180 protein-coding genes, 2 tRNA genes, 3 rRNA genes and 3 pseudogenes (2 of these 188 only partly in view) are annotated in these 230,686 nt (G+C 60.8%); 77 read left to right on the top strand and 111 right to left on the bottom strand.

From position 1 onward, the window contains the following. The 7 genes from ACXX9E_RS07190 to ACXX9E_RS07160 form a co-directional block, all read left to right on the top strand. A protein-coding gene (locus ACXX9E_RS07190) for an ABC transporter ATP-binding protein (RefSeq protein WP_128614608.1) crosses the window boundary here: on the top strand, nt 1–414 show its 3' portion. The gene continues 360 nt to the left of window position 1, outside the view; the window shows 414 of its 774 coding nt (coding positions 361–774); its start codon lies beyond the left edge, outside the window; the stop codon is at nt 412–414. Between the two features lie 13 nt (nt 415–427). Beyond that, the gene (locus ACXX9E_RS07185; RefSeq protein WP_123470618.1) at nt 428–1,177 is read left to right on the top strand and encodes an ABC transporter substrate-binding protein; all 750 of its coding nucleotides are present in this window, start codon (nt 428–430) and stop codon (nt 1,175–1,177) included. A gap of 77 nt (nt 1,178–1,254) precedes the next feature. Beyond that, nucleotides 1,255–1,947 carry an ABC transporter permease gene (locus ACXX9E_RS07180; RefSeq protein ID WP_128614610.1) on the top strand — a complete coding sequence of 231 codons (693 nt, stop codon included), beginning with the start codon at nt 1,255–1,257 and terminating at the stop codon, nt 1,945–1,947. After that, the gene (locus ACXX9E_RS07175; RefSeq protein ID WP_095047148.1) at nt 1,947–2,636 is read left to right on the top strand and encodes an ABC transporter permease; all 690 of its coding nucleotides are present in this window, start codon (nt 1,947–1,949) and stop codon (nt 2,634–2,636) included. Before ACXX9E_RS07180 ends, ACXX9E_RS07175 begins: the two co-directional genes overlap by 1 nt. Next, nucleotides 2,617–3,852, top strand: coding sequence for a methyltransferase (locus ACXX9E_RS07170; protein WP_458555227.1), 1,236 nt, complete (start codon nt 2,617–2,619; stop codon nt 3,850–3,852). Before ACXX9E_RS07175 ends, ACXX9E_RS07170 begins: the two co-directional genes overlap by 20 nt. A 344-nt stretch (nt 3,853–4,196) precedes the next feature. After that, a complete protein-coding gene (locus tag ACXX9E_RS07165; RefSeq protein WP_458555226.1) occupies nt 4,197–5,033 on the top strand; it encodes an FkbM family methyltransferase in 837 nt (278 codons plus the stop codon). A 75-nt stretch (nt 5,034–5,108) separates the two neighbouring features. Further along, a tRNA-Thr gene (locus ACXX9E_RS07160) sits at nt 5,109–5,184 on the top strand. 96 nt (nt 5,185–5,280) lie between these two features. Here the strand turns inward: ACXX9E_RS07160 and ACXX9E_RS07155 are convergent. From ACXX9E_RS07155 to ACXX9E_RS07135, 5 genes and pseudogenes are all read right to left on the bottom strand, one after another. Beyond that, nucleotides 5,281–5,859 carry a hypothetical protein gene (locus ACXX9E_RS07155; RefSeq protein ID WP_458555225.1) on the bottom strand — a complete coding sequence of 193 codons (579 nt, stop codon included), beginning with the start codon at nt 5,857–5,859 and terminating at the stop codon, nt 5,281–5,283. Continuing rightward, a complete protein-coding gene (locus tag ACXX9E_RS07150) occupies nt 5,856–6,242 on the bottom strand; it encodes a tyrosine-type recombinase/integrase (protein WP_458555224.1) in 387 nt (128 codons plus the stop codon). Before ACXX9E_RS07150 ends, ACXX9E_RS07155 begins: the two co-directional genes overlap by 4 nt. A gap of 153 nt (nt 6,243–6,395) precedes the next feature. Then, a pseudogene (locus tag ACXX9E_RS07145) lies at nt 6,396–7,388 on the bottom strand (Y-family DNA polymerase); the annotation flags it as partial. Between the two features lie 13 nt (nt 7,389–7,401). Continuing rightward, nucleotides 7,402–7,833: a LexA family protein gene (locus ACXX9E_RS07140; protein WP_458555223.1), complete on the bottom strand. Its 432-nt coding sequence runs from the start codon at nt 7,831–7,833 to the stop codon at nt 7,402–7,404. A gap of 168 nt (nt 7,834–8,001) precedes the next feature. Then, nucleotides 8,002–8,730, bottom strand: coding sequence for a glycine-rich domain-containing protein (locus ACXX9E_RS07135; protein WP_458555222.1), 729 nt, complete (start codon nt 8,728–8,730; stop codon nt 8,002–8,004). A 500-nt stretch (nt 8,731–9,230) separates the two neighbouring features. On the opposite strand from ACXX9E_RS07135, the gene ACXX9E_RS07130 reads away from it, so the two are divergent. Continuing rightward, on the top strand, nt 9,231–9,512 hold the full coding sequence (locus tag ACXX9E_RS07130; protein WP_458555221.1) for a DUF3077 domain-containing protein: 282 nt from the start codon (nt 9,231–9,233) through the stop codon (nt 9,510–9,512). Between the two features lie 43 nt (nt 9,513–9,555). On the opposite strand, the gene ACXX9E_RS07125 is transcribed toward ACXX9E_RS07130, so the two are convergent. From ACXX9E_RS07125 to ACXX9E_RS07115, 3 genes are all read right to left on the bottom strand, one after another. Further along, complete coding sequence (locus tag ACXX9E_RS07125) at nt 9,556–10,236, bottom strand: RES family NAD+ phosphorylase (protein WP_322375386.1); 681 nt, start codon at nt 10,234–10,236, stop codon at nt 9,556–9,558. Beyond that, a complete protein-coding gene (locus tag ACXX9E_RS07120; protein WP_007961687.1) occupies nt 10,233–10,643 on the bottom strand; it encodes an MbcA/ParS/Xre antitoxin family protein in 411 nt (136 codons plus the stop codon). The genes ACXX9E_RS07125 and ACXX9E_RS07120 overlap by 4 nt, the downstream gene beginning before the upstream one ends. A gap of 305 nt (nt 10,644–10,948) precedes the next feature. Next, nucleotides 10,949–11,458 carry a PBECR2 nuclease fold domain-containing protein gene (locus ACXX9E_RS07115; RefSeq protein WP_458555220.1) on the bottom strand — a complete coding sequence of 170 codons (510 nt, stop codon included), beginning with the start codon at nt 11,456–11,458 and terminating at the stop codon, nt 10,949–10,951. 440 nt (nt 11,459–11,898) lie between these two features. Between ACXX9E_RS07115 and ACXX9E_RS07110 the strand changes: the two genes are divergently transcribed. Continuing rightward, entirely contained in the window at nt 11,899–12,825 is a 927-nt protein-coding gene (locus ACXX9E_RS07110) for a LysR family transcriptional regulator (RefSeq protein WP_123470603.1), read from the top strand. On the opposite strand, the gene ACXX9E_RS07105 is transcribed toward ACXX9E_RS07110, so the two are convergent. The 6 genes from ACXX9E_RS07105 to ACXX9E_RS07080 form a co-directional block, all read right to left on the bottom strand. Further along, on the bottom strand, nt 12,742–13,059 hold the full coding sequence (locus tag ACXX9E_RS07105) for an AzlD domain-containing protein (RefSeq protein WP_007952614.1): 318 nt from the start codon (nt 13,057–13,059) through the stop codon (nt 12,742–12,744). The two genes, ACXX9E_RS07110 and ACXX9E_RS07105, sit on opposite strands and share 84 nt — an antisense overlap. Next, nucleotides 13,038–13,754 (bottom strand): AzlC family ABC transporter permease, encoded by a 717-nt coding sequence (locus tag ACXX9E_RS07100; protein WP_123470601.1) that lies wholly within the window; start codon nt 13,752–13,754, stop codon nt 13,038–13,040. Before ACXX9E_RS07100 ends, ACXX9E_RS07105 begins: the two co-directional genes overlap by 22 nt. Then, nucleotides 13,751–14,128 carry a GNAT family N-acetyltransferase gene (locus ACXX9E_RS07095; RefSeq protein WP_016986309.1) on the bottom strand — a complete coding sequence of 126 codons (378 nt, stop codon included), beginning with the start codon at nt 14,126–14,128 and terminating at the stop codon, nt 13,751–13,753. The genes ACXX9E_RS07100 and ACXX9E_RS07095 overlap by 4 nt, the downstream gene beginning before the upstream one ends. A gap of 79 nt (nt 14,129–14,207) precedes the next feature. Further along, the gene (locus tag ACXX9E_RS07090) at nt 14,208–14,954 is read right to left on the bottom strand and encodes a 2OG-Fe dioxygenase family protein (protein ID WP_123470600.1); all 747 of its coding nucleotides are present in this window, start codon (nt 14,952–14,954) and stop codon (nt 14,208–14,210) included. 232 nt (nt 14,955–15,186) lie between these two features. After that, a complete protein-coding gene (locus ACXX9E_RS07085; RefSeq protein WP_123470598.1) occupies nt 15,187–16,473 on the bottom strand; it encodes an OprD family porin in 1,287 nt (428 codons plus the stop codon). A 298-nt stretch (nt 16,474–16,771) separates the two neighbouring features. Next, nucleotides 16,772–17,440 carry a DsbA family protein gene (locus ACXX9E_RS07080; protein ID WP_222833874.1) on the bottom strand — a complete coding sequence of 223 codons (669 nt, stop codon included), beginning with the start codon at nt 17,438–17,440 and terminating at the stop codon, nt 16,772–16,774. A 253-nt stretch (nt 17,441–17,693) separates the two neighbouring features. Here ACXX9E_RS07080 and ACXX9E_RS07075 point away from each other — a divergent pair, with 253 nt between their 5' ends. Continuing rightward, nucleotides 17,694–19,784 (top strand): TonB-dependent receptor, encoded by a 2,091-nt coding sequence (locus ACXX9E_RS07075; protein ID WP_458555219.1) that lies wholly within the window; start codon nt 17,694–17,696, stop codon nt 19,782–19,784. A gap of 102 nt (nt 19,785–19,886) precedes the next feature. Here the strand turns inward: ACXX9E_RS07075 and ACXX9E_RS07070 are convergent, their stop codons facing one another. The 4 genes from ACXX9E_RS07070 to ACXX9E_RS07055 form a co-directional block, all read right to left on the bottom strand. Continuing rightward, complete coding sequence (locus ACXX9E_RS07070; protein ID WP_123470593.1) at nt 19,887–20,099, bottom strand: hypothetical protein; 213 nt, start codon at nt 20,097–20,099, stop codon at nt 19,887–19,889. 246 nt (nt 20,100–20,345) lie between these two features. Then, nucleotides 20,346–21,452, bottom strand: coding sequence for an agmatine deiminase (gene aguA / locus ACXX9E_RS07065; RefSeq protein ID WP_123470591.1), 1,107 nt, complete (start codon nt 21,450–21,452; stop codon nt 20,346–20,348). 5 nt (nt 21,453–21,457) lie between these two features. Then, nucleotides 21,458–22,336 carry an N-carbamoylputrescine amidase gene (gene aguB, locus ACXX9E_RS07060; protein ID WP_128615437.1) on the bottom strand — a complete coding sequence of 293 codons (879 nt, stop codon included), beginning with the start codon at nt 22,334–22,336 and terminating at the stop codon, nt 21,458–21,460. Nucleotides 22,337–22,641: 305 nt separating this feature from the next. Next, nucleotides 22,642–25,554 (bottom strand): aminotransferase, encoded by a 2,913-nt coding sequence (locus ACXX9E_RS07055; RefSeq protein ID WP_186748410.1) that lies wholly within the window; start codon nt 25,552–25,554, stop codon nt 22,642–22,644. 165 nt (nt 25,555–25,719) lie between these two features. Between ACXX9E_RS07055 and rfbC the strand changes: the two genes are divergently transcribed. The 4 genes and pseudogenes from rfbC (at nt 25,720) to ACXX9E_RS07035 (ending at nt 29,948) form a co-directional block, all read left to right on the top strand. Then, on the top strand, nt 25,720–26,265 hold the full coding sequence (gene rfbC / locus ACXX9E_RS07050; protein WP_123470586.1) for a dTDP-4-dehydrorhamnose 3,5-epimerase: 546 nt from the start codon (nt 25,720–25,722) through the stop codon (nt 26,263–26,265). Between the two features lie 42 nt (nt 26,266–26,307). Next, the gene (locus ACXX9E_RS07045) at nt 26,308–28,116 is read left to right on the top strand and encodes a sensor histidine kinase (protein ID WP_128614180.1); all 1,809 of its coding nucleotides are present in this window, start codon (nt 26,308–26,310) and stop codon (nt 28,114–28,116) included. Next, nucleotides 28,113–29,496 (top strand): annotated as a pseudogene (locus ACXX9E_RS07040) (sigma-54-dependent transcriptional regulator). The gene ACXX9E_RS07045 and the pseudogene ACXX9E_RS07040 overlap by 4 nt, the downstream one beginning before the upstream one ends. Further along, a complete protein-coding gene (locus tag ACXX9E_RS07035; RefSeq protein ID WP_123470580.1) occupies nt 29,493–29,948 on the top strand; it encodes a thioesterase domain-containing protein in 456 nt (151 codons plus the stop codon). The pseudogene ACXX9E_RS07040 and the gene ACXX9E_RS07035 overlap by 4 nt, the downstream one beginning before the upstream one ends. Nucleotides 29,949–30,286: 338 nt before the next feature. On the opposite strand, the gene cysQ is transcribed toward ACXX9E_RS07035, so the two are convergent. Next, a complete protein-coding gene (gene cysQ, locus ACXX9E_RS07030) occupies nt 30,287–31,114 on the bottom strand; it encodes a 3'(2'),5'-bisphosphate nucleotidase CysQ (protein WP_123470579.1) in 828 nt (275 codons plus the stop codon). A gap of 11 nt (nt 31,115–31,125) precedes the next feature. Continuing rightward, nucleotides 31,126–31,692, bottom strand: a complete 567-nt coding sequence (nudE, locus tag ACXX9E_RS07025; protein ID WP_123470577.1) for an ADP compounds hydrolase NudE — start codon at nt 31,690–31,692, stop codon at nt 31,126–31,128. Between the two features lie 88 nt (nt 31,693–31,780). On the opposite strand from nudE, the gene yrfG reads away from it, so the two are divergent. Then, nucleotides 31,781–32,443, top strand: coding sequence for a GMP/IMP nucleotidase (yrfG, locus tag ACXX9E_RS07020; RefSeq protein ID WP_458555218.1), 663 nt, complete (start codon nt 31,781–31,783; stop codon nt 32,441–32,443). Nucleotides 32,444–32,593: 150 nt separating this feature from the next. Here the strand turns inward: yrfG and lysM are convergent, their stop codons facing one another. Then, nucleotides 32,594–33,034 (bottom strand): peptidoglycan-binding protein LysM, encoded by a 441-nt coding sequence (gene lysM, locus ACXX9E_RS07015; RefSeq protein WP_186748416.1) that lies wholly within the window; start codon nt 33,032–33,034, stop codon nt 32,594–32,596. Between the two features lie 138 nt (nt 33,035–33,172). Between lysM and ACXX9E_RS07010 the strand changes: the two genes are divergently transcribed. The 4 genes from ACXX9E_RS07010 (at nt 33,173) to ACXX9E_RS06995 (ending at nt 38,160) form a co-directional block, all read left to right on the top strand. Beyond that, nucleotides 33,173–34,060, top strand: coding sequence for a LysR family transcriptional regulator (locus ACXX9E_RS07010; RefSeq protein WP_123470571.1), 888 nt, complete (start codon nt 33,173–33,175; stop codon nt 34,058–34,060). Nucleotides 34,061–34,152: 92 nt separating this feature from the next. Beyond that, a complete protein-coding gene (fdhD, locus tag ACXX9E_RS07005; protein ID WP_123470569.1) occupies nt 34,153–34,992 on the top strand; it encodes a formate dehydrogenase accessory sulfurtransferase FdhD in 840 nt (279 codons plus the stop codon). Then, complete coding sequence (locus ACXX9E_RS07000) at nt 34,989–37,337, top strand: FdhF/YdeP family oxidoreductase (protein ID WP_186748422.1); 2,349 nt, start codon at nt 34,989–34,991, stop codon at nt 37,335–37,337. The genes fdhD and ACXX9E_RS07000 overlap by 4 nt, the downstream gene beginning before the upstream one ends. A gap of 346 nt (nt 37,338–37,683) precedes the next feature. After that, a complete protein-coding gene (locus ACXX9E_RS06995) occupies nt 37,684–38,160 on the top strand; it encodes a glycine zipper domain-containing protein (protein ID WP_128614184.1) in 477 nt (158 codons plus the stop codon). A 64-nt stretch (nt 38,161–38,224) separates the two neighbouring features. Here ACXX9E_RS06995 and ACXX9E_RS06990 read toward each other — a convergent pair whose 3' ends face one another. The 3 genes from ACXX9E_RS06990 to ACXX9E_RS06980 all read right to left on the bottom strand — a co-directional run bounded on the left by ACXX9E_RS06990 (nt 38,225) and on the right by ACXX9E_RS06980 (nt 42,158). Next, nucleotides 38,225–38,650, bottom strand: coding sequence for an acyl-CoA thioesterase (locus ACXX9E_RS06990; protein WP_128614185.1), 426 nt, complete (start codon nt 38,648–38,650; stop codon nt 38,225–38,227). Nucleotides 38,651–38,869: 219 nt separating this feature from the next. Further along, nucleotides 38,870–40,096 (bottom strand): 3-hydroxyacyl-CoA dehydrogenase, encoded by a 1,227-nt coding sequence (locus ACXX9E_RS06985; protein ID WP_267805328.1) that lies wholly within the window; start codon nt 40,094–40,096, stop codon nt 38,870–38,872. A gap of 133 nt (nt 40,097–40,229) precedes the next feature. Further along, entirely contained in the window at nt 40,230–42,158 is a 1,929-nt protein-coding gene (locus ACXX9E_RS06980) for a RecQ family ATP-dependent DNA helicase (protein ID WP_267805326.1), read from the bottom strand. Between the two features lie 242 nt (nt 42,159–42,400). On the opposite strand from ACXX9E_RS06980, the gene ACXX9E_RS06975 reads away from it, so the two are divergent. Beyond that, entirely contained in the window at nt 42,401–42,532 is a 132-nt protein-coding gene (locus tag ACXX9E_RS06975) for a hypothetical protein (protein WP_256591295.1), read from the top strand. 5 nt (nt 42,533–42,537) lie between these two features. Here ACXX9E_RS06975 and ACXX9E_RS06970 read toward each other — a convergent pair whose 3' ends face one another. Continuing rightward, nucleotides 42,538–43,041 carry a polysaccharide deacetylase gene (locus ACXX9E_RS06970; protein ID WP_458555217.1) on the bottom strand — a complete coding sequence of 168 codons (504 nt, stop codon included), beginning with the start codon at nt 43,039–43,041 and terminating at the stop codon, nt 42,538–42,540. 540 nt (nt 43,042–43,581) lie between these two features. Here ACXX9E_RS06970 and ACXX9E_RS06965 point away from each other — a divergent pair. Then, on the top strand, nt 43,582–43,881 hold the full coding sequence (locus ACXX9E_RS06965; RefSeq protein ID WP_123470560.1) for a hypothetical protein: 300 nt from the start codon (nt 43,582–43,584) through the stop codon (nt 43,879–43,881). Between the two features lie 383 nt (nt 43,882–44,264). On the opposite strand, the gene ACXX9E_RS06960 is transcribed toward ACXX9E_RS06965, so the two are convergent. Continuing rightward, the gene (locus ACXX9E_RS06960) at nt 44,265–45,806 is read right to left on the bottom strand and encodes a phosphoenolpyruvate carboxykinase (RefSeq protein ID WP_025110978.1); all 1,542 of its coding nucleotides are present in this window, start codon (nt 45,804–45,806) and stop codon (nt 44,265–44,267) included. Nucleotides 45,807–45,987: 181 nt separating this feature from the next. Continuing rightward, the gene (gene hslO / locus ACXX9E_RS06955; RefSeq protein ID WP_123470558.1) at nt 45,988–46,890 is read right to left on the bottom strand and encodes an Hsp33 family molecular chaperone HslO; all 903 of its coding nucleotides are present in this window, start codon (nt 46,888–46,890) and stop codon (nt 45,988–45,990) included. 103 nt (nt 46,891–46,993) lie between these two features. Between hslO and ACXX9E_RS06950 the strand changes: the two genes are divergently transcribed. After that, a complete protein-coding gene (locus ACXX9E_RS06950; RefSeq protein ID WP_458555216.1) occupies nt 46,994–47,797 on the top strand; it encodes a phosphatase PAP2 family protein in 804 nt (267 codons plus the stop codon). Nucleotides 47,798–47,849: 52 nt separating this feature from the next. On the opposite strand, the gene ACXX9E_RS06945 is transcribed toward ACXX9E_RS06950, so the two are convergent. Then, entirely contained in the window at nt 47,850–48,257 is a 408-nt protein-coding gene (locus ACXX9E_RS06945) for an RNA-binding S4 domain-containing protein (protein WP_123470555.1), read from the bottom strand. Between the two features lie 116 nt (nt 48,258–48,373). On the opposite strand from ACXX9E_RS06945, the gene rimA reads away from it, so the two are divergent. The 3 genes from rimA to rimK are packed head-to-tail and all read left to right on the top strand — an operon-like array spanning nt 48,374 to nt 50,551. Further along, nucleotides 48,374–49,153: a S6 modification regulatory phosphodiesterase RimA gene (rimA, locus tag ACXX9E_RS06940; RefSeq protein ID WP_128614928.1), complete on the top strand. Its 780-nt coding sequence runs from the start codon at nt 48,374–48,376 to the stop codon at nt 49,151–49,153. Between the two features lie 16 nt (nt 49,154–49,169). Beyond that, the gene (gene rimB / locus ACXX9E_RS06935; RefSeq protein ID WP_007917936.1) at nt 49,170–49,649 is read left to right on the top strand and encodes a retropepsin-like aspartic endopeptidase RimB; all 480 of its coding nucleotides are present in this window, start codon (nt 49,170–49,172) and stop codon (nt 49,647–49,649) included. Continuing rightward, a complete protein-coding gene (gene rimK / locus ACXX9E_RS06930; protein ID WP_007949201.1) occupies nt 49,646–50,551 on the top strand; it encodes a 30S ribosomal protein S6--L-glutamate ligase in 906 nt (301 codons plus the stop codon). Before rimB ends, rimK begins: the two co-directional genes overlap by 4 nt. A gap of 78 nt (nt 50,552–50,629) precedes the next feature. Here the strand turns inward: rimK and ACXX9E_RS06925 are convergent, their stop codons facing one another. Both ACXX9E_RS06925 and ompR read right to left on the bottom strand, forming a co-directional pair. After that, nucleotides 50,630–51,943 (bottom strand): ATP-binding protein, encoded by a 1,314-nt coding sequence (locus ACXX9E_RS06925; protein ID WP_123470551.1) that lies wholly within the window; start codon nt 51,941–51,943, stop codon nt 50,630–50,632. Between the two features lie 114 nt (nt 51,944–52,057). After that, entirely contained in the window at nt 52,058–52,798 is a 741-nt protein-coding gene (gene ompR / locus ACXX9E_RS06920; protein ID WP_123470549.1) for an osmolarity response regulator transcription factor OmpR, read from the bottom strand. A gap of 358 nt (nt 52,799–53,156) precedes the next feature. On the opposite strand from ompR, the gene ACXX9E_RS06915 reads away from it, so the two are divergent. The 7 genes from ACXX9E_RS06915 to tauD all read left to right on the top strand — a co-directional run bounded on the left by ACXX9E_RS06915 (nt 53,157) and on the right by tauD (nt 61,597). Next, nucleotides 53,157–55,481, top strand: coding sequence for a Tex family protein (locus ACXX9E_RS06915; protein ID WP_123470548.1), 2,325 nt, complete (start codon nt 53,157–53,159; stop codon nt 55,479–55,481). After that, the gene (locus ACXX9E_RS06910) at nt 55,481–55,864 is read left to right on the top strand and encodes a PaaI family thioesterase (protein WP_007917925.1); all 384 of its coding nucleotides are present in this window, start codon (nt 55,481–55,483) and stop codon (nt 55,862–55,864) included. Before ACXX9E_RS06915 ends, ACXX9E_RS06910 begins: the two co-directional genes overlap by 1 nt. Nucleotides 55,865–56,077: 213 nt before the next feature. Next, the gene (gshA, locus tag ACXX9E_RS06905; protein ID WP_458555215.1) at nt 56,078–57,661 is read left to right on the top strand and encodes a glutamate--cysteine ligase; all 1,584 of its coding nucleotides are present in this window, start codon (nt 56,078–56,080) and stop codon (nt 57,659–57,661) included. A gap of 330 nt (nt 57,662–57,991) precedes the next feature. Continuing rightward, on the top strand, nt 57,992–58,969 hold the full coding sequence (gene tauA / locus ACXX9E_RS06900) for a taurine ABC transporter substrate-binding protein (protein WP_123470544.1): 978 nt from the start codon (nt 57,992–57,994) through the stop codon (nt 58,967–58,969). A gap of 16 nt (nt 58,970–58,985) precedes the next feature. Next, nucleotides 58,986–59,780: a taurine ABC transporter ATP-binding subunit gene (tauB, locus tag ACXX9E_RS06895; RefSeq protein WP_458555214.1), complete on the top strand. Its 795-nt coding sequence runs from the start codon at nt 58,986–58,988 to the stop codon at nt 59,778–59,780. After that, on the top strand, nt 59,777–60,610 hold the full coding sequence (tauC, locus tag ACXX9E_RS06890) for a taurine ABC transporter permease TauC (RefSeq protein ID WP_123470541.1): 834 nt from the start codon (nt 59,777–59,779) through the stop codon (nt 60,608–60,610). Before tauB ends, tauC begins: the two co-directional genes overlap by 4 nt. A 144-nt stretch (nt 60,611–60,754) precedes the next feature. After that, on the top strand, nt 60,755–61,597 hold the full coding sequence (gene tauD, locus ACXX9E_RS06885) for a taurine dioxygenase (RefSeq protein ID WP_458555213.1): 843 nt from the start codon (nt 60,755–60,757) through the stop codon (nt 61,595–61,597). 192 nt (nt 61,598–61,789) lie between these two features. Here tauD and mgrA read toward each other — a convergent pair whose 3' ends face one another. The 3 genes from mgrA to ACXX9E_RS06870 form a co-directional block, all read right to left on the bottom strand. Beyond that, nucleotides 61,790–62,827: an L-glyceraldehyde 3-phosphate reductase gene (gene mgrA / locus ACXX9E_RS06880; RefSeq protein WP_458555212.1), complete on the bottom strand. Its 1,038-nt coding sequence runs from the start codon at nt 62,825–62,827 to the stop codon at nt 61,790–61,792. A gap of 109 nt (nt 62,828–62,936) precedes the next feature. Continuing rightward, nucleotides 62,937–64,256, bottom strand: coding sequence for an LLM class flavin-dependent oxidoreductase (locus ACXX9E_RS06875; protein ID WP_458555211.1), 1,320 nt, complete (start codon nt 64,254–64,256; stop codon nt 62,937–62,939). A gap of 1 nt (nt 64,257) precedes the next feature. Then, nucleotides 64,258–66,480 (bottom strand): TonB-dependent receptor, encoded by a 2,223-nt coding sequence (locus ACXX9E_RS06870; RefSeq protein WP_458555210.1) that lies wholly within the window; start codon nt 66,478–66,480, stop codon nt 64,258–64,260. A 205-nt stretch (nt 66,481–66,685) separates the two neighbouring features. Between ACXX9E_RS06870 and ACXX9E_RS06865 the strand changes: the two genes are divergently transcribed. Both ACXX9E_RS06865 and ACXX9E_RS06860 read left to right on the top strand, forming a co-directional pair. Continuing rightward, nucleotides 66,686–67,723 (top strand): LacI family DNA-binding transcriptional regulator, encoded by a 1,038-nt coding sequence (locus ACXX9E_RS06865; RefSeq protein ID WP_458555209.1) that lies wholly within the window; start codon nt 66,686–66,688, stop codon nt 67,721–67,723. 188 nt (nt 67,724–67,911) lie between these two features. Beyond that, nucleotides 67,912–68,172: a hypothetical protein gene (locus ACXX9E_RS06860; RefSeq protein ID WP_123470533.1), complete on the top strand. Its 261-nt coding sequence runs from the start codon at nt 67,912–67,914 to the stop codon at nt 68,170–68,172. 24 nt (nt 68,173–68,196) lie between these two features. On the opposite strand, the gene betT is transcribed toward ACXX9E_RS06860, so the two are convergent. Beyond that, complete coding sequence (gene betT / locus ACXX9E_RS06855; protein WP_177490504.1) at nt 68,197–70,158, bottom strand: choline transporter BetT; 1,962 nt, start codon at nt 70,156–70,158, stop codon at nt 68,197–68,199. A gap of 402 nt (nt 70,159–70,560) precedes the next feature. Continuing rightward, nucleotides 70,561–71,487, bottom strand: a complete 927-nt coding sequence (gene epsC, locus ACXX9E_RS06850) for a serine O-acetyltransferase EpsC (RefSeq protein WP_123470529.1) — start codon at nt 71,485–71,487, stop codon at nt 70,561–70,563. Between the two features lie 190 nt (nt 71,488–71,677). On the opposite strand from epsC, the gene ACXX9E_RS06845 reads away from it, so the two are divergent. The 12 genes from ACXX9E_RS06845 (at nt 71,678) to ACXX9E_RS06790 (ending at nt 84,471) form a co-directional block, all read left to right on the top strand. Continuing rightward, nucleotides 71,678–72,682 carry a D-cysteine desulfhydrase gene (locus ACXX9E_RS06845; RefSeq protein ID WP_186748047.1) on the top strand — a complete coding sequence of 335 codons (1,005 nt, stop codon included), beginning with the start codon at nt 71,678–71,680 and terminating at the stop codon, nt 72,680–72,682. A 633-nt stretch (nt 72,683–73,315) separates the two neighbouring features. Further along, a complete protein-coding gene (tcyJ, locus tag ACXX9E_RS06840) occupies nt 73,316–74,116 on the top strand; it encodes a cystine ABC transporter substrate-binding protein (protein ID WP_186748048.1) in 801 nt (266 codons plus the stop codon). After that, complete coding sequence (tcyL, locus tag ACXX9E_RS06835) at nt 74,116–74,781, top strand: cystine ABC transporter permease (protein ID WP_186748049.1); 666 nt, start codon at nt 74,116–74,118, stop codon at nt 74,779–74,781. Before tcyJ ends, tcyL begins: the two co-directional genes overlap by 1 nt. A gap of 4 nt (nt 74,782–74,785) precedes the next feature. Beyond that, nucleotides 74,786–75,535, top strand: coding sequence for an L-cystine ABC transporter ATP-binding protein TcyN (tcyN, locus tag ACXX9E_RS06830; RefSeq protein WP_123470521.1), 750 nt, complete (start codon nt 74,786–74,788; stop codon nt 75,533–75,535). 474 nt (nt 75,536–76,009) lie between these two features. Continuing rightward, nucleotides 76,010–76,774: a hypothetical protein gene (locus ACXX9E_RS06825; protein ID WP_128615941.1), complete on the top strand. Its 765-nt coding sequence runs from the start codon at nt 76,010–76,012 to the stop codon at nt 76,772–76,774. A gap of 391 nt (nt 76,775–77,165) precedes the next feature. After that, nucleotides 77,166–78,407: an SfnB family sulfur acquisition oxidoreductase gene (locus ACXX9E_RS06820; RefSeq protein ID WP_447807749.1), complete on the top strand. Its 1,242-nt coding sequence runs from the start codon at nt 77,166–77,168 to the stop codon at nt 78,405–78,407. Between the two features lie 37 nt (nt 78,408–78,444). After that, complete coding sequence (locus ACXX9E_RS06815) at nt 78,445–79,638, top strand: SfnB family sulfur acquisition oxidoreductase (RefSeq protein WP_123470515.1); 1,194 nt, start codon at nt 78,445–78,447, stop codon at nt 79,636–79,638. Further along, nucleotides 79,638–80,990 (top strand): LLM class flavin-dependent oxidoreductase, encoded by a 1,353-nt coding sequence (locus ACXX9E_RS06810; RefSeq protein ID WP_128616558.1) that lies wholly within the window; start codon nt 79,638–79,640, stop codon nt 80,988–80,990. Before ACXX9E_RS06815 ends, ACXX9E_RS06810 begins: the two co-directional genes overlap by 1 nt. A 118-nt stretch (nt 80,991–81,108) precedes the next feature. Next, nucleotides 81,109–81,918: a MetQ/NlpA family ABC transporter substrate-binding protein gene (locus tag ACXX9E_RS06805; protein WP_123470511.1), complete on the top strand. Its 810-nt coding sequence runs from the start codon at nt 81,109–81,111 to the stop codon at nt 81,916–81,918. A 2-nt stretch (nt 81,919–81,920) separates the two neighbouring features. Then, nucleotides 81,921–83,042, top strand: coding sequence for a methionine ABC transporter ATP-binding protein (locus ACXX9E_RS06800; RefSeq protein WP_123470510.1), 1,122 nt, complete (start codon nt 81,921–81,923; stop codon nt 83,040–83,042). Continuing rightward, nucleotides 83,032–83,676, top strand: a complete 645-nt coding sequence (locus ACXX9E_RS06795; RefSeq protein ID WP_034151854.1) for a methionine ABC transporter permease — start codon at nt 83,032–83,034, stop codon at nt 83,674–83,676. Before ACXX9E_RS06800 ends, ACXX9E_RS06795 begins: the two co-directional genes overlap by 11 nt. 168 nt (nt 83,677–83,844) lie before the next feature. Continuing rightward, entirely contained in the window at nt 83,845–84,471 is a 627-nt protein-coding gene (locus ACXX9E_RS06790; protein WP_128616560.1) for a class I SAM-dependent methyltransferase, read from the top strand. A 202-nt stretch (nt 84,472–84,673) separates the two neighbouring features. Here ACXX9E_RS06790 and ACXX9E_RS06785 read toward each other — a convergent pair whose 3' ends face one another. Genes ACXX9E_RS06785 through ACXX9E_RS06775 form a run of 3 tightly spaced genes read right to left on the bottom strand, consistent with a single transcriptional unit; the run spans nt 84,674 to nt 89,882 of the window. Then, nucleotides 84,674–87,721 carry an efflux RND transporter permease subunit gene (locus ACXX9E_RS06785; protein ID WP_128616561.1) on the bottom strand — a complete coding sequence of 1,016 codons (3,048 nt, stop codon included), beginning with the start codon at nt 87,719–87,721 and terminating at the stop codon, nt 84,674–84,676. Continuing rightward, nucleotides 87,718–88,782, bottom strand: a complete 1,065-nt coding sequence (locus ACXX9E_RS06780) for an efflux RND transporter periplasmic adaptor subunit (RefSeq protein ID WP_128616562.1) — start codon at nt 88,780–88,782, stop codon at nt 87,718–87,720. Before ACXX9E_RS06780 ends, ACXX9E_RS06785 begins: the two co-directional genes overlap by 4 nt. Further along, entirely contained in the window at nt 88,779–89,882 is a 1,104-nt protein-coding gene (locus ACXX9E_RS06775; RefSeq protein WP_128616563.1) for an efflux RND transporter periplasmic adaptor subunit, read from the bottom strand. Before ACXX9E_RS06775 ends, ACXX9E_RS06780 begins: the two co-directional genes overlap by 4 nt. A gap of 259 nt (nt 89,883–90,141) precedes the next feature. Between ACXX9E_RS06775 and ACXX9E_RS06770 the strand changes: the two genes are divergently transcribed. After that, on the top strand, nt 90,142–91,302 hold the full coding sequence (locus ACXX9E_RS06770) for an AAA family ATPase (RefSeq protein ID WP_186748055.1): 1,161 nt from the start codon (nt 90,142–90,144) through the stop codon (nt 91,300–91,302). A 1,113-nt stretch (nt 91,303–92,415) separates the two neighbouring features. Here ACXX9E_RS06770 and ACXX9E_RS06765 read toward each other — a convergent pair. From ACXX9E_RS06765 to ACXX9E_RS06700, 14 genes are all read right to left on the bottom strand, one after another. Continuing rightward, on the bottom strand, nt 92,416–93,288 hold the full coding sequence (locus ACXX9E_RS06765) for a transporter substrate-binding domain-containing protein (RefSeq protein ID WP_336348006.1): 873 nt from the start codon (nt 93,286–93,288) through the stop codon (nt 92,416–92,418). Beyond that, nucleotides 93,285–94,067 (bottom strand): amino acid ABC transporter ATP-binding protein, encoded by a 783-nt coding sequence (locus ACXX9E_RS06760; RefSeq protein ID WP_123470498.1) that lies wholly within the window; start codon nt 94,065–94,067, stop codon nt 93,285–93,287. The genes ACXX9E_RS06765 and ACXX9E_RS06760 overlap by 4 nt, the downstream gene beginning before the upstream one ends. Continuing rightward, complete coding sequence (locus ACXX9E_RS06755; protein WP_047290785.1) at nt 94,064–94,723, bottom strand: amino acid ABC transporter permease; 660 nt, start codon at nt 94,721–94,723, stop codon at nt 94,064–94,066. Before ACXX9E_RS06755 ends, ACXX9E_RS06760 begins: the two co-directional genes overlap by 4 nt. Next, nucleotides 94,704–95,369 carry an amino acid ABC transporter permease gene (locus ACXX9E_RS06750; protein ID WP_123470496.1) on the bottom strand — a complete coding sequence of 222 codons (666 nt, stop codon included), beginning with the start codon at nt 95,367–95,369 and terminating at the stop codon, nt 94,704–94,706. The genes ACXX9E_RS06755 and ACXX9E_RS06750 overlap by 20 nt, the downstream gene beginning before the upstream one ends. Nucleotides 95,370–95,799: 430 nt before the next feature. After that, complete coding sequence (locus tag ACXX9E_RS06745) at nt 95,800–96,942, bottom strand: IS481 family transposase (protein WP_409202038.1); 1,143 nt, start codon at nt 96,940–96,942, stop codon at nt 95,800–95,802. Between the two features lie 338 nt (nt 96,943–97,280). After that, on the bottom strand, nt 97,281–98,078 hold the full coding sequence (locus ACXX9E_RS06740) for a MetQ/NlpA family ABC transporter substrate-binding protein (protein WP_123470494.1): 798 nt from the start codon (nt 98,076–98,078) through the stop codon (nt 97,281–97,283). Nucleotides 98,079–98,246: 168 nt separating this feature from the next. Then, nucleotides 98,247–99,179, bottom strand: coding sequence for a sigma 54-interacting transcriptional regulator (locus tag ACXX9E_RS06735; RefSeq protein ID WP_222833897.1), 933 nt, complete (start codon nt 99,177–99,179; stop codon nt 98,247–98,249). Between the two features lie 59 nt (nt 99,180–99,238). Further along, entirely contained in the window at nt 99,239–99,820 is a 582-nt protein-coding gene (locus ACXX9E_RS06730) for an alpha/beta hydrolase (protein WP_458555208.1), read from the bottom strand. A 364-nt stretch (nt 99,821–100,184) separates the two neighbouring features. After that, nucleotides 100,185–100,586: an ExbD/TolR family protein gene (locus tag ACXX9E_RS06725; protein ID WP_123470489.1), complete on the bottom strand. Its 402-nt coding sequence runs from the start codon at nt 100,584–100,586 to the stop codon at nt 100,185–100,187. A 1-nt stretch (nt 100,587) separates the two neighbouring features. Continuing rightward, on the bottom strand, nt 100,588–101,313 hold the full coding sequence (locus ACXX9E_RS06720; protein WP_128614635.1) for a MotA/TolQ/ExbB proton channel family protein: 726 nt from the start codon (nt 101,311–101,313) through the stop codon (nt 100,588–100,590). A gap of 45 nt (nt 101,314–101,358) precedes the next feature. Next, complete coding sequence (locus ACXX9E_RS06715) at nt 101,359–102,168, bottom strand: energy transducer TonB (RefSeq protein ID WP_458555207.1); 810 nt, start codon at nt 102,166–102,168, stop codon at nt 101,359–101,361. A gap of 378 nt (nt 102,169–102,546) precedes the next feature. Beyond that, the gene (locus ACXX9E_RS06710) at nt 102,547–102,873 is read right to left on the bottom strand and encodes a hypothetical protein (protein ID WP_123470484.1); all 327 of its coding nucleotides are present in this window, start codon (nt 102,871–102,873) and stop codon (nt 102,547–102,549) included. A 189-nt stretch (nt 102,874–103,062) separates the two neighbouring features. After that, entirely contained in the window at nt 103,063–104,406 is a 1,344-nt protein-coding gene (locus tag ACXX9E_RS06705; RefSeq protein WP_123470482.1) for an aryl-sulfate sulfotransferase, read from the bottom strand. Nucleotides 104,407–104,429: 23 nt separating this feature from the next. Beyond that, nucleotides 104,430–106,790: a TonB-dependent receptor gene (locus ACXX9E_RS06700; protein WP_458555206.1), complete on the bottom strand. Its 2,361-nt coding sequence runs from the start codon at nt 106,788–106,790 to the stop codon at nt 104,430–104,432. 165 nt (nt 106,791–106,955) lie between these two features. Here ACXX9E_RS06700 and ACXX9E_RS06695 point away from each other — a divergent pair, with 165 nt between their 5' ends. Further along, nucleotides 106,956–107,900, top strand: a complete 945-nt coding sequence (locus ACXX9E_RS06695; protein ID WP_458555205.1) for a LysR family transcriptional regulator — start codon at nt 106,956–106,958, stop codon at nt 107,898–107,900. A 213-nt stretch (nt 107,901–108,113) separates the two neighbouring features. Further along, nucleotides 108,114–109,730, top strand: coding sequence for an alkaline phosphatase family protein (locus tag ACXX9E_RS06690; protein WP_458555204.1), 1,617 nt, complete (start codon nt 108,114–108,116; stop codon nt 109,728–109,730). Between the two features lie 182 nt (nt 109,731–109,912). Here the strand turns inward: ACXX9E_RS06690 and ACXX9E_RS06685 are convergent, their stop codons facing one another. Then, nucleotides 109,913–110,821 (bottom strand): TauD/TfdA dioxygenase family protein, encoded by a 909-nt coding sequence (locus ACXX9E_RS06685; protein WP_458555203.1) that lies wholly within the window; start codon nt 110,819–110,821, stop codon nt 109,913–109,915. Nucleotides 110,822–111,002: 181 nt separating this feature from the next. Here ACXX9E_RS06685 and ACXX9E_RS06680 point away from each other — a divergent pair, with 181 nt between their 5' ends. Next, nucleotides 111,003–111,923, top strand: coding sequence for a LysR family transcriptional regulator (locus tag ACXX9E_RS06680; RefSeq protein WP_123470473.1), 921 nt, complete (start codon nt 111,003–111,005; stop codon nt 111,921–111,923). Between the two features lie 39 nt (nt 111,924–111,962). On the opposite strand, the gene ACXX9E_RS06675 is transcribed toward ACXX9E_RS06680, so the two are convergent. Next, nucleotides 111,963–112,976, bottom strand: coding sequence for an ABC transporter substrate-binding protein (locus ACXX9E_RS06675; protein ID WP_186748064.1), 1,014 nt, complete (start codon nt 112,974–112,976; stop codon nt 111,963–111,965). A 302-nt stretch (nt 112,977–113,278) separates the two neighbouring features. Here ACXX9E_RS06675 and ACXX9E_RS06670 point away from each other — a divergent pair, with 302 nt between their 5' ends. The 3 genes from ACXX9E_RS06670 to ACXX9E_RS06660 are packed head-to-tail and all read left to right on the top strand — an operon-like array spanning nt 113,279 to nt 117,313. Next, a complete protein-coding gene (locus tag ACXX9E_RS06670) occupies nt 113,279–114,877 on the top strand; it encodes an ABC transporter permease (RefSeq protein WP_458555202.1) in 1,599 nt (532 codons plus the stop codon). Beyond that, nucleotides 114,874–115,689 (top strand): ABC transporter ATP-binding protein, encoded by an 816-nt coding sequence (locus ACXX9E_RS06665; RefSeq protein WP_458555201.1) that lies wholly within the window; start codon nt 114,874–114,876, stop codon nt 115,687–115,689. The genes ACXX9E_RS06670 and ACXX9E_RS06665 overlap by 4 nt, the downstream gene beginning before the upstream one ends. Nucleotides 115,690–115,702: 13 nt before the next feature. After that, nucleotides 115,703–117,313 carry an arylsulfatase gene (locus ACXX9E_RS06660; RefSeq protein ID WP_458555200.1) on the top strand — a complete coding sequence of 537 codons (1,611 nt, stop codon included), beginning with the start codon at nt 115,703–115,705 and terminating at the stop codon, nt 117,311–117,313. Nucleotides 117,314–117,526: 213 nt separating this feature from the next. On the opposite strand, the gene ACXX9E_RS06655 is transcribed toward ACXX9E_RS06660, so the two are convergent. Next, complete coding sequence (locus ACXX9E_RS06655; protein WP_340134523.1) at nt 117,527–118,597, bottom strand: fatty acid desaturase; 1,071 nt, start codon at nt 118,595–118,597, stop codon at nt 117,527–117,529. Nucleotides 118,598–118,697: 100 nt separating this feature from the next. Here ACXX9E_RS06655 and ACXX9E_RS06650 point away from each other — a divergent pair, with 100 nt between their 5' ends. Then, a complete protein-coding gene (locus ACXX9E_RS06650; RefSeq protein ID WP_123470460.1) occupies nt 118,698–119,702 on the top strand; it encodes an AraC family transcriptional regulator in 1,005 nt (334 codons plus the stop codon). Nucleotides 119,703–119,826: 124 nt separating this feature from the next. Here the strand turns inward: ACXX9E_RS06650 and ACXX9E_RS06645 are convergent, their stop codons facing one another. Both ACXX9E_RS06645 and ACXX9E_RS06640 read right to left on the bottom strand, forming a co-directional pair. Further along, the gene (locus tag ACXX9E_RS06645) at nt 119,827–121,212 is read right to left on the bottom strand and encodes a heavy metal sensor histidine kinase (RefSeq protein WP_458555199.1); all 1,386 of its coding nucleotides are present in this window, start codon (nt 121,210–121,212) and stop codon (nt 119,827–119,829) included. Beyond that, entirely contained in the window at nt 121,202–121,882 is a 681-nt protein-coding gene (locus ACXX9E_RS06640; protein ID WP_123470456.1) for a heavy metal response regulator transcription factor, read from the bottom strand. Before ACXX9E_RS06640 ends, ACXX9E_RS06645 begins: the two co-directional genes overlap by 11 nt. Before the next feature lie 136 nt (nt 121,883–122,018). Between ACXX9E_RS06640 and ACXX9E_RS06635 the strand changes: the two genes are divergently transcribed. Further along, a complete protein-coding gene (locus ACXX9E_RS06635) occupies nt 122,019–122,504 on the top strand; it encodes a GlcG/HbpS family heme-binding protein (protein ID WP_123470454.1) in 486 nt (161 codons plus the stop codon). Between the two features lie 11 nt (nt 122,505–122,515). After that, nucleotides 122,516–122,926, top strand: coding sequence for a hydroxyisourate hydrolase (gene uraH / locus ACXX9E_RS06630; protein ID WP_123470452.1), 411 nt, complete (start codon nt 122,516–122,518; stop codon nt 122,924–122,926). A gap of 124 nt (nt 122,927–123,050) precedes the next feature. Here uraH and ACXX9E_RS06625 read toward each other — a convergent pair whose 3' ends face one another. After that, entirely contained in the window at nt 123,051–123,728 is a 678-nt protein-coding gene (locus ACXX9E_RS06625; RefSeq protein WP_458555198.1) for a Crp/Fnr family transcriptional regulator, read from the bottom strand. A gap of 82 nt (nt 123,729–123,810) precedes the next feature. Between ACXX9E_RS06625 and ACXX9E_RS06620 the strand changes: the two genes are divergently transcribed. Further along, on the top strand, nt 123,811–124,335 hold the full coding sequence (locus ACXX9E_RS06620) for an Mpo1 family 2-hydroxy fatty acid dioxygenase (protein ID WP_186748070.1): 525 nt from the start codon (nt 123,811–123,813) through the stop codon (nt 124,333–124,335). A gap of 108 nt (nt 124,336–124,443) precedes the next feature. On the opposite strand, the gene ACXX9E_RS06615 is transcribed toward ACXX9E_RS06620, so the two are convergent. The 6 genes from ACXX9E_RS06615 to dibA form a co-directional block, all read right to left on the bottom strand. Beyond that, complete coding sequence (locus ACXX9E_RS06615) at nt 124,444–125,433, bottom strand: sulfate/molybdate ABC transporter ATP-binding protein (protein ID WP_123470446.1); 990 nt, start codon at nt 125,431–125,433, stop codon at nt 124,444–124,446. A 3-nt stretch (nt 125,434–125,436) separates the two neighbouring features. Continuing rightward, nucleotides 125,437–126,309 carry a sulfate ABC transporter permease subunit CysW gene (gene cysW / locus ACXX9E_RS06610; protein ID WP_007952817.1) on the bottom strand — a complete coding sequence of 291 codons (873 nt, stop codon included), beginning with the start codon at nt 126,307–126,309 and terminating at the stop codon, nt 125,437–125,439. Nucleotides 126,310–126,322: 13 nt separating this feature from the next. Next, a complete protein-coding gene (cysT, locus tag ACXX9E_RS06605) occupies nt 126,323–127,141 on the bottom strand; it encodes a sulfate ABC transporter permease subunit CysT (protein ID WP_007952818.1) in 819 nt (272 codons plus the stop codon). A gap of 230 nt (nt 127,142–127,371) precedes the next feature. Continuing rightward, nucleotides 127,372–128,385: a sulfate ABC transporter substrate-binding protein gene (locus ACXX9E_RS06600; RefSeq protein ID WP_095137855.1), complete on the bottom strand. Its 1,014-nt coding sequence runs from the start codon at nt 128,383–128,385 to the stop codon at nt 127,372–127,374. A 148-nt stretch (nt 128,386–128,533) separates the two neighbouring features. After that, entirely contained in the window at nt 128,534–128,716 is a 183-nt protein-coding gene (oscA, locus tag ACXX9E_RS06595; RefSeq protein WP_034151822.1) for a sulfur starvation response protein OscA, read from the bottom strand. A 286-nt stretch (nt 128,717–129,002) separates the two neighbouring features. After that, nucleotides 129,003–130,922 (bottom strand): phosphodiesterase DibA, encoded by a 1,920-nt coding sequence (gene dibA, locus ACXX9E_RS06590; RefSeq protein ID WP_458555197.1) that lies wholly within the window; start codon nt 130,920–130,922, stop codon nt 129,003–129,005. Nucleotides 130,923–131,069: 147 nt separating this feature from the next. Here dibA and desA point away from each other — a divergent pair, with 147 nt between their 5' ends. Continuing rightward, a complete protein-coding gene (gene desA / locus ACXX9E_RS06585) occupies nt 131,070–132,254 on the top strand; it encodes a delta-9 fatty acid desaturase DesA (protein WP_123470438.1) in 1,185 nt (394 codons plus the stop codon). Nucleotides 132,255–132,499: 245 nt separating this feature from the next. Next, nucleotides 132,500–133,489 (top strand): GGDEF domain-containing protein, encoded by a 990-nt coding sequence (locus tag ACXX9E_RS06580; protein ID WP_123470436.1) that lies wholly within the window; start codon nt 132,500–132,502, stop codon nt 133,487–133,489. A 124-nt stretch (nt 133,490–133,613) separates the two neighbouring features. Here the strand turns inward: ACXX9E_RS06580 and ACXX9E_RS06575 are convergent, their stop codons facing one another. From ACXX9E_RS06575 to gabD, 3 genes are all read right to left on the bottom strand, one after another. Next, nucleotides 133,614–134,825 carry an HDOD domain-containing protein gene (locus ACXX9E_RS06575; RefSeq protein WP_458555196.1) on the bottom strand — a complete coding sequence of 404 codons (1,212 nt, stop codon included), beginning with the start codon at nt 134,823–134,825 and terminating at the stop codon, nt 133,614–133,616. A 139-nt stretch (nt 134,826–134,964) separates the two neighbouring features. Further along, nucleotides 134,965–136,242, bottom strand: a complete 1,278-nt coding sequence (gabT, locus tag ACXX9E_RS06570; RefSeq protein WP_458555195.1) for a 4-aminobutyrate--2-oxoglutarate transaminase — start codon at nt 136,240–136,242, stop codon at nt 134,965–134,967. A 185-nt stretch (nt 136,243–136,427) separates the two neighbouring features. After that, on the bottom strand, nt 136,428–137,870 hold the full coding sequence (gene gabD / locus ACXX9E_RS06565; RefSeq protein ID WP_336347995.1) for an NADP-dependent succinate-semialdehyde dehydrogenase: 1,443 nt from the start codon (nt 137,868–137,870) through the stop codon (nt 136,428–136,430). A gap of 443 nt (nt 137,871–138,313) precedes the next feature. Between gabD and ACXX9E_RS06560 the strand changes: the two genes are divergently transcribed. After that, a tRNA-Arg gene (locus ACXX9E_RS06560) sits at nt 138,314–138,390 on the top strand. Nucleotides 138,391–138,467: 77 nt separating this feature from the next. On the opposite strand, the gene ACXX9E_RS06555 is transcribed toward ACXX9E_RS06560, so the two are convergent. The 5 genes from ACXX9E_RS06555 to ACXX9E_RS06535 all read right to left on the bottom strand — a co-directional run bounded on the left by ACXX9E_RS06555 (nt 138,468) and on the right by ACXX9E_RS06535 (nt 142,284). Then, nucleotides 138,468–138,674 (bottom strand): hypothetical protein, encoded by a 207-nt coding sequence (locus tag ACXX9E_RS06555; RefSeq protein ID WP_123470426.1) that lies wholly within the window; start codon nt 138,672–138,674, stop codon nt 138,468–138,470. A gap of 81 nt (nt 138,675–138,755) precedes the next feature. Beyond that, complete coding sequence (locus ACXX9E_RS06550; RefSeq protein WP_128613551.1) at nt 138,756–139,352, bottom strand: hypothetical protein; 597 nt, start codon at nt 139,350–139,352, stop codon at nt 138,756–138,758. Beyond that, the gene (locus ACXX9E_RS06545; protein WP_322375451.1) at nt 139,349–139,930 is read right to left on the bottom strand and encodes an RNA polymerase sigma factor; all 582 of its coding nucleotides are present in this window, start codon (nt 139,928–139,930) and stop codon (nt 139,349–139,351) included. The genes ACXX9E_RS06550 and ACXX9E_RS06545 overlap by 4 nt, the downstream gene beginning before the upstream one ends. Nucleotides 139,931–139,959: 29 nt before the next feature. Beyond that, nucleotides 139,960–141,636: a vWA domain-containing protein gene (locus ACXX9E_RS06540; RefSeq protein WP_458555194.1), complete on the bottom strand. Its 1,677-nt coding sequence runs from the start codon at nt 141,634–141,636 to the stop codon at nt 139,960–139,962. A gap of 87 nt (nt 141,637–141,723) precedes the next feature. Next, on the bottom strand, nt 141,724–142,284 hold the full coding sequence (locus ACXX9E_RS06535) for a YbhB/YbcL family Raf kinase inhibitor-like protein (protein WP_458555193.1): 561 nt from the start codon (nt 142,282–142,284) through the stop codon (nt 141,724–141,726). 139 nt (nt 142,285–142,423) lie between these two features. On the opposite strand from ACXX9E_RS06535, the gene ACXX9E_RS06530 reads away from it, so the two are divergent. Then, complete coding sequence (locus ACXX9E_RS06530; protein WP_458555192.1) at nt 142,424–143,947, top strand: FAD-dependent oxidoreductase; 1,524 nt, start codon at nt 142,424–142,426, stop codon at nt 143,945–143,947. 66 nt (nt 143,948–144,013) lie between these two features. On the opposite strand, the gene pgaD is transcribed toward ACXX9E_RS06530, so the two are convergent. From pgaD to ACXX9E_RS06465, 13 genes are all read right to left on the bottom strand, one after another. Further along, entirely contained in the window at nt 144,014–144,547 is a 534-nt protein-coding gene (gene pgaD / locus ACXX9E_RS06525; protein WP_123470414.1) for a poly-beta-1,6-N-acetyl-D-glucosamine biosynthesis protein PgaD, read from the bottom strand. Continuing rightward, nucleotides 144,544–145,899: a poly-beta-1,6-N-acetyl-D-glucosamine synthase gene (pgaC, locus tag ACXX9E_RS06520; protein ID WP_123470412.1), complete on the bottom strand. Its 1,356-nt coding sequence runs from the start codon at nt 145,897–145,899 to the stop codon at nt 144,544–144,546. The genes pgaD and pgaC overlap by 4 nt, the downstream gene beginning before the upstream one ends. Nucleotide 145,900: 1 nt before the next feature. After that, nucleotides 145,901–147,898: a poly-beta-1,6-N-acetyl-D-glucosamine N-deacetylase PgaB gene (gene pgaB, locus ACXX9E_RS06515; protein WP_458555191.1), complete on the bottom strand. Its 1,998-nt coding sequence runs from the start codon at nt 147,896–147,898 to the stop codon at nt 145,901–145,903. 12 nt (nt 147,899–147,910) lie between these two features. Then, nucleotides 147,911–150,391 (bottom strand): poly-beta-1,6 N-acetyl-D-glucosamine export porin PgaA, encoded by a 2,481-nt coding sequence (gene pgaA, locus ACXX9E_RS06510; protein ID WP_458555190.1) that lies wholly within the window; start codon nt 150,389–150,391, stop codon nt 147,911–147,913. 257 nt (nt 150,392–150,648) lie between these two features. Further along, nucleotides 150,649–152,154, bottom strand: coding sequence for a YdgA family protein (locus ACXX9E_RS06505; protein WP_123470406.1), 1,506 nt, complete (start codon nt 152,152–152,154; stop codon nt 150,649–150,651). 317 nt (nt 152,155–152,471) lie between these two features. After that, nucleotides 152,472–153,107 carry an NADH:ubiquinone oxidoreductase subunit N gene (locus ACXX9E_RS06500; protein ID WP_123470404.1) on the bottom strand — a complete coding sequence of 212 codons (636 nt, stop codon included), beginning with the start codon at nt 153,105–153,107 and terminating at the stop codon, nt 152,472–152,474. A gap of 93 nt (nt 153,108–153,200) precedes the next feature. Continuing rightward, nucleotides 153,201–154,643: an efflux transporter outer membrane subunit gene (locus ACXX9E_RS06495; protein ID WP_123470401.1), complete on the bottom strand. Its 1,443-nt coding sequence runs from the start codon at nt 154,641–154,643 to the stop codon at nt 153,201–153,203. Further along, entirely contained in the window at nt 154,640–155,527 is an 888-nt protein-coding gene (locus ACXX9E_RS06490; protein ID WP_222833924.1) for an efflux RND transporter periplasmic adaptor subunit, read from the bottom strand. The genes ACXX9E_RS06495 and ACXX9E_RS06490 overlap by 4 nt, the downstream gene beginning before the upstream one ends. Next, entirely contained in the window at nt 155,524–155,733 is a 210-nt protein-coding gene (locus tag ACXX9E_RS06485; RefSeq protein ID WP_027611129.1) for a DUF1656 domain-containing protein, read from the bottom strand. Before ACXX9E_RS06485 ends, ACXX9E_RS06490 begins: the two co-directional genes overlap by 4 nt. After that, nucleotides 155,730–157,793: an FUSC family protein gene (locus ACXX9E_RS06480; RefSeq protein ID WP_447808315.1), complete on the bottom strand. Its 2,064-nt coding sequence runs from the start codon at nt 157,791–157,793 to the stop codon at nt 155,730–155,732. Before ACXX9E_RS06480 ends, ACXX9E_RS06485 begins: the two co-directional genes overlap by 4 nt. After that, nucleotides 157,790–158,218, bottom strand: a complete 429-nt coding sequence (locus ACXX9E_RS06475) for a MarR family winged helix-turn-helix transcriptional regulator (protein WP_177490613.1) — start codon at nt 158,216–158,218, stop codon at nt 157,790–157,792. Before ACXX9E_RS06475 ends, ACXX9E_RS06480 begins: the two co-directional genes overlap by 4 nt. A gap of 131 nt (nt 158,219–158,349) precedes the next feature. Further along, nucleotides 158,350–158,595, bottom strand: coding sequence for a DUF2789 domain-containing protein (locus ACXX9E_RS06470; RefSeq protein ID WP_123470395.1), 246 nt, complete (start codon nt 158,593–158,595; stop codon nt 158,350–158,352). Between the two features lie 153 nt (nt 158,596–158,748). Then, a complete protein-coding gene (locus ACXX9E_RS06465) occupies nt 158,749–159,210 on the bottom strand; it encodes an aminoacyl-tRNA deacylase (protein WP_123470393.1) in 462 nt (153 codons plus the stop codon). 153 nt (nt 159,211–159,363) lie between these two features. Here ACXX9E_RS06465 and ACXX9E_RS06460 point away from each other — a divergent pair, with 153 nt between their 5' ends. Both ACXX9E_RS06460 and ACXX9E_RS06455 read left to right on the top strand, forming a co-directional pair. Next, nucleotides 159,364–159,915: an NfeD family protein gene (locus ACXX9E_RS06460; RefSeq protein ID WP_458555189.1), complete on the top strand. Its 552-nt coding sequence runs from the start codon at nt 159,364–159,366 to the stop codon at nt 159,913–159,915. A gap of 2 nt (nt 159,916–159,917) precedes the next feature. After that, entirely contained in the window at nt 159,918–160,676 is a 759-nt protein-coding gene (locus tag ACXX9E_RS06455; protein ID WP_150603973.1) for a slipin family protein, read from the top strand. Between the two features lie 66 nt (nt 160,677–160,742). Here ACXX9E_RS06455 and ACXX9E_RS06450 read toward each other — a convergent pair whose 3' ends face one another. The 6 genes from ACXX9E_RS06450 to ACXX9E_RS06425 form a co-directional block, all read right to left on the bottom strand. Beyond that, a complete protein-coding gene (locus ACXX9E_RS06450) occupies nt 160,743–161,687 on the bottom strand; it encodes a sulfotransferase family protein (protein ID WP_458555188.1) in 945 nt (314 codons plus the stop codon). Then, nucleotides 161,675–162,460, bottom strand: coding sequence for an aspartyl/asparaginyl beta-hydroxylase domain-containing protein (locus tag ACXX9E_RS06445; protein WP_458555187.1), 786 nt, complete (start codon nt 162,458–162,460; stop codon nt 161,675–161,677). Before ACXX9E_RS06445 ends, ACXX9E_RS06450 begins: the two co-directional genes overlap by 13 nt. A gap of 15 nt (nt 162,461–162,475) precedes the next feature. Then, complete coding sequence (locus ACXX9E_RS06440; protein ID WP_458555186.1) at nt 162,476–163,996, bottom strand: TolC family protein; 1,521 nt, start codon at nt 163,994–163,996, stop codon at nt 162,476–162,478. 46 nt (nt 163,997–164,042) lie between these two features. Further along, complete coding sequence (locus tag ACXX9E_RS06435; protein WP_458555185.1) at nt 164,043–170,432, bottom strand: Ig-like domain-containing protein; 6,390 nt, start codon at nt 170,430–170,432, stop codon at nt 164,043–164,045. A gap of 56 nt (nt 170,433–170,488) precedes the next feature. Then, nucleotides 170,489–171,334, bottom strand: coding sequence for a sulfotransferase family protein (locus ACXX9E_RS06430; protein WP_128614043.1), 846 nt, complete (start codon nt 171,332–171,334; stop codon nt 170,489–170,491). A 150-nt stretch (nt 171,335–171,484) separates the two neighbouring features. Next, entirely contained in the window at nt 171,485–173,065 is a 1,581-nt protein-coding gene (locus tag ACXX9E_RS06425) for a glycosyltransferase family 39 protein (protein WP_458555184.1), read from the bottom strand. 238 nt (nt 173,066–173,303) lie between these two features. Here ACXX9E_RS06425 and ACXX9E_RS06420 point away from each other — a divergent pair, with 238 nt between their 5' ends. The 7 genes from ACXX9E_RS06420 to ACXX9E_RS06390 all read left to right on the top strand — a co-directional run bounded on the left by ACXX9E_RS06420 (nt 173,304) and on the right by ACXX9E_RS06390 (nt 181,172). Further along, nucleotides 173,304–173,891 (top strand): phage tail protein, encoded by a 588-nt coding sequence (locus ACXX9E_RS06420; protein WP_128614045.1) that lies wholly within the window; start codon nt 173,304–173,306, stop codon nt 173,889–173,891. 53 nt (nt 173,892–173,944) lie between these two features. Continuing rightward, nucleotides 173,945–174,256: a DUF6916 family protein gene (locus ACXX9E_RS06415; protein ID WP_123470375.1), complete on the top strand. Its 312-nt coding sequence runs from the start codon at nt 173,945–173,947 to the stop codon at nt 174,254–174,256. Between the two features lie 201 nt (nt 174,257–174,457). Further along, a complete protein-coding gene (locus ACXX9E_RS06410; RefSeq protein ID WP_458555183.1) occupies nt 174,458–176,524 on the top strand; it encodes a type VI secretion system Vgr family protein in 2,067 nt (688 codons plus the stop codon). Next, on the top strand, nt 176,521–177,378 hold the full coding sequence (locus tag ACXX9E_RS06405) for a DUF4123 domain-containing protein (RefSeq protein WP_128614047.1): 858 nt from the start codon (nt 176,521–176,523) through the stop codon (nt 177,376–177,378). The genes ACXX9E_RS06410 and ACXX9E_RS06405 overlap by 4 nt, the downstream gene beginning before the upstream one ends. Then, entirely contained in the window at nt 177,375–178,148 is a 774-nt protein-coding gene (locus ACXX9E_RS06400; protein WP_458555182.1) for a hypothetical protein, read from the top strand. The genes ACXX9E_RS06405 and ACXX9E_RS06400 overlap by 4 nt, the downstream gene beginning before the upstream one ends. Before the next feature lie 69 nt (nt 178,149–178,217). Next, the gene (locus tag ACXX9E_RS06395) at nt 178,218–178,973 is read left to right on the top strand and encodes a hypothetical protein (RefSeq protein ID WP_458556571.1); all 756 of its coding nucleotides are present in this window, start codon (nt 178,218–178,220) and stop codon (nt 178,971–178,973) included. Nucleotides 178,974–178,985: 12 nt separating this feature from the next. After that, complete coding sequence (locus tag ACXX9E_RS06390) at nt 178,986–181,172, top strand: lipase family protein (RefSeq protein ID WP_458555181.1); 2,187 nt, start codon at nt 178,986–178,988, stop codon at nt 181,170–181,172. 138 nt (nt 181,173–181,310) lie between these two features. Here ACXX9E_RS06390 and ACXX9E_RS06385 read toward each other — a convergent pair whose 3' ends face one another. From ACXX9E_RS06385 to ACXX9E_RS06320, 14 genes are all read right to left on the bottom strand, one after another. After that, nucleotides 181,311–181,808 (bottom strand): GNAT family N-acetyltransferase, encoded by a 498-nt coding sequence (locus ACXX9E_RS06385; protein ID WP_123470361.1) that lies wholly within the window; start codon nt 181,806–181,808, stop codon nt 181,311–181,313. Nucleotides 181,809–181,819: 11 nt separating this feature from the next. Further along, complete coding sequence (locus ACXX9E_RS06380; RefSeq protein ID WP_458555180.1) at nt 181,820–183,916, bottom strand: site-2 protease family protein; 2,097 nt, start codon at nt 183,914–183,916, stop codon at nt 181,820–181,822. Continuing rightward, entirely contained in the window at nt 183,917–185,236 is a 1,320-nt protein-coding gene (locus tag ACXX9E_RS06375; protein WP_458555179.1) for an efflux RND transporter periplasmic adaptor subunit, read from the bottom strand. Beyond that, complete coding sequence (locus tag ACXX9E_RS06370) at nt 185,233–186,009, bottom strand: efflux RND transporter periplasmic adaptor subunit (protein WP_458555178.1); 777 nt, start codon at nt 186,007–186,009, stop codon at nt 185,233–185,235. Before ACXX9E_RS06370 ends, ACXX9E_RS06375 begins: the two co-directional genes overlap by 4 nt. Nucleotides 186,010–186,285: 276 nt before the next feature. Then, nucleotides 186,286–187,848 (bottom strand): efflux transporter outer membrane subunit, encoded by a 1,563-nt coding sequence (locus ACXX9E_RS06365; protein ID WP_458555177.1) that lies wholly within the window; start codon nt 187,846–187,848, stop codon nt 186,286–186,288. Beyond that, the gene (locus ACXX9E_RS06360) at nt 187,845–188,915 is read right to left on the bottom strand and encodes an HlyD family secretion protein (RefSeq protein ID WP_458555176.1); all 1,071 of its coding nucleotides are present in this window, start codon (nt 188,913–188,915) and stop codon (nt 187,845–187,847) included. The genes ACXX9E_RS06365 and ACXX9E_RS06360 overlap by 4 nt, the downstream gene beginning before the upstream one ends. Before the next feature lie 26 nt (nt 188,916–188,941). After that, a complete protein-coding gene (locus tag ACXX9E_RS06355; protein WP_267805122.1) occupies nt 188,942–190,480 on the bottom strand; it encodes an MFS transporter in 1,539 nt (512 codons plus the stop codon). 209 nt (nt 190,481–190,689) lie between these two features. Next, nucleotides 190,690–191,607, bottom strand: coding sequence for a LysR family transcriptional regulator (locus ACXX9E_RS06350; protein ID WP_336347980.1), 918 nt, complete (start codon nt 191,605–191,607; stop codon nt 190,690–190,692). Between the two features lie 199 nt (nt 191,608–191,806). Next, nucleotides 191,807–192,673, bottom strand: a complete 867-nt coding sequence (locus ACXX9E_RS06345; RefSeq protein ID WP_458555175.1) for an ABC transporter permease — start codon at nt 192,671–192,673, stop codon at nt 191,807–191,809. Nucleotides 192,674–192,693: 20 nt separating this feature from the next. Continuing rightward, the gene (locus ACXX9E_RS06340; RefSeq protein WP_186748077.1) at nt 192,694–193,554 is read right to left on the bottom strand and encodes an ABC transporter ATP-binding protein; all 861 of its coding nucleotides are present in this window, start codon (nt 193,552–193,554) and stop codon (nt 192,694–192,696) included. 22 nt (nt 193,555–193,576) lie between these two features. Then, a complete protein-coding gene (locus ACXX9E_RS06335; protein ID WP_123470344.1) occupies nt 193,577–194,473 on the bottom strand; it encodes a TauD/TfdA dioxygenase family protein in 897 nt (298 codons plus the stop codon). A 370-nt stretch (nt 194,474–194,843) separates the two neighbouring features. Then, nucleotides 194,844–196,211 (bottom strand): HlyD family type I secretion periplasmic adaptor subunit, encoded by a 1,368-nt coding sequence (locus tag ACXX9E_RS06330; protein ID WP_128615453.1) that lies wholly within the window; start codon nt 196,209–196,211, stop codon nt 194,844–194,846. Beyond that, complete coding sequence (locus ACXX9E_RS06325) at nt 196,201–198,357, bottom strand: type I secretion system permease/ATPase (protein ID WP_123470339.1); 2,157 nt, start codon at nt 198,355–198,357, stop codon at nt 196,201–196,203. The genes ACXX9E_RS06330 and ACXX9E_RS06325 overlap by 11 nt, the downstream gene beginning before the upstream one ends. Nucleotides 198,358–198,391: 34 nt before the next feature. After that, entirely contained in the window at nt 198,392–199,744 is a 1,353-nt protein-coding gene (locus tag ACXX9E_RS06320; protein WP_123470337.1) for a TolC family outer membrane protein, read from the bottom strand. Between the two features lie 357 nt (nt 199,745–200,101). Between ACXX9E_RS06320 and ACXX9E_RS06315 the strand changes: the two genes are divergently transcribed. Then, complete coding sequence (locus ACXX9E_RS06315) at nt 200,102–215,440, top strand: LapA family giant adhesin (RefSeq protein WP_458555174.1); 15,339 nt, start codon at nt 200,102–200,104, stop codon at nt 215,438–215,440. Nucleotides 215,441–215,587: 147 nt separating this feature from the next. Beyond that, nucleotides 215,588–215,926 (top strand): hypothetical protein, encoded by a 339-nt coding sequence (locus tag ACXX9E_RS06310; protein ID WP_038369138.1) that lies wholly within the window; start codon nt 215,588–215,590, stop codon nt 215,924–215,926. A gap of 189 nt (nt 215,927–216,115) precedes the next feature. Here the strand turns inward: ACXX9E_RS06310 and lapD are convergent, their stop codons facing one another. Both lapD and lapG read right to left on the bottom strand, forming a co-directional pair. Continuing rightward, a complete protein-coding gene (lapD, locus tag ACXX9E_RS06305; protein ID WP_458555173.1) occupies nt 216,116–218,062 on the bottom strand; it encodes a cyclic di-GMP receptor LapD in 1,947 nt (648 codons plus the stop codon). Between the two features lie 14 nt (nt 218,063–218,076). Further along, nucleotides 218,077–218,769, bottom strand: a complete 693-nt coding sequence (gene lapG, locus ACXX9E_RS06300) for a cysteine protease LapG (RefSeq protein WP_064117407.1) — start codon at nt 218,767–218,769, stop codon at nt 218,077–218,079. Between the two features lie 197 nt (nt 218,770–218,966). On the opposite strand from lapG, the gene ACXX9E_RS06295 reads away from it, so the two are divergent. The 5 genes and pseudogenes from ACXX9E_RS06295 (at nt 218,967) to ACXX9E_RS06275 (ending at nt 226,018) form a co-directional block, all read left to right on the top strand. Continuing rightward, nucleotides 218,967–219,677 carry a GntR family transcriptional regulator gene (locus tag ACXX9E_RS06295; protein ID WP_458555172.1) on the top strand — a complete coding sequence of 237 codons (711 nt, stop codon included), beginning with the start codon at nt 218,967–218,969 and terminating at the stop codon, nt 219,675–219,677. Between the two features lie 743 nt (nt 219,678–220,420). Beyond that, complete coding sequence (locus ACXX9E_RS06290) at nt 220,421–221,197, top strand: DUF3050 domain-containing protein (RefSeq protein WP_458555171.1); 777 nt, start codon at nt 220,421–220,423, stop codon at nt 221,195–221,197. After that, entirely contained in the window at nt 221,194–222,123 is a 930-nt protein-coding gene (locus ACXX9E_RS06285; protein ID WP_458555170.1) for a diiron oxygenase, read from the top strand. Before ACXX9E_RS06290 ends, ACXX9E_RS06285 begins: the two co-directional genes overlap by 4 nt. A gap of 13 nt (nt 222,124–222,136) precedes the next feature. Further along, the gene (locus ACXX9E_RS06280; RefSeq protein WP_458555169.1) at nt 222,137–225,529 is read left to right on the top strand and encodes an amino acid adenylation domain-containing protein; all 3,393 of its coding nucleotides are present in this window, start codon (nt 222,137–222,139) and stop codon (nt 225,527–225,529) included. A 22-nt stretch (nt 225,530–225,551) separates the two neighbouring features. Beyond that, nucleotides 225,552–226,018: pseudogene (locus ACXX9E_RS06275) on the top strand (SRPBCC family protein). A gap of 148 nt (nt 226,019–226,166) precedes the next feature. On the opposite strand, the gene ACXX9E_RS06270 reads toward ACXX9E_RS06275, so the two are convergent. From ACXX9E_RS06270 to ACXX9E_RS06255, 4 genes are all read right to left on the bottom strand, one after another. Next, on the bottom strand, nt 226,167–228,047 hold the full coding sequence (locus ACXX9E_RS06270; RefSeq protein ID WP_123470324.1) for a methyl-accepting chemotaxis protein: 1,881 nt from the start codon (nt 228,045–228,047) through the stop codon (nt 226,167–226,169). 330 nt (nt 228,048–228,377) lie between these two features. Further along, nucleotides 228,378–228,493, bottom strand: a 5S ribosomal RNA gene (rrf, locus tag ACXX9E_RS06265). 106 nt (nt 228,494–228,599) lie between these two features. After that, nucleotides 228,600–228,715: ribosomal RNA gene (rrf, locus tag ACXX9E_RS06260) — 5S ribosomal RNA — on the bottom strand. A 150-nt stretch (nt 228,716–228,865) separates the two neighbouring features. Next, nucleotides 228,866–230,686, bottom strand: a 23S ribosomal RNA gene (locus ACXX9E_RS06255); it runs 1,073 nt beyond the window's last position.

Below are 230,686 nucleotides of genomic sequence, written 5' to 3'. Positions count from 1 at the left end.
CGCGTACTCGGCCAGAGCAAGGCCGAAGCGATCGAAGTCGCCGAAGCACTGCTGGCCAAGGTCGGCATCGCCGACAAGCGCCACGCGTATCCGTCGCAGCTGTCCGGTGGTCAGCAGCAACGCGCGGCCATCGCCCGCACCCTGGCGATGCAGCCGAAGGTGATTCTGTTCGACGAGCCCACCTCCGCCCTTGACCCGGAAATGGTTCAGGAAGTACTTAGTGTCATCCGCGCACTGGCCGAAGAAGGCCGCACCATGCTGCTCGTGACCCACGAAATGGGTTTCGCCCGTCAGGTCTCCAGCGAAGTGGTGTTCCTTCATCAGGGCCTTATAGAAGAGCAAGGATCGCCTCAGCAGGTGTTCGAAAACCCGCTTTCGGCGCGCTGCAAACAATTCATGTCCAGCAACCGCTAACGGAGCAACATGCATGCAGAATTTTAAAAAGGTCTTCCTGGCCGCCGCCGTCACCCTCGCGTTCAGCGCCGGTGCCATGGCCGAGACCCTGAAGATGGGCATCGAAGCGGCTTACCCGCCGTTCAACAACAAAGACGCCAGCGGCAACGTGGTCGGCTTCGACAAAGACATCGGCGACGCCCTGTGCGCGAAGATGAAAGTCGAGTGCACCGTGGTCACTTCCGACTGGGACGGCATCATCCCGGCCCTGAACGCGAAGAAGTTCGACTTCCTGATCTCCTCGCTGTCGATCACCGACGAGCGCAAGGGCGCGGTGGATTTCACCGACCCGTACTACTCGAACAAGCTGCAGTTCATTGCACCGAAAAACGTCGACTTCAAAACCGACAAGGACTCGCTGAAGGGCAAGTCCATCGGTACCCAGCGCGCCACGCTGGCCGGCACCTGGCTGGAAGACAACTACGGCAGCGATCTCAACGTCAAACTCTATGACACCCAGGAAAACGCCTACCTCGACCTGACCTCCGGTCGTGTCGACGCGATCCTCGCCGACAAGTACGCCAACTACGACTGGCTGAAAACCGATGCTGGCAAAGCCTACGAGTTCAAGGGCGACCCGGTCGTGGAAAGCGACAAGATCGGCATCGCTGTACGTAAAGGCGATCCGCTGCGTGAGAAGCTGAACGCCGCCCTGAAGGAAATCGTCGCCGACGGTACCTACAAGAAGATCAACGACAAGTACTTCCCGTTCAGCATCTACTGATCTGACCTGCGGGACCGGCGCCGTGATTCGACGGCGCCGGCTCCCGGCCTTGCCTGCCGCGATTTGAAAAGAAATCCATGATTATCGACCTCTACGGATTCGGCCCGGCCCTCGCCGCCGGTGCGCTGATGACCGTCAAACTGGCGCTGACGGCCCTGTGCCTGGGACTGGTACTCGGTCTGCTCGGCGCCTTGGCCAAGACGTCCCCGTACAAGCCGCTGCAGTGGCTTGGCGGCACGTATTCGACCCTGGTGCGTGGCGTCCCGGAACTGCTTTGGGTTCTGCTGATCTACCTCGGCACCGTCAAGACGATGAACGCCATTGGCGAATACTTTGGCAATCCAGACCTGGCGCTAAGCCCCTTTGTGGCGGGCGTAACCGCACTCGGACTGTGCTTTGGCGCCTATGCCACGGAGGTATTTCGTGGCGCCATCCTGGCTATTCCGAAAGGACACCGTGAAGCCGGTCAGGCCCTGGGCCTGTCGAAATGGCGGATCTTCACCCGGTTGATCATGCCGCAGATGTGGCGCATCGCCCTGCCCGGCCTGGGCAATCTGTTCATGATCCTGATGAAAGACACCGCTCTGGTGTCGGTCATCGGCCTGGAAGAAATCATGCGCAATGCGCAGAACGCCGTGACCTTCGCCAAGCATCCATTCACCTTCTATCTGGTCGCAGCCGTCATGTATCTGGGCCTGACCATACTGGCGATGGCCACCATGCACTTCATGGAAAAACGCGCCGCCCGTGGCTTCGTGAGGACGACGTAATGGAATGGGAAGTCATCTATAAGTGGCTGCCGAAGTTCTTTCAGGGCGCCGTCCTGACACTCGAACTGGTGGGCATCGCCGTTATTCTCGGGTTGTTGCTGGCGATCCCCCTGGGCATCGCGCGCTCCTCGAAGCTCTGGTTTGTTCGCGCATTTCCTTACGCTTACATCTTTTTCTTTCGTGGCACTCCGTTGCTCGTACAACTGTTTCTGGTCTACTACGGCCTGGCTCAGTTCGACGCCGTACGCGACAGTTTCATGTGGCCGTATTTGCGAGAACCCTTCTGGTGCGCTGTCGCCACGATGACCCTGCATACTGCCGCCTATATCGCCGAAATCCTGCGTGGCGCCATTCAAGCGATCCCGCCGGGCGAGATCGAAGCCGCGCGTGCACTGGGCATGTCCAAGGCCAAGGCATTGTTCTATATCGTCCTGCCGCGCGCCGCGCGCATCGGCCTGCCGGCCTACAGCAACGAAGTCATCCTGATGTTGAAGGCCAGTTCTCTGGCGAGCACGGTGACCTTGCTCGAACTCACCGGCATTACCCGCACGATCATTGCCCGCAACTACCTCCACGTGGATATGTTCTTCACCGCAGGCGTCATTTACCTGCTGATGTCGTTTGTTCTCGTTCAGGCATTCAAACAGCTGGAGCGATGGTTGCGCGTCGATGCCTGTCAAGGGCGTTGATTCCTCTTGTGTGCTGACGGGCGAGGAGTTACTCGCCCGCTTCACCGCGCTGGATGCTTTTTTGATTGAGCATCAGGAGCTGTGGAAACCTCGTCCGTTCACTCATCTGCAGCTTCCATGGGAAGCGTCCTACCCGAAGTTGGCCTTGTGGCTACGCGGACGGTCGCTGAAAGAGGCGGAAAACGCTCACAATCAACCTGCTGATCTTGCCGAAGCGCCGGAGCCATTTGCTTCATTGGCAGCGATATCGGCTGAGCTGAGCGCTGTCGGTCAGTTGCCGGGGCATGCGCTGGAAGCTGCGGGGCATCGCTTGAATGTCGATGTACCGGGGCGCAAGTGGCAGCAGATTGAAGCGTTTGCCAGTCGTCTGTCTTTTTCCTCGCAACCGACGCACTGGCTCGATTGGTGTTCCGGCAAGGGGCATTTGGGCCGACGGTTGTTGAGTGATGGCCAACAGTTGACCTGCATTGAATACGATCCGGCATTGGTCGCCAGTGGTCAGGCGTTGAGTCAGCGCCATCATTTACACGTGCTGCATGTCGAGCAGGATGTGTTGGCAGCGAATGCTTCAGGTGTATTGAGCGCTGCCCACACACCCGCCGCCCTCCACGCCTGCGGCGATCTGCATGTGCGCTTGATGCAACTGGCCAGTGCTGCCGGCTGCCAGCAAATGGCGATCGCGCCTTGCTGTTACAACCGCATCAGTCGCAGCGAGTATCAGGCATTGTCCTCCGTCGGTTTGCGATCCGCCCTACAGCTCTCGCTCGAAGATCTGGCTCTACCCATGAGCGAAACTGTCACCGCCGGTGCACGGGTCCGACGTCAGCGTGACACCTCCATGGCCCGGCGCTTGGCTTTCGATTTGCTGCAACGGCAAGTACGTGGAATTGACGAATACCTGCCCACCCCGTCCCTGCCCAGCGCCTGGTTGGACAAAACCTTCGCCGATTACTGCCGCGATCTGGCAGCGCTGAAAGAGTTATCCACAATCGGCTCGCCAGATTGGTCGACACTCGAAGCCGCCAGTTGGCAGCGGTTGGCCGAAGTTCGCAACCTTGAATTGCTTCGCGGATTGTTCCGACGACCACTGGAGCTTTGGCTGAATCTGGATCGGGCACTTTTCCTCCTCGAACAGGGATACGTCGTACGCCTCGGCACCTTTTGCGACACCTCACTCACACCGCGTAACTTACTGCTGCTCGCCGAACGCGCTTAAAACGTTACAGCCTGTGGATAACTCTGTTGATGGATTTGCCGTGGATCCAATATCTGCGCCTGTTTCGTCGCCTTAACGACACTGGTCATTTTTTGTTCACATAAATAAAAAACCTGTAAAACAGGGATTTGCGAACAAAATGAGAACGCGTCCACAAAATCCCCGCCACACCACGCTACGCTGCTTCCCGTTGTGCATAAGCTTCAGATCGAAATGACATAACCGCCGAATCACGGACCGTTTCAGCGGGAAATTGCGCCTGCCCTTCACCCTTGCTATACAGGCTCACACCGTGCAGGCAGCACACAGACGAACAAGAACAATCCGACCAACAGGGAGTGACCGTGACTTTCATTTCATACGCACAGAACTTCGAGGATATTCGCCTGTGGCGCGCGTTCAAATTCTTTGAAAACGGCTTCTATATCGATGTCGGCGCCAATGATCCGGTTCACGACTCGGTGACCAAGGCCTTCTATGACCGCGGCTGGAGCGGCGTCAACATCGAGCCGATGCAAAACTACCACGATGCCCTGTGCCAACAGCGCCCGCGCGACACAACCCTGCAATGCATTGCCAGTGATACGCCCGGCGAAGTGACGTTCTACGCCATCCCTGACACCGGCCTGTCCACCGCCGACCCGCTGGTCGCTCAGGAGCGCAAGGATGCCGGCTTCGAAGTACAGAGCCTGACGGTAAAAGCCCGCACCCTGACATCAATCTGCGAAGAACACGCCGCCGACCGGGACATCCACTTCCTGAAAATCGACGTCGAAGGCCACGAAGAAACCGTGTTGCGCGGCATGGACTTCAGCCGCTTCCGCCCGTGGATCCTGATCATCGAAACCCCGTTCGAACGTGACCACACCTGGGAACACCTGGTCACTGATGCCGGCTATCAATCGTTCCTGTTCGATGGCCTCAACACGTGGTTCCTCGCCGAAGAACACCTGAGCCTCAAGCCCGCCTTCGACCTCCCACCCTGCAACCTCGACAACTTCCAGCTGTGCTTCGGCCACCTCTTCGCCCACCCCGTCAGCCCCGGCGAAGCCGACGCCCGCAAACAAATCAACGCGGCCATACAACGCGCCGAACGCGCCGAAGCCCAGCTTCTCGCCATGCAGAACAGCCGCACCTGGCGCGCCCTGCACACGCTACGCAACGTCCTGCGCCGGGCCTGATCCGACCCGGCGCAAAAATAGTCTGAATTCAGGGGTTTACAGAACCAACCCAATCGCTATAATCGTCGCCCACACGCCGGTATAGCTCAGTTGGTAGAGCAACTGACTTGTAATCAGTAGGTCCCGGGTTCGACTCCTGGTGCCGGCACCATACAAAACAAAGCCCCGCAATGCGGGGCTTTGTCGTTTCTGGGCTTTAAAAAAACGTCACGTCAAATCGTGAAAACGTCCACAAAGTGTCCACACTTCATTTTTTCCTCCTCATCCATGGCAGCCAATCGAACCTCGATTTTGGTGATGTCAGCTCATGACCGATCTTGAGCACCTCCTCCAACAGATCCGCGACGTCTCTAAAATCTTCAGCTTTATCTGTGCCCCGATAAAGCACGCCACCCGGGGTGAGATCTGCCACCACACTATCCGCCATCTGATAGAAACGGACTATTTGAGAGGCTTCGTGCACGGATAGACTGCCGAGCTTCGAAACATTGGCTTGAAACACATTATTGTAGGGGCCATGGACGTTGACGGAGTATTCGTACCCCTCAAACTCTTCGCGCTGCGCATCAGTGAGTGAAGCAATCTCCCGCTCGGTTTCCCTAAGCCCTTCCAAATAGCCACGAAGCTCAATCAACTCCACGAGGATTGCTACTTCGACGAACAGCGCAGCCCGTACGCTTTTACGCTCCCTCCTGACTTGGCTATACCAGACCCAGACCGGACCCACGATCGCCGTGAATCCAGTGACCAAAGCGACAAACACCGCTGTCCAGTTGGTCGCAGCAAGTGATTGCACTACTGGCGCCCAATCAATCTCCCCAGTCATTCATCTCCCCCTTTTTTATCCCCACCAAACGAAAGCGGATTCAAATTCACCACCTCAGCCAAGTGCCCAGGACTAAAGTGCGCATACTTCATCGTCATCGCCAACGAAGAATGCCCCAGCACCCGCTGCAAAGTCAGAATATCCCCGCCATTCATCATGTAATGACTCGCAAACGTATGCCGCAAAACATGCGTCATCTGCCCCGCCGGCAACTCCAACTTCACCGCCTCGACAGACTCCCCAAACCGTTTGTAGCAATCACCAAACGGCAACGCCGCCCTGATCATCTTTTGCACATCACTGGAGATAGGAATCGACCGATTCTTCGACGACTTCGTACGCGCATAATGAATTCGTCCATTGCGCACCTGCCGGCTCTGCAACTCCTCCGCCTCAGGCCATCTAGCACCCGTAGCCAAACAAATCCTGGCAACCGTCCCCGCCGCCGCTCAACGCCTATCCAACTCTGCCAACAAAGGCGGAATCTGCTCAGCATCGAGATAAGCCATCTCGGTCTCGTCGTACTTCAACGCCCGAACCTTCCGGACAGGATTCTCCCCCTTCCACTCGCCCAGTCGCTCAAGCTCATTGAACACAGCCCGCAAATAAGGCAATTCAACCATCGCTCCGTTGGCATACTTGGCTTTCTCCGGACTGAACATCCCGGTGCGGAAGCTGACGCGGATCTTCTTGCACAGCGAATTCTGCGCACGCAGCTTTTCTGCGGCTCGATGCACGTAGGTGGCCACCGCTTCTTTGATCGGCTCAATGGTTGTCAGTCGCTTGCCGAACATGCGGCTGCTGCAGATCTCTTGCTTGGGCGGCTCCGTTTCGGAGAGTTCCAAGAAGGATGTCCCGCTCAGTTCGCGTGCGGTCTTTTCAATGACCACGCTGAATTTGCGTCGTAGTGTCCACGGATCCGACTTGGCCAGATCCATAGCACTTTTGATCTGCATGTTTGCTAGGTGCGCTTTCATCCGACGCCCCACACCCCACACTTCACCGATCTCGGTGTTTCGCAACACCCTGTCGCGCTTGATCGGATCGCAGATATCCACCACGCCGCCGGTGTGTGCCTGCAATCGTTTTGCGGTGTGGTTGGCGAGCTTGGCCAACGTCTTGGTGGGCGCGATACCGACTCCGACCGGGATGCCGGTTCCTTTATAGACGGCGGCGCGGATTGATCGGCCGAAGGCTGTCATGTCACCAGGGATGCCGCTGAGATCGGCGAACGCCTCATCGATGCTGTACACCTCAACGGCCGGCACCATGGATTCGATGATGGTCATCACTCGTTCGCTCATATCGCCATAGAGCGCGTAGTTGCTGCTGAAGACCTGGACGCCGTGGCGGCGAAGCTCATTGCGAATTTGAAAGTACGGCGCGCCCATTTTTACAAAGGGTTTGGCGTCGTAACTGCGGGCAATCACACAACCGTCGTTGTTGCTGAGCACGACGATTGGCGTCTTCGCCAAGTCAGGCCGAAACACCCGCTCGCAGCTCGCGTAGAAGCTGTTGCAGTCGATCAGAGCTAAGACCTAATTACGATCTGCCATGGTCACGCACGCTGTAAGTCACCACCCCCCAAATGATCAACTCATCCTCCTCCATGACATAGCGTGGCGGGTATTTGCTGTTAGCCGACATCAGAATGATGGTGTTGTCACGCTTGTGCAGCCGTTTGCAAATCAGCTCCGAGTTGAGCCCGGCGATCACGATGTCGCCATGCTCGGCGTTTAGGCTGCGGTTGACGATCACCAGGTCGCCGCAAAATATGCCGGCGTCTTGCATGCTCTCGCCCTCGATCTTCGCCAGATAAACGTGTGGGGCACGGATGTCGAAAAGCTCATCCAGTGAGATGTGCTTTTCGATGTGGTCGGCCGCCGGCGAAGGAAACCCCGCCGAGATCTGAAACGAGTAAAGCGGGAGCTTTTCGCCTCTGTCTGACAGGGGGCCAAGAATGGTGACGCTCATGATACGACCCCGACGAAAGTTAACCTGTATGCCCATACAGTAAATGCAGAGTCCTACACGCGGTCAATGTGGCGCATAGGACATTTCGACGGGTGACATCATCTCCGACAGTGCCAGTGAATTGGACGGTGGGGGGAAGGTAGTCCAAGGCGCATAATTAAGAACAATTTAATATTCTACGATGACACATCCGTCTGAACCTTTAGCACCTGGCAAACCACTATTTCCTTTTTGAGAACTGGAGTTAATTTCACCTCCCTTGCCCCCGGCCCCCCCCTTGCCTCCACAATTATTAATTACCGCGCCATTACCGGCACTTTCCGACCCACCATTCAAGCTGCCGTTTTGACCGGCTGAACCCCATTCAATAGTGCATTTTTCAGCGTACGGGCTTCCTCCAACGCCACCCTTTCCACCAGTAGTGGTACTTGTGGGAGAGGTTTTTCCACTGCCCCCGCCCCCGCCCTTGCCTCCGTTAGCCCTTGGAAGCCCCACTTTTTTATATTCCCCTAGTAGATAGGCTATGGTGGACTCTCCCTCCTCGCCGGGCAAACCGTCTGTTTTAAGAGAACCACCGGGTCCGCCATTACCTCCTCTCCCAATATCCATTTGCAAAGTTTTACCCGAGCTGACAGGAATAGTGCATTTAACACTGGAAGCGGCACCACCACCGCCTCCACCTGCAGCGCGGCCCTTAAGGATCATGTCGAAAGCCCCGCCTCCTCCGCCGCCACCTCCCCCACCACCAATAAGGGTGTAGGTTATTTCCGTAACACCTTCTGGGATAGGAAATTCGGAAGTTGAAGTAAATGTTTGAGTTGCAGCCAAAGCCGGCACAACTGCCCCGATAAACAGTAGGCCAGTAGTTAACGCGATTGAATTGTAATGAGTAAGCATAAGTTTGTTCCCTCAGCGGGGGTTTTAAGTTCGTGTAAAAAGTGCGGATTAAATTAGCTCTCTAACTTCCGAACTACGAGGTCAGAGATTAAGAAATATCTCAAATGATGTAACCTGTAATAACTGACAGTCTTTTATAATCTTTCGAAGTAAAAACCCAATTGCGATGACTGCTTATAACCTTTATTTTTCAATCGCCGCTGCCAATTCAGCGGCCGGGGGTCAGAGCCCGAAAGATCAAGGCGCAAAGCGCCCATACTCCTATCGCGGCGTTTTTTTCGTCGGCGACATGGATCTATGGCGGCTGTGCGTGGGAGACCTTCGGGTCTGCCGGGTTCCTGTATCTCCGGTTTATCAGCCCGCACATAGCTGCCACCCATTCGTCTGATAACGAATTGGCAGCTCTCATTTGATATAGGGAGTTAACAAATGAAAGCCATTGATCCGTCAGCACACCGGTCACTTCACGCCAGTCCATCTCGAACGGAAGGTGAAGCGAAATGACCCATTCTCAAGATCTGAAAACCCTCGGCCTCACCCATTTTTCTTTTCAATCCAATCAAGCGATGTTCCGCACCAATCGTGGAGTGCCGGTAATAGCCGCCCTTTCCCACGCCTCCCACTTGCTTCACATCTCACGATTGCTCACTGCGGACGCTTCAGTCTCTCGCGACCCTGACCTTCACGCTTATGCCTCGCAGTATTTGCAGGAGTTAAGTAAAGCGTTGATCGATGATGTAGTGAAAGTAATGGATGCGCCGCGGGACAAGCCGTTGATGTAAACACTGGTGTAAGGCCCTCGCTGATGCGAGGGCTTTTTGCGCTTCAAACCTGACTAATCTCAAACACAAACGAAATCCTGCGCTGGCTCGCACTCCACACATAACGCAGATGCTTTCCCTGCTTTGGAATCGAAACCGCCGGAGGCCGAAAGGCGGCGACACATTCGTGGCCCGGCAGACGGACGCTGTTGTAGAGCAGGCCCCAGGACTCAGACTCGCGCAGTTGTCGGGCAAACGCCTGGGACGGGCCATAGGCGTCTGGATCAGGTTGATGCAAATGCGGGAAGTCGTGACGAACATCGTGCAGTGGCTTGACCACTCGATTGACATAAGTACGCAGGGTCAACTCAAGATCCGCTTCTTGGGTGGCCGCTAGAAACCGTTCCTGGTGATAGCAGGTTTCGGCAATGGCGGCGGCCTGGCTGCTGGCGGCGTAGTAGACGCCGAAGGTGCCGTCGGTGAAACGGCTGCTTTTGCCGATGTGGGTAAACGCCGCCATCACCGGGGTTGAACCGGGACCGGAGAGTCGGTCTTCGGGGCGCACGCGGGCGAGGACGCCGGCCTGTTCGATCAGGCGATCGTTGGTCAGTGCTTCCAGCGCGTAGGCGATTTCCAGGTCTTCGGGGTCAAGCACATCTTCAAACAGCGCAATCGGCGGGAAGCTGCTGTTGACGATCCGATAGGCCTTGGGCCATTGCGGCTCGGCCAGCGGCGGGGCCTTCAACCGCGTACCCCGTCGAGGTAGCGGCGCACGTCGGCGATGTCGACCACCCTGCCCGCCAACATGTAATCCAGCGCCGTTCGGCCATTGAATGGCGCAGCCGTATTTGGGCTGCTGACCCACGTGTAGGCGCGCTCGCGGCTGTTGCTGAAGATGATGCTCAAGGCCTTGTGAATGCCCATCAGATAGGAGATGCGCTCCAGCGTGTCATGTGGCAGGCGAATGTTCGGCGGCAGGTGTTTGTACTTGTAGAACGTGGTGTTGCCGACGCCGCCCAGCAACGTGCGCTGCTGCTCGGCGTTGCAACCCCAGCGCTCCATGAGGTTGAAAAAGAACTTCAACGCAACACGCCCGGCTTCGGGGACGTCGAGTTGTTCACGCGGGGTTAGGGCTGGGGATGAGGTAGGCATCTTCGTCCTTCTTGGCTGGTCCGCAAACTGAGCTTAGTACACATCTGAACATTTCAAATAAATTTATTCGTATACGAACAAAAACCCTCAAACCTCAGGTTGACACTTCAATGTTCCGTGGCAGAGAATCTTGCTCAAGAGCGCGAAACCGACTGCCTTCAGGTGGCGATAGTCGGCGTTAGGAACCCCGTTGATGACCTGAAAATCAGCGCTCGGGTGAGACCTCTTCTCCCCTGCTTGAGGGAGCACAATATCAAGCACATTCACGTGAAGGGCAGCCTGAGAAGGCTGCCCTTTTTTTTGAGCTATCGGTAACGTCGATATAACAGACCACCATGCCGATGCTTGTTCAGGCCTTTCTTTTCACAGTTCATAAAATTCCAGAGTACGTTGCCGTGCTCAACATGAATCACCACCAGCATCTGATATCTCGCGTTGTAAGCACCGATGAAGGAAAGTCTGAACGAGGCATCATCGTAGGAAACCCGCCATATCTCTAACGGCTTCGTCAGGGTATCTCGGGCAAATTCGGTGAATCGTTCACGGGCATTCGAGCGCTTTTCCACCGTGTGACGCAAATGTTCACGCTTCACTAAAATCGGCGCATAAGGTGTTTCGATCAGAACAGCATCATGACCGGGATCAAGTCCGAAGCCGTTGGCAACTTGCTCCCACGCTGCATTGAGGCTCGACGCACCTGGAAGCTCTCTGACCGCAGAAGTCAGAAGCCTGGGGTCAATATCGCGAATATCCGGTAACCCCAGATCTTTCCAGTTTTGTTGGTCGGGTAACGCCCTGCTCCCCTGCAAACTCATGGCATCGACTCGCTAGCTTCGCGGATGCCGGCATTGCCTGGATATCCATGGCCTCGGAAAACGTCCCGAAAATAACTGCCCGATATTTCAGCTACTTGTGGTTTGGAGGTAAATCAGCCCGTTCGCTCTGTTCTATAGGAGGCTTCCGACAACGGTGAAAAATAGTGGCGTTTCGGCGTGGGAAACAACTCGAAATGCTGTAGTCCGGAGGCATAAACATCTGCCCGACACTTCCAAGTAGGGCACTTTTCTTGACCCCAATCACCCCCACGTCACCAAAAATCCCGATCCTGTGTCAGCTTCCAGCCATCGGCAGGGACATCAATTCGCTACTAAATCCGCGACAACTATGCTCAGGTACAGGAATATAGCCGGCATATGGCGCCGGATCGGCAGTCTCGTAAACAACAATACCCAGCCCACTTCAGAGGGCATTACCCATGGATAGCAGAACCTTACGCAACCTCATGCGCATCGTGCAGACCGGCTCCTTGTCGGCCGCAGCCGAGCATTCGTGCCTGACTGTGCAGGCGTTGGCCGCGCAGTTGAACAAGGTCGAAGAGCAGTTCGGTTTCCGCTTGTTTCGACGTTCCAACAAAGGTCTGACGCTGACGCCGCAAGGCACCGAGCTCACGCCGTATATGGACAGAGTGCTGATCGCCACGCGACAGATGGAAGAAAAAGTCGAGGCACTCAAGGTGCCAGGCCAGCGCCCCTTGAAGGTCGCGTTGAACAACACGTTATCGGCTGACTTCAACCGGCGAATGATCGGACGCCTGATAGAAGTATTTCCCGATTACCAGATGGAATTCAGCTACGCCGAGTCGATGGAAAACCTCAGCAAGCTGAAGAATGAGGACTTCGATCTGGCGGTGTTGATCGGCCCGCAGCGCCCGGGGTTGCCGAGCATCGTCCTGCCGGATGTGCAGGTGCAGGTGGTCGGTGCGCATTGCGGCCAGGAAAACGATCCACTGACGTTACTGGGCAACAAGTTTCAGGTGCGTCCCGCGGAGGATTGTCCGTATTCCCACAGTTTTTTGCGTTTTCTCGACGCCGGTCTGGGCAATCACGAAAACGGCCAGCGCATGGTCTATTCGTGCAGCGAAACCCTGACGTTGTCGCTGATCACGCAGATGGATGCGGTCGGCATGGTCTCGCGCGAGGCCGCGCAAAAGAACGGCCTGACGATTTTCCCCGGGTTCGAGGATTTCCTCGAAGTGCGCCTGGCGGTGAACAATCCGGAGTTGTCGAGCCAGGCACTCAACGATGTCGTCGATCTGCCGCTACATGAACGAGCCGAGCGCAATGTACGCAGCCGTCCCAACCGCCACACTGAGAAAGAGGTTTTTGCTGAAATACGCACATAACAGCGTCGGAATCGCGGCATAAAATTCCGGGCGATCGAGCTGTATGTGCTGATCCTTGATCAACAGGGGTGTCAGGCTGATCGCAGCGACGATCGCCACCGGCAAGTATTCCAGCGCCCGCGCCACGAAGGGTGGCCAGTGCTCGGTGTTGACTTGCAGCGGCAAGGCGCGCGGCAGAAAGGTCACGGCCATCATCAGCGCGACCACCAGAATCAGGAACGTTTGGTCAGGCATACACCCACTCCGCAGCCCACAAACGTGGCGATAAACACATTGAACGGCGAACTGCCGACCAGGCTCAGCGCGCCCATGCAGACGACGGCAGCCGCGGCGGCGATGAGTTTGTTGCGGGTGTTGCACAGCGACACCAGCACGTAGAGCATCATCGCGGTCAGTGCGTAGTCGAGTTGGTATTTGATCAGGTGCGACGCATATTGCGCACACACCGCACCCAACAGCCCACCCAGCACCCACGAGGTGTGGCAGAACAGGTTGAAGCCGATCAGGTAACGGATGTTGACCGGCGCGCCAGTGCCGAGTTTGACGCTGTGAAACGCAAAAGACTCGTCAGTGAGGCCACCGGCGTAAGCCCAGCGCTCCATGCGGCTCAAACCGAGGGCACGCAGGGCCTTGGCCATGTACACCGACATCAGCATGTGTCGCGCGTTGATCAGGAAGGTGGTCAGCACGATGGTGGTCAGCGAGGCGCCGCTGGAGATCAGTGCCAGCGCCGCGAATTGCGAAGCACCGGCGTAGACGAACAAGCACATCGCCACCGGCAGCCACATCGGCAGGCCGGCGTTGACGGCCATCAGTCCGAACACGAACGACACCGTGAAGTATCCGGCAACCACGGGGCTGGCTTCGGCAAACGTGCGCGACGGCTGAGGGGTGACCATCAGCGGCGCACTGCCGGACGTTTCATTCATAGATCCCTCTCAAATGTCCGCTCGCCGTGAGGTTCGCAAAAACCCTGGGCAGCCCAGAATCGCTTGCCCGCGAGGTTAGCATCATCGACGAACAGGAACATCCGCAGCACACCGACCCGCTTCATGTCGGAAGACGCCGCTTCAACCAGACGCTGACCGACACCCTGACTGCGGTAGCGCGGGCTGACGGCCAGATGGTTGATTGTGCCGCGACTGCCGAGCATGCCGCCCAGCACCGCCCCGACGATTTCGCCGGCGACGTCGAAGGCCAGATAGGCCGTGGTGGTTTTCTGGATCAACACGCCGCGCAGGCACTTGGCGTCCTGCCATTCGCAAAAGGACACTTCGTCGAACTGGCGGAAGAAGCGCTCCATGCGCTGCGCATCCTTGGCCGTGGCGCGTCGCAGCACCACCGGCGTCGAGCATTCGACGCCGTCGATTGGGGTGATCTGATTAGCGAACAATGTCGAAAGCGGTCCCGGGCCGCGAGAAGGAGATCGCCAGAATCTGCCGGTACGCCATGGCATGGGTGTGGGTGTTGCGGGCCGGCGTGACGTAGTGGCGCATGTCGCGATCGAGGAAGTAGGTGGTGTCGAGAATTTCCTTGTAGGTCGTCGACGCCAATTGATTCTCATGGATGTCGTACAAACGACTTTCCGCGCCCTCGACATTGTTGCGACCCCAGAAGTGCACACCGCTGAACGGATAACCGTCGCAGTGAATGCCTTCCGGCGTAATCTCAAGTTGCTTGCCGGGTTTGATTTCGATGCGGATCTGGTGAATCTGGCATTGCCAGATTTCATCGTGCAGCTCTTCCGGCAGCACACTTTTGTACACTTCGAAATCGGTGTCGATCAGGCTGCGCATCACCGGCGAAGTAATCACTTCATCGGAGAAGTCCTGGAAGTGGCGAACCACGCCGCCAACGTAGGCGTTGTTTTCTTTGGACTGCACGTAGGCGCGATGCTCGAGTTGCTTCAGCTCGCGGGTTTTCGGGTTGTACTCAAAGTCGCTGTAACGACGGTAACGCATGCCGGCTTCGGCCTGACCGTAGTAACTGTCAGGCTCCATGTTTTCCCAACTTTTGGTCAGTCTGACGAAGTCGGCGAAATGACCGTAGAGATTGAAGTCACCACCCTGGACGTTGACATATTTGTCGCGCCGTAGCGATTCGCCCACTTCTCTGTTCAAAACGATCATTACCAAAATCTCCGCTGCATTGAGCGGCCTAATCTATTAGGTGGAGAATTTGCGTCCATGAGAAAGAATTTCAGGCATTTAAAGCGCTGATTGAAACGGCGTTTGAAGCGACTTAAAAACAACTTTTACATGACAAAAACACGGGTTTTTCCTGCTTTTCAGCGAAAAACCGCTCAAAAAAAACCCCGAGCCAGTCGGGGTTTTTCTCATGTGTGTTACACCGTAGCGAACATCAGAAGATGTTGATCGGGTAGTCCACGAACACACGCACCTCGTTGCCGCCAACGTTGTATTCGCTGGACTTCTGCGACACACGCAGGATCGAGCTGCGCAACTTCACGCTCAGGTCTTTGGCCGGACCGCTTTGCACGACGTACTTGAACTGGTTGAAGATTTCGCGCTCGGTGCCGCCTTCGCTGGTGGAAGTGGTGATGTTGTCGCCACGCACGTAAGCGAAGTTGTAGCTCAGACCCGGTACGCCGAATGCGCCGAAGTCCAGGCCGTAGCCCAGTTGCCAGCTGCGTTCGTCTTCAGCGTTGAAGTCGGACCAGTAGGAGTTGGCCAGGTAGATGGTGTTGCCACCGTCACCAACACGATTTTGATCTTTCTGGTAGCCGCCGTAGGCGTAGCCCAGGTTGCTGTCGCCGGTGGAGCGCTGGTGGGCCACGGTGAACGAGTGCGGACCGGTGGCGAAAGTGGCTGCCAGGCTCCAGATCTTGTTGTCATCGCCGGTAGCGCCACTTTCGCGGACGTAGGAATCGTCCAGCTTGGTGCGATAGCCGTTGAAGTCCAGGGTCAGCGACTGATCCTTGTCGATCGGGAACACGTAGTTGGCGTTCACGTATTGCTTCTTCAGCACGTCTTCGACGTCGGACGCGTACAGCGCCGCCTTGAACTGCTCGGTGAACTGGTAGCTACCGCCCAACACGTTGATCGACTTCAGGCCACCGCTGTCACGGCCTTCATCGCTCTTGCGCGATTCGGCGGTGAAACGACCGGCGTTCAGTTCCAGGCCTTTGATCTCTTTGGAAGTGATCAGGGTCCCGGTGTAGCTTTCCGGCAGCAGACGCGAATTGTCGTAGTTCAGCACCGGCAGGGCCGGCATCTGGTCACCGTAGGTCAGCACGGTATTGGAGAAACGGAACTTCACCGCAGCGCCGCCCTTGGCCAGATCGTCAGCCGGGTTGCCGCTGTTGTCTTGCTTGAAGAAGTCGATGCCACCGGCGCCGCTGCGGCCCTTGCCACCGTCCAGACGCAGTGCGTACAGACCGAACGCGTCAACACCCACACCAACGGTGCCTTGGGTGAAACCGGACGAGAACGTGCCGATGGCCGCTTGACCCCATTCGGCCTTGTCTTTGTTACCGTCTTTGTAATCACGATTGATGTAGGCATTGCGCAGCAGCACTTTCAGGCTGCTGTCTTCAACAAAACCCTTGGACTCGGCCTGGTCGTTAGCCATGGCCTGTGTAGCACTCAACATCCCCAGTGCGATCAGACTGATCCGCTTGTTCAACATTTTGTTTTCCTTATTACGGGTTGAAACGCGCTGTGTCGAACGGCTGAAACGGCGCTTTTGCACTCTTGTATTCACCCCGAAACAAAAAGACCCGCCCACAACCAAGTCATGGCGGGCCTGCTCCTTATTTTGAGTCATGGCGGTTGGCCACAGGCGTTGGGGCCGAATCGTAGCCGCGCCCTGAACAATGTGTCAATTTCAAGAATCGTCTTTAAATAGGCAGAAAACGTCTAAAAAACGTAAATTTTGCGCTGAGTCCTTGCACGGAAACGCAGCCAGCCAGTGAATCAATACTCGATCAGGCGCAACCGTCGAGGCCGCAGGACAACGAGGACTCGCCCGTGCCATCGACCGCGACCGCCTGCCCCAACCATTCGGCAAACGCCTGCGGCTTGCCCAACCAGGGACTGATGTCGAGCAACGTGAATTGGCCGTCCTGCTCCAGGGCAAACGTTGGAAAGCCCTGCCCACCCACCTGAGCGAGCAATTGGCGCGTGGCTTTTATATGGGCTTCGGTGGCCACGGACTTTGATGCTGCGCGGAAGTCTTCGGCGTCGTAACCCAGCTCGACCGCCAACGCCGAAAGCACCGACGCATCGGCAATCCGCCGCCCCTCTACATAGTGTGCGGTCTGCAAGCGGCCAAGCATCTGCAGGCCGCGTCCGTCGATGGCCTCGGACGCCAGTACGGCAGCGATCGGCGGGGTCGAATCGAAGACGGCCGAGTGATCGCGCAGCAAGCCTTCGAAATATGCCTCGCCGAAAGGCTGCCCGGTGTATTCGGCGATGCGCCGGTCATGGGGCATGACGTAATTGCGCAACTGCGGCGAAACGTTCTGGCGGTTGGCGCCGCTCATCATGCCGCCCGCATGGGCCATCACTGGCAGCACCTGCTGCGCCGCTTGCACCAGAGGCTTGGCGCCGTAGCACCAGCCGCATAAGGGGTCGTAAATGTAGTGAAGAATCATCGGTAAGCTCCGCTAAATCAAAAAAAGTCGATGCCGGCAGATTAATTCCCGGGACGTTGCGGAAAAACGCCGGAACAGCTTTCAGTCTGTTTCGCCAATCGGTCGAATCGGCCGAGCGTTCCGCGTGTATCGACGCAGACACAAATAGAAACAATCAGACAAGGGAACTTATAAAGAATAATTAACGAGAGCAAATGCAAAGCATTACCATTCGCGCACTCGAATTCTTCCACCCTTCCGGATGCGCTTTTCAATGCCTGCCCCGTTCCGTCTTACGCCCGTCACGCTTGGGCTTTCTGCCTTTCTGTCCAGCGGTTTCGCCTGTGCGGCAACCGAATTACCCGCCACCGCGATCAGCGCCGAAGCACTGGCCGATGACCCGCGCGTGAAGATCAGCAGCACCGCGACTCGCACCTCGACCCCGCTGCGCTACGTGCCCCAGGCCATTGATTCGATCAAGACGTCGAACGTCGCCAACTACGGCACCAATGACATCGGCGACGCCTTGAGCGGTATGCCCAACGTCAGCAGCAGCGCCGATACGCGCTTCGACAGCCTGCGCATTCGCGGTTTCGACGCCAGCAACGACTTCTACCTGGACGGCATCCGCGACGACAGCCAGTACAAACGCGATTTGCATAACATCGAGCGCGTCGAAGTGCTCAAGGGCCCCGCCGCGGTGCTGTATGGCCGCGGCAGTCAGGGCGGGATCGTCAACCGCGTCAGCAAGATGCCGGAATTCGGCCGCCGCTCGACCCTCGAGGCCCAGCTCGGCAGTGAAGACCTGCGCAGCCTGTACGCCGATCTCAGCGCCGACCCCAGCGAAAACCTCAGCCTGCGCCTGAACATGGGCAACATGGATGAAAACAGTTTCCGCGATGACGTCAGTGGCAACCGCCAACTGTTCGCGCCGTCGATGAGCTGGCAACTGACGCCCGACCTGAACTGGCTGGTGCAGTACGAATACAGCCGCTACAACCGCACCCCGGATCGCGGTATCCCCGGCATCAACGGCCGCCCGGCCGATGTCGGTCGCGACACGACTTACGGCAACGGCCACGACTTCATCGACGACAAGTCCCAATCGCTGCGCTCAAAACTCACCTACGCAATCAACGACGACTGGCAACTGCGCCAGACCCTCGGCGTGTTCAAGCTCGACAGCGATTTCGACAACACCTACCTCACCGGTTTCGACAAGAAAACCAACAAGGTCACGCGCCAGCACTGGCAGCAGGACCTGACCACCCGCAATGTCTATAACAACGTCGAACTGGAAGGTGGATTCGATACGTTCGGGCTCGAGCATCGCCTGCTGACCGGGATCGAGATCGGCAGCCAGCGTCGCGATCCGACGCTGTATAACGCCGCTACGTCCGGCCCCGGCAGTTCCGCAGTGCCGGCACTCGACCTGAACAACCCCGACCGCAATCTGCGCCACACCGGTCGCATGCAGGTGTCCAGCGACAGCCACACCGAGGTCGAAAGCCGCGCGGTGTACGTGCAGGATCAACTGCGTCTCAACGATCAATGGCAACTGCTCGCCGGCTTGCGCTACGACACTTTCGATATCGAATCGACCAACAAACTGCGCAACATTTCCGAAGACCGTGACAGCCACAGCACCAGCCCGCGCGTGGGCCTGGTCTGGACGCCGTTGCAGAATCACTCCTTCTACGCGTCCTGGTCCAAGACCTTTTCGCCGGTGGGCGGTGGTCTGATCGGCATCACCCCGGGCGCGGCAGGCAACAGCAATGACCTGAGCCCGGAGTTGACCAGACAGAAAGAGATCGGCGTGAAGAGTGACTGGCTCGATGATCGCCTCAGTACCACGCTGGCAATCTATGACCTGGAGCTCTACAACCGCCGCACGACGGATCCGAACGATCCGACCCTGACCATCATGACCGGCGTTCAGCGTTCACGGGGTATCGAGTTGACCGCCACCGGCAACATCGTCGGCCACTGGTACATGCGCGGCGGCGTCGGTATGCAGGACGCGAAGATCGAGAAGGACAACAACGGCCTTGAAGGCAAGCGCATCAACAACGTTGCCAAACACAACGCCAGCCTGTTCCTGACCTGGAAGCCGGAAATGGGCTGGTACGGTGAAACCGGTCTGACCCTGGTCGGCCAGCGCTACGCCGACAATGCCAACACCACGGTGCTGCCGGGTTACGGCCGCTGGGATGCCTTGGCCGGTTATCGCTTCAAGGATTGGGATGTACGTGCGGCGTTGAACAACATCACCGATCGCGAGTATTACGATTCGGCGACCAGCCAGTATCAGATCCAGCCTGGCGCACCGCGCAGCGTCGTGATGACCGGCACCTATTCCTTCTGATCCAACGCAACACGTGCAGGCTCACTCCGACAATATTTTTGTATCGTGCATAAAAAAGCGCTGCCATCCCGGCAGCGCTTTTACCAATCCCTGTTGTTTTTCTTATCCTTCCAGTACAGCCCACAACGCATCCAGCTCGGCCTCGCTGAACAGACCAGCGGGGTAACGCTCGATCATCATCCGGCGCGGATCAGGTTCCCTGATCTGACGCGTTCCATTGGATTTCAACCAGTGCGCGACAATCTGGAGCGATTCGCTGTTTACGGCCATGGGATGCAAAGTCCGCTCGCTGACTACGTTCACTTCGGCGTTCATTTCAGCGCTCTCTCCCCGTTCGTGAGCGGCTACGTTATCCAAGGTTTATGACAGAACTGTTGAAGTTCTCCCCCCCTCCCTAGTGTCCTTTGTCGGATACAAGAGCTATGCCAAGGTTTCTGATTTGTCGACAAGCGGATACAAAAAAGCCCGCAGTCCAATCGGGCTGCGGGCTTGTGCACGTGCATAGCGAGCTAATCGTTTTCCGGCTGATTTGCTAATCAACTCAAGCTGTTACGACTCAACTCACTCTTTGTGCGGCGCGGGTTGCTGTTGGGTAAGGCAGTGGATATTGCCGCCCCCCAGTAACAGTTCGCGGCCCGGTACCATCACCACTTCGTGCTGCGGAAACAGGTTCTGCAGAATTTCCCGGGCCGGGGCATCCATCGGGTCGTCGAAACTCGGCGCGATGATGCCGCCGTTGACGATCAGGAAGTTCACGTAGGAACCGGCCAGACGCACGGACGGGTTACGCTCCTGCGTACCGTCCACCGGATCGACCCCGGCGCATTCTTCTTCGGTCGCATACAGCGGGCCCGGAATCGGCATTTTGTGCACCGTGAACGAGCGCCCCTTGGCATCGGTGCTGTTTTGCAGCACGTTCATCGCCGCCTGGCAGCGCGGGTAGTTCGGATCCTGCGGATCGTCGGTCCACGCCAGCAATACTTCGCCCGGACGCACATAGCAGCAGAAGTTATCCACATGGCCGTCGGTTTCATCGTTGAACAGACCGTCCGGCAGCCAGATGATCTTATCCACAGCCAGGTTGGCGCTCAGCACCGCTTCGATTTCTTCGCGGCCCAGATGCGGATTGCGATTGCGGTTGAGCAGGCATTCTTCGGTGGTGATCAGCGTACCTTCGCCGTCGACGTGAATCGAACCGCCTTCGAGCACAAAACCTTCAGTGCGGTAACGCGGGCTGCGTTCGATCTCGAGGATCTTGCCACCGACCTGCGAATCACGGTTCCACGGCGAGTACAGGCCACCGTCGAAACCGCCCCAGGCATTGAAGTCCCAGTTCACACCGCGCACTTCACCGCTGTTGTTGATGACGAAGGTCGGGCCGCTGTCGCGCACCCAGGCGTCATCGCTGGACATCTCGACCACGCGGATGTTGGGCACGTCGAGGCGTGCGCGGGCGTTTTCATACTGGCCGGCGGACACGGCAACGGTCACCGGTTCGAAACGGGCAATGGCTTTGGCCACGGCTGCGTGTGCGGCTTGCGCCGGCTTGCCGCCCAGACGCCAGTTGTCCGGGCGCTCGGGCCAGATCATCCAGGTTTGCGTTTGCGGCGCCCACTCGGCCGGCATGTAGAAGCCATCGGCGCGCGGGGTACTTTTCAAGGTGGTCATCGGGATCAGGACTCCAGGGAACCGTCGAGGGTTTTCAACGCGCCGTACAGATTCGGCCGGCGGTCACGGAACGACCCCCACGCGCTGCGAATATGTTCGAGCTCGTCGAGGTTGAAAGTGTGCACAAGAATACCTTCTTCGGTTTTATTCAGCTCCTGCACTTTTTCGCCGAACTGGTTGGCGATGAACGAAGAGCCATAGAACGTGATGTCGTAGCCGTCCTGTTCTTCGTTGCCGATGCGGTTACTGGCGATCAACGGCATCAGGTTGGCACCGGCATGCCCCTGCTGCACACGCTGCCAGTGATCACGGGACGAAATGGTTTTGTCGTGCGGTTCACTACCAATAGCCGTTGGATAGAAGAGGATTTCCGCACCTTGCAGCGCCATGCTGCGCGCAGCCTCTGGAAACCACTGATCCCAGCAGATGCCCACGCCGATCTTCGCGTAGCGGGTGTTCCACACCTTGAAACCGGTGTCGCCCGGGTTGAAGTAATACTTCTCGTGGTAACCCGGGCCGTCCGGAATGTGGCTTTTGCGATAAATCCCGAGGTTGCTGCCGTCGGCATCGAGGATCGCGATGCTGTTGAAACGCGCACGGCCGGCACGCTCGTAGAAGCTGATCGGCAATACCACTTGCAGCTCTTTGGCGACCTTCTGGAAATGCTTGATCGCAACGTTCTCTTCTACGGTCGTGGCCAGTTGCAGATAGTCCGGATTCGGCTTCTGGCAGAAGTACGGCGCCTCGAACAGCTCCTGGATCAGGATGATCTGCGCGCCTTTGGCGGCGGCTTCGCGCACCAGTTTTTCGGCGGTTTCGAGGTTGGCTTCCAGATCCCACGAACAGGCCATCTGCGTGGCGGCGACGGTAACGATACGGCTCATGAATCCTCTCCGGGCAAGTGCTTTGACGGTCGAGAATTCGACCGAAAGAAAAAACGCGCGCACCGGAATGAGATCGCCATGCCGGAGCAATGGCGACTTTATAACCGATAAATATCGACTTTAAAAGCCAATAGAATGCCGCTCATCGACATTGACGCAATTAAAGCCGATATAAATCGAACTAAAGCCTGAAATAGATGTGGGAGCGGGCTTGCCCGCGAAAGCACTGGATCAGTCACCAAACAGGCCGACTGACACACCGCGTTCGCGAGCAATCCCGCTCCCACAGGGAGGATCTGCAGCGCTTACAAGCCTTCGGCGAGGACCCGATCAAGCATGTCGACGAAGAAATCCACGCTCTGACGTGAAGTCACCATCGGCGGTTTGATCTTGAGGACGTTGAGGTAGTCGCCGGTCGGTTGCATGAAAATCCCCAGTTCACGCAGGCGATCACACAGCCGCGCGGTTTCCTCGGTTGCCGGTTCCAGCGTCTCGCGGTGACGGACCAACTCCAGCCCCAGATAAAACCCGGAACCATGCACCGCGCCCACCAGCGGATGTTTATCGATCAACGCTTCGAGCCGTGCCTTGAAATGGCCACCGACCGTCCGGGCGTTTTCCCAGAGTTTTTCTTCTTCCATTACATCGAGCACTGCCATGCCGATCTGGCAACTCACCGGGCTGCCACCGGCCGAGGAGAAGAAATAACCTTCCGCTTCCAGCGCTTCAGCGATGTCCCGACGCGTGATCACCGCGCCCAGGGGCTGGCCGTTACCCATGCCCTTGGCCATGCATATGATGTCCGGCACGACGCCCTGTTCTTCGAAGCCCCAGAAGAAATGGCCCATGCGCCCGTAACCGACCTGCACTTCATCGGCGATGCACACACCACCACGGGCTCGCACCAGTGCATAGACCTGTTTCAGATAACCCGGTGGCAGCGAGATACCGCCGGCATTGCCGTACACCGGCTCGCAGATGAACCCGGCCAATTGGCGTTGTTGCCCGGCAATTTTCTCAAGCTGATGTTCGACGCTGCGCACGTAGTCAGGGGCGGAATCGAGGCCGCGGAATTCACCGCGATAGACGTTCGGCGCGGTCACCGGATGAACCCAGTCCGGACGACTTTCCAGGGCCTTCGGGTTGTCGGCAATCGAGGTCGACACGGCATCGGCACCGACCGTCCAGCCGTGGTAACCCTCCAGCACGCTGAGTATGTCGCGCCCACCGCTGTAGGCCCACGCCAGACGAATCGCGAGGTCATTGGCCTCGCTGCCGCTGTTGACCAGAAACACCCGATCCATGCCCTCCGGTGCCAGTTTCAGCAAGCGCTCGGAAAACTCGGCGACCGCCGCGTAGTTGAACCGGGAGTTGGTATTGAGCAGCGACCATTGCCGGCTCGCCACCGCCGCCATGCGCGGATGGCCATGCCCCAGCACCGCGACATTATTGAGCATGTCGAGGTAAGAGCGGCCCTGCATGTCGATCAGGTGATTGCGCCAGCCGCGCTCGATGCGCGGCGGGTCGACGTAATAGTGTTTTTGCGTGCGGGCGAAACTGGCGTCACGCCGCGCCAGCAGGGTTTTCGCATCCAGCTCCGGCTCGGCATCACAGGCCAGCCCGAGCAACGCGGCCGGCGACGGACACAATGCCTGCCACGCCGCCGCCCGGGCCGGCGTGCAGAACAGCGGGGCCGCCAGCTGCGCACCGCGACACAACTGCACGAGCAACGGGCCACTGACCGCGCCCAGCACCTGCCCCTTGACCAGCGCTGCGCCGCTTTGCAGCGAGGGCGTGACACCCCACAAGCGCACGCTGAGTTGCGGGCCGTCCAGCTGCAGTGCTCCCCCGGCCGTTTGATGCAGCACACCGGCAAACGGCGATTCCACCGCAGTGCCGTTCGGTACACGCAACTCGACATGCAACGGGAAAGTGTCCGGTTCGTCGGCACTGTCAGGGCGGGTGCGCGACAAACGGTATTGCCCGTAACGGCTTGCCGCCAGGCCATGGGCCGTCGCCGCTTCCGTCAGCAACCGCTGGTCAATACCGTCCTGTTCCCAGTTACCCGCTTCGAAATGCGGGCTCAGCACCCCCAGATCGATCAGCGCGAATTCCCGCCCGACCAGGCCCGGCAACAACGGCGCAAAACCTTCACTGTCGATGACCGGCAAGGCCTGGCCGACGGCGCTGAGGATCGCCGCCTCCATCAGCGCCAGCGGTACCGAGGTGGCGACGTGGAAGATTTCCCACTCATGGACAAGGTTGTCGCGGCTGTAATGGTTGCCGGGGTCGATGCTGACCTGCTGTTCGCCACTGAGCACCAGCACCGCCGCGCGGGCCACGATCAAGGGCCACAACGCCTGAAGTTCTTCGTGTTGCAGCGGATTGACCGCGTGATAGGCCTGAACCGCCGGCAAGATGACAAAAGGATCGCCACCGGCGTGATGCAATAGCGCGGCGCAGGTCACCGACAGATCGGTGATGCGCCAGGTGCGCACCAGATCGCCGAAGTCGATCACCCCCTGCAATTGCCAGTGCCGCTGCGCATCGCGCTGCCAGACGGCGTTGTCGTCGGTGATGTCCATGTGGATCGCCTGCACCGGCAGCTTGTCCTGCAACGGCTGCAGTCGGCGTTCGGCCTGTTCGGCGGCGTCGGCGATCAAGGCACGCTGCGATTCGTCCTTGATCACCGGCAACAAATGACTGATCAACGCACTGGCGTGGCGGGCGTCCCATTGCAGCGTACGCGCCAGCCCCGGATGGTCGAACCCGGCCAGCGCCAGATCCATCTCGCCGCAGAGCCGGCCAAACCCGGCCACCACGTCCTGCCCCAAATGATCGAGATGGGTCAGCGGCTGGCCTTCGATGTAGTCCAGCAGACGCACATGGACCGCTTCGCCACCGGCTTCCAGCGTCAGCAGATCCTGACCGTCATTGGCTGCAATCACCCGTGGCACATTCACCGCAGAATGCGCCGCGAGGTAGTTGAGGCCGGCATGCTGCGCCTGCAACTCCACGAGGGCGTAATCGCCCCGGCAGATTTTCAGGACGAAGCGCCCGCGCGCGCTGTCCACACGAAAATTAAGATCCTGCTGGCTACCGAGGGGGTGCAGCGTACCGCTGAGCCCGTAATGGTCTGCCAGCCATTGTCGGGCCTGCTCCTGAGAAACCTGCGGGCTGGGCAGACTGGCGCGATGGATCAACGTGGCGAGCGGCATGAAACGACCCCTGAAATTTTATTAGACGCCTATATCGCCATTGCTTCGGCAGATGCGCAACCCCCGCCCTTGCGGCAAGACACAAGTACTTGCGCGGGAACACTCGCGCCCTTTGGCACTTTGCGCAAGAATGGCGCCCATTCACCCCTTTCACTGGAAAACTTCATGAATGTAATCACCACCGAACTGCCCGGTGTTCTGATCATCGAACCCAAGGTATTTGGTGACGAGCGCGGCTTTTTTTACGAGAGCTTCAATGCCAGGGCTTTCCAGGAACTGACCGGGCTGACCCCGCACTTCGTTCAGGACAACCATTCGCGCTCGGAGAAAGGTGTCCTGCGGGGCCTGCATTACCAACTGGAAAACACTCAGGGCAAACTGGTGCGGGTCACGGCCGGTGAGGTACTGGATGTTGCCGTGGACATCCGTCGCAGCTCACCGCACTTCGGCCAGTGGGTGGCGGTTCGTCTGTCTGCCGCCAACCACCGTCAGATGTGGGTCCCGGAAGGTTTTGCGCATGGCTTCGTGGTCCTGAGCGAGTTCGCCGAATTCCTCTACAAGACCACCGACTTCTACACGCCTGCAGCCGAACGAAGCATTCGCTGGGACGACCCGGACCTGGCCATCGACTGGCAACTCGACGAAGCGCCGAAACTGTCGGCCAAGGATCAGGCAGCGGTGTTCTTCAAGGACGCTGACGTCTTTTCCTGAGCGTGGGCATAATGCGCCTGTCATTACAGGCGCATCCGGCACATGAAACCATCTCTCCCCCGTAGACCCCGCTGGCGCAGCCTCGCCCTGCTGGCCCTGTGCCTGGCGCCGCTGCTGTGGCCGCTGGAGCATCTGGCCGAGCGTTATTACCGCAGCGAACTCGCCGGACAAAACCGCCAGACCCTCGACCTCTACGTCGCCAACCTGCTGGGCACCCTGCACCGCTATGAAGTGCTGCCGCAGATTCTCGGCGACCTGCCGGCCCTGCGCGCCGTACTCGGAGCGCCGGACGACGGCGTCACCCAGGGCAATGCCAATCGCCTGCTGAAAAACATCGCCGCCCAGACTGGCGCCGAAGTCATGTACCTGATGGACACCAGCGGCCAGACACTGGCGGCGTCGAACTGGGACAAGCACGACAGTTTCGTCGGGCGCAACTTCTCGTTTCGTCCGTATTTCAGCGAAGCCATGGCCGGGCGTCTGGGGCGTTTCTTCGGCCTCGGCACGACCTCGGCCAAACGTGGTTACTTCTTCGCCGCCGCCGTGCGCAACGGCGAAAAGATCATCGGCGTACTGGTGATCAAGGTCGACCTCGACCACACCGAAAGCCTCTGGGGCAAAACCCCGGAACAACTGCTGGTAACCGACCATAACGGGGTGGTCATCCTGACCTCGCGCCCTGAATGGCGCTTTCGCTCCACGCGCGTCCTGAGCGATACCGAGCGCTCGGCCATCACGGCCATTCAGCCTTACCCGACCCGCGAGCCGCGTCCGCTGAATCTCAGCCCTGACGCGTGGCTGACGCAAACCCATGACATCGCCGAAACCGGCTGGAGCGTGAGCATTCTCGCCCCGCGCACGCTGATCGACCGCCCGGTGCGCACAGTGGTCGCCATCGGGGGTGCAACGCTGTTGGTGGTGATGCTGTTGCTCGGTTTGATGATGCAACGCCGCCGGCATTATCTGGAACGCATCGCCTTCGAAGCCAAGGCCCGCCGCGAACTGGAAGGCCGGGTCGCCGAGCGCACCAGCGATCTGGAAGGCCTCAACCGCCGCCTGAAGCAGGAAGTGCTTGAGCGCGAACAGGCGCAACAGGAATTGGTGCGTGCGCAGGACGATCTGGTTCAGGCCGGCAAACTGTCGGCGCTGGGCACGATGTCGGCGAGTATCAGCCACGAACTCAATCAACCGCTGGCGGCGATCCGCAGCTACGCCGAGAACGCCGAAGTGCTGCTCGATCATCAGCGCACCGACGATGCTCGCGGCAATCTCAAACTGATCAGCGAACTGACCGGACGCATGGCCTCGATCATCGCCCACCTGCGCGCCTTTGCCCGCCGCGACCGGCATGCCCCGGAAAGCGTGGCGCTGCAACCGGCACTGGACGATGCGCTGGCGCTACTCGCCAAACGCCGCCGAAGCATGGAAGTCGAACTGATCCGCGACCTGCCCGCCGCCACCCTGTGGGTCGAAGCCGGGGAAACCCGCCTGCGCCAGGTGCTCGGCAACCTGCTGGCCAACGCCCTCGATGCGCTGACCGAAAAAGGCCCGCCGCGCAAACTGTGGCTGAGTGCCGAATCCACCGCCGACGGCGTCAATCTGTACATTCGCGACAACGGCCCGGGGTTCTGCATGGAAGCCCTCGGTCGCGCCAGCGAGCCCTTCTACACCACCAAGACCCGCACCCAGGGCCTTGGGCTGGGGCTGGCGATCTGTGAAACCCTGATGCGCGCCTTCGGTGGTGAACTGTCGTTCGCCAACCACAAGCAAGGTGGCGCCTTGATTACCCTGCGACTGCGCGCCGGCGCACCCGGGGTCAGCCTGCAACCGTCCGAGGATCGAAGTGCATGACCATCGACAATCGCATTCAGGTGGTGTTGATCGACGACGATCCGCACTTGCGTCAGGCCCTTGGCCAGACTCTGGATCTGGCCGGTCTGAAAATCCTGCCACTGGCCGAAGCCAAAGGCCTGGCCGGGCAGCTTGAACGCGACTGGCCAGGCGTGGTGGTCAGCGACATTCGCATGCCCGGCATGGACGGCCTGGAATTGCTGAGCGAGCTGCACGCTCAGGACCCTGAGTTACCCGTGCTGTTGATCACCGGCCACGGCGACGTGCCGTTGGCGGTGCAGGCGATGCGCGCCGGTGCCTATGATTTCCTGGAAAAACCGTTCGCCAGCGATGCGCTGCTCGACAGCGTGCGCCGCGCCCTGGCCCTGCGCCGCCTGGTGCTGGACAACCGCAGCCTGCGCCTGGCCCTCAGCGACCGCAATGAACTGAGCGCCCGACTGGTCGGCCACTCGGCCCCCATGTTGCGCCTGCGCGAACAGATCGGCGCACTGGCCGCAACCAAGGCCGACGTGCTGATTCTCGGCGAAACCGGCGCCGGCAAAGAAGTCGTCGCCCGTGCGTTGCACGACCTGTCGAGCCGGCGCAACGGCCCGTTCGTGGCGATAAATGCCGGGGCACTGGCCGAGTCGGTGGTCGAGAGCGAACTGTTCGGCCACGAACCCGGTGCTTTCACCGGCGCGCAGAAACGCCGGATCGGCAAATTCGAATTCGCCAACGGCGGCACGCTGTTCCTCGATGAAATCGAAAGCATGAGCATGGATGTGCAGGTGAAGTTACTGCGCATGCTGCAAGAGCGCGTGGTCGAACGCCTGGGCGGCAATCAGCTGATCCCGCTGGACATCCGCGTCATCGCCGCGACCAAGGAAGACCTGCGCCAGGCCGCTGATCAGGGTCGATTCCGTGCCGACTTGTATTACCGCCTCAACGTCGCCCCGCTGCGCATTCCGCCGTTGCGCGAACGCGGTGAAGACGCGCTGGTGCTGTTCCAGCATTACGCCGATGAAGCCAGCGCCCGCCACGGTCTGCCCCCACGAACTGCAGCCGGCACAACGTGCCTTGCTGCTGCGGCACACCTGGCCGGGCAACGTCCGTGAATTGCAGAACGCTGCCGAACGTTTCGCCCTCGGCCTGGAGCTGGCGCTGGACAACGGTGGCACCGATGGCGGTGGCAGCGCCGTGGAGGTCATCAGCGGCGGCCTGAGCGAGCAAGTGGAAAACTTCGAGAAATCGTTGATCGCCGCTGAGCTGGCGCGCGCTCACAGTTCGGTGCGCAGCCTCGCCGAAGCCCTGGGCATTCCGCGCAAGACCCTGCACGACAAGCTGCGCAAGCACGGGTTGAATTTCGCCGACAGTAATGCCCACGGAGACGAAGCCGAATGAACCGCGACAGCCGCTATCTGGAATCGGTGCTGCATCACGACATTCCGCTGACCCGCGAGATGGGCCTCAAGGTACTCGACTGGCGCGAGCAACAGTTGAGTCTGCACTTGCCGCTGGAGCCGAACGTCAATCACAAGAGCACCATGTTCGGCGGCAGCCTCTACTGCGGCGCGGTGCTGGCGGGCTGGGGCTGGCTGCATTTGCGCCTGAAGGAGGAAGGCATCGAAGACGGGCACATCGTGATTCAGGAAGGCCAGATCAGTTATCCACTGCCGGTCACCGGTGATGCCACGGCGATTTGCCCGGCACCGGAAGCGCTGGTCTGGAAGAAGTTTCTGGCGATGTATCAGCGCTATGGGCGCGCACGGTTGACGCTCAATACGCGGATCGTCAACGCGGGAAGTGATGAGGATGCTGTGACATTTACCGGGCAGTACGTTTTGCACCGTTAAAGATCAAAATCCCCTCACCCTAGCCCTCTCCCGGAGGGAGAGGGGACTGACCGAGAGGTCTTGCGTCAGACATCGACCTGAAAGATCGGCAGCGATTATGGATTCAGTAAAGCTGGCTCAAGTCGGTGAATCTCTCCAGCATCCCCCAATCGGCCCCCTCTCCCTCCGGGAGAGGGCTGGGATGAGGTGCCTTGCGTCAGACATCAAGCTGAAAGATCGGCAGCGATTATGGATTCAGTAAAGCTGGCTCAAGTCGGTGAATCTCTCCAGCATCCCCCAATCGGCCCCCTCTCCCTCCGGGAGAGGGCTGGGGTGAGGGGAATCGAGAGTCCGCCCACTTACCCCCGAGCCAGCTCCAGCAATCTGGAACGCCACGCCGCTTTCGCCGGCAGCGCCAGAAAGAATTCATTGAGCAGCGATTCCCGCGCGGGATAACAGAACGCTTCGCCCTGCAGATCCAGCACCTCGCCGCCGGCACCCTCAAGCACGCCCTGTGCCGCCGCGGTGTCCCATTGCGACGTCGGCGCCAGGCGCGGGTAGCAATCCGCCGCGCCTTCGGCCAGCAGGCAAAACTTCAACGAACTGCCGATATTCGCCAGTTGCAGCTCACCCAGACTCGCACTCAACCCGGCCAGCAACCGCTCTTGCTCAGGGCTCGAATGCCGACGACTGGCGACCACCGTAAAGGCCTCGCCCGGCCCTGGTACATCGCGCACCTGAATCGACACCGGCGTCCCGTCCTTGTCGCAACGCCAGGCACCCAGCCCGGCGCCGCCGACGTAGAAGCGACCATTGGTCGGCATCGACACCACGCCAAACACCACGCGACCGTTTTCGATCAGCGCGATGTTGACGGTGAATTCTTCGCTGCCGCTGATGAACTCCTTGGTCCCATCCAGCGGATCGACCAGCCACCAGCGCTGCCATCCGGCGCGCACGGCTTGCGGAATATCGGCGTCCTCTTCGGACAACACCGGAATATCCGGATCGAGCGCCGTCAGCCCGGCGACGATCAGATGATGCGCCGCCAGATCCGCAGCGGTCACCGGCGAATCATCGGACTTGGCACTGACTTCAACGCCGACGCGCCAGAACGGCAAAATCGCCTCGCCGGCCTGCAAGGCGAGTTCGACCACCGGCGCCATCAATGGATGGGGAAAATTCATCGACACCTCACTCATGACGTAAAGTACCCGCGCTGCGTCAACAGATCACGGGTCAGATAAAGCGCGGCCAGTGCGCGGCCTTCGGAGAATTGCGGGTTTTGCGCCAGCGCCGACAGTTCACGCAGGTTGATCTTGTCGACCCGCATCGGCTCGGGCTCATCACCCTCCAGACGCTCTTCGTACAGATCGGTGGCAAGCACTACCTGGATTTTCTGGCTCATGTAACCGGGCGACAATGACAGCTCGGTCAGGTGCTCCAGTTGGCGTGCGCCGAAACCGGCCTCTTCCTTGAGCTCACGCTCGGCCGCCGCCAGCACATCCTCACCCGGTTCGATCAAGCCTTTGGGCAGCGACAATTCGTATTCGTCAGTGCCGCCGCAATATTCTTCGACCAGCACCGCGTGTTCGGCATCGAGCATCGCCACAATCATCACCGCGCCGTAGCCCGCACCTTTGCCGACCAAACGCTCGTAAGTACGCTCCACACCATTGGAGAAACGCAGCTTCAGTTCTTCGACACAAAACAGGCGACTGGTGGCGACGATCTCGCGGGCAAGTACGGTGGGTTTCTGGCGCATGCAAAGCTCCTTGGCGTGAACGCGCTACTATAACGCGGCTTTCCCGATTGTTTATGTCGGATATCTTTCTACCGCTCGAGACGTTGCCATGCCTTCTTTACCGTGGTCTGACATTGATACCGTTCTGCTGGACATGGACGGTACGTTGCTGGATCTGCACTTCGACAATCATTTCTGGCTGGAACACCTGCCCCAGCGTTACGCCGACCTGCACGGGGTGAGCCGGGCGATGGCCGAGATGGAATTGCAGCCGCTGTTCGAACGCCACGCCGGCCAGTTGCAATGGTATTGCCTGGATTTCTGGAGTGCCGAGCTGAAACTATCGGTGCGTGAACTGAAGTTGGAAACGGCGCATTTGATCGCGTTGCGCCCCGATGCCGACACCTTTCTGCATGCGATCAAAAACGCTGGCAAGCGGGTGATCATGATCACCAACGCCCACCGTGATTCGCTGTCGCTGAAACTGGAACGGATCGAGCTGGCACCGTATTTCGAACGGCTGATCAGCTCCCACGACTACGGTTTCCCCAAGGAAAATCCGCAGTTCTGGGATGCCTTGCAGGCAGATATCGACTTTGATCCGGCACGCAGCCTGTTTATCGACGATACGTTGCCGATTCTGCGCAGTGCGCGGCGTTTTGGCGTGGCGCATCTGCTGGCGGTCAAGGAGCCGGACAGCCGCAAAGGGCCGAAGGACACCGCCGAGTTTGCGGCGGTCGAGGATTACCGCGACCTGATCTCAGGCTTGTAAATCCATTGTGCCGAGGAAGCTTGCTCCCACTGGAGGCCGAAGCCCACACGTTCTCGACAGACGCGCAGACTCACGCATCTCGCGCTTGCCGGTTTGGGGGCCGTTGCGCGGCCCAGCGGGAGCAAGCGTCCTCGGCACAAAGGTTTGGCTTTACTTCGGAATACGAAGCTTCTGTCCTGGATAAATCTTGTTCACATCCTTGAGCATCGGTTTGTTGGCTTCGAAGATTTTCTGGTATTGGTTGGCGTTGCCGTAAACCCGCAACGAGATCGCACTGAGCGTGTCCCCGGCCTTCACTTCGACAAACTCGGCGGCCACGACCACCGGCCCGGTCACGGTGATCTGGTCCTCCACACTGCCGATACCGGCAATGTTACCCACGGCCAGCAAAATCTTTTCCTTTTCCTCCTGGCTCGCCACCTCACCGGTGACCGTGACCTTGTCACCGTCGACGGTGGCCTGCACATTCGGATTGCCCAGCCCGACCTTGCTGATGTGTTCCTTCAACTGCTCGCTGGCATTGGCATTACCCGGGGTCAGCAGATCAATCAGCTTCTCGCCGGCTTCTTTCACAAAGCTCAACAGACTCATAGCGCACACTCCTTGATTGGGGATCCAGACGTTCAAGCCTAGACCACATCAGCCACACCCGGTTCCAGGCCGACCAATGACCCTGGCCCCGCGCAAGCGCTAGAATCGCCACCCCTGCCAGCACTCACCGGAGCGAAGATGGACATCAAGCAGCTGAAATTCCTCATCGCCCTCGACGAAACCCGCCACTTCGGCCAGGCCGCCGCCCGCTGCCACATCACGCAACCGACGTTGTCGATGCGTCTACGCAGCCTTGAAGAAGAGCTCGACCTGCCGCTGGTCAATCGCGGTCAGCGCTTTGAGGGTTTTACCGCGCCGGGCGAGCGAGTGCTGGCGTGGGCGCGTTCCGTGATGGCCGCTTACGACGGACTGCAGGCGGAAGCGGCGGCGTGTCGCGGCAACCTCATCGGCACGTTGCGGCTGGGTGTCGTGCCGCTGTCGAGTTTTGATCCGCTGCCACTGATGCAACGTTTGCATGCGGCGCACCCGAACCTGCGTTTCGAAATGTCGGCGCTGAGTTCCGAGCAGATCCTCGAACACCTGGCGAACAACCGCATCGACCTCGGTGTGTCCTACCTCGATCGCCTGGATCATGAACGTTTCGAATCACTGGCTTTCAGCGAGACCCGCATGGGGCTGCTGTATGACCAGCGCAGTTTTTCCTTCGGCGAGGCAGCGTTGAGCTGGGAAGCGCTGATCGAACTGCCGCTGGGCATGCTGACCAGCGGGATGCATTTTCGTCAGTCCATCGACCACAATTTCCACAGCCGTGGCCTGACCCCGCAGCCACTGTTACAAACCGATGCCGTCCATCAATTGTTACAGGCTGTGCACGGCGGCTTTTGCTGCGCGATCATGCCGCTGGACGGTGGCCTGGAAAAACTCACCGATCACCTGCGCCTGCAACCGATCGAAAACGCCCAGACCCTCGCCCCAATGGGCCTGATCATGCGCCGTGGCGCCCCGCGTTCAGCGCTGGCCGAGGCCTGTTTCGCGCTGTATCAGAAATCACCGGCAAGCACTTGATCGACGACATCTATCAATAGATCGACAGTAGCGATTAGACGCGACAAGTTGCCGCGCCTAGTCTTAACGTTGATCAATCCGTTGGTGATGCCATGAACGCCAAGCGCCCAGCCTGCGCGGCGCCTGCTCTCGAAACGCCCGCGCCCGCCGCCAGCCAGACGTACAGTTACAGCGATCTACCCCTTGTGGAATCGGCCAGCACCGCGCTGGCCGAGGAAGTCGCGTTGGCGATCGCCTACAACGGCATCAGCCAGGCGGTGATGCTGGTGACACCGACGGATCTGGAAGACTTCATCGTCGGCTTCAGCCTCGGCAGCGGCATCATCGAGGACGCCAGCGATATCTATGACCTGCAACTGAGCGGCGCCGGCTCGGCGCAATACGCGCAAGTGACCATTGCCAACCGCGCCTTCTGGAACCTCAAGCAACAGCGTCGGCAACTGGCCGGTACCAGCGGTTGCGGGCTCTGCGGCGTTGAAGCGGTCGAGCAGGCCCTGCCCGACCTGAAGGTGCTGCCCGGTGCACCGCTGCCACCCATTGAATGGCTCGACGGCTTGCGTCAGCGCATCAGTGCGTTTCAACCGTTGGGCCAGCACTGCGGCGCCGTGCACGCGGCGGTGTTCATGAATGCCCGCGGCGAATTGCTGCTCGGCCGCGAAGACATCGGCCGGCACAACGCCCTCGACAAATTGATCGGCGGCTTGATCCGCCAGAAGTTATCCACAGACGGCGGCCTGGCGATCGTCACCAGCCGTTGCAGCCTCGAATTGATCCAGAAAGTTTTGCGCGCCGGCATCCAGACCCTGGTCAGCCTGTCCGCACCCACGGGCCTCGCCGTGCAATGGGCCCGTCGACATAACCTCAATCTCATCCACCTGCCGCAGAAAAGTGCGCCGCGGGTGTATAGCCCCGCGATGGAGAATCAAGCGTGAGCCAACATCATCAAGCCGACCAGAAACCTGTCCCGCGCTACAAACCTTATAAAGGTGCCGCCGGCGGCTGGGGTGCCCTGATCAGTGTGGCCCAGGCCTGGTTGACCAGCGACAACGCGCTGAAAAACCTGCGCATGATGCTCAAAACCAACCAGAACGGCGGTTTCGACTGCCCGGGCTGCGCCTGGGGCGATTCGCCGGAAAGCGGCATGGTCAAGTTCTGCGAGAACGGCGCCAAAGCGGTGAACTGGGAAGCGACCAAGCGTCGCGTGGATGCGAAGTTCTTCGCCAAACACAGCGTGACCTCGCTGCTGGAACAGAGTGACTACTGGCTGGAGTATCAGGGTCGCCTGACCGAACCGATGGTCTACGACGCCGAGACCGATCGCTACAAGCCGATCAGCTGGGACGACGCCTACGCACTGATTGCCAAACACCTGCAAGGCTTGCCGAGCCCGGATCTGGCCGAGTTCTACACCTCCGGTCGCGCCAGCAACGAAGCGGCGTATCTGTACCAGCTGTTCGTGCGCGCCTACGGCACCAACAACTTCCCCGACTGTTCGAACATGTGCCACGAGGCCAGCGGTGTGGCACTGGCGCAAAGCGTGGGCGTCGGTAAAGGCACCGTGACCTTCGACGACTTCGAACACGCCGACGCGATTTTCGTCTGGGGCCAGAACCCCGGCACCAACCACCCGCGAATGCTCGAACCGCTGCGTGAAGCGGTGAAACGGGGCGCACAGGTGGTCTGCATCAATCCGCTGAAAGAGCGCGGTCTGGAGCGTTTCCAGCACCCGCAGCATCCGCTCGAAATGCTCACCAACGGCGACAAGCCGACCAACACCGCGTATTTCCGTCCGGCGCTGGGCGGTGACATGGCGGTCCTGCGCGGCATGGCCAAATTCCTCCTGCAGTGGGAACGCGACGCACAGAAAACCGGCGCACCGGCGGTGTTCGACCATGACTTCCTCAACGCCCACAGTGCCAACGTGCTGGAGTATCTCGGGGTCGTCGATGACACGCCGTGGGAACAGATCGTCACGCAATCCGGCCTGACCCTGGTCGAGATCGAGCAAGCCGCACGCATGTATGCCAAAGGCAAGAACGTGATCATGTGCTGGGCAATGGGTATCACCCAGCATCGCCATTCGGTGCCGACCATCCAGGAAATCGCCAACCTGATGCTGCTGCGCGGCAACATCGGCAAACCGGGCGCCGGCCTGTGCCCGGTGCGCGGCCACAGCAACGTGCAGGGCGACCGCACGATGGGTATCAATGAACGGCCACCGGTGGCGTTCCTCGATTCACTGGAGCGGCGTTTCCAGTTCAAGGTGCCGCGCCACAACGGGCACAACGTGGTCGAGGCGATCCATGCGATGGCCGAAGGCCGCGCGAAAGTCTTCATCGGTCTGGGCGGCAACTTTGCCCAGGCGACGCCGGACAGCCCGCGCACGTTCCAGGCGCTGAGCAATTGCGACCTGACCGTGCAGATCAGCACCAAACTCAATCGCAGCCACCTGGCCCACGGCAAGGACGCGCTGATCCTGCCGTGCCTCGGTCGTACCGACATCGACATCCAGACCGAAGGGCCGCAAGCGGTCACCGTGGAAGACTCATTCAGCATGGTCCACGCCTCCAATGGCCAGTTGCAGCCGCTGTCGAACCAGATGCGTTCGGAGCCGGCGATCATTGCCGGCATTGCCGCCGCCACACTGGGCAGCAAACCGGTGGACTGGCACTGGCTGGCGGCCGACTACGGGCGTATCCGCGAGCTGATCGCCGACACCATCCCGAACTTCAAAGACTTCAATGAGAAGATCAAGAACCCGGGGGGGTTCTACCTTGGCAACAGCGCCGGCGCGCGCAAGTGGAACACACCGTCGGGCCGCGCCAACTTCCGCGCGAACCTGCTGCCGAAAGACCTTGTCCACGAACGCACGCGTGCCACTGGGCAACTGCCGGACCTGATCCTGCAGTCGATGCGCTCTCACGACCAGTACAACACCACGATTTATGGTCTCGACGACCGTTATCGCGGGGTCAAAGGCCAGCGTGATGTGCTGTTCGTCAACGAGGCCGACATCATTCGCCTGGGCTTCCGTCCGGGGCAGAAAGCCGACATCGTCTCGCTGTGGGACGACGGTCGCGAGCGCCGGGTGAAGGGCTTCACCTTACTGGCGTTTGATATTCCTGCGGGTCAGGCGGCGGCTTACTATCCGGAAGTGAATCCGCTGGTGCCGCTGGAAAGCACCGGGGATGGCAGCCATACACCGACGTCGAAATTCATTGCGATCCGGCTGGAAGCGGCGAGTGAGAGCGGGTTGATCATGGCCAAGTCCGCTTGATCCGGGGTCAGCACCATTGCTATCGCGAGCAGGCTCACTCCTACAGTTGAACGTGTTCCATCTCTAGGAACTCGGTCACCGCAGGAGTGAGCCTGCTCGCGATAGCGGTCGCCGATTCAATGCAATTCTTTGTACTGTGCACTTTTCAAACGCCCACAAAAAAGGCCGCTTTTTCACAAAAGCGGCCCGTCCGAAGTAGCTAAAGACCGGCAAAAATCGCTTAAGTTCCGCATACAAAACAGTAACTTGCATAATTGTATACAAGTCGTGTTATTCGTCGGATTTCGATTGTCAGCCTTGTTACACAGCCTCAGGATCGGCGCCGTCATCCCTTTGAGGCTCCTCTATGAAGTTCTCCTCGATTCTCTTGTTGTCCCTTGGCCTGGTCAGTGGCTTCGCTTCTGCCGGAGGCACCACCGAAGCAGGTGTGGGCGGCGCATTGGGCGGGGTTCTTGGCTCGGTCGTCGGTCAGTCTTTAGGCGGCAGCACAGGTTCAACCATTGGCGCAGCCCTGGGCGGCGCGGGTGGTAGCGCGGTGGGCGCCAACAAACACAGCCGTGGCGAAGCCGCCATTGGCGGTGCATTGGGCGCAGCCGGCGGTAACGTGGTCGGCCGCAGCATGGGCGGCACCACCGGCAGCCTGATCGGCGCCGCAGCAGGTGGCGGCGCCGGTGGCGCGCTGGGCAACTACATGGGCAACCAGAGCAATGACGAAGGCCGTCATTACGATCGCGGTCGTGACCGTCGCTACTACCGCGATGACCACCGTGGTCGCGGTCACGCCTATGGCCATCGCAAGCATCACCGCTACTATCGCGACTGACGCATTGCGTTACGCGGGAAAGCAAAAATCGCAGCCCTTGGGCTGCGATTTTTTTTGCCCCGGTTCAAACCAGCAGACGCTCCAGGGCTTCACGCAACCGGCCTGGAATCGGAACCGGCTGATTGCTCGTCCGCTCCACGAAGACATGGACAAAACGCCCCGCTGCGCACGCCTCGAACTCCCCCACCTTGAACACCGCCAGCTCGTATTGCACCGAACTGTTGCCCAGCTTGCCGACTCGCAGACCGACTTCGATCAGATCGGGAAACGCGATCGAGGCAAAGTAATCACACGCCGAACTGACCACAAACCCCACCACCTCGCCATCATGAATATCCAGACCACCGACCTGAATCAGGTAGGTGTTCACGGCTGTGTCGAAGAAGCTGTAGTAGGTCACGTTGTTGACGTGACCGTAAGCGTCGTTGTCGTGCCAGCGTGTGGTGATGGGCTGGAAGTGTGGGTAGTCGGTGCGTTGAGGGGTGGACATGGTTGGGCTGACTCTCCTGTTTTTTCAGTGAGGCCGCTTGCCCTCACCCTAGCCCTCTCCCAGAGGGAGAGGAGACTGACCGAGGTGTTTTCTCGAAATACACCGACCTGAACTGTCGAGTCGAACTCGAATGCTGAAACCCACGCAGATCGGCTCCCCTCCCCCTCGCCCCCTTGGGGGAGAGGGCTGGCGTGAGGGGGATCGATTTTCGCCGTAACACTAAGCTTGAGCAAACCCCTTGCCCTGCGCGGCCAACTCGCCAATCAACCGCGCCGGTTTCCACTGATCGCCCTGACGCGTCTCCAGCGCCAGCAAGCGCTGATGAATGTCCGCCAGCCCCTGCTGATCCGCCCAGGCCATCGGGCCGCCCTTGTCTGCCGGGAAGCCGTAGCCGTTCAGGTACACCAAATCAATGTCGTGTGCCGATTGGGCGATGCCTTCCTGCAAAATCTTTGCACCCTCGTTGACCAATGCCAGAAGACTGCGCTCCAGGATCTCCTCCGGGCCGATCTCGCGGCGCTGGAAGCCCAACCCTTCGCTGACCTGCAACACCAACGCATCGACCTCAGGATCATGCTCGGCCTGACGACTGCCCGGCTCGTAATGGTAGTAACCGTTGCCGGACTTCTGTCCAAACCGGCCCAGCTCGCACAAGCGGTTATCCACCTGAACCTCTGGCGCATCCTGGCCTTCGCCGGCCAACTCGCGGGCACGCCACTCCAGATCGATGCCGACCACGTCGTACATGCGGAACGGCCCCATGGCAAAACCGAAACCCTGCAACGCCGCATCCACCTGCTGTGGATAAGCGCCTTCGAGGAGCATCTTGCGTGCCTCCAGCACATACGGATGCAGCATGCGATTGCCGATAAAGCCGTGGCAGTTGCCCGACACCACACTGACCTTGCCCATGCGCTTGCCCAGGGCCAGTGCGGCCTCCAGGACCGTCGGCGAAGTCTTTGCACCTCGCACGATCTCCAGCAATTTCATGATGTGTGCCGGACTGAAAAAGTGCAGGCCCAGCACCTGAGCCGGGCGCCGGGTTACCGCGGCAATCGCGTCGATATCCAGCGCCGAGGTATTGCTCGCCAACAATGCTTCGGGTTTCAACAAGCCATCGAGTTCGCGAAAGATCTTCTGCTTGAGCTCAAGGTTCTCGTACACCGCTTCAATCACCAGATCGACATTACGGATCGCCGCGTAATCCGCCGCTGCACTGACCCGGGCGAGGCGTGCATCGGCTTCAGCCTGATCAATCCGCCCCTGCCGCACGTTGTGTGCGTAAGTGTCGGCTACTGCGGCCAGTGCCTGCTCAAGCATCTGTGGATTGTTATCCACCCATTGCACTGCAACGCCGGCATTGGCCAGGCACATGACAATGCCGCGCCCCATAGTGCCCGCGCCGATCACGGCAGCCTGCTGAATATCGAAGGATGTCTGGCTCATGTTGTTCTCTTGTTGGCGATCCGAAGACAGCCTTCACCATAGTCAGCCAATCACGCTTTTTGAAGTTTATTACCGTGATGATCGACATTCAGCGGATGGATAAACCCCACTCGCGCCAGCGCCTACAAAAAGATCAGAGGTGTTCCTCAACCCAGCGGCGCACGTCGGCGTAGGGATATTCCTCGAGCGCCGCATACCCGGAGATCGTCCGCGCCTTGAGCCTGGTAAACAGCGGCACACTGATCCCGCACAGAAACCGTGTCAGCCGCTCCGCCGTCGGAACACTGCCTGCGTGTTGTTCATGCTTGTGGATAAAATCACCGCACAGCGCCGGGAAACTTTTATCCACAAGCGACGGCAACTGCGGTGGTGCCGGCAGACGCGCGATGTGGCCATGACACACTGAACAATGCCCGCACCGCTCGGGCGCCTGGTGATCACCGAAGTACTCGGCCAGGCGATACCCCAGGCAACGCTCGGTCGAGAACAGTTCCAGCATCGCGTGTATCCGCGCCACTTCGGCTTGTTCGTGGCGAGTGAAGTAAGCATGCAGCTCACCGCTCAACACAGCGCTGTCGAAGTCACTCTGCAGCACGCTGTAGACTTCGGTCATCTGCTTGCTTTCAAGTTCGATCCAGCCCTTTTCCTGAAAGTAATCCAGGGCCTTCACCACCCGACTGCGCTCAGCGGAATACTGCGTGTACATTGCCTCGAAATTCACGGTCGCCCAGGTACGTGCACGGCTTGAGGTGTGGATGATCGCCGCGACAAAGTCCCTGCGCTCGCCCTCGAAGCGCTCGAGCAATGCCTCAGGCTCCAGCAGGTATTTGAAACGGTATTCGGCGTAATAGGCGTAGCGCGGAGCGATCAACCCGCGCAGCTCCAGCTGCACCAGTAAAGTCTTGAGCGGCAACGCGCGGATGTTGCTCTGATCCGCCAGCGGTCCGAGCAGAAATTCCCACTGCCCCTCAGGCACCGATGCTTGCAATTCATCGAGCACATACCGAATACCCCCACGCTCCGGCGTGTCGCCGTAAACGAAGTTTTCCAGCACGTTGAGGCTGTCGCGATTGGCCAGCACCAGACAATCCGAGGGCTGCCCGTCGCGCCCTGCCCGACCGATTTCCTGGCTGTAGTTTTCGATGGATTTGGGCAAGTCGAAATGCACCACCTGGCGGATGTCGCTCTTGTCGATGCCCATGCCGAACGCAATGGTCGCGACAATGCAATTGGACTGCCCGGCCATGAAGCGTTTCTGGATGGCTTCACGCTGATCATTGGGCAACCCGGCGTGATAGGCCTCGGCCTGTATGCCATTTCGCCCAAGGTGTTCGGCGACGTGCTCGGCGGTTTTCTGCAGGGTGACGTAGACGATGCCCGGCTGCCCCTGCCGTTCGGCCATCCATTCCACCAGGCGCCGGCGCTTGTCCTGAGCGCGCACCGGTTCCACCAGCAGGTTGAGATTGGGCCGATAGAAACCGGTGGTCACCACGTCCTCGGCGGCAATGGCGAATCTGGCCTGCATGTCGGCGATGACTTTCGGCGTAGCGGTGGCCGTCAGCAGCAGGGCTTGGGGAATATTGAACTGGCGCTGATAGTCCGGCAGCTTGAGGTAGTCGGGACGGAAATTGTGGCCCCATTCCGAGATGCAGTGCGCCTCGTCCACCACCAGCAACGAGATCGGCACCTGCTGCAGGAAGTTGCGAAATCGCTCGTTTTTCAGGCGCTCGACCGAGACCATCAGAATCTTCAGCTCACCGGAGCGAGCACGAGCCATGACGTCATTGGCGTCGTCGCGGCTCTGTGCCGAATCGATGCTGCCTGCCGGGATGCCGTGGCGTTGCAGGAACGCCAGTTGATCCTGCATCAGCGCCAGCAACGGTGAAACCACCAGCGTCAGATGCGGCAGCAGCACTGCCGACACTTGATAACACAGGGATTTGCCCGAGCCGGTGGGGAAAATCGCCGCCGCCGAGCGCCCGGCCAATACAGCGCTGATGGCCTGCTCCTGACCGGGTCGAAACTGTGGATAACCGAAAACCTGTTCCAGGGTGTTGTGCATTCGCTGTCACTCCTTTGACCGCTGCCATGCCAACAGCCTAGCGGGCGATCGCAGCGAGTCGAGAAAAGGTCGGGGGGCAAACCAATACGGAATGATACAGCCCCGGACGCCCGGTCACAGACTGAAACAAACGGCCCGATTTGTTTATCGCGGTGTTTTCCGGCACCGCGCTAACGTGCCCGCTTCACTCTCCACATAACGCCAGGACGGCGATATGTACGCAACCTCACAAAGGAATGACCATGTCGAACACACTGAAATTGCCCCTCGCCCTCTTCATCGCGTCGCTGTTGCTGAGCGGATGCATGCCGTTTCCCGGTGACACTCCGGAACTCGCCATTTTCGTGGCGAAGGATGGCGCGTCCCTGGGCTGATTGAGTCAGGGCCGCAACACCGCCACACGCAACTGCTCGTTCAGGATCTGCTCATGCACACGCTGGCTGTTGCTCACCCACAGTGTATGGGCAGGGCTGATATCGCCGGTGAACGCTGCCGCCAGTTGCCGCAAGTCCGCGACGCTGCGCACCCTTGGACAAAACATTTGCTCGTCGCAATCGAGGCTGGCAGTGCGATAGGTACTCAGCAAGCGATCCCACAAGCCGTCGCGCACCCGTCTGATCGATTTGAGCTGCACCTGCGCCACACCCAGCCGCTGCTTGAGCCCTGACTCGTCCAGAGCCTCGCTGGCCAGCAACGCCTTGCCGAACATCAGCACTTCGGCACGCGAGGCTGTGTCGACATTCGCCTGACTGGTGAGGGCATCCGGCCAACCGGTTCGATCCAGCTGACTCGACACTGGAGAATTGCCCAACTCAGCGGCAATCACCAAGTGACAACCACTGACCCACAGCCATACGATCGAGGCCACTCGTAGCCACTGCATACCTAATTCCCTTTAAGCGCGTATCGGACGTTTGGAAATGTCCTACAGATTCTGGCGCGCACCTTACAGCGCTTTTTGGCGAAGCGCCTGAGAAAACCGTAGGAAAATTCTCGCCTAAGGGTTTTGCCTTGAGAACCCCATGAAAATGCGTAGGGCAAATGCCCAAACCTCGGAAAAACCCCTACGAAACCTGTCCATTTTGGCCGTCTTGTTTCGCTCTAGGGCGCCCTTCTATAGTGGTCACAGAGGCTGAAGCTACCGATCGGCCGACCTGAGCGAGCCTGTTCAAATATCAGGCGAAGCAACGGTGAAAAGCCTGTCAACGCTTCATCCGGTTCCTGCAAAACACAACGCTATGTCGCCTTTCGCACCAGGGTTGCTCATACCTATAGTCGTGACGGTCGCTGCCAAATCAGCGGCTCGGGCCTGGTCACTCGAATGGAACGTGCATAAGCGTCCGCTGTATGTCGCCGGTATCCAATTGCCTGCAGTTTTTATGGCGGCTTTGTTTGGGACACCTTCATTTGAGGATCAAGAACATTGAAAACATGGAATCAATTCACGACCGATCGCTTCCGTCCGCTCGAATCCAACCTCACCGACACCAAGCCTCTGGTCATCGACACAGCCGCCAATCCACAAGACATCCTCGAATGCGCCGTGCAGCGCCTGCGTGCTTCAAGCGACCTGCTACGCACCCTCTACTGCCTCAACTTCAAACAGGCCGATGTCGAAGACATCCCGCACATCACCCACGCTCTATATCTGCTGACGCAGGATGGCTGTGACCTGCTGCAGGTTGCGCAACAGCAAATGCTCAACTGGAAGGCTCCGGCCTGATAACAGGCATTAGTCAGGTCCCCCCTGAAGCAGCAACTGATCTCGACGAGTTGTTCGAATCAAAGGGAAATTCGCCGCCAACGACCGCCCCTGTACAGAAGAGGCAGAATCGAAGTAACACGAGGAATGGCTGCGGCCTCCGACTACAGCATCGTCCACGCGATCAAAGACCGATGCGTAGAAATGCTGCGAATAATCCAGGCCCGGCAGCAATGGGCCGTGAAAGCTGGGGGTACTGAGAATGCCCCGCCACTCAAGTGGCTTTATTCTGGCTATTCAGCTCGAATTCTGCGGGAATAATGGCAGTCCACCTGTGAGCACTTTCCACTCGCCCACAAAAAAGCCGCCCCAAGAGGCGGCTTTCTCATCGCTGCAAACCGATTTTACAACTTAGGACCGGCAGCCTTGATCGCATCGCTCACTTCGAACTTCTTGAAGTTCTCGATGAACAGACCGGCCAGTGCTTTGGCAGCCTCGTCGTACGCAGCCTTGTCAGCCCAGGTGTTGCGTGGGTTGAGCAGGTTGGTTTCAACGCCCGGTACGGCCAATGGCACGTCGAGGTTGATGGTGTCCAGGTGCTCGGTGGCTGCACCGATCAGTGCGCCGCTCTGGATCGCGGCGATCACTGCGCGGGTGGTCGGGATGTTGAAGCGTTTGCCGACGCCGTAGCCACCGCCGGTCCAGCCGGTGTTGACCAGGTAGACCTTGGAGCCGAAGCCGCGGATACGTTTGATCAGCAGCTCGGCGTATTCGCCAGCCGGACGCGGGAAGAACGGCGCGCCGAAGCAGGTGGAGAAGGTCGACTTGATGCCGCTGCCCGAACCCATTTCAGTCGAGCCCACCAGAGCGGTGTAGCCGGACAGGAAGTGGTAGGCCGCTTGCTCTTCGTTGAGGATCGACACTGGCGGCAGGACGCCGGTCAGGTCGCAGGTCAGGAAGATCACAGCGTTTGGCTCGCCGCCCAGGTTCTTCTCGGAACGCTTGGCAACGTGCTCCAGCGGGTAGGCCGCGCGGCTGTTCTGGGTCAGGCTGACATCGGCGTAGTCGGCGTGCTTGGCGTCGTCGATAACAACGTTTTCCAGCACAGCGCCGTGCTTGATGGCTTTCCAGATGACCGGCTCGTTCTTCTCGGACAGGTCGATGCACTTGGCATAGCAGCCGCCTTCGATGTTGAAGACAACGCCTTCGCCCCAACCGTGTTCGTCGTCACCGATCAGGTAACGGCTTTCGTCGGCCGACAGGGTGGTTTTACCGGTGCCCGACAGACCGAAGAACAGGGTCACGTCGCCTTCTTCGCCGATGTTGGCAGCGCAGTGCATTGGCAGCACGTCAGCGGCCGGCAGCAGGAAGTTCTGCACGGAGAACATGGCTTTCTTCATCTCACCGGCGTAACGCATGCCGGCGATCAGCACTTTCTTCTGTGCGAAGTTGAGGATCACGCAACCATCGGAGTTGGTGCCGTCACGCTCAGGCACGCACTCGAAGTTGGCCACGTTGAGCACTTGCCACTCTTCACGACCGGCCGGGTTGTACTGCGCCGGGTTGATGAACAGGCAACGACCGAACAGGTTCTGCCAGGCAGTCTGAGTGGTCATTTTCACGGCCAGGTAGTGATCTTCGGCCGCGCCTACATGCACGTGGGAAACGAAATGCTCTTGCGCGTTGTTGAATGCTTCTACGCGAGCCCACAGCGCGTCGAACTTGTCGGCCGGGAACTTGCGGTTGATCGGGCCCCAGGCGATAGCGGCCTGGGTGGAAGGCTCTTCAACGATGAAACGGTCAACCGGCGAACGACCGGTGCGGTGACCAGTGCGAACAACCAGAGCGCCGGTATCGGCAAGCTCGCCCTCACCGCGGTTCAGGGCTTCTTTAACCAGATCATCAACACTCAGATCGGTGTACACGGCGTTATTGGCTTGCGTCATGAGGTTCCCCGTCGGCCAGTGGCCGAGTGTGCTCCAAACGTTTTGTAGTAGAAAGTCGTGCACTACTACCGCGAAAAAAGTGGGCCGGATTATGCCAGAAAAGCCCAAAAAGAGTAGGGTCCTCCCGTCGTAACGGCGAAATTCCGTCGTTACGCAGTGAATTTACCTGCGCTGAACCGTTTTAGTGCCGGGTATCTGACGGCGTGTCGACGCCTGCGCCAGCGAACAATTGAGCGATATCGGCTGCGTCGAACAGGTACTGCTGATTGCAGAACTGGCAATCGATCTCGATATTGCCGCCGTTCTCTTGAACCAACTGCTGCGCATCCTCAAGACCCAGACTGACTAGCGCGTTGCCCGAACGCTCGCGTGAGCAGGTGCAACGGAAGCGCAGTTTCTGCACATCGAACAGGCGCACCTGCTCTTCATGGTAGAGGCGATGCAACACGGTTTCGTTGTCCAGGCTCAACAATTCATCGGCGGTCAGCGTGCTCGCCAGTGCGGTGATGTGCTGCCAGCTGGCGGCGCGCTCTTCTTCGTCTTTCAGACGGTCGGCCGGCAGCTGTTGCAGCAGCATCCCGCGCGCACGACGGCCGTCGGCGAACAGCTTGAAGCGCGTGCCGACCTGTTGCGACATGACGAAATAATTGGTGAAGCACTCAGACAGGTTGTCGCCGTCAAGGTCGACGATGCCTTGGTAACGCTGGCCGATCGTCGGGTCGACGGTCAGGGTCAGGTCGCCGCCCGGCATCAGGTCGGCAAGGGTGGCGTCCGGCGCGATCTGCTCGGCGTTGTAACGCGCCAAGCCACGGATCTCGCGCTCGCTGGAGCATTCGATCATCAGCAGCGGAATCGGCCCTTCGGAACGCGCCTGCAGAATCAGCAAGCCGTCGAATTTCAGGGTGCCCACCAGCAACGAGGCGGCCGCCATCAATTCGCCAAGCAGCTGCGCCACCGGCTCCGGGTACGGGTGCTTGGCGAGGACTTCGGCGTAGCTGCGTTCCAGCGCAACCAGTTCGCCGCGCGTGTCGCTGTCATCGAAGATGAAGCGTTGGGTGTAATCGGTATCCGGTAGGTCGGTCATAGGTCTGGGTATCTGAATGTGATGACAAAATGGTTACAAAACGTGAAAATTTCGTTTCTTGGCACTTTTTTTGGTGCCGATGCTTAGCCATGGGAGGCATTTTATGAACAATCCGGGTTTGTTCCAATCAAGGTGGAACCTCGGCCGGCTGGTTCTGTGTAACGTGGTGCCATTGGCACTACTGGCTTTCTGGTTATGGCCTACGGGCCAGATGCTGTGTGTGATTTTCGACGAGTGGCTGTTCCGCTCGCTCAATGCACCGCTGGCCAGCAACCCGATATGGCTCCACATCTGGGCAATTGCAAGCCTGCGCCCGTTTGACATCGTCGTCGGGATCATTCTGCTGACGTTGTTGATCAAGGGTGACTGGGTATTCAAGGCGATTGACGTGCGTCGCGCGTTCTTCGGTTTTTTCTCGATCCTGCTGCTGATGGTGGTCATCCGCGCGCTGTTTTCCAAGTTTGCCGACCACATGGACTGGCAGCACAGCAGCCCGTCGATGGTGCTTGAAGGCGCAGTGCACATCAGCGACTACTTCCCGCATATGGAAAAAGCCTGGGAGCTGAAGGACCGTTCGGGCCAGAGCTTTCCCGGTGACCATGCTTCGGTACTGTTGATCTGGGCCCTGTTCATGGGCGTGTTCAGTCGTACGGTTGGCCAGTTCCTGAGCATCTGGGGCCTGGCGCTGTTGTTCATGCTGCCACGCCTGGTGGCGGGCGCGCATTGGGGCCAGGACGATTACATCGGCGGTTTACTGCTGGCGGTGTGGGCATTGGGCTGGGGTTATTACACGCCGTTTGCCTGGCACGCGTCGAATTTCTGGCTGAAGGTGACAGCGCCGATCTTCGCGCTGCTGGGCAAGTTGCCGATGGTTTCGCGGATGAGTGTGGTATCCGCAGCAAACTGACAGTTTTGCGCACTGCCTGGGGCGAGGGAGGAAGCTTGCTCCCTCGCCACAATCATGCGTCGTTACTGTTCCCACGAAATTTAAACAGGTCCCGCCGCTGCTTCTTGCTCGGCTTGCCGTCGGTGCTCACACCCAGAGAACCGGCCTTGCGCATCGCCGCCGCGGCTTCGCGCTTGGCACTACTCGCCTCGGTCTCTGCGTACAGCGTCTGCGCTTCCGGCGCGCCACGACGCACGATCGACAACGCTTCGACTCGAACCGTGCGCACTTCGAAACCGGTGCGGATCTCGAACTCATCGCCGATTCGCGGCTCCTTGCCCGGTTTGCACCGCTCGCCCCGACAATGCACCTTGCCACTCTCGATCGCCGCTTTGGCCAAGGCACGGGTTTTGTAAAACCGCGCGGCCCACAGCCATTTATCGAGACGGACCTTGTCGTCCTCTTCCTGTTTTTGCGCCATATGAATTCCTCGTTCAGCCAGTAGTCGGAACTGTACTACCGATTCTGTCGGGCGCAAGAACTCAGCCCTCCAGATAAACTGAGATCCTGGCCGGTTGACCGGCATGGAGTGATCAAGTGACCAGACTCCCGTCTTCGTTGACCTCGCCCAAAGCGGGTTGCCAGGGTTGCCGGCACAGCGAGCCGCTGGGCTTCGATTTTGCCTTCGCCTATCAGCCCATCGTGGACCTGCGCGAACAGGCGGTCTTCGCCCACGAGGCGCTGGTCCGAGGGACCGCCGGTGAAGGCGCGTTGACGGTGTTAGATCAAGTTACAGAAGACAACCGTTACCGTTTCGATCAGCTCTGCCGGACCCGCGCCATCGAAGGTGCGGCCAGTCTTAATATGCAGACACACTTGTCGATCAACTTCATGCCCAACGCCGTCTATCGTCCAGAGTCATGCATACGCAGCACGCTGGAAGCGGCAAAGAAACACAATTTCCCGATCGACCGGCTGATTTTCGAAACCCTGGAAAGCGAGCACGTAGATAACTATCGCCATTTGACCAATATTCTGCGTGAATACCGCGAATTCGGCTTCAAGACGGCCATCGACGATTTCGGTGCCGGTTTTTCGGGGCTGAATCTGCTGGCTGATTTTCAACCGGATCTGATCAAACTCGACATGGCGCTGATTCGCGATGTCGATCAAGACCGTGTCCGTCAGGCTATCGTTCGGGGGATTGTCACAATCTGTGCGGAGTTGGACGTTACAGTCATTGCCGAAGGCATAGAGCGCGCCGGCGAGCGGGACTTCCTGGCGGATTGCGGAATATTTCTGATGCAGGGGTTCTGGTTCGCCAAGCCTGCATTCAAAGCGTTGGCCCAGGTATCACCTGAGGCGTGGACGCGTTAATTGTTGGTTTTTTCCATTGAAGACATTTGACCATTTGACCGTTGTCGGTCTGCGCGAGTGGGTGGCGCTCCCGGATCTGGGAGTTGCGGGCCTGCGCGCAAAAATCGACACCGGTGCCAGCACCTCCAGCCTGCACGCCACCGACATCGAACCGTTCGAACGCGACGGCGAGAAGTGGGTGCGCTTCACCGCGCACCTCGGCACGGTGGTGCAGTTGCGTCACCGGCGTTGCGAAGCACCGCTGGTCACGCGCAAAACCATTAAAAGCTCCAACGGCCATGCCCAGGTGCGCTACGTGATCAGCACCACCCTGGCCTTGGGCGATCGGGTCTGGCCGGTCGAGTTCACCCTCGCCTGCCGCAAGTCCATGCGCTATCGCCTGTTGCTCGGTTCCAAAGCCCTGATCGATGGCCAGCTGGTGGTCAATCCGGGCATCAAATATGTACAAGACAAGCCGGTGTTCCCGGTATCTACCTCCTCCACAGGTGTTGCATGAAGATCGCTGTGCTGTCGCGGAACCCGCGTCTGTATTCCACCCGCCGTCTGGTCGAAGCCGGAACCGAGCGCGGGCATGAAATGGTCGTGATCGACACCTTGCGCGCCTATATGAACATCGCCAGTCACAAGCCGCAGATCCACTATCGTGGCAAACCGCTGGAAGGCTTCGACGCGGTGATTCCGCGGATCGGGGCGTCGGTGACATTTTATGGTTGTGCGGTGTTGCGCCAGTTCGAAATGATGGGCGTGTTCCCGCTGAACGAGTCGGTGGCCATCGCCCGTTCGCGGGACAAACTGCGCTCGCTGCAACTGCTGTCACGGCGAGGCATCGGTCTGCCGGTCACCGGGTTTGCTCACTCACCGGATGACATTCCCGACCTGATCGACATGGTCAACGGCGCGCCACTGGTGATCAAGGTGCTGGAAGGCACCCAGGGCATCGGCGTGGTGCTGTGCGAAACCGCAACGGCGGCGGAGTCGGTGATCGAAGCATTCATGGGCCTGAAGCAGAACATCATGGTCCAGGAATACATCAAGGAAGCCGGCGGTGCGGACATCCGCTGCTTCGTGGTCGGCGACAAGGTGATCGCGGCCATGAAGCGTCAGGCCAAGCCGGGGGAATTCCGCTCCAACCTGCATCGCGGCGGCAGCGCCAGCCTGATCAAGATCACCCCGGAAGAACGCATGACTGCCTTGCGTGCAGCCAAGGTCATGGGCCTGGCGGTGGCGGGTGTGGATATTCTGCGTTCCAATCACGGGCCGCTGGTGATGGAGGTGAACTCCTCGCCTGGGCTGGAAGGGATCGAGACCACCACGGGCAAGAACGTGGCGGGGATCATCATCGAGCACCTTGAGAAGAACGGCGGGCCGAACATGACCCGCACCAAAGGCAAGGGCTGAAAAGCAGCTTCGAGCGGCAAGTTTCAAGCGACAAGTAAAAAAACACTTTTGCTTGCCGCTTGAAACTCGCCGCTGCTCCTATACCGCATCCCGAGGAAGCATCAACCCCAACGGCAAGCGTACTCGCGCTTCCAGTCCTCCCCCGGAGCGATTGCGCAGCTCGACATTGCCGCCATGCATCGAAGCAATCCGCTTCACAATCGCCAGGCCCAGCCCGGTGCCTTTGCCGCCACGGGCGCGGTCGCCACGGGTGAACGGGTTAAAGATGGCTTCAAGCTCCGCAGGGTCGATGCCCGCGCCACGATCCATCACGCTCAGGACCACGTACGGCGCGCTGGTGTCGCCGGACACATACGCCGCCACCTCAACACTGCCGCCCGCATGGTTCAAGGCGTTGCCGATCAGGTTGTTCAGCAGACGCTTCATCGAAACCCGCCGCAACGGGAATGGCTGGATCGGCTCCAGACGCAAACGCACCTTCTCTTCATTCTGGTTGTAAGGTGCTGCCACCTCACGCACCAGATCGCTGAGATCCACCTCCTCCACTGACTCATCGCGGCCATCACGAATGAACGCAAGGAACTGGTCGAGAATCGCGTCCATGTCTTCGATGTCGCGCACCATGTCGTCGGTCAGGTCGTTATGATCCCCCATCAACTCCAGCGACAGGCGCAGGCGCGTCAGCGGCGTGCGCAAGTCGTGAGAGACACCGGCCAGCATCAGTTCACGCTCACGTCCCGCCTGTTCGACGTCTTCGGCCATCTGGTTGAAGGCGCGATACACCTCAGTCATTTCACTCGGCGTGTCGCTGATCGGCAGACGCACGCTGCGACCCTGGCCCAGTTGCCGGGCGGCGTACACCAGGCGCTTCAACGGCTGATTGAGCTGGCTGACGAAAATCCACGCCGAGGCGGTCGACAACAAACCGATGGCAAGGAACCAGCCGAGCACGTTCCAGATTTTCTGACCACGCAGCGGGTGTGGATACAACGGCACTTTCAGCCAGCCATCACCGAGGCTCGGCGCACGCACCCACAGCGCTGGCGGCGAGTGCATGCGTAAACGCACTTCGGTGTCGGCACCGAGCTCAGCCTGCATCTGGCGCTGGTAGATCTCGCTGTACGGCCAGTGCTGTTCGCCTTCCGGCACACCGGCACCGACCACCCGGATCAAGGTCGCGGCATCGGCGATTTTTGCGCGGTTTTCCTCGTCAGCCGCCCAATAGGCGCGTAGCGTCAGGGCGACGCCGTGGCTGTATTGGCGATCCACCAGCACGTCCTCGTTCATCAGCAGATAAACCAGGGTCAGCGCCTTGGAAAACAGCACGACGATGAGCACCAGCCAAAGGGTGCGGGAGAAGAAACTTTGGGGGAACCAGACAGGGGTTTTCATCAATAACCGCTACACACTTGCAGGAGCGAGCAATGCTCGCATATTGCGGATTGCGAGTCTGCGGGAATGGCCGTTCGACCCGCCCCCGGCAGACCCGCTCCTACAAATCACCGATCACTTGGTGGCGGCACCATCCGGCACAAACACGTAACCCACGCCCCAGACAGTCTGGATGTAGCGAGGCTTGGACGGATCGGGTTCGATCATCCGGCGCAGGCGGGAGATCTGCACGTCGATGGAACGCTCCAGCGCATCCCACTCGCGGCCACGGGCCAGGTTCATCAGTTTGTCGCGGGTCAGTGGCTGACGTGCGTTCATCACCAGCGCCTTGAGTACCGCAAACTCACCGGTGGTGAGCATGTGCACTTCATCGCCGCGTTTCAGTTCGCGGGTAGCCAGCGACAGCACGTAATCACCGAAGGTGACGTTTTCATCTTCGCTGCCCGGTGCGCCCGGGACCGGTGCGGCCTGGCGGCGCAACACCGCTTTGACGCGCGCCATCAGCTCGTCCGGGTTGAACGGCTTGGCCAGGTAATCGTCGGCGCCCAGTTCCAGGCCCTTGATACGGCTCATCTCATCGCCCTTGGCGGTGAGCATGATGATCGGAATCTGGTTGTTCGCGGCCCGCAGACGGCGGCACGCGGTCAGGCCGTCTTCGCCCGGCAGCATCAGGTCGAGGACCACCAGATTGAAGACTTCACGCGACAGCAGACGATCCATCTGCTCGGTGTTCGGTACGGTACGGGCGCGGTAGCCCTTGCTGACGAAAAAACGTTCCAGCAGGCTGCTCAGACCCGGATCGTCGTCAACAATAAGAATTTTTTCGCCTTCAGCATTATTTACAGTGCTGCTCATTGGATGCTCCTTTTAGCTCGGCGCGCATTATGGCGTAGCTGCCGTTATACGCACCGTGTGCATTGTTAGCAGATTTTTCCTTCACTGCCAGAAAACCGGGGTTTATGCCTACAGACTGCTACACCCCCGAATGACAGAACGCTGGTTATAATGCGCGGCGTTTTGTGCCAGGCAACGTCTGAATCGTTACCGCAGGTGGCCGCGATTTTTTCCGGACCGGCGCAGTAATTGTTCGATTTCACGGGTCAATGGGGAGCCTTTTGACCCAGGCAGCGGCAATTTTCTAGCCGCTCAACCAGACTCCGGGCCTTTATTTCCGTGCCTGCGAGCCTGCTTTCACACTATGTCAGGTGGTTTTATGGACAGCATCAACAGCCGCATCGCCGAGGAACTCGGCGTACGCCCGCAACAGGTCGAAGCGGCCGTCGCGCTACTCGATGAAGGCTCTACCGTCCCCTTCATCGCCCGTTACCGGAAAGAAGTCACCGGCAGCCTCGATGACACCCAGCTGCGTCATCTCGAAGAGCGTCTGCGCTACCTGCGAGAACTCGACGAACGGCGCATCAGCATCCTCGCCAGCATCGAGGAGCAAGGCAAACTCACCCCGGCCCTCGAACGCGATATCAAACTCGCCGACACCAAGACCCGCCTCGAAGACTTGTACCTGCCGTACAAGCAAAAGCGCCGCACCAAGGGCCAGATCGCCCTGGAAGCCGGCCTCGGCGAGCTGGCCGACGGCCTGTTCAACGACCCGAATCTGTCCCCGGAAGCCGAAGCCGCACGTTTTGTCGATGCCGAAAAAGGCGTGGCCGATGTGAAGGCAGCGCTCGAAGGCGCCAAGTACATCCTGATGGAGCGCTTCGCCGAAGACGCCAGCCTGCTGGAAAAACTGCGCAACTACCTCAAACAGGAAGCGACCATCAGCGCTCGCGTGATTGCCGGCAAGGAAGAGGAAGGCGCCAAGTTCCGCGACTACTTCGAGCACGACGAACCGCTGAAAAGCATGCCGTCGCACCGTGCACTGGCGATTTTCCGTGGCCGCAACGAAGGCATTCTCAGCTCCGCGCTGAAAGTCGGCGACGAACTGCCGGGCACCATGCACCCGTGCGAGGGCATGATCGGCCAGCAATTCGGCATCCAGAACCAGAACCGCCCGGCCGACAAATGGCTCGGTGAAGTGGTGCGCTGGACCTGGAAGGTCAAGCTCTACACCCACCTGGAAACCGACCTGCTCGGCGAGCTGCGCGACGGCGCCGAAACCGAGGCGATCAACGTCTTCGCCCACAACCTGCACGACCTGCTGCTGGCCGCGCCGGCCGGCCCGCGCGCCACGCTGGGCCTCGACCCGGGCCTGCGTACCGGTTGCAAGGTGGCCGTGGTCGACTCCACCGGCAAGCTGCTCGATCACGCCACGGTTTACCCGCACGTGCCGCACAACAAATGGGATCAGACCATCGCCATTCTGGCCGCGCTGTGCGCCAAGCACTCGGTTGACCTGATCGCCATCGGCAACGGCACCGCCAGCCGCGAAACCGACAAACTGGCGATCGAGCTGATCAAAAAATATCCAGCCATGAAGATGACCAAGGTCATGGTCTCCGAGGCCGGCGCATCGGTGTACTCGGCGTCGGAACTGGCGGCCAAGGAATTCCCGGATCTCGACGTGTCGATCCGTGGTGCAGTATCCATCGCCCGCCGTCTGCAGGATCCACTGGCAGAACTGGTGAAGATCGACCCGAAATCCATCGGTGTCGGCCAATACCAGCACGACGTCTCGCAGCTGAAACTGGCGCGCGGGCTGGATGCGGTGGTCGAGGACTGTGTGAACGCCGTTGGTGTCGACGTGAACACCGCCTCGGTGGCACTGTTGGCGCGGATCTCCGGCCTCAACGCGACCCTGGCGCAGAATATCGTTGCCCACCGTGACGAACACGGCGCATTCAAAACCCGCGCTGCACTGAAGAAAGTCGCACGTCTGGGCGAAAAAACCTTCGAACAGGCGGCCGGCTTCCTGCGCGTGATGAACGGTGACAACCCGCTGGATTCCTCGGCGGTTCACCCGGAAGCCTATCCGCTGGTGCAACGCATTGCCGCTGAAACCGACCGCGACATTCGCTCGCTGATTGGCGATGCCGCGTTCCTCAAGCGTCTGGATCCGAAGAAATTCACCGACGAAACCTTCGGTCTGCCAACCGTCACCGACATCCTGCAAGAACTGGAAAAACCGGGTCGCGACCCGCGTCCGGAATTCAAGACTGCCGAGTTCCAGGAAGGCGTCGAAGACCTGAAAGACCTGCAACTGGGGATGATCCTCGAGGGCGTCGTGACCAACGTGACCGCGTTCGGCGCATTCGTCGACATCGGCGTGCATCAAGACGGTCTGGTGCACATCTCGGCACTGTCGGAGAAATTCATCAAGGACCCACGCGAAGCGGTGAAGGCCGGTGACGTGGTGAAAGTGAAGGTCATGGAAGTCGACATCCCACGCAAACGCGTCGGCCTGTCGATGCGCATGAGCGACACCCCGGGCGAGAAGATCGACGGTGCCCGTGGTTCGCGTCCGGGCTCGGCGCCGCGCCAGTCCTCGGGCAACGCGCCACGCAAAGAATCCGCTCCTGCCGCGCCGGTGAACAATGCGATGGCCTCGCTGTTCGCCAACGCCAAGCAGTTGAAGAAACGCTGATGGAGATTCCGGCCGGGCTCGTCGAGAGCGCGTTTTTCAAGCTGTTGGGCTGCCGCCTGCACAGCCTGGAAACCGGGGTGGCGCAAGTCGCCCTGGTGCTGGAACCGGAACTGCGCAACCGTGGCGGCAAGTTGCACGGTGGCGCGCTGTTCAGTCTGGTCGACATTGCCATGGGGCTGGCCTGTTCCAGCACCCACGGCTTCGATCAGCAGAGCGCGACCATCGAGTGCAAGATCAACTACATCCGCGCCGTATCCGACGGCGAGGTGCTGTGCACGGCCCGGGTGATCCACCCGGGTCGCCGCACATTGGTGGTAGAAGCCGACGTGATGCAGGGCGACAAACTGGTCGCAAAAGCGCAAGGCACGTTCGCTGTCCTGTAGCTACTGGTCATCAATTTGAGTTAATTTCGGCGCTGTGTCTGCGGCGTCGAACTTTTCCGCACGCGCAATAGCCAGATTCAAGGAGTGAAGTTGGCGATCGGCACGGGCCTTTACGGCTCAAAAACCAGGCGAAAACGCCAGTTTCAACTTCACCCTTGTAGACCGTCCTGCCCACCCCCATATTGGGGCGACTGACGCGTGAAGGAATCCAAATTGAGCGAACTTCTCAACCGCCGCCTGGCTCTGCTCGGCGAGCGCGCCAACCTCTCTCTGCTCGAACAGTGCCTTCACGGTATCGAACGTGAATGCCTGCGCGTGACCAGCGAAGGTCGACTGGCGCAAACGCCGCACCCGGAAGCCTTGGGTTCCGCGCTGACCAATGAACAGATCACCACCGACTACTCCGAGTCGCTGCTGGAATTCATCACGCCCGCCCTGCCCGACCCGGCAGACACCCTGGCGAGCCTGGACAAGATTCATCGCTTTGCCTACAGCAAGCTCGGCAACGAGTACCTGTGGAGTCCGTCGATGCCGTGCCCGTTGCCGGCCGAGGAAGACATCCCGATCGCCTATTACGGCACCTCCAACATCGGGCAGCTCAAGTACGTCTATCGCAAGGGCCTGGCCCTGCGCTACGGCAAGACCATGCAGTGCATTGCCGGGATCCACTACAACTTTTCCCTGCCGGAAAAGCTCTGGCCGCTGCTGCGCGAAGCCGAAGGTTTCGTCGGCACCGACCGCGATTTCCAGTCATCGTCCTACATCGCGCTGATCCGCAACTTCCGTCGCTACAGCTGGCTGCTGATGTACCTGTTCGGTGCCTCGCCGGCGCTGGATGCAGGTTTCCTGCGCGGTCGTTCGCACCAGTTGGAACAACTGGACCCGGACACCCTGTACCTGCCGTACGCCACCAGCCTGCGCATGAGCGACCTCGGTTACCAGAGCAACGCCCAGGCCGGCCTGACGCCGTGCTACAACGATCTGTCGAGCTACACCGACAGCCTGCGCAAGGCCGTAGCCACGCCGTACCCGCCGTACGTTGAAGTCGGCACGCACAAGGATGGCGAGTGGGTGCAGCTCAACACCAACATCCTGCAGATCGAAAACGAGTACTACTCCAACATCCGCCCGAAACGCGTGACCTACACCGGCGAACGGCCGATCCAGGCGCTGATGGCCCGTGGCATCCAGTACGTCGAAGTGCGTTGCCTGGACATCAACCCGTTCCTGCCGATGGGCATCGACCTCACCGAGTCGCGCTTCCTCGACGCGTTCCTGCTGTACTGCGCGCTGAACGACAGCCCGTTGCTGACCAACACCTCGTGCGGCAATGCGACGTCGAACTTCCTCAGCGTGGTCAAGGAAGGTCGCCGACCGGGCCTGCAATTGCAGCGCGACGGACAGCCGGTCGAGCTGAAGACCTGGGCCGCCGAGTTGCTGGAACAGATCGCGCCGCTGGCCGCCCTGCTCGATCAGAGCCACGGCGGCGATGCGCACAGCAAGGCACTGGATGCGCAACTGGCCAAGGTCAGCGACCCGTCCCTGACCCCGTCGGCGCAGGTGCTGGCGGCGATGGCCGAGCACAAGGAAAGCTTCGCGCAGTTCTCCCTGCGTCAGAGCCAGGCCCATGCCGAGTTCTTCCGCAGCGAGCCGTTGGCGGCGGAAGATCAAGCGAAGTTTGAGGAGCTCGCGCGTTCGTCGCTGGCGGCGCAGGCTGAGCTGGAGCAGAACGAGGTTGGGGATTTCGACGTGTTCGTCGGTTCGTATCAGGCGAGCATCCTGGCGATCAGCAATTAAAAGCCCCTCACCCTAGCCCTCTCCCAGAGGGAGAGGGGACTGACCGGGTTGTTGATGCGAAGTGCGCCGACCTGAAATACCGCGTCGAACTCAGGCCTTGAAAAGCACAGAGATAGGCTCCCTTTCCCCTCGCCCCCTTGGGGGAGAGGGCTGGGGTGAGGGGGCAAAGATCTAATGTCGAACGAATAACTCCGAAACGCCCACAAATTCCCTCGTTCTTAGATTTTTCCGCTCATAAGCTCATTCTAAAAAGTTATTTATTTTTAGATTCTTAGATCATTTAGTCTCCTTTCACGCCGAACCTCGGTAGCCTGATATGGAGCACTCCCCATGAAACTGAATTTCCCGCTGCGCCTGCTGGCCGTGGCCTCTCTGGCTGCCGCGAGCTTTCTGGCGCAGGCTGCCGACCTCACCGTCGCTTACCAGACCACCGTTGACCCGGCAAAAGTTGCCCAGGCCGACGGTGCTTACGAGAAGGCCACCAAGGCCGACATCAGCTGGCGCAAGTTCGACAACGGCGCCGACATCATCGCCGCCATCGCCTCCGGTGACGTGCAGATCGGTTACCTCGGTTCCAGCCCGCTGACTGCAGCGATCACCCGCAAGGTCCCGGTGGAAACCTTCCTCATCGCCACCCAGATCGGCGCCGCCGAAGCGCTGGTCGCCCGCGACGGTTCCGGCATCAAGAGCCCGCAGGATCTGGTCGGCAAGAAAATCGCCGTGCCGTTCGTGTCCACCGGTCACTACAGCCTGCTCGCGGCGCTCAAGCACTGGAACATCGACCCGTCGAAAGTCACCGTACTCAACCTCGCGCCACCAGCGATCATTGCTGCGTGGAAACGCGGTGACATTGACGCCACTTACGTTTGGGACCCGGCCCTTGGTGTAGCCAAGGAAAACGGCAAGGTGCTGATCACCTCCGGCGAACTGGCCAAGTTTGGCGCGCCGACCTTCGATGCGTGGATCGTGCGCAAAGACTTCGCCGAGAAGCACCCGGAAATCGTCAGCGCATTCGCCAAGGTTACCCTCGACGCCTACGCCGACTACCGCAAGGATCCGCAAGCCTGGCTCGCCAACCAGAGCAATGTCGACAAACTGGTGAAGCTCTCCGGCGCCAAGGCCAGCGACATTCCGCTGCTGCTGCAAGGCAACGTCTACCCGCTGGCGGCGGATCAGGTGATCACCCTCGGCGCGCCGACCACCAAGGCCATCACCGACACCGCCGCGTTCCTCAAGGAGCAAGGCAAGGTTGAAGCCGTCCTGCCGGACTACGCGCCGTACGTCAGCGCCAAATACATCACCAACTGATCGGGAGTTAACTGCGATGGCCTTGCTACAGCTGGAGCGCATCAGCGCACAGTATCCCGGCAGCCCGGACCCGGTGCTGGCGGACATTTCCCTGACCCTCGGGCCTCAGCAGTTGCTGGTCGCCCTCGGCCCGTCCGGCAGTGGCAAGACCTCGCTGTTGAACCTGATTGCCGGTTTCGTCGAGCCCAGCGCCGGGCGCATCACCCTCGACGGCGTGCCGGTCAAAGGCCCGAGCGCCGAACGCGGCGTGGTGTTCCAGGACGACGCCCTGCTGCCTTGGCAGGACGTGTTGGCCAACGTCGCTTTTGGTCTGGAACTGGCCGGCGTCGCCAAAGACAAACGCGAAAAGATTGCCCGTGAAATGCTGACGCTGGTCGATCTCACAGGGTTTGATAGCCGCCGTATCTGGCAACTCTCCGGCGGGCAGAAACAGCGCGTCGGCCTGGCCCGCGCCCTCGCCGCTGACCCGCGTGTATTGCTGATGGACGAACCCTTCGGTGCCCTCGACGCCTTCACCCGCGAACAGATGCAGGAGCTGTTGCTGCAAGTCTGGCAGCGCACCGCCAAACCGGTATTCCTGATTACCCACGACATCGAAGAAGCGGTGTTCCTCGCCACTGACCTGATTCTGCTCGCGCCGAATCCGGGGCAGATCGTCGAACGTCTGCACCTGGATTTCGGCCAGCGTTACGCCGCTGGTGAGTCCGCCCGAGCGATCAAATCCGACCCGCGTTTTATCGAAACCCGCGAGCACGTGCTGAGCAAAGTGTTCTCGCAACGCAGCGCCGTTCAGCGGCAGGAGCGCGCATGAGCAGTTACGACGTTTCCGCTGCGGCGGTGAAACCCCCTTCGGTGGCGATTCCCGTGCGGCGCAGCCTCAGCACGCGCTGGATCAGCCTGCTGACCTTGTTCGCCTTGCTGGTGCTCTGGTGGGCGGTGACCGCCAGCGGTTTGATCGAACCGCTGTTCCTCCCACCACCGTCCGCCGTGCTGCAAAAAGGCTGGCTACTGGCGACCACCGGCTACATGGATTCAACCCTGTGGCAGCACTTGGGCGCGAGCCTGAGCCGCATTGGCCTGGGCCTCGGTTTTGCGATTCTGACCGCAGTGCCGGTGGGCATTGCCATCGGCGCCAACCGTATCGCCCGTGGCGTGCTCGATCCGCTGATCGAGTTCTACCGACCGATTCCGCCACTGGCTTATCTGCCGCTGATCGTGATCTGGTGCGGCATTGGCGAGTTGTCGAAAGTGCTGCTGATCTACCTGGCGATTTTCGCCCCGATTGCCATCGCGACTGCGACCGGCGTGCGCACTGTCGACCCGGCGAAACTGCGTGCTGCGCAGTCGCTCGGCGCCACTCGCGCACAACTGATTCGCCACGTGATTTTGCCCAGCGCCCTGCCGGACATTCTTACCGGTGTGCGCATCGGTCTGGGCGTCGGCTGGTCGACACTGGTCGCCGCCGAATTGATCGCCGCCACCAGTGGTTTGGGCTTCATGGTGCAGTCTGCTGCGCAATTCCTGGTCACCGATGTGGTGGTGCTGGGGATTCTGGTGATCGCCCTGATCGCCTTCGCCATGGAAATGAGCCTGCGCGCCCTGCAACGCAAACTGGTGCCGTGGCACGGCCAGGCGCACTGAAGTCGCCCTTTTAAATCCTTGCAGGAGTGAGCCTGCTCGCGATTGCGGAGTGTCAGGCTATGGCTGTTGTGAATGACAAACCGCTTTCGTGAGCAGGCTGGCTCCTACAAAAAGCTCTATCCCCCGAATTCGAAGAGTAAGACCATGAGCAGCCTGACCATCACCCCCTTAAGCTCGGCCCTCGGCGCACAGATCAGCGGCGTCGATGTCAGCCAGCCGTTGAACCTGGAACAGCGCGACGCCATCGAGCAGGCGCTGCTCCAGTATCAAGTGCTGTTCTTCCGCAACCAGCCGATCGAGCCGCCGCAGCAGGCACGTTTCGCCGCGTACTTCGGTGACCTGCACATTCATCCGATCTACCCGAACGTGCCGGAGCAGCCGGAAGTGCTGATCCTCGACACCGCCGTCACCGACGTGCGCGACAACGCGATCTGGCACACCGACGTAACCTTCCTGCCGACCCCGGCGATGGGCGCGGTACTCAGCGCCAAGCTGTTGCCGGCGTTTGGCGGCGACACCTTGTGGGCCAGCGGAATTGCCGCGTACGAAGCACTCTCGGCGCCGATGAAAAGCCTGCTAGAAGGGCTGACCGCCACTCACGACTTCACCCGTTCGTTTCCGCTGGAGCGCTACGGCAACACGCCGCAAGCGCTGGCGCAGTGGGAAGAGGCGCGCCGCAAGAACCCGCCGCTGTCGCACCCGGTGATCCGCACCCATCCGGTGAGTGGACGCCGTTCGTTGTTCGTCAACGAAGGCTTCACCTCGAAGATCAACCAGCTGTCGGAAACCGAGAGCGAGGCGATTCTGAAGTTCCTGTTCGCGCACGCGACGCGGCCGGAATTCACCATTCGCTGGCGTTGGCAGAAGGACGACATTGCGTTCTGGGACAACCGCGTGACGCAGCATTACGCGGTAGACGATTACCGCCCGCCGCGGCGGGTGATGCAGCGGGCGACGGTGTTGGGGGATGTGCCGTTTTTTCGCTGAGCCGTTTTAACAGCCAAAAGCCCCTCACCCTCTCCCGGAGGGAGAGGGTCAGGGTGAGGGGCTTTAGAGGTACGCCGACCTGATATTGCTTTGCTGAATCCATAGTCGAACCAGTTTTTCAGGTCGATGTATGGCTACAGACACCTCGGTCGGCGCCCTCTCTCTCTGCGAGAGCGCTGATGTGAGGGTGACTCACTCCGCCGTCGAAGGCTTCTCCCAAAGATTGATCCCGCCCTCCTGGGCAAACCGGTCAATCTCCGCCAGTTCTTCAGCACTGAAGCTCAGGTTCTTCAACGCCCCGACGTTCTCGATGATCTGCTCTGGCCGGCTCGCACCGATCAGCGCCGAGGTCACCCGTGGATCACGCAGGGTCCAGGCCAGCGCCAGTTGCGCCAGGCTCTGGCCGCGACGCTTGGCAATCTCGTTCAGTGCGCGCACGTGCGCGATGTTCGCCTCGGACAAGTGCGAGGCCTGCAGCGAACCACCACCCGGCCGATTGACCCGTGCATCTTCCGGCACGCCGTTGAGGTACTTGTCGGTCAGCAGACCTTGGGCCGGCGGGGTGAAGGCGATCACGCCAGTACCCAGTTCGTCGGTGGTGTCGAGCAGATCCTTTTCGACCCAGCGATTAAGCAGGTTGTACGCCGGCTGATGAATCAGAAGCGGTACTTTCCACTCTTTGAGCAGCGCGGCGATCTCGCGGGTTTTCACCCCGGAGTACGACGAGATGCCGATGTACAACGCCTTGCCCTGCTGCACGGCAGTGGCGAGGGCGCTGGCGGTTTCTTCCAGCGGGGTGTCCGGGTCGAAACGGTGCGAATAGAAGATATCCACATAATCCAGGCCCAGGCGCTGCAGGCTCTGATCGAGGCTGGCCAGCACGTATTTGCGCGAACCGCCGCCCTGACCATATGGCCCTGGCCACATGTCCCAACCGGCCTTGCTGGAGATGATCAGCTCGTCGCGGTACTGCTTGAAATCTTCACGCAGCAGGCGCCCGAAATTGATCTCGGCGCTGCCATACGGCGGGCCGTAGTTGTTGGCGAGGTCGAAGTGGTTGATCCCCAGGTCGAACGCGGTGCGCAGCAAGGCGCGCTGGGTGTCGATCGGCGTGCTGTCGCCAAAGTTGTGCCACAGGCCCAGCGACAACGCCGGCAGCACCAGACCGCTGCGGCCGACGCGGCGGTAAGGGATGGAGTCATAGCGGTTTTCGGCAGCGGTGTAAGTCATCGAATCCTCTCTTGTCTGTCTTGAATGGGTGTCGACTTCTTCGCGAGCAAGCTCGCTCCCACAGGTAAATGCATTCCAGATGTGGGAACGAGCTTGCTCGCGAAGGGTGCTACACAAATCTATTGCCGGGTCGGGCCAAGCCCAGGTTCTGGCGCAAGGTCCGGCCCTCATACTCGGTTCTGAACAGCCCACGCCGCTGTAGTTCCGGAACCACGCCATGGGCAACGTCTTCCAGCCCGCCCGGCAGGTGCGGCACCAGCACATTGAAGCCATCCGCCGCGCCCTGCTCGAACCATTCCTGCAAGCGGTCGGCAATCTGCGCCGGCGTGCCCACCAGGCTGTAATGCCCGCGCCCGCCAGCAATTTTGCGACCGAGTTCGGCGAGGCTCAGGTTCTCCCGACCTGCCAGTTCAGTGAGCAATTTCTGCCGGCTCTGCTGACCGCTTTCCGTCAGTGGCAATTCCGGCAGCGGGCCGTCCAACGGGTACTTCGACAAATCGAAGTTGCCCAGCATACGCCCAAGCAAGGCGACGCCAACCTCCGGTTCGACCAATTGCTGAAACGTTTCACACTTTTCCTGCGCTTCGGCTTCCGTTTGCCCGACGACGACAAAGACCCCCGGCATGATTTTCAGCGAATCGGCACTGCGCCCGTACTTCGCCAAGCGGCCTTTGAGGTCGGCGTAAAACGCTTGCGCGCCGGCCAGCGAGGTCTGCGCGGTGAACACCACCTCAGCGGTCTGTGCCGCCAGTTCACGCCCGGTCTCGGAAGAGCCGGCCTGCACGATCACCGGTTGCCCCTGTGGCGAGCGCGCCACGTTCAGTGGGCCTTTGACCCGAAAGTGCTCGCCGACGTGCTCCAGCACATGCAGCTTCGCAGGGTCGTAATACTCACCGCTGGCCTTGTCGCGGTGAAAGGCGTCGTCCTCCCAACTGTCCCAAAGCCCGGTGACCACTTGATGAAATTCCCGCGCGCGGCTGTAGCGCTCGGCGTGGCCGATGTGTGCGTCACGCCCGAAGTTCAGCGCTTCGGCGGCGTTGTCCGAGGTCACCAGATTCCACCCCGCACGCCCGCCGGACAGGTGATCGAGCGAAGCGAATTTACGCGCCACGTGGTACGGCTCGTTGTAGCTGGTGGTCGCTGTGGCGATCAGGCCGATGTGTTCGGTCACCGCACTGAGGGCCGAGAGCAGTGTCAGCGGTTCAAAGTGATCGGAGCGGGCCATGCGACTGGCGATGTTTTGAGTCGGCGCGGCAACGCTGTCGGCAACGAACAACGTGTCGAATCTGGCCGCCTCGGCAATCTGCGCCAGACGCTTGTAGTGAGCGAAATCCAGCCCGGCATTGGCCGGCACATCCGGGTGCCGCCACGCCGCAACGTGGTGCCCGGTGGCCATGAGAAACGCGCCGAGTTTCAACTGTCTGCTCATCTCAGAAATCCTTGCGCAGTTGCACGCCGAAGTAGCGCTCGTCATCCCGTGGCACAGCGCGATAGATGTAGCTGCCGCCGCTGGCCAGCAGCGGTGAGTAGGACTTGTCGGCGAGGTTCTTGCCCAGCAGCGCCACGCGCCAGCCGTTGCTGTAATCGGCCAACGCGACGCTGGCGTTCCAGAGGCCGTAGGCGCCCTGTTTGGTGTCGGCGTTCTGGCTGATGTCGTACTGCACCTCGCTCTGCCAGCTGTAGTCGGTGCCGAGTTCGATATCCAGACCGTTTTCCAGTGGAATGGTGTAATCGGCGCGCACGTAACTTTTCCAGTCGGGGCTGAACGGCAGCGGCTTGCCATTGACGTTGCAAGTTGCCGCCGCACCGGCCGGGCAACTGAACTGGTCGATGCGCGCGCGGGTGTAGGCCAGTGCCCCGGAGAACTTCAGCTGCTGGGTTGCCTGTAAGGCGTAATCGAGTTCGACGCCTTCGGTGCTGACACTGCCGGCGTTGATCAGACGCGTCACCACTTGCCCGGCAACGGTGTCGAAAAAGTTCGCCTGGTAGTTGTCGTAGTCGCTGTGGAACACGGCGAGGTTGGTGGTCAGCCGGTTGTTCCAGCTCGTGGCTTTGATCCCTGCCTCCCAGGTGTTGGAGGTTTCCGGTTTCAGTGCCTCGGTGTCACGCGGCTGCATGTTGAAGAACACGTTGTATGCCGGGCCTTTGTAGCCGCGCGAGTAGGTCAGGTAGGTGGTGACGGCATCGCTGAGGTCGTACTGCACGCCAAGCCGACCGGACCAGCCGTCCTCGTCCACCGAACCTGAACTGCGGGTGGCCGGTTGAATGCCGCTGACCGTGGTCGCCGAGGTGGAGACGCGGCGGTGAGCGTATTCCAGCTCATCGTGGGTGTAGCGCAGGCCGGCGATGCCACGGAAGTCGGAAGTGAAGTTCAGCGTGGTTTCGCCGAATGCGGCGTAGCTGTCGCTGGTGGTGCTGTAGTCGGCAACGCCTCGGTCGGTGCGCGTGGTGGTGGTCAGTGTGCGCTGATAGGTCTCGTCATCCTTGCCATGCATGTAGAACAGGCCGCCGACGTATTCGAGGAATTCGCCCTTCGGCGAGGCCAGGCGCAACTCCTGCGAGTACTGATCGAAGGCCAGGTCGCCCTTGTCGGCAGTGCCGGGAAACGCTGCGGTGATCGTGCTCAGGCGATCGCCGTCCTGATACTGGGTGTTGTCCCAGCCGCGCCACGCGGTGATCGACGTCAGGGTGTAATCGCTCAGTTGCCAGTCGAGCTGGCCGGACAGGCCTTTGTTGGTGTCCTCGACGTGGCTGCGGGTGTCGGTGTTGATGTCACGGTTATGATTGCTGGCCTCGACCGGGCGCAGTGCATTGGCGAACGCCGGGGTCAGCGACTTGCTGACCACGCCGTTGGGGCCGTCGTCGTGGGCCTGCATGTAGTCGGCGATCAGGGTGAAGGTGACGTCATCGTTCGGGGTGAACTCGAGTTTGCCGCGCACGCCGCGATGGTTGTAGCCATTGACCTCCTGCCCGTTGTGCTGGTTGTCGACGTTGCCGTCGTAAGTCCCGAACAAGGTGCTGATCGAGCCTTTGAGCGTGTCCGGAATCAGGCTGCCGCCAATGCCGAAACGGGTGCGGCTTTCGTTGCCGCTGTAGTAGGACTGGTCGATGTAGCCGTGGGTCTTGTTGGTCGGCGCCTTGCTGGTGATGTTGAGCACGCCGGCCGAGGCATTCTTGCCGAACAGCGTGCCCTGCGGGCCGCGTAGCACTTCGACGCGTTCCAGATCCAGCAGATCAAGGGTCGATTGACCAGGACGCGCATAGACCACGCCGTCGATCACCGTGGCCACCGTTGGCTCGACGCCGGGCGAGGTGGAAATCGTGCCCACCCCGCGCACGAACAGCGAGGTGTCCTTGTTCGACGCGCCGGTACGGAAATTCAGCGACGGCACTTGCTGGACGATGCTCGCCACGCCGTTGCGGTTATCGCGCTCCAGCTGTTCGCCGTCGATCACCGAGACCGCTACCGGGACCTTTTGCAGCGATTCTTCGCGGCGAGTGGCGGTGACCGTCACCGACTTGAGGGTTGGCTCTTGATCGCTGTCTGCAGCCAGCGCATCGGCCAGCGGCAATGCCGCCAACCCGGTGAAAATCCAGCCTGCAGCGCGAACAGATCGCGCCAGTGTGTGTGTCGCCCCAGGAATGTTGTGCATGGTTGCCCGCTCGAAATTAGCCCTGAACCGCTGCCGTTCTGCGACGACAGCGCCTGAATCGGTGTCTTGGGCATTCGCTCGAGCGAGTAGCAGACAGTGCGCCTTGTTAGCGCTACCATCGCCAGTATTGGCAAGCCACATATAGAGCGTCCAATACTGAAAAATTACTTTTATATGCGTTTTGGTTTTTAAGAAGGATCGAGCCTTGAACCAGGAAAAGCCCCGCAAACGCCGTGGCGCCGGACGCGTGACCCTCAATGCAGTGGCACGTGAGGCCGGTGTGTCGGCGATCACCGTGTCGCGCTATTTCAATCAACCGGAATCGGTCTCGCCCGAGCGCCGCGAACGGATTGCGGCGGTGGTTGCCGAGTTGGGTTATGTGCCGAACCTGGTGGCCGGCGGATTGGCTTCAGCGCGGGGGAAAATCGTCGGCATGGTGATCCCGAACATCTCCGGGCCGATCTTTGCCAACACCATTCAGGGCTTCAGCGACACCCTCAGCCGCCATGGTTATCAGTTGTTGCTGGCGTCGAGTTACTTCAGCACCGAACAGGAAGAAAACGCAGTGCGCGCGTTTCTCGGCTGGTCGCCGGCGGCGTTGGTGCTGACCAGTCACTTCCATAGTGCGGGCACTGAAAAGATGATCGCCGAGGCAGACATTCCGGTGATCGAAACCTGGGATTACCAGCCGGATCGCGAACCGATGCAGATCGGCTTTTCGCATTTTGAAGTCGGAGTGAGCGCAGCTCGTTATCTGCACGACAAAGGCTATCGCAGCATTGCCTTCGTGCAGAACAGCGCCCCCGGTGACCTCAGCGCACTGGAACGCCGCGACGGTTACGCCGCCACCGTGCGCGAGTCCGGCCTGGAACCCTGGGTATTCGCCCCCGACGCCGACCGCGCGCCGTTCGAGGCCGGCAAACAGGCAATGGAGGCACTGATGAACGCCGCTCCCCGCCCCGACGCCATCATTTTCGCCAATGACAACCTCGCTGCCGGCGGCCTGCTCGCCGGGCAACGCGCCGGCCTCAAGATCCCCGAAGACTGCGCTGTACTCGGCTTCGGTGATTACCCGTTCGCCGAGATGCTGTTACCGAGCCTGAGCACGATCAAACCGCCGGCACTGGAAGTCGGCGTGCTGGCGGCAACGCGGGTATTGGAAAGCCTTGGGGTGTTGCCGAGTGATGATGTGCAGCGCCTGAATTTATTGCAGTGCAAGGTGATCGAGCGCGAGAGCACCTGATGAAGTTGGCGGGGGCTGGATTGGCTATGCTCTAAAGGGCACCGAGGTGGCCCTGTCGCGAGCAGGCTCACTCCTACAAGGAATGCGGTTGGCCACAGGATTTGTGCGCAGCCGCGTTCACTGCAGGAGTGAGCCTGCTCGCGATAGAGGTCCATCAGGCGATATCCATCTACCAGGCAGAACCCGCCATGCACACCGCCATCATCATTTTCTTCGGCCTGGTCCTGCTCGCCCTGATGCTCTACATCGGCGAGCGTGTTGGCTTCAGTCGGCAGACCATGGCCTACGGCTTCGCCGCGCTGTGGCTGGCGTTGACGGTGATCAATGGCGCAGTGGGGGTGGTGCATGCCGGGCAGTCGCCGGGGTCGGAAATAGCGATTGGCAGTGCGGTGTTCGGGGTGCCGATGGCGGCGATGGTGTTGTTCATGGTGCTGAGCGCCGGGTCGTAAAACGTCCCGGCGCTCGGTTCACGATCAACGCACCAGATGCAGGAACTGCATGTGGCGTTCGTACTGGTCGAGGATGTCGTTGATGATCTGCTCCTTGGTGTAACCCACCAGATCATAGTCCTGACTGCCCTCGCTCAGGTGCACTTCAGCGCGGTAGTAGCGGCGGTTGTTGAGTTGCTTGGACCCCATGCCACCGCGCGCAAACGACGGGGTGAAATAGCCGCGCATCTGCACTTGATAGATGAACGGATGCAACTCGCCATGGCCGATTTCCAGGCTGACGTTGTCATGCGCCGGATCTGGCTGAGTGACCACGTTCAGGCCTTTTTCGACAAACACCGCCGTCACCTCCTCAATCGCCGGGCGCACCGTGGTGTCCATGAAGCGGTACACCTCGTCGCGTGACGGGAAGTGCACAGCCTGGCTCAGGCGCTGACGCCAGCCACCCTTGCCACGCCGCGAACCGGACACCGGCGCCAGCGAATGCAGTTGTGCGATCTGTTTCTGCGACTCCAGATAGAACGCCTTGTGCAGGCCCCACATCATCAGCAGCAGGATCAACGAGAACGGCAACGAGGTCAGCACCACCGCCGACTTCAGCGCATCAATGCTGCCGGAGAACAGCAGCGCACTGGTGATCAGCGCCGTCATCGCGCCCCAGAACACCCGCAGCCATTTCGGCCCGTCTTCATCGGGGTTACCACCCTTGGCCGACAGGGTCGAGAGCACCACAGTGCCGGAGTCGGCCGAAGTGACGAAGAACACAAAGCTGATGAACACCGTCACGGCGATGACGGTCTTGCTCCACGGGTAGGTTTCCAGCAGCAGGTACAGGGTCATCGACGGGTTGTCGATGGCCGACATGCCCAGCGCACTCATGCCGTGATTAAGCACCTGATCCAGCGCGCTGTTGCCGAATATCGACATCCACGCCAGGGTGAAACCGAGCGGAATCAGCAGCACGCCGAAGACGAATTCACGGATGGTCCGGCCACGGGAAATCCGCGCAATGAACAGGCCCACGAAGGGCGACCACGCGATCCACCAGGCCCAGTAGAACACGGTCCAGCCGCCGAGCCAGTCGCTTGGCTTGTCGTAGGCGTAGAGGTCGAAACTCTTCATCGGCAAGGCGCCGAGGTAATCGCCGAGGTTCTGGATCAGGGTGTTGAGCAGGTGCTGGGTAGGGCCGGCGAACAACACGAACAGCAGCAGCGCACAGGCCAGCAGCATGTTGATGTCGGACATGACCCGCACGCCTTTATCGACACCGGAAACGGCAACGATGATCGCCGCGCCCATCATCAGTGTGATCAGGCCGACCTGAATCCACTGGGTATGGGCGATGCCGAACAGGTAGTCCAGTCCGGAGTTGAGGTGCAGCACACCAAAACCCATGTCGGCACCCAGGCCGAACACCGTGGCGATGATGCCGAAGCCATCCACCGCATAGCCGATGGGGCCGTTGATGCGTTTGCCGATCAGCGGGTACAACGCCGAGCGCAGCGCCAGCGGCAGGTTATGCCGGTAGGCAAAATACGCGAGGGCCATGCCGACGAAGGCAAACACGCCCCAGCCATGCAGGCCCCAGTGCAGAAACAGAATCTGCATCGCCTGCCGCGCCGCTTCGGCGGTGCCGGCCTCGCCTTGTGGCGGTTGCAGCATGTGGGTCAGCGGTTCCGAGACGCAAAAGAAAAACAGCGTGATGCTGATCCCGGCAGCGAACAGCATGCCGGCCCAGGACAGGTAACTGAATTCGGGCTCGTCGTGGTCGGCACCGAGTTTGATCTTGCCGTAGCCGGATAACGCGGTGACCACCACGAAGACCAGATACAGCGTCATCGCGAGCATGTAATACCAGCCGACCGTATTGGCCGCCCAGTTTTGTGCCGCCAGCAACCAGGCTCCAGCCTGCTCCGGCATGGCAATGACAACGAGACCAAACAGCAGAATGACCGTCGCGGCGAAGTAGAACACCGGCGGATTCATGCGTACCAGACCGCTGGCGGGGGTGGACGATGCACTCATGAACGGTGCACCTCGAGGGGTTGAAACGTGGCTGAAATGATCGGACTCAGCAAAGGCAAGCCTCCTGTTGTGAGCGGGCAGCGAACCACCGGTTTAACTTGAATGAACGTTCAAGTTAACCATGGATAGGGCGCTAAGGACTAATCGCACGGCCAAGCGGTAGTTTTCCTACGCTAGCTCAAGGAGAGGTATGACGCTGGTTTGAGGGGATTCGTTCACTGGAGAATTGGCTGAATGCCATTATCCCGATTCGGTCTGAAAACCATTCGCGAGCAAGCTCGCTCCCACATTCGAATTGCATTCCATGGTGGGAGCGAGCTTGCTCGCGAAGAGCTCAGCAACCGCGAAGCAAATTCCAGAAGCCTACTTCTGCGTCCCGTCATCATGCTGCAGATTGGCCTGGGTCAGATTGCACCCCGCCGGCACACTGCGGGTCAGCCAGACGTTGCCGCCGATGGTCGAGCCCTTGCCAATGGTGATCCGCCCGAGAATCGTCGCCCCGGCGTAAATCACCACGTCATCCTCGACAATCGGATGGCGTGGATGGCCCTTCTGCAACTGCCCGTCTTCATCTGCCGGGAAGCGCTTGGCGCCGAGGGTCACCGCCTGATAGATCCGCACGCGTTCGCCAATGATCGCGGTCTCGCCGATCACCACACCCGTGCCGTGGTCGATGAAGAAGCTGCGGCCAATCTGCGCGCCCGGGTGAATGTCGATACCCGTCGCTGAATGCGCGATTTCCGCGCTGATCCGCGCCAGCAGCGGCAGCCCGGCGCGATACAAATGGTGCGCCAGACGATGGTGGATCACCGCCAGAATTCCCGGATAGCACAGCAGCACTTCATCGACGCTGCGCGCCGCCGGGTCGCCGTGATAGGCCGCCAATACGTCGGTGTCGAGCAACGCGCGCAGGTCCGGCAAGGCCAGGGCGAAGTCCTGAATAATGCGGATTGCCTGCTGCTCCACGTCGCGGTCGTCCTGCGCGCTGTGCCGGGCGACGTAGCGCAACTCCAGCCGGGCTTGCGCCAACAGCGCATTCAGCGCCGTGTCGAGGGTGTGACCGACGTAGAAGTCTTCACTCTCCTCACGCAAATCCACCGGCCCCAGGCGCATCGGGAACAATGCGCCACACAGCGCCTCGAGAATCTCCGCCATCGCCGCGCGGGACGGCAACTCGCGGCCACCCTGCTCGCCGGAGGCCCGGCCATTTTGTGCCCGCCACTGATCCCGCGCACTGCGCAGTTGGCTGACGATGGTCTGCAGTTGCCAATGGCTGGAACGCTCGCTCACGGTAAAGACTCCTCACGGGCGGCCGGACGGTCTGGCCGCGTTAACGGCGACTACTTTACGGCAAGGCCACGATGACGAATTAAGAACCGATAGTGCTGGCCTAAGCACGTTTGGCTATAAGCGATTGACGGTTGCCCCGGTAAAACCGCGTGCCTATAGTCCTGTCATCTTCCTCCGCCAGTACGGAACCATGTCCACACAACCGATCAAACACCAGTTGGAACGCTTCAACCGCCTCAACCTGCTCGGTCAACCGACCCCACTGGAAAAACTCGAACGCCTGTCCGCCTGGCTCGGGCGTGACGTGTACATCAAGCGCGATGATTTGACGCCGCTGGCCATGGGCGGCAACAAGCTGCGCAAACTCGAATACCTCGCCGCCGATGCCCTCGCCCAAGGCGCCGACACGCTGATCACCGCGGGCGCCCTGCAATCGAACCACGTGCGCCAGACTGCGGCGCTGGCGGCGAAACTCGGCCTCGGTTGCGTGGCCCTGCTGGAAAATCCGCTGGGCACCGACGACGGCAACTACACGGGTAACGGCAATCGCCTGCTGCTGGATCTGTTCGACACCAAGGTCGAGCTGGTCGACAACCTCGACAACGCCGACGAACAACTGGCCGCCCTCGCGGTGCGCCTGCGCAGCAACGGCAAGAAACCATATCTGGTGCCAATCGGCGGCTCCAATGCCCTCGGTGCGCTGGGCTACGTGCGTGCCGGCCTGGAACTGGCCGAACAGATCAAGGACACCGGCCTCGATTTCGCCGCCGTCGTGCTGGCCTCGGGCAGCGCCGGAACTCATAGCGGGCTGGCGCTGGCATTGAGCGAAGCCCTGCCGCAACTGCCGGTAATCGGCGTGACCGTTTCGCGCAGCGAAGAAGATCAACGCCCGAAAGTGCAGGGGCTGGCCGAGCGCACGGCGGACCTGTTAGGCGTGAAATTGCCAGAGAACTTCAAGGTCGAGTTGTGGGACGAATACTTCGGCCCGCGTTATGGCGAGCCAAACGCCGGGACCTTGTCGGCGGTGAAGCTGCTGGCAAGCCAGGAAGGCCTGCTGCTCGACCCGGTATACACCGGCAAAGCCATGGCCGGTTTACTGGACGGCATCGGCCGCCAGCGTTTCAACGATGGCCCGATCATATTCCTGCACACCGGCGGCGCCCCGGCATTGTTTGCCTATAAGGATTTTCTGTAACGGAAAGATCAAAAGATCGCAGCCACAGCAGCTCCGAAAGAAATAAGCCCCCCACAAGGACCGAACCACCCAATAGGCCGAGTGTCAGCTCGCCTGCTCTTGATCTTGATCTTCAGGCCCCTTCGGCAGGCTGAGTGGAGGGATTCATCCGGGGGGCAGGCGCGGAGCGCCGTGCGGCGAAGCCGCATACATCGAGAGGAGGTGCAGCGAAGCAAACCGGAGGCGATGCCCCCGGATGGATCCCGGAGCGAAGGAACCCCGAGCCTTAGCGAGCGGGCCGAACGCTGGGGCAAGCCTTTTTTTGCTTACTTTTTTGAGGCGCTTGTCAAAAAAGTGAGTCGCCGTAAGGGCGAAACCGCCAGCCGCCCCCCCCAAAAAAACGGATATACACCCAAACCCCAAAAACATGGTCGGCCCAGAGGCCGCCAAGCCCCAAAACCAATATTCGATTAAGGAATAACAATTTATAGATTAAGTATTTTCAAGTCTAAACAAACCATCATATAGTCTCGCCGCAGGCGAATTTCGCCAGAGACGCATAAGCTGCTTTAGGGCACGATACCGCAGTCGCTCGAATCACGAATTCGCCAACTTTCCTTAAGCGTCTTCCATAAGAAAACACAGGGGCTTGTCATGAATTTTTCCGCACTACGTCGCAATCTGCTGGTAGGTTCGCTGGGCCTTGCACTGAGCGCCGGCCTGATCAGCCAGGCAACAGCCGGTGAACAGCTGCAGCAGATCAAGGACAAAGGCGTTATCAACGTCGGCCTGGAAGGCACTTACCCACCGTTCAGCTTCGTCGATGAGAACGGCAAGCTCTCCGGTTTCGAAGTCGAACTCTCCGAGGCACTGGCGCAGAAGCTGGGCGTCAAAGCCAAGATTCAACCGACCAAGTGGGACGGCATCCTTGCCGCACTGGAGTCCAAGCGCCTGGACGTAGTGGTCAACCAAGTGACCATCTCCGACGAGCGCAAGAAGAAGTATGACTTCTCCGAGCCGTACACCGTTTCCGGGATTCAGGCATTGGTCCTGAAGGACAAGGAAGCTGCGCTGAACATCAAGACCGCCGCCGACCTGAAAGGCAAAAAAGTCGGCGTCGGCCTGGGCACCAACTATGAACAGTGGGTCCGCGCCAACGTGCCGGGCGCTGATGTGCGCACCTATGACGATGATCCGACCAAGTTCGCCGACCTGAACAACGGTCGCACCGACGCCATCCTGATCGACCGTCTGGCCGCACTGGAATACGCCAAGAAAGCCCCGAAAACCGTCGCCGCAGGTGAAGCCTTCTCCCGTCAGGAGTCCGGCATTGCCCTGCGCAAAGGCGAGCCGGAACTGCTGGCAGCGGTGAACAAGGCCCTCGACGATCTGCGTGCCGACGGCACCCTGAAGAAACTGTCCGAGAAATACTTCAACGCTGACGTCACGAAATAATGGAAGAAGCTTTCCAACTCGCACTGGATTCCGCGCCCTTCCTGCTCAAGGGCGCGTACTACACAGTCATCCTCAGCCTGGGCGGCATGTTCTTCGGCTTGCTGCTGGGCTTTGGCCTGGCGTTGATGCGCCTGTCGCGCTTCAAACTGGTGAGCTGGATTGCCCGCATCTACGTGTCGTTCTTTCGTGGCACGCCGTTGCTGGTGCAATTGTTCGTGATCTATTACGGCTTGCCGCAAATGGGTCTGGAACTGGATCCGCTGCCGGCGGCCCTGATCGGCTTCTCGCTGAACATGGCCGCTTACGCCTGTGAAATCCTGCGCGCCGCGATCGGTTCGATCGAACGCGGCCAATGGGAAGCGGCTGCGAGCATCGGCATGACCCGCGCGCAGACCCTGCGCCGGGCCATCCTGCCGCAAGCGATGCGCACGGCCTTGCCGCCGCTGGGCAACAGCTTTATTTCACTGGTCAAGGACACGGCACTGGCCGCCACCATTCAGGTGCCGGAGCTGTTCCGTCAGGCGCAGCTGATTACCGCCCGGACGTTCGAAGTCTTCACCATGTATCTTGCCGCCGCGCTGATCTACTGGATTCTGGCCACGGTGCTGTCGCACCTGCAGAACAAGCTGGAAGAGCGGGCCAATCGGCACGACCAGGAGTCCTGACCCCATGATTGTCGTAGAAAAACTGACAAAGCAGTTCAAGGGTCAAGAGGTGCTCAAGGGCATCGATCTTGAGGTCAAGGAAGGCGAAGTCGTGGCCATCATCGGCCCCAGCGGTTCGGGGAAAACCACGTTTCTGCGCTGCCTGAACTTCCTTGAGGAACCCACCAGCGGCCGGATCAAGGTCGGCGCTATCGAAGTCGATACCAGCCGCCCGCTGAGCCAGCAGCAAAGCCTGGTGCGCACTCTGCGCCAGCACGTGGGCTTCGTGTTCCAGAACTTCAACCTGTTCCCCCATCGCACCGCTCTGGAAAACGTCATCGAAGGGCCGATCGTGGTCAAGAAGATGCCGCGCGAGCAAGCCATTGCCCTGGGCATGAAGCTGCTGGCCAAAGTCGGTCTCTCCGGTAAGGAAGACGCTTACCCGCGTCGTCTGTCCGGCGGCCAGCAACAGCGCGTGGCAATTGCCCGGGCGCTGGCGATGGAGCCGGAAGTGATCCTGTTCGACGAGCCGACCTCGGCCCTCGATCCGGAACTGGTCGGTGAAGTACTGGCGACCATCCGCGGCCTTGCCGAGGAGAAACGCACCATGGTGATTGTCACCCATGAAATGGGCTTCGCCCGTGATGTGGCCAACCGTGTGGTGTTTTTCGACAAGGGTGTGATCGTCGAACAGGGTGAAGCCAAAGCGCTGTTTGCCAACCCGAAAGAACAACGCACCCAACAATTCCTCAGCAAGTTCCTCAATCACGCCTGATAACTTTCAACGCATGATTCTTAAACTTCCACGGATGGAAGTTACCTTTACCCCGCCCTCGACAACTTCAAAAAATCTTATAAATTCCGCCTGCGATACGCAGCCTGTTTATATGTTCTGCAAACATTATTATTCGCGTTCACGCCATTCTTCGCCGAAGGACAACGTTCGAATAAACCTGCGGCAAAACCGGCAGAAACTCCTTGATTCTGTGGCCATATTCACTATCGAACCTAGGCATAGGGATTCGTCAGCGTAGGAAATTTCTGAATAATCGGTAATTCACGAATTAACTAAATCACTCTATTGACACCCACTTCAGCACGTTCTTATCTAGTCACCAATCAGCCTCACTTAGTTAAATAACCCCGTATTCAAACTGAACAAAAGCGCACCGCTTTATTGCCAGTTGATTCACGCTTTTTTGTTCTTTCAGAAACGGACTTCGCTGCAGGATTTCAAGGAGAGAAAACGATGACCCGCACTTCGCATACCCCCGAACTGGCAGCCCCGATTCTGGCGCCAGCGCAAAAAACCGGCATCAATCTGGCCGCAGCGGCCCACCTGCTGGTCAATGTGTCGCCCTACCCCGACATGGATTGCGGCGATCTGATCGAGTTGTTCTGGAACAAATGCTATGTCGCCTCGAAGGTGCTGACCGGCGAAGACGTCGGTGCCGTGGTCAGCCTGCGGGTGCCGGAGAGTTTCATTGCCAATGGCATCGCACGCATTCACTACCGGGTAATGCAGGTCGGCCAGGGGCCGGCGTTGTCGGCGCCGACCCGGGTGCAGGTCAAGCTCGACTGCCCGGGCGGCGAGCCTTCGACGCTGTGCGGCGACGAAAACCAGCAACTGGCACCGGTGACGATCCCCGACACCATTCGCCGCCAGGGCGTGAACCCGAATCAGATCAAACGCGGCGTGCCGCTGACCATCGAGCCTTACCTGAACATGGCCGAGGACGATGCCATCACCTTGCGCTGGGGGGATGTGCGCATGGATCTGGCACCGATTACCACAGCGGATGTCGGGCTGCCGATTCAGGTCTGGGTGCCGCCGGCGGTGATCGTTGAAGCCGGGGAAGATCTGCGGCTGGATGTGACGTATTGCATCCTTGACCGGGTCGGCAACAACTCACGCTGGGCGCCGCCACGGACGTTAAAGATCGGCTGCGTGAATCCTTACCTGAAGGTGCCTCTCAACCCCGAACTCAAGGTCGCCGAATCGCGCACAGACTGAACACACAGCCCTTGCGGCGAGGGCGCTTGCTGCCGCTCGGCTGCGCAGCAATCGCAAAACCGACACGACGGTTTAGCTGAAGGGAACAGCTGTGCAGGTTTCAGGGGCGCTTCGCAGCCCAGCGCGAGCAAGCTCCCCTGCCACAGAATCGCTCAGCCTCGAAAACCCGTTAACCAATCCGACCATCACCCCTTCTATGCATATTCCTAAAAGTTAGTTTATTTAATATTTATACACGCTTAGGGTATATGAACCGGACCACCGGACATTCTTTCGTTCGCCGCACTTTTGCGGCGTTTTTCATGAGATGTGAGGTAGGTAGTATGGTCCGGAACACAATCACCCCAGTGCAGATCGCCAGGGCATTGCGTGCAGCCAAGGAGCGGCACTGATGTCCAGTCTGGCAGACGCAAACGTCCAGTCGGATCTGGACATCGCCCCGTTGTTGTTGCCCGCGCAGGTCTTGCGCAACGACGCCCAAGCCATCAAGGCCGCCCATGAGCTGGCGCAAGTCGCCCGTGTGCAGGCCGCCAGGCGCGACCGCCAGCGCAAGCTGCCGTGGTCGGAAATCGAACAGTTCACCCGCAGCGGCCTGGGCAGCATCGCCATCCCGCGTGAGTACGGTGGCCCGCAAGTTTCGTTCGTTACCCTGGCCGAAGTGTTCGCGATCATTTCCGCCGCCGATCCGGCGCTGGGACAGATTCCACAGAACCAGTTCGGCATCCTCAACCTGGTGCTCGGCAGCGCCACTGAGGCGCAGAAAAAGCAGCTGTTCCAGAGTGTTCTGGAAGGCTGGCGCATCGGCAATGCTGGCCCTGAGCGCGGTACGAAAAACACCCTGGAATTGAAGGCGCGCATCACCGCCGATGGCGATGACTACGTGATCAACGGCCAGAAGTTCTATTCCACTGGCGCGCTGTTCGCGCACTGGGTCGCCGTCAAGGCACTCAACGATGACGGCAAGCAAGTGCTGGCCTTCGTCCGCCGTGGCACGCCGGGATTGCGCATCGTTGATGACTGGTCGGGCTTCGGTCAGCGCACCACCGCCAGCGGCACGATCCTGCTGAACAACGTGCGTGTCGAGTCGAGCCTGGTGGTCGACAACTGGAAGATCAACGAAACCCCGAATACTCAAGGCGCCGTCTCGCAGCTCATTCAGGCGGCCATCGACGCCGGCATCGCCCGTGGTGCCATCGACGACGCCATCGAGTTTGTCAAAACCCGTGCCCGGCCGTGGATCGACGCCAAGGTCGAGCGCGCCAGCGATGACCTCTACGTGATCGCCGACATCGGCAAACTGAAAATCGAACTGCACGCCGCCGAAGCGCTGCTGCGCAAGGCCGGGCAGGTACTCGATCTGGTGCACGCTGCGCCACTGACCGCCGAGTCCGCCGCCCGCGCCTCGATTGCCGTGGCCGAAGCCAAAGTGCTGACCACCGAGATCTCGCTGCTGGCCAGCGAAAAACTTTTCGAACTGGCCGGCAGCCGCGCGACCCTCGCCGAATTCAACCTCGACCGCCACTGGCGCAACGCCCGGGTGCACACCCTGCATGACCCCGTGCGCTGGAAGTATCACGCGGTCGGCGCCTATCGCCTGAACGGTACTTTGCCGGCTCGTCACTCCTGGATTTAACGACCGCACACTTTTGACCAGATCTCTGGAGAAACACATGACTTATTCTCACTCCGTCGCGGTCATCACCAGCGATGAGCAAGCCCTGATCGTCGCCAGCGACCTGGCCGAAGATTTCAAACGCGACAGCGCCGTGCGCGACCGTGAACGGCGTCTGCCGCTGCCGGAACTCGACGTGTTTTCCCGCTCCGGCCTCTGGGGCATCAGCGTGCCCAAGGAATACGGCGGCGCCGGCGTATCCAACGTGACCCTGGCCAAAGTCATCGCCCTGATCGCTCAGGCTGACGGCTCGCTCGGGCAGATTCCGCAGAATCATTTCTACGCACTCGAAGTGCTGCGGGTGAACGGCAGTCACGCGCAGAAACAACGGCTGTACGCCGAAGTGCTCGCCGGCCAGCGCTTCGGTAACGCACTGGCGGAACTGGGCACCAAAACCGCCCACGACCGCGTCACCAGCCTCAAGCGCGACGGTGACGGCTATCGCATCAATGGCCGCAAGTTCTACTCGACCGGGGCGATTTACGCCCAGCGTATTCCGACTTCCGTGGTCGATGAAAACGGCGTGCAACAACTGGCATTCGTCCCGCGTGACAGCCAGGGCCTGACCGTGATCGACGACTGGAGCGGCTTCGGCCAGCGCACCACCGGCAGCGGTTCGGTGGTGTTCGAAGACGTCTACGTCGCCGCCGAAGACGTGATCCCGTTCCAGAGTGCCTTCGAGCGTCCGACCACGGTCGGCCCGCTGGCGCAGATCCTTCACGCCGCCATCGACACCGGCATCGCCCGTGCCGCGTATGAGGACGCGCTGCACTTCGTGCGCAGCAAAACTCGTCCGTGGATCGACTCCGGCAACGACAAGGCTACCGAAGACCCGCTGACCCTCAAGAGTTTCGGCCACTTGAGTATTCGCCTGCACGCCACCGAAGCCTTGCTCGAACGCTCCGGCGAATTCCTCGACATCGCGCAAGCCGAGACCACCGCCGAGACTGTCGCGGCGGCGTCGATCGCCGTTGCAGAAGCACGCGCCATCAGCACCGAGATCTCCCTGGCCGCCGGCAGCACCCTGTTCGAACTGGCCGGCAGTCAGGCCACCCTGATCGAGCACGGCCTCGACCGCCACTGGCGCAACGCTCGGGTGCACACCCTGCACGACCCGGTGCGCTGGAAGTATCACGCAGTGGGTAATTACTACCTCAACGATGAAAAGCCGCCGCTGCGGGGCACTATCTGATGAGCAAGAAAAAGATCCTGCTCAACGCGTTCAACATGAACTGCATCGGCCACATCAACCACGGTTTGTGGACGCATCCGCGCGACACCTCGACCCGGTTCAACAGCATTGAATACTGGACCGAACTGGCGCAGTTGCTGGAACGCGGGCTGTTCGACGGGTTGTTCATCGCCGACATCGTCGGGGTGTACGACGTCTATCAGAACTCGGTGGACGTCACGCTCAAAGAGTCGATCCAGCTACCGGTCAACGATCCGCTGCTGCTGGTCTCGGCCATGGCTGCTGTCACCAAAAACCTCGGTTTCGGCCTGACCGCCAACCTCACCTACGAACCGCCGTACCTGTTCGCCCGGCGCATGTCGACGCTCGATCATTTGAGCCGTGGTCGCGTGGGTTGGAACATCGTCACCGGTTACCTCGACAGCGCCGCCAAGGCCATGGGCCTGCGCGAGCAGGTCGAGCATGACCGGCGCTACGACCAGGCCGACGAGTACCTGGAGGTGCTCTACAAACTCTGGGAAGGCAGTTGGGAAAACGGCGCGGTGCTCAATGACCGTGCGCAGCGAATCTACGCCAACCCGGAAAAAGTGCACAAGGTCGAGCACAAGGGCGAGTTCTATCAGGTCGAGGGTTATCACCTCTGCGAGCCATCGCCGCAGCGCACACCGGTGCTGTTCCAGGCCGGCAGCTCCGATCGCGGCTTGCTGTTCGCCGGGCGTCACGCCGAGTGCGTGTTCATCAGCGGCCAGAACAAGCCGTCGACCAAGGTGCAAGTCGACAAGGTTCGCGCCAGCGCGGTCGAGGCCGGGCGCAATCCCGAGGACATCAAGGTGTTCATGGGCCTCAACGTGATTGTCGGCGCCACCGAAGAAGCCGCTTGGGCCAAGCACGCCGAGTACCTGAGTTATGCCAGTGCCGAGGCTGGCGTGGCGCACTTTTCAGCGTCCACCGGCATCGACTTTTCCCAGTACGAAATCGACGAACCGATCCAGTACGTGAAAAGCAACGCCATCCAGTCCGCGACCAAGAACCTGCAGAACAACGACTGGACCCGGCGCAAATTGCTCGACCAGCACGCCCTCGGTGGCCGCTACATCACCGTGGTCGGCTCGCCTGAGCAAGTGGCGGACGAGCTGGAATCGTGGATCGCCGAAACCGGCCTCGACGGCTTCAACCTGACCCGCATCGTCACCCCGGAAAGCTATGTCGATTTCATCGAGCTGGTGATTCCGGAGTTGCAGCGGCGTGGGTCGTACAAGACTGCGTATGACAGCGGCAGCTTGCGCGAGAAGCTGTTTCACGGCGAGGCGCAACTCCCCGAGCAACACACCGCTGCTGCGTACCGGCATTAAAAGCTTCGCGAGCAAGCTCGCCCCCACATTTGGAATGCATTTCCCTGTGGGAGCGAGCTTGCTCGCGAAGAGGCCCGACCCAACACCACATAATCAATGCACTGACTGGAAAACCATCATGACCAAGAAACGCCTGACCCACCCAGTCAAAGCACTGGCCCTGGCCTTCGGCCTGTTCAGCTCGGCGGTGTTCGCTGCCGACGCTCCACTGAAAATCGGCACCACCGCCGCCTTCGCCATCCCGCTGGAAGCCGCCGTCGAAGAGGCTTCCAGGCAAGGCCTGAAAGTCGAGCTGGTGGAGTTCACCGACTGGATCGCGCCGAACGTCAGCCTCGCCGCCGGCGACATCGACGTGAACTACTTCCAGCACATCCCGTTCCTCGAAAACGCCAAGGCCGCTTCCGGTTTTGACCTGGTGCCGTTCGCCCCGGGGATCATCAACAACGTTGGCCTCTACTCGAAGAAATACAAAAGCTTCGACGAGTTGCCCGAGGGCGCCAGCGTCGCCATCGCCAACGACCCGATCAACAGCGGGCGCGGCCTGCAACTGCTGGCCAAGGCCGGGTTGATCAGCCTGAAACCGGGCGTCGGTTACAAGGCCACCGAAGACGACATCGTCGCCAATCCGAAGAAAATCAAAATCCTCCAGGTCGAAGCCGTGCAACTGGTGCGTGCCTATGACGACGCCGATCTGGTCCAGGGCTACCCTGCCTACATCCGTCTGGCGAAGACCTTCGATGCCGGTTCCGCGCTGCTGTTCGACGGCCTCGACCACAAGGAATACGTGATCCAGTTCGTGATCCAGCCGAAGAGCAAAGATGATCCGCGCCTGATCAAGTTCGTCGATATCTACCAGCACTCGCCAGCCGTGCGCGCCGCGCTGGATAAGGCTCACGGCAAGTTGTACCAGGCCGGTTGGGAAAGCTGAGCATGACGGCCGCGATCCAACGGCGACTGGAAACTCCAGAGCCCAAACATGCTGAAAGAACCGAACTGCACCCCGAGCTGAACCGCGCCCACGTACGCTTCATCGGCCTGGGTAAAACCTACGACGGCCGGCAAGGCCCGGTCGCTGCGCTGCAGGGCATTGATCTGGCGATTCAGCGCGGTGAAGTGTTTGGCATCATCGGCCGCAGCGGCGCCGGCAAGTCATCGTTGATCCGCACGATCAATCGTCTGGAGCAGCCGACGTCGGGGCGGGTACTGATCGACCAGGTCGATATCGGCGAGTTCGATGAGGATCGCCTGGTCAACCTGCGCCGACGCATCGGCATGATCTTCCAGCACTTCAACCTGATGTCGGCCAAGACCGTCTGGCAGAACGTCGAACTGCCGCTGAAAGTCGCTGGCGTGCCAAAAGCACAGCGCGAGCAGAAAGTCCGCGAATTGCTTGAACTGGTCGGCCTGCAAGCCAAGCACAAGAGCTACCCGGCGCAGCTGTCCGGCGGACAGAAACAGCGTGTCGGCATCGCCCGGGCATTGGTGCATGACCCGGATATTCTGCTCTGCGACGAAGCCACTTCCGCGCTCGATCCGGAGACCACCCAGTCGATCCTCGGCCTGCTGCGCGAGATCAACCAGCGCCTGGGCCTGACCATCGTATTGATCACCCACGAAATGGCAGTGATCCGCGAAATCTGCGACCGCGTGGTGGTGCTGGAGCACGGGCGCGTCGTCGAACAAGGCCCGGTCTGGGAAGTGTTCGGCAATCCGCAGCACGAGGTCAGCCAGACCTTGCTCGCGCCGCTGCAACACGCCTTGCCGGAAGAACTGCAAAGCCGTCTGCATGCCTCGCCACCCTCTGGCGACGCGGCAGTGGTGCTGCGCCTGCAATTGACCGGCGCTGCCCGCGACGAGCCGGATCTGGCGGCGTTGTTCGCCGCGCTCGGTGGTCGGGTGAAGTTGTTGCAGGGCGGCGTGGAGCGGATTCAGGGCCATGCGCTGGGGCAATTGCTGCTGGCCGTCAGCAGTTCCGCGGCGAGCGCCGAGCAATTGCGCGAACGTGCCGGGCAATGGGCGCAACGGGTGGAGGTGCTGGGTTATGTGGTTTGATCGCTTGCTGCAGGGTTTTATCGACACTTTCCTGATGGTCGGTGTGTCGTCGCTGATCGCGCTGCTGGTGGGGATTCCCATGGCGGTGATTCTGGTCACCAGCGACAAGGGCGGGATTTACGAAGCACCGGTGTTGAATCGCGCACTCGGGGCGTTTGTGAACCTGTTTCGCTCGATTCCGTTTCTGATTCTGATGGTCGCACTGATTCCATTCACCCGGCTGATCGTCGGCACTACCTACGGTGTGTGGGCGGCCGTGGTGCCGCTGACCATTGCCGCGACGCCGTTCTTTGCGCGGATTGCCGAGGTGAGTCTGCGCGAGGTTGATCATGGTTTGATCGAAGCGGCGCAGGCGATGGGATGCCGGCGCTGGCATATCGTCTGGCATGTGCTGTTGCCCGAAGCGCTGCCGGGGATTGTCGGCGGTTTCACCATTACCCTGGTAACGATGATCAACTCGTCAGCCATGGCCGGGGCGATTGGTGCCGGCGGCTTGGGGGACATCGCCTATCGCTACGGCTATCAGCGCTTTGACAGCCAGATCATGTTGACGGTGATTGTGTTGCTGGTGGCATTGGTGGCGGTGATTCAGTTGGGTGGAGACCGCTTGGCGCGGGGGTTGAACAAGCGCTGAGTCTGGCCGGGCTCATGCAGCGACTTCACAAACGCTATCGCGAGCAGGCTCACGCCTACAGGGGAATGCATTTCAAATGCAGGAGTGAGCCTGCTCGCGATGGGCTGCGCAGCCGCCCCGCTTCATGGCGTATATTCGGCGAATCCCAACTGCCCGCGTATCCCGACCATGAAGCAGACCCCCAGCGATCTCGAACAGATCACCGCCACCACCCTCGGCCATTACAACTCGGTGGCCGAAGACTTCCGCGAAGGCACCCGCGATCACGACGTCAGCCAGAACATCAATGCATTGCTGCGGCATATTCAAGGCACGGCGCCGTTCACGGTTCTGGACTTTGGCTGTGGCCCGGGACGGGATTTGCAGACGTTCACGCGCATGGGTCACATCGCCGTCGGGCTGGATGGTTCGCAAGAGTTTGCGCGAATGGCCCGCGAGGACAGTGGCTGTGAAGTGTTGCAGCAGGACTTTCTGAAGCTCGATCTGCCGGCTGAACGCTTCGACGGGATCTTTGCCAATGCGGTGCTTTTTCATGTGCCGTTGCAGGAGTTGCCACGGGTATTGAAGCAATTGCACGGCGCGTTGAAACCGGGTGGCGTGTTGTTCAGCTCCAATCCGCGCGGGGATAACCAGGAGGGCTGGAACGGGCCGCGGTATGGCTCGTATCACGATCTTGAGGCGTGGCAAGGGTTGCTGACGGCGGCGGGGTTTGTCGAGCTTGAGCATTACTACCGCCCGGCGGGATTACCGCGTGAGCAGCAGCCTTGGTTAGCAAGCGTTTGGCGTAAGGCTTGAGTTGAGTCAGCCCCCCCCTCACCCTGACCCTCTCCCAAAGGGAGAAGGGGCCGATTGGGGGATATTGATGAAGTACGCCGACTTGACCCAACGTGGCTGAACCCATAATCGACCCGATTTTTCAGGTCGATAAATAGCGCCAGACACCTCGGTCCGTCCCCTCTCCCTTTGGGAGAGGGCCAGGGTGAGGGCCGCTGTTGACTCAATCCTTCTTCGGTTCGCGGATCTTGTACCAGGCCACATACAGCGCCGGCAGGAACAGCAGCGTCAGCAGCGTCGCCACCACAATCCCGCCGATCATCGCGTACGCCATCGGCCCCCAGAACACTTCCCGGGCAATCGGGATCATGCCCATGCTCGCCGCCGCTGCAGTCAGCAGGATCGGCCGGCGCCGGTGCTCGGTCGCTTCCACCACCGCATCCCACGGCGCAGAACCGTTTCGCTCGAACTCGTCGATCTGCGTTACCAGGATCACCGAGTTACGGATGATGATGCCGATCAGCGCCAGAATCCCCAGGATCGCCACGAAGCCCATCGGCGTGCCCGTCGGCACCAGCGCCAGCACCACGCCGATCAGCCCCAGCGGCGCGACACTCGCCACCAGGAACATCTTCTGCACGCTGTGCAACTGGATCATCAGGAAGGTCGCCATCAGGAACAGCATCAATGGCAGCACCTTGGCAATCGGCCCCTGAGCCTTGCCGCTCTCCTCGACCGTACCGCCGGTGGCGACTTTGTAACCGACCGGCAGTTTTTCCGCGAAGGCATCAATCGACGGCTTGAGAAGTTTCACCAGGTCGGTCGGCTGGATCTCGTCGCGCACCGATGCCTTGATGGTGATGGTCGGCAAGCGGTCGCGGCGCCATACCAGCGGCTGTTCCAGCTCATAACGCACGGTGGCGAACGCGAGTAGCGGAATCGACGTGCCGTTCGGTGTGACGATCTGCAAATTCTGCAGGGTTTCCGGCGTGCCGCGTTCCGAGCTCACCGCACGGCCGACCACGTTGATCAAGTAAATATCATCGTTGACCTGAGTCAGCGGCGCGCCACTGACAATGCTGTTCATCAGGTTCGCCACGTCTTCGGACGACAGCCCGAGCTGGCGTGCCTTGTCCTGGGCGATGTCGATGCGCAGGACTTTGCCCGGCTCGTTCCAGTCGTAAATGATCTCGCCGATGTGCGGGTTCTTGTCCAGTTCGGTGGCCAGGTCGATGGCGTGCCTGCGCACCTGATCAATGTCCTTGCCGCTGATCCGGTACTGGATCGGCCGCCCCACCGGCGGGCCCATTTCCAGCGCCTGCACGTAACTGCCGATACCGACGAAATCCTTGTGCAGGCGTTCGCGCAGGCGCTGACTCAGCGCTTCGCGGGCCTCGAAGTCTTTGCTGACGATGACCAGTTGCGCGTAGTACGGGTTCTGCAATTGCTGGTCGAGCGGCAGGTAGAAACGGATTGCACCCTGACCGATGTAGGTGCTCCAGCGCACGATGTCCGGGTCGCCCTTGAGCGTGGCTTCGAGTTTGTCGACGGCCTTGCGGGTTTCGTCGATGGAGGCGTTTTGTGGCAAGTTCAGATCGACCAGAATTTCCGGGCGATCCGAGGACGGGAAAAACTGGTTCTGCACGAAGCGCATGCAGAACACGGCCAGCACAAACAGCAGCACGGTGATGCCGATCGCCCACCAGCGATTGCGCATGCACCACAGCAAACCGCCATTGAAGGCCCGACCGACGCGACCCGGCTCGGCTTCATGGGGTTTCACATTGGTGCTGAGAATGTGCACACCGATCACCGGGGCAAAGAACACCGCCACCACCCACGACACGATCATCGCCACGGCAATCACGGCGAACAGGGTGAAGGTGTACTCACCCGCAGAACTGGCGTTGAGGCCGATGGGCACGAAACCGGCCACCGTCACCAGCGTACCGGTGAGCATCGGAAACGCCGTGGAGGTGTAGGCGAACGTGGCCGCCTGCTCCTTGCTTTCGCCCATTTCCAGGCGCGTGACCATCATTTCCACCGTGATCATCGCATCGTCCACCAACAGGCCGAGGGCAATGATCAACGCGCCGAGGGAAATCCGTTGCATGGTGATGCCGCTGTATTCCATGAACACAAACACCATCGCCAGCACCAGCGGGATCGAGCACGCCACCACCAGCCCGGCGCGCACGCCGAGGCTGATGAAGCTCACCACCAGTACGATGATCACCGCCTCGAACAGCGCGCTGGTGAAGCCACCGACGGCCTCTTCCACCACCACCGCCTGATCGGACACGGTGTGCACGCCGACGCCGACCGGCAGATCGGCCGTCAGCTCGTCGATGCGCTGGTGCAGGGCCTTGCCGAACGCCTGAACGTTGCCGCCCTTCTGCATGGCAATCGCCAGACCGATCGCCGGTTTGCCGTCAAAGCGAAATTCAGGCGTGGCCGGATCGACGTAACCCCGGCTGATGTCGGCGATGTCGGCCAGGCGATAGAAACGGTCGTTGAGCTTGAGATTGACCTCGGCCAGATCTTTCTCCGAAGCGAACTGCCCCGAGGTGCGCACGGATATGCGCTCCGGCCCGGCCTCGATGACACCGGCCGGGGTCACGGCGTTCTGCGATTGCAGGCTCTGCACCACCTGACGCTGATCGATGCCTAACGCTGCGAGTTTGCGGGTGGAGAAATTCAGGTAAATCACTTCGTCCTGCTGGCCGATCATTTCGATCTTGCCCAGCCCCGGTACATTGCGGATCTCGGCTCGCGCCTGTTCCACATAGTCGCGTAACTGGCGCATGGTCAGGCCGTCGGCGGTGAAGGCATACACCGAACCGTACACATCACCGAATTCGTCGTTGAACCCCGGCCCTTGAATGCCCTTGGGAAACTGCCCGCGAATGTCATCTATTTTCTTGCGCACCTGGTACCAGATTTCCGGGATGTCCTTGGCGCTGGTGGTGTCGCGCAAGTACACGTACACCGTCGATTCGCCGGGGCGCGTGTAGCTTTTCACGTAGTCGAGGGAGTCGAGTTCTTCGAGTTTTTTCTCGATGCGGTCGGTGACCTGCTTGAGGGTTTCCTCCTGGGTCGCACCCGGCCATTTGGTCTGGATCACCATGGTCTTGATGGTGAACGACGGGTCTTCCTCGCGCCCCAGATTGAAGTACGAGAACACCCCCATCAACAACGCGACGAACATCAGATACCAGACGAAAGACTGATGCTTGAGGGCCCATTCGGAGAGGTTGAAAGAGCCTTTCATTGACTGTCCTCGTCAAGTTTCACGGATTGTCCGGGTTTGAGACTGTTGACGCCGGCGCTGACCACGCGCTCACCGTTCTTCACGCCGCCCGCGAGCACCACGCTGCCGTCGGTGCGGCTGATCACGCTGACGTCGCGCGGGCTGACGGTTTTGCTTTGGGTGTCGATGACCCAGATACGGGATTTGCCATCGACTTCCTGCAGCGCGGTGGCGGGCAATTCGATGCGCGGTTTGATCGCCGAACTGAGGGTCACGCTGATCGCCGTGCCGAGACGGAAACCGTCCGGGGTGTCGGCCAGGGTCAGCCGTGCGCGACGGGTGCGGGTGGCGCTTTGTGCCTGCGGCTCGATCTCGCGCAGGGTCGCCGTGGTGTTGATGCTCGGGTCGAGTTGCCCGGCCACCAGAAACACCACATCGGAAGGGATCTCATCGACCAGGGTGTCCGGCAGGTCGATCACCGCTTCCTTGATATCCGGTTGCGCCAGGGTCACCACTTGCTGCCCCGCCGTCACCACCTGCCCGGCCTCGGCGTTCCACGCGGTGACCACCGCTTTGTGGTCTGAACGCAGTTCGGTGTAGCCGAGCTGATCCTTGCTTTGATTGACCGCCGCGCGCGCCTGATCCAGTGAGGCCTGGGTGGTTTTCAGGTCGGTGGTGGCAATGTCCAGCTGCGCCTGCGCGCCCACGCCGCGATCAAACAGCGCCTGCTGCCGGCGGGCGTTGGCCTGGGCGTTGATCAGTTGTGCCTGGACCTTGGCCAGGTCGCCCTGGGCCGAACGCAACTGGTTCTGCTGATCGGACGGGTCGAGAGTGGCGAGCAGCGTGCCCTTTTGCACCTCGGCACCGACATCGACGTTACGGCTGGCGATACGTCCGCCCACGCGAAAGCCAGTGTTGCTTTCGTAACGCGCCTGAATGCTGCCGGCGAAACGGCCGAGGGTTTCCTCGTTCAGCGCCTGCACCTTGATCGACAGCACCGGCCGCACCGGCTCCGGTGGCGGCTCGTGTTTCGAACAGGCAGCGAGCAATACGCCGATGGATAACAGCCCCAGTCGCTTCATGGCTGTGCTCCCGGCTGCAGACTTTTGTAGGTGTTTTCGGCAATCTCGACCTTCATCCCCGGATGCAACAACTGGCCACCGGCGACAATGACTTTTTCCCCACCCTTGAGGCCATCGCTGATGACAACCTTGCCGATCAGGTAGCGGCCAACCGTCACGCTGTGCAACTGCGCCTCACCTTTTTCGTCGACCATCCACACCGCCGGATCGCTGATGTTTTTGGTCAGCGCCGACCACGGCAATTCCACCGCCGACTTGCCGCTGCCCTTGGCGGTGGCGCTGACCACCGAGCCCAGTTGCATGCCCTGTGGCAGGCTGTCGAGGGTGACTTTGACTTGCACCGTGCCGGACTGCGCCGACACCGCCGGGGTGATTTCACGCACCGTGCCGGTGGTCTTGATCGCGGGGTTGTCGAGTAGGCTGACGACAATCGAACGGTCCGCCGGGCGCTCGGCCAGCAGCGATTCGTAGACATTGAATACCGCATCGCGGGCGCCGTCGCGGGCCAGCGAGAAAATCGGCGCGGTGGCCTGCACCACTTGCCCGACTTCAGCCTGACGTTCGGTGATCACTCCCGGTGCATCGGCGATCAGCGCGGTATAACTCAACTGATCTTTGGCGTTGGCCAATTGCGCCTGCGCCGCGCTCAATGCGCTCTGGCTGCTGCGCAACGCCGCCTGGGCGGAATCGTATTCGCTCTGGCTGGTGTAACCCTTGGGCAGAAGTTTTTGCTGGCGCACGAACGCCGCCGCGCTCTGCTTGACCCGCGCCTGCTCGGCGATGACCTGGGCTTGCGCGGAATCGACGTTGGTCTGCAGGTCCTTGGGATCGAGTTTGGCCAACACCTGTTTGGCGCTGACCCGGTCGCCCACATCCACCATGCGCTGGATGATCTTGCCGCCGACCCGGAACGACAGTTCGGTCTGCACCCGGGCCTGAACGTCGCCGGTGAGGGTCACGGCTGGCGCGTAGTCAGCGGGTTTCACTTCTTGCACAAAGACCCGCGGCAGGTACTGCGCCGGGGCTTCTTTTTTGCCGCAAGCGGTCAGCAACGTAAGCAGGCTCAGCACGACAACTGTTTTCAATCCGGGACTCGCCATGCAGACTCCTTCCTGTGTACGAACGTGCAAGTGACGATACGACTGTGAGCTTAGAACAGGGTTCAACGTTCGCTCGCGGGAACAACGCATTTTCAAAATGATTTTTGCGGCGAAGGGGCTGGCTCCCGCTCGACTGCGCAACAGTCGCAAAACCGCTCGAATCGGGAGTTGGGCCAGCTTCGCAGCCCGGCGGGCTCAAGCTCCCTCGCCACAGGGCTGCAGGCACGGCACACTAACGGTTCCGGCAAAGGAAACGCCCATGCTCAAAACCCTGGCGGTGGCCAATTACCGCTCGATCAATAAATTGGTGATTCCGCTGGGCCGGCTGAACCTGATCACCGGCCCCAACGGCAGTGGCAAGTCCAACCTGTACCGTGCGCTGCGCCTGCTGGCGGAGACCGCTCAGGGCGGCGTGGTCAATGCGCTGGCGCGTGAAGGCGGGCTGGAGTCGACGTTCTGGGCCGGACCGGAAACCCTCACCCGGCGCATGCACAACGGCGATGTGGCGATCGAGGGCAGCGTGCGCCAGTCGCCGATGCGCCTGCGCATGGGATTTGCCGGGGAGGAGTTCAGTTATTCGATCGCCTTGGGTCTGCCCGCCCCGACCCGCTCGTTCTTTTCCCTCGACCCAGAGATCAAGCGCGAATGCATCTGGGCCGGACCACTGTATCGCCCCGCCAGTCTGCTGGTGGACCGCAATGGTCCGATGATCCGCGCTCGCGAGGGTCGAGGCTGGGACGTGCTGGCGCAGCACACGCCGAACTTCGACAGCCTGTTCGATCAGGTCGGCAGCCTGCGTAGCTCGCCAGAAGTGTTCCAGATGCGCGAGTTCATCCGCCGCTGGCGCTTCTACGATCACTTTCGCAGCGATGCCGACGCCCCGGTGCGCCAACCGCAACTGGGCACCCGCACGCCAGTGCTGCATCACGATGGCCGTGACCTGGCGGCAGCCTTGCAGACCATCATCGAAATCGGCGATCCGGAAGCATTGCACGCAGCAATCAGCGATGCGTTCCCCGGCGCCCGCCTGAATGTTACCCCCGTCGGCGGTGGACGTTTTGCCATCGAGTTTTATCAGGAAGGCTTGCTGCGGCCACTGTCGGCGGCAGAGCTGTCGGACGGAACATTGCGTTATCTGCTGCTGATCGCCGCGTTGCTGACGCCACGACCACCGTCGTTGATGGTGCTGAACGAACCGGAAACCAGCCTGCATCCGGACCTGTTGCCGGCGCTGGCACGATTGATCATCCGTGCATCGCAGCAGTGTCAGGTGTGGGTCGTGTCCCATGCGCGACGGTTGATTTCGGCGCTGCAGGAAGACCCGGAGTGCAATTGCATTGTGCTGGAGAAAACCCTGGGGCAGACCGGGATTGTCGGGCAGCGAGTGCTGGATGAACCGGCATGGAACTGGCCGGATTAAAAGCCCCTCACCCTAACCCTCTCCCGGAGGGAGAGGGGACTGATTGGGGGATGCTGGTGAATAGCGCCGACCTGAAAATGCTTCTGTGAATCCAAAATCGACCCGGTTTGTCAGGTCGATGTCTAAGCAGGACACCTCGGTCGGCTCCCTCTCCCGCAGCGAGAGGGATTGATTGGGGGATGCTGGTGATTTGCGCCGACCTGAAAATGCTTCTGTGAATCCATAATCGACTCGGTTTGTCAGGTCGATGTCTAAGCAGGACACCTCGGTCGGCTCCCTCTCCCGCAGCGAGAGGGATTGATTGGGGGATGCTGGTGATTTGCGCCGACCTGAAAATGCTTCTGTGAATCCATAATCGACTCGGTTTGTCAGGTCGATGTCTAAGCAGGACACCTCGGTCGGCTCCCTCTCCCGCAGCGAGAGGGACTGATTGAGGAAGGCTGGTGAATTACGCCGACCTGAAAATGCTTCTGTGAATCCATAATCGACCCGGTTTGTCAGGTCGATGCCTAATGCAGGACACCTCGGTCGGCTCCCTCTCCCGGAGGGAGAGGGGACTGATTGGGGGATGCTGGTGAATTACGCCGATCTGAAAATGCTTCTGTGAATCCATAATCGATCCGGTTTGTCAGGTCGATGTCTAAGCAGGACACCTCGGTCGGCTCCCTCTCCCGGAGGGAGAGGGGACTGATTGGGGAAGGCTGGTGAATTGCGCCGACCTGAAATGCTTCTGTGAATCCATAATCGACCCGGTTTGTCAGGTCGATGTCTAAGCAGGACACCTCGGCCGGCTCCCTCTCCCGCAGCGAGAGGGACTGATTGAGGAAGGCTGGTGAATTACGCCGACCTGAAAATGCTTCTGTGAATCCATAATCGACCCGGTTTGTCAGGTCGATGTCTAAGCAGGACACCTCGGTCGGCTTCCTCTCCCGGAGGGAGAGGGGACTGATTGGGGGATGCTGGTGAATTACGCCGACCTGAAATGCTTCTGTGAATCCATAATCGACCCGGTTTGTCAGGTCGATCTCTAATGCAGGACACCTCGGTCGGCTCCCTCTCCCTCCGGGAGAGGGCTGGGGTGAGGGGCAGGCCTCACCACGACTCAACAGACAATCACCCCTGCCACTTGCCACCCTCGACAATCACGCTCTCAGGCTTGGTGTCATCGCTCAGTTCCTTACGCACATATTGGTCGTACAGTTTGAGCAGATACTTCTCCTCGCCCAGCTTGGTCAGCTCGCTATTCACCCAGTCACGCAGCTCGATATTGCCCTTCTTCACCGCCGGCGCAATCGGTGCTTCTGCACCGAGTTTTTCGTCCAGCACGCGGTAGCCCGGGTTCTGCTTGGCCCAGCTGAACAGCACCAGATTGTCCTGCGCATACGCATCGCCACGGCCATTGGCCAGGGCTTGCAGCGACTCGGTGTTTTTCTCGAACTTGAGCAGTTTCCAGTCCGGATGATTTTTGGTCAGCCAGATGTCCGCCGTGGTGCCGGTGGTCACGATGGTGGTGCGGGTGGCCAGATCATTGAGGCTCTTCACCGAACTGCTTTGCGGCACCAGCGCCTGCACCGCGACCTTGAGGTTCGGGTTGGTGAATTCCACCGCGTCCTTGCGCTCCGGGGTCACGGTCATGTTGGCGAGGATCAGGTCGACCTTGTCGCTTTGCAGGAACGGAATGCGGCTCGCCGGCTCCACGGCAACGAACTCGACCTTGTTCTCGTCACCGAGCAGATCCTTGGCGAAACGCCGACCGATGTCGGTGTCGAAGCCGACGTAGCGTCCGGCCTCATCGACGAAACCGAACGGTGGCTTGTCGGTGAAGACGCCGACGATCAGTTTGTCGCGGGCCTTGATCTTGTCCAGATAACCGGCCGGCGCGGTGCTTTCGCTGGCGACTTTCGGCTTCGGCGGTTCTTCGGTTTTGCTGCAACCGGCAAGTAAGGCGAGGCTCAGCAGGGGCAGTAAAAAAGCGGCAGTTTTCATAACGGTTCCAGTTCCTTTGTCGGATTCGTTTTTGGCAGTGTTGCAACGAAGGAGAACTTCTCCAGAAACTGCTGCGCGCGTGCGGTTTGCGGGTTCGTAAAGAAAATCTCGGGCGGGTTCTGTTCAAGGATGCGCCCGGCATCCATGAACACGATGCGGTCGGCCACCGCGCGGGCGAAGGCCATTTCGTGGGTGACGATCAGCAGGGTCATGCCCTCGCGGGCCAGGCCCTGAATCACTTGCAGCACTTCCTTGACCATTTCCGGGTCGAGGGCCGCGGTGACTTCATCGAAGAGCATGACCCGCGGGTTCATGCACAACGAACGGACGATGGCGATGCGTTGCTGCTGGCCGCCGGAGAGCTGGCGTGGAAACGCATCGCGCTTGTCCGCCAGGCCCACCCGTTCGAGCAGGGCTTCGGCCTGCTGCTGCGCTTCGCGGCGCTGACGTTTCTGCACCTTGAGCGGGCCGAGCAGCAAATTGTCGAGCACGCTCATGTGCGGGAACAGGTGATAACTCTGGAACACCATGCCGATCTGCTGACGGATTTCACGCCAGTCAGTGGCCTTGTCCAGCAGCTCGCGGCCGACAAATTTCAGGCTGCCGCTGTGGGCCTGTTCCAGACCATTGAGGCAACGCAGCAAGGTGCTTTTGCCGCAGCCGCTGGGGCCGAGAATGACGATCACTTCGCCGCTGCGCACTTGCAGGTCGATGCCGTTGAGCACCTGCTGCTCGCCGTAGAATTTGTTGAAGCCGTGAAACTCGATCAATGCGCTCATGCTTGCGTCCAGCGCCGCTCCAGCACGCGCGAGGCGGCCGACAGCGGGTAGCAGATGAAAAAGAAAAACAGGAACAGCGCGCCGTAGATCAACACCGATTCGTAGGTGCGCTCGATGATCTGCTGGCCGACCTTGATCACATCGACCACGCCGATCAGCACCGCCAGCGAACTGGTCTTGATGATCCGCGTGTAGACGTTGATGGTCGGCGGCGTCATGCGTTTCAGCGCTTGCGGCAACAGCACGTAGCCGTAGAGCTGCGCAGCGTTCAGGCCGATCGACAGCCCTGCTTCACGCTGCCCGCGCGGTAACGAATGCAGCGCCCCACGCGCCACCTCGCCGACCTCGCTGGCGCCCCACAGCGACAGCACCAGCACCGCACACCAGAAGCTCGGCAGGCTCAGGCCGAAGAAAATCGGCAGGCCGAAAAACAGCAGGTACAACCAGACCAGCACCGGGATCGCCCGGAACAGCTCCAGATACACTCGCAGGATTGCGTTCAGCCACGTCACGTTGAGCGTGCGCAACACGCCGTAGAGCACACCGCCGACGGTGCTGATAGCAATGCTCAGGAACGAGATCGACAAGGTTTGCCCGGCGCCTTTTGCCAGTTGTGGCAACGACACCCAGAGCAGTTCAAGACCCGAACTGGCCATGCTGGAGCCTCCTTTCCAGACGGCTGAGCAGCAGCGACAGCGGCAAGAACAGCAGCACGCAAATCAGCGTCAACACGGCGAGCATTTCGTAGGTTTTGTAGTAGAGCGCGATGTAGCTCTTGGTGGTGTAGAGGATTTCCGGCACGGCCACCGCCGAGACCACGGTGGTTTCCTTGAGCAGGAAAATGAAATTGGCGAACAGCGACGGCAGGCTGAGGATCCCCGCTTGCGGCAGGATCACGTAGCGCAGCAACTGGCCGTGGGACAGGCCGATGGAGCGCCCCGATTCCAGCTGCGCCTGCGGTACGGCATCGACGCCGGCACGCAGCACTTCGGTGAGGTAGGCGCCACCGAGAAACGTCATGGTGATGATCGCGGCAGTGAAACCGGACACCTTGATGCCGATGGCCGGCAAGGCGAAGTAGACGAAGAACAGCTGAATCAGCAGCGGCGTGTTGCGCGCCAGTTCCACATACAGGCCGACGGCGCGCTGCAGGTAAGGCGTGCGGAACACCAGAATCGTCGCATTGAGCAACGCCACCAGCAGCGAGGTGCCGATGGCGATGAAACCGACCTGCAGCGTCACGCCCACGGCTTTGAGAAACGCCGGCAGCGTGCTGAGGATGAACGCGTAATCGAGAGTCATGAAACGTCCTGTACGCCGCTTGATAAGCGACGGTGGTGCAGTCCATGGGCAGCGGGTGGCTGTCCGGCAGGAGGTGACTTTATAGGTATAAAAAAGAGAATTTAAATACCGTTAAAGCATATTGATATCACCCAAAAAACTATCTTGTGGGTTTGCCGGGAAGGAATAAGAAGGCTATTTTCCTTTGCGCTGTAGGAAGGATCTTTTTTGCACGAAAGCCCTCCAAGGACGAACAGCTTTTGGCCAGACTCCCCCGGCCAAACCCTTACAAGGAAGACAACATGGACGTAAAAGTGCCGCAGCGACTGGATCCGCAGGACATTGTGAAATTGCTCGTGGCGTTGAGGCGGGCGTTGAAGGCTGCAGCGTAAGTCAAAAGCCCCTCACCCCAGCCCTCTCCCTGTATGTACCGGAGACATGGTGGACGGTTTTAGATCTTCTTACCTGCTGTAACGATCTGCAAGTTCAAGTCGATTCGGGCGATGCGATGTCTACTCCAGTAGACATCGTGGATGCCGTCCTCCGTCGTTTCCCGGATAGCTACTGACTTCCCGTAAAAAGCTTTCCCGACTGTGTATTCACGGTTCCTCCAGTAGATCTCGCCCTTTACCTGAACCTTCCTGACCACATCACCATCGTCGTACTCCGGCGCTGCGGGTTGCTCCTGATATTCCCTTGAGCTGCTGCTGTACCGAGTAGCAGGAACCTGCATGTCCAGCGCTTGATGCGGGCGCTTCTGGTTGTAAATATCACGCCAGATATCAAACGCCCGTTGCGCGCTGTTGAGATCGTTAAAGTGCTGACCCTGGAGGACTTCATTTTTCAGACTGCGGTGGAAGCGTTCCAGCTTTCCTTGGGTTTGCGGATGATAAGGTCGTGAGTGGCCGACCTTGATGCCTTGACTCATCAGCCAGACCTCCAGCGCGGTATAAACGCCTGTCTGATCACCCCATGGAGAGCCGTTGTCCATCGTCATGCGCAAAGGCAGGCCATAGCGCCGAAAGGCCCGGACCAGATGCTCCTGGACGGTGTCGCGCTGCTCATTGATACACGCCGCGATGCACAGTGAAAACCGCGAATGATCGTCCAGCATCGTCAACGGATGGCAACGCCCCTGACCCAGACTGATATGCCCCTTGAAGTCCATCTGCCAAAGATCGTTGGGCGCTTCATGCTCAAAACGGATAAACGGTTTGATCTCGGCGGCCTTTGGATCAACGCGTGAATGACGCTGTAAAACCGCATGCACGGTACTGACCGAAGGCATCACTAAGCCGTTGTCTTCCAACACACGTTTGAGCTTGCGAGCGCCCCAGGCCGCGTACTCCTGACTCACGGTCAGAATCTGCTGTTCAACCTCATCAGCACATCGCTTGGGTGATGTCTTCGGTCGTCGAGACTGATCGTTCAGTCCTTCTGCACCCAGGTTTTCAAACCTGTTAAGCCATTTATAGGCGGTGCTTGGGCTGATATTAAATCGACGGCAAAGCTGCCGGACATTGGCCCCTTCTTGCCGAGCCAAAAGCACGAATTCTGAACGAAGCTGCACAGTGGACACCTCTTCCCAAGACACAGGTCATCTCCTTAGTGATGAGCAATGTGCCTATTAAAAAGTGTCCACCATGTCTCCGAACACCTGTCCACCATGTGTCCGGTACATACACTCCCCGAGGGAGAGGGGGCTGACCGAGGTGTCTGGCGTCATACATCGACCTGAAAGACCGAGTCGATTATGGATTCAGCAAAGATCTTTCACGTCGGCGTATTGCGTCAATATCCCCCATTCAGTCCCCTCTACCTCTGGGAGAGGGTTAGGGTGAGGGCCGCTTTCCGCACGCACACAAAAACGCCGATGCCCATCACTGGCCATCGGCGTTTTCACACCTTGAAGGGGTTCACTCAAGCGTCAGATCAGAACGCCGGCAATACCGCGCCGTTGTACTTCTTCTCGATAAACGCTTTGACTTCCGGGCTGGTCAGGGCAGCGGCCAGTTTCTTGATGGCGTCGCTGTTCTTGTTGTCCTCACGGGCCACCAGGAAGTTCACGTAAGGCGAATCGGCGCCTTCGATCACCAACGCATCCTTGGTCGGATTCAGCTTGGCTTCCAGCGCGTAGTTGGTGTTGATCATGTCCAGATCAACTTCCTTCAGCACACGTGGCAGCAGGGCCGATTCCAGTTCCTTGAACTTGAAGTTGTGCGGGTTCTTGGCGATGTCTTTCGGGGTCGCCAGGGCGTTTTTCGGATCTTTCAGCTCGATCAGGCCAGCCTTTTGCAGCAGGATCAGGGCGCGACCGCTGTTGCTGCCTTCGTTAGGGATCGCGATGGTCGCGCCGTCAGGCAGTTCAGCCAGGGTCTTGTACTTGCTCGAGTAGCCACCGAACGGTTCAACGTGCACGCCTTGCACGGTGACCAGGTACTTGGACTTGTCATCCTTGTATTTGCCAGCGTTGAAGCTGTCCAGGTACGGCTTGGTCTGGAAGTAGTTGGCGTCCAGGCGCTTTTCGCCCACTTGCACGTTCGGCTGCACGTAGTCGGTGAAGACTTTGATTTCCAGATCCACGCCTTCTTTGGCCAGGGTCGGCTTGATCAGCTCGAGGATTTCGGCGTGCGGCACCGGGGTCGCCGCGACCACCAGTTTCTCGCCAGCGTTGGCCAGGGAAGCAGTCAGAGCAGCCGCCAGTGCGGTAAACAACAGAACCTTTTTCATGCAGTGTCCTTATCGAAAATCACGGTCGCAGAGGGCGACGGCTATTTAATACGTGTGCCAGTGAAGTGCTATCTCTGGCGTGAAGCGGACAATACCGGGATTTTTTATTCCCGGACAATAACGTTTATTCACTTTGATATTCCATTTTGCTCATACAGGACAAAACGGTCACAAGCGCTGACTCAAACCAATCAGCAAATCTTTCAACGCCTTACGCTCGTCAACGCTGCCGCCGATGTTGATCTGCGTGACCAGTCGTTCGATCTGCAGGTGCGGGCCAGAAGCGTCGGGCAGGTTCAGGTGTTCCGGGAGAATTTCCTCCCCAGTGCTGACCAACAGCGCAAAGTGAATGACGTTTTCCAGCTCGCGGGTGTTGCCCGGCCAGCTGTGGCGCTCCAGCAGATGTTGCGCCGCTTCGCTGATCAACGGCACCGGCAGGTCGAGACGCTGGCTGTAGATGCCGAGAAAATATTCGGCCAATGACAGGATGTCGCCGATTCGCTCGCGCAGCGCCGGCAGTTCCAGTTGCCCTTCGCTGAGGTAGTGATAGAGCCGTTCGTGGAATTTCCCCGCGTCCACCGCTTGCGCCAGGTCGATGCTGGTCGCCGCCACCAGGCGCACGTCCACCGGACTCGGCTGATGGGCGCCGACGCGGGTGACTTCGTGGTTTTCCAGAGCGGCGAGCAATTTGATCTGGATCGGCAGCGGCAGGTCGCCGATTTCATCCAGGTACAAGGTGCCGCCATTGGCCGAACCGAACCAGCCGGCACGGCTGCTGGCCGAACCGGCGTAACTGCCGGCGGCATAGCCGAACAGCTCGGCATCGGCGTAGGTCGGGCTGATCGCGCCGCAATTGACCGAAACGAACAGACCGCTGCGATCACTGGCGCGGTGGATGTGGCGGGCGAGCAGTTCTTTACCCGTACCGGTCTCACCGCGAATCAGCACCGAGATCGAACGCGGGGCCAGTTGCTCCAGCTCTTCACGCAACTGACGCGAGCGCGGATCGACAAACACCAGCGCCTTGGCGCGGATGCTCAGGGGACTTTTTTCCGCATCGGGAAAGGTCAGCAACGGCTGACCGAACGTTTCAAAACTCATGGCAGACTCCCGCCCACAACCGCCGGGAGACGGGGGCGATCAAAAAGAAAATGTACGACTCAGGCGCGACGCCGCGCGTGATGCTCCAGGCGGTTTTGCAGGCGATAGAGGTAGGCGAAACCCTGCTCCCAGCGCTGATGCCCGGACTTGACGTTGATATGCCCGGCCCCGGAAAGAATCCCCGCTTCGGCGCCCCAGTTACGCGCCAGTTCCAGCGCACGCGAAGCGCTGACAGCGGCGTCGTTGTCGGAGGCGACCACATGACTCGGAAACGGCAATAAATCCATCGGGATCGGCGCGAAATTGCGCAGCGCCGGCGCACAGGTCGGGCGCTCGACATCCGCCGGCGCAACGAGCAAGGCACCGCGGACCTGACGCAGGTACTGCACAGGCGCAGTGGCCGCCCAATGCGCAACGGTGACGCAGCCGAGGCTATGAGCGATGAGGATCACCGCGGTGCTGTCGGCGGCAATGGCTTCGGCCAGTGCGGCAACCCAGTCTTCCCGGCGCGGCGTCAGCCAATCGGCCTGCTCCACCCGCGCGCTGTTCGGCAGGCTGTTCTGCCAGTGGGTTTGCCAATGATCTTCTGGCGATCCTTGCCAGCCCGGCACAATCAGGTAACGGATTGATTCGTTGCGCATGGGGAGCTCTCCTGCGGCGTGTCTGTTCCTGATCGAGTATAGGGAGGGGATTTATATTCGTTAAGGAATAAGAAGCTATTTATTAAGACCTGAAATGAATATGCGATGTGTGCATGGCTTGAAATCTTTTTCCCCTCACCCCAACCCTCTCCCCAAGGAGGCGAGGGGGAAGGGAGCCGATCTTCATGCCGTTCAAATCTTGAGTTCGGCTCGAAATATCAGGTCGGCGTACCTGAACAATTACCTCGGTCAGTCCCCTCTCCCTCTGGGAGAGGGCTAGGGTGAGGGTTCTGCTTTTAATGCCAGGAATAAAAAAAGGGCCGCACCCTGCCAAGGAGACGGCCCCGGAAAAACGTTGAATCTGTTACCGCGCGGTGATCACCGACAATTTGGTAATTCCTGCCCGCTCGATCGAAGCCATGGCTCGCGCCACTTCGCCGTAGTTCACCCCGTCGTCGGCCTGCAGTTGCACGCGCACTTGCGGGTCTTTCGCCTTGGCCGACTTGAGGTTGAATTCCAGCACGTCCGGCTGAATCTCATCCTTGTTGATAAACAGCTTGCCGGCGCCGTCGATGCTCACCACCAGCGGGTCTTTCTGCTCGACCGGCGCCACCGCCTCGGTCTTCGGCAGGTTGATCGGAATCGCGTTGGTCAGCAGTGGCGCGGTCACGATGAACACCACCAGCAGCACCAGCATTACGTCCACCAGCGGCGTCACGTTGATCTCGCTGAGCACCTCGTCACTGTCTTGCGTGGAGAAGGCCATATCAGGACGCCTCCTTCACTTTTGCCGCAGTACCCGGGGCTGCAACCTTGTGCGCGGTCGGGTGAATCAGGACGCGGAACGCACTCTTCTGCGCCAGGCTGTAGAAGTCGTGGGCGAAGTCATCCAGATCCGCGGCGGTCAGTTTCAGACGCCGCAAAAAGTAGTTGTAAACCAGCACCGCCGGCACCGCGACGGCGATTCCCACGCCGGTGGCGACCAGTGCCGCGCCAATCGGGCCGGCCACGGTTTCCAGGCTGGCGGAACCGGCGGCGCTGATACCTTTCAACGCTTCCATGATTCCCCACACCGTGCCGAACAAACCAATGAACGGCGAGGTGCTGCCGATACTCGCGAGCACCGCCAGACCGGTTTCCAGCGAGCGGCGCTCACGGACGATCTGCTGACGCAAGGCACGTTCGAGTCGATCCTGATGGTTGATCGCCTGGCTCAGGTCATTGGCCTGCGGCGCCTCGCCCACCTGAATCGCCGCGTAACCCGCCTGGGCTACCCGGGCGGCGGCGCCGGGTTGGGTCTCGCTCAACTCGGCGGCAGCATCCAGACTCGACGCCGCCCAGAAGCGCTTATGAAACTTGCGATCCTGCGCCTTCAGACGACCGAACTGCACAGCCTTGAGCAGCGCCAGCCCCCAGGTCGCGACGGAAAAAACCACCAGCAGCCAGATCACCGCGCTTTCGATGGATTCCAGTGGAGATGCCAGTAACGTCATGATGTGTTCCCTCGTGTAAACATTTCGCGCGAATTTGGTTTCGGTTTAGTGAATCTTGAAGTCGATGGGCACGCTGACCCAGCCGTCCTGGGCGACATCACCCTGCTTGGCCGGGACAAAACTCCAACGTTTCACCGCATTCAACGCGGCGTCGTCGAGTGGTTGCCGGCCACTGCTTTTCTGAATCTGGATCTCACCCGGTTTGCCGCTGGCCAACACATGCACGCGCAGCAATACAGTGCCCTCCCAACCGCGACGCTGAGCCAGCGACGGATATTCCGGCGCCGGGTTCTTCAGGTACGCGGCGTTCGCTGATGCCGGCGTTAGCGGGGCCGGTGCGGGTGGAGCCGGTGGTGCAGGCGCCGCCACCGGCGCGGGCGGTTGTGGCGGCGCGGGCGGTTGCGCGACGGCTTTGGGCGCGGGCTTCGGCGCGGGTTTCACCACCGGCCTGGGTTTGGGAACCGGTTTCGGTGGCGGCGGTTTAACGGCCAGCTCGTCCTCCACCGGCGGCGGTGGTTCGACTACCGGCGCCGGTGGCGGCGGCTCGACCACTGGCGGCGCGGGAGGCGCCGGGCGCGAAAACTCGATGGTCATCGGTGGAATTTCCGGCGGCACAATCGGCAATGCCGGTGTCGGATGCTGATTGATCCAGTAGATCACCGCGCCATGCGCCAGCAGCGCCAGCACACCGAGCAGAAACTTTTCGCGCCGGCTCAGGATGCCCTTGGGCGCACGCTGCAAACGCAACTGCCCCAACGGCACGCGGTGGGGCCGGCCGAGATCGACCAGCTCACCACTCGGCGTCTGACGCCACAGCAATTCCTGTGCGCTCGCGGCGGTCTGGACATTGCCCATTGATTCACTCCCTGCGGTCTTTTTGCGTGCTCTACAAAAATGGCCTACCCACCGTTTATTGAACCCCCCACGGTGAATCGCTGGGTGAATCATTGGGCCTGGTGCTTATCTCCGAAAGTAATCTTTAATGTTATGGATAGGCTTTTATGGAATATAGAAACTGATCAATTTCGCCAAAGCCACGCGCCATAAGGGCTGCAGCGATGCAGCAAAAACCGCATGCCTTTCAGGCATTAAAAGTATTCCTGCAACGCATCAAATTCAGTTGACGCGGTTTCAGGGGACAACTCATAAAAATAGAGCGTTGATTATTAATATTCCCCAAAACAAAAAAGGCCGATGCACTTTCGTGCACCGGCCTTTTAATCAAATCAACCATTATTGCTTGATAAACTCTCCTGCCAGCCCCACAACGTCGCCATCAAAGTTGTTACGCGAACCCACCGCACGAACTTTAGAGTAGTTGTGATCAGGTGAGAACAGTGTCCACGACTGATAGCCTGTACCGTCATTCAGTGCGGTGAACGTGATGATCGTCGGCTGCCCGGTGCTGTTCTGGAAATGATAATGCCCGTAAGCGATGTCGTAATTCACGCCATTCTGGCTGAACTTGCCGCTGAAGGTACCGTTGGAGTCGTTGCCATCGGTAATCGTCAGTTTGGCGCCAGCGTTAGCGTTTACATAACTGCCATTAATGCTCGACATAACGAGATTTCCTTTATCGTTGGATAAGTTTCTTCCGATGAGAGCAAGTTTCCTCCTGGAAACTCACGACAGTCAGAATGGTTCGACATTCGTATATTGTCCAAGCCACTGACTAATGAATTTGCAATAAGCCCCTCTCATTAAGCTCATAACTTATCGCCATTCCGTAGAGCATTAATTCCATTTCTACTAACGGCTCGCGCTGGCTTGTTGCACGCCAATGGCAGGGGCAATCACTGCAGTCTCGGAACGTGGCGTTCCAAGTGGCACCCAGTCATAACTCACAGGCAGCGCCCGATACACCCAGTTGCTGATCGCATCGCTGCCCGGCGCCTTGCCCAGGTACGGGCTGACGTATTCCCAGACGTTTTCACCGCTCGCCGTGACCTGGAAAAACCGCCCGTTCATGCCTTCGTCGATCAGCGTATTGCCATTGGGCAGACGTCGCGCACTGCTGATGAACGAACTGTAGAACGCCCATCCCGGCTGCTTCGAATTGGCCGCACTGTACTGCCAGACGATTTCGTTTTTCTGCGGATCGATTTCCAGCACCCGCGAGCCGGAAATCAGCCCGAGGGGGACGTTCGGATATCCCGCCGAACCCTGATTGTCGAATACCAGCAGGTTGCCGGCACCAGGCAGCCCGGCCGGGATGATGTGCGCGTCATGCTGGCCGACAAACTGGTCCACCGGGCGCGGCAGTTTTTGCGCGGTTTTTGGGTTGATCAGCGGCAAGTTCGGGCCGAGGCGCCAGACCACTTTTCCGGTCTTTTTGTCGATGATTGCAATGAAGTTGGCGTTGCGCGAATCGAGCAGCAGATTGTCCGGATTGAAGCGCTTGTCGCCGGCATCGAACCACTTGTTTGGCCCGACCACACTGAGGTTGTTGATATGCAGGTAATCCGGGTTGTCGCTGGCGCGCACCTGTTTCAATTGCTCGGGGGTGAAGCCGAATTCGTTGAGGTGCTCTGAGGCTAGCCACTGCCATTTCACCTCACCGCCGGGGCTGACTTCATAGATCGCATCATCAATCACCTCGGGCGCTTTGAAGCCTTTGATCGTGTGCACCTTGTTCGCCAGCACCACCGTGTTGCCGTTGCTCAAACGGCGCTGATCATGGTGCTGTTGCGCCGCACCACCGGGCGCCTTGTCGCCCCACTGCCAGACCACTGTGCCGTTCCAGTCGAGCTCGCCAACACTCTGGTTGCCCAGCCCGTTGCCGGCCGAACCGAGTTTGCCCGGCTCCTTCGCACTCAGTTGCAGCAGCACATGCCCGCGCTCACCGCCAACCAGTTTCGGGTCGATGATGGCCGACGGAAAACCTTCCTGGGGCCAGGTTTTCACCTCATTGCCATTCATGTCGATCAGGTGCGTCTGCTTGTCGGCGCCACTGAAGATCACGTACTGATTGAACGCCTTGTCCGGGTCGTACCGGGTCACTCCGGTCGGGTACACGCTGGGCGCGGCGAACGCGCCGGCACTGAAGACCGCGCCTGACAGCAATACCGGTAAAGCGGTTTTGATGCGCAACATTGTGCAGCTCCTTGAATGACGGATCAGAAGTCGTAGCGACCGGTAACCCCAAGGGTGCGCGGTGTGCCGAGCAAGCCTTCATAGCCGCCGTTGCCGCCGGTCCACAGGGTTGTGTAATAGGTCTTGTCGAAGGCGTTTTTCAGCCACAGCGAAACGTCCCACTGGCCCTGGTTGAAGTCGCCGCGCAGACCGGTGGAAAAGTTGACCACCGCGTAGCTCGGGATCTGCCCGTAGTCGGAATCCTCGACCGTGCCCACTGCTTTGGAGCGGAACGCGTAGCTGGCAGTGACGTAGGGTTCGAAACCGTTAGCCAGGTTCCACTTATATTCGCCGTTGGCGTTGCCGATCCATTTCGACGCGCCGACCACTTGATGCCCGGTAAGGTCGCAGGAGGCCGGAGCGCCCGGTGCGAGACTGACTTCCGGCGGGCACGGCGCATCTTTGTAGGAGAGATAGCTGACGTCGTTGTACGAGCCGTTGATGTTCAGGGTCAGGCCGCGCAGCGGGATCACGGTGCTTTCGAATTCGACGCCGCGCGACCGGACCGAGCCGGCGTTGGTCAGGTATTGCACGCGGTTGTCGGCGTCATAGGCGTTGGTCTGGTAAGCGTTGACCTGGGTCCAGAATAGGTTGGCGTTGAGCTGCAAACGGTGATCCCACAGTGTGCTCTTGAAACCGAGTTCGGCGTTGTTCGCGCGTTCGGTGCCAATCAGCAACGACTCGGCCCCGGCCGTTGGCGCCGAGCCCACCGCCAGGTTGACCCCGCCGGATTTCTCGCCGTGGGAGAGCGTGGCATAGCCCAGCACGTCGTCGGTGATGCGGTAACTGAGGTTGAGCAGACCGGACGGGCTGGAGCTGTACTGGTTTAAATCGCCGGAATCGTAGGCCCCGGCTCGCCCGCGACGCGCCGTGGCCGCCGCGCCGGTCACAGCGGCCCCACCGAGCGGTGCATCACGGGTGACCCAGGCGGATTTCTCTTCGTAAGTGCCGCGTACCCCGGCGGTGAAATCCAGGCGCTCGGTCAGATGCCAGGTGCCTTGGGCAAACAGCGCAAAACTGTCGGTCTTGATATGGCCGTTGCCGATGCTGGTGACATTGGCCAGCGCCCCGCGCGGCGTGCCATTCCAGATGTCGGCCTGGGGGCCGTAATAGGCGAAGGATTTGTTGTCCAGGTCCGAGCCAAAGTAATAAGCACCGACTACGTAATCGAAGAACTCGCCCTTGGGCGAGGCCAGACGAAATTCCTGCGAATACTGTTTGTCTTCCACCGAAACCCCGGCGTTGTAACTCGCCGGCACGTTGAGGCCATCGTCGTTACGCGGGGTGAAATTCCAGAAGCGATAGGCGCTGATCGAGGTCAGCGTGAAGTCGCTCGGCAAGGTCCAGTTGGCTTCAACCGAGGTGCCGCCCTGATGCACGGTGACGTGCTGATCGTTGTCCAGATTCACCTTGCGGTGCGCACCGTTGACCAGCGTCGCGCCCGCCGCGTTGGCCCGCGCCTGATAGAGATTGACGCCGTTGATGGTCGGCCCGGTGTTGTACAACACGCGGGTGCCGGCGCTGGAATCCTCTTCGTTGTAGTCACCGATCCAGCGCAGGCTGAAATCGTCATTGGGCTTGAACAGCAACTGTGCACGGAAGCCGTCGCGCGAGCCGCCATTCAGATCATGGCCGTCGTATTCGTTCTTGATATCGCCGTCGCTGCGCGTGCGGTAGGCCGAAAAGCGTCCGGCCAGTTGATCGTTGAGCGGCCCGGAAATCGTGCCCTTGGTCTGGAAATAACCGTCCTCGCCCACCGAGGTTTCGATGCTGCGCTCCGGCGTGAACGTCGGGGCGCGGGTGCTGATATTGATCACCCCGGCGGTGGTGTTTTTGCCGAACAGCGTGCCCTGCGGTCCGCGCAGGACTTCCAGCTGTTCGATGTCCATCAAATCGAACACCGCCATCCCCGGACGCCCCAGATAAACGTTGTCGATGTACAGCCCGACGCTGCCTTCCAGGCCATCACTGGCCGGGTTGTTGCCCAGGCCCCGAATCGACACGCTGGACTGGCGTGCGTGCATGTAGGCGACGTTGACGCTGGGCACCAGTTGCTGCAAATCCTGAATCCGGTAGACCCGCTGTTTCTCCAGATTCTGGCCGCTGACCACGCTCATCGGCGTCGGCACATCCTGCGAGCTTTCTTCGCGGCGGCGAGTAGTGACGGTCACGGTTTCCAGCTGCGAACTGTTGACGACCGGCTTGTCGGCCGGAGCCGGCGACGGGGTTTGCGTCTCGGCGGCGTAACCATGAGTCCAGCTCGCACTCCCTGCCAGCAGCAGGGCCAGAGGCAGGCGTTTGAGCCGTCGTGGTGTTAAGGGTGACGCAAGGTTCAACGGACTCATGGCGCGGCTCCTGGTCAAAAAACACACAGACATCTTCAGCGCTGCATATTCTTTTAAGTTATTTATTTATGTATTTACAAATATTTACTGCATAAGAGATTGCCTTTATAAGGAGTCGACCTAATGCATATCCAATGCATTTCCCGGATATTTTTTATGTGAAAAATGCATATCGACTTGCGCCAGCTCCGCCACTTCATCGCCCTCGCCGAACAACGCAGCTTCGTCGCTGGCGCGCAGGCGGTGAACCTGTCGCAGTCGGCGTTCAGCCGCAGCATTCAGGCGCTGGAACACAGCGTTGGCTGCCTGTTGGTTGATCGCGGGCGCAAGGATCTGCCACCAACCAAACAGGGCCAGGTGCTGCTCGAACATGCGCGACGACTGGTCAGCGGCGCGCAGCAGATGGCCAACGAGATCAGTCAGTTCAATGGGCTGGAGGCGGGGGAATTGCGCTTCGGTTGCGGGCCGGCGCCGGCAGCCGGATTGATCCCGCGCGCGATCGGCGCATTCATCGGGCGCTACCCGAAGGCACGGGTGCAGTTTCAGGTCGATGACTGGCAGAGCCTGAGCAAACGCCTGCTCAGCGAGGAGTTCGAATTCTTCGTCGCCGACACCCGGCACTTCGAGGCCGACCCGGATTACCTCACCTACCGATTGCGTCCGCGCAAATGGCATTTCTGTTGTCGTGCGGGGCATCCGCTGGCCGCTTTGGAACGGGTCACGGCCGAGCAACTGATGAGTTATCCACTGGCAGTGAGCATCCGCCCGCCAAACCTGCGCAAGGTCATCGTCGACCTCAGCGGTCGCCCGGATTTCACGCCGAATGTGGAGTGTGAAAACAGTGCGAGTCTGCTGAGTGTGGTGCTGCGTTCGGAGGCGATCGGGATTGTCGGCGCGTACTCTGATGCGCTGCATCAGGCCAAGGGTGAACTGGTGTGTTTGCGCATTGAAGGCTTGGCCGATGATCTTGAAGAGTTGTACACCCGCTACGGGATTGTCAGCCGCGCGGGGTATCGGTTGTCGCCGCTGGCGGAGGCGATGATTGAGCAGATCAAGGCGGTTGATGCGGTGGATGAGGAGGTGTGTTCGCTGGATCGACTCGCTGTCTGATCCACCGCTATCGCTGGCAAGCCAGCTCCCACACGTTCCGGGTGTTCACATCATTTGTATCTGGCGCAAATCCTGTGGGAGCTGGCTTGCCAGCGATAGCGTCGCCACTCGCACTGATGCATTCCCTGCATAAAACCCATTCCCCAAATGCACTTGCCGAACACCCCCACCGAAAGCGACAACCCTTGCCTGTCTCTCTGACCGGTGAACCCCATGTCCAACCCGCCAAACCCCGTGCGCAACGTGCTGTACATCATGTGCGATCAACTGCGCCGCGATTACCTGTCCTGCTACGGCCACCCGCATCTGCACACGCCGAACATTGATCGACTGGCCGCCGCCGGCGTGCGTTTCGGCCGCGCCTACACCCAAGGCACGATCTGCGGGCCGTCGAGAATGTCGGCCTACACCGGGCGTTACGTCAGCAGTCATCAAGTGGCGTGGAACGCGGTGCCGCTGCCGCTGGAGGAACTGACCATCGGCGACTACCTGCGCCCCCACGGCATCCGTACCGCGCTGGTCGGCAAGACCCACGCCACGGCCAATGTCGATGCCTTGCAGCGTCTGGCGATCAACCCCGACAGTGCGCAGGCCGAGGCGCTCAACGAGGTCGGCTTCGAACCGTACTTTCGCCACGACGGGATCTTCCCCGAAGACCCGCTGTTCGACGACAAACGCGAATCCGCGCCTTACACCCATTACCTGCGCGAGCAGGGTTTCGACGGGCGCAACCCCTGGCACGACTGGGCCAATGCCGCCGAAGGCGAGCACGGCGAAATCCTCAGCGGCTGGAAAATGCGTCATGCGAATTTGCCAGCACGAATTCCCGAGCAACACTCAGAGACTGTCTACACTACAAATCGAGCGATCGACTTCATCACCGAACAAGGTGAGAAATCGTGGTGTTTACACCTCTCCTACATCAAACCGCACTGGCCCTATATCGTACCGGCGCCATACCACGCCTTGTACAGTACGAAATCGGTTCTCGACGCGGTCCGCGCGACGCCCTCCGAAGCCAGCAAACACCCCGTATACACGGCGTTCCGCCAGCATGAGGAAAGCCTCAACTTCTCTCGCGATTCAGTACGATTGAATGTAATCCCCACTTACATGGGCCTGATCAAGCAAGTGGATGATCAGCTCGGGCGGCTGTTTGATTTCCTGCAGAGCAATGGACGTTGGGATGACACCTTGATCGTGTTCACCAGCGATCACGGCGACTTTCTCGGCGATCACTGGTTGGGCGAGAAGGAGTTTTTGCTGGAACAAGCGGTGGGCGTGCCACTGATCGTGCGCGACCCGCGCGCGGCGGCAGATGCCACGCGGGGAACGGTGGAGGAGCGACTGGCGGAAACCATCGACGCATTGCCGACGTTTTTGCAGGCACTGGGCTTGCCGGGGGCCGAGCATCGGCTCGAAGGACGCTCGCTGATCCCGTTGTTGCACGGTGAAAATCCTGAGTGGCGCCGCTATGCCATCAGCGAATACGACTACGCCTTCCAGGCGCCGGCGCGCGAGCGTCTCGGCCAGCCGATCGACCGCTGCCGCATGACCATGGTGCGCAGCGAGCGCTGGAAATACCTGGCGTACGACGGCTTCCGGCCACAGTTGTTTGATCTGCTGAACGATCCGCAGGAGCTGCGTGATTTGGGTGAAGATCCGGCATTCGCGGCGGTGCGCGAGGAGCATGCGGGGTATTTGTTTGAGTGGGTGCGCGGGTTGAAGCGGCGGACCACGATCAGTCATCAGGAGATTGATTGGCGCGGGCAGCGGTTTCGCTATGGCGAGCCGGAGACAGAGAAGGTTGTTCAGATTGGGGTTTGGTAGTTTTAAGAGCCCCTCACCCTAACCCTCTCCCAGAGGGAGAGGGGACTGACCGAGTTGTTTTTTAGCTCTACGCCGACCTGAAATATCAAGGTTGAACTCAGGCTCGAAAAGCCCCCAATCGGCGCCCTCTCCTTCTGGGAGAGGGCTGGGCGGGCGGCGTTCCGATGAGGGTTTTTTGATCTTCAATCACGACCCTTGATGGTCTGGCTACGCTGCCCAGAAGCCCCAACCGGCACCTCACCTTTCAACGTCACCCGCCGCACCACCCGATCCTGAGTCCCGTAATCATCAATCGCATAATGCTGCGTCGAGCGGTTATCCCAGATCGCCACATCGCCGGCTTTCCAGCGCCAGCGCACGGTGTTTTCCTGACGGATCACATGGCTCTGCAACAGGCCGAACAGATGCGCCGAATCCGCCTGCGAATAACCCTTGATGCGCTTGACGAAATGCCCCAGCAGCAAGCTCTTCTCGCCGCTGATCGGGTGCACACGCACCACCGGGTGCTCGGTCTCGTAGACCGTCGAGGTGAAAACCTTGCGATAGCGCTCGAGCTTCTCCGCCGAGACGTCAGGCTTGGCCCCGGCGTAGTCGTATTCGTTGCTGTGCACGGCGACCAGTTTGTCCGCCAGCTCGCGCAGCTCGGTGGGCAGTTCGTTGTACGCGGTCGCGGTGTTGGCCCACAGGGTGTCGCCACCGAAGGCCGGGGCCACCACCGAACGCAGGATCGAGGCTTTCGGGTAGGCGTCGACGAAGGTCACGTCGGTGTGCCAGGAGTTGGCGCGCTGACCCTCGGCACCGTCCAGTTCCAGCAGGTAACGCGTGCCCTCACGCACCGGCACGGTCGGGTGCGCCACGGGTTCGCCGAGCAGATGGGCGAAGGCTTCCTGGCGCTGATCGTCGAGTTGGGTCTGCTCGCGGAAGAACACGACCTTGTACTGGATCAGCGCCTGCTGAATGGCTTCGATCGTGGCAGCGTCCAGTTCACCGGACAGGTGCACGCCGCGAATTTCGGCGCCGATACGACCGGCCACCGGATGGATTTCCAGCGAGTGGACAGCGGGTTTTACAGCGAGTGCGGCATTGCTCATGGGTAGACCCTCATCGACTGCTTGCGGTTGGGCGGCAGCGAAACATCGCTCTATCTATATTCCATTTACATCTAATAGATATTCACATGCTTCGTTGACGGAATAAGAGCTTGCATTTAAAACCTCAAGCAACCCTCGTCGCAAATGCCTTCGAGCTATTTTTAGGATGCCGGAAAAGCATATGGATCTTCGCCAGTTGCGCTACTTCATCGCCCTCAACGAACACCGCAGTTTTGTCCGTGCGGCGGATGCGATGGGCATCACCCAACCAGCGTTCAGCCGCAGCATTCAAGGGCTGGAGCAGGAGTTCGGCTGCGTGCTGGTGGATCGCGGCAACAAGGATCTGCGCCCCACGCCCGAGGGTCAGGTGGTGCTGCAACACGCCCTGAGCCTGGTGCAAGGTGCGGCGCTGCTCAGCGCCGAAGTGACGCAGATGACCAAGCTTGATGCCGGTGAAGTGCACTTCGGTTGCGGCCCGGCGCCGGCGGTGAAACTGGTGCCGGATGCGGTGGCGCAATTCATCAACGCGCACCCGAAAGTGCGCACCTGTTTTCAGGTGGACAACTGGGAAAAACTCAGCCGTGCGCTGAGCCGCGAGGAGATCGAATTCTTTATCGCCGACATCCGTCATTTCGAAGCCGATCCGAACTTCCAGACCCAGGCCCTGACGCCCAAGCGCGGGGTGTTTTTCTGCCGGCCGGGGCACCCGTTGCTGGCCAAGGAAAGCCTGTCGACCAACGACATGTTCGACTACCCGCTGGCGACCACACTGATCCCGCCGGGGATCCGCAAACTGCTGGCGAACCTCAGCGGCCGGATCGATTTTTCCCCGACTATCGAGACCGAGCATTTTCCGGCACTGGTGAAAGTGGTGCTGCAATCGAATGCGATTGGCGTAGGCACGGAAGAGGCGTTCGTCGAGGACATCGCCAAGGGTTCGCTGGTGTTATTGCAGTGGCGCAATCTGCCGCAAAACCTGGAGAGCATGAATGCGCGCTGCGGGATTGTCAGTCGCACCGGGTTCCGGTTGTCGCCGGCAGCAAGAGCGATGATCGAGACGCTGGTGGCGGTGGATAAACAGCAGATCAGCGTCGCGGTTTGAGGGTCATTCCCACGCGCTGCGCGGGAATGACCGCATGACTCAGAGCTTCGCGGCCGCCAGCTCAGGCGCCACCCACTCGTTCACCTTGAACGGCTTGCGAATCAGCTTCTGCTGCGCCGCCAGATCCACCTTGCCCTGCAGGTTTTCGAGGAACAGCGGATCCAGTGTCGACGGGAACACTTCGCTCAGATTCTGATCCTTCAGATCCTGGGTCAGGATCACCGGCGGATAGCTCGCGAGCCCCGAAACCAGTTGCACGTAAGCGTCCTTGTTGCTGTCCTGAGTCAGCCACTCCACTGCCTGCTGCTGCGCCTTGAGCAGCTTCGCCACGGCTTCCGGATGTCCGTCGACAAACTTGCCGGTGCCCACCAGCACCGACTGCACACTGCCGGCGCCACCGAGGTCCTTGGTGTTCAATGGCAGCTCAGCCAGGCCTTTAGCCTGCAATGCGGTCAGTCCGGAGCTGCCCCACGACGCATCGATCTGCTTCGCCGCCAGCGCCGCAACCGCTGCGTTGAAATCGAGGTTGATCACCTTCACGTCCTTCTCGCTCAGGCCCACGCTGGCCAGCGCCGCATCGAACGACAACTGGGTCGCAGTGCCCCGGAAGATCGCCACGCGCTTGCCTTTGAGATCCTGCAGCGTCTTGATCCCCGAACCCGGCACCACGCCCAGGTATTGCTTCACACCCCGGGCGCTGGCGCTGAGCAGGCGCGTATCCAGTCCGTTGGATTTGCCGATGATGGCCGCCAGGTCTCCGAGATAGGCCAGGTCCACTTGGCCATTGGCGAACGCCTCGTTGATCACAGGTCCGGCGCCCTTGAAGAAGCTCCACTGAATCTTGATGCCCTGATCGGCGAAGGCCTTTTCGAAGATCTGCTGATCGCGCAGCACGTCCACGATGCCCCCGCCGCTGTGCTGGGTGCCGGCGCTCAGATCAGGCACGGCAATCCTGATTTCCTTGAGCTCGTCGGCCTGGGCAGCGAACGCCAGCAGACCCGCCAGTGCCGGCGCGGCAAACAGACTGATGACACGTTTGAAGGGAAGGTTCATGGGTGCGGCTCCTGATCACGACGGCATTGAGGAGCCGAAAGTAGGCGCAATCCGCATCAGCGCTTAAATACTTAAAAAGCACATTTTTATTACTTTTCACGCTAAGCCAGCAAAGTCGGGACATGCAGGGCGGTATGCATGGAGAGCATCGAAAATATTCTTCGAATGCATTGGATGCGTGCAGGGCTGGAGGCCTTAAATGGCGCTGATTATATCCAAAATGATTATTTTCTAACTCGCTTATAACTATTGGTTTTTAGCTAATTCCGCTGACTCGATCCAACCCGACAACGGAGGTCACCATGGCCCGTGAATCCCTGCTCAGCCTGCCACTGGCCGCACCGCCGTTGAAAAGCCGGCGTACCTGGCCAAGCCTGAGCCACCGCGTTTTACCCTGGATATTACCGCTCGGACTGTTCGCCCTGTGGTGGCTGGCGGCGCGCAATCAATGGATGAGCGAACAGATTCTGCCGGCGCCATCGCTGGTGTGGAACAGCGCGATTGAGTTGTCCCAGGGCGAGTTATGGAGCCATTTGTGGATCAGTCTGCAACGGTTGTTCTGGGGCCTGCTGGCGGGCGTTACCGCCGGCGCGGTACTCGGTGCGGCGCTAGGTTTCAGCCGTCGTCTCGAACGCCTGATCTTCCCGACATTCGCCGGCCTGGCACAGGTGCCGACACTGGCGTGGATTCCGCTGTTCATGGTGTTTTTCGGCATCGGCGAAATGCTGAAACTGGTGGTGCTGATCAAGGCCATCGTGGTCCCCGTGACCCTGCACACACTGGTGGGCGTGCGTGATGCGCAACCGAAACTGCGCGAAGCCGCCGCCGTCTTGCGCCTGCCGCCGTACCTGCTGATCCGGCGCCTGGTGCTGCCCGCTGCACTGCCGGCGTTCATGGCCGGTGTGCGCCTGGCCCTGGCCGCTGGCTGGACTTCCTTGCTGGCAGTGGAGTTGCTGGCCTCCAGCGAAGGCATCGGCTATCTGATGGTCTGGGCGCGGCAACTGTTCATGCTCGACATCGTGTTCGTGTGCATTGTGGTCATCGGGGTGCTCGGGGTAGCAATGGATCGCGGTATCGGCTGGCTCGACCGCAAACTGGTGCACTGGCCGCACCCGGCTACCGCCGAAATCCGCCGCGGCCCGCGCTATGAAGGCTGGCAGCGGCTGCAACCGTGGCTGTTGCCGCTGGGCCTGATCGGCTTGTGGCAAGTGGCGAGCGATCAGCAATGGGTCGATGCGAACATTCTGGTCAGCCCGCTGGCGGTACTGGAAACGACCAGAAACGGTCTGTTCGACGGCACGCTGATCAGCGGCATGGCCTTGAGTCTCGGCCGCACCGTGGGCGGTTTGTTGTTGGGTGGCGGACTGGGTTTCGCCCTCGGCCTGCTGTTGGGCCTGTCGCACACCAGCGAACGGCTGCTCGGCCCAACCCTCGCCGCCATTCGCCAGATCGCGATTTTCGCCTGGGTGCCGCTGCTAACCGCGTGGTTCGGATTGGGTGAACTGGCGAAGTGGGTGTTCGTCGCCCTCGCCGCGTTTTTCCCACTGTTCATCGCCACCCACCGCAGCGTCGCCAACCTTTCGCCGCAACTCGACGAAGCCGCCCAAGTACTGCGTTTGAGCCTCGGCCAGCGCCTGCGCCGCCTGGTATTGCCGGGGGCAGCACCGGGGATATTCGCCGGGCTCAGGCTGAGCCTGATCTACGCCTGGCTCGGCACCATCGGCGCCGAGTATTTCATGCCGTCGAACGGTGGCATCGGCAGCCAGATGATCGGCGCGCAACAGTTGCTGCGCATGGACCTGATCATGGCCGGGATGCTGCTGGTCGGCCTCACCGGCGCCCTGCTCAACCTCATCGGCCAACGCCTGGAAATTCGCGCCACTCGCTGGAGACACGCATGAACGCACCGATTGTCAGCTTCACCCACGTAGGCAAATCCTTCGACGTCGACGGTTTCGAACTGGAGGCGATTCGTGAATTCAACCTGGACATCGCCGAGGGTGAGTTTGTCGCCATCGTCGGTTCCAGCGGCTGCGGCAAATCCACCTTGCTGCGCTTGCTGGTCGGCCTCGACACGCAATTTCGCGGGCAGATTACGGTGGATGGCAAAGCCGTCAGCGGCATCGGCGGCGAACGCGGCATCGTCTTTCAGGAGCACCGTTTGTTTCCGTGGCTGACGGTGGCCGACAACATCGCACTCGGCTTGGTCAACGAGCCCTTGAGCGCCGTCGAAAAGCAGCAGCGCATCAACGATTTCATCGAGCTGGTCGGCCTGCGCGACTTTACTCGCGCCTATCCGCACCAGCTCTCCGGCGGCATGGCCCAGCGCGTGGCGATTGCTCGCGGGTTGGTTGCCAGCCCACGGATTCTGCTGCTCGACGAGCCTTTCGGCGCCCTCGATGCACTGACTCGCCAACAGATGCAGGACGAGCTGCTGGCGATTCGTGACCGGGCGAAAATCACCACGATTCTGGTCACCCACGACGTCGAGGAAGCAATCTTTCTCGCCGACCGCGTGGTGGTGATGGAACCGCGCCCGGGTCGGATCAAGCAAGTGGTCGACATTGCCCTGCCGCATCCGCGCCAGCGCAGCAGTTTCGACTTCCATCAGTTGCGTGAAGAGCTGCTGCACGAACTGACCAGTGACGATCATTACCAACCGAGCCTGCCGGTGCAGATCCGCGATCTGCCGCTGTCGTTCATTGCCTGCTGAGAGGAGCTTTTCGATGCCGCAACGCCCCAACTTTCTGGTGATCCTGGCCGACGATCTCGGCTTCTCCGACCTCGGCGCCTTCGGTGGTGAAATTGCCACCCCGAACCTCGATGCCCTGGCCAACAACGGCCTGCGTCTGACCGACTTCCACACCGCACCGACCTGCTCGCCAACCCGTTCGATGCTGTTGACCGGCACCGACCACCACATCGCCGGCATCGGCACCATGGCCGAGACCCTGACCCCGGAGCTGATCGGCAAACCGGGTTACGAGGGCTACTTGAATGACCGCGTCGTCGCCCTGCCCGAATTGCTGCGCGAGGCCGGTTACCAGACGTTGATGAGCGGTAAATGGCACCTGGGCCTGAAGGCTGAGCAAGCACCGCAGGCGCGGGGTTTCGAGCGGTCGTTCTCGCTGTTGCCGGGAGCGGCCAACCACTATGGTTTCGAGCCGACTTACGACGAGCACACCCCGGGCCTGCTGAAGTCGACCCCGGCGCTGTACATCGAGGACGACACCTTCCTCGACGAATTGCCCAAGGATTTCTATTCGTCCGATGCCTTCGGCGACAAGCTGCTGCAGTACCTCAAGGAGCGCGATCAGAGCCGGCCGTTCTTCGCTTATCTACCGTTTTCCGCACCGCACTGGCCGTTGCAGGCGCCGGCTGACATCGTCGAAAAATACCGTGGCCGTTACGACGCCGGTCCCGAGGTGCTGCGTCTGGAACGCCTGGAAAAACTCAAGGCACTGGGCCTGATCGAACCCGACGTTGAACCACACCCGCTGATCCAGCTGAGCGCGCAGTGGGATGCACTGAGCGATGAGCAACGACAGATTTCCGCACGGGCGATGGAGGTCTATGCGGCAATGGTCGAGCGCATGGACTGGAACATCGGCCGGGTGGTCGATTACCTGCGCCAGCAGGGGCAACTCGACAATACCTTCATCCTGTTCATGTCCGACAACGGTGCCGAAGGGGCGCTGCTGGAAGCCTTCCCCAAGTTCGGCCCGGAGTTGATGACCTATCTGAACCAGCACTACGACAACAGCCTCGACAATATTGGCCGGGGCAATTCCTACGTCTGGTACGGACCGAACTGGGCGCAGGTGGCGACGGCGCCGTCGCGACTGTTCAAGGCCTTTACCACCGAGGGCGGGATTCGTGTGCCGGCGCTGCTGCACTACCCGCAACTGCCGATCAAAGGGCAGATCAGCCATGGCTTTGGCACGGTGATGGACATCACCCCGACCATTCTCGATCTGGCTGGCGTGCGTCATCCGGGCAAGCAATGGCACGGCAAACCGGTGGCGCCGTTGCGGGGTAAATCGTGGCTGGGCTTTTTGTCCGGCGAGACGGCGCAGGTGCATGACGAACACACCGTCACCGGTTGGGAGTTGTTCGGGCGGCGGGCGATTCGCCAGGGGTCGTGGAAAGCAGTGTGGATCCCCGGTCCGGTGGGGCCGGCCACCTGGCAGTTGTATGATCTGGCCAGTGATCCGGGGGAGATTCATGATCGGGCGTTGAGTCAGCCGGACAAGCTCAGCGCGTTGATCGGGCATTGGCAGCAGTATGTGGAGGAGACCGGAGTGATCTTGAGTGCTTCGCCGTTTCAGCCGGATTGAGGGGAAGATCAAAAACCCCTCATCGGAACGCCGCCCGCCCAGCCCTCTCCCAGAGGGAGAGGGCGCTGACCGAGGTGTCTTACGTTAAATATCAACCTGTGAAAATGAGTCGATTATGGATTCACCGAAGCACTTTCACGTCGGCGTAACTCTTCGATATCCCCCAATCGGTCCCCTCTCCCTCTGGGAGAGGGTTAGGGTGAGGGCAGCTTGTCAGGCCTCCACCGCCTCCCCAGACACCGCGATTTCATCCCGACGAACAAACCGGTTCGCCCGCCCGAACGTGCCGAAATCATTGAACCGCACCCCCATCTCGCGCATCACTTTGTGCGCCACCGGCACGGTCATCTGGCGAATGTAGAACGGCTCTTTCACCACAAAATGGTGGATCCCGTGACTGCTGCCGAAGTTGAAGCAGAACGCCTGCAACGGCCACAGCCACCACGGGTTCAACACCTGGCATTGCTGCAGCACATTGCCCGGCTCGACATCACCGTAGTAATGCATGTTCGAACTGATGAAGTGCAGGCAAAACGTGCGCAGCACGTTCGGGCCGATGATCACCACGGCCGCGATGTCGATCACCTGCATCACCGATAGCGTAGTCGCCGACCACTCGATTGGCGCCCCCATGAGATAGGCGACGCCATTCGCCGCGTGGAAGCCGAGAAACACGTACCACGCGCCCCAATGCACCAGCGCCAGTGGCGCGTAGACCTTCAACGAGCGTTTGATGATGCTGATTTTGTGCGCCCGGGTTTTCGCCCGCAGCATACGAATGAACGCCGACATTACGTTGTCGCCGACCATCAGCAGCCGCGCGAAACCCCACGGTTCGCCGTTGGTGATCGCGCGTTCTTCCATGTCGGTTTCGGTGCCGGACACCTTGTGATGGTTGAGGTGCAGATGACGGCGAATCCACGGGTTGATGGTGCTCGGCCGCGCCAGCCACACCAGGCCCATCATCAGGTTGTGCGGCACGCGTTGTTTGCGGAAATACATGCTGTGGATCAGGTCGTGTTCCAGTTCATGGGTCAAGGACGCAAAAAACGCGTTGAGCAGCAGGCACACCCACCACGCCATGTGACCCGTGATGTACAGCGCCGCCGAGCCGATCATCCCCGCCAGAGCAAAGGCCAGAATGCCAGCGCCGAGGGCGTCCTGATGCCGGAGAATCGGGTAGCGCTCACGCAGTTCGACGCCTTTGGCCAGCACCACTTCGCGAATATGCGCTGATCGCTGGGCAGCATTGTGTCGCTGGGGACTTGCAGAAGTACGGTCCATGCTTCCATCCTCTGGTTATTGATGTTCGCATCCTGCCCTGTGCGGTTGCAGAACACGCTAGCCGAGAACGCCAACCTGTTGACCGGAAGCGCCAATCAGCATGAAGGAACCGACCTCCCTCGCCAGTTGGACCCGTGCCTTGCGCAAGCAACTCGATGCGCTGGGCCTGGACAGCATTGCCCTGTGCCAGCAGGCCGGCCTCGATCCGCAGCTGATGGACGACCCGAATGCGCGTTATCCGCTGTCCGGCACCACGCGCCTGTGGGAACTGGCGGTGCAGGCCAGCGGCGATCCGGCGATCGGTCTGCGGGTGTCGCGCTTCGTCAGCCCGACCACCTTTCATGCGCTCGGTTATGCGCTGGTGGCCAGCGGCAGCCTGCGCGAGGTATTCGAGCGCATCGTGCGTTATCACCCGGTGGTCAGCGATGCGCTGGAGCTGGAACTGAGCCGCAGCGACGAGCGTTATCTGTTCCGTCTGAAGATTCCGTCAGGCAATCCGGCGCCGGCCTTCGAAGCCATTGATGCGTTTGCCGCGATTTACGTGCGCACCTGCCGCAATCGCCTGGGCCGCGACTACGCACCGCTTGCGGTGTATCTGCGCCGTCCGGAACCGGTCGACGCGCACCGGTGGCACAAGGTGTTCCGCGCACCGGTGCACTTCTCCTGCGCCGAGGATCGCCTGGAGTTCGCCCTCGCCGACTTCGACAGCCACCTCGACGATGCCAACCCGGAACTGGCCGAACACAACGAAGCGGTACTCGAGCGCACCCTGGCCCAGCTCAAGCCGCTGACCTGGGAGCGCAAGGTGCGCGACGCCATCGAAGAACAATTGCCCGAAGGCGAACCCGGCGCCGAACGCATTGCCCAGGCCTTGCACCTGAGCCTGCGCAGCCTGCAACGGCATCTGGCGGATGAAGGCTGTCGCTTCGACACGCTGCTTAACGAGAGCCGCGAGAATCTCGCGCTGCTGCACCTGCGCGATCCACAGTGTTCGTTGAGTGAAGTGAGTTATCTGTTGGGGTTTGCCGACACCAGCAGTTTCAGCCGGGCGTTCAAGCGCTGGACGGGGATGACGCCGGGGCAGTTTCGTGATCAGTTGCGCTGATTGATCCGAAAGGTGAATCGACTGGCCTCTTCGCGAGCAAGCTCGCTCCCAGTGATCAAGGTGTGACACAGCTTTTTGTACACCCCAAACCCTGTGGGAGCGAGCTTGCTCGCGAAGAGGCCTGTCAGATCAACTCAAAGCCCAACTCAAACACTGTGCCACTCGCATCACTGCTCACCCGCACCCGCCCGCCATGCAACTGCATGATCGACTGCACGATCGCCAGCCCCAGCCCACCCGAATCCCCCGGCTCCGCCCGTGACGGATCGACGCGATAAAAGCGATCGAACAATTTGCCCAGATGCTGCGGCGCAATGGCCGGGCCGTGGTTATGCACCTGCAACCAGCACACGCCCGGCTCATCGCAGCGCCGCAGGCTGATCAGCGTGCCTGTATCGGCGTGGCGCACCGCGTTGGCCAGCAGATTACCGAGGGCGCGCTGCAGCAATTGCTGGTCGGCCAACAGTTCGCCGTGCAGCTGGTTTTCCAGGCGCAACTGACGATCATCGGCCAGGGCTTCAAAGTAATCGCACAGCTCGCCGCCGAGGCTATGCAGATCCAGCGTCTGCAAGTCGAGCGCCCGCTCCGCCTGTTCGGCGCGAGCGAGGAACATCAGATTTTCGGCCATGCGCTTGAGGCGTTCGAATTCTTCCATGTTCGACGCCAGCAACTCCTGATACTCCGCCGTGCTGCGCGGGTGATTCAGCGCTTGCCCGTTGCTCGCCAGCAAGGTGTGCAGTGGCGTGCGGATTTCGTGCGCGAGGTCGGCGGAAAACTGCGACAGCCGCTGCACGCTGTCGTCCAGGCGCGCGAGCATGCCGTTGAGCGCCTGCACCGGTTCGAGCAGCTCGGCCGGCGTACCGCTCGCCGACAACCGTTGATCGAGGCTGCGCAGGTCGATTCCGCGCACCGCTTCGCTCAATTGGCGCAACGGTTGCAGGCCACGGCGCAGCAACACCAGGCCCAACGCGAACGCCAGCAATGCGCCGAGCCCGACCGCCAGATACAGACGCATGCGATAACGGCCGAGCATCTGCTCGCGCTCACTGAGCACCTTGCCGGCGATCACCGTCAGCGGTTCGCCGTTCGGCCCTCGGGCTTCACCGGACAACAGCGCCAGTTCGGCACCGTCCGGTGCCTGCCAGGTCAGCACGTCGCGGCGCTGCGGCGTTTGCTCGCGGGGGATCGCCTTGAGCGGCGGCAATTCGCGCTGCCGAGGGTTGATGCCGATCACGCTCGATCCGTCGGCGCGCCGCACCAGCAACAGGCTGTCGAGGTTACCGAGCATGTTTTGATAGAGCCGCGGCCGCGCCTGCAAGGCGTCGAGGCTGTCGCTGTCCGCGAGCAACGCGCGCACCTGCTCGAGTCGACCGAGCAAGGCCAGGTCATCGCGGTAAGCGATCTCCGACGCCAGCGAGCGGTAGAGAAACACGCCAATCGCACTGAGCACCAACGCGCAGACCACAGCGAACGCCAGCGCCAGCCGCCAGGCGATCGACCTAGCGCGCATCGTCGGGCGCTTCCAGCTGATAGCCGACGCCGCGCACGGTGTGGATCAGTTTCGGCATGTACGGGTCATCAACCTTGGCCCGCAAGCGACGCACCGCGACTTCGACCATGTTGGTGTCGCTGTCGAAATTCAGGTTCCACACCTGTGAGGCGATCAGCGTGCGCGACAGCACCTCGCCCTGACGGCTGGCGAGCAGTTGCAGCAGGGCAAATTCCTTGTTGGTCAGGGCAATACGCTGGCCGCCGCGACTGACCCGGCGGCGCAGCACATCAATTTCGAGGTCGGCGATGCTGTAGGACTCGGCCTCGCGCATCGGCCCGCGTCGCAGCAGCGTGCGCACCCGCGCGAGCAATTCGGCGAACGCGAAGGGCTTGAGCAAGTAATCGTCGGCGCCCAGTTCAAGGCCGCGCACGCGGTCTTCGATGGCATCCTTGGCGGTGAGGAACAACACCGGCGTGGCGCCGCGCTGGCGGATCAGTTGCAGCAGTTGCCAGCCATTGAGGCCCGGCAGCATCACGTCGAGGATGATCAGGTCGTACTCCTGCTGCTCGATGAAGTAGCGCCCGTCGAGGCCATTAAGTGCCACGTCCACAGCAAAACCCGATTCACCCAGGCCTTTGGCCAGGAAATTCGCGGTTTTGGCTTCATCTTCTACGACCAGCAAACGCATGGCACACCTCGATTGATCAGGCATACAGGCTAGGCGCCTTCGGCGCGATTGCCCATTACAAACTTGTAATCCGACTGACGGGGTTCTGACGAAGACCGGCGGCTAAGGTGAGGTCCTTCGCTTTCGGAGCCTGCTCATGACCTTCAAATACCTTGCCGCGAGCCTCGCCATCGGCCTGAGCGCCAGCGCCTTCGCCGGCCCTGACCTGCCGCGTCACGCCGACCTTGATCTGAAAACCGCACGCCTGCTGGCCGATACGGCAATGAGTAACTGCACAGGCACGGTGTCGGTGCTCGACCGTGGCGGCAACCTGCTGGTGACCTTGCGCGGCGATGGCATCGGCCCGCACAACACCGCCGCCAGCCAGCGTAAGGCGTACACCGCGCTGTCGACGAAAACCCCGACCCGGCTGTTCGCCGAGCGCGCCCGCAGCAACCCGGACACCGCCAACCTCAACACCCTCGACGAGTTGCTGTTGCTCGGCGGCGGCATCCCGTTATTTGCCGGCAGTGAACTGGTCGGCGCCATGGGCGTGGCCGGTTCCGGTGGCGGCGAGCAAGACGAAAGCTGTGCCATCAAGGCCGCCGAACAGGCCGGCCTGACCCTCACCCGTTCCCAATAAGGAGTCTGACCATGACCACCCTGCGCATGACCTTCGCCGCACTCGGCCTGAGCGCCGTTTCCAGCCTGGCGCTGGCCGCCGGCAATCCACTGAGCGTGCACGTGCTCAATCTGGAAAACGGCCTGCCGTCCCCCGGCATCAACGTGACCCTGGAAAAACACGTCGGCCAGAACTGGCAGCCGCTGGCTCAGGGCACCACCAACGAACAGGGGCGCATCGCCGAACTGTTCCCGGCCAAACAGCCTTTCGAGGCGGGCGAGTACCGGGTGGTGTTCAAGACTGGCGAGTATTTCGAAAAGGCCAAACGCGAGACGTTTTTCCCGGAGATTCCGGTGATTTTCCAGGTTAAGCAGACTGACCAGCACTACCACATCCCGTTGCTGCTCAGCCCGTATGGTTTCTCGACCTATCGCGGTTCGTAAGCCACGCACGTTGCCCGTGTAGGAGTGAGCCTGCTCGCGATAACGGTGAATCAGTTCATGATGTGTTGGCTGACACACCGCTATCGCGAGCAGGCTCACTCCTACAATGGATCGGTGCCAGATTTTAGAGTGTGGCCAGTGCCCGCAATCGCGCGGCATCGAGGATCTCGATCTCGCCGTAACCCAGTCCGATAATCCCCTGAGCCTGCAAATCCTTGAGGATCTGGTTGGTGGTCTGCCGTGACAGCGACAGCATCGACGCCAGTTGTTCCTGCGGCAGTTGCAGCATCCGCCGGGGCGGGTCGAGTTCGCCGTAGCCTTCGGCGATCATCAGCAGACGATGGGCCAGACGCGCCGGGGCCGGGAGCAGGCTCAGCTGTTCGAGATTGATGAAGGTCAGGCGCAATTTCTGGCTCATCAGCAGCGCCAGATGCCGCCAGTAAAGCGGGTGCTCGTCGAGAATTTTCAGCAAGGTGGTCTGTGGAATGTTCACCAGGGTGCACGGCCCGACGGCGTAAGCATCATGGGTGCGCGGCTGACCGTCGAACAGGCAGATTTCGCCGAACCAGTGCGGCGCTTCCACCAGGCTCAGCAACGCCTCCTTGCCCTGCTCGCTGACCGCGCCGATGCGGATCGCGCCGTCGAGCACCGCGTACAACCCGCACGGCGCATCGCCGCGCTGGAACAGGCGCTGCCCCGCCGTCAGCCGCCGCTCCCGGGCTGCCGCCAGCAGACTATCCTGAAAGCATGCCGGCAGATGACTGAACCATTGCCCGGTCATCAACTGTGAACGCTTATCCATGATCACTCCCAATTGTCGCCTGCCTGACAGAGCGAACGCCGAACCCGGGGCATGCTGCGCTCACCCTACAGGAGGAACAACAATGAAAAGCCTCGTCGATCATCTGAGTCAATACGCCGCGTACCACCGTGACCCACGCAACATCGCCAGCCACTTTATCGGGATTCCGCTGATTGTGGTGGCGGTGGCGGTGCTGTTGTCGCGACCGGAGTGGTCACTGGGCGGCTTGTGGCTATCGCCGGCGGTGCTGCTGGCACTGGCTTCGGCGTGGTTCTACCTGCGCCTGGAACTGAAGCTTGGCGCTCTGATGACGCTGTTGATGGGCCTGTCGGTCTGGGCCGGACACGCGCTGGCGCAGCAGAGCACCCTGGTCTGGCTCAGCAGCGGGCTGGCGATGTTTGTGATCGGCTGGGTGATCCAGTTTGTCGGCCATCACTATGAAGGGCGCAAACCGGCGTTTGTCGATGACGTCAGCGGGCTGATTGTCGGGCCGTTGTTTGTCGTCGCCGAACTGGCGTTCATGCTCGGCATGCGCCATGAACTGAAAGAGCAGATCGAAGCGCGGGCGGGGGTGGTGCGAGTCAATCCGAATCGTGCGGCTGTGTAGATCCCTTTCGCGAGCAAGCTCGCTCCCACAGTGGACGGGTGCTGAACACAAACGTCATGTCCGACCGAGTTCCCTGTGGGAGCGAGCTTGCTCGCGAAGCTTTTGATCTTAGAGGTTAGCGACTTTCTGCCAGACCTTCGGTTTGAAGAACAGGGTTTCACCCTTGGCCAGGCCGATCAGGCTGTCATGGTCTTTCACCACTTCGGCCTCGATCAGATCCGTCTGCCCTTCCACCTTCAACGTCACCCGCGTGGTCGCGCCCAACGGGCGGATATCGCGCACTTCAGCGGCATGGTGATCTTCCAGCTCATGTTTGGACAACGACACTTCGTGCGGGCGGAACAGCACGTGGTTGTCGTCGCTGAGCAGCAAGCGGTTCGAATCGCCGAGGAAGTGATAAACGAAGTCGCTGGCCGGGTTTTCGTAAACGTCACCCGGTGAGCCGATCTGCTCGATCACGCCCTTGTTCATCACCACGATACGGTCGGCGACTTCCATCGCTTCTTCCTGATCGTGGGTCACGAAAACGGAAGTGAGGTTGATGTCTTCGTGCAAACGCGCGAGCCAGCGGCGCAGCTCTTTGCGCACCTTGGCGTCGAGGGCGCCGAACGGTTCATCCAGCAACAACACTTTCGGCTCCACCGCCAAGGCACGAGCCAGGGCGATACGCTGACGCTGACCACCGGACAGTTGTTCCGGGTAGCGATCCGCCAACCAGTCGAGCTGCACCATGTTCAGCAGTTCGTGGACCTTGGTCGCGATCTGGCTTTCGCTCGGGCGCTGGTTTTTCGGTTTCATGCGCAGGCCGAACGCAACGTTGTCGAACACCGTCATGTGGCGGAACAGCGCGTAGTGCTGGAACACGAAACCGACGTTGCGATCACGCACGTCATGGCCGGAGACGTCTTCACCGTGAAAGACGATGTTGCCCTGATCCGGGGTTTCCAGGCCGGCGATGATCCGCAGCAGCGTGGTCTTGCCGCAGCCCGACGGACCGAGCAATGCCACCAGTTCACCGCTGTGAATGTCCAGGCTGATGTTGTCCAGCGCCTTGAACGCATTGAAATTCTTGCTGACGTTACGCACTTCGATCGACATGAATTATTCCTCCGCGGCGCTGGCGCGCAGGCGGTTGATACGGTTTTCGCTCCACTGCTTGAGCAGCAGGATGAAGAGCGCCAGGATCAGCAACAGGCTCGCCACGGCGAACGCGGCCACGTGGTTGTATTCGTTGTAGAGGATCTCGACGTGCAGCGGCAAGGTGTTGGTCACCCCGCGAATGTGCCCGGAGACCACCGACACCGCACCGAACTCACCCATGGCCCGCGCGGTACACAGGACCACGCCATAGATCAGGCCCCATTTGATGTTGGGCACGGTGACATGCCAGAACATTTGCCAGCCGTTGGCGCCGAGCAGCCGCGCAGCCTCCTCTTCCTGAGTGCCTTGTTCCTGCATCAGCGGGATCAGCTCACGGGCCACGAACGGCACGGTGACGAAGATCGTCGCCAGCACGATGCCCGGCAGGGCGAACACGATCTGGATGTCGTGATCCTGCAGCCACGGCCCGAACAGACCCTGAGCGCCGAACATCAGCACATAGACCAGACCGGCGATCACCGGCGATACCGAGAACGGCAGGTCGATCAGCGTCACCAGCATGCTCTTGCCACGGAACGAGTATTTGCTCACGCACCAAGCAGCGCTGACGCCGAACACCAGGTTCAGCGGCACCGAAATCAGCACGGCAATCACCGTGAGTTTCAGCGCCGACAAGGCGTCCGGTTCAAAGATCGCAGTGAAGAACGCGCCAAGGCCGTTCTTCAAACCTTGCGACACCACGATGAACAGCGGCAACACCAGAAACAGGAAAAAGATCAGCCAGCCTAGACCGATCAGGATTCTGCGCGAAGTGGCACTGCCACGGCGCGCAGCGTTGGCCGAGGACGCGGCCGCAATAGACGATTGGGACATGGTTCGCGCCTCCTTATGGGGTTTCGATACGCCGCTGCAGCAAGTTGATCAGCAGCAACAGGACGAAGGAAACCACCAGCATCAGCACGCCGATGGAAGTGGCGCCGGTGTAATCGTATTGGTCGAGCTTGACCATGATCAGCAGTGGCAGGATCTCGGTTTTCATCGGCATGTTACCGGCAATGAAAATCACCGAACCGTACTCGCCGACACCACGGGCGAAGGCCAGGGCAAAACCGGTCAGCCAGGCGGGCAACAGCGCTGGCAGGAGGATATGGCGAAACACTTGCAGCGGTTTCGCGCCGAGACAGGCAGCAGCTTCTTCGACTTCACGGGGAATATCGGCGAGCACCGGCTGCACCGTGCGCACCACGAACGGCAAGGTCACGAAGGTCAGCGCGAGGGTGATGCCCAGCGGCGTGTAGGCGATCTTGAAACCGAGGTCGGCGGCGAACTGCCCGACCAGTCCGGTCGGGGTGTACAACGCGGTCAGGGCGATACCGGCCACGGCCGTCGGCAGGGCGAACGGCAGGTCGATCATCGCGTCGATCACCTTGCGCCCCGGGAAGGTGTAGCGCACCAGCACCCAGGCCAGCAGCGTACCGATGATGCCGTTGATGATCGCCGCACACAGGGCGGTGCCGAAGCTCAGCTTCAGAGCGGCCAGCACGCGCGGGGCGGAGATGATCGTCCAGAACTGATCCCAGGTGAGTTGGGCGGCGTGGACGAACATCGCCGCCAGCGGGATGAGCACAATCAGGCTGAGGTACACCAAGGTGTAACCCAGCGTCAGCCCGAAGCCGGGTATGACGGGGGAGATACGACGCGACATAAAAGTCCTTGGTTAAAAACGCATCAATGTGGGAGCGGGCTCTGTGGCGAGGGGATTTATCCCCGATGGGCAGCGTAGCTGCCCCAAAACCATCGCATGCGGTGTGCCTGGTTTCCCGCATTTGCCGATTTCGGGGCTACTGCGTAGCCCGACGGGGATGAATCCCCTCGCCACAAAAGCCCGCTCCCACATGGTTTCGTGCCTGAGCATCAGGCTCATTGTGGGTCAGATTACTGCGCCTGATAGATCTGGTCGAACACGCCACCGTCATTGAAGAATTTCGGTTGCGCGGTTTTCCAGCCGCCGAAGTCCTTGTCGATGGTCACCAGTTCCAGTTTCGGGAACTGCTGGGCGTACTTCGCCGCCACGTCCTTGTCACGCGGACGGTAGAAGTTTTTCGCGGCGATCTCCTGACCGGCCGGGCTGTACAGGTGTTTCAAATAGGCTTCGGCGATCTGCTCGTTGCCTTTCTTCTCGGCGTTCTTGTCGACCACCGCCACCGGCGGTTCGGCGAGAATCGACAGCGACGGCACGACGATGTCGAACTTGTCCGCGCCGCCATCTTCTTTCAGCGCCAGGAACGCTTCGTTTTCCCAGGCCAGCAACACGTCACCCTGACCGTTGTTGACAAAAGTGATGGTCGAACCGCGAGCACCGGTATCGAGTACGGGCACGTGCTTGAACAGGGTCTGTACGTACTCTTTGGCTTTTTCTTCACTGCCGCCGTTGGCTTTCAGGCCGTAGGCCCACGCGGCGAGGAAGTTCCAGCGCGCGCCGCCGGAGGTTTTCGGGTTCGGGGTGATCACCGAGACGTCGTTCTTGATCAGGTCGCCCCAGTCCTTGATGCCTTTCGGGTTGCCCTTGCGCACCAGGAACACGATGGTCGAGGTGTACGGGGTGCTGGCGTCCGGCAGACGCTTCTGCCAGTCGGCCGGCAGGGTCTTGCCGAGCTTGGCGATTTCGTCGATGTCGCCGGCCAGGGCCAGGGTCACAACGTCGGCGCGCAGACCGTCGATCACCGCACGGCCCTGCTTGCCCGAACCGCCGTGGGATTGCTGGATTTTCACGGTGTCGCCGGCATGGTCCTTCTGCCAGAACTTGATGAATTCAGCGTTGTAGTCCTGATACAGCTCGCGCGTCGGGTCATACGACACGTTGAGCAGTTCGTAATCCTTGGCAACGGCGGAACCGGCAAACACAGCGCTGGCCAGGGCGGCCAAAGCGTAACGGCGAATCGACGACATGGTGAAAGCTCCTGGAATTCTCGGTGGTGGCTTTTTCTTATGTATTTCGGAAAGCGTGGTGCCGGTTCAAAAGATCGCAGCCTTCGGCAGCGTCTGCGCACAATCCCCTGCAGGCGCTGCCGCAGGCTGCGATCCTTGGCTCTTCAAATCAGCCCGGTTGTTTACCGGGTTGCTGCAAACGGAATTTCTCTTTGCGCTCGATCTGCACGACCTGGGCGTTGTGCACAGTGATCTCCACCGCGCCGAACCGCAGATCGCGCAGGGCGCTCTGGATTTCACGCAAGATGGTGGTTTCGTCCTGACCGTCAACGCTGCGAAGGGATGCGCTCATGGTGCTGCTCCTTTGAATGGGATATGCCTGGCAGTGGGCGGCACTGCGTTCGGCGTGGGAGCAATATAAGAGAGGCGCAGATATTCTTAAAAAGACTATTTAAGAATGTTTATATAACTGAAAAACATTATCTGACGGGACAAGGGTTTGCGCGCTTTCCCGGTACTCAAGAACACCGCAACCCCTGTGGCGAGGGCGCTTGCTCGCGCCGGGCTGCGCAGCAGACCCAAAAAACCGAGCGCTTCGTGCTCGGGCGGGAGCAAGCTCCCCCGCCACAAGCTCGGATTCAACCGATAACAGGCGCGCGCGCCCAATCAATCTCCGCCGCCGGCACCGGCCGCCCAAACCAGTAGCCCTGGCCCAGGTCGCACTCCTGCGCCAGCAGAAACGCCGCCTGCTCGACCTGTTCGATGCCCTCGGCATGCACTTGCATCCCCATGCTGCGAGCCAGCGCGATGATCACCCGGGCAATCGCCGCATCGTCCTCGTCCCACGGCAGACCGGCAACGAAACCCTGATCAATCTTCAACTTCTGCACCGGCAAACGTTTGAGCCGCAACAGCGACGAATAGCCAGTGCCAAAGTCATCAATGGCCAGGCGAATGCCCAGCTCACGCAAACGGTGCATCTGTTCCAGCGCGACTTCCGGGTCGTCCATCACCGCACTTTCGGTGACTTCCAGCTCCAGACAAGCCGGATTCAGCCCGGTGTCGTGCAGCACTTGCGCCACCTGTTGATACAACTCGCGACGGGCAAACAGCCGCGACGACACGTTCACCGCGACAAACGACAACACCACGCCCGCCTGCTGCCACTCGCACATCTGCCGGCACGCCTGCTGCATCACCCAGTCGTCGATTTCGGCGATCAAGCCGGTGCGTTCGGCAATCGGAATGAACTCCGCCGGCGACACCAGGCCACGCTGCGGATGCTGCCAGCGCACCAGCGCTTCGACGCCGATCAGGCGACCGGTTTTCAGGTCATGCACCGGCTGGTAGTAAACCCGCAACTCCTGCTGCTCCAGGGCGCGGCGCAACTCGAACGCGATTTCGACCCGTTGCTGGGCGTGGGCGGTGAGTTCTTCGGTGTACAGGGCATAACCGTTGCGGCCACTGCTCTTGGCCTTGAACAACGCGGCATCGGCGTTGCGCAACAATTGGTCGGCGCTCAACGCATCGCTGGGAAACAGGCTGATGCCGATGCTGACGTTGATGAACAACTCGTGGCTTTCAAGGCGAAACGGCTCCTTGAGCGCGTCGAGAATACGTTGGGCCAACGCCGCCGCCTGCCCCGGTTGTGGACAACTTTCCACCAGCACGGCGAATTCGTCGCCCCCCAGTCGCGCCAGGGTGATGCCGGGGCCGAACAGCGCCTGCAAGCGCGCCGACACCGCTTTGAGCAAGCGATCGCCGACGTTATGGCCGAGGCTGTCATTGATCATCTTGAAATGATCCAGATCGAGCATCAGCAACGCGCAACCGCGCTTGTGCGCCTGCGCCGACGCCAGCGCCTGCTCGGCACGATCGCTGAACAGCAGACGGTTGGGCAGATCCGTGAGCGGATCGTGGTGCGCGAGGTGTTTGAGTTCGTGCTCGGAATCCTTGATCGCACTGATGTCGGAAAACACCGCGACGTAATGGCTGAGCCGGCTCTGGTCATCATGAATGACGCGGATGGTTTGCCACTGTGGATAAATCTCGCCGCTTTTACGACGGTTCCAGATCTCGCCACTCCACTCGCCTTTGGCCTCCAGCGTGGCGAACATCGCCTGATAGAAGCCCGGCGGATGATGACCGGACTTGAACAGACTGGGCTGCTGACCGATGACTTCTTCGCGCTGATATCCGGTGATCTCGATGAACGCCCGGTTGACGTGCACGATCAGGCCCTGGCGATCAGTGACCAACACGCCTTCGCGCGTGCAGTCGAATACGGCCGCCGCCTGCCGCAGGCGCTCGCGATCGGCATGGCGTTCACGCAAACGCGCACCGATACCGAGAAACTCGCACAAACGCGCCCTCGCCAGAAAAATCAGCCCGGCACTGACTGCCGCAAAGACGTAACCGTTGATCAGTTGCCAATGGGCAAGATCGACGGCGTTATCGAAGAAACTGTTTAATAAATGATCAGTGCCCAGCAGCCAGAGGACGGCAAGCACGAGATAGAGCAGCGCTGCACGCAAAGCATCGCGATAAATGGCAGGCATTCGGCTATCCATGTCCCTACAAAAAAGGTTGGAATTATAGGTCAAGAAACATCCAGCGACTCTTATCTAAAAGGGCGACTGGTTTTATCTGTGTGCTTGGTGATAATGCAACGGCTGTCTTTATCTTTATCGAGGGCCCTATAGCCTATGTGGTACGAAGGTTTTCTTGGCTTGTCGGCCTGGTCACTGGTCGCAGTCACCCTGCTGATGACCCACGTGACGATTGTTGCCGTCACGGTCTATCTGCACCGATATTCGGCCCATCGCTCGCTTGAGCTGCATGCCGGCCTGAAACACTTTTTCCGCTTCTGGCTGTGGCTGACCACGGCGCAGAACACCCGCGAGTGGACGGCCATCCACCGTAAACACCACGCCAAATGCGAAACCGAGGACGACCCGCACAGTCCGGTCGTCAAGGGGCTGTCCACCGTACTGCGCAAAGGCGCCGAACTGTATCGCGCCGAAGCCGAGAATCCGGAGACCCTGCGCATCTACGGCAAGAACTGCCCCGAAGACTGGATCGAACGCAACCTCTACAGCCGCTACCCGCTGTTGGGCGTGGCGATCATGGGCGTCATCGACCTGCTGCTGTTCGGCACCATCGGCATCACCATCTGGGCGATCCAGATGATGTGGATCCCGGTATGGGCCGCCGGTGTGGTCAATGGCCTGGGCCATGCCATCGGCTACCGCAACTTCGAATGCCGTGACGCGGCGACCAATCTGGTGCCGTGGGGCATCCTGATCGGCGGCGAAGAGCTGCACAATAACCATCACACCTACCCTAACTCGGCCAAGCTGTCGGTGAAGAAGTGGGAGTTCGACCTCGGCTGGGCGTGGATCAAGGTCTTCTGCTTCCTGCGTCTGGCCAAGGTCCAGCGTGTGGCACCGATCGCCCACCGTGTCGAAGGCAAGGGCAATCTGGACATGGACACCGCCATGGCGATCCTCAACAACCGCTTCCAGATCATGGCCCAGTACCGCAAGTTGGTGATCGGTCCGCTGGTCAAGCAGGAGCTGGCCAAGGTCGATCATTCGGTACGCCACCAGTTCCACCGCGCCAAACGCTTGCTGTCGCGGGAAACCAGTCTGCTGGAAGAGCGTCATCACTTGCGCATCCAGAACATGCTCGAGCACAGCCAGGCGCTGAAGGTAATTTACGAAAAACGTCTGGCCCTGCAGCAGATCTGGGTCAAGACCAGCGCAAATGGCCACGACATGCTCGCCGCCATCAAGGACTGGATTCACGAGGCCGAGGCCAGCGGCATTCAGTCCCTGCGCGAATTTGCCGACCAGTTGAAAACCTACTCGTTGCGCCCTGCAGCGGTCTGATTTTGGTGAATGATCCCCTGTGGCGAGGGGATTCATCCCTGATCGGTAGCGAAACGAGCGAAAACCTGACGACGCGTTCTCATTGATGAAACGCGTCGCCACGACCGCCCGGCGGGAGCAACCTCCCTCGCCACAAATGCACGGAACTTAGCACCAAAAGCCCTATCTCAAAGACACTTCGCCACCCCGGCGGGCTGTACTGTGGCCGCTGTCGAAATGCGGCACGCCCTTTGAGATCTGTGCCGATGGTCAACAACAACCAAAAAGACTCATCCTTCCCGCAATGGCCCGAGGCCGCGCAAACCCTGATGGCGTTGATGCACGCCCAAGGCGAAGTCGCCCGGCTGAGCGAGCGCGAACAGCTGTTCAGCTCGCTGCTGGTAAGCGTCAACGCCGTACTCTGGGCCTTCAATTGGGAAACCCGACAGGTGCTGTACGTCAGTCCCGCCTATGAACGGATTTTCGGCCGCTCGGCCGGTTTGCTGCTGGCCGACTACAACCAGTGGCGCGACAGCATCTATCCCGACGATCTGGAATACGCCGAACGCAGCCTCGCCGAAGTCCTGCACAAAGGCGCCGTGGAAGATCGCGAGTACCGGATCATCGCGGCCGACGGCTCGGTGCGCTGGCTCAGCGACAAATGCTTTATCAACCGTCAGGACGAACCCGGGCAACCGGTGATCATCGTCGGCATCGCCGAGGACATCACCGACAAGAAGCAGATGGAAACCGAGCTGCAACGCCTGGCCACCACCGACGTGCTGACCCAAAGCAGCAACCGCCGCCATTTCTTCGAATGCGCCAACCGCGAATTCAGCGCGGCACGCCTGCAAGGCTCGCAGATGGGGTTTCTGTTGCTGGATATAGATGACTTCAAAGTGATCAACGACACCTACGGCCACCCTGAAGGCGACAACGTATTGCAACGCATTGCCGAGTGCGGGCGAGGGTCGTTACGTCGGGGTGATCTGTTCGGACGGATTGGTGGAGAAGAGTTTGCGGCAGTATTTCCGGGCTGTGCGCCGGACATGGCCATGCAAGTGGCCCAGCGCCTGCAACAGGAAATTCAGCGCTTGAGCTTCAGCCATGACGGTCAGAGCTTCGGCATCACCGTCAGTCAGGGCCTGACCAGTCTCACGGAGAACGACGACAGCCTCGACAGCCTCTTCGCCCGGGCGGATGCGGCGATGTACGAAGCCAAGCGCCAGGGCAAGAACCGCATCATCTCTGCATAGCCGCTGTTTGAATCCACCAAAAAACCTGTGGGAGCGGGCTGGCCAGCGCATCCAGCAAAGATGTTGTCTGCGCCGACGCCATCGCCGGCCAGCACGCGCCCACAGTGATTGGCAGTAAGTCAGGTTATTTACGCATCCGCATCAACTCCGGCAGCCCGATCTTCAGCAACCGCGCCGTACGACTCTTGGCCAGTTCCTCGACGCCCTCATGCTCGGTCAGGCGGGCCATCTGCGCGGCCATGTTCATCACCAGCGCCTCACGGGAGTAAACCCCGCCACCGAGCTGGTAGGCCGACGCAATCAACTCACGCAGCTCCAGCGGCAAGCGCCAGCGGGTGCGCAACGCCGAACCGTAAGCCGCGCCAAACGCCTCGAGCGCGTCGCCCACCTCCGTCCACTCATCCAGTTCGCCGCCGGCCTGCTTCCACTCCTGCAAACAACGCAACAACGCCAGATCGCCGAGGCGATGCAACATGCCTGCGCAATAGCAGCGCTCCTGATCCAGGTCGAGCAGGCGCGCCAGCGTGCGAGCGTATTCAGCCGTGTGCAGCGACAGCCCCCAATAACGCTCGGCGTAATCGGCCAGACACGGATCACTGAGTCTGGCGCTGCGCTTGAGCGCCAGGCCGAGAATCAGGTTCATGCTCTGCCCGGTACCCAGTCGATGCAGCGCTTGCGCCAAGGTCTGCACGGGCGCGCCATAGTGCTGCGCCGCGCTGTTGGCCGCCGCAATCAACACCGCGGTGATCTGCGGATCGGTTTTGATCTCTTCTTCCAGCAACTTCAGATCGAGGCCGTTCGGGTTCAGGCTGCGTTTGACTGCCACCTGCACATCCGTCATCAATGGCGCGCCATCGGCCTGCTCGCGGCGGCGCTCGAGGAACACCGACAAGGTCATGCCCGGCGCCAGGACGGGCACTTCACAGAACACTTCTTCCCCGGCATTGAGCAGCAAGCCCTGCAGACGCTCGGTCAGGCTTTCCATATTCAGGGGTTTGGTCAGGTAGGCCGTGGGGGCCAGCGGTAACGCTTCGCGCACACTGGCGCTGTCGTTGCGGCTGCTCATCAGAATGAACGGCAACAGCGGATTGCGTTTGCGCTGGCGCACGCTGCGCAACACGTTCAAACCGTCGACACCGGGCAACTCCCAGTCGACGATCGCCAGGTCGTACGGCACCTCGCTGAGCAATGAAATGGCTTGCTGGCCGTCGGCACACAGGTCCAGCCGTGCATCACAACGGACGTTGAGCAGCACTTGTTTAAGCAGGTCCCGGGACCACGGATCGGCCTCGGCAATCAGCACTCGGGGTACGGCGGGTAAATCAACGGCAGTCATGCGCGCTCTCCCTTGCAATGCCTGAACCTTAGCCAATGCTGGCCATTCGATACAGTGCAAAAGCGATAGATCTGTTTCAGGGGCGTAAAAAAACCCGCCGAAGCGGGTTTTTGTCGAGCTGATCACACAGTGCCGGGGCTTACAGCTCCGAGAAGCACTCTTCGATGATCGCCAGACCTTTGTCCAGTTGCTCGTCCGGCGAAGTCAGCGGTACCAGAACGCGCAGAACGTTGCCGTAGGTGCCGCAGGACAGCAGGATCAGGCCCTTGTCACGCGCCTTGGCCACGACAGCCGCAACAGCCGTCGGGTTTGGCTTGTGGCTGTCGCCGTTTTCGAACAGCTCGACCGCTATCATCGCGCCCAGGGCACGCACTTCGCCGATCACCGGGTATTTGGCCTGGATGGCCTTCAGGCCGGTAACCAGACGTTCGCCGACTGCCTTGCAGCGGTCCAGCAGGTGCTCTTCTTCGAACACTTCCATCACGGCCAGGGCCGCGGCGCAAGCAATCGGGCTACCGGCGTAGGTGCCGCCCAGACCGCCTGGGGCGATGGCGTCCATGTATTCGGCCTTGCCGCAGACACCGGCCAGCGGGAAACCGCCGGCGATGGATTTGGCGAAAGTGGTCAGGTCGGCCGCAACGCCCATCTGTTCCATGGCGAAGAAAGTGCCGGTACGGCCAGCGCCCGTCTGTACTTCGTCAGCGATCAGCAGGATGCCGTACTGGTCGCACAAAGCGCGCAGACGCTTCATGAATTCTTTCGGCGCGACGTAGAAACCACCTTCACCCTGCACAGGCTCGATGATGATCGCAGCGATGTCTTTCGGCTCGGCGTCGTTCTTGAAGATGCGTTCGATGGAAGCGATCGAGTCGTCGATGCTCACGCCATGCAGTTCGTTCGGGTACAGCGCGCGGAAGATGCCGCCTGGCATCAGGCCCATGCCGGCCGAGTAAGGCACGACTTTACCGGTCAGGCCCAGGGTCATCATGGTACGACCGTGGTAGGCGCCGGTGAAGGCGATCACGCCGGCACGGCCAGTGGCGGCACGGGCGATTTTCACGGCGTTTTCCACCGCTTCGGAACCGGTGGTCACCAGCAGGGTTTTCTTGGCGAAATCACCTGGCACCTTGGCGTTGATCTTTTCGCACAGCTCAACGTACGGCTCGTAGGCCAGTACCTGGAAGCAGGTGTGAGTCAGCTTGTTCAGCTGTTCGGTCACGGCAGCGATGATTTTCGGGTGCACGTGGCCGGTGTTCAGTACAGCGATACCGCCGGCGAAGTCGATGAACTCACGACCTTCAACGTCAGTCACGGTCGCGTTCTTCGCCGACTCAGCGAAGATCGGGTGAATCTGGCCAACACCACGTGGAACAGCTGCGGTACGGCGGGCCATCAGTTCAGCGTTAGTCTTGCTCATTACAGTCCTCATTCGCCGCTCATCGGGCGGCGTGGTTCAAGGATTAAGCGGGAGAAATCGACGGTGGCAGCATGCGATGATCGACTGCCACGGCGTTCCTGGCCGCAGAGAAAATTCCGGTTTGAAACGACGCAAAGGGACAGCGCTCTCGTGCCCTTTGCGTTTGCAGCGATCCCTTTCTCGGCTTAGATGCCCAGGCAGAGGTATTTGATTTCCAGGTAATCTTCGATGCCGTACTTGGAGCCTTCACGGCCCAGGCCCGAGGCCTTGATGCCGCCGAATGGCGCGACTTCGTTGGAGATCAGACCGGTGTTGACGCCGACCATGCCGTATTCCAGCGCTTCAGCCACACGGAACACACGGCCCAGGTCGCGAGCGTAAAAGTAGGAAGCCAGACCGAACTCGGTGTCGTTGGACATCGCGATCACTTCGGCTTCGTCTTTGAAGCGGAACAGCGGCGCCAACGGGCCGAAGGTTTCTTCCTTGGCCACGGCAGCGTCTTTCGGCACGTTGGTCAGGATGGTCGGCTCGAAGAAGTTGCCTTGCATCGGCTTGCCACCGGCCAGCACAGTGGCGCCTTTGGCCACGGCGTCAGCAATGTGCTCTTGCACCTTGGCCACGGCTTTTTCGTCGATCAGCGGGCCAGTGGTGGTGCCTTCTTCCAGACCGTTGCCGATCTTCAGCTTGGCGACTGCGACTTTCAGCTTCTCGGCGAACGCGTCGTACACCGAATCCTGAATGTACAGACGGTTGGCGCAGACGCAGGTCTGGCCGTTGTTGCGGTATTTGGAAATGATCGCGCCTTCGACGGCCTTATCCAGGTCCGCGTCGTCGAACACGATGAACGGCGCGTTACCGCCCAGTTCCAGCGAGACTTTCTTGATGTCCTTGGCGCATTCCGACATCAGCTGACGACCGATTTCAGTCGAGCCGGTGAAGGACAGTTTGCGCACGATCGGGTTGCTGGTCAGCTCGCTGCCGATATCGCCGGCGCTGCCGGAGACCACGCTGAACACGCCTTTTGGAATGCCGGCACGCTGGGCCAGTTCAGCCAGAGCGAACGCGGAGAACGGGGTTTGCGACGCCGGCTTGAGCACCATGGTGCAACCGGCGGCCAGTGCCGGGCCGGCCTTACGGGTGATCATCGCGGCCGGGAAGTTCCACGGGGTGATGGCGGCGGTGACGCCGATCGGTTGCTTGATCACGATCAGGCGCTTGTCCGGCTGGTGGCCCGGAATCACGTCACCATAGATGCGCTTGGCTTCTTCGGCGAACCACTCGATGAACGAAGCGGCGTAAACGATTTCGCCCTTGGCTTCGGCCAGCGGCTTGCCCTGCTCGAGGGTCATCAGGCGCGCGAGGTCGTCCTGGTTCTCGATCATCAGTTCGAACCAGCGACGCAGCTTGCCTGCACGCTCCTTGGCGGTCAGTGCACGCCAGGCCGGCAGCGCTTTATCAGCGGCTTCGATCGCGCGGCGGGTTTCGGCAGCGCCCATTTTCGGCACGGTGCCGAGGATTTCGCCGGTGGCCGGGTTGTTGACCTTGATTGTCTGACCGTTGTCCGCATCGACCCAAGCGCCATCAATGAAGGCTTGCTGGCGGAACAACAGGGTGTCTTTAAGCTGCATGTCGGCTTTCCTTAACAGCACCGCGGCCTGCGCGGAGCAAAATTATGATTGTAGAAAGGCGCCTCGCAAGGCTGCCGTCAGGGAAATCAGAGACCGGGCGTGGCGCATCAACAGTGCTCGATTCGAACCACCTGCGCTGCAACACCCTGTCCAAAGAGCGTTTGAAATCTCAAACGGATCCTAGGATCAAAGGGGTTAAAGGACAATAGGTCGTTCGAAAAAAAGAACAAAAACGCCGCTTTTGTTGGATTTTTCAGATCAACGCGCCAAAACCCCCGCCGCAGCAAAACCATAGAACAGTCCTGCCAAAGCGCCAAGCGAGCCTTTTGCAGGACGTTACAGCTTTAAGGAATGCAGCGATTTCAACGGACACGCGCCCTGACAAAACCCGCAAAATCCCGGCATGGACGCCCCGAGCCGACCTAGGTATGATGTCGCCCGCTGCACCAGTAGCTCAGCTGGATAGAGTACTGCCCTCCGAAGGCAGGGGTCGTGGGTTCGAATCCCGCCTGGTGCGCCATTGATTCAAACGAGAAAGCCCCGGACTGTGATGGTCCGGGGCTTTTTTGTGGACGCGATACTGACTTACGGCGACGGTCACTCCGTCGTCCAGTCAAACTCATCGTAATCGTCGTCATCCTCTTCTTCCCCAATCTCCTCAAAAACCTCGTCTTCTTCCACGACGTCTTCTTCCGACTGGTTCAGCAGAAACTCCTTGCGAGCTTCGGTAATCGCGCGCCGCATCTCCTCACCCTTCTGTGGGCAGTTGAGGAGTTGGGCGATGCGGTCGATTTTTGGTGCCACGGTGTTTCTCCAGCGCTTCAGCTATGGCCCGATAGTGCGCGTTTTTGCGGGTCGATGCCAAATGGCTGAGAGAACACGCGGTCAGTTCTTGCGGATTTGTTCGAGGCGGAGGTCGAGATCCACGTCGGGATAACGTTTGTGCAGGTTGTTGTACAGCGCATCGGCGGCTTGGGATTGACCGGATTCGCGCAGGCGCAGGACTTCGCGCAGCTGCGCGTCCAGACCATTGGCCGGGGCGGTGGTGCGCTTGCTGGTGCTGGCTTCGTCGGCGCTGATCGCTTCGCTTTGCATCGGTGCGGCCATTTCCATCATCGGTGCCGGCGCTGGTGCGGCCATGCCGCCAGCGGGGGCAGACAAGGTTTGCGGGGCTTGCTTGCGAGCAAGAGGCGCAGCGGATTTGGCGGGTGGAGCAAAGTCGAATGATGGCTGCGGGTCGGGCGCACGCTGGACCAGGGACAGCATCAAAGCCACGCCAACGAGGCTGGCGAACGCGACTTGCCAGCGCGGCTTGCGGCAGGCGTCGAGCCAGCGTTGCCACAGGCTTGTTTTCGGTACCGGGGCGTTGTGGCGGGCAGCCGCGAGAATCGACGAATCGAGGTGCGCCGGTGGTTCGGCGTCGTGTTGCTCGCGATAGTGCTTGAGCAGTTGCTCTTCAGGTGTCTGGCGGGCGTCAGTCATGTCAGTACCTCCTCGGCCAGCAGCCGACGCAGTTTTTGCTGGGCGTAGCGCAAGCGGCTTTTAACGGTTTCCAGCGGTGTGTCGGTGAGGCTGGCGATTTGTGCCAGGTCGAGGTCGCCGTGGGCGCGCAGCAGGAACACTTCGCGCTGGTCGGCGGGCAAGGCTTGCAGGGCGCTTTCCAGGCGCTGGCTGTCGCGGCTGAGGTTCAGCAATTGTTCGGGATCGTTGGTCTCGTCGCCAACCGCATGCAGCTGTTCGTCGTAGCTGTCGTGCAGCGGCTGGTGAGCGCCGTGTTTGCGCCAGTGGTCGATCAAGCGATTGCGGGCAATCTGGAACAGCCACGTACGAAAGGTCGCCCGCCCTTGTGGCTGACTGGCGCTGCGGATCAGGCTCAGCCAGGTCTCCTGAAAGACTTCGTCAGCCAGTTCCGGTTTACCGCTCAAGCCGAGCAGAAACCGATACAAACCCTGGCGATGGCGGGCGTACAGGATTTCGAACGCCGCGCCGTCGCCCTCGCGGTAACGCGCCAGCAGCGCGTCATCGCTGCTGGCGCTTGAACTGTCTGGCCCAGCAAACAGCTGACTGATGAAGCCTTTCAGACGACTCACTATTCAATCCGTCGCTCAGTGGCCAGCGTATTCGATGCGGTCGAGGTGCGCAGGCTTTGCGCCAGTTCGACCAGTTGCACAAACTCGCTACGCAGGCCGAAGCGGTCGTCACCCCGTGCGCCACGGGCCAGCGCTTCGGTGTCTTTGAGGCCGAAATCGCCGGTGTAGCGGCCGTCCTTGAGTTGCTGGGAAAACGCCGCAACCGCAGCAGCAAATCGCAGGTCTTCACTGGCCGGTGCGACCTGATTGGCAATCGGCCGCTCGATCAGCAGACTTTTCCCACCTTCGGGCGGTTGATAACGCACACGCAGCATCGCCAATTCCCCATTCTTGGAAACCGCTGGCGCCGATTTAGCGTAACGCAACGGCTCGAGCCAGCCCTTCTCACCCGCCGGGACAATTTCATACAGCGCCGTCACCGTGTGTCCTGCGCCGATCTCGCCGGCATCGACCTTGTCATTGCTGAAGTCCTCACGCTTCAACGCGCGGTTTTCGTAGCCGAGCAGACGATATTCACTGACCTGCGCCGGGTTGAACTCCACCTGCAATTTGACGTTTTGCGCCACCACGGCGAGGGTCGAACTCAACTGATCCACCAGCACCTTGCGTGCCTCGCGCAGGTTGTCGATGTAGGCGTAGTTACCGTCACCGGCGTCGGCGAGTTGTTCCATCAAGTGTTCATTGTAGTTATCCACACCAAAACCCAGGGTGGTCAGGGAAATCCCGGTCTTGCGTTTATCCACAGCCATTTGCTTGAGGCTGTCGAAGTCGCTGATGCCGACATTGAAGTCACCGTCGGTGGCCAACAGGATGCGATTGATGCCCTTGGGGATAAACGCCTGCTGCGCCATTTGATAGGCCAGTTCAATGCCCGACGCGCCAGCGGTGGAGCCGCCTGCGGTCAATTGCTCGATGGCTGTACGAATTTTCGCTTTCTCGCGTCCGGAAGTCGGCTCCAGCACCACTCTGGATTCGCCGGCATACACCACCAGTGACACCCGGTCCTGCTCGCGCAACTGATCGACCAACAACTTCAGCGTGCTTTTGACCAGCGGCAGGCCTTCGCGGCGATCCATCGAGCCGGACACGTCCACCAGAAACACCAGATTGGCCGGGGCCAGTTCCGCCACGGCATGGTCGGAGGCCTTGATGCCAATGCGCAGCAAACGCGTGTGCGGGTTCCACGGCGAGGCCGCCAGTTCGGTGGTCACACCGAAAGGCGAGCCATCGCTGGGCAACGCGTAGTCATAAGGGAAGTAGTTGACCATTTCCTCCAGTCGCACCGCACCCTCCGGTGGCAGTCGGCCTTGATTGAGCAAGCGGCGGACATTGGCGTACGCACCCGTGTCGACATCAGCGCTGAAGGTTGAAACCGGGGTTTCGGCGACACTGTGGATCGGGTTGTCGGCCAGCGCCTGATACTGCTCGCGCGACTCATCGCGATAGCCCTGTGGATAACTGTCTGCGCCGGGCATCGCGGCGAAACTGGCGATCGGCGCCGGCCGGGCCATACGCTTGGCCATCGCCCCACCCGCCATCGCGGCTTCCTGCTGAACCAGCACTTCAGGCTGTGCCGCCGGTGGTACCGCAGTGGAATCGGGTGTGGACGAAACACCGCAACCGGCGAGCGCCAGCAGCACACCGACCGCAACAGGACGCAAAAGAGAATGAGACATGGGGGCTGACCTCGGGATGAAAGTGATCATTCATCCCCTGAGACGGGCAGCCCGTTCAGTTCGGGTTAAACGCCGCAAAAAAAATCTTCAGCGGTGATAACGCCGCACCGCACTGCTGTTGCGCAGCACATGGCCTTTGATTTTTTCCATCAGCTCGGCGCGGGTCAGACCGGCCGGCAGTGCATCCGGCGCCAGATCCAGGGCGTAGATCTGGATGATGTAGTGGTGCGCACTGTCGCCCACTGGCGGGCACGGCCCCATGTAATGGGTGTTGCCCTTGCTGTTGGTGCCGCCAACGCCTTCCAGCGCGGATTTGGCACCGACGCCTGCCGCAATCTGGTGCGTGGTGGACTTGATGCCGTAATGAATCCAGTGATCGACGCCCAGGCCTTTCTGGCCATCCGGATCGTGCATGACGATCGCATAGCTCTGGGTACCGGTAGGGCCGGCGTTCCAGCTCAGGGCTGGCGACTGGTTCTTGCCGCCGCAACCGGGCGCATCGCTGGCCGCCGCCGAGGTGAACAGCCGGTTATCGGAAACACCCGGGATGTTCAGGGTAAAGCGCTCCTGGGCCTGCGCCGGAAACTGCACGCAAAGGGTGACGGCGAGGGCCGCCAGCCATGGGTTGAGAGAGGTCAATCGGGTCATTCCGGGAGCACCTTGTGCAGTTGGGCCGTCGTCGGCCTGCAAACTATAGCTGTACCGTTCGTGCCGTGGCAGTAGCAAATGGCTGAACCTCGCACTGATGCGCAAACTCGTAAGAGAAATGCCTGCGAGGAAGCCGAACATGTCCCTGCACCGTGTCGCCCGTATCGCCGATATCCCTGAAGACCGTGGCCTGCCCGTCGAAATCGGCGACTGCAAGATCGTCCTGCTGCGCGCCAGCGGCCAGCTCCGCGCCTTTCAGGGCGAATGCCCGCATGCCGGGGCGCCGCTGGCTGACGGTGCGTTGTGTCACGGACGCCTGATCTGCCCGTGGCACAAGGCCGCTTTTCGCGCCGAGGATGGCGCGCTGTGCGAGCCGCCGGCGCTCGACAGCCTCAAACGTTATCCGCTGGAAGTGCGCGGCGACGAGGTGTGGGTCGATGACCAGCCGCTGGCAGATCCACACACGCCCCCGGCCGATGACCCGCGCCTGTTCGTGGTTGTCGGCGCAGGGGCCGCCGGCACAGCCTGTGCGGCGGCGCTGCGGGAGAAAGGCTTTGGTGGCCGGATCATCCTGATCGACCGCGAACCGGACGCCGGTTACGACCGTACGGTGCTGAGCAAGTTTGTCCTCGCCGGGGAAACGCCGGCAGCAGAAACCCCGGCGTTGCGCGATGAAGTTTTCTATAAAGAGCAGCGCATCGAACGCCTGCACAGCGAAATCACCGCACTGGACGCCCAGGCCAAAATCCTGCAGCTCAACGATGGCCAGACCCTGAACTATGACGCCGCCGTACTGGCCACGGGTGGCGAACCCAACCCGCTGAAGTTACCCGGCGCTGAACTGCCCCAAGTGTTCGTCCTGCGCTCAAAAGCCCAGGCCGAACAGATCATGAGCACTGCCAGAGCGGATCAGCGCGTCGTCATCATCGGCGACAGTTTCATCGCTCTCGAATGCGCCTCGGCCTTGCGCCAGCACGGCCTCGACGTCACGGTACTCGCGCGCCACGCCATCCCTTTCGCGGCCCAGTTCGGCGAGGCCGTAGGCCTGGCCATCCGCGCACTGCACGAACAGAACGGGGTGAAATTCATCACCGAGCACTCCGCCACCGAGATCATCGGCGATGGCAAGGTCGAAGCCGTATTGCTGGACAATGGCCTGCGTCTTTCGGCAGATCTGGTGCTGGCCGGGGTCGGCGTACACCCGGCCACCGAGGCGTTCGGGTCATTGCCGAAAGAAAAAGATCAGTCATTGCGCGTTGATGGCGGCATGCGCGTCACCGAAGGGCTGTGGGCCATCGGCGACATCGCCACATTCCCCCTGAACGGCCAGTTGCAACGCATCGAACACTGGCGCCTGGCCCAGCAACACGCACGCATCGCCGCTGCCAATATGCTCGGCGGTGAAGAGCATTACCTCGACGTGCCGTTTTTCTGGACCTGGCATTTCGGCAAGAATTACGACTACCTCGGCCACGCCGAACAGTGGGATGAGGTCGAGTTCATGGGCGAACCCGAACAGCCGCCCTTTATCGGCCTGTTCGCAAAGAATGGCGTGGTGGTGGCGGCCGTGGCCTGCGAAAAAGAACGGGCGATGGCGCTACTGGCGGAGCGGATGAAGCAGCCGCTGCCCATTGCGGAGGCCTGGACCCTGATCGGCGATTAACTTCGTCAACGCTCCCTGCGTGGGACGATCACCCCCTTCGGCAGCGCCTAAAGGGGTATTTCCAGCTCAGGTCAGGCGGCTCACCGGTTCGCGATTATCGTCATCCTCAGCATGCAGAAAGATCACCCGCGGGTGCTCCAGCGGCGCCAGCGGCGGTGGCAAATCCTGCTGCTGAACCGGCCAGAAATGCGTCACCACATGGCTGATGTCCCCTTCCTGATCGTTATGGATGGTCATGACCCCAGGGGTACGCAGCTTCTGCAAGCGGTCATCGCACAGACGAAAACTCTTGGTCAGCCCTTCATCATCGACCACCGGCGCCGGCAAGCGGCGCTGGGCGAAGCTTCTGCTCTTGCGCTGCTGATAACGCGCCCAACCGATCAGAATCACCGCGTTGACCAACGCCACCCACAGATAAATCTGCAAAGTGCCCAGCGCTTCGAACGCCGAATTGTCGATGCGTGGCCCGCCCGCATGAGTTTCGATCAGCGGCCATAGCCCGCGTATCAGCAAGAACAGCAGCCCCACCCACGCCACCACGGTAAGAATCACATCGACCACGACCAGAAAAGGCCGCTGGCGGGTCCGGATGATTTTCATTTGATGACCTCCTCTTCGTCGTCCCCGATCGGTTTGATGCCGCGGTCAGGGCTGACCCAACGCGCCCGTTTCTGATGCTGGCCGAACAACACTTTGGGGAAGCTGACCAGCGTCGTCAGCAGGCTGACCAGCCAGAATGCAATCGGATACCAGACCACCCAGAACATGGTCTTGCCCAACCCCGGCTCGTAGCGCCGGTCGATGATGATGCTGACCGCGAACTGCACCAGGCAGACGAACGCCAGCAACAGCCCGGTAAACGCCGGCGGCATCAGGTGATGCACGGCAATCGACTCTGGCATGACCACAAACTTGCCGACACCCCAGAAAATCACCGACAGCAGGAAGGTAAACGCCCAACCGGTCGACAGGCAGTATTCGAACAGCAGCGGCCACAGATAGCGGTGCCGGTACTGCCAGATGCCGCGGATGTTCTTGAACAGCACTTCGGCACCGCCCTGGGCCCAGCGCAGGCGCTGCTTCCACAGACCGCCGAGGGTTTCCGGCATGAGAATCCAGCACAGCGCGCGCGGCTCGTAGAAGATGCTCCAGTGATCGAGTTGCAGCTTCCAGCTGATGTCGATGTCTTCGGTGATCATGTCCGGGCTCCAGTAGCCGACCCGATTCAGCGCCGTACGGCGGAATGCGACGATCACCCCCGACACGGTAAAGATCCGTCCGAACACCCGTTGCGTACGTTTGATCAAGCCGATGATCGACGAGAATTCGCCGACCTGAACCCGCCCGACCAGCGTCGAGCGCGTACGAATTCGCGGGTTGCCGGTCACCGCGCCAAGGCGTGCGTTATCCAGCATCGGCGCGACCAGATAGGCCGCCGTATTCGGCGCCAGCAACGCATCACCGTCGATGCACACCAGATATTCACTGCGCGCGGCAATCGCGCCCATGCGCAGGGCGACCGCCTTGCCCTGGTTTTCCGCCAGATGCAGCACGCGCAGGCGTGGGTCTTCCTTGGCCAGGCGGTCGAGGACTTCGGCGGTGTTGTCCTTGGAGCCGTCGTTGATCGCGATGACTTCGATGTTCGGGTAGTGCTGGGCCAGCGCCGCGTGGATCGTATCGGCGGCGTTGTCACCTTCGTTGTAGCAAGGGATCAGGATCGAGATCAGCGGTTCGCCCGCCAGGGGCGGTGGCAGGGTGTCGTCCTTCCACGGCCAGTGGCGTTCCCAGTGCAGCCAGAAATACAGGCCGCCGGCAATCCACAACCCGGACATGAACAACGGGTAGAAAAACACGAAGTCCATCAGGAACTGCCCGGTGACCAGGAAGATCAGTCCCAGCGGCACGCCGAGGACGAGCGCCAGAACAAGCAGGGCTAACAGTCTATCCAGCATGTCATGGGTTCCATTTGTTGGAGAGTGCAGGCCTTACGGTTTTCAGGTCCGGCAGGTTGTCGAGGAAGTTGTCCGGGTAGTAACCGAAACTGGTCGCGCCCTGACGCTTGAGGCGGCCCATCCAGTCGGCGAGGTGCGCGCCGTCGATGTCGGCCTGATCTTTTTTCGTCCAGTCGCGGGCCTGCAACTCGAACACCGTGCGGTTCAGGGCACCGGGGCGCTTGCTGACGGTTTGCACCAGGGTTTCCAGCCACGGGCCGGACTCGGCCTGGGTCTGTTTTTCCATCAATGGCATGGCCATCGGCGCGGTCCAGTCGTAGGTCTGCAAGAAGTCGTCGAGGTTCTGCGCGTACCAGGCTTCGCTGTCGGGATTGAGCATCGGCTCGGCGAAAATATTGCGCGCGGTCAGCACCTGCGGGCCCCGAATGGCGCGGACTTTGGCGGTCAGCTCGTTGGTGAAGTCGATCAGGTAGCGGCTCTTGAACCGCGTCCAGCGCTGCATTGCCGCCGGATCATCGCGCAGGGCGGCAATCGAACCTGGCAAACCGTGGGCGACGTAGGCTTTCAACGCCTCGGGGCCGGCGTCCTCGAAGTCCGACAGAATCGCGTCGTCGTGATAGAGGATGCCGTCGACCGACGTCAGCCGTGCTACGTCTTCATAGATTTCGCCGATGATCCGTCGCACCTCCGGATCGAACGGCGACAGACGTTGGTACTGATCCGGATCGACTGAGGTGGTGCCGGTTTTCGGGTCCCACCGGGTCACCCGCGGCAGTTTCGAGTCGAGACCAAAACTCAGCACCGGCATCCACGCAAAGACCTTCACGTTAGCGCGGGTACGTAGTTGCCAGGCGACGCGGTTAAAAATATCCGCACGTACCGGCAAGTGACGGTTGGGGAAGTACAGCGAGTGCACCAGACCATCGCCCTTTGGGTCGGCAAAGGCTTGCAGGAACACCGTGTTGGCGCCCATGTCGGCCATGCGCTGCACCAGTTTGCCGAGGTTGATGTCCTGTTGTGCCGGGTCCGGGTCGTAGACGTTGTCCAGATCGACGTGCACCACACGCATGACGAAATCCGACTGCACGTCGACGATGCTATTGGAGAACACCTCGCCATCGGGATCGGAGGAAACCAGGAAGCGCGGGCTACTCATCAGGTTGTCGAGGGCATCGAGACCGTCGTCGAGGGTCAGGGCCATTTCGTAGCCCTGGTCGCCGATCACCGCCAGCGAAGTACCGTCCGCCGCGCCGTAAGGCCAGACCCAGATGCGCGGCTTGTAGCCCGTGACCTTGCGAATCTTTTCCGAGATGGTCGCGACGTCGTTGCGGATCCGCGCACGGAAATCCTCTTCGGACTCGTAGCGTTTGGTCACCGGATCGTAGCGTCGGGTTGCCGCCGCCGGCTGCATGTTGCCCTGCGGGTTGGCGAGGATGCCTTTGTGACTGGCGTCGGTGTGGGCGGCGATTTCCACCAGACCGGATTGCGAGATTTCGCGGATCTGATCCCAGGTCAGGAAGTCGGAACGCGCGCGCGGGGCGCCAGCGAAGTCCACCGGTTGATTGAGCGGCGTGTCGATCCAGACGCCGACCGGGGCCAGCAAGGCGTGCCAGTTGTAGGCGCGCAGCACCGGCAGCACGCGGGTATAAAAGCTCGCATAACCGTCGTCGAAACTGAGCAGGATCGCTTTCGCCGGCAGCTCCGGGCCGCCCTTGCGCGCGGCCATGATCTGGTCGACCGTCACCGGTTTGTAGCCGTTCTCGCGCAACCAGGCGAGCTGCTCGATCATGCGCTCGGTGCGCACCGCCACCACCGCCTGATCAGGGTCGCGGTCTTCGACGTCGTGATAAGCAATGCCGAGCACGTGATTTTTCGGCCACGGTTTTTCACTGGCCGCCAGCGGGCGTTCGGCCGGCGGTGCGAAGGCCGGGGCTTGCTGGGCGCAGGCGCTGACCAGCAGCACTCCCAGCAGAAGGATGAAACGCGAAATCAAAGGCATCTTCAAACTCTTCTAGAAGCGGAAAGTGAGGTCGACGAGCAGACGCAGATCAGTTTCCCGATCACCGTCGTAGGGCCGGTTGATCACACTGAACAAGCCGCCCACCTCGAACACGTCGTTCCAGGCATAACGCTGGCCGTAACCGAGCAGCGCCATGCCGCCGGTGCCGTGATCACGCTGGCTGTACGTGCCCGCACCGGCCTGGAACTGCTGGCTCCAGGAGGTTTCGTAGCGGTGGTAGAGCACGTGATTGACGTCGACCAGCGGCATCACGCTGAAGTCGGATTTCGGGTTGAAGTACGGCACATCCTCGGAGTTGGAGTTGTGGCTGGTGCCGACTTCCAGACCGGCGTCGACCTGCACGTTCGGTGCGCTGTAGACGCCCTCGCGCCCGGTGAGCAAGGCCTCGACGCGGTTGTTGCCGTCGCTGAAGTGCGACGGACTCACCGACAGGCGCCACTCGCGGCTTTCGTTGGCGCGCCAGCGAATGAAACCGCTGCCACCGTTGGCCTTGATATCGCTGTTGAGCGCGCGCAGCGGTGTCTCGGCCGACAGGTATTCGAGGCTACCGCCGTATTGCCAGTGGTCATTGATGTCGCGGGCGATTGCCAGACGTGCGCCCTGCTTGTCACCAAAACCGTAGGAATGGTTGGAGACTTCCGCTTCGAGGGTCATGTCGCGGGTACGCCGCTCCAGGCCCACACGCTGGAAACGGTGGTTGCCGGTGCCTTCGGCAAAATCGCCAGTGGCGTAGCCGACGCCGGCGAACACCCGCCAGTCTTCATCAATCGGTGGGCTGTACAGGGTGCTCTGAATGCCAAAATCGCGGCTGCCACTGACGGCTCCCGCATCGCCACTGCCGCCACCGTTGGCCTTGCCGCCGTAGGCTTCGACGCGCAGTTCGGACATGTCATGCACTTCGCGCTCACGCGCTGCACGCTGGACCTGACGGTTATCAGGGAATCGCGCGACCACGTCATCGGTCAGCGCATCCATCTGCCGCCATTCCTGCAGCGTCATCGCCGTGCGCGCCTGCGCGACTTCCAGGCCCATGCTGCGCGGCACCATGCTCTCGGTTTCCTTGAGCTGGATTTCCGCACGGCGCGGCCATTGCCGCGCCAGATACAGGTCGGCCTGGGCCAGACGCAGGCCGACATTGCCGGGGGCCTGATCGACCAGCGTCTGCAGGCGTTCTTCGCTGTGGGGCAAGTCGGAACCATAGGTGCCGGCCTGCGCGGCCAACTGCTGGGCGTCCATCCATTCATGGTTGGGGTTGCCGATCGGCAAGCCTTTGAGTTCGATGCGCGGACGCTGGGTCTTGGCCAAGTCTTCGGCGACCTTGCGGGCCTCTTCGGCGCGGTCGCTTTCCAGCAACGAGTAATACAGCGCGGTGGAATCTTCGAGGCGATCACCGACATCCGCGTCGGGTGCCGACAGCACTTGGCGATAGAGGTCGGTGGCGATTTCCGGCTCACGCTGGTCCAGATACGCCGCCGCCACCCAGCGCAGGGCGTAGGTCGGAATGTTCACGCCTTCGGCTTGCAGCTTTTGATATTCAGCAATGACGTCGGCGGTGCGCGCCCGGGCCTTGAGCGCGCCCATGCGGTCGATGCGCCAGCGGATCACGTCATCGTGTGCAGTCGCGTCGGGCGTCCAGGTGGCGAGGAGTTTGTCGTAGTCGGCCAACGCCCGGTCGGCGATGACGTAGTGCTCTTTCTCACTGCGGGTGGCGAGCTCGGCGAGGCGCACGCGTTCGGCGGCCAGATCGCCTTCGAGGCGACGCAGGATGACCGGATCGATCAGCCCGGGGCGTTGATTGGCCAGGCGCAACGCCGGCTCCGGCAGACGCGCCTTTTGCAGGGCGACCACGTACTCTCGGGCAACTTCCGGCTTGCTGCCGGCGCGGATGAAGGCCTGATCGTATTCGAACAAAGCGTCGTAGGGTTTGTTGTCACGGGTCAGGGCGTACCCCAGTGCCAGACGACGCGCAGGGTCATCGGGTCTGGCCGCCACCAGCGCTTTGGCGCGGGTCACCGCTTCGTCGGGTTTGCCGGCGTCGGCCTGAGTCAGGGCCAGACCGAGTTGCAGATCAGCGTTATCCGGCTCCAGCGCCAGGGCCTTGTTATAGACCTGAGTGGCTTGATCCCAGCGCTTGAGGTTGCGGTAGGCGCGCGCCGTGGCGGTCAGCGCCTGAACCGGCAGGACGCGGTCGCGGCCCTGGGTCTCATAAACCTGCACCACTTCGGCATCGAGACCGGCCCAGCTGGCGATTTGCAGGTGATCGCTGACCTGCCCGGTCGTCGACTGGCCGGGAGGCACCTGACGCAATACCGTCAGTGCAGGCGTGTACTGCCCGGCACGGGCGTCGCGCACCATTTGATCGTAGGGTGTGTCGGCAAACGCCAGTGCCGGCCAGAGCAATTGGCTGCACAGCGCGACACGAAACAATGGGCGTAAACCACGATGTAATACGGGAACATCAATACGCGGCATTCGTCAGCATCCTTACATGGCTAGCCGGGTCGCAATGCCCTCCTTGCCCATTCGTAACGATGGCCGCGATCAACCATCCACGGCCAAGCTTAGTCAGGCAGTCTTGCACGCAAGCGTAGACCAGGATCCGCAACGCAATAATTGTTCAGAATCGTGCCGGCGATTCCATCGTGGCACCGAAACCCCGAACGCCAGACAGCAAAACGCCCGGCGTCTGCGCAATGCAGAGGCCGGGCGTTTTCATTTAGCGCGCAGTATTACTGCACTTGCGTGACGCCGGCGAATTTGCTCATCAGGAAGCCGACGAACTGCTCAACGGTCATTTTCTGGCCGTTGAACTCCACTTGATTGGCGGCGTAATGCAGCTTGGTCACGACGTTGGTGCCATCCAGGGTCGCCAACTGCGAACCGACGGCCATGCCGGCAAACATGTCGGCCGCCTCTTTGGACTGATCGACGATCGCTTTGGCGTCGGTCTGGCCATCCAGTTGCGCCTGCACGCTGAGCAGGTCGATCAGCATCGGCTTGGACACCTGGATATTCAGGTCCAGCAGGGCAATCAGTTGCTTGCCCAGCTGATCCGGCGGCAGGTCCATCGACTGCGGCTTGGTCAGGTCGACCACCAGATTGGCGCGGCTCTCACCGTTGGCGGTTTTCAGCGACAGGTTTTCCAGCGCCACTTGCGGCCCGGCGGCCAGCAGTTTCTGCAGGTCGGCTTTGACTTGAGCATTTTCCGCTTCGGTCAGATTCAGCTCGGGAGCCGGCAAGCCGGCTTCGGCAGCTTCGGCGGCGGCTTTTTCATACGGCTGCAGTTTGGTCTGGTAGATCTGCATCAGCGACATGGTCGACGGGATATCGAGGTTTTTCAGGCTCATGGCCATGGCGGCCGAGCCGATTTTCTTGTCGTTGAGGCTGATTTCGCCAATTTTGTAATCGGCGCGGCCCGAGGCATTGCTGCCGCTTTCTTCGGTGAGGTTCTTCATTTCGAAGTTCTTCACGCCGAGCACCGACTGTTGGGTGCCGAAGGTGGTCTTGCTGTTGGTCAGCTCCAGGGTGTTTTCGCCGGTGTAGTAGCCATAGCTGCTCTTGGCGAGGTTGCTGGCCAGGGTCAGACCGTTGAGCTCGACCTGCACGGGCGCCTGATCTTCGGCGACGGTGACCAGTTTCAGGTTGTCCATATAGCCGTCCGCCTTGACCTTCTGTGCCTGGGCACTGGCGGAGATGTTCAGGGTCAGGCCGGAGAACTTCAGGCTGGACTGTTCATCCAGCGCGGTTTCCAACGGCAGCAGGTCGACGGTGCTGGTGGTGGATTCGTCGTAGCCGATGTTGGTCACGCCTTTGAGCGGGGCAGCGCCCTTGGCGGCGGCGAACCATTTTTCAGTGGCGGCGTTCTTTTCCAGCTCATAGTTGCTGGTGGCCATGACCGGCAGCCATTTCAGCGACACCAGGCGCGAGAACGGCAGCGGGCCGTGCTCGATGTGGTCGACAAACAGCAGCTCGACCGGTTTGTCACCGAACATCTCGCCTTCGCCCTTGAGGCGGTAGTGCGCGGTGCTGGTGAAGGTGTGACGCTCCAGCGACACCAGCTCCAGCGACGCGGTGCCATTGGAGCCGGCCATCGCGGTCTGCAGCTCTTTGTTGGCGTTGGTGACGGCGTTGTTCAGCACGCCTTCGATCTTGGTCCCGGTATACCAGGCCCCGCCGGCGCTGATGGCGCCGATCGCAACAACAATCCCGAGTAGCACGCCTGCTGATTTATTCATGAATGACCTGATCGATTTCCGTGGCTGTGAGTGTGGTCGTCTTCCCTGAACCCGTGATCGGGTCGCGGCTCGACTGCGCTGAATTCAGCGGTGGAGATTAGCACCGGGCACGCGAGGAGGCCCAATGTTTAAAGGTTAAAGAGTGTCTATAGGGGGAATGGACAGCTGACAGGCCGGGAGAGTTTCGCTGTTGGCACAGACGCTATCGCTGGCAAGCCAGCTCCCACAGGATTGGTGGGTGTCCACAAAATTCGAGAACACCACAAAAACTGTGGGAGCTGGCTTGCCAGCGATGAGGCCGGAGGATTCACAGAAAATCAGGAATACTGAACCTCGATTTCATCGAGTTGATGATCAAAGCTCTTCAGCCGTGCGGTCCAGGTGTACACCAGCACTTCAAAATCCCGGTCAATCACCGCCCCGCCCGGCCCGTCGGCGCGGGGGTCGCAGAAGTCCAGTTGATAGCGCTCACGGGCCATGGCCGTGGCGACATCGGACAATTCCCGGGCGTTGTTCAACCAATGCCAGCCCTCGCCATCAATTTGCTTGTCGAGTTCCAGGCACTGCTTCTTCAGCGCTTCGAGGCTTTTTTCCAGCGGCGTGCCGGTGAGTTCGCCCATGACTTCGGCGAAGGTGCGACCCGGCTGCCAATAGCTGCCCCAGAAATACCGGTCGAACACGGTTTCGACCCGACGCAGGGCGACTTTGGTGTCCCAGATCAGCACCAGGGTCCTGCCCTGTTCAAGCTGTCGTTTTTTGACCCGCTGCACCTGGACCGACGCCCACGCGACCACGACGATCGCCATGACCGCGATCAGCGCGGTCGCGCTGTCGAGGAACACCATCGCCTTGTCGATCTGGTGGGCCAGCATGATGCCGTAGAAATAGGTGGCCGAGAGCAGCACCAGCGCTGCGATGGCGCACCAGAAGCCGAGAGCGTAAGGGTTTTTCATTATTGGTTTCCCCTAGACCAGCGCTAGCAATGTGCGCTGAAGGGGCGCCTTGCTCGGGGCGCCCCTCCAACACTTCAAAGCATAGCAACGGCCTCAGGGTTTGCTGGCGGTTGTCGCTTGCGTTCGTCCGCTTTCCCAACCGCCGCCCAGGGCGAGGAACAAATCGATCTGGCTCATCGCGACCTGGGTGTTGGCCGCGGCCAGTTGCGCGGTGACGTCGGTGTAAGTACGGGTCGCTTGCAGGTCGGCGAGGAACGACTCGCGCCCGGCCTGGAAGAAGCGGTGGGTCTGGTCGGCGGCCAGTTTCGCCGACTGCTCGGCATCGGCCAGCGCATCGCGGCGTTGCAGCAACGCGCTGTACTGGGCCAGACCGGTCTGGGTCTCGCGGATGGCGTTGAGCACCACGCCGTCGAAATGCGCCAGCGCGCCTTGGGTCGAGGCTTCGGCTTCACGAATGCGCGCGCGGGCGCCGTTGGTCGGCACTTTCCAGCTCAACGACGGGCCGAAGCCCCAACGGTTGGTCGACGGATCGCCAAGGTCGGAAACAATGCCGACGGTGCCGATGGTCGCGCCGATGCTGATGTCCGGGTACAACTCGCCCGTGGCGATACCGATCCCGGCGGTCGCGGCGGCGAGACGACGTTCGGCCTGACGTACATCGGGACGGCGCTTGAGCAGCGCCGCACCGTCGCCGACCGGCACCCGTTGGGCGATTTTTGGCAATTCGGCGCAGGTGGCGGTGCCGGCCGGCAATTGCTCGACCGGTTTGGCCAGCAGCATCGACAAGCGGAACAAACCGGCCTGACGCGCCGCCTCATAGCGCGGCATGTCGGCGCGCAAGGATTTGAATTGGGTTTGCGAACGGGTGACCTGGGTTTCATCGCCACGCCCGGCATCGCGCAGGCGCTGAATCAGCGTGGTGCTCTGCGATTGCAGGTCGAGGGAGTGCTGGGCGATTTCCCGCTCTTCATTGGCGGCGCAGACCTGCGTATAGGCGCGAACCACGTCCGCCACCAGGGTGATGCGCGCGGTGTCGGCCGCCGCTTGCGTGGCATCAGCGTTGGCTTGCGCCGCTTCGATGCCGCGTTGCAGCGTGCCCCACAGGTCGAACTGGTAAGAAGCACTGATGCCGATGTCAGCGACGTTGGCCACCGGTACTTTTTCTGGCAACAGGAACGCCTGACCGGATTCCTGCAAGCGCTGCGCGCCCATCTTCACGCCGCCGCTCCAGCCTCCGGCCGCTTTGGCTTCATCGACCTGCGCACGGGCCCGCGACAGGTTGGCCGCGGCCACGCGCAAATCGGTATTGGAAGCCATGGCCTGCTGCACCAACTGGTCCAGGCGCGGGTCTCGATACAAACGCCACCAGTCCGCCGGCACCGGTGCTGAAACCACCGGTTTGCCCTCCACGGCCAATTCGCCCTGAAAATCCTTGCGCTGCACCGCCGCGTCAGCGGGCAGGTGATAATCCGGCCCGACCATCTGACAGGCCGAGAGCATCACGCCCAACCCGGCGATCATCAGGGCCCTGTTCATTGCGCAGGCTCCTGCTTTTGCTCGTCGATGATCGACACGGTCGCGGTGCGGCCGGCGATCATGCGAAAGTCTTCCGGCACATCATCAAAGGCGATACGCACCGGAATCCGCTGCGCCAGGCGCACCCAGCTGAACGCCGGGTTGACGTTGGGCAGCAGGTTGCTGCCGCTGGTGCGGTCACGGTCTTCGATACCGGCGACGATGCTTTCGACATGCCCGCGCAGCTTCGCTTTGTCGCCGATCACACGGATGTCGACAGACTGGCCGACATGGATGCCGTCGAGTTTGGTTTCTTCAAAATAGCCGTCGATGTGGAACGAGTTGCTGTCGACCACCGACAGCACCGGCCGCCCGGCCGTGACGAACTCTTGCGGACGCGGTGCACGGTCGTTGACGTAGCCGTCCACCGGACTGCGGATCACCGAACGGTCGAGGTTGAGCTGGGCGCTGTCCACCGTCACCAGCGCTTCAGCCAGCGCCGATTGCGCGCGGGCGACCTTCGACAGGCTTTCTTCCAGCTGTTCGGCCGGCACCAGATTGCCCAGGCCACGGTTACGCTTGGCCTCACGCTGGGCCTGGGCGAGGGTTTCTTCGCGATCGGCAACCGTTGCTTTAGCTTGACGCAGGGCCAGTTTGAAGCGGTCCTGGTCGATGCTGAACAGCACCTGGCCGCGTTTGATCAACTGGTTGTCCTTGACCTCGACCTGCTGGATCAGCCCGGACACGTCCGGGGCGATCTGGATGATGTCGGCGCGGATATGGCCGTCACGGGTCCACGGCGCAAACATGTAATACATCACCATGCGCCAGACGAGGACGACGGCGAAAGTCACGATCAGCAGGGTCAGGACCACGCGACCGATAGTCAGAAACGGTTTTTTCATGTCATCAGGTATCGACTGAGTGAGTCCACGCCATACAACAGCACGGCGTAGAGAGCCACGTTGAACAATGCCCGGTGCCAGACCAGACGGTAAAAGTGCAGGCGTGTGAGCACGCCGTGCACCAGCAGAAACAACACATAGGTGATGCCCATCAGCACCAGCAGGGTCGGCAGGAAAATGCCGCTGATATCCAGATCACCGATCATAGGGGCGCTCCATCGGGCAGCGGTTCTTCGGCATCGCCGGTGCTGACAAATTCCACACCGGGCAACAGCGCCAGGCGCAAACCGCTCAAGGCATGCAACAGGTTTAACCGGGTTTCCTCATCGCCGTGCCCTTTGAGCGCACGGCGCGCGCGGTCCATCGTCATCAATAAAGGACTCGGCGCCGGCAAGCGCTCGCCCGCCTTCAGACAGGCGCGGAAATACTCGCCGACCTCGGCCACCACTTGTTGCAGCAGGACCTGCGGCGCGCCGCTCACGCGTGGGGTATAGGCCAGCAGATCGAGCAGGTTCAGGCCCACGCGCACTTCCCGCATGGCAATGCCGGTGTCCTGACCGGTCATGGCCAGGCGTGGCAAGTGCTGCATCAAGCGGTCGAGCAGTTGCACGCCCAAGTGCCGGTGTTCAGCGAGGTTGGCCGGCTCGGTCATGTGCACGATGTCCTTCCAGCTGAAGCGGGTCAGGCGTTTGGCGGCCAGTTCGACGCCGAACGGGCGGGCGATCAGGGTCCAGATAAACGCGAACAGCAAACCGATGGGGCCGGCCAGGTTGGCGTTCACAAAGGCGAAGAAGTCCGCGTCGTACGCGCCCTGAATGCTGATGAAGGACGAGGTGTTGACCAGCGTCAGAAGCATGCCGAGGTAGAACCGCGGCTGTACCGTCAGGGTGCCGACACAGATGAACGGAACCGCAAACGCCAGCACCAGCATCGGAAAGTCGTGCAGGTTCGGCAGAATCAGAAACAGATAGAGGCTGGCGAACAATACCGACATCCCGGTCCAGAAAAAGAACCGGTAGATCTGCGGCGCCGGGTCGTCCATCGAGGCAAAGAAACTGCACGCCACCGCCGCCAGAATCACCGCACTGCCGCCATCCGGCCAGCCGAGCAGGATCCACAGTACCGAGGCGACGATGATCGCCAGAATGGTCGAGGCCACCGAATACAGCATCATCCCGCGATCGAGAAACGGCGTCAGACGCCCGAGGCGCCAGTGCCGGTAAACCGCACGCCAGCTGTCCTGCCGTTCGCAGAGAATCGCGTCCTGCAGGCTGCGGCAGTCCTGCCACAGATCGATGAATTCACCGAGGCGATAAATCGCGTTGGAAAACAGCAATTGCTGGCGGTCTTCCAGCGCCTCGCAGCTTGGCTGCAAAGCCTGAAGCTGATCCTTGAGCGCCCGCCAACGCGCCAGGTCGGCGTCGTTATGGCCGAGCCATTGCTGGGTCGCAGTCAGCAGCGGGGCAAACTTTTCCACCAGTTCCGGCGTGCGTCGTTCGAGGGCGTAGAGCGAGTCTTCGAGGGCGTCGATCACTGGCAACAGGTGGATCATCCGCCCGCGCAGCTCCTTGGTGTTGCGCACGGTTTGCGGCCTCGCGCCTTCGTGGGGCAACTGGCCGATCATCAATTCGAGGCTGTTGAAATTGGCGACCATGGCCATGCGCAAGGCCGTGATCTGCTCAGGCTGCACGTCGCGGCCGAGAAATTTCAGGCTGTACGTCGTGGCATCGGCGAACCACTTGCCGACGGCGTCGTTGAACACCGGCGCCAGGCGGCGCGGCCAGAACATCGCGCCGATCACCGCAGCCACGGCGATGCCGAGGAAAATCTCTTCGGTGCGCGCTTCTGCCACATCCCACACCGCCAGCGGGTTATCCACCGTCGGCAAGGCAATCAGCGGCAAGGTGTAACCGGCGAGCATCAGCGCGTAGTTATTGGCGGTACGCAGGTGCAGCGACAGGAACAGCAAAATCCCCGTCCACAAGGCAATGACCACCACCAGCACATACGGGCTCTGCACGAACATCGGCACGAACAGCACTGCCGCTGCGGCCCCGAGAAAGGTGCCGATGGCGCGGTACAGCGCCTTGGAGCTGGTTGGCCCGAGAAACGGACTGGAAACGATATACACCGTGGCCATCGCCCAATACGGACGTGGCATTTGCATGAGCAAGGCGATGTACAGCGCGATCATCGACGCTGCAAAGGTACGGACCCCGTAAAACCAGTCACGGGCCGGCGGAATGCCAGAGAAAAAACCGTTCAAGACTTGATCACCACAGGCGGATGGGCCACCTCAAAAGCGCGCAGTACCCGAAGCGCAGCCTCCAGATCACTCTGGTCGATGCCTTCGAGTACCTCGTGACGCAGGCGCACCAGTTCGGCTTCCACCGCTTGCACCAGCTCGCGGCCGGTATCGGTCAGGCTCAGACATTTGGCCCGACGGTCCTGGACATCTTCGGTGCGGCAGACGTAACCGGAATGGCACAACTGATCGAGCAGACGCACCAGCGACGGACTCTCCATCCCGGCCGCCTGCGCCACTTGCACCTGACGCACGCCCTCACCCAGCCGGCCGATCATCAAGAGCGGCACGGCGCAGGCTTCGGAGATGCCGTAGTTGACCAGCGTGGTCTGGCAGATTTTCCGCCAGTGTCTGGCGGCCACCACCATGGCACTGCTGATGTTCATCTGGAGAGCGTCGAGGGAATTCGGCACGGGGCAATGCACACTGTTAGTTTGCTAACTATCAATATCGCATTGGCAGGGAATTTCAGTCAAGTTTTGAAACAAATGTTCCTTGAAGCGTTTCTGCACATCTCCTACGTATCGCGTCCCTTGCGCAACATCACATCCAGCTGATCTACCACTTCCGCCCAATCGGCATCATCGAGAATCTCGCCACGCAAAAAATCGGCCTGGCTCTTGCTCCAGAAGAACGCGTCCGCCAGGTGCAATTCCGGCTTGAGTGGTGAATGGGTGGCGATGAATTGCTCGATGCTGGTGGGGTCGCTGCGCAGTCCCAGTTGGTCGAACAGGCACGGCAGGCTGTGGATTGGCTGTTCCATGGAGGACTCCTTGAGAAAACAGGTGTGTGGAAGAGCAATCGCGGACAAGCCCGCTCCCACCGTGTTTTCGGGTGAACACACTATTGGTGAACAACCCGATACCTGTGGGAGCCTGGCTTGCCCGCGATAGCGCCAGCCCGAGCGCCGCCAACACTAATGGCTCAACTCTCGTACCTCGGCATGCGGCACCATCTTCAAAAACTCGGGCATGCTCATGTGCAGCAGATAGTTGTGGTTGCCGGCCTCCAGGTAGATGTCTTTCTGCCGGGTCAGCAGCGGGTCGATGACCATGTCCAGGCCATAGGAATCACCCAGCGGAGGCACCGCACCGCGCTCGCAGTCGTCGAAGATGTGCGCCAGATTGCTTTCGCGGGTCAGTTGCCATTCACCGCTGGTGCGCACCTTGCTCAAGTCCAGATGCCGGCTGGCCGGCAGCACGGCCATCAAATAGTGCCCGTGATGGTCGTCGAGGATGACCGACTTCGCCACTCGCTCGGCAGGCACCCCGCTAACCCGCGCGGTCTCCAGGCTGCTGGACGAATGCCGGTGGGCGACGATGTCGTATTCGCAATGCGCCCGGGTCAGGCTGCTTTGCACCTTTCTTGCCATACGCATGATGCACCTCGGTGTTGCGCTGAACGGTTATTGCCGTGTTTTGAGTCTAGTCCGGCGGGCCGCTGGCAGCGGGAAATCCGCTCACTGGACAGCTGCGCACGTTGATCAACATTCGTCCCGCCCCACCCTCAACTAGACTGAAAGAACCAGCCCATGACGTTCGCGGAGGGTCACGTGAACAGCCGATGTTGTACGTTTGCCATATTACTGCTGCTGAGCGGCTCAGCCCTCGCCGCCGATACGCCGTTGCCGGCCATGAGCCCGGTCGGCCTGTGGCTGATCACCCTCGGCATTGTCTTTCTGATCGCCGAAGCCGCGCTGCCCAACTACGGAGTGATCGGCCTGGGCGGGATCATCATGTTCGTGATCGGCGCGCTGATTCTGGGCAACGCCGAATTGCCGGTGCCGATGATCATCGGTCTCGGCCTGCTCAGTGCCCTGCTGCTGAGCGCATTGATCGTCCGCGCCCTGAAAACCCGTCCACGTCATGCCGTCAGCGGCGATGCCGGGCTGGTCGGCAGCGTGACGGCGGTGACCACCGTGCAAGCGGAAAACGCCCACAACGGCTGGGTGCAATTGCAGGGCGAACACTGGCAAGTGCGCAGCGCGACACCCCTGCACACCGGGCAATCGGTGCGCGTGGTCGGGCGTAAAGGCTTATTGCTGAAAGTCGCCGCAACTGACGCGGTGCGTCACGGAGAGTGATCATGGGTCTGCAAATCGGTTTTGTCGCGCTGCTGCTGTTGGTGATCGTCCTCGCCGGATCGACGTTCCGCATCCTGCGTGAATACGAACGCGGCGTGGTGTTCCAGCTCGGGCGCTTCTGGCAGGTCAAGGGGCCGGGGCTGATCCTGCTGATTCCGGTGGTGCAGCAAATGGTCCGGGTTGATCTGCGCACCGTTGTTCTCGATGTGCCGCCGCAGGACGTGATCACCCGCGATAACGTCTCGGTGAAGGTCAACGCGGTGTTGTATTTCCGCGTGCTCGACCCGCAGAAGGCGATCATTCAGGTCGAGGACTTTCTCTCCGCCACCAGCCAACTGGCCCAGACCACCCTGCGCGCAGTGCTCGGTAAACACGAACTCGATGAACTGCTGGCCGAGCGCGAACAGTTGAACATCGACATCCAGCAAGTGCTCGACGCGCAGACCGACGCGTGGGGCATCAAGGTCGCCAACGTCGAGATCAAGCATGTCGATCTCAACGAGTCGATGGTCCGCGCCATCGCCAAACAGGCCGAAGCCGAACGGGAACGGCGGGCCAAGGTGATCCACGCCGAAGGTGAGTTACAGGCGTCGGAAAAACTCATGCAGGCCGCCGAAATGCTCGGGCGCCAACCTGGCGCCATGCAATTGCGCTACATGCAGACCTTGAGTTCGATTGCCGGCGACAAGAGCTCGACGATTGTCTTCCCGTTGCCGATCGAGTTGCTCAAGGGCATGGCGGATCTGTCGGGAAAATCATGAACAGCAACAGATCGCAGCTTTCGGCAGCGCCTGCAGAGCAGGCCTTCCCCCGCAGGCTGCGATCCTTTAAACGCCGCGCATTTTCTCCAGAGCCGCATAGGGTGCACACGCGCAAGCCTGCAACCGCGCCCGCAACAGCGGCGACGCTTCACGCCGTTTGGCCTCGCCATCGGCCACAAAGGCCTGCGCGGGCTGCTTCGCGTGCTGCGCGGCGGCCAGCCATACCTGTTGGCGCTGTTCGGCCGTCAGTTTGAAAAACCGCGCCAAGCGCCCCGCCATCGCATCGGGCAGTTCGCTGTAGTTGACCAGCGCACCCGCCGAGTCACGGCAGTGCACCACACCGGCCTCGAGCAATCGTCCCAGGCGCCGGGCGATGAAGTCCTCGCGTCCCACGAACGGCAAACCGTCTTCGAGCACGCAATCCCCCAGCATGCCCGGAACCATGTGCATCCCGGGACGACGCAGGTGCGAAACGGCAATTTCCACAGGATCGCGATACAGAAACAGCCACGGCGTGTCGGGAAAACAGGCCTGCAACAGCGGCCATTCGCCGATACTCCAGGCATCGAGCTTGATCACCAGCCGGTGCTCGGTGCCACGACGCCGCTGTCCATAGGCCGAAAGCAATCCGCAGATGGCCGCGCGCCGTTCGCCGGCCGGCAGGTCGCTGCGCAACAGCGCATCCAGCGGTGGCGGTTCGGACACCACGATGTGATCGTCGAGCCGCGCGAGCATCTGGCTGATCAGCGTCGAACCACAGCGAGAGGCATGCAGAATGAACGCGCTCGGTGCCAGGCCCGGGCTTTGCGCCTGCCAATCGCTGAGCGCCGCCAACGGCGTCTGCCGGCGAAAGGCCTGATTGAACGGTAGCCGCAACGCATCCTCCACCGCCTCGCGGAAAAACGGCTGATGCAACGGCGTGTCCGCGAACCAGCACCAGTCCACCTGCCATTGCCCGGCGACCGGCCAGACGCGGATCGGCAACCAGCCGTCGAAGCTCAGCCGTGCCATTGTTCGTTCCACTGCCGGCGACCATTGCGCATTGCCGCGCGCAGCTCTTCACGGGTCAAGGCCAGACCCTGGGCAGCAGCCAGTTGCAGGGTGCGCTCGATGAACGTTTCCGGGTCGCCGATGGCCTGCAATGCCGCCGCCAGCTGCGCATCACCGTCGAGCACACGCTGCAATGGTTGCAGCGGCGAATCCGCCGTCTGTGCTGCCGGGGTATCGCGCAAGCCTTCGGCAATCTTTGCCAGTACCCAGGCCGTCGGGCGGCAATCAAGCACCAGATGAATCCTCGCCGAGGCGTCGCGGTTGTCCACGCGATGGGCTCGGGCAAGATCGAGAAACCAGCATTCCCCCACCGTCATCGGTACACGCCGGTCTTCCAGCCAGAAGTCCACAGCGGGTGGGCTGAGCAGCGGAATGTGCAGCCGCAGATCCGCTTGCGGGCCGTCGAGATCGTAGTCGCGGTGTTCGTGAATGCGCCCGCCAGGGCCCAGCCGTAACAGGCGCGCGCTGACAATTTCCAGCGACAGCGCATGCAGCCCGCGTTGCCAGCGCTCATCCCGCAACCAGGGCGCACGAGGCACCGACGCAGCCTGCCCGGGGGACAATTCGGTCAGCGCATCGGCTGACGAAATCAGCGCCACGCCGCTCCAGTCGCCGGTGAAATAGTCGCTGTTGAAATGCCCGCGCCAGGCCTGCTCATCAATCGCCGCCAGCGCTTGCAACAACAACGGCAAATCCACCGTCACCGGCAGGCGCGAACATGCCGGCCGGCTCACGAGCCCACCCGGCGCTTACCGGGCCGGCGCCGCAGCATGCGCCACCGGCACCGAAATATCACCGGCCGCCCAGGCCGATTCTCGATTGGCCAGTGCGGTGGCGATCGACTGCACTTCGGTCGATTGCACCTGATCCGGCAGTGGATCGAGGCCGGCACTGGCGAAGATCTGTCCGTACGCATTGCGCAGATCGGCGTAGGACAGGTCGCGGCGCAGGTCTGCTTGCAGGTTGTTCAACTCGCCCTGAATCAGTTCCAGTTCACCAATGCCCGCCGCCTGATGACGATTGCGCAACTGGCCGACGATTTGCCCGTCGATGTCCGACAGTTGCTGGCTGGTCTTGAACTGGCGCAAGGCCTCTTGATAGTTGGCGTTGGCCACGTAGAGCTGCGCCAGCACCGCAATCGACATGGCCTGACGCCGCGCGGCGGCCACTTCCTCGCCAGCCTTGGCGACATCAATGGCCGCCGGAGCGGAGATCACGTTGAACAGGTTCCAGGTGACTTTCACGCCATAGTCGGCCCAGCCCTGTTCGACCAGGAACGAGTTGCTGTCGTAATGCCCGCCGGCGGAAAACTCCAGGCCCGGCAACAGACGCAGCATGGCCTTGCGGGTTTCAGCGGCGCTGATGCGGGTCTGGTAATCCTGCTCACGCAGTTCCGGACGGCTGGTCAGCGCCTCCTGTTCCAGTTTCGCCAGATCGACCTTGAGTTCGGGAATCTGATAACCGTCATCGGTGGCCAAGGTCAGGTTGGTGCCCAGCGGCAGGTTGATCAGGGTCGCCAGTTCGGTTTTCGCCAAAGACAGGGCACGGCGCTGCTCTTCCAGTTGCCGGGTGGCTTCGATCAGCGAACGTTGGTAGCTGAGCGATTGCACCGGGTCGCCAATGCGCTGGTCGCTCATGCTCTGGCTGTTGCGCCGGGCGGTGTCGACACGGGCCATCAGGCTGTCGATCTGCTTGAGCAGACGTTCGGCGGCCATCGCTCGCCAATAGGCCGAGCGCACATCCTGAACGATGGTGTTGATCACCTTGCGGCGACGCTCCTGGACGATCAGGCGTTGGTCGCCCTGCTGTTTGGCGCTGATGTAACTGACGCCGAAGTCCAGAACGTTCCAGACCATGGTCAGGTCGGCGACTTCACGGTCGCGATCCTGCGAGGTCGACGGTTCCAGCGACTGAGTGCCGGTACGTACGCTCTGGCTGCTGGAGGCGTTGACGTTGTTGCGCCCGACGTAACCGGCGTCCAGCGCCATGCGCGGCAGCATGTCGAAACTGGCGAGGTCGAGCTGCCGCTTGGCCAGCGCCTCCTCCATGATCTTCAAGCGGCCTTCGAGGTTGTACTTCACCGCGCGAGCCATGGCCTGGTGCAGGGTCAGCGGGCCGCGCAGCGGTTCCTGATCCTTGTACATGCTTTGCAGGTCGCTCCTGGCCCGCTGTTCACTGATGCTGCGTTCAATCGGTTCACTGGTCACTGCACATCCGCTGATCGCCAGCGACAGCAGGCTGGCGCCGAACAACTTCTGACTTCTTTTCATCCCTGGATCGCCCCTAGGTCCCGCACAGTGTTGAGTAATGGTTGGTTCAGGCCGATATTTCGCTGATGCCGACCTGTTGCAGTGCCGCCGCCAGGTTGTCGACCCGGTGCTGTTCGTTGTCTTTGAGTTCTTGCAGTTGCTGCCCCAGCGTCGGCGCACCAAACACGCCGCGCAGGCCTTGAGAAACGTCGCCAGCCTTGAGTGACTGGCTGCCAAACGCAGTCAACGAATCGCGGTCGGCGGCACTGTCTTGATTGAACAGGCTCGATAACGTGCTGGTACCGAATACGCCGCCATCACCGCCGCCAAAGCCGAGGAAGCCGTGACCGGATCCATCACCGCCGTTGTCACTGCTGCTGAACACTTGCGCAATGAAGCTCGGGCTGAGTGCACCTTGATTGATGAAAATATCGCCCAGCGGGCGGATGCCGTTGCCAATCACCCGTTGTTCGAACAGCGGCGCAAAGGTCAGCGGTGAGCCGATATCGCCGGTGGGGGCGGTGAAAATGATCGGTTGCAGCGGGATGTTCGGCGGCGGTGGCGGCACCACCGGATCGCTGCTGCGAATCAGTGGATCGGGAATCACCACGCTGGTTGGTGTCGAGGGTGGAACGACCGGCGGCACGGTATTGATCACGTAATTGTTCGAGCTGCTGACACCGCTGCCACTGTTGCCGGAGGCATCGCTGACACCCGCGCTGTTGACGCTGATCGCATTGCTGGCACTGTTGACGTTGGCATTCGGTGTCAGCGTCGCGGTCCAGGTCTTGCCGCCGTCGCTGCTGCTCAGGTTGGACAGGGTGCCGTTACCGACATTGATGTCTGCCAGATCGAAGCCGCTCACCGCCTCGTTGAAGGTGATGGTCACCGCCGATGTCTGGCCGATGCCCAGGTTCGGGTTGGCAATCACCACCGTCGCCGTTGGCCGTTCGCTGTCGAGACCATAGTTGTTCGACACCGCCACCGTGCTGCCGACGTTACCGGCCAGGTCTGTGATGTTGCTGGTGTCCAGCGCGATGAAGTTGCTCGGGTCGGTGACATTCGCGGTCGGGGTAAACGTCGCGGTCCAGGTCTTGCCGCCATCGCTGCTGCTCAGGTTACTCAGATCACCGTTGGTCACGCTCAGGTCGGACAGGTCGAAATTGCTCACCGCCTCGCTGAAGGTGAAGGTCACTGTGGTGGTCTGACCGATCCCCAGATGCGGGTTGGCGACCACGATGTCCACCGTTGGCCGGGTCGCGTCGAGCGCGTAGTTGTTGGAAATGGCGATGCTCGCACCAAGGTTGCCGGCCAGATCCTGCACGCCGGCAGTGTCGACGATGATCAGGTTGGTCGCATCGTTGACGTTGGCGGTTGGTGTCAGCGTGGCGGTCCAGGTGATGCCGCCGTCGCTGCTGATCAGGTTCGACAAGGTGCCATTGGCGACGCTGATGTCCGACAGATCGAAACCGCTCACGGCTTCGCTGAAGGTGATGGTCACCGTGGTGGTTTCGCCAATGCCCAGGCGATTGTCGGCGACCACGATAGTGGCGGTCGGCAACGCGGTGTCGATGGCAAAGTTGTTGGAGTCGGTGGTGCCGACGCCACTGTTGCCAGAGGCGTTGGTGACCCCGCTGTTGTCGAGGGTGATCAGGTTGCTGGTGTCGGTGATGTTGGCGGTTGGCGTCAGCGTGGCGGTCCAGGTGATGCCGCCATCGCTGGAGCTGACGTTGCTCAGGGTGCCATTGGCGATGGTCAGGTCCGCATTGCTGAAACCGCTGACCGCCTCGCTGAAGGTGATCGTCACGATCGAGGTTTCCCCGGCCTTGAGCGAGCTGTCCGCAACGACGATGGTCGCGGTCGGCACTTCGGTTTGCACCGCGTAGTTGGCCGAGTTGGTGGTGCCGGTGCCAGTATTGCCGGCCAGATCGCTGATGCCGGAGTTGTTCAGAACAATCAGGTTGGTGGTATCGCTGATGCCGATGGTCGGAGTGAACGTCGCCGTCCAGGTGATGCCGCCGTCGCTGGACGAGACGTTGCTCAACGTGCCGTTGGCGACGCTCAGGTCGGCATTGTCGAAACCGGTGACCGCTTCGCTGAAGGTGATGGTCACGGTCGCTGTTTCACCAGGACGCAGATCGTTGTCGCTCATGACAATCGTGGCGGTCGGACGCTGACTGTCGACCGCGTAGTTGTTCGAATCGGTGGTACCGCTGCCAGTGTTGCCGGCCCCGTCGACCACTCCAGTGTTGTCCAGGGTGATCAGGTTGCTGGTGTCGGTGACGCCGGCCGATGGGGTAAACGTCGCGGTGTAGGTGATGTTGTCCGAAGTGCTCAGCGCGGAAAGTGTGCCGTTCTCGACGGTCAGGTCTGCCAGGGTGAAACCGGTCACCGCCTCGCTGAAGGTAATAGTGACCGTGGTGGTCTGACCAACGCCCAGCGCCGTGTCGGCCACCACAACGGTCGCGGTCGGGCGCTGGGTGTCGATGGCGTAATTGTTCGAATCAGTGGTCCCCACTCCCACGTTGCCGGACCCATTCTGCACCCCGGTATTGTCCAGGGTGATCAGGTTGGTCGCGTCGGTAATGTTGGCGGTCGGCGTGAAGTTTGCCGTCCAGGTGATGCCACCATCACTGCTGCTCACGGCGCTCAGCGTGCCGTTGGCGATGGTCAGGTCGGCGTTACTGAAACCGGTCACGGCTTCGGAGAAGGTGATAGTCACCGTGGTGGTTTCGCCGATGCTCAGGCTGTTGTCGGCAACCACGATAGTGGCGGTCGGAACCATGGTGTCGATCACGAAATTGCCGGAGTTGGTGACGCCGGTGCCGGCGTTACCGGCCAGGTCAGCGATGCCGGTGTTGTTCAGGCTGATAAGGTTGCTGGTGTCGTTGATCCCGAGAGTGGGCGTGTATGTCGCCGTCCAGGTGATCCCGCCGTCGCTGCTGCTCACGGCGGTCAACGTGCCGTTGGGTATGTTCAGATCGGCGTTGGTGAAGCCCGTCACCGCCTCGGAGAAGGTAAAGGTCACCAACGAGGTTTCACCGGCGCTGAGGCTCGTGTCGGCGACCACGATGGTCGCTGTCGGACGTTGGGTGTCGATGCTGTAATTGTTCGAATCCGTAGTGCCGCTGCCAGCGTTGCCGGCCAGGTCAGCGATGCCGGTGTTGTCCAGCGTCACCAGATTGGTGGTGTCGTTGATGCTGGCGCCCGGAGTGAACGTTGCGGTCCAGGTAATACCTCCGTCACTGCTGCTGACTGCGCTCAAGGTGCCGTTGGCGATGGTCAGGTCGGCGTTGGTGAAACCGCTGACCGCTTCACTGAAGGTGATGGTCACCAGCGATGTGTCGCCGATTTTCAAGGCCGTGTCTGTGAACACGATGGTGGCCGTTGGGCGCTGGTTGTCGATGGCGTAGTTATTGGAGTCGGTGGTGCCGCTGCCCTGGTTGCCGTTGACGTCACTGACCCCGCTGTTGTCGAGGGTGATCAGGTTGGTGGCATCGGTAATGTTGGCGGTCGGCGTGAAGGTTGCCGTCCAGGTGATGCCACCATCACTGCTGCTCACGGCGCTCAGCGTGCCGTTGGCGATGGTGAGGTCGGCATTAGTGAAGCCGGTCACGGCTTCGGAGAAGGTGATGGTCACCAACGACGTTTCGCCGATTCTCAAGGCGTTGTCGGCAACCACAATAGTCGCCGTCGGGCGCTGCGTGTCGATGGCGTAATTGTTCGAGTCGGTGGTGCCGCTGCCGGTATTGCCGGACAAATCGGAGAGGCCGGTATTGGCCAGGGTGATCAGGTTGGTGGTATCGCTGATGTTGTTGGTTGGCGTGAGGGTGGCCGTCCAGGTGATCCCGCCGTCACTGCTGCTCAAACCGCTCACGCTGCCATTGGCCACGGACAGGTCGGCGGTGGTGAAACCGGTCACGGCCTCGCTGAACGTGATGGTCACCAGCGAGGTTTCCCCTGCCTTGAGCGCGGTGTCCGCAACGACAAGGGTGGCCGTCGGGCGCACGGTGTCGATGGCGTAGTTGTTGGAATCGGTTGTACCGCTGCCGGCGTTACCGGCCAGGTCAGCGATCCCGGTGTTATCCAGCGTCACCACGTTAGTGGTGTCGGTGACACTGCCACTGGGCGTAAACGTCGCCGTCCAGGTAATGCCTCCATCGCTGCTGCTCACGGCGGACAACGTGCCGTTGGCGATGGTCAGGTCGGCGTTGGTGAAACCGCTGACCGCTTCATTGAAGGTGATGGTCACCAGCGACGTTTCACCGATTTTCAGGGCCGTGTCAGCGACAACGATAGTGGCCGTCGGGCGCTGGGTATCGATCACATAATTGCTGGAATTGGTGGTACCGACACCCACGGTACCGTCAGAGACCGCCGCCACACCGGTGTTGTCCAGAGTGATGACGTTGGTGGTGTCGGTAATCCCGTTGGTCGGCGTAAAAGTCGCGGTCCAGGTGATCCCGCCATCGCTGCTGCTCACGGCCGTCAACGTGCCGTTGGCGATGGTCAGGTCGGCATTGGTGAAGCCAGTGACCGCCGTGTTGAAGGTGATGGTCACCAGCGAGGTTTCGCCAATTTTCAGCGCACTGTCCGCCAGTACGATGGTCGCGGTCGGTGGTTCGACGTAATTGGTATTGAGCGTGCCGCCGGTACTGTAAACCGCAGCAGTGGCACTCGGCGAGCTACCCGTCGCACCGCCGTTTGACGGGCCTCCGGCACCACTGGCCGCAGCGTTGCCGGTGATCGCCGCGAAGTTGGCAGCGGTGATCAGTACCGTGCCGCCGTTGTTCCAGATGGCCCCGACACCACGGCCACCGTCACCGCCGTTGGCAATGTTGCCGCCGCTGCCACCACCGCCGCCGCCACCGCCCGCCGCGAGGTTATTGCTGATGACCGATGTGCCGATGACTTTCAAGGTGCCGGTCGAGGCGTTGTAGATACCGCCGGCCGCATTGCCACCGACGCCGCCAACCGAGTTCCAGCCCGAACCACCGCCGCCACCACCAATGGACAACGTGCCATTGGTCGCTGAGCCGCCGTTGCCGCCGTGGCTGTAACCGGCGGCGCCATTGCCGCCGAGGCCGCCAGTGCTGGTACCGCCGCGCCCGCCCATATCGTTCGAGGTGTAGCCGCCGCCATAACCACCGGTATTCGCTGTGCCGACCCCACCGGCATAGGTTGAGTTGCCCGGGCCTGTCGAACCACCATGGCCACCGTTACCGCCGCCGATCCCGCCACCACCGCCGCCGCCGCCGCCGGAATAACCTCCGGCCACCCCACCGCCGCCACCACCACCGGAAGCGGCGTTGGCAGTCACCGTGACGTTATTGAGCGTAAGAATGCCGGCGTTGAAAATCCCGCCGCCCATGGCGCCTGCTGCCGCCGCGCCACCGTTACCGCCATTGCCGGCCACCAATCCCTTGGTGATCACCAGCCCGTCCAGCGTCACGGTGGCGCCGGAAGTGATTTCCACCACGCGGGTCTTGTATTGCCCGTCGAGGGTCACGTCGGCCACGCCGTCGTTGTTCAGATCGCCATCGACGGTGATGTTCTTGTTGATCAATAACTCGGAGTTGAGTTGCACGGTCATGCCGGCGTTGAACGTGACGATGTCGCCGTTTTGCGCAGACGCCAGAGTCGTACGCAACGAGCCGACGCCCGAGTCGAGGTTGTTAGTCGCGGTCCAGGTGGCAAGGCCCCATTGATATTCACTCATCGCCTTGGTCGACAAGACGTTGGCGCTCTCGATGCTGCCGGTGGCAATTTCCAGATCCCAGTCGCCGCCGACACCGGTGCGGTTGTTCGAAGCGGCTACATCACGGCCGGTCAACTGCGCCAGCGAGTCGACGAAACTCAAGCCGCGATCGCCCTCGGCGGTGTAGCAGCCGTAGATCAGGATGTCGCCGCCAGCGTTCATGTCCTTGCCGATTTCGCCGAGGATGGCGCTGCGTTGCGCGACGTTGTCCGCAGACAGATAACTGTTGCCCAACCACAGATCGCCAGCGTTGCCGTGGGCAATGATCTGCACTGAACTGACGCCATGATGTTGATCGAGGTAATCGGCGATCTGTTGCAAACCATCCTTGGTGGCGTCGAGTTTCACCACTTGGGTGCCAGGGGCAACGCCCTGAACCAGGCTGTCGGCATCTTTCACACGCGAATCGACGAACACCACGCTCTGGCCAGGCACCGCCACCGGGCTGGCGGCCGGTGTGGCATCGGCCTGACCATGGGTGTCCTTGCTGGCGACCGGGTGATCGGCGGTCGGCGCCTTGGCGGCATCCGCCGCAGGGTGGCTGTCAGCCTGGGCAGCCGTATCGGCCACGGTGGCAGCCACTGCGCCGTCGAACAGCATGCGCGGTTCCAGCGACATGATCATCGGCGATGCCAGCGAACGCTGACCCTCGGTTGTCCGTGACTTGACCTTCGCACTGCCAAAAAGAGACCACCACATGTTGCTCACCCGAACTCGAACGAATGTACGTGACGCATCAATAAAAAACGCCGCGATCAGTTGATCGCAGCGTCGGACTTCATACGAATGACATTGGCGGCGCTGGCTGAGCCATCGAGCCAAAAGGACAAATCGGCGTATTGCTTGAACAGGTCCGGCGGCAGGATCGTGCGCCGAGACTGCAAGGCGACCTTCGGCTTGACCTTGTGCAGGCCGGCCAGGCCCAGGCCCTGATCGAATTCTGGTGCGTCGTAGGCCAGGTGCTCGAAATCGTGCTCGAACCAGGGTTCGTCGATGAAGTCGTAAACCAGCCGCAGCACCCGCTCAGGCGCCTGAGTCAGCAAATCGTAATCAACGATCAGCAGCGAATCGGCGTGCTCGCCGTAATAGGCTTCCTTGAGCGCTGCCCAGGCAAAACCCACCAGCCGGTTACGCTGCGCCAGGGTTTCGCAGCGGCTGTAGACCGTGTTGCGCTCGACGGCGTCGCCGAACAGTTTGGTGTTTTCATAAGGATTGGCGCGGTACAGCCGCTCAAGGCTGTCCATCACCCACGCGACGTTGCGCACACAAGCGATGACTTTGGCTTTGGGAAACAGGTCATTGAGTGCCGGCAGCCGCGAGCTCCACTGCCGATTGGTGTCGAACACCACCGGTTTATCGACTTTGTCGGCGTAGTAGGAGTCGAACAGACCGCGCAGCAAACGGCGGCGCATGGGGGTGTCGATCACTGCGCCGAACTCGCTGCCGGCGCCGCATTGCTCAAGCACGCTGGAAAACAGGGCGCCAACCGGGCTGGTCATTCCGGCGTGAAAGCGCGGGTTCTGCAAAAGGATCGCAGAAAGCAGGGTCGAGCCCGAGCGCGGCAAGCCGGAAATAAAGTGGAACTGCTGCAATCCATTCACCGTAGTCGGAAGTCCTTTTGTCCGACAGAGCGTAGTCCAACAGTAACCTTGCGACTAGTAGTGTTTTGATATCAAGTCAGAGCAAAAAGGACTAACCAGTTAACTTTTTATCGCGATTTCAAAGGTGAAACGATTGAGTCGTGACCGCGCTTAATCACTTGGCGATTTGAACGTGATCAACCGCGCTTGCGCGCCGCCGGCATGGACCTCACCCGCGATGCGCCAAGTGGCAGGCAACGGCAAAAATTCCTGCGGATCATCCAGCGTGCCAATAAGCCATACCCGGCCGTTAACGGGCAGTTCGGCAAGGCTGTCCAGATAGACATCGGCGGCCACCAGCGTGCCGAACCCGTAGTCATTGGGCCGCGTCGAACGGCCATCCGCTGCCGGTGGCGTGTACAGGCGAACCCGTGCGCCGCTGCGATCGTAGTAGACGTAGCTCAAGTACCAGAGCATGTCGCTGGTGACGATCCGGTCGCCCGCCTGGAAATGCTGGTTGACGTAGTTCACCACGCGGTCGAACTGGTCATTGCGGTCCACCGTGGCGTTTGTGTTCACCCCGACCATTTCGACCCCGATCAGCGCCACCAGCACTGCCAGCGCCAACAGCCGCATGCGACTGTACACGCGGTCGATGGCCATCCCGGCCAGCATCGGCAAACCCATTGCGTAAGCGGTCAGGTAGCGCTCGATGAACACCGGGGTGATAAATGACACCGCGAACACCAGCAGCAGGGGCAGGCCGGTGTACAACGCCAGCAGGACACTGCCACGGGACACGCTGCGATCACGTATCACGGCCACCGCAACCAACAGCAGCAACGCCAGCGGCAAGGCGCTGAAGATCAACAGCGAGCGAGCATCGCCATCATCCTGGGTCAGCCACGCCCAGATCATCGAAGGCAGCGATGCCAGGGTGACCGGGTCTTCCCAGCCGACATCGCCGCCGGTCTTGAGCTGCTCCATATGTTGCAGCAGGTCGAACACGTTGGGCAGCCAGGGCAGGTACAACACAACGATGGCCAGATTGGCCAGCCACCAGTCGGCGCGCTGAATGTGGCGAAAACGGTAGCCGCGCTGCAGGCGGATCACCCCCAGATAAATCCAGTGGCACAGCGCCGCGAGCACGGCGAAGTAGTGAGTGTAGAACGCCGCCGTCATCAACAACGCATACACCACCAGATAGCGATGCCGTTGCGGCCGCCTGATCCAGTAGATCAGCGCCAGCATGGCCGCGATCAGCAACAACCCGAGCAGTGAGTACATGCGCACTTCCTGGCTGTAGCGCACTGCCGTCGGCAACAGCGCCAGCAACACCCCGGCGAAGATCGCGGCGCGGCGCGTGGCCAGTTGATCCACCAGACGGATGCCCAGCCCCACTGCAGCAATGCCCGCCAGTGCGCTGAGACAGCGGATCGCGAAGATGCCGTCACCGAACAGCTCAATCCAGCCGTGCAGCAACATGAAGTACAGCGGCGGATGCACATCGCGCCCGGCGTGGTGCCAGATTTCGCCCAACGAGTAACGCGCCAGCAACAGGCTGGACCCTTCATCGCCCCAGATCGCCGCAGCGCTCAGATCGTAAAAACGCACGGCCGCCGCCAGCAGCAGGAGGGGCAACAGCCAGTGTTCTCTGGCCCAGCGAAGCAGGCGCAAACGGCCAAACCATGAGCCCGGGGTTGCGTGTGGATCCTGCGTGTCACCCACCGGCGTTACTCTGTTGAGCGCCATTGCTTCCTCTCGCTGTACTGCGTCACCACGGATATGGGTGCCAAATCCTGCCCGTCACTTTAGGTCAGGCGCAGGAGAGCCGTCGATGCCGGCCGGCGTTTTCACGACATCCGGCAACCTTGCCAATCCCGGTCTACGCTCTGGCGTGGCGTGACCTGGCCACGAAGTGCCAAGGCAATTGCAGCAGCCTGAATTCACTTGCGGCCCGCCGACCACCAATCAGAAGGATGAGGACTTTATGGACGTTTACATGGGCACGGTTATGACGTTTGCCTTCAACTTTGCGCCCTCCGGCTGGGCCTTGTGCAACGGTCAGATCATCGCAATCCAACAGAATCAGGCACTGTTCGCATTGCTGGGCACCACCTACGGAGGCAACGGCACCACCAACTTCGGCCTGCCCAACCTGCAGAGCCGCATGCCGGTCTGCCAAGGCTCCGGTGGGGGGCTGACAACACGGATCATGGGAGAAACCTCCGGCACCGAACAAGTCATCCCGACCCTCAGCAACCTGCCCGCTCATACCCACACCCTGGCCGGCCTCACCGCCACCACCACGGTGCAACTGGCCAACCCGGCCAGCAATCCGCTCGGCACCCCCAGCGCGACCAATGCCTATATCGGTGCATCGGGCACCGGGCCGGGTCTGGCGAATATCTTTTCCGATGCCCAGGGCGCCTCAGCCGTTCCTCTCAAAGGCGCCGCGACCACTATCACTGGCACCATCTCGCCGGCCGGTAACGGCTTGCCGCTGCCCATCATGAACCCGTATCTGGTGCTCAATTTCAGCATTGCGCTGAACGGCATCTTTCCTTCGCGTAACTGATCGACCGCCGGGGGATCACCTCCCCCGGTTTCCTACCTTGCCGGAGCACAACCATGCTGCAATCGGTTCAAAGCCAACATTTCCAGGCCTTGCTGGGGCGCATCGGCACCCTGCACCTGCCCGACGGCAGCACCCTGCAAGTCCATATCGGGCAACTTGAGGAAAACCCCTCGGCAAAAATGCGCTACAGCGAACGCATGCCGTTCAGCGTCGAGCTGAACAGCGTGGAGCCAACCGAATTCGTCGATGGCCTGTGCGCGCTGGAGCTGCCGGAACTGGGGCGGGTACAGGGCATATTTGTCTCGCGGGTTCCGCCGATGGGGCGGGATCCGCAGTTGGCGTATTTCCACATCACCTTCAACTGAAAATCCTGGATTTCCGCGTGCCGGTTGAATGTGTAACTGCAATTTGGGAAGCGTCTGACATCAATTCTTCGGCGGCCTTGTTAGCGTTGCACGCAACTGGCTCCGGAACGTTCGTTGCGCGCAAGACCAAGGAAGGTCTGCGCGCAATCGTTGCATCGACGTCCGAGAGCCTGTGCCCCGTCACAGGACAAGGAATAAAGGATGTCGACCACCCATGCCCGCTTCAGCCTCTCGCTTAACGACGTTAAACACGACCTGCAAGTCCTCTCCTTCAGCGGTCACGAATCGATCAGCCAGCCCTACACCTTCGAGGTCGAGCTGGTCAGCGAACGAGCGAATCTGCGCCTTGAAAGCCTCATGCACCAGCAGGCGTTCCTGGCGTTCGACCTCGAAGGCCATGGCATCCACGGCGTGATCAATCGCGTCGCCCGTGGCGACAGCGGCAAACGCCTGACGCGCTACAGCCTGACACTGGTTCCGCGCTTGGCGTATCTGCAGCATCGTTGCAATCAGCGAATATTCCAGCAGATGACCGTGCCACAGATCATCACCCGGATTCTCGCGGACAACGGTATTCAACGTGACCTGCACCGGTTTCATCTCGGTGCCGACTATCCGCCGCGCGAATACTGCGTGCAGAAGGAGTCGGATCTGCACTTCATCCAGCGTCTGTGTCAGGAAGAAGGCATTCACTACCACTTCGAGCACAGCCGGGAGAAACACTTGCTGGTGCTGGGCGACGACCAGACGGTCTTCCCCCGTCTGGACCGCCCGACGCCCTACCGCCAGGACAACGGCATGGTTGCCGAAACGCCGGCAATCCAACAATGGCAGGTACGGGTGGAAACCCGCCCGACGGCGACCGTGCGCCGCGATCATGATTTTCGCAAGACGCGCTTTCTGCTGGAGGCGACCCATCGGCCCGACAGCAACACGCCGCGGCCGGCGCTTGAGGATTATCGCTATCCGGGGCGCTTCAGCGACGGCGCACGGGGCAAGCAACTGACCCACCGCGCCCTCGAAAGTCATCGCGCCGACTACTTGCAGGGCTGTGGCCACAGCGATCAGCCCAGCCTGGTGTCCGGCCATTTCCTGTCGATCACCGAGCATGCCTGCGAGGAAAACAATGGACTGTGGCTGCTGACCGCAGTCAACCACCGCGGAAAACAATCAGCGGTGCTGGAAGAAACGCTGGGCGAGGCCAGCGCCGGCGCTGCCGACGGCTTCGTTGAAGGCTACCGCAACGACTTTGTCGCCACGCCATGGGACGTGATCTACCGCCCGCCGCAATCATTCGTGAAGCCACGAATCTTCGGTAGCCAGACCGCTGTGGTCAGCGGCCCCGTCAACGAAGAGATTCATTGCGATGCGTATGGTCGGGTCAAGGTCCAGTTCTACTGGGATCGCGAAGGCAACCACGACGACCACAGCAGTTGCTGGCTGCGGCTGGCCTCTAACTGGGCCGGCAACGCCCATGGCAGCGTGATGCTGCCGCGGGTCGGCATGGAAGTGCTGGTCAGCTTTCTTGAGGGCGACCCGGACCACCCGGTCGTCAGCGGCTGCCTGATCAACAGCGCCAACCCCGCCCCCTATGAATTGCCGGAACACAAGACCCGCAGTGTGTTTCGCTCACGCAGTTCACCGGACAACGGCGGCTTCAACGAATTGCACGTGGAAGATCGTGCCGGCCGCGAACTGATTTACCTGCGCGCCCAGCGCGACCTCGAGCACAAGGTGGAAAACGACAGCCGTCTGGACGTCGGCAACGAGCGCCACGAGACCATCAAGGGCAACAGCATCAGCGTGTTGCAGGCCGAAGAACAGCGCACCGTGCACGGCGACCGCAAAACCCGGCTCCACGCCAGCGACCACTTGCACGTCAGCGGTGACAGCCACAGCCGGGTCGATCAGTTGCAGGCGATCGAGGCCGGTCGGCAAATCCACCTCAACGCCGGCGATCATCTGGTACTCAACGCCGGCAAAAGTATCAGCATCACCGTCGGCGGCGAGCACCTGGTGATCGGTCACGGCGGCATTTTCAGCAGCAGTGCGATCCAGGTCGGCGGCAGCCCCATAGCGGTTGCGCCGGCGCGGGCCGCGATGCCCGATGGCGTCGACGACCTGGCGGCGCCAGCGCCATTGCCCGCCGTGCTGGCGTCCACGCAACGCGCGCTGATGAACGCCAGCCATGCCATGGGCGCGACCTTCTGCCCGCTGTGTGAAGCCTGCCGCGAGGGCATCTGCCAGCCACGGGAGAACGCCGCATGAGCGAAGCCTTTGCGCGCCAGTGGATGACCCGCCAATTCGCTTCAGGGCATGGCCTGTATCTGCTGCTCGACTCACAACCACAGCAACGGGAAATCCGTCAGTGGTTACTGCAAACCAGCGACTTCGAGCACTACCGCATCCTCTACAAGGACACGCCCGTCGCCGAACTGGCGGATAACGGGCCGTTTGTTTTCGCCCTTGAACGGTATGACGACAAACGCATCGCGCCGCTGCTCGCCCGTCCGGAGGACAACTGGGGATGGCTGTTCAGCCTGCCTCAAGCCTGCCTGTGCGCTTGGGTCGAACACTGGCAGCAACGACTGATCATCGGCGCCCGCCCGCATCAGGCGCTGTACCGCTTTCACGACAACCGCGTGCTGAGCCGGACACTGGCGCATCTGCCCTCCGAAGCCATACCGGCCTACCTCGGCCCGACGCTCAGCGTGTGTTACTGGCAGGGCACGCAATGGGAGAGCAGCGACAACCCGACGCCCGGCCGCTACCCAGTGCCGGAGTCCCCGCCGTGGCTGCAAGCACCCGCACCTGCGGAGCAAACCCGCGAGATTCGCCAGCTCAACGCTCACCGTTTCCTGCTGGCCGAACACGAACAGGCCTACGCCGACCTCGCGCGAACACAACCCCCGGAAATCTGGCTGCGTGAACGTCTCGAGCAGGCAGATGAGTGGGGTTGGCAGACACCGCAGCAGCTGGCGTTTCTGCTGATCCACAGCGTGCGAATGCCTGCTCGTGGGGTCGATGCGCAGTGGCAAGTGCGTCCGGGGGAAACACCGCTGGAGCATTTCGAACGGGTGAGCCATTGGGTGAACACGATGGGTGGAGGTGCAGCGCAGTGAAACGATTTTTTCGACAAGCCGGGTGGGCGGGCTGCATGGGGATGTTGTTCGGTTGTGTGGCGAGTCCGCCCGACAGCTTCACCTTCACGGCGGATCTGCCGCCGGGATTTGTTTATCAAGCCATCGCCAAATACGAACCCGACATAGGTGAAACCTGCACCGTCCCGGACGGCCGGAATACTGCGGTTGGCTACAACCTGAAGTGGCGCGAGCACTACGAGCCGGTTTCTGAAATAGCTATTCGCAGAACGGTGCGCGGCTGCCCGTTGGTGATCCGCAAAATTGATCTGGAAATCTACTTTGCCTACGGGAAAGACCGGGGTGACTTCGCGTCGGACTATGCCGCTGTCGCCATACGCGGTGAGCTGGAGGAAAAGTACAAAGGCACTTTCGACGAAGCCGGAGAAAGCAACTTTTACGGCCAGTGTCAGTGGCTGTTCCGCACGATGGGACCCTACCGTCGCATCGTAAAACTCCTCGACTGCAAAAAAACCGATGAGCTTGGCGCGCTCGCACGAGGTCGCCCGTTTGCCGCCTACACCCTCGACCAACTGCCGGGCAAAACCGTGCGGATGAAGATCGATTTGGCGGCGGAAGAACGGCCTGGTTGGGGAGACACCTGGGTCAAGGTACCCAACGGCTGGAAGCGCTGCATGGGCGAAAACTTTGAAGACCAACATGCTTACTGCAACGGTAATTACACCGATTTCAGCACCTTCCAGATGGTCGATGGCCGTATCTGCACCATCTATCCCGGCTGCACGGAATAAGGAATGTTCCACATGACATCACTTGAAAAAGGGGTGCACAGCTACCTCACCGGGCCTCGCTTGCGATGCATGGCGGTGCTGGGGAGTTGCTTCGCTCTTATTGTTGGCTGCAAGAGCAGTCCGCCCGACAGCTTCACCTTTACGGCAGATCTGCCGCCGGGGTTCGCCTATGAAGCCATCGCCAAATACGTGCCCGCCAAAGGAGAAACCTGCACCGTCCCGGACGGGCGAAATACTGCGGTTGGCTACAACCTGAAGTGGCGTGAGCACTACGAGCCGGTTTCAGAAATTGCGCTCCACCGGACGGTCAAAGGTTGTCCGTTGGTGATCTGGAAGATCGATCTGGTGATCAGGTCTGCCTACGGAAAAGACTGGGGGGACAAGAGTGGGGACTTCGCAGCGGTCGTTGTACGCGAAGAGCTGGAGGCTCGTTACAAGGGTGTCTTCAACGCGGAGGCTGAAAGCCGCTTTTACGGCCAGTGCCAATGGCTGTTTCGCACGATGGGACCTTACCGCCGCATCGTAAAACTCCTCGACTGCAAAAAAACCGATGAGCTTGGCGCGCTCGCACGAGGTCGCCCGTTTGCCGCCTACACCCTCGACCAACTGCCGGGCAAAACCGTGCGGATGAAGATCGATTTGGCGGCGGAAGAACGGCCTGGTTGGGGAGACACCTGGGTCAAGGTACCCAACGGCTGGAAGCGCTGCATGGGCGAAAACTTTGAAGACCAACATGCTTACTGCAACGGTAATTACACCGATTTCAGCACCTTCCAAATGGTTGATGGCCGTATCTGCACCATCTATCCCGGCTGTACGGAATAAGGAGTGTTCCACATGACGTCACTGGAAAACGAACTGCAATCACCATTGAACGACCGGATGCTGAATTGCCCCACTCAAGGGAATTGGAGCAGTTTTCAGTTGGTTGATGAATTCGGAATGGCAGAAGCCTATGCAGGGCTGGCCTACGATGCAGTCGATTCCGAGGGGCAGACTTACAGCGGATACCTGGACGCCGAGGGTTTTGGCCGGGTGACCAATTATTGTGCCGGCCCCATCGCACTTTCATTTGATCGCACTTACGAAGGATCTGATGAACCCTATAAAAGTTTGATCACCAGACCCCACTACCCCCTGAAAATCACCGAACTCCAGGTTCGCGCCGAACAAACCCGTTACCGCAATCCCGACGCCACCCGTAACCGCGAACAACCCGTTACGGACGGCGACGAATACATCCAGGTAGAGGTGCGCCATCTGGTCCGGCATGTCGCTCATCTGCCGCCCGAGGTCTATCGCCACTACCCCGCCAACAGCGGCCTGTCAGCGATCATGGGCAAGCATGCACAGGTCGGCATCGCCCTGGCCTCGCGCAAACACTCGGTGCTGGAAGTGCGTGCATTGCGGGCCTTGCGCCCGATGCTGTCGACGGCGCCGGAGTTCTGCGCACTCAACCTTTACCAACTGGCATTGATGGCCACCCTGAGTTACTGCCCTTTTGGCCAGAAACCCGCCACCGCGCCGATCAAGGAACCCTGGGTGACCTTCCCCACACAACCCAGCGTGGGCAACTGGTTCGCCGATGCCCTGGCCAAGTCCGACGAGTTGTGGCGCGTCGACGCCGCGCAAAGCACAGCCTATTACCCCCTGTATGAAGACGTGGCGTACTCCAGAAGGCTGGAAATCGTGCCGTTCGATCCGGCGCTGTATGAGGTCAATGATCCGGCTCTTGGAGAGGATCAGGAGCACCCAGAGAAGATCCACTTTCTCGACGACAGACTCCTCGGGAAAGAAGCGACCGACACCCAGGCGTTCATTACTCACAATGACGAGCTGATCCTGATTGCAGTGCGTGGAACCTTAGAGATCATTCCTGACGGGTTGCGCGATGCCGATGCATTACAAGTGCCGTTCGAAGAGGGAGAGGGTCAGGTCCACCGCGGTTTTTACATGGCAGCACAGACTGCATACGAGTTCGCGGTGAAATACCTCGACAGATTCTACGCCGGCCAAAAACTACTCATCTGCGGCCACAGCCTCGGAGGCGCAATCACCCTGCTGCTCGCGGAAATGCTGCGCCGCCGATCGAATTTCACTTACAACATCCAGCTCTACACCTACGGCGCCCCCCGCGCCGGCGACACCGTCTTCATCAAAGCCGCCACCCCGCTGGTGCATTACCGCATGGTCAACCACAACGACCCGGTACCCAGCGTGCCGGGCAGCTGGATGAACACCAAGACCGGGGTCTACGGGGCGGGCGCGGCGCTGATGTTTACCAATGTGCCGGTCGGGCTGTCGGTATTCGTCGCGGGCATTACCAACTGGACGGGGGAAGCCTATGCCCACCACGGCACCCTGCATCACGCCATGCCGGTGGAGTTCGGGCGTCAGCAGGTGTCTTCGATCCTGTGGGAGCCGGGCTGCGACACCATCACCCAGCACGCCGCGTGCACCGTCGCGCTGCAGCAGAAAAACGGCCTGCCGGATCGTCCGGGCTTGTTGCGGCAGATCTTCAACGCCGGGCATCACTCGATGGTCGGCGGCTATGTCCCGGCGTGCTGGGCAGCCTTGCGCCGTTGGCAGCAGGCCCATGAAGCGAATCGCACGCGGGTCACCGACCGCGAGTTCGAATGGGTGGACGAGGCGCTGCTGCGCATTACCCGGCAATTACGCGCCGCCCGCAAGGATCTGCTGGCCCGGCCAGCGGCCTACGTGCGCACTCAGGAGCGCACGATCGAGGCGATCAGCCACGAAGTCAGCCGCATCGAGACCACCCATGCGCGCCTGAGCGCTCTGCGGTATAAACGGGTCAGGGCCACGGACGTCTATGGCCTGTTCGCCGCACAGCCGGAGTTGCTCGCCGAAAGCGTGCAACGCTGGCGCGCGCACCCGGAAAACCTCAAGGAAGAACAACTGGCGCAGGCACCGGACAACGCCAGCAACGACGCGCTGCTGACCTCACTTTACGGGCATACGATTGGCGCGCCGCATACGCTCGATATCGACTCGATCATCTAACGCAACCTCACCTTCAACTGACTGCACATCCCCCTGTAGGAGCGAGCCTGCTCGCGAAAGCGTCCTGTCAGCCAACAACGATGCTGGATGAACCGCCGTCTTCGCGAGCAGGCTCGCTCCCACAGGGTTTGTGCAGGCCTAGCCCTGCGGATACCAGACCAGCCGCTCCGCCGCAGGATTGCTTTGCTCCACCGCGAAACCCAGGGCCAGGTAATGCCGGCGCGCATGCGGGTTGCTGGTCCAGACCACCGTCGCCACCGGGCAGCGGATCTGTTGCGCAGCTTTCTGCACGCCTTGCAGCACAGCACGGCCAAAACCCTGGCCGCGCGCCTGCGGGACGAAGGCCAGGTACAGCACGCGAATCTCGTTGGGGCCGAAATCAGTGCTGAGGGCACCGATCGCCGTGCCGAGTTTTTCCACCACGTAGTGCATGGCGTTGGGGTAGTTGTCGCCCATGCCCTGTTCCTGCACCTGGAACTGCTGGGCGACCACTTGCTGCACCTGTTCCGGCTCGCCGTCGATCCACTGCAGATCCGGCCGCGCGGTTTGATACAGGCTTTGTAGAAACGGCCCGTCGGTTGGTCGCGAAGGTCGCACCACCAATCCTTCTGCCGCCACTGCTGCGTTGTCCGCCATCGTGCTCTCCGTTAGAAACCGCTTTCCCTGACCCCCAGCGCCGCCATCCGGCGCCACGCCACACCGAGCAACGACTCACCGTTGCCCTGCACCACCACCACGCCGCGCAATGGCTGCACCGGCGTCGCTGGCGCATCGACAGCGCTCAGGCGCACGCCGTACTGCGCCTGCACCGGTTCTGCGCGTTGCTGTTGATCGCGGCGCACGGCGATCGGCCCGTGGTGATCGGAGGTCAGCGCCTCCTGATCGACATAGGCCACGCCGTTGCTGTCGATTTCGTTGAGTTGCACGGCGAGCGCCGGGTGCATTGGATCGTCTGCAATGAAGCGCCCGCTGGCCCCCGGTTTGACTCGCCACAATTCGGATTCGGCCAGATAACCGCGCAACCGTGTGCCGTCTTCAACCACTCGCGCCAGCGCATCATGGGTCGACAGCCAGCGCCCGGGCGTCAGGTTCGGCAGCAGATCACGCACACGACCGGCATGCGGGGCACGCAACAGCAGACGTTCACGCTGAGCGCTCAGACCGCGATATTGCGCCACCGCTTCGGCCAGTTTCTGCTCGATGATACTGGCGTCGGCGGCGGTTTCGCTGCGTCCGGCCTGACGGCGCATGAGCAATTGCTGGATCTGGATTTCCCGGCGGACGATGACCAGTTTCGAGTCGAGATCCGGGGATTCGAGCTCGATCAGCACATCGCCCTGGGCGACCGTTTGCCCGTCTGCAACCTTTACCGTTTTCACCCGCGCCGACGCCGGCGCGTGCAGGGCACTGGCGCGCCCGGCCTCAAGCATCGTCGGCAATTCCACCGAACTGCGCCACGGCACAATCAGCACCAGCAACAGCCCGAGCACCGCGAGACTGCTGAGCAGCACCCGTGGACCGTGTGCCTGTTCGCGGCGGCTCCACCACTGGCGCCACTCACTCATGATCGGCAAGAAGATGAACCACACCAGTTCCACCAGCATCAGGAAGATCCCCAACACCTTGAAGAACAGGTGATAGACCGCCAGCGCGATCCCGAAAAACAACGCTGCACGCCACAGCCACGAGCCATACCCCCAGATCAGCAAACGCCGTTGCATCTTCGGCGACCATGGCTCCGGCGCCGGCGCGCCATAACCGAACAAAAATTCGCGCAAACGCCAGCGACATAAGGCAAAGGCCCGGCCCTGAAGGTTGTCGACCTCCCACAGGTCACTGAGCAGAAAATAGCCATCAAAGCGCATGAACGGATTGAGATTGACCACCAGCGTGGTGATCCACGTGGCGCTGGCGAGCATGAACGCCGCCGTGCGTCCCGGGCCGTCGGGCAACAGCGACCAGGCCAGCAGCGCGATACACGCCAGCAGCAGTTCCGCGAGCACCCCGCCAGCGCCGATCAGCAAGCGCGCGCGACGGTCATTGACCCGCCAGGCATCACTGACATCGGTGTAAAACATCGGCAGCAGCACCATGAACGCCACGCCCATGCTCTGCACCCGACACCCGGCGCGCTTGGCCATGAACGCATGGCCGAATTCGTGGCACAGCTTGGCGAAGAACAAGGCCACGCCAAACGCCAATGCACCGCCGAGGCTGAACAGGTGCGGGAAGGTACCGACAAAACGCTGCCAGTCCCGCGACACCAGAAACACCCCAAGGCCGAGGGTCGCCGGCAAACCGTAGCGCAACAAACGCGGACCGAAGCGCTCCAGCCACGGCCAGGCACGGTTGAGAAACGCATCGGGGCGCCACAGCGGAATGCGGAAGAACAGGTATTGATGCAGCAGGACTTGCCACAGGCTCTGCTTCTGCGCCAGAGCCTTGAGCCGGTAGCTGGCGCGCTGCTGATCATCCATGGCGCTGATCAAATCGTGCCCACGGAGAAACCCCAGCAACTGCTCAAGCTCATCGCCGTCCAGCGGCAGGCCCGGCTCGCGATTGGCTGCGCGCAAGACTTGCTCGGCGTCGCCCAGCGACCAGTGCCGCAACAGACGCATCGCCGCCGTACCGAGCTTGAAATAGCGACCGCGCACCGGATCGGCGAGGGTCCAGCGCGGTGAACCGTCCAGGGCCGGCGCCGCGGGCGACAGTTGCAGATCGGCACGCAGGCTCGGCAGGTTCATTTACAGGCCCACGCTCTGGCGCAATCCGGCCAGGGGTCGGCGCAACAGATACAGGGCCAGCGGCGCACGATCGCCAAAGATTTTTGCCGTGCCGCGCAGGCCGATGCGCGGTGGCGCGTCAGCGAAACTGGCGTCGAGCCGATACGCCAGTTGCCCGCCCGCTGTCGGCTGCGCCTCGTAGGCCGAGCGCTCCAGCGTGGCGAGATGGCGCTTGAGCGGATCGCTGTCGAGAAACAGTGAGACTTCAGCACCCGGCGCCAGCGCAATCGCATCACCCACTGCCAGTTCGATGCGCAGTTCAGCCTGATTCGGGTCGGCGATTTCCATCAGCCGTTCTCCGGTCTGCACCGGTTTGCCGGTCAGGCGCTCGGCATCGGCGAACACCGCAATCCCGTCGCGTTCGGCACGCACTTCGCTGCGCGCCAGTAACTCGCGGGCGTAATCGCGCTCGGCACGTTTTTGCTCGGCACGGGCGGCGAGCAAATCGACCTTGGCGCTCGACTCTGCATCGGCAAACGAACGTTGTGAATTGGATTTCAACTCCGCTTCGGCCACGCCCAAGGCGCGCTCGGCGACATCGGCCTGGGCCTTGAGCGTGGTGCTTTCAAAACGCAGCAGCACGTCGCCGGTTTTCACCGCCTGATTGGGTTTGACCAGAAACTCGGCAATCACCCCATCCAGCGGCGCCGCCACCACACGGCCGCCCAGCGGCACCACTTCGGCCGGGGCCAGCACCGATTGACGCACCGGGATCAGCAAACCGAGCAGCAGCACCGCGAACAGCGCCACCTGACGCTTGCGCGTCCAGCGCAGGCGCCACGGCTTGCGCGGTTGCAACGCCAGCCAGGCATGACTGTAGGTGTCGCCGAGTTGCGACAGCAGGACTTGTTCGGAAGGATTCCACGGCACATCGCGGGCCAGCCACAACCCGCCGAACACTTGTCCGTCGCGATCAATCAGCGGCAACCAGAACACTTGCGCGGCGGACAGGCTGCGCCAGTCCGCCTGAATGCTGTCGTTGAGCAGTTCAGGAGCAATCACCCTCGCCTGCTTCAGCACATCCTGTTTGAACAACTGCGCCACGGCCTGTTCGACAAATGCCACGAACGGCGCATTCGGCTCGACGGCGCTGACGCCGGTCACGGCCTGCACTTTGCCGGCGATCAACAGTGCCGCATGACGGAAGCCGAACAGCGACTGACCGTCATTGACCAGGCTGTAGGCCAGTTGCGAGGTATCGTGGGCGGCGCGGGTCTGGCGTTCGAGGTCGAGAAAGCGGGCGAACACCTGTTCGGCGCCGCCGCTCACCGGGGCGTTCACTTCAGCTCCGGGAAACGTGCGGTGCCGCTCATGCCGGCCAACAAGCCTTTCGCTTCCGGCAGTGTTGCTACCAGCAACAGTGTTTGACTGCCTTCGTCGATACGCGCGCCAAGGCGTTTGACCGTGGCAGCGATCGGCTGCCCGGTTTCATCGGGCACGAAACTGAAGGCCTGGCCGGGTTTGAGCTTCGCCATCCAGCGCGACGGCACCAGCAAATGAATTTCGAGGGTGCGGTTATCCACCACATCGAGCAGCGGCGCGCCGGCCGACACGCTCTCAAAGCGCTGCACCTTGCGCTCGACCACCTGCCCGTCGAACGGCGCGATCACGCTGCAGCGTTTGACCTGCACCTGATACACCTGGGATTGCGCCTGGGTCTCGCTGACCTTGGCCTCGGCCCGCGCCACTTCGAAACGCCCGACGGAATTGAGTGCGGCCAGTTGCCTGTTATGCGCCAGTTCTTCACCGGCACCACGGCTGGCCGCCTGCGCCGCATTGAGTTGCGCCTGATAGGCCGAGCAATCGAAACGTGCCAGCGTGTCGCCCTTTTTGAACGACTCACCCTCGCTGAACGGCAACTCGACAATCCGCCCGGACAATTCGCTGGCCAGCACGGCCTGATCCCGTGCGCGCAACACACCGCGCGCCTCACTGCCGGAAGCCTGCGCAGGCGCTCCGTTATCCAGCAGCGGATCGTCTGCACCGGGCGTTTGCGCCTGAACTGCACACGCCACCAAGGTCAATCCCACAACCCAACCACGAAAACGCCGCATAACCGCTACTCCCTGTCGGATGTGCGGAGTCTACGACAGCAGAGGTTAGCGTCAAGCAAAAGGCCAGCATTGCTCTGAAATGTGATGCTGCAAAAGAGCAGAGCGGTTCGAATTTGTTTAAACGCCGCAGGCTTGCGCCCTTGTCCTGCGAAACGTACAGACGCTTTCGCTCGCGCAGAAAAGAAAGGGACGGTAGACAAAAGCTCTCCAAGAATAAGGTGCGGCGTATTCTCCATCAGTTCCCGCTTCGCGTCCCCACCCCTGAAAAACCTGCGATCAAGCCGGATTATTGGTAGCGACTGCTGCCGGATACACCGACTCCCATCCCCCACCCAGCGCCTTGTACAACCCGACCATGGCCAGCGAAACGCCGGTCGAACTCTCGACCCACTGCTCCTGCGTCGCCAGCAACGCACCTTGCACGGTGAGGACATTGACGAAATCGACCACGCCTTCGACGTATTGCTGTTGCGCGGTGCGCAGGGCGATCTGGTTCTGGCGTACGGCTTCGGCGAGGCTGTCGCGGCGGCGTTGGCTGGCGTTGTAAGCCGTGAGTTGATCGTCGATTTCATGCCAGGCACGCAACACGGTTTGCTGGTAGGCGATGGCCGCTTCCTGTTGTTGGGCTTCGCGCAGTTGCAGCATGCCGCGCAGGCGTCCGCCGTCGAACAGCGGCAGGCTGAACTGCGGGCCGATGCCGAACGCGCGTGAGCCCCAGGAGCCGAAATCACTCAGCTGCATGGCTTGCGAGCCGACGTTGCCGGACAGGGTGATACGCGGATAGAAATCGCCGTTGGCCACGCCGATGTTGGCGGTGGCCGCGTGCAGGCGCGCTTCGGCCTGGCGGATGTCCGGGCGACGCTCGGCAAGCTGTGACGGCAGGCCGATGGCGACTTGCAGCGGCGACTGCGGCACGGCGGCGTCTGTGGATAACGCCTTGGCCAAGGCTTGTGGCGGTTCGCCGATCAACAGGCTGATCGCATTGATCAGTTGCGACTGGCGCTGTTCAAGCGCGGGCAGACGCGACTCGATGGCCGCGACTTGCGCGGCGGCTTCGGCGACGTCCAGATCGGTCGCCACACCATCGTTCAGGCGCAGTTGCGAGAGTTTCAGGCTGTGCCGGGCGACATCGAGGTTCTGCTCGGTGACCGCGCGAGTGTTCTGCACGCCGCGCAGCTGGATGTAGTCCTGCGCGGTGTCGGCAAGGACCGCCAGCAATACACCGCGACGGTCGTTTTCGGCGACCTCGAGACTGGCGTCGGCGGCTTCGGTTTCGCGGCGCACGCGGCCCCAGACATCCAGTTCCCAAGCGGCGGAGAAACCAGCGTCCCACAGGTTGAAAGCGGAATCGCCGTTGTGCCCGGACGGATCACTCAAGCCTGCGCCGCTGTTGCGTTTGCGTGCGTAACTGCCGGTGGCGGCGGTGTTCGGATAGCGATCCGCAGTGATCACATGGCGGGCAGCACGGCTTTGTTGCAAGCGACTGCTGGCCAGTTGCAGGTCGAGGTTGCTCTTCATCGCCCGCTGCGTGAGGGCCGAGAGCTGCGCATCATGGAAAACGTCCCACCAGCGTTCGGTCAGCGGTTCACTGACTGCCTGGCTGGGGGCGGATCTGGCGGGTTTGGCCCAGTCGGCGATTTGTGTGGCTTCGGGCTTGTGGAAGTCCGGGCCGACGGTGCACGCGCTGAGGCTTACTGTGAGCAAGACACTCAAGCCGAGTTGCTGGCAAGCCTGCTCCCACAGAGATCTCTGTTTGAAGTGAGGATCCTGGACAGCTTGCACAATACCTGTGGGAGCTGGCTTGCCAGCGATGGCGCCAGCCGATTCAACAACATTCATCGCTGAGTCACCTCGCGCTCCGCCGGCGCCGAACTGCGTGTATCAATGCTCGCCTCCACCGACATCCCCACCCGCAAGCGCTCGGCCAATGGCTGGCCCGGTTCCAGCAGGATTTTCACTGGAATCCGCTGCACGACCTTGGTGAAGTTACCCGTGGCGTTGTCCGGTTTAACCGCCGCAAAGGTCACGCCGGTGGCCGGCGCGATGCTCTCGACGCGTCCACTCAGCGCTTCGCCGCCAAGACTGTCGACGCGCACCTGCACGTCCTGCCCGGGCTGCACGTCGGTCAGTTGGGTTTCCTGAAAGTTGGCGACCACATAGGCCTGCTTCAACGGCACCACTGCCAGCAACTTGCTGCCCGGCGTCACATAGGCGCCAACGCGCACCGCGCGCTCCCCGACCATGCCGTCCTGCGGGGCGGTGATGCGCGTGTAGGAGAGTTCGAAACTGGCAATTTCCAGCGCTGCCTGCGCATGTTTCAAACTGCCTTCGGCGGCATCGCGCTGCGCCGTCAGAATCTCCACCTGCTTGCGCTCGGCGGCCAGTTTCGCGCTGGCGGTATCGAGCCGTGCGCTCGCCTGATCAATACGGGTACGCGCCTGTTGCGCGTTCTGCACCGTGCCGGCGCCGACACCGGCCAGGTGGTTGTAGCGATTGAGTTCCTGCTGCGCGAAAGCCATTTGCGCCTTGGCCGAGACCACCGAGGCCTGGGCCTGGGCGATCACCGAGGTCTGCCGTTCCAGCGTCGCCCTGGCGTTTTGCAATTGGGCGCGGGCGACCAGGGTCTGCGCATCGGCGGCCTCGGCGGCGGCGCGCAAATCACGGTCATCGATCAACGCCAGCAACTGCCCGGCCTTGACCTGCTGGTTGTCTTCCACCAGCACGTCCTTGATGAACCCGGCCACGCGCGGCACCACCAGAGTGTAGTCGGCAGAGACGAACGCATCATTGGTGTTCTGCTGAGTACGTTTGCCGAACAGGCCTGGCATCGCCAGATACATCAGCACGCCGACCGCCAGTGCGGCAGCCGCGGCCACCGCGAGTTTCTGTTTTGCTTGAGTCGTCATAAAAACCTTCTGTTTCAGTACAGCCGTCAGGTCGGTGCGCGCGGTGGGAAGATCCGCGTCGGCAGCCAGAAAATCAGCAGGATCAGCGCCACTGCGACGCCCGCCATGCACACATAGAGGTCGGACGAAGTCAGCACCACGGCCTGTTCGTGCAGGCGATGGGCGAGCCCCGGATCGCTGCGATCAGCCAGAGGCGAATTGCCAAGGTTGTCGATCAACATGGTCGAGTGGAAATGCAGGCGCGCCGTGGTCAGCGCTTCGATCACACCGGTGGCGACCACCGCCGCCAGGCCTTTCACCGTGTTGAACCACGCGGAGGCGAACGGCCCGTCCTGCGGCTGGATGCTGCCGGTGGACAACATCAACAGCGGCAGCACCGACATCGGCTGGCCGAAGATCTGCAACCACTGCAGGAGGTAGAAATTGTCGCGAATCCACTCCGAGGTCAGCAGCGAGCCGCCCAGGCAGGACAGCGTCAACAGGCTCAAGCCGATGCCAAGCACCCAGCGACAATCGACCCAGCGCAGGTTGCACAGCGCCGCCACCAGCGGCAGCGCGAGCAACTGCGGCAAAGCGGCGATCAGCATGATCGGCGCGGTCTGCACCGGGCGATAACCTTGTACCTGCGCCAGATAGCTCGACGGAATCAGCACCACGGCCTGCAACACCACCAGCACCCCGGCGAGGGTCATCAGTGCGAACGACAGGTTGCGGATGCCGAGCATCTGCAGCTTGAAAAACGGAATCGGCTGCGACCACTCATTGATCAGAAACGCCACCAGCAACAGCGAGCCGGCGCCGAGCAAACCGCAGATCAGGTCCGACTCGAACCAGTCCAGCCGGTTGCCCTGGAGCAAGCCGATCACCAGCATGCAGATCGCCGGAAAACCTAGCAGCAGGCCCTTCCAGTTGAACGTCTTAAGGCGCTCCAGGCGCAGCGGGTCCTGCGGAATGCCCCAAGCGATCATGGCCATGGCAATCAGGCACGGCACGATGATTTGCCAGAACGTCCATTGCCAGCCGACGTATTCACTCCATAAGCCGGCCAGCGGCGTGCCGAGGCCCGGGCCGAATGTCGCCGTGAGCGCGTAGCCGGCCAGGCCATACAGTTTGAAATTGGCCGGCAAAAAGCGCAGGGCCACGGTCATCAGCATCGGCGGTAACGCGCCACCGGCCAGCCCTTGCAAGGTGCGCATCAACAACAGGCTTTCGTAGTTGGGGGCGAACGGGCACAGCAAGCCGAGCAACGTGAACAGACTGATCGCGCCGAGGGTGAAACGGCGCAGCGAAAAGGTCACCGAGCACCACGGTGCGAACGCCATTGCCGCCACCGAGGTCGCGGCGTAGCAGGCGACCAGCCAGGTGCCTTCGTCGTAGCCAATGTTCAGCGCGCCCCGGATATCGGCGAGCGCGACTTTGGTCACCATCTCGTTAAGACCCGAGACCAGCACCGCCAGCAGTACGCCGACCAGACCGGTGATGATCCGCGCGCCGAACAGCGGTGGCGTGGCCGCCGTCGCCGGACTGGCCGCAGCGATGGGCGCCGGAGCCGTCAGGGAAGTCATGAATGCACACTCCGGAGGGAAAAATACCGGAGCATCTTAGTCGGGCTTACTACTGACGAAAATTGACTTATTGGCAGGATATAAGTGCGTCAGACACAACTATTTCGCTGTAGGAGCGAGCCTGCGCCGTTTCGGTCGATATTTTCGCCGACTGATACACCGCTGTCGCGAGCAGGCTCACGCCTACAGGGTTCGTGTGGTTTTCGGAATCAGGGCTGGGCGGCCAGCCAGGTTTCGTCGCAACAGGCCTTGAGCGTCTCGCGCAGCCAGCGGTGCGCCGGGTCCTTGTCGAAGCGCGGGTGCCAGGCCTGGGTCAGCATCAGCGTCGGCAACGGGACTGGCAGGTCGAATGAGCGCAGCTTCAGACCCAGTCGGCGCACACTCAGCAGCGCTTCCTTGGGCACCGGCAGGATCAGGTCGGAATCAGGCAAGGCAAACATCGCCGCATGGAAGCTCGGCGCGATCACCGCCACCCGCCGCTCCAGCCCCAAGGCGTTCAGCGCAGTATCAATCGGGCCACGGGCAATGCCACGACGCGACATGCTGATGTGGGAGAAACCGGCATAACGCTCGGCGGTGATTTCGCCGTCGAGCAACGGATGATCCTCGCGCACCAGACCGACAAAATGCGTGGAGAACAGGTTCTGCACTTTGACTTCCGGGGTCACCGGCCGGGTATTGCTGACACTCAGGTCGATCCGCCCTTCGCGCAACGCTTCATCGTCGCCGTCGCCTTCCGGGACAAAGCGTAATTCGCAATGCGGGGCCTGCTGGTCGAGGGTGTCGAACAGTTTTCCACCGTACACACCGACGAAAAAGTCGTTGGCGCGGATGCTGAAGCGGCGGCGCAGAGTGCCCAGTTCGACGGCGTCTGCCGAGCGGAACAACAGCGCGGCGTGTTCGACCACATCGCGCACCTGCTCGCGTAATTCCAGGGCTTTGGGTGTGGGCACCAGGCCACGGCCGGCGCGCACCAGGATCGGATCGCCGATGGCTTCGCGGATGCGCGTCAGCGTGCGGCTCATGGCCGCCGGGCTGAGGTTCATCCGCCGCGCGGCACCGACCACGCTGCCCTCGTCGAGCAAGGCGTCGAGGGCGACCAGCAGGTTCATGTCCGGCAGTTGCATACAGAGCACTCGTGGCTGATCAGGATTGATCTGCACGCAATCCTAGCAAACATCGTTTAAGTAAGGAGGCGCCCGACAGGACGCCATCGCTGGCAAGCCAGCTCCCACTTTGATTTAGGGAGCTCACAAAGTCTACGGCCACCGCAAAACCTGTGGGAGCTGGCTTGCCAGCGATGGGGCCAGCCGCAACGCCACAGAATTACCGCTGCATCCCCCACCGCTTAACGGTCACCCGCTCCAGCGTATCGAAAACCAGATTCTCAACGAGCAACCCGATCAAAATCACCACCGCCAACCCGGCAAACACCTTGTCGGTATACAGCTCATTGCGATTCTGAAAGATGTACCAACCCAGCCCGCCCTTGCCACTGGTCGCACCAAACACCAGTTCTGCCGCGATCAATGTGCGCCAGGCAAACGCCCAGCCAATTTTCAGCCCGGCAAGAATCGACGGCAGCGCCGCCGGGATCAGGATAAACAGCACCAGCCGCAAACCCTTCAAACCGTAATTGCGCCCAGCCATGCGCAGAGTTTCCGAAACGCCGAGAAACCCGGCATAGGTGTTCAGTGCCAGCGCCCAGAGCACCGAATGCACCAGCACGAAGATCAGGCTGTTCTGCCCGAGGCCAAACCACAGCAGCGCCAATGGCAATAAGGCAATCGCGGGCAACGGATTGAACATCGAGGTCATCGTGCTCAGCAGATCACGGCCCAACTGCGTCGATACCGCCAACGTGGTCAGGGCAAATGCCAGCACGATGCCGATCAGATAACCCTTGAGCAACACCACCAGCGATATCCACACCTTGGCCAGCAACTCGCCACTGAGCAGGCCGTCGAACAGCGCATGGCTGGTTTGCAGGAAACTCGGCAGCATCAGGTCATTGTTCTGAATCCGCGCGACCACTTCCCACACGACAGCGAGCACAATCAGGATCAGGCCTTTACGCAGCCAGCCCTGTTGCCACAGCTGCGTTCCGAGGGACAACTCGCGCTCGACCAGCACTTCGGTCAGCGGCTCCAACTTAATTTCGAATTCTTCACGCACGGATGATGAATGGCTCATCGGGTAGTCCTCCTGGCCGCTCAATAAGCGATGCGAATGTCGTTGAAGTCGTGGTCACGCTCGGTTTCCGGCGACTGGCCTTCATCGAACAGCAAGCGATGAATGCGCCGCGCCGACTCCTGAAACGCCACGCCGCCAAGGCTTTGCAGATCGTATTGATGGCTGTGCACTTCAGCGCGCACCCGCCCCGGGTGGGGTGACAGCAGCAGGATGCGATTGCCGACCACCAGTGCCTCTTCGATCGAGTGCGTGACGAACAGCAAGGTGAAGCGCACTTCTTCCCAGAGCAGCAGCAATTCTTCCTGCATCTTGCGCCGGGTCAGTGCATCCAGCGCGGCGAACGGCTCGTCCATCAAGAGGATTTTCGGCTGCATCGCCAGCGCCCGGGCAATCGCCACCCGCGCCTTCATGCCGCCGGACAACGTGTGTGGATAAGCATCGGCGAACGCCGCCAGGCCAACTTTTTCCAAATAGTGCAGCGCGCGTTCTTCGGCTTCTTTCTTCTTCAGAGTGCGCGACGCGAGGAGCGGGAACATCACGTTCTGTTTGACGGTTTTCCACGGTGGCAGCTGATCGAATTCCTGAAACACCACAATCCGGTCTGGGCCCGGTGCGTCGACGCGCTGGCCTTGCAGGCGGATCTCGCCTTCGCACGGTTGAATGAACCCGGCCACCGCTTTGAGCAGGGTCGATTTGCCGCAACCGGACGGGCCGAGCAGCACGTAGCGATCGGCCGGGTCGATTTCAAAACTGACCTGGTGAGTGGCGCGCACCACGCGTTGCGGCGTGCGGTATTCGAGGCTGACGTTGTCCACTGCCAACAACGCTTCGCTGCGAGCGATCGGGTTGCTGGCCGCGTGGCCTTGCAAGGGAGCGTTCATTATTTGATCAATCTCCGGCGAATCAGAAAGGCGCGTCGCCCTGAATGGTCGTGCGATACAGCTTGCGGCGCAGGTGCGCGGGGCAGCCCGCGGCGAGGTGGATCAGCGAACGGTTGTCCCAGAACACCATGTCGTGGGGCTGCCACTGGTGGCGGTAGATGTTTTGCGGCAGCACGCTGTGGGCATAGAGCTCGGCGAGCAGCTGCTTGCTCTCGTCTTCCGGCAAACCGACGATGCGCGTGGTGAAACCTTCGCTGACAAACAGCGCCTTGCGGCCGTTTTCCGGGTGGGTACGGACGATCGGGTGCACGACTTCGGCGACCTGGGCCAGTTGCTCCGGGGTCAGCGTCGGACGCCAGTTACCTTCGAATTTGGTCTCGCTGTAGCGCGCCGTGTAGGAGTGCGCGGCCGAGCGACCTGCGACCGCTTTGCGCAGCGCTTCAGGCAGGTGGTCCCAGGCTTTGTGCATGTCGGCGAACAAGGTGTCGCCGCCCTCGGACGGCAGTTCTTGCGCGTGCAGCATCGAGCCAAGGCTCGGCAGCTCTTTGTAGGAGAGGTCGGAGTGCCAGAACTTGCCGGCATCGCCGAGGCCGATGTTCTGGCCGTTTTCGACGATGTTGGAAACGATGAGGATTTCCGGGTGATCCGCCAGCAGGAACTGCTTGAGCACGTGGATCTGCAACACGCCGAAACGGCGGCTGAAGTCGATCTGCTGTTGCGGGGTGATGCGCTGGTCGCGGAACACCACAACGTGGTGATCCAGATGCGCGCGGTGAATGCGGGCGAAGTCCTGGTCGTTGACCGGGCGGGTCAGGTCCAGGCCGATGATTTCGGCACCGACGGCACCGCTGAACGGACGAATCTCGAAGGTTTGCGGCGCGGCAGTCGCGGCGCTTGGGGTGGCAGTAGCTGCGGACATCTTTCAATCTCCCACGCACGACGCGCTCACGGGCGCGCTCGTCGATCAGACACTCACGCTGGATTGCGTGTTGGTTCAGGTCGTGCGGCGCGCCGATTGGTCGGCAGGTACGCAGGTGGATGACTTTAAAGCTATAAGAACTGGAAATTAAATACCGTTAATGAATAACGATATGGCGGATGGTGAGGAATGGACTGGATGGTGAGTGACGATTAGTGTCACTTTTGGGCGTAATGCGGCGATTTATCGGACGCCATCGCTGGCAAGCCAGCTCCCACAGGTTCTGATGTCGATCACATGATCGTGTTCCAACCGAGAACTCTGTGGGAGCTGGCTTGCCAGCGATGAGGCCGGTCAGGCCACTAGAGAATCAACGTTCGTGCAACGCCTCGGCCCGCGCCCGAATGATCGGCTTGAGCAGGTAACTCAACACCGACTTCTTGCCGGTGATGATGTCCACCGACGCGACCATCCCCGGAATGATCAACAGCGGTTTCTCATCGGTACCCAAGTGGCTGCGCTCGGTGCGCACCTTGATGATGTAGTAGGTGGTTTTCTTGTCTTCGTCGGTGATGGTGTCGGCACCGATCTGTTCCAGCTTGGCTTTCAACCCGCCATAGATGGTGTAGTCATAGGCGGTGAACTTGACGATCGCTTCCTGCCCCGGGTGCAGGAAGGCAATGTCCTGCGGACGGATCTTGGCTTCGACCAGCAAGGTGTCATCCAGCGGTACGATTTCGACCATGTCGCTGCCCGGCTGAATCACCCCGCCGATGGTGTTGACCAGCAACTTGTTGACGATGCCGCGCACGGGCGAGGTAACCAGCGTCCGGCTGACCCGATCCTCCAGCGCCTTGCCGGTGGCCTGGGCCTTGTTCAGGTCGGTGCGCGCTTCATTGAGCTGGGTGAGCGCATCGCTGCGGAACTTGCCGCGCGTCTCGTCGATCTTGCGCTGCACTTCCTTGATCGCCGATTCCGCACGCGGGATTGCCAGGGTGGTGGCGTCGAGCTGACCACGGGTTTCCACCTCGGCACGCTTGAGGCGCAAGACTTCTACCGGGGACACCGCGCCCTGCGCCACCAGCGGCTCGGACATGTTGATTTCCTGACGTTGCAAGCCCAGTTGCTGACGATACTGCGCCTGCTTGGAGCTGAACTCGCGCAGCTCTTGCTGACGCTGGATCAACTGCTCCTGCAAACCACCGATCTCGTCGTGCAGTTGCTGGCGGCGGCTGATATACAGCGACTCTTCGCTTTTCGCCTGGCCCGGCACGGCTTTGAGCACGTCTTCAGGGAAATTCAGCGGACGGTCATCGACCTCGGCACTCAGACGCTCGACGCGCAGCAGCATCGACAGCCGATCGGCCTCGGTTTCGCCGACGTTGGAGGCAAATCGCGTATCGTCGAGGCGAATCAGCGGTGCACCGGCTTCGACAATCTGGCCTTCCTTGACGAACAGCTCGGAGACGATCCCGCCCTCCAGGTTCTGGATTTTCTGGATCTTCGACGACGGAATCGCCTTGCCGTCGCCCTTGGTCACTTCGTCGATCACGGCGAAGTTGGCCCACAGCAGCAGGAAGATAAAGAAGCCGATGATCGCCCAGATGGTCAGACGCACGACGCGTGGGGCGTCTTCGATCAGCGCTTTGTTGACCTCCGGCAGCGGCTGGCCCTGCAACGAAGCAGAGCCCTTGAAGTAGCGACGGATCGAATCCTTGACACCCGACTTAAGCAACACTGATCTGCCCCTTCTTCAACGCTTCCATCACCGCCGCTTTCGGACCGTCAGCGAGAATCTGCCCACGGTCGACCACCAACAGGCGATCCACCAGCGACAGCAGCGACGCCCGGTGCGTCACCAGCACCACGGTCTTGTTTTCTATCACCGCCGCGAGGCGTTGCTTGAGGCGTTCTTCGCCAGTGTTGTCCATGGCGCTGGTGGGCTCGTCCATCAACAGGATCGGTGGATTGAGCAACAGTGCCCGCGCAAGGGCGACGTTCTGCCGCTGGCCGCCGGACAGGTTTTGTCCGCGCTCGCCGACTTGCAGTTCATAACCTTGCGGGTGCAGACGGGCGAACTCGTGGACACCGGCCAGTTCGGCGGCTTGCAGCACCAGTTCGTCCTCGACATAACGTGCGCCGGACACCAGGTTGTCGCGCAGGGTGCCGGACAGCAGCTGGATGTCCTGCGGCACGTAGCCGATGTTGTAGCGCAGTTCGCTGACGTCGATCTGACGGATATCCACACCGTCGACCAGCAACGCGCCGTCGTCCGGCTGATACAGGCCCACCAGCAGTTTCGCCAGCGAACTCTTGCCCGAGCCGCTGCGGCCAATGATGCCGATCTTCTCGCCGGGACGGATCACCAGGTTGATGTTCTTCAGCGCCGGGTTCTGTTGTTCCGGGTAGGTGAAGTTGAGTTGGCGGCATTCGATCGCGCCCTGCAGGACCTTGCGGCTAAGCGGGCGTTCTTCGAAATTGCGCTCCTGTGGCAACTCCATCATCTGATCGACCGAGGTCATGGTCACCCGCGCCTGCTGGTAACGCGTCAGCAGGCCGGACAGCGAGGCCAGCGGGCTGAGGGCGCGGCCACTGAGCATGTAGCAGGCAATCAGACCGCCCATGCTCAGGTTGCCGGCGATGATCTGGTAGACGCCGAAGACGATCATGATCACCCCGGCCAGTTGCTGGATCAGCAGGGTGATGTTCATCGCCAGACCGGAGAGCATTTTCACTCGCAGCTCGAGGCGGCTGAGGGTGCCGATGGTCTGTTCCCACTGGTATTGGCGTTCGCTTTCGGCGTTGTTGACCTTGACCGCGTCGAGGCCGGCGAGGGTTTCGATCAGGCTCGACTGGCGCTCGGCACCGAGGGCCATGGTGCGCTCCATCGTCGCGACCAGTGGCTTCTGCAAGGCATAGCCGATCAGCAGGGCAATCGGGAACGCCAGCACCGGAATCCACACCAGGTGCCCGCCGAGAATGGCGATGACGATGAAGATCAGGATGGTAAACGGCAGGTCGATCAGGCTGGTCAGGGTCAGCGAAGCGAGGAAGTCGCGCAGGCTCTGAAACTCATGGATGTTCTGCGCAAAGCTGCCGACCCGCGCCGGGCGGTATTTCATCGCCATGCCCACAATGCGTTCGAACAGCGTGGCGGAGATGATCAGGTCGGTTTTCTTCCCGGCCAGGTCCAGGCACAGACTGCGCAGGCTCTTGAGGATCAGGTCGAAAATGTAGGCCCCGGTGATGCCCAGTGCGAGCACCCACAGGGTCGCTTCGGCCTGGTTCGGCACCACGCGGTCGTAGACGTTCATCACGAACAGCGGCGCGGCCATGGCGATGATGTTGATCAGGAAACTGGCGGCGATCGCATCGGCGTACAGCCAGCGCGAACGCTTGAGGGTATCGCGGAACCACGAGCGTGCACGCGGGATCAGCGTGCCGTGGTTGACGTCGAATTTGTGCTGCGGCTGGGCGAAGAAGACTTTGCCGGTGTAGTCGTCGGCCAGCAGTTCGCGGCTGACCACCGATTCGCCGCCGTCGCTTTCGCTGAGCAGCACCCGGGCTTCGTTCTCGCCTTGCCAGCCGAGCAGGACAGCGCTGCGGCCGTCCTTGAGCAGCAACAGTGCCGGCATGGCGATCGCCGGAATTTCTTCCAGCTTGCGTTGCAGTACCCGGCCCTGGAGCCCGGCGCGAGCGGCTGCGCGGGGCAGCAACTCGACGCTCAGGCGTTGCTTGGGCAGCGGCAGGCCGGTGGTCAGCATCGCCGCGCTGGCGGGTTTCTGGTGCAGCATGCAAAGGGCGAGCAGACCGTCCAGTAACGGATCGTCGTGCAACGCGCGTGGATCATGACTGAGTTGAACTCGACTGACTTCTGATTCCACGCTCGACACTCTTTGACAGTTGAAAAGGGATAACTCAATTCATCCCAGGCAGCTGGACCTTGGGCTTCACGTCGTTCTGCACAACGGATGCCAATGGCGCGACCACTCCCTGGCTTCTGAGCAACTCGCCCATGGTCGCCTTGATTCGATACTGAGTAAATAACTGAATGTTTTTGATTTCAGCCAGACGCCGCGAAGCGGTGAACAACTCGTTTTCGCTGTCGAGCAAGTCAAGCAGAGTGCGCTCGCCGAGGCTGAACTGACGCTGGTAAGCGGTGCGCACCGAGGTGCTGTGGTCGACGTACTGCTGAGCGATCGGAACCTGAGCATTGGCGTTGTTCAAGGCGTTCCAGGCCAGACCGAGTTCTTCGTTCAACTGACGCAGGGCGTTGTTGCGGATGTCCAGCGCCTGGTTCGACAGGTACGACTTGGATTCCAGGTCGGCCTTGTTGCTGCCGCCCGAATAGAGGTTGAAGCGCATGCGCAGCATGGCCTGCCATTCGTTGTTGTGGCCGTTCTGGCCGTCCAGATCGTTGTCGGCGGTGCGACCCAGCTCGGCGTCGAAACGCGGGTAGAAAGTCGACTTGGCGGTTTCGTACTGCTTCTCGGCGGCTGCGATGTCCGACTCGGCCGAACGCAGGATCGGGCTGTTCTCCAGCATCTGTGCGCGGGCTTCATTGAGGTTGGCCGGCATCATCGCCATGAACGGTGCCGGGCGCTCCAGTTGATCGGGCATCTGGCCGACGGCGCTGAGGAAGTTGGTCTCGGAGTCGGCGAGGTTGGTCTGTTCGGTGATCAGGTTGTTGCGCGCCTGGGCCATCCGCGCTTCGGCCTGATCGAGGTCGGCGCCGCTGCCGACGCCACGCTGGGTGCGCAACTGGATCTGGTCATAGATGCGCTGGTGGCTCTTGAGGTTTTCCTCGGCCAGACGCACGAATTCGCGACGGGTCAGCACGTCCAGATACACCTGGGCGACGGTCAGTGCGGTGCGCTCGGAAGTGCCGAGCAACGAGTAGGCGCGGGAGTTGACGGTGGCTTGTTGACGCCCGACTTCGCTGGATGTCGCAAAACCGTCGAAGACCATTTGCGAGAGACGTAAACTTGACTCGCTGCGGTTCAGGGTCTCCCAGTGATTGCCACCGCCGTTGGCGCGGGTGGTCACGCTGTCGGTGCCCTCACGACCATAACCGCCGAGCAGATCGACCTTGGGCAGGTATCCACCTTTTGCTGCCTTTAACTGATAATCCGCGGCCAAACGACTGTTGACCCCTGCCTGGATTTCCGGATGGACATCCAGTGCCTGCTGCATGGCTTCTGGTAAGGATTGTGCTTGTACAAACGAGGCGGCGAGAGCGAAGGGTACGGCGAAAAGCAGTGGCGAACGCATGATAGGAATTTCCCAGAACTTCTTGTCTTGAATCACAGCAAAACGTGGCGCTGCGTCGGATGATGGCAACCAGATTGACCGTATGTCGGAAAGTTCAAAACAGGAACTGGATCACACGCTAAAGGACAGGTCGCCGCGGAAATATCAATGTGACATTAGTGGGGCGATTGTTTAGGATGGCACCCATAAGGTCAATAGTTTGGCATAAAGTTAATCGCGAAAGAATATAGCCAAATTATTGACGAAAACATGCGTCAATCTTGATTCGCAAATTTTAAAAGTACGTCCAGACTGAATCGGCGCCCAAGCCATCAGGTGTATGGAAGTCAACTGAACGTGACACCCGGAGAGTCTTCAATGAGCAGTGTTGTTGCCATCGTCAAAAGCATTGTCGGTCAGGTATTCGTGGTGTCCCCAGAGGGCGTACGCCGCGTACTCGTTGAAGGCGATCGACTGTTTGTCGGCGATCAGATTGACACTGGCCTCTCTGGCGCCGTGTCGCTGGAACTGGCTGATGGCCGCACCCTGGACCTGGGCCGCGAAACCCAGTGGAGCGCCAACGCGCCCGACTCCAGCACTGACCTGGCCGAAGCCACCGCGCAGGCCGCACCCTCTGTAGCCGAGTTGCAGCAGGCCATCGCCGCCGGTGCCGACCCGACCACCGCTCTTGAAGCCACCGCTGCCGGCGCCACCGCCGCAGGCACTGGCGGTGCCGCTGGTGGCGGCCACAGTTTCGTGATGCTCGACGCCACCGCTGGCCGCGTCGACCCGACCATCGGCTTCCCGACGGCAGGCATCAACGCCGGCGCACAAGCGGCGCAGAACATCACCGGCGGCCAGACCACCGACACCACCACCAACGCCCTGCGTGAGTCGACCCTGAGCCTCAGCGCCACGCCGACCATCACCGAAGCCGGCGGCGTGCTGGTGTACACCGCGACCCTGACCCAGGCGCCGCTGACCGACCTGACCATCACCCTGTCCAACGGCTCGGTGATCGTGATTCCGGCCGGTTCTACCACCGGCACGGTCAACGTGCCGCTGGCACCGAACGACACCGTTTATAACGACCCGACCCAGATCGACGTGACCGTCACCGGCACCACTGGCGGTAACGGCATCACCGTGACCCCGCCGACCACCCCGGCCACGACCCAGGTCACTGACACCATCGACACCACCACCGTCACGCTGACCGCTGGCAACAGCGTCACCGAAGGCGGCCAGATCACCTACACCGCGACCCTGACCAACCCGGCGCAGACGCCGGTGACCGTCACCCTGTCGAACGGTTCGACAATCACCATCGAAGCCGGCCAGACCACCGGCACCGTCAACGTGCCGACTCCGGCCAACGACGTTTATAACAACGGCAGCACCGTCACCACGACGATCACCGGCGCTACCGGCGGCAACTTCGAAAACCTGGTGCCGAACCCGACACCGGCGGTGACCACCATCACCGATTCGATCGACACCACCAACCTGACCCTGACCGCTACCGGTACCGTGGTAGAGGGTGGCCAGATCACCTACACCGCGACCCTGACCAACCCGGCGCAGACGCCGGTAACGGTCACCCTGTCGAACGGTTCAACCATCACCATTGAAGCCGGCCAGACCACCGGCACCGTCAACGTGCCGACCGCGCCGAACGACGTCTACAACAATGGCGGCACCGTCAGTACCACCATTACCGGCGCTACCGGCGGCAACTTTGAAAGCCTGGTGCCGAACACCACGCCAGCGACCACCACCGTTACCGACTCGATCGACACCACCAGCGTGAGCCTTACCGCCACTGGTACGGTCGTCGAAGGTGGCCAGATCACTTACACCGCGACGCTGACCAACGCCGCGCAAACCCCGGTGACGATCACCCTGTCGAACGGCTCGACCATCACCATTGACGCCGGCAAGACCACAGGATCGGTCAACGTGCCGACTGCGGCCAACGACGTTTACAACAATGGCAGCACCGTCAGTACCACCATCACCGGTGCTACCGGCGGCAATTTCGAAAACCTGGTGCCGAACACGACGCCAGCGACCACCACCATTACCGATTCGATCGACGACACCAACCTGTCGCTGACAGCCACCGGCACCGTGGCTGAAGGCGGTTCGATTGTTTACACCGCGACCCTGACCAACCCGGCCGGCACGCCAGTCACTGTGACCCTGAGCAACGGCTCGGTAATCACCATCGAAGCGGGCAAGACTACCGGCACCGTGACCGTTCCGGCGCCAGCCGATGACGTCTATAAAGACGCCGGCAAAGTCGAAGTCACCATCAAGGACGCCACCGGCGGCAACTTCGAAAACCTGGTGCCGAGCACCACACCAGCCGTTACCGAAGTGACTGACACCATCGACACCTCGACCGTGAAACTCACGGCTGACACCACTGTGGCTGAAGGTGGCACCGTCACCTACACCGCCACCGTCGGCGCGCCGGTCACCGGCTCGCCTGTCATCGTGACCTTGGCCAACGGCCAGAACATCACCATCGAAGTCGGCAAAACCAGCGGCACCGTGACCACCACCGCGCCTAACGATGCGCTGGCCGGCAATGCGCCGCTGACCAACTCGATCACCGGTGTTTCCGGTGGTAATTACGAAGATCTGGTCGCCGACAAGACCCCGGTTTCGACCACTGTTACCGACGTCGCCGACACCACCAACCTGTCGCTGAGCGCGACCGGTTCCGTGGCCGAGGGTGGTTCGATCGTTTACACCGCGACCCTGACCAATCCGGCCGGCACGCCAGTCACCGTGACCCTGTCGAATGGCTCGGTAATCACCATCGAAGCCGGCAAAACCACTGGCACCGTGACCGTTCCTGCGCCAGCCGATGACGTCTATAAAGACGCCGGCAAAGTCGAAGTGACCATCAAGGATGTATCCGGCGGCAATTTCGAGAATCTGGTGCCAAGCACCACGCCAGCCGTTACCGAAGTCACGGACACCATCGACACCTCGACCGTGAAACTCACGGCTGACACCTCGGTCGCTGAAGGTGGCACCGTCACCTACACCGCCACTGTTGGCGCGCCGGTCACCGGTTCGCCGGTGGTCGTGACGCTGGCCAATGGTCAGAGCATTACCATCGAAGTCGGCAAAACCAGCGGCACCGTGACCACTACTGCGCCGAACGATGCGTTGACCGGCCAAGCGCCGATCACCAACGCGATCACGGGCGTGAGCGGCGGCAATTACGAAGACCTCGTTGCCGACAAAACCCCGGTCAGCACCACCGTCACCGACACCACTGACACCACCGACCTGACGCTGAGCGCGACGGGGACCGTGGCCGAGGGCGGTTCGATTGTTTACACCGCAACCTTGACCAACCCGGCCGGCACACCAGTCACTGTGACCCTGAGCAACGGCTCGGTGATCACCATCGAAGCCGGCAAAACCACTGGCACCGTGACCGTTCCGGCGCCTGCCGATGACGTCTATAAAGACGCCGGCAAAGTCGAAGTGACCATCAAGGACGCCACTGGCGGCAACTTCGAGAACCTCGTTCCGAGCACCGTTCCAGCCGTCACCGACGTGACCGATACCGTCGACACCACCACCGTCAAACTGACCGCCACCGAGTCGGCGGCTGAAGGTGGCACCGTCACCTACACCGCCACCGTTGGCGCACCCGTCACCGGTTCGCCTGTCGTGGTGACCCTGGCCAACGGCCAGAACATCACCATCGAAGTGGGTAAAACCACCGGCACCGTGACCACCACCGCGCCGAACGATGCGCTGACCGGCCACGCGCCTCTGACCAACGCGATCACCGACGTTTCCGGCGGTAATTACGAAAACCTCGTGGCCGACAAGACCCCGGTTTCGACCACGGTCACTGACACTGTCGACACTACCAACCTGTCGCTCACTGCGACCGGCACCGTGGCTGAAGGCGGTTCGATCGTTTACACCGCAACCCTGACCAACCCGGCCGGCACACCAGTCACTGTGACCCTGAGCAACGGCTCGGTGATCACCATCGAAGCGGGCAAGACCACCGGCACCGTGACCGTTCCTGCGCCAGCCGATGACGTCTATAAAGACGCCGGCAAAGTCGAAGTCACTATCAAAGACGCCACCGGCGGCAACTTCGAGAACCTGGTGCCGAGCACCACGCCAGCCGTGACCGAAGTCACCGATACCGTCGATACCACCACCGTCAAACTGACCGCCACCGAGTCGGCGGCTGAAGGTGGCACCGTCACCTACACCGCCACCGTTGGCGCGCCAGTCACCGGTTCGCCTGTCGTCGTGACCCTGGCCAACGGCCAGAACATCACCATCGAAGTGGGTAAAACCACCGGCACCGTGACCACCACCGCGCCGAACGATGCGCTGACCGGCCACGCGCCTCTGACCAACGCGATCACCGACGTTTCCGGCGGTAATTACGAAAACCTCGTTGCCGACAAAACCCCGGTTTCGACCACTGTTACTGACACTGTCGATACCACCAACCTGTCGCTCACTGCGACCGGCACCGTGGCTGAAGGCGGGTCGATCGTTTACACCGCGACGCTGACCAACCCGGCTGGCACCCCGGTAACCGTGACTCTGTCGAACGGGTCGGTGATCACCATCGAAGCGGGCAAAACCAGCGGCACCGTGACCGTTCCGGCGCCAGCCGATGACGTCTATAAAGACGCCGGCAAAGTCGAAGTGACCATCAAGGACGCGACTGGCGGCAACTTCGAAAACCTCGTTCCGAGCACCACTCCAGCCGTCACCGACGTGACCGATACCGTCGACACCACCACCGTCAAACTGACCGCTACCGAGTCGGCGGCTGAAGGTGGCACCGTTACTTACACTGCCACTGTTGGCGCGCCAGTCACCGGCTCGCCTGTCGTAGTGACCCTGGCCAACGGCCAGAACATCACCATCGAAGTCGGCAAAACCACCGGCACCGTGACCACCACCGCGCCGAACGATGCGTTGACCGGCCACACCCCGCTGACCAATGCGATCACTGACGTAAGCGGCGGCAACTACGAGAATCTGGTGGCCGACAAAACCCCGGTTTCGACCACGGTCACCGACACTGTCGACACTACCAACCTGTCGCTCACTGCGACCGGCACCGTGGCTGAAGGCGGGTCGATCGTTTACACCGCAACCCTGACCAACCCGGCCGGCACCCCGGTAACCGTGGCCCTGTCGAACGGTTCGGTGATCACCATCGAAGCGGGCAAGACCACCGGCACCGTGACCGTTCCGGCGCCAGCCGATGACGTCTATAAAGACGCCGGCAAAGTCGAAGTGACCATCAAGGACGCCACTGGCGGCAACTTCGAAAACCTGGTGCCGAGCACTGTTCCGGCCGTCACCGAAGTGACTGACACCATCGACACCTCGACGGTCAAACTGACCGCCACCGAGTCGGCCGCTGAAGGTGGCACCGTCACCTACACCGCTACTGTTGGCGCACCGGTCACCGGTTCGCCGGTGGTCGTGACCCTGGCCAACGGCCAGAACATCACCATCGAAGTCGGCAAAACCACCGGTACTGTGACCACCACCGCGCCGAACGATGCGCTGACTGGCCACGCGCCGCTGACCAACGCGATCACCGACGTTTCCGGCGGCAATTACGAAAACCTCGTGGCCGACAAAACCCCGGTCAGCACCACCGTCACCGACACGGTCGACACCACCAACCTGTCGCTGAGCGCCACCGGTTCGGTGAACGAAGGCGGCCAGATCACCTACACCGCGACCCTGACCAATGCTGCTGGCTCGCCGGTCACCGTGACGCTGTCGAATGGTGCCGTGATCACCATCGACGCCGGCAAAACCACCGGCACCGTCACCGTCGACGCACCGAAAGACGACGTCTACAAAGATGCCGGCACGGTTGAAGCAACTATCAAAGGCGCGACTGGCGGCGACTTCGAAAACCTGGTCACCAGCACAGCGCCAGCGGTCACTACCGTCAACGACACTATCGACACCTCCACCGTGTCGCTGACCGCCACGGCGAACGTCGCTGAAGGCGAAACCGTGGTCTACACCGCAACCGTGACCGCGCCAGTGACTGGCTCGCCGGTTGTCGTGACCCTGTCCAACGGCCAGACCATCACCATCGCTGTCGGTGAAACCACCGGCTCGGTGAACCTCGTTGCACCGAACAGCCCTCTGGCCGGCGGCAGCTCGCTGAGCGTGACCATCGACGGCGCCACTGGCGGCAATTTCGAAAAACTGGCGGTCGACGGCAAGTCCGCCGACACCAAGGTTTCGGACACCACCGACACCACCAACCTGAACCTGACCGCGACCGATTCGGTGGCTGAAGGCGGGTCGATCGTTTACACCGCGACGCTGACCAACCCGGCCGGCACCCCGGTAACCGTGACTCTGTCGAACGGTTCGGTGATCACCATCGAAGCGGGCAAAACCAGCGGCACCGTGACCGTTCCTGCGCCAGCCGACGACGTTTACAAAGACGCCGGTAAAGTCGAAGTCACGATCAAGGAGGCAACGGGCGGCAACTTCGAGAATCTGGTGCCAAGCACCGTGCCGGCCGTGACCAACGTCACCGATACCATCGACACCACCACCGTCAAACTCACCGCGACCGAGTCGGCGGCTGAGGGCGGCACCGTAACCTACACCGCGACCGTGGGCGCGCCGGTGACCGGTTCGCCAGTTGTCGTGACTTTGGCCAATGGTCAAACCATCACCATCGGTGTCGGCCAGACCACCGGCACCGCGACCACCACCGCACCGAACGATGCGTTGACTGGCCATGCTCCGCTGACCAATGCGATCACTGACGTAACAGGTGGCAACTTCGAGAACCTGGTGGCCGACAAAACCCCGGTTTCGACCAATGTCACCGACACCGTCGACACCACCAACCTGTCTCTGAGCGCGACTGGCTCGGTGGCTGAAGGTGGCTCGATCGTCTACACCGCAACCTTGACCAACGCTGCTGGCTCGCCAGTGACCGTGACCCTGTCGAACGGCGCGGTAATCACTATCGAAGCCGGTAAAACTACTGGCGCCGTGACTGTTCCTGCGCCAGCCGACGACGTTTACAAAGACGCTGGCAAAGTCGAAGCGACCATCAGCACCGCCACCGGTGGCAACTTCGAAAACCTGGTACCGAGCACTGTTCCAGCCGTCACCGAAGTCACCGATACCATCGACACCTCGACCGTAAAACTGACGGCCGATACCTCCGTGGCTGAAGGCGGCACTGTTACTTACACCGCGACTGTTGGCGCTCCAGTAACCGGCTCGCCTGTCGTGGTGACCCTGGCCAACGGCCAGAACATCACCATCGAAGTCGGTAAAACCACCGGCACCGTGACCTTCACCGCTCCGAACGATGCGTTGACCGGCCAGGCGCCGCTGACCAACTCGATCACGGGTGTCACTGGCGGCAATTACGAGAATCTGGTGGCCGACAAGACCCCGGTATCAACCACCGTCACCGATACCGTCGACACCACTAACCTGTCGCTCAGCGCTACCAATTCGGTGGCTGAAGGTGGCTCGATCGTCTACACCGCAACCTTGACCAACGCCGCTGGCTCGCCAGTGACCGTGACCCTGTCGAATGGCGCGGTAATCACCATCGAAGCGGGCAAAACCACCGGCACCGTGACCGTTCCTGCGCCAGCCGACGACGTTTACAAAGACGCCGGCAAAGTCGAAGCAACCATTTCGACTGCCACCGGTGGCAACTTCGAAAACCTGGTACCGAGCACTGTTCCAGCCGTCACCGAAGTCACCGATACCATCGACACCTCGACCGTCAAACTGACGGCCGATACCTCCGTGGCAGAAGGCGGCACCGTCACTTACACCGCGACTGTCGGCGCACCGGTAACCGGTTCGCCAGTCACCGTGACCCTGGCCAACGGTCAGAACATCACCATCGAAGTCGGTAAAACCACCGGCACCGTGACCTTCACCGCTCCGAACGATGCGTTGACCGGCCATGCTCCGCTGACCAACTCGATCACCAACGTCAGCGGCGGTAACTACGAAAACCTCGTGGCCGACAAGACGCCAGTCAGCACAAACGTGACCGACACCGTCGACACCACCAACCTGTCGCTGTCCGCGACTGGCACCGTGGCCGAGGGCGGTTCGATTGTTTACACCGCAACGTTGACCAACGCTGCTGGCTCGCCAGTCACCGTGACCCTGTCCAACGGCGCCGTGATCACCATCGACGCCGGCAAAACCACCGGCACCGTGACCGTTCCTGCGCCAGCCGACGACGTTTACAAAGACGCCGGCAAAGTCGAAGCAACCATTTCGACCGCCACCGGTGGCAACTTCGAGAACCTGGTGCCGAGCACTGTTCCGGCCGTCACCGAAGTCGCCGATACCATCGACACCTCGACCGTCAAACTGACGGCCGATACCTCCGTGGCTGAAGGCGGCACTGTTACTTACACCGCGACTGTTGGCGCTCCAGTGACCGGCTCGCCTGTCGTGGTGACCCTGGCCAACGGCCAGAACATCACCATCGAAGTCGGTAAAACCACCGGCACCGTGACCACCACTGCACCGAACGATGCACTGACCGGCCAGGCGCCGCTGACCAACTCGATCACCGGCGTGACCGGCGGCAACTACGAAAATCTCGTGGCCGACAAAACACCGGTCAGCACCACCGTGACCGACACCGTCGACACCACTAATCTGTCGCTCAGCGCTACCAATTCGGTCGCTGAAGGCGGTTCGATTGTTTACACCGCGACCCTGACCAACGCCGCTGGCTCGCCAGTCACCGTGACCCTGTCGAACGGCGCGGTAATCACCATCGAAGCCGGTAAAACCACTGGCACCGTGACTGTCCCGGCACCAGCCGACGACGTTTACAAAGACGCTGGCAAAGTCGAAGCGACCATTTCGACCGCCACCGGTGGCAACTTCGAGAACCTGGTGCCAAGCACCGTACCGGCAGTGACCAACGTCACCGACACCATCGACACCACCACCGTCAAACTGACAGCGACAGAGTCGACTGCTGAGGGTGGCAATGTCACCTACACCGCGACTGTCGGCGCACCGGTAACCGGCTCGCCAGTTGTCGTGACTTTGGCCAACGGTCAGACCATCACCATCGGCGTCGGTCAGACCACCGGTACCGCGACCACCACCGCACCGAACGATGCGTTGACCGGCCATGCTCCGCTGACCAACTCGATCACTGACGTAACAGGTGGCAACTTCGAGAACCTGGTGGCCGACAAGACCCCGGTTTCGACCAATGTCACCGACACTGTCGACACGACCAATCTGTCGCTCAGCGCTACCAATTCGGTCGCTGAAGGCGGTTCGATTGTCTACACCGCGACCCTGACCAACGCTGCTGGCTCGCCAGTCACCGTGACCCTGTCCAACGGCGCCGTGATCACCATCGACGCCGGCAAAACCACCGGCACCGTGACCGTCCCGGCACCGACTGACGACGTTTACAAAGACGCCGGCACCGTACAGGCGACAATCAACACCGCCACCGGTGGCAACTTCGAAAACCTGGTGCCGAGCACTGTTCCGGCCGTCACCAGCGTCACCGATACCATCGACACCACCACCGTGAAACTGACGGCAACGGCCACGGCGGCAGAGGGCGGCAACGTCGTCTACACCGCCACCGTCGGCGCACCAGTAACCGGTTCGCCAGTCGTGGTAACCCTGGCCAACGGTCAGACCATCACCATCGGCGTCGGTCAGACCACCGGTACCGCGACCACCACCGCACCGAACGATGCGTTGACTGGCCATGCTCCGCTGACCAATTCGATCACCAACGTGAGCGGTGGTAACTACGAAAATCTGGTCGCCGACAAAACTCCGGTCAGCACGGCTGTGACCGACACCGTCGACACCACCAACCTGTCGCTGTCCGCGACTGGCACCGTGGCCGAGGGCGGTTCGATTGTCTACACCGCGACCCTGACCAACGCTGCTGGCTCGCCAGTCACCGTGACCCTGTCCAACGGCGCCGTGATCACCATCGACGCCGGCAAAACCACCGGCACCGTGACCGTTCCTGCGCCAGCCGACGACGTTTACAAAGACGCCGGCACCGTACAGGCGACCATCAGCACCGCCACCGGTGGCAACTTCGAGAATCTGGTGCCGAGCACGACGCCGGCCGTGACCAGCGTTACCGATACCATCGACACCACCACCGTGAAACTGACGGCCACCGAGTCGGCGGCTGAAGGCGGCAACGTTGTTTACACCGCGACTGTCGGCGCACCAGTAACCGGCTCGCCAGTTGTCGTGACTTTGGCCAATGGTCAAACCATCACCATTGGTGTCGGCCAGACCACCGGCACCGCGACCACTACCGCACCAAACGACGTATTGACTGGCCACGCTCCGCTGACCAACTCGATCACTGACGTAACAGGTGGCAACTTCGAGAACCTGGTGGCCGACAAGACCCCGGTTTCGACCAATGTCACCGACACCGTCGACACGACCAATCTGTCGCTCAGCGCTACCAATTCGGTCGCTGAAGGCGGTTCGATTGTTTACACCGCAACCCTGACCAACGCTGCTGGCTCGCCAGTGACCGTGACCCTGTCGAATGGCGCGGTAATCACCATCGAAGCCGGTAAAACCACCGGCACCGTGACCGTCCCGGCACCGGCTGACGACGTCTACAAAGACGCCGGCACCGTACAGGCGACCATCAGCAGCGCCACCGGTGGCAACTTCGAAAACCTGGTCACCAGCACAACGCCGGCCGTGACCAGCGTCACCGATACCATCGACACCACCACGGTGAAACTGACCGCAACCGCCACGGCCGCTGAAGGCGGCAACGTCGTCTACACCGCCACCGTCGGTGCTCCAGTAACCGGTTCGCCAGTTGTGGTAACCCTGGCCAACGGTCAGACCATCACCATTGGTGTAGGTCAGACCACCGGCACCGCGACCACCACCGCACCAAACGACGTATTGACCGGTCACGCACCGCTGACCAACGCGATCACCAACGTCAGCGGCGGTAACTACGAAAACCTCGTGGCGGACAAGACGCCGGTCAGCACTACGGTGACCGACACTGTCGACACGACCAATCTGTCGCTCAGCGCTACCAATTCGGTCGCTGAAGGCGGTTCGATTGTCTACACCGCGACCCTGACCAACGCTGCTGGCTCGCCAGTCACCGTGACCCTGTCCAACGGCGCGGTAATCACCATCGAAGCCGGTAAAACCACCGGCACCGTGACCGTTCCAGCGCCAGCCGACGACGTCTACAAAGACGCCGGCACCGTGCAAGCGACCATCAGCACCGCCACCGGTGGCAACTTCGAAAACCTGGTGCCGAGCACTGTTCCAGCCGTAACCAGCGTCACCGACACCATCGACACCACCACGGTGAAACTGACCGCGACCGGTACAGCGGCTGAAGGCGGCAACGTCGTCTACACCGCCACCGTCGGTGCTCCAGTAACCGGTTCGCCAGTCGTGGTGACCCTGGCCAACGGTCAGACCATCACCATTGGCGTTGGCCAGACCACCGGCACCGCAACCACTACCGCACCGAACGATGCGTTGACCGGCCATGCGCCGCTGACCAATTCGATCACCAACGTGAGCGGTGGTAACTACGAAAATCTGGTCGCCGACAAAACCCCGGTCAGCACCACCGTGACCGACACCGTCGACACCACTAACCTGTCGCTGAGCGCGACCCCGGCGGTGAACGAAGGTGGCCAGATCACCTACACCGCAACCCTGAGCAACGCCGCCGGCTCGCCGGTGACCGTGACCCTGAGCAACGGCTCGGTGATCACCATCGACGCTGGCAAAACCTCCGGCACCGTGACCGTTCCGGCTCCGGCTGACGACGTCTACAAAGACGCCGGCACCGTGCAGGCGACCATCACCGGTACCAGCGGCGGCGGCTTTGAAAACCTGGTCACCAGCACGACACCGGCCGTGACCAGCGTCGCCGACACCATCGACACCACCACCGTCAGCATCACCGGCAGCAGTTCGGTGACCGAAGGCCAGACCGCCAGCTACACGGTCAGCCTGAACCACCCGGCGCAAACCGAAGTGACCCTGAAAATCGTCTACAGCGGCACCGCCGCCGACGGTTCGGACTTCACTGGCGTGTACACCGTGAAGATCCCGGCGGGCGCCAGCAGCGCGCAGTTCAACGTCGCGACCATTGATGACAAGATCACCGAAGGCACCGAAAACTTCGTGGTCAAGATCGACTCGGCCACCGGCGGCAACTTCGAGAACCTGGCCGTCAGCAGCACCAACGGCAGCGTCAGCACCTCGATCATCGACAACGATGCGCCACCGGTCATCGACCTCGACGCCAACAACTCCAGCGGCGCCACCGGTGCCGACTACAAGGTGACGTTCACCGAAAACACCCCGGGCGCTGGCGTGTCGATTGCCGACACTGACCTGACCATCACCGACCCGGACAGCACCATGCTCACTGGCGCGACCATTGTGCTGACCAACCGTCAGGACGGCGATGCGCTGAACCTGGGCAACAGCGTCAATGGCATCACCATCAATGCCAACAGCACCAACGGCACGGTGACCCTGACCCTGTCGGGTAATGCGACGCTCGCCGACTACATGCAGGCGATCAAGAACATCAGCTTCACCAACGGCAGTGAAAACCCGAGCACCGTGCCGCGGATCATTACCGTGACCGTGACCGATGGCGGCAACTACTCCAACACGGCGACCACCACGGTCAACGTGGTGGCGGTCAACGATGCGCCGGTCGCAGCCCCGGTCAACGTCACCGGCACCGAAGACACGCCGCTGATCCTCGGCTGGTCGACCTTCGGTGTGACCGACGTCGACAGCCCGGCCAGCAGCCTCGGCATCAAAATCACCCAACTGCCGGGCGAAGGCAAACTGCAGTATCTGGACGGTTCGACCTGGAAAGACGTCGCCAACAACCAGACCTTCAGCAAGGCTGACATCGACGCCGGCAAACTGCGCTTCATGCCGGATGCCAACGAATCGGGCGTCAACGGTTACGGCGGCACCGGCGTGGGCAACAACCAGGCCGACTACGCGCAGATCAAGTTCCAGCCAACCGACGGCCAACTGCTGGGCAACACCGGCACCGTGAAGATCGACATCACGCCTGTGGCCGATGCCCCGACCGTGAGCGTGGCCGACAACAGCGTGAATTCCACCGGGCTGGTCAAGGAAGTCTGGACCGGCCTGTCGGGTCTGGGCACCAGCGGCGCAGGCGCGGACTCAACCACGTTGAAAACCGTCATCGACGGCGCTGGCACCCCGAACTCCAGCGGCACCGTGACCAACGTGCAGTCGGACGGCAGCGTGACCGCTGGCACCGCGTCGAAAACCTCGGGCCTGATCTACCTGGAAGCCGGCAAGACCTACAGCTTCAGCGGTGTGGCCGACGACAGCCTGCTGATCACCATCGGCGGCAAGAGCGTGGCGTCGGGTACTTGGGGGGCGGGTGGTGCGATCAGCGGTTCGTTCACCCCGACCACCAGCGGTTACTACACCCTGGACATCTACCACCACAACCAGAGCGGCCCGGGCAGCTATGACGTGAACCTGTCGGTCAACGGCAGCACGCCAATCGACCTGAGCAGCGCCGGCGTGCCGATCTACACCGGCGTGCAGGATCTGGTGAACGCCGGCGTGACCGTCTCCGATCTGCACGGCACTAACGGCGAAGGTTATTACGACGGCTACAAGCTCAACACCGGCGCTGAAGGCACCACGGTGAAACTGTCGGCGATCAACACCGCCCTGACCGACACCGACGGCTCGGAAACCCTGAGCGTGAAGATCAGCGGTGCGCCGGTCGGCTCGGTACTCTCCGACGGTAACGGCCACAGCTTCACCGTCACCGCGAGCAACGGCGAAGCCAACGTCACCGGCTGGAACCTGGGCAGCCTGACCGTAACCCCGCCGACCTACTACAACGGCCAGTTCAACCTGACCGTGACCTCGACCTCCACCGAGATGGTCGGCGGTTCGGCCAGCAGCACCGCGACCATTCCGGTCACCGTGGTGCCGGCGGTCTATAACGCGGCGGTCGCCACCTCCGGTGATGACACCTTCAATGGCACCGATGGCAACGACATCATGGTCGCCGACATCGGCGGTCTGACCGTGGTGCCGGGCACCAACTACAACATCGCGTTCATGGTCGACAGCTCGGGCAGCATGAGCACCTCGTCGATCAACGCTGCCAAGGACTCTCTGACCTCGGTGTTCAACACCCTCAAGCAGAGCCTGGGCGGCAGCAACTCGGGGACGGTGAACATCTTCCTGGTGGACTTCGATACCCAGGTCAACAAGTCGGTGTCGGTGAACCTCAACGATCCGAACGCACTGACCAAGCTCAAAGCCGTGCTCGACTCGATGTCGTCCGGCGGCGGCACCAACTACGAAGACGTGTTCAAGACCACGGCCAACTTCTTCCAGAGCGCGGAAGCCGTGGCCAACACCGGGGCGAAGAACCTTACGTACTTCATCACTGATGGCCAGCCGACCTACTACCAGAGCGGCGAGCAGACCAACCCGACGCTGTACGGCAACGTGAAGTTCGACAGTGTGGTAACGACCAGCAACTACAAACTGGGCGACACCTTCAGCACCTACATCGACAGCACGCATTACCTGAGCATCAGTGCCAACGGCAGTGCGCAGCTGCAGGTCTACACCAGCCGTTACGGCTGGACCGCGACCAACCTGGGCACCGTTCATGCCCAAGGCGACGGGACCTACGAGTTGTCGAGCCTGGCGGGTACCGGTAACAGCACCACATCGGCTACCACCGATAACTCCAGCAGCAGCTTCACCTTGCTCAGCGGTCTGTCGAACGTCGAAGCCATCGGTATTAACAGTGGTGTCAGCCTCAACGACCTGAAACCGTATGACTCGGATCACTCGCCGCAAACCAACATCGACCCGAAAGACCTGGCCAACTCGATCATCGGCCATACCGAAGCGACGCTGCCGGGCAACGACACCGTCAGCGGTGGCGACGGCAACGACATCCTGTTCGGCGATCTGGTGAGCTTCAACGGCATCGCCGGTGAGGGTTATCAGGCGATGCAGGCGTTCGTAGCGCAGCAGACCGGCGTCGACGTCAGCAAGGTCACCACCAGCAACGTGCACCAGTACATCACCGAGCACTATCAGGCGTTCGATGTGTCTGGCGCGCATGACGGCAACGACACCCTGCTGGGTGGCGCGGGCAATGACATCCTGTTCGGCTCGGGCGGCAACGACCTGCTCGATGGCGGCAAGGGCAATGACATTCTGCTCGGCGGCACCGGCAACGACACGCTGATCGGCGGTCAGGGCAACGACATCCTGATCGGTGGTTCCGGCGCCGACACCTTCGTCTGGAAGGCTGGCGACACCGGCAACGACGTGATCAAGGACTTCAATGCCAATGAAGGCGACCGCATCGACCTGCGCGATCTGCTGCAGGGCGAGACCGGCAGCACCATCGACAACTTCCTGAAGATCACCACGGTCGACGGCGTGTCGTCGCTGCAAGTCAGCTCGGCGGGCAAGTTCAACTCGGCCGATGCCGCCGCCGCGACACCGGACGTGACGATCAAACTGGAAGGCAACAACTGGTCGAGCGCCAACATCCATAACCTGATTGCCGGCAGCGACCCGACCATCAAGGTCGACCACAACAACAGCTGATGCGTGAACAAAACGGCCGCCCTCAGGGGCGGCCGTCGCGTTTACCTGCACCGTACCGGTGACGATCTCGTCGTCGCACCGCATACTTGCCCGCAGTTGGCTATGCTGCTGACAGCATGACGCTGGTTCATTTCCGAGGGATGCTCAATGTTTTACGTGCAACGCGATGCGCAAGGTCAGTTGATTCGCGTGGAAGCCGCGGCCTACGCCGAGGCCACGGAAACGCTGCCGGCCGACCACCATGAAATCCAGGCGTGGTACGCCAACGAAGCGGTGGAAAACAGCCTCAAACAGCTCAAGCAGAGCGACTTTGAAATGATTCGGGTACTCGACGACCTGATTCAGGTGCTGACCCAGAAAGGCGTGATCCGCGTCACCGACCTGCCGCCGGCAGCCCAGGCCAAACTGATGGACCGGACCCAGGCGCGTGAAGCATTGGGCGGGTTGAGTCAGTTGATCGATGAGGATGAGGGCGGGTTGATCTGATCCCCCCGTAATCAAAAGCCTACCCTCACCCCGAGGGAGAGGGGGCCGACCAAGGTGTCAGGCGTATACATCGACCTGAGAAATCGAGTCGATTACGAATTCAGCGGACACCGTTCACGTCGGCGTCTCCCCCAATCAGTCCCCTCTCCCTCTGGGAGAGGGCTAGGCTGAGGGCGGGTTTGCAATGACTCACCGCCAAGGCTTCGGCTCACCCAACAACTGTCCCTGCACCCCATACAAGCCCATCTCGCGAATCACTGACAACTCCCCTTCAGTCTCCACCCGCTCGGCAATCAACGGCAGGTCGATGCTGTGCGCCGCGCTCTGGATCGCCTCGATAAACAGGCGCTTGTCGCTCTCCTGATCGATCGCGCGAATGTAACTGCCATCAATCTTCAGGTACGCCAGCCCCAGCCGCGCCAGGTTGCCGATCATGCTGAAACGCCCGCCGAAACGTTGCAGGCTCAGGGAGAAGCCAAGTTCCCGCAGACGTCGGGTCAACTGTTCCAGCACGGCTTGTTCGGGCAACTGTTCTTCACCGATTTCCAGGGTCAGCCGCTCGCCCAGATTGGAATGTGCGCGCAGAATCTCGAACACTTTATTCAAGGCCTGCGGGTCGCCCAGGGTCGCTGAAGACAGGTTCAGTGCCAGCGAGTCTTCATGCGTCTTCATCTGCTCGAGCACGCGCTCAAGCATCAAGCGGTCCAGCCGCGCCGCCCAGCCGAAGCGCTCAAGCCAGGGCAGAAAGCGGCCGGCGGGGATGGTCTGGCCCTGGTCATCGAGCAGGCGCGACAGCACCTTGTAATGCAACACCAGTTGCGTGTCCTGCGCGGCCACCACCGGTTGGAAATACAGTTCGAAGCGCTGCTGACTCAAGGCCTGATCGAGCAAGCGATGCCAGGCGTGGTGATCGTCGCCGACATCCGCCACCAGGCTCTGGTCGATACACGCCCAGTTCTGCTCGCCCTGCCCTTCGGCCTGCGCCAGCGCCTGATCGCCGAGGGTCAGCACCGCTTGCGGTGAATCGCCGTGAGCGAACGGGGCGAGGCCGATAGAGGCCACGGCCGGCACATCGGTGGCGCCAGTGGCGTGCAGGCTGCTCAAGGCACTGTCGAGGTTCTGCGCCAGTTGCAGCGCTTCTTCGCGCACCAGCCCCGGTGCCAGCACGGCGAATTCGCCACCGCGAATGCGAGTGACGAGGTTCTGGGTTTCCGGGTATCTGGCGCACTCGCGGGACAGTTGTTCGCCAACAGCTTTCAACAGTTCATCGGTGCGCTGCCCGCCCAGTCGCTGGTTGAGTCCGGCCAGATCCTTGACCCGCAACAACAGCAGATAACCGGAACTGGCCTGCTCCGGGTTGCTCACCCGGTTATGCAGCTGCATCTCGAAATAACGTCGGTTGGCCAGCCCCGTGAGGTTGTCCTGATACGACTCGGCGCGCAGCTTTTCACTGCGTTCGGCCTGCTCCTGGAACAGTGCTTTAAGCTTCTCGACCATCTGGTTCATCGCCTGCACCACCCGTCGCAGTTCAGGGGTGCGCGGCAGTTCCGGCAGGCTGAGGAATTCGCGGCGGGCGATGGCGTGGGACTGCTGGACCATATAATCCAGCGGTTTCAATTGCCGGCGCAGCAGCAACGCGCCGAGCACCGCACTCACCGCGCCACAGATCAGCAGCCAACCCAGACTGCCCAGCGCGCTCTGCCACAGCTTGGCCACGGCGAACATCGGGTGGCTGACCACCTCGACCCGCGCCGCCTGCTCCCAGCCACGGCTGACCAGCGCATCGCCACCGGCCGGTTCCAGGCCGATCAGTTTGACGAACCAGTCCGGCACATTGGTAACGGCCGGTATGCCACTGCGCTCGACGATGGTCTTGTCGGTCTTCAGATCAACCACGCGGATGCTCGCGTAGTAACCGCTGTCGAAAATCGAGCTGACCAGCAGCTCGACCATCGCCGGGTCGTCGATATTCGGTGTCAGCGACAACGCCAGCGCCGTGGCGGCGTCCTGGGCGTGGGAGCGCAACTGATTGACGTACTGGGTGCGCGAGCTCTCCAGACTGACCATGAAGCTGCCGGTGAAGGCGACCACCAGGAACAGACAGATAGCGATCAACAGCTGTTTGAACAAAGACATCTGAGCGCGTGCTCCTAGTTAGTCGTCTCGACCGGAAAACCTTCGGCCTGCATTTTCTTCAGCACATCCTGCCAGCGCGACAGGCGTTTGGTGTCACCCACCTTCTTGTTGCCCTTGGCGCCCGGCAGGTACAGACCTTCGGCATTGAAAGAGTAGACCGGCAACAGGTCGGTTCGCTGGGACGCCGGCTGGATCGGATCGATCAAGCTGTCGAGCACCAGCGGCATGGCGTCGGGGGTGGCATAGTACGTCAGCACCATGTGCGCGCGATTCTGGCGCAGTGCCTTGACGTAAGTGATGCGCAGCTTGTCACTGGAAACGCCGAGATGGCGCAGGCTGAAATACTTGGCGATCGCATAGTCTTCGCAGTCGCCGGCGCCCTTCCATAAGGCTTCGATCGGTGTCTCCCAATAATCGACCTCGTGCCACAGGTCGATGTCTTCTACATAACGCACCTGTTTGTTGAAAAACAGGTTCACCACCTTGAGCTTTTCCATCTCGCTGACCTGTTTCTGCGTGGCCAGCAGGTTTTGCCAGGCGTCGATCCGCTGCTGTCCGGCGCCCAGCGGCCCGTACAGCGCCGTGGCTTTGCGGCTGATCGCGGAAAAATCCCAATCGGCATGCAGGCCGCCCAGCATGACGCCGGCCAGCAGCAGTGCGCAGCCTAGCCAGCGCAGTGTCCGGGGGATTGCGAAACGTACCGCCACAGCAGGTTTCCAGAGAGCAGGGAGGAAAGCGTTTGATGGTGAAGCTTAGCCCGGCAAAAAACAATGGCACCATGAGATCATCGCCGGCACGCTAAACTTCACCAATGACAGGGTTCCTCTATGCGGTTTGACATCCGGTAGAGCAATCACTAGTGTCATTTGGATCCAAATTAAGTCGACAGACAGGGTGCGTAGTCGTGACACAGAAGCCCAAACCACTGCAGAGCATCAAAGTCGATGGGCCGATCCCCGCGCACCTGGCCCGCTCGATCATCGAAGAAACCCTGCGCGCCGCCATCCTCGATGGGCGCCTGCCCTGCGGCACCGCCCTGCGCCAGCAGGATCTGGCCGATCTGTTCGGCGTCAGCCGCATGCCCGTGCGCGAAGCCTTGCGCCAGCTCGAAGCGCAGGAATTGCTGAGTGTCACCGCCCACAAAGGCGCAGTGGTAGCCCCACTGATCCAGGGCGACGCGACCGAAACCTACGAGTTGCGAATCCTCCTCGAAACCGCCGCATTGCGGCAGTCGATTCCGCGACTGAGCGCCGCCGACTGCCAACGCGCGGCCGGTTATATCGAAGAACTCGAAGCCCAGCACGATTACACCGAAATCGGTCGGCTCAACCGGTTGTTCCACATGGCGCTGTATAGCAAGGCCCCAAACCGCCGCCTGTTGCGTCTGGTGGAAGACGGCCTCAACGAAGAAGAGCGTTTCCTGCGTTTCAATCTGGAAGCGATGGGTCTGGGCAAACTGTCCCAGGAAGACCATCGCCAGTTGCTCGAAGCGGCGCAGGATCGCAATGTCGAGCTCTCGGTAAAACTGCTCGAGCAGCATCTCAACCGCGGTGTCGAGGTCATTACCCGCTACCTCGCCAGCCCCGCCGCACAAAACCGCAAAGTCGTGCGCTGAATCCGCAACGCCGGGATCAGGCCCCGTGCCTGCCCGGCGAATAACCCGCTTACAAATCCCCGCCCCGATCTGCTGCGCAGCCGCTGGCAAACCCCTGCCTTACCTCTACCCTCCGTGCGCCGGTCAGCCTGACTCGGTGGTGAAACGGTAATAGCCGTCGCGCTGATTTACCCTCACTCTTGAACGGCCAACCCCATAAAGAACGGGCGACGCACCGCATCGTCGGCGCCGTCCCCGCACCAGGAACCTACGGAAGGAGCCTTGTCACGGGAAAAAGGAAGTCCAGGCGCCGGTCCCGGCCAATTTCCGCCCCTTTAAATCAATCAATTCATTTCATTAAGAAAGTTGCTTCGAGTGAGGCATTCACTCTTGTTAATCAATTTTGGCCAATATTGACCGAAAGGAGCAACTACGCCCAAATAAAACTTCAGCCAAAAGTTTTATTGGCACTGCTCATACTTGAAAAACAGCAAACTTAAAATAATTAAAAATACACTTGTTAAATACTTTCCCGGTGTATTAGTTTTTCTTCGCCGAGTTTGAACTTCGGCACTCACCCCGGAGTGTCGCCCCAATTCATAAGGGCGGCTCACCGGGACCAGCGCTAAAACCGTAGATAACGCCTGACGCTTATTCACCGGCAATTGTGGCTTCGCCCGACATCCAGGAAACAACTAACTGCGACGCTATTGATTGCACAGTTGAAAGAGACGTTGCATTTCATATCAATGATAAAGGACATCATGATGCCCACTAAGAACCAACTCGCCCTGAAGAAAGCCGAACTCAGTATTCACCCGATCTTTTCCGAGATCACTTCACTGTCGGTCTTGCGTCGTTTCATGGAAACCCATGTCTTTGCCGTGTGGGACTTCATGTCACTGACCAAGCGCCTGCAGCAGGAACTGACTTGCACGCGCTTGCCCTGGCTACCGCCGCGTGACCCTCACGCGGCGCGGCTGATCAACGAAATCGTCCTCGGCGAAGAATCGGACGATCGCCTGGCCGAAGGTCACTACAGCCACTTCGAGTTGTACCTGGATGCGATGCGCGAAATCGGCGCGAGCACCACGGCGGTGGAGCGCTTCGTCGCGCTGCAGCAGGAAGGCGTGAGCTACGACATCGCGCTGCAAAGCGTCGCGGTCGACCCGGCCGCCGCGCAGTTTGTTCGCGACACCCTGCGCACCGCCTTGCATGCACCGGGGTACAGTGTCGCGGCGGCGTTTCTGCATGGTCGCGAAAGCGTTATCCCGACCATGTTCCAGCGCATCCTCGACGACTGGGGCATCGGTATCGAGCAGGCGCCGACCTTTCGCTATTACCTGGAACGGCACATCGAAGTCGACTCCGAGGATCACGGCCCGGCGGCCGAGCAGTTGCTGGAACGTCTGGTCGATGGCGATCCTCAGCGTGAGGCCGAGGTCTACGCCAGTGCCATCGCTGCCGTGGAAAGCCGCATCGCCCTGTGGGACGGCCTGCGCCTGAGCATGCGCGAGCCGTTGGCGGAGGTGGCCCAATGAACGCCGCTGATTACCAATCCTTCGCCGACGCCTGGGAGAGTCGCGCGACCATTCGCACCCGTCCGCGCCGTGTGCTGGAAAACGACGAGCGTCTGATCTATCCGCTCAGCCGCCAGCCGCTGGTGCTCAGCGAAACCTTTCTGCGTGAATGCCCGCAGCAGCGCGATTTCGCCCTGGTGCAGACGCTGTACAAATTCATCAACGACGTGGTGATTTTCGAAACCGAAATCGTCGACAAGACCGCGCGCAGTATCGCCAAGAATCGCTTTGCCGTGGGCTTTCCTTTCGCCTGTCGCTACGACGCGATGACCGTGGTGGTCGACGAGGATTACCACGCTCTGGTGGCGATGGATTTCATGCAGCAAACGGTGGCCATGACCGGCATCGAACCGATTCAGCTGCCCGATGAAATCGAGCTGAGCCGGGCGATTCCTGCCGCCGTCGCACTGGCGCCGGAGCACTTGCGCAGCGCCGTGGAACTGATCTGCGTGGCCATCGCCGAAAACACCGTGACCGGCGATGTCGCCGCGTTCGCCCGCGATGACACGGTCAAGCCGTCGATCAAGGGACTGATGGCCGATCACCTGCTCGACGAGGGCCGTCATTCGAGTTTCTGGGCGCGGATGGTGCGCATCTATTGGCACACCGCCAGCGCGGCGGATCGCGACGTCATCGCGCAGATCCTGCCGGTATTTATCGGCCATTACCTGACCAATGACATCCAGAAATCCTTCGACCTGCGCCTGATCAATGCGCTGCCAGTCAACGAGGCCACACGACGCTCGCTCAGGGACGAAATGGCCGGACTGGCATTCCCGATCAATCGCCACCATCCGTTGGTGGGCAACATCGTCAAGTTCTTCCACAACAGCTCGCTGCTCGACACGCCTTGCGTGCAGCACGCCCTGCGCGACTACCTGGTTTGATGAGGAGGCCGACATGAAACGTCTCGACATTTTGCTGATGGGCGCCAGTCAGGCCATGACCGACCTGGCGCTGGAACTCGAACAACACGGTCATACCTTGCAGCGCAGCGGGGCCACGCACTCGAAGGTGGATTTGATCATCGACGATGGCTTTATTGCCGCCGGCGACTTTTGCCGCATCCCGCACCTGCATCTGCGTTTGGGTGTCGGTGCACAGAGCCGGTCAGGTCTGCCGACACTCGACCTGCTGTGCTTTCTCGGCTCGACGCTGATCAGCCGTGTGCCGATTGGCGACGAGCCGTCCGGCAACGGTCAGGCACTGCGCCAGCGCGTGCTGGCGCAGGTGGTGGACGAAGTCGCGCTGCTGGTCAGCCGTTTCTCCCGTGACGCCGACTATCTGAAGGACGTTGCCTCTGTGAGCGCACCGGATTTCGAACGTCTGGAGAACCTGCTGTTTCTCGACAGCCTGGCGTACGTCCATCGACTCAACGACACGGCCAATCCGGCGTTGCTGGCGCAAGCGCGGATGCCGGTGATCGAGCGTCTGCAACACAGCCTGATCAAGCATGCCGATCGGCCGGCGCTGCACCTCGCCGAACAGTCGATCAGCTACCGCCAGTTGCACACCCACGCCCAAGCGATCCAGCAGCGATTGCAGCCACTGCTCGCCGCGCATCCGCAACCATGGATCGTCGGCATCTGTCTGTCGAAAAGTCCGGCGTTGTTCGCCTCGATTCTGGCGACGCTGGGCAGCGGCGCGGTGTACTTGCCGCTGGAGCCGAGACATCCGTTGCAGCGTCAGCAATACATTCTGCAGAACGCCGGCGCCGTGTTGTTGCTGCATGACGGCGAGCATCCGCTCAGCGAAACCATGGCCGGGCTGGATGTCAGCCAGATCGACACGGCGCACGTTGATCAGCACCTGCCGTTGATGCGCCAGCGCCCGGCACTCGACGCACCGTGCATGGCCTTGTACACCTCAGGCACCACCGGGCATCCGAAGGGTGTACTGCTGAGCCAGGCCAACCTCGCCCACTTCACCGCGTGGTACGCCGATTACGTGCAACTGCGGGCCGAAAGCCGGGTGCTGCAGTTCTCCTCGCTGAGTTTCGATTCGTCGCTGATCGACATCTTCCCGACCCTGCTCGAAGGTGCCGAACTGGTAGTACCCGACGACACGCAACGGCGTGATCCGCTGCAACTGGTGGCACTGATCCGGCGCCGCCAACTGACCCACGCCTTCCTGCCGCCGGCCCTGCTGAGCATCCTGCCGCTCGAGCAACTGGAGGGCGTGCAAGTGATGACCGGCGGCGATGTCTGCGAGCCGTTCGTCATCGAGCAACTGACCCGCCAGGGCACCTTGCACAACCTCTACGGCCCCACCGAAGCCACGGTGTTGATCACCGCGCGGCAGCTCAGAACTGGCGACAGCAACCGCACCCTCGGCGCGCCGATCGCCAACAGTCAGGTGCTGATTCTCGATGACGAACTGCAGCCGGTGCCGGAGAACACGGTCGGCGAGTTGTTCATCGTCGGCCCCGGCGTCTGCCTCGGTTATCTGAACAATCCACAGCAGACCGCCGAGCGTTATCTACAGCTGGACCTACCGGATGGCACTCAACTGCGCGCCTATCGCAGCGGCGATATGGCCAAGTGGGGCGCGCACGGCATCGAACTGTGCGGGCGCCGCGACAATCAGGTGAAGATCCGTGGTTTTCGGGTCGAGCCGGAAGAGATCGAACGCTGCCTGCGCGAGAGCCAGTTGTACCGACAGATCGCGGTGGTGATCGACAGCCAGCGGCGGATTCTGGCGTTCCTCGCCCAGCCGCAATCGGAGGTTGCTCGTGAAGCGCTGAAAGCTCACGCGCAACAATTCCTCCCGGACTACATGCAACCGGTGGCGTGGACGGAACTGCCAGGCATGCCCTTCGCCAGTAACGGCAAGGTTGATCGCAAAGCCTTGCTGGAGCTGCCGGTGAGCGTGCAGGACGGCGGCCCGAAATGCCTGCCGGCAAACGCCGACGAAGCCTTGCTGCTGGAGATCTGGGCAGAGTTGTTGGAGCTGCCCACCGGTGACATTTCCACCGACGAGAGTTTCTTCAACCTCGGTGGCCACTCGATTCTGTTGTCGCGGATGTTGCTGCGTTTGCGTGAAGAGTTTGGCCGCAGCATTTCGATCAATCGCTTCATTGAACTGCCAACGATCAGCAAACTCGCCACACTGGTGCGCGGTACCGATGACAGCGCCGTGCTCAGCGCCCAAGCCATGGCCGACGCCGAGCGACCGCTGGATATCGAGCCGTTGCCGATCAGCCGCATGGGCGATGTGCATAAGGTCATCGTTACCGGCGCCAACAGTTTTGTCGGCGTACACATCGTCGAAGCACTGCTGGGTTGGGGGGCCAGCGAAGTCGCATGCCTGGTGCGCGACGGCGGCGGGCAAACGGCGGCGCAACGCTTTGCCCATGCCTTGCGCGAGAACCGTCTCGATCATCTGGACCTGAGTCGGGTACGGGTTTACGCGGCCGACATCACCCGACCGCAACTGGGCCTGGCTGAAGCGGATTATCAGCGCCTGGATCGCGAATTCGGCGCGCTCGTGCACAACGCCGCCAACGTCAATCACGTGCTTGATTACGAGTCGCTGGCAGCAGACAACGTCGAGCCGGTTTTCCAGTTGCTGCGCCTGTGCGAAGGGCAGAGCAAAAAAGTCTTCAACTTTGTTTCGACGCTCTCGGCGTCCAGCACCGTCGATGACGCGGGTCAGGTCCTGGAGCTGCCCGCAGCGCCGACGCCACCGATCTACATTCGCAACGGCTACAACCTGTCGAAGTGGGTGGGCGAACGCATCCTAGAACGGGCGCGCGAACGCGGTGTGCGGATCAATCTGTATCGCCCCGGAAACATCAGCTTCAACAGCTTGAGCGGCGTCTGTCAGCCGCATAAAAACCGTTTGATGCTGATGCTCAAGGGGTCGATCCAGCTCGGTCAGGTACCCGCCTTTGCGCTGAATTTCGACCTGATGCCGGTGGACTTTCTCGCCCGCTTCATCGCCTTCCACGCCAGCCGTTATTGCGCCGAACGCGCGGTGTTCAACCTGCACAACCCCGAGCCACTGAGTTGGGACGCCTACGTCGCTTCGTTCCGCGAAACCGGCAGCGAGTTCTCGCTGGTCAGCGTCGCCGACTGGCAACAGCAACTGAGCCGGGTCGATGCCGACAACGCGCTGTTCGGCGTGCTCGGTTTTTACCTCAACGGTTTCGAGGAAGACATTGGCGACATCTCCCTGATCGGCCACGCCAATGCTGAGGCCGGCGTGCAGCAGATGGGCGCGCACTACCCGGAAAAATCCCCGGCGCTGCTGCGCCGCGGCTGCGATTACCTGAAAGAAATCAACTTCATCTGATCCATCAACAAGGAGCTACACCATGAGCACTCTGCAACCCGACACCCTGATCAAAAACCCCCACGGCTGCCACGTTGTATCGTCGGTGGAAGTGCCGGCAGACGCCACGCAGGTCTGGGCTGTGGTCGGCGACTTTGGCGGTTTCGAGCGGTTTATTCCGGCGCTGTCGCACATCGAAATGACTGGCGAAGGCGTGGCTTCGCTGCGCAAGAAATTCTTCAAGGATGGCAACGTGGTGGTCGAGCAACTCAACTCCCGCGATGAGCAGGCGCGGAGCATGACCTGGACGACGATCTACAACACCCTGGGCGTGGCCAATCTATGGGCGGCGATGAATGTGGAATCGCTGGGGGCGGAAAAGCGCGGGCGACCTGGACGATCATTGCCGAGCCGGCCAGCGGCGGTGAGGAGGCGCTACCGGGGTTCAAGGACTTTGTGCAGGGGTTTGCCGATGATGCAATGGGGAATGTGCTGAAGCTGTTTGTTTAAGGCTTTGCACAGGCGGTGAGTGAACCACCGCTTTCGCTGGCAAGCCAGCCCCCACAGGATTCGAGTCGTTCACACATATTGTGTTCGCCAAAAATCCTGTGGGAGCGGGCTTGCCCGCGATTGAACGATAACGCGGTCTGACGGGTGGTCAGATCTTGAAACTGTCGACCAACTGCTTCAACCGGTTGGCCTGCTGCGACAACGCATCACAATCCTTCAACGTCTCGTTGAGGTTGGCCACGCTCTGCTGGTTCAACAGGTTGATCTGATTGACGTCAACGTTGAGGGTCTCCACCACAGCCGTCTGCTCCTCGGTCGCGGCGGCCACCGACTGGTTCATGCCGTCGATTTCACCGATACGCTGGGTCACGCTGACCAGACGCAAGCCGGCCTGGTTGGCCACCTCAACACTCTGCTCGCTGGATGCCTGACTGGCATTCATGGTGGTCACCGCTTCACGGGAGCCGACCTGCAGCGACGTGATCATCTTGTGGATTTCTTCTGCCGACTCCTGGGTGCGATGGGCAAGGTTGCGCACCTCGTCCGCCACCACCGCAAAACCACGGCCAGCCTCACCGGCCCGCGCGGCTTCGATAGCCGCGTTGAGTGCCAGCAGGTTGGTCTGCTGCGAAATGCCTTTGATCACATCGAGAATGTGGCCGATGTTGTCGGTGCTGGCGTTCAGGGTTTCGATCTGCGTGCACGACAGGCTGATTTTCTGCGACAGCTCGGTCATCGCCTGAATGGTCTGCTCCACCACCTGACGACCGTCATCGGCCTGTTCGCTGGCGCCGCTGGCGTGCTGCGAAGCATCGGCCGCGTTGCGGGCGATTTCCTGGGTGGCGGCGCCCAACTGGTTGATCGCGGCAGCGACGCTGTTGGTGCGCGCACTTTGTTCGTCGGAACCGACAATGGACGCATTGGACGACGCCATTACCCGCTGCGACAGGTCGTGTACGTGACGGGTTGCCGACGACACTTCGGAAATCGACGCGTGAATCCGTTCAACGAACTGGTTGAACGCACTGCCCAGTTCGCCAAATTCGTCTTTGCTCTCAACCACCAGACGACGGGTCAGATCGCCTTCGCCCTGAGCGATGTCCTGCATTGCGCGACCCATGGTGGTCAACGGACGCATCAACACATTGATCAACAGGCTCAACAGCAGTGCAATCGCGGCCACCGCCACAAACATTGCGATCAGTGCCGAGGTACGGAACTGACTGAGGGCTGCGTAGGCTTTATCGTGATCAATCGACAGACCGATGTACCACTGCGCATTCGGCAGGTCGCTGACCGGGGTGAACGACAGGATGCGTTCCTGACCGTTGAGCACCACGTTCTGATTGCCCTTCTCGATGCGCACACCGGCATTCGGGTAGATGTCTTTCAGGTTTTTCATCACCTGATCTTTATCCGGGCTGACGATTACCTGACCGTCGGCGCTGACCAGGAACGCGTGACCGAGGCCACCGAAGTCCACCGAGTTGATGATCTTTACCAGGGTTTCCAGGCTCAAGTCACCACCGACCACACCGAGCAATTCGCCGTTCTTTTTTACCGGCATGGCGATGGTCACCACCAGACCACCGACAGCGGCCATGTACGGCGGCGTCAGCATGGTTTTATCGGCGGCGACGGCTTGCTTGTACCAAGGGCGCTGACGCGGATCGTAACCGTCCGGCATCTTCGCGTCAGGGCGTTGGGTGAATACACCATTGGCCTGGCCGACGTAGGTGAACTGGAAGTTGGAGGTGAAGGCCGGCTGATCGACCAGACCGGGGAAGTCAGCGTCCTTGCCCTGGTGGGCGACGTTTTGCGCAAGGTTTTCCAATACCAGAATCCGCCCGCTCATCCAGTTCTGCACGCTGCTGGCAGTCAGGTCACCCGCCTGCTGTACGGAGGACTGGAGGTTCTGGCGAATGGTGTTTCGCTGCAGATAGTCGTTGTAGAGGGTGAACAGAGCGAACGCCAGGACCACGACGCCCGAAGCGGCCAACAGGATTTTATGGCTGAACTTGAGATTCATTTCATGGGACTTCTTATGCCAAAAGTGGGGATGCGTTCCGGATGCAACATTCCATGTACAGAGCAGGCAGCGTTCTTCTTGGCCGCTCTACTTTGGTGCACGCATGTCTCACCAGTCTTTCGGCACGGTTCAGAGAAATCTTAGGGTTGTATGGGAAATGGACGGCATTTAGGTCAGATTCCCGCCGAACGGCGCACTAGAGCGTTTGCCGCACCTTGCGATGAGCGTTGACCGGGCGACAATTGAACATTCTTTGATCGCCTGATCTTGGCAGGCTCTTAAACGACAAAACCCCTGTCTGCGTTAGCAGACAGGGGTTCTGAAATTTAATCTTGACGATGACCTACTCTCACATGGGGAAACCCCACACTACCATCGGCGATGCATCGTTTCACTTCTGAGTTCGGGATGGGATCAGGTGGTTCCAACGCTCTATGGTCGTCAAGAAATTCTGCATCTGGCCCGTCAACACGGTAAACGAGCCAGCAAAATTAGGTACTTCTACTAAAACAAAACCCCAACTGCTTTCGCAATTGGGGTTTCGGAATTTAATCTTGACGATGACCTACTCTCACATGGGGAAACCCCACACTACCATCGGCGATGCATCGTTTCACTTCTGAGTTCGGGATGGGATCAGGTGGTTCCAACGCTCTATGGTCGTCAAGAAATTCGGGTACTGACTCGCGACCATCTGGCCTCGCTTCAGCAAATCGGGTATGTGATACAGGTGTCTTGTGAGCAGCGCGAACTTTCGGTTCGTTTCGTCTTCACACACCGCAATCTGCTCTCTTCGACGCAAATTGCTTGGGTGTTATATGGTCAAGCCTCACGGGCAATTAGTATTGGTTAGCTCAACGCCTCACAGCGCTTACACACCCAACCTATCAACGTCGTAGTCTTCGACGGCCCTTCAGGGAACTCAAGGTTCCAGTGAGATCTCATCTTGAGGCAAGTTTCCCGCTTAGATGCTTTCAGCGGTTATCTTTCCCGAACATAGCTACCCGGCAATGCCACTGGCGTGACAACCGGAACACCAGAGGTTCGTCCACTCCGGTCCTCTCGTACTAGGAGCAGCCCCTCTCAAATCTCAAACGTCCACGGCAGATAGGGACCGAACTGTCTCACGACGTTCTAAACCCAGCTCGCGTACCACTTTAAATGGCGAACAGCCATACCCTTGGGACCGGCTTCAGCCCCAGGATGTGATGAGCCGACATCGAGGTGCCAAACACCGCCGTCGATATGAACTCTTGGGCGGTATCAGCCTGTTATCCCCGGAGTACCTTTTATCCGTTGAGCGATGGCCCTTCCATACAGAACCACCGGATCACTAAGACCTACTTTCGTACCTGCTCGACGTGTCTGTCTCGCAGTCAAGCGCGCTTTTGCCTTTATACTCTACGACCGATTTCCGACCGGTCTGAGCGCACCTTCGTACTCCTCCGTTACTCTTTAGGAGGAGACCGCCCCAGTCAAACTACCCACCATACACTGTCCTCGATCCGGATAACGGACCTGAGTTAGAACCTCAAAGTTGCCAGGGTGGTATTTCAAGGATGGCTCCACGCGAACTGGCGTCCACGCTTCAAAGCCTCCCACCTATCCTACACAAGCAAATTCAAAGTCCAGTGCAAAGCTATAGTAAAGGTTCACGGGGTCTTTCCGTCTAGCCGCGGATACACTGCATCTTCACAGCGATTTCAATTTCACTGAGTCTCGGGTGGAGACAGCGCCGCCATCGTTACGCCATTCGTGCAGGTCGGAACTTACCCGACAAGGAATTTCGCTACCTTAGGACCGTTATAGTTACGGCCGCCGTTTACCGGGGCTTCGATCAAGAGCTTCGCGTTAGCTAACCCCATCAATTAACCTTCCGGCACCGGGCAGGCGTCACACCCTATACGTCCACTTTCGTGTTTGCAGAGTGCTGTGTTTTTAATAAACAGTCGCAGCGGCCTGGTATCTTCGACCGGCATGAGCTTACGGAGCAAGTCCTTCACCCTCACCGGCGCACCTTCTCCCGAAGTTACGGTGCCATTTTGCCTAGTTCCTTCACCCGAGTTCTCTCAAGCGCCTTGGTATTCTCTACCCAACCACCTGTGTCGGTTTGGGGTACGGTTCCTGGTTATCTGAAGCTTAGAAGCTTTTCTTGGAAGCATGGCATCAACCACTTCGTCACCTGAAAGGTAACTCGTCATCAGCTCTCGGCCTTAAGATCCCGGATTTACCTAAGATCTCAGCCTACCACCTTAAACTTGGACAACCAACGCCAAGCTGGCCTAGCCTTCTCCGTCCCTCCATCGCAATAACCAGAAGTACAGGAATATTAACCTGTTTTCCATCGACTACGCTTTTCAGCCTCGCCTTAGGGACCGACTAACCCTGCGTCGATTAACGTTGCGCAGGAAACCTTGGTCTTTCGGCGTGGGTGTTTTTCACACCCATTGTCGTTACTCATGTCAGCATTCGCACTTCTGATACCTCCAGCAAGCTTCTCAACTCACCTTCACAGGCTTACAGAACGCTCCTCTACCGCATCACCCGAAGGTGATACCCGTAGCTTCGGTGTATGGTTTGAGCCCCGTTACATCTTCCGCGCAGGCCGACTCGACTAGTGAGCTATTACGCTTTCTTTA

It is taken from the genome of Pseudomonas sp. GNP014, assembly GCF_054344005.1.
This window is presented reverse-complemented; position numbering and strand designations above follow the sequence as displayed.

Bases quoted from the DNA above. Each gene is read 5' to 3' on its own strand.
- ACXX9E_RS07185 (WP_123470618.1), top strand. From the start codon at position 428: ATGCAGAATTTTAAAAAGGTCTTCCTGGCCGCCGCCGTCACCCTCGCG.
- ACXX9E_RS07180 (WP_128614610.1), top strand. From the start codon at position 1,255: ATGATTATCGACCTCTACGGATTCGGCCCGGCCCTCGCCGCCGGTGCG.
- ACXX9E_RS07175 (WP_095047148.1), top strand. From the start codon at position 1,947: ATGGAATGGGAAGTCATCTATAAGTGGCTGCCGAAGTTCTTTCAGGGC.
- ACXX9E_RS07170 (WP_458555227.1), top strand. From the start codon at position 2,617: ATGCCTGTCAAGGGCGTTGATTCCTCTTGTGTGCTGACGGGCGAGGAG.
- ACXX9E_RS07155 (WP_458555225.1), bottom strand. From the start codon at position 5,859: ATGACTGGGGAGATTGATTGGGCGCCAGTAGTGCAATCACTTGCTGCG.
- ACXX9E_RS07140 (WP_458555223.1), bottom strand. From the start codon at position 7,833: ATGAGCGTCACCATTCTTGGCCCCCTGTCAGACAGAGGCGAAAAGCTC.
- ACXX9E_RS07135 (WP_458555222.1), bottom strand. From the start codon at position 8,730: ATGCTTACTCATTACAATTCAATCGCGTTAACTACTGGCCTACTGTTT.
- ACXX9E_RS07130 (WP_458555221.1), top strand. From the start codon at position 9,231: ATGACCCATTCTCAAGATCTGAAAACCCTCGGCCTCACCCATTTTTCT.
- ACXX9E_RS07120 (WP_007961687.1), bottom strand. From the start codon at position 10,643: ATGCCTACCTCATCCCCAGCCCTAACCCCGCGTGAACAACTCGACGTC.
- ACXX9E_RS07115 (WP_458555220.1), bottom strand. From the start codon at position 11,458: ATGAGTTTGCAGGGGAGCAGGGCGTTACCCGACCAACAAAACTGGAAA.
- ACXX9E_RS07110 (WP_123470603.1), top strand. From the start codon at position 11,899: ATGGATAGCAGAACCTTACGCAACCTCATGCGCATCGTGCAGACCGGC.
- ACXX9E_RS07105 (WP_007952614.1), bottom strand. From the start codon at position 13,059: ATGCCTGACCAAACGTTCCTGATTCTGGTGGTCGCGCTGATGATGGCC.
- ACXX9E_RS07100 (WP_123470601.1), bottom strand. From the start codon at position 13,754: ATGAATGAAACGTCCGGCAGTGCGCCGCTGATGGTCACCCCTCAGCCG.
- ACXX9E_RS07095 (WP_016986309.1), bottom strand. From the start codon at position 14,128: ATGGAGCGCTTCTTCCGCCAGTTCGACGAAGTGTCCTTTTGCGAATGG.
- ACXX9E_RS07090 (WP_123470600.1), bottom strand. From the start codon at position 14,954: ATGATCGTTTTGAACAGAGAAGTGGGCGAATCGCTACGGCGCGACAAA.
- ACXX9E_RS07085 (WP_123470598.1), bottom strand. From the start codon at position 16,473: ATGTTGAACAAGCGGATCAGTCTGATCGCACTGGGGATGTTGAGTGCT.
- ACXX9E_RS07080 (WP_222833874.1), bottom strand. From the start codon at position 17,440: ATGATTCTTCACTACATTTACGACCCCTTATGCGGCTGGTGCTACGGC.
- ACXX9E_RS07075 (WP_458555219.1), top strand. From the start codon at position 17,694: ATGCCTGCCCCGTTCCGTCTTACGCCCGTCACGCTTGGGCTTTCTGCC.
- ACXX9E_RS07070 (WP_123470593.1), bottom strand. From the start codon at position 20,099: ATGAACGCCGAAGTGAACGTAGTCAGCGAGCGGACTTTGCATCCCATG.
- aguA (WP_123470591.1), bottom strand. From the start codon at position 21,452: ATGACCACCTTGAAAAGTACCCCGCGCGCCGATGGCTTCTACATGCCG.
- aguB (WP_128615437.1), bottom strand. From the start codon at position 22,336: ATGAGCCGTATCGTTACCGTCGCCGCCACGCAGATGGCCTGTTCGTGG.
- ACXX9E_RS07055 (WP_186748410.1), bottom strand. From the start codon at position 25,554: ATGCCGCTCGCCACGTTGATCCATCGCGCCAGTCTGCCCAGCCCGCAG.
- rfbC (WP_123470586.1), top strand. From the start codon at position 25,720: ATGAATGTAATCACCACCGAACTGCCCGGTGTTCTGATCATCGAACCC.
- ACXX9E_RS07045 (WP_128614180.1), top strand. From the start codon at position 26,308: ATGAAACCATCTCTCCCCCGTAGACCCCGCTGGCGCAGCCTCGCCCTG.
- ACXX9E_RS07035 (WP_123470580.1), top strand. From the start codon at position 29,493: ATGAACCGCGACAGCCGCTATCTGGAATCGGTGCTGCATCACGACATT.
- cysQ (WP_123470579.1), bottom strand. From the start codon at position 31,114: ATGAATTTTCCCCATCCATTGATGGCGCCGGTGGTCGAACTCGCCTTG.
- nudE (WP_123470577.1), bottom strand. From the start codon at position 31,692: ATGCGCCAGAAACCCACCGTACTTGCCCGCGAGATCGTCGCCACCAGT.
- yrfG (WP_458555218.1), top strand. From the start codon at position 31,781: ATGCCTTCTTTACCGTGGTCTGACATTGATACCGTTCTGCTGGACATG.
- lysM (WP_186748416.1), bottom strand. From the start codon at position 33,034: ATGAGTCTGTTGAGCTTTGTGAAAGAAGCCGGCGAGAAGCTGATTGAT.
- ACXX9E_RS07010 (WP_123470571.1), top strand. From the start codon at position 33,173: ATGGACATCAAGCAGCTGAAATTCCTCATCGCCCTCGACGAAACCCGC.
- fdhD (WP_123470569.1), top strand. From the start codon at position 34,153: ATGAACGCCAAGCGCCCAGCCTGCGCGGCGCCTGCTCTCGAAACGCCC.
- ACXX9E_RS06995 (WP_128614184.1), top strand. From the start codon at position 37,684: ATGAAGTTCTCCTCGATTCTCTTGTTGTCCCTTGGCCTGGTCAGTGGC.
- ACXX9E_RS06990 (WP_128614185.1), bottom strand. From the start codon at position 38,650: ATGTCCACCCCTCAACGCACCGACTACCCACACTTCCAGCCCATCACC.
- ACXX9E_RS06985 (WP_267805328.1), bottom strand. From the start codon at position 40,096: ATGAGCCAGACATCCTTCGATATTCAGCAGGCTGCCGTGATCGGCGCG.
- ACXX9E_RS06980 (WP_267805326.1), bottom strand. From the start codon at position 42,158: ATGCACAACACCCTGGAACAGGTTTTCGGTTATCCACAGTTTCGACCC.
- ACXX9E_RS06975 (WP_256591295.1), top strand. From the start codon at position 42,401: ATGTCGAACACACTGAAATTGCCCCTCGCCCTCTTCATCGCGTCGCTG.
- ACXX9E_RS06970 (WP_458555217.1), bottom strand. From the start codon at position 43,041: ATGCAGTGGCTACGAGTGGCCTCGATCGTATGGCTGTGGGTCAGTGGT.
- ACXX9E_RS06960 (WP_025110978.1), bottom strand. From the start codon at position 45,806: ATGACGCAAGCCAATAACGCCGTGTACACCGATCTGAGTGTTGATGAT.
- hslO (WP_123470558.1), bottom strand. From the start codon at position 46,890: ATGACCGACCTACCGGATACCGATTACACCCAACGCTTCATCTTCGAT.
- ACXX9E_RS06950 (WP_458555216.1), top strand. From the start codon at position 46,994: ATGAACAATCCGGGTTTGTTCCAATCAAGGTGGAACCTCGGCCGGCTG.
- ACXX9E_RS06945 (WP_123470555.1), bottom strand. From the start codon at position 48,257: ATGGCGCAAAAACAGGAAGAGGACGACAAGGTCCGTCTCGATAAATGG.
- rimK (WP_007949201.1), top strand. From the start codon at position 49,646: ATGAAGATCGCTGTGCTGTCGCGGAACCCGCGTCTGTATTCCACCCGC.
- ACXX9E_RS06925 (WP_123470551.1), bottom strand. From the start codon at position 51,943: ATGAAAACCCCTGTCTGGTTCCCCCAAAGTTTCTTCTCCCGCACCCTT.
- ompR (WP_123470549.1), bottom strand. From the start codon at position 52,798: ATGAGCAGCACTGTAAATAATGCTGAAGGCGAAAAAATTCTTATTGTT.
- ACXX9E_RS06915 (WP_123470548.1), top strand. From the start codon at position 53,157: ATGGACAGCATCAACAGCCGCATCGCCGAGGAACTCGGCGTACGCCCG.
- ACXX9E_RS06910 (WP_007917925.1), top strand. From the start codon at position 55,481: ATGGAGATTCCGGCCGGGCTCGTCGAGAGCGCGTTTTTCAAGCTGTTG.
- tauA (WP_123470544.1), top strand. From the start codon at position 57,992: ATGAAACTGAATTTCCCGCTGCGCCTGCTGGCCGTGGCCTCTCTGGCT.
- tauB (WP_458555214.1), top strand. From the start codon at position 58,986: ATGGCCTTGCTACAGCTGGAGCGCATCAGCGCACAGTATCCCGGCAGC.
- tauC (WP_123470541.1), top strand. From the start codon at position 59,777: ATGAGCAGTTACGACGTTTCCGCTGCGGCGGTGAAACCCCCTTCGGTG.
- tauD (WP_458555213.1), top strand. From the start codon at position 60,755: ATGAGCAGCCTGACCATCACCCCCTTAAGCTCGGCCCTCGGCGCACAG.
- mgrA (WP_458555212.1), bottom strand. From the start codon at position 62,827: ATGACTTACACCGCTGCCGAAAACCGCTATGACTCCATCCCTTACCGC.
- ACXX9E_RS06875 (WP_458555211.1), bottom strand. From the start codon at position 64,256: ATGAGCAGACAGTTGAAACTCGGCGCGTTTCTCATGGCCACCGGGCAC.
- ACXX9E_RS06870 (WP_458555210.1), bottom strand. From the start codon at position 66,480: ATGCACAACATTCCTGGGGCGACACACACACTGGCGCGATCTGTTCGC.
- ACXX9E_RS06860 (WP_123470533.1), top strand. From the start codon at position 67,912: ATGCACACCGCCATCATCATTTTCTTCGGCCTGGTCCTGCTCGCCCTG.
- betT (WP_177490504.1), bottom strand. From the start codon at position 70,158: ATGAATCCGCCGGTGTTCTACTTCGCCGCGACGGTCATTCTGCTGTTT.
- ACXX9E_RS06845 (WP_186748047.1), top strand. From the start codon at position 71,678: ATGTCCACACAACCGATCAAACACCAGTTGGAACGCTTCAACCGCCTC.
- tcyJ (WP_186748048.1), top strand. From the start codon at position 73,316: ATGAATTTTTCCGCACTACGTCGCAATCTGCTGGTAGGTTCGCTGGGC.
- tcyL (WP_186748049.1), top strand. From the start codon at position 74,116: ATGGAAGAAGCTTTCCAACTCGCACTGGATTCCGCGCCCTTCCTGCTC.
- tcyN (WP_123470521.1), top strand. From the start codon at position 74,786: ATGATTGTCGTAGAAAAACTGACAAAGCAGTTCAAGGGTCAAGAGGTG.
- ACXX9E_RS06825 (WP_128615941.1), top strand. From the start codon at position 76,010: ATGACCCGCACTTCGCATACCCCCGAACTGGCAGCCCCGATTCTGGCG.
- ACXX9E_RS06820 (WP_447807749.1), top strand. From the start codon at position 77,166: ATGTCCAGTCTGGCAGACGCAAACGTCCAGTCGGATCTGGACATCGCC.
- ACXX9E_RS06815 (WP_123470515.1), top strand. From the start codon at position 78,445: ATGACTTATTCTCACTCCGTCGCGGTCATCACCAGCGATGAGCAAGCC.
- ACXX9E_RS06810 (WP_128616558.1), top strand. From the start codon at position 79,638: ATGAGCAAGAAAAAGATCCTGCTCAACGCGTTCAACATGAACTGCATC.
- ACXX9E_RS06805 (WP_123470511.1), top strand. From the start codon at position 81,109: ATGACCAAGAAACGCCTGACCCACCCAGTCAAAGCACTGGCCCTGGCC.
- ACXX9E_RS06800 (WP_123470510.1), top strand. From the start codon at position 81,921: ATGACGGCCGCGATCCAACGGCGACTGGAAACTCCAGAGCCCAAACAT.
- ACXX9E_RS06795 (WP_034151854.1), top strand. From the start codon at position 83,032: ATGTGGTTTGATCGCTTGCTGCAGGGTTTTATCGACACTTTCCTGATG.
- ACXX9E_RS06790 (WP_128616560.1), top strand. From the start codon at position 83,845: ATGAAGCAGACCCCCAGCGATCTCGAACAGATCACCGCCACCACCCTC.
- ACXX9E_RS06785 (WP_128616561.1), bottom strand. From the start codon at position 87,721: ATGAAAGGCTCTTTCAACCTCTCCGAATGGGCCCTCAAGCATCAGTCT.
- ACXX9E_RS06780 (WP_128616562.1), bottom strand. From the start codon at position 88,782: ATGAAGCGACTGGGGCTGTTATCCATCGGCGTATTGCTCGCTGCCTGT.
- ACXX9E_RS06775 (WP_128616563.1), bottom strand. From the start codon at position 89,882: ATGGCGAGTCCCGGATTGAAAACAGTTGTCGTGCTGAGCCTGCTTACG.
- ACXX9E_RS06770 (WP_186748055.1), top strand. From the start codon at position 90,142: ATGCTCAAAACCCTGGCGGTGGCCAATTACCGCTCGATCAATAAATTG.
- ACXX9E_RS06765 (WP_336348006.1), bottom strand. From the start codon at position 93,288: ATGAAAACTGCCGCTTTTTTACTGCCCCTGCTGAGCCTCGCCTTACTT.
- ACXX9E_RS06760 (WP_123470498.1), bottom strand. From the start codon at position 94,067: ATGAGCGCATTGATCGAGTTTCACGGCTTCAACAAATTCTACGGCGAG.
- ACXX9E_RS06755 (WP_047290785.1), bottom strand. From the start codon at position 94,723: ATGGCCAGTTCGGGTCTTGAACTGCTCTGGGTGTCGTTGCCACAACTG.
- ACXX9E_RS06750 (WP_123470496.1), bottom strand. From the start codon at position 95,369: ATGACTCTCGATTACGCGTTCATCCTCAGCACGCTGCCGGCGTTTCTC.
- ACXX9E_RS06740 (WP_123470494.1), bottom strand. From the start codon at position 98,078: ATGAAAAAGGTTCTGTTGTTTACCGCACTGGCGGCTGCTCTGACTGCT.
- ACXX9E_RS06735 (WP_222833897.1), bottom strand. From the start codon at position 99,179: ATGAGTTTTGAAACGTTCGGTCAGCCGTTGCTGACCTTTCCCGATGCG.
- ACXX9E_RS06730 (WP_458555208.1), bottom strand. From the start codon at position 99,820: ATGCGCAACGAATCAATCCGTTACCTGATTGTGCCGGGCTGGCAAGGA.
- ACXX9E_RS06725 (WP_123470489.1), bottom strand. From the start codon at position 100,586: ATGGCCTTCTCCACGCAAGACAGTGACGAGGTGCTCAGCGAGATCAAC.
- ACXX9E_RS06720 (WP_128614635.1), bottom strand. From the start codon at position 101,313: ATGACGTTACTGGCATCTCCACTGGAATCCATCGAAAGCGCGGTGATC.
- ACXX9E_RS06715 (WP_458555207.1), bottom strand. From the start codon at position 102,168: ATGGGCAATGTCCAGACCGCCGCGAGCGCACAGGAATTGCTGTGGCGT.
- ACXX9E_RS06710 (WP_123470484.1), bottom strand. From the start codon at position 102,873: ATGTCGAGCATTAATGGCAGTTATGTAAACGCTAACGCTGGCGCCAAA.
- ACXX9E_RS06705 (WP_123470482.1), bottom strand. From the start codon at position 104,406: ATGTTGCGCATCAAAACCGCTTTACCGGTATTGCTGTCAGGCGCGGTC.
- ACXX9E_RS06700 (WP_458555206.1), bottom strand. From the start codon at position 106,790: ATGAGTCCGTTGAACCTTGCGTCACCCTTAACACCACGACGGCTCAAA.
- ACXX9E_RS06695 (WP_458555205.1), top strand. From the start codon at position 106,956: ATGCATATCGACTTGCGCCAGCTCCGCCACTTCATCGCCCTCGCCGAA.
- ACXX9E_RS06690 (WP_458555204.1), top strand. From the start codon at position 108,114: ATGTCCAACCCGCCAAACCCCGTGCGCAACGTGCTGTACATCATGTGC.
- ACXX9E_RS06685 (WP_458555203.1), bottom strand. From the start codon at position 110,821: ATGAGCAATGCCGCACTCGCTGTAAAACCCGCTGTCCACTCGCTGGAA.
- ACXX9E_RS06680 (WP_123470473.1), top strand. From the start codon at position 111,003: ATGGATCTTCGCCAGTTGCGCTACTTCATCGCCCTCAACGAACACCGC.
- ACXX9E_RS06675 (WP_186748064.1), bottom strand. From the start codon at position 112,976: ATGAACCTTCCCTTCAAACGTGTCATCAGTCTGTTTGCCGCGCCGGCA.
- ACXX9E_RS06670 (WP_458555202.1), top strand. From the start codon at position 113,279: ATGGCCCGTGAATCCCTGCTCAGCCTGCCACTGGCCGCACCGCCGTTG.
- ACXX9E_RS06665 (WP_458555201.1), top strand. From the start codon at position 114,874: ATGAACGCACCGATTGTCAGCTTCACCCACGTAGGCAAATCCTTCGAC.
- ACXX9E_RS06660 (WP_458555200.1), top strand. From the start codon at position 115,703: ATGCCGCAACGCCCCAACTTTCTGGTGATCCTGGCCGACGATCTCGGC.
- ACXX9E_RS06655 (WP_340134523.1), bottom strand. From the start codon at position 118,597: ATGGACCGTACTTCTGCAAGTCCCCAGCGACACAATGCTGCCCAGCGA.
- ACXX9E_RS06650 (WP_123470460.1), top strand. From the start codon at position 118,698: ATGAAGGAACCGACCTCCCTCGCCAGTTGGACCCGTGCCTTGCGCAAG.
- ACXX9E_RS06645 (WP_458555199.1), bottom strand. From the start codon at position 121,212: ATGCGCGCTAGGTCGATCGCCTGGCGGCTGGCGCTGGCGTTCGCTGTG.
- ACXX9E_RS06640 (WP_123470456.1), bottom strand. From the start codon at position 121,882: ATGCGTTTGCTGGTCGTAGAAGATGAAGCCAAAACCGCGAATTTCCTG.
- ACXX9E_RS06635 (WP_123470454.1), top strand. From the start codon at position 122,019: ATGACCTTCAAATACCTTGCCGCGAGCCTCGCCATCGGCCTGAGCGCC.
- uraH (WP_123470452.1), top strand. From the start codon at position 122,516: ATGACCACCCTGCGCATGACCTTCGCCGCACTCGGCCTGAGCGCCGTT.
- ACXX9E_RS06625 (WP_458555198.1), bottom strand. From the start codon at position 123,728: ATGGATAAGCGTTCACAGTTGATGACCGGGCAATGGTTCAGTCATCTG.
- ACXX9E_RS06620 (WP_186748070.1), top strand. From the start codon at position 123,811: ATGAAAAGCCTCGTCGATCATCTGAGTCAATACGCCGCGTACCACCGT.
- ACXX9E_RS06615 (WP_123470446.1), bottom strand. From the start codon at position 125,433: ATGTCGATCGAAGTGCGTAACGTCAGCAAGAATTTCAATGCGTTCAAG.
- cysW (WP_007952817.1), bottom strand. From the start codon at position 126,309: ATGTCCCAATCGTCTATTGCGGCCGCGTCCTCGGCCAACGCTGCGCGC.
- cysT (WP_007952818.1), bottom strand. From the start codon at position 127,141: ATGTCGCGTCGTATCTCCCCCGTCATACCCGGCTTCGGGCTGACGCTG.
- ACXX9E_RS06600 (WP_095137855.1), bottom strand. From the start codon at position 128,385: ATGTCGTCGATTCGCCGTTACGCTTTGGCCGCCCTGGCCAGCGCTGTG.
- oscA (WP_034151822.1), bottom strand. From the start codon at position 128,716: ATGAGCGCATCCCTTCGCAGCGTTGACGGTCAGGACGAAACCACCATC.
- dibA (WP_458555197.1), bottom strand. From the start codon at position 130,922: ATGCCTGCCATTTATCGCGATGCTTTGCGTGCAGCGCTGCTCTATCTC.
- desA (WP_123470438.1), top strand. From the start codon at position 131,070: ATGTGGTACGAAGGTTTTCTTGGCTTGTCGGCCTGGTCACTGGTCGCA.
- ACXX9E_RS06580 (WP_123470436.1), top strand. From the start codon at position 132,500: ATGGTCAACAACAACCAAAAAGACTCATCCTTCCCGCAATGGCCCGAG.
- ACXX9E_RS06575 (WP_458555196.1), bottom strand. From the start codon at position 134,825: ATGACTGCCGTTGATTTACCCGCCGTACCCCGAGTGCTGATTGCCGAG.
- gabT (WP_458555195.1), bottom strand. From the start codon at position 136,242: ATGAGCAAGACTAACGCTGAACTGATGGCCCGCCGTACCGCAGCTGTT.
- gabD (WP_336347995.1), bottom strand. From the start codon at position 137,870: ATGCAGCTTAAAGACACCCTGTTGTTCCGCCAGCAAGCCTTCATTGAT.
- ACXX9E_RS06550 (WP_128613551.1), bottom strand. From the start codon at position 139,352: ATGACTGACGCCCGCCAGACACCTGAAGAGCAACTGCTCAAGCACTAT.
- ACXX9E_RS06540 (WP_458555194.1), bottom strand. From the start codon at position 141,636: ATGTCTCATTCTCTTTTGCGTCCTGTTGCGGTCGGTGTGCTGCTGGCG.
- ACXX9E_RS06535 (WP_458555193.1), bottom strand. From the start codon at position 142,284: ATGACCCGATTGACCTCTCTCAACCCATGGCTGGCGGCCCTCGCCGTC.
- ACXX9E_RS06530 (WP_458555192.1), top strand. From the start codon at position 142,424: ATGTCCCTGCACCGTGTCGCCCGTATCGCCGATATCCCTGAAGACCGT.
- pgaD (WP_123470414.1), bottom strand. From the start codon at position 144,547: ATGAAAATCATCCGGACCCGCCAGCGGCCTTTTCTGGTCGTGGTCGAT.
- pgaC (WP_123470412.1), bottom strand. From the start codon at position 145,899: ATGCTGGATAGACTGTTAGCCCTGCTTGTTCTGGCGCTCGTCCTCGGC.
- pgaB (WP_458555191.1), bottom strand. From the start codon at position 147,898: ATGCCTTTGATTTCGCGTTTCATCCTTCTGCTGGGAGTGCTGCTGGTC.
- pgaA (WP_458555190.1), bottom strand. From the start codon at position 150,391: ATGCCGCGTATTGATGTTCCCGTATTACATCGTGGTTTACGCCCATTG.
- ACXX9E_RS06505 (WP_123470406.1), bottom strand. From the start codon at position 152,154: ATGAATAAATCAGCAGGCGTGCTACTCGGGATTGTTGTTGCGATCGGC.
- ACXX9E_RS06500 (WP_123470404.1), bottom strand. From the start codon at position 153,107: ATGAAAAACCCTTACGCTCTCGGCTTCTGGTGCGCCATCGCAGCGCTG.
- ACXX9E_RS06495 (WP_123470401.1), bottom strand. From the start codon at position 154,643: ATGAACAGGGCCCTGATGATCGCCGGGTTGGGCGTGATGCTCTCGGCC.
- ACXX9E_RS06490 (WP_222833924.1), bottom strand. From the start codon at position 155,527: ATGAAAAAACCGTTTCTGACTATCGGTCGCGTGGTCCTGACCCTGCTG.
- ACXX9E_RS06485 (WP_027611129.1), bottom strand. From the start codon at position 155,733: ATGATCGGTGATCTGGATATCAGCGGCATTTTCCTGCCGACCCTGCTG.
- ACXX9E_RS06475 (WP_177490613.1), bottom strand. From the start codon at position 158,218: ATGAACATCAGCAGTGCCATGGTGGTGGCCGCCAGACACTGGCGGAAA.
- ACXX9E_RS06470 (WP_123470395.1), bottom strand. From the start codon at position 158,595: ATGGAACAGCCAATCCACAGCCTGCCGTGCCTGTTCGACCAACTGGGA.
- ACXX9E_RS06465 (WP_123470393.1), bottom strand. From the start codon at position 159,210: ATGCGTATGGCAAGAAAGGTGCAAAGCAGCCTGACCCGGGCGCATTGC.
- ACXX9E_RS06460 (WP_458555189.1), top strand. From the start codon at position 159,364: ATGACGTTCGCGGAGGGTCACGTGAACAGCCGATGTTGTACGTTTGCC.
- ACXX9E_RS06455 (WP_150603973.1), top strand. From the start codon at position 159,918: ATGGGTCTGCAAATCGGTTTTGTCGCGCTGCTGCTGTTGGTGATCGTC.
- ACXX9E_RS06450 (WP_458555188.1), bottom strand. From the start codon at position 161,687: ATGGCACGGCTGAGCTTCGACGGCTGGTTGCCGATCCGCGTCTGGCCG.
- ACXX9E_RS06440 (WP_458555186.1), bottom strand. From the start codon at position 163,996: ATGAAAAGAAGTCAGAAGTTGTTCGGCGCCAGCCTGCTGTCGCTGGCG.
- ACXX9E_RS06435 (WP_458555185.1), bottom strand. From the start codon at position 170,432: ATGTGGTGGTCTCTTTTTGGCAGTGCGAAGGTCAAGTCACGGACAACC.
- ACXX9E_RS06425 (WP_458555184.1), bottom strand. From the start codon at position 173,065: ATGGCGCTCAACAGAGTAACGCCGGTGGGTGACACGCAGGATCCACAC.
- ACXX9E_RS06420 (WP_128614045.1), top strand. From the start codon at position 173,304: ATGGACGTTTACATGGGCACGGTTATGACGTTTGCCTTCAACTTTGCG.
- ACXX9E_RS06415 (WP_123470375.1), top strand. From the start codon at position 173,945: ATGCTGCAATCGGTTCAAAGCCAACATTTCCAGGCCTTGCTGGGGCGC.
- ACXX9E_RS06410 (WP_458555183.1), top strand. From the start codon at position 174,458: ATGTCGACCACCCATGCCCGCTTCAGCCTCTCGCTTAACGACGTTAAA.
- ACXX9E_RS06405 (WP_128614047.1), top strand. From the start codon at position 176,521: ATGAGCGAAGCCTTTGCGCGCCAGTGGATGACCCGCCAATTCGCTTCA.
- ACXX9E_RS06395 (WP_458556571.1), top strand. From the start codon at position 178,218: ATGGCGGTGCTGGGGAGTTGCTTCGCTCTTATTGTTGGCTGCAAGAGC.
- ACXX9E_RS06390 (WP_458555181.1), top strand. From the start codon at position 178,986: ATGACGTCACTGGAAAACGAACTGCAATCACCATTGAACGACCGGATG.
- ACXX9E_RS06385 (WP_123470361.1), bottom strand. From the start codon at position 181,808: ATGGCGGACAACGCAGCAGTGGCGGCAGAAGGATTGGTGGTGCGACCT.
- ACXX9E_RS06380 (WP_458555180.1), bottom strand. From the start codon at position 183,916: ATGAACCTGCCGAGCCTGCGTGCCGATCTGCAACTGTCGCCCGCGGCG.
- ACXX9E_RS06370 (WP_458555178.1), bottom strand. From the start codon at position 186,009: ATGCGGCGTTTTCGTGGTTGGGTTGTGGGATTGACCTTGGTGGCGTGT.
- ACXX9E_RS06365 (WP_458555177.1), bottom strand. From the start codon at position 187,848: ATGAATGTTGTTGAATCGGCTGGCGCCATCGCTGGCAAGCCAGCTCCC.
- ACXX9E_RS06360 (WP_458555176.1), bottom strand. From the start codon at position 188,915: ATGACGACTCAAGCAAAACAGAAACTCGCGGTGGCCGCGGCTGCCGCA.
- ACXX9E_RS06355 (WP_267805122.1), bottom strand. From the start codon at position 190,480: ATGACTTCCCTGACGGCTCCGGCGCCCATCGCTGCGGCCAGTCCGGCG.
- ACXX9E_RS06350 (WP_336347980.1), bottom strand. From the start codon at position 191,607: ATGCAACTGCCGGACATGAACCTGCTGGTCGCCCTCGACGCCTTGCTC.
- ACXX9E_RS06345 (WP_458555175.1), bottom strand. From the start codon at position 192,673: ATGAGCCATTCATCATCCGTGCGTGAAGAATTCGAAATTAAGTTGGAG.
- ACXX9E_RS06340 (WP_186748077.1), bottom strand. From the start codon at position 193,554: ATGAACGCTCCCTTGCAAGGCCACGCGGCCAGCAACCCGATCGCTCGC.
- ACXX9E_RS06335 (WP_123470344.1), bottom strand. From the start codon at position 194,473: ATGTCCGCAGCTACTGCCACCCCAAGCGCCGCGACTGCCGCGCCGCAA.
- ACXX9E_RS06320 (WP_123470337.1), bottom strand. From the start codon at position 199,744: ATGCGTTCGCCACTGCTTTTCGCCGTACCCTTCGCTCTCGCCGCCTCG.
- ACXX9E_RS06315 (WP_458555174.1), top strand. From the start codon at position 200,102: ATGAGCAGTGTTGTTGCCATCGTCAAAAGCATTGTCGGTCAGGTATTC.
- ACXX9E_RS06310 (WP_038369138.1), top strand. From the start codon at position 215,588: ATGTTTTACGTGCAACGCGATGCGCAAGGTCAGTTGATTCGCGTGGAA.
- lapD (WP_458555173.1), bottom strand. From the start codon at position 218,062: ATGTCTTTGTTCAAACAGCTGTTGATCGCTATCTGTCTGTTCCTGGTG.
- ACXX9E_RS06290 (WP_458555171.1), top strand. From the start codon at position 220,421: ATGATGCCCACTAAGAACCAACTCGCCCTGAAGAAAGCCGAACTCAGT.
- ACXX9E_RS06285 (WP_458555170.1), top strand. From the start codon at position 221,194: ATGAACGCCGCTGATTACCAATCCTTCGCCGACGCCTGGGAGAGTCGC.
- ACXX9E_RS06280 (WP_458555169.1), top strand. From the start codon at position 222,137: ATGAAACGTCTCGACATTTTGCTGATGGGCGCCAGTCAGGCCATGACC.
- ACXX9E_RS06270 (WP_123470324.1), bottom strand. From the start codon at position 228,047: ATGAATCTCAAGTTCAGCCATAAAATCCTGTTGGCCGCTTCGGGCGTC.